Source organism: Plantactinospora sp. CNZ320, assembly GCF_002846275.1.
In genome coordinates this window covers 1-230,686 of record NZ_PJMP01000001.1, presented here as the reverse complement: position 1 = coordinate 230,686, position 230,686 = coordinate 1, and the positions used below count along the sequence as shown (strand labels likewise).

Genomic DNA, 230,686 nt, shown 5'->3' with positions numbered 1-230,686 from the left:
CGCTTACCGGAGTCGCCCCGACGAGTTGCCCCAGGGCGAGCCGCAGCCCGGCCAGGTTCACCGCCGACGCCCCTACCGCGAGCAGCACCCCGACCCCGGCCACCAGCAACGACTCGGCGGCGAAGACCCGGAGCACCTGTCGCGGGGTGGCGCCGGCCAGCCGCAGGATCGCCAGGTCCCGGAGCCGGTCCGAGGTCGCCATCACCAGCGTGTTGACGATGGCGATGAAGCAGAAGACGATCGCGATGCCGAGTACCAGCAGCATGCCCAGGGTGCTGGCCTGGCTGTTCTCGCTGCTCTCCTCGCCGAGCCACTCCTGCGCCGGCAGGGCCCGGGCGCCCAGCCCGGCGGTGGCGCTGTCCAGGGCCGTGCGGACCGCCGCCGGGTCGGTGCCGTCGCGCACCGAGACGTAGACCCGGCGGGCCAGGCCGGTGGAGGCGTACTCGGCGGTGCCGGCGTACTTCGTGCTCAGGTAGGCGACGTCGTTGCTGCCCGAGGTGGTGTCGAGGACCGCCACCACCCGCAGCGGCACGGTGCTGCCGTCGGCCATGAAGACCTCGACGGTCTCGCCGACCCCGACTCCCCAGTCGTCGTTGACGACGATGGTGTCGTCGTGCAGTTCGGCCGGGTTGCCCTCGTCCACCGGCAGGGTCAGGGTGCTCGACAGTCCCGCCGGGTCGACGGCCAGCGCCTCGTAGTCGGCGAGCCGGGCGTCGTCCCGGGTGTAGACAGTGGTCGGCAGCGCGGCGACGACATCGACGCCGGGAATCGCCCGGAGCCGCTCGGTGACCGCCTCGTTCACCCCGGGCGTGCCGTCCGGGGTGACCACGAAGTCGGCGACGACCTGGTTGCGCCGGCCACTGTCCTTGGCCCGGTCGATGGTGGCGGCGGCGCCGAGCAGCGAGATGGAGAGCCCGACGGTGAGCAGCACCGGCGCGGCGGTGGCCGCGGTACGCCGCACCGCAGTCAACGCGCTCTCCCGGACCAGCATCCCGGCGGCACCGCCGAGCCGGCCGAGCGGCCAGGTGATCAGCCGGGCGATCGGCTTGACCACCACCGGGGCGAGCAGGGCGAAGGCGAGGATCGGCAACATCAGCACCCCGATGTACCGGGTCGGCACCATCACCATGCCCGGGTTCACCACCGCCACCCAGCCGATGGTGACCAGGCCGAAGGCGAGCGCCAGCAGCCCGTAGAGCCACCGGCCGGAGGTCATGGTGCGGGAGTCGACGGCGGCGTCCCGCAGCGCCTCGATCGGGCGTACGTCGCCGGCCCGGCGAGACGCCGCCCAGACCCCGGCCAGCGCCACCCCCAGCCCCATGCAGAACGCGATCAGCAGCGGCACCCAGACCGCCGGCCCGGTGGAGAACCCGACGGTGAACCAGGGCGGGGCGAGCCCCAGGTCGACCATCCAGCCGGCCAGCAGTGGTGCGATGCCGAGCCCGAGGGCACAGCCGGCGATCGCGGAGGCGAGCCCGACCACGAACGCCTCGGCCAGCACCATCCGGCGTACCTGCCGGGGCGTGGCGCCTACCGTGCGGAGCAGGGCGATCTCCCGGCGCCGTTGGGCGACCGCGAAGGCGAAGGTCGAGGCGACCAGGAAGATCGAGACGAACCCGGCGACCACCGCGGTGATCGGCAACAGCGTCTGGGTGTTGTCGATCGCCTCCCGGTCGGCGTTGTAGCTCGGGTCCAGTACGTTGCGCCGCTGACCGGTGAGCACCTCGGCGTCCCGGCCGACGGCCTGGCGTACCGCCTCCGGCGCCCCGTAGGAGACCAGCGCCTCGACCCGGGGTGAGAGCCCGGCCGCCTCGGCGTCGGTGAAGAAGACCGCGGACTCGAAGTCGGCCGGCGCCGTCACCCCGGCGACCGTGTAGTCGCGCGGCCCGCCGGTGGTGAAGACGGTGACCCGCTCGCCCGGCCCGGCACCGCCGCTCGGCACCACGACCTCGGTGTCGGCCTGCGGCGGCCGGCCGGCGGCCAGCGCGTACGGCGCGAACTCGGCGCTGGACCAACCGTGCCCGACCTGGTCGTCGGGGCCGCCGGCGAGCTGGGCGTAGAAGTTGCGGACCGGTACGGTGCGACCGAGCGCGCCGACCTCGGCGGCCAGCGCGTCGGAGATGCCCCGGGCCTGGATCAGCGAGCGGCTGCCCGGGTCGTGCCGGGCCGGATCCCACTCCGGGTCGAGCGCGGCCACCACCACCGGGGCGGCGGCGAACCGCTGCGGCGCCCGCTCGGGCAGCCCCAGGGTGGCGCCGATCTCCAGCCCCATCGCGGCGATCATGCCGGCGCCCAGGGTCAGCGCGACGAACGTCCCGACGAACGCGGCCCAGCGCACCCGCAGCGTCTGCAGGGCGATGCTCAGCACGCGCCGACCTCCATCCGGGTCATCCGGGCCGCGATCGTCTCCGCCGTCGGGTTGACCAGCTCACCGGCGAGCACCCCGTCGGCGAGGAAGACCACCCGGTCGGCGTTGGCGGCGGTCACCGGGTCGTGCGTGACCATCACGATGGTCTGCTGGTGCCGGTCGACCAGGCCGCGCAGCAGCGCCAGCACCTCCCGGCTGGTGCTGGTGTCAAGCGCACCGGTCGGCTCGTCGGCGAAGAGCACCGCCGGCTTCGTGACCAGGGCACGGGCGATCGCGACCCGCTGCTGCTGGCCACCGGAGAGCTCCGCCGGCCGGTGCCCGCCCCGGTTGCCGAGCCCCACCTCGGCGAGTACCTCCGCCACCTCCGAGCGGCTCGGCTTGCGGCCGGCCAGCCGCAGCGGCAGCGCCACGTTCTGCTCGGCGGTCAGCGACGGCAGCAGGTTGAACGCCTGGAAGACGAAGCCGATCTTGTCTCGCCGCAGCAGGGTCAGCGCGGTCTCGCTCAGCCCGGTCAGGTCGGTACCGCCGATCACCACCCGGCCGCTGGTCGGCCGGTCCAGCCCGGCCGCGCACTGCAACAGCGTCGACTTGCCCGAGCCGGACGGCCCCATGATCGCCGTGAAGCTGCCGGCCCGCAGATCGAGCGACACGTCTCTGAGGGCGGTCACCGCGTTCTGACCCGAACCGTACGTCTTGCTCAGCGACTCCAGCCGCACAGCCTGCTCCATAGCGAGCATCCAATCACTGATCGTTAGATCGACACATGAGATACCACCCTGAGAACCCCCGGACCGGCGACCCTGAGGTGTCCCGGGTTTCGGGCGGTTTCCTCCCGGGTTTCGGGAGTTCCCAGGGTCACTGCCCGGGGGAGACTCCGCCGGTGCCCAACGCGAGCAGTTGTTCCAGTTGTGCGCTGTCGACAAGGGAAACCCGGTCGATCCGGCGCGTCGGGTCGGCGGTGGCCGCCTCCAGCAGCCGGCGGTAGTGCCCGGTGAGCCGCTCAATGGTCGCACCGTCGAACAGATCCGTGTTGTACCTGAAGGCACCGGTGAACGAGTCCTCCGCCTGGCGCAGCTCCACGTTGAGGTCGAACTGCCCCTCCAACTGCGGTACGTCGAACGCGGCCAGTCGCAGTCCCCGGTAGGAGATCTCCGGTCCGACCACGGCGCCCTCCGGCACCAGCGGCAGCGGCGGGTCGAGCCGGTCCGCCGCGACCATCGTGAAGGCGATTCGGAACAGCGGTGACCGGGTGCCACCCCGTGCCCCACCGAGCATCCGGTCCAGCAGCGGGAACGGGTAGCCGACGTGGGCCAGTCCGGAGAGGAGTTCCCGGTGCGCCGCCGCCACCGCGTCGGCGAAGGTGGCCCCGGTCGCGAAGGACGACCGCAGCACCAGCGTGTTGACCAGGTAGCCGACCACCTCCCGCAGTCCCCGGCCGTGCCGGGTCGCCACCGGGCAGCCAACCGCGAAGTCGTCCTGGCCGCCGTAGCGGTACAGGGTGGCCTGGAAGACCCCGAGCAGGAAGGCGAACGGGGTGACTCCGGCCGCCGAGGCCGCCGCCCGGACCCGGGCCGCCAGCTCGTCGGGCAACCGCAGGTGGTGGGTCGCCCCGTCGAAGGTCTGCCGCTCCGGGCGGGGCCGGTCGACCGGGATCGCCCCGGCGGACACTCCGGTGCAGCGGTTGCGCCAGTACCGTTCCAGCCGCTCCCGCCGGGGCGAGTCGAGCAGTACCCGCTCCGCCTCGACGTGGTCGAGGAAGCTCGCGGTCAGCGGCGCCCAGTCCGGGGCGCCGCCGTCCGCGATCCCCCGGTATCCGGCCAGCAGGTCGCGCAGCAGCAGCCACTGCGAGGTGGCGTCGCTGATGATGTGGTGGGTGACCAGGACCAGCGCGGCGTCCTCGGCGGAGCGGCGCAGCAGCACCACCCGGAAGACCTCGCCGGCACCGAGCCGGAACGGCACCTCGCCCACCGACCGGGCCAGCCCGAGCAGCGCCTCGTCGGTGCGGCCGGGAACCTCCCGGACCTCCAGCCACCGGGCGCCGTCGACCGGCTCGGCGTCGGCCGGCGGCACGAACTGCCGGGGTACCCCGTCCAGCTCGGCGAAGGCCGCGCCGAGCACCGGATGCCGGGCCACCAGCGCGCCGACCGCCCGACGCAGCGCCGCGACGTCCAGCGCGGACCGGACCCGGACCGCGAGCGTGATGTTGTACGCCGGGCTCTCCGGCGCGAGCTGGTAGAGGAACCAGAGCGCCTCCTGCCCGACCGAGAGCGGGTGGCCGGAGCCGGGCAGCGGATCGGCCGCCCCGGCAGGCGACTGGCCAGAACCGGCAGGTGACTGGCCCGGCCCGCCCGGCGGCTGGGCCGAACCGCCCGGGCGGATGCCCTGGACTGTCATCCCCGGGAGCCCAGCACGCCGTGCAGGTGGCTGGCGAGGGCGTTGACGCTCGGGTGGTCCCAGGCCATCGTGGGCTCCACCTCGATGTCGAACCGCTCCTCGACGTCCCCGCTCAGGGTCATCGCGTACACCGAGTCGAGGCCGATCTCGACAAGTGGCGCGTCGGCGTCGATCTCCTCGGCCGAGCGTTGCAGATAGAAGGCGATCCGGCCGACCAGCCAGCTACGGATGGCGTCGACGGAGGTGTCTTGGATGGTTCCGGACATGGTGCACTCCTTTGGCGTACGGACGGGAACGCATCAGCCGGCGAGACGCCGGTTGACGAGATCGAAGCCGCGGTTGTCCCGGTGACGCTCCAGCAGCTCGATGAAGAGGTGCCGCTCCAGCCCGTCCGGTGCCGCCCCCGGGTCGAGTCCCAGCCGTCCGCCCAGCCGGGTCAACGCGGCGAGCAACCACGGCACGTCCCGCAGGAACGGGTCGTCCTGGTTGTGCCGCCACACCCCGAGGCAGGCCGCGGCGGCCAGTACGGTCGCGTACCGGTCGGTCAACTCGAAGCTGCGCCGGCCGGCGATCACGGTACGGTCCCGGGGCGGCAGGTCGGCGCAGACCTCGGCGAGCCGGTCGAGTTCGGCGGTGAAGAGCCCGCAGAGCCGGGCCAGGGTCGGATCCGCACCCGGTTCGGCACCGTGCTGCCGGAGGGTGGCGGCGAGGCTGTCCACTCCCCGGGCCGAGAGCCCGAGGCCGGCGAAGTCCAGCGGGGGCAGCGGGGCGGCGAGCCGGAACAGCTCCGGCGGCGGGGGCGGCGACGATCGCCAGCCCTGCTGGGCCAGCCGGGGCAGTTGCGGGATGATCGTCGCCTGGCAGACCGCCGAGCTGGCGTGGGTGAGCGTCGCGGCGAGCAGGTCCCGCAGGTTCTTCTGGAAGATCGCGTACGGGCCGTCGCGCAGGTACGACCGGGCGCCGAGTACCACCGAGAGCCGGTACGCCGCCTCCTGCAACACCTTCGGCACGAGGTATTTCACGGCAGCGCTGTAGACACTTGTCTGCCCCGGCAGCAGGTGCAGGGCACGGGCGGCCACAGTGGACAGACAGTCGGCGATCAACAGATCCACGAAGGCGTCGACCAGGGTGCTCCGGGCGTGCGGCAGCTCGGCCACCGGCAGCCCGTACAGCCGGCGGTCGAGGGCGAAGCGCAGCACCGTACGCAGTTGGGTGTCGACGATCCCGACCGCCATTCCGGGCAGTACGCTCCGGGTCACCTGGAAGGCCCGCAGCACCGTCTCCATCGCACCGCCGGGTTCGCCGACCACCGCGTCGGTCGGTACCGGGCAGTCGGTGAACTCCAGCCCGCCGAGCAGGACCCCACGGACTCCGGCGGTGCGGTAGCGGCGCAGCCGTCGCAGATGCTCCGCCGGCAGCGCGGCCATGTCCAGCAGCAGGTGCGAGTGGCTGCGGCTGCCCGGCCGGTCGTCGGTGCGGGCGAAGAGCGTCACCGCGTCCGCCCGGCTCAGGTTGCCGACCATCTCCTTGCGGCCGGTCACCAGGAAGCGGTCGCCGTCGGGGCGGGCCCGCAACTGCGCCCGACCGAAGTCGGTGCCGTGCGCCAGCTCGTTGTAGCCGGCCGACGCCTTGCCGTGCCGCAGCAGCAGGTCGGCCATCCAGCGCCGCTGCCGCGCGGTGCCGTCGGTCCAGACCGGGGTGGCGGCGATGAACGTGGTGACCCCGTAGCCGACCCCGAGGGTGGTGTCCCGGCGGAACACCGCCCGCAGCACCTGGGCCAACCGGTCGGCCCGGTCGAACCGGCCACCGAGGGCCCGGGGCACGAACTCGGCGTTCAGCCCGTACCCGTCGAGCGCCCGCTCGCCGTCGGCGAGCAGTTCACCGCGCTCGTCGGCGGCGAGCACCGCCGGATAGCCGACCGGGTTCGTCGGATCGTGCGGATTTCCCAGGTACGTCTCCAGGTCCGGTTCCGCCCCGGAAGCCGGTGCCGGGTCGGGGACCCGGGCGGTGTCGACAGTCATCTGGCCACCTCGGAGAACTCTGCGGCCGGCTCGGTGGGGCGCACCTCGGGCTCGGTCGACTGTGCACCCGCCTCGGCGAGCCGGGCCGGAAGCAGGGAGAAGAGCCGGCCCTCCCGGTGCTGGGCCAGCAGGTCCGGCAGCAGCCGGTCGTAGTCCTCACCGTCGCCGGGATCGGTGCCGGCTCCTTCGGCGGCCGGGCGGAGTTGCCCGATCAGCCGGTGCAGGCAGGCGCGCAGCCAGCGGGCGTCCGCCCAGAGCGGGGCGGTCGGGCCGTCGGCGAGCCAGTGCCGGTTACGCAGCCACAGGTGCAGGCAGGCAGCGGCGGCGAAGGCGAGCGCGTACTCGCCGGCCATGGTGAACGCCTCGGCCGGTACCTGCCGGGGCTGTGGCCGGTACGCGGCCATCCGCTCGTGCAGCCGGTCGACCAGCCCGGCCAGCGCCTCGGCCTGGCCGGCCAGCGCCTGCGGGGCGATCCCGGCGTCGACCAGTTCGAGTACCTCGGCGACGGCGGCCGGCAGTTGCTGCACCACGCTGCACCCGGTACGGGAGAGCAGCGCCAGCCGGCTCCGGTCGAAGTCGGGCAGCGGCCGGGCCAGTTCGACGGTGTCGGCGAGCCCCGGGTCGACCACGCCCCGCCGGTAGCCGCGTACCAGGCCGGGGAACTGGTTGACCAGGGTGTTCAGGTTGACCAGGGTGTTGCCGTCGAAGATGCCGACGATCCGGTGGTCGCGTTCGATCTTCTGGAACAGCCCGTCGGCGTGGTCGGCGGTGAGCAGGGCGCGGGCCCCGAGCACCTGGCCCAGCCGGGGGATGGTCCGGTCCATCATCGTCGGCACCAGGTATTTGGCGACCGCGGAGGTGACGCTCAGCTCGCCGGGGGTGGCGTGGATGCCGCGCGCGGTGAGCATGCTGGTGGCCTCGCCGATCAGCAGGTCGACGTACGCCTCGGTGAGGGTGCGGTTCGCGTGCGGCAGGTCGACGAGCGGCCGGTCGTAGAGCCGGTGCCCGGTGGCGAAGTCGAGGACCAGCCGCAGCGCCTGGTCGGCCAGGCCGAGCGACATCGCGGCGCACATGGTACGGGTGAGCTGGACGCTCTTCAGCACGATCTCCGGGCCGGCGCCGGGGATACCCAGCAGCGCGTCGGCCGGCACCTCGGCACCGGTGAAGGCGATGCCGCTGATGTCCGCCCCGCGTACCCCGTGGGTGCGCTCCTTCGGCAGGCAGCGGAAGGTGCCGGGGGCGAGCCGCCGCTTGTCCACCATCAGCAGGCTGAAGCCCCGGGTGCCGCCGGCCGGTTCGGTCCGGGCGAGTACGCAGACCAGGTCCCCCCGGCTGGCGTTGTTGATCAGCCACTTCTCGCCGTCGACCCGGTAGCCGTCGCCGGCCGGCACCGCCGACACCTCGCCGGCGAGCAGGTCGCTGCCGTGCTCCCGCTCGGTGAGCGCCAGCGAGATGACACTGCCGGCGAGCACCTCGGCACCGACCCGGCGGGCCTGTTCCGGGGTGCCGCCCACCCAGGCGGAGACGGCACCGAGGTAGGTCTTGCCGTGTCCGATCGCGACGGTCAGGTCCCGGCGGGCCAGGATCCGTACCGCGTGCAGCAGTTCCTCGTAGTCGCGCAACTCGCCGCCGAACTCGGCCGGCACGTACCAGCGGGGCAGGCCGAGCCGGTCCAACTCGGCGCAGGCCTGCGCCGGAAACTCCTCCCGGGAGTCCAGCGCGACGCAGCGGGCGAACGAGGCCGCCCGGTCCGGGTCGTGCGGGTCACCGAGGCCGTGGTCGATCCGCTCGGCGAGGGCGAAGGCCGGATAGCGCATCCCGGTCACCCCCGCCCGACCGGCACCGGCTGCGCGGCCCGGCCGGCCCGGTAGCGCTCCCGGACCTCCGGATCGAGATCCTCGTACGTCGCGTCCAGCACACCCGAGACGAAGAGTTCCCGCATCATGGTGCGCTGGATCTTTCCGCTGGTGGTACGCCGGACCTGGCCGACCCGGACGAAGACGACGTTCGCCACCCGGAGCCCGAGGATCCGGCTCAGCGTCGATCTGACCGCACCGGCCAGCCCGGCGATCTCGGCGGCGTCCCGGGCCCGGGTGCGCAGCTCCTGGACCACCACGATCTCCTCCCGGGGCGCCGGCACCGAGAAGACCGCGCAGGGCAGCCCGGCGAACGCCTCGGCGACCTCCCGGACCTCCCGCTCCACGTCGTGCGGGTAGAGGTTGCGGCCGTGCACGATCATCATTTCCTTGATCCGGCCGGTGACGTACAGCTCGCCGTCGTCGAGGGTGCCCAGGTCACCGGTACGCAGGAAGCCGCCGTCGCCGTCCGCGGTTACCGCGCCGAAGACCCGTCGGGTCGCCTCCGGGTCCCCCCAGTAGCCCCGGGTCACGCTGCCGCCCCGGATCCACACCTCGCCGACCCGGCCGTCCGGCAGCACCGTGGAGGTCGCCGGGTCGATGATCCGTACGTCCAGCGCGTTGACCCGGCCGCTGCCGACCAGGGCCAGCCCGTCCGGCGTACCGGCGGGCAGCGGGGCGAAGACGTCCCTGGCCAGCTCGGCAGGGTCGACGTACGCCGTCACCGGTGCTCCGGACGGGCGGGCGCCGGTGACACAGAGCGTCGCCTCGGCCAGCCCGTACGTCGGCAGGAACGACTCGTAACGGAAACCGGCCGGGGCGAACCGGGCGGCGAACCGTTCCAGGGTCGCCGGGTCGATCGGCTCGGCACCGTTGCAGGCGTACCGCCAGCGGGACAGGTCCAGCGCGGCGACCTGCTCGTCGGTGAGCACCCGGGCACAGAGGTCGTACGCGAAGTTCGGCGCGCAGGCCACCTCGGCGCCGTACCTGTCGATCGCCTCCAGCCAGAGCTGCGGGCGCTTGAGGAAGTCGTTGGGCCGGATCAGCACGGCGGTGCTGCCGAGATAGAGCGGCGCGATCAGCATCGCGATCAGGCCCATGTCGTGATAGAGCGGCAGCCAGCTGCAGAACCGGGTCTGGTCGGTCCAGCCGAGGGTGCGGTGCACCGTGCCGATGTTGTGCAGCACGTTGCCGTGGGTGACCATCACGCCCTTCGGGTCGCTCGTCGAGCCCGAGGTGTACTGGAGGAACGCGATGTCGTCGGGACGGGCCGGATAGGGCAGCCAGCTGTCGTCCGCCACCGGCGCGGCAACGTCGGTCGGCGCGGCAACGTCGGTCGGCCCTGTGACGTCGGTCGGCCCTGTGACGTCGGTCGGGTCGGCCGCGCCGGTGACGCCGGCCGGGGCGTCCAGGTCGGTCGCCGCGAAGGCGAGGTGGTCCAGTCCCTCCTGGAGCATCCAGTCGTCGACCGCCCGCAGGTTCGCCGGATCGGTGAGCACCACCGCCACGTCCGCGTTCCGGGCGATCGCGCTGGTCCGGTCGGCGTGGTGCCGGTAGTTCGCCGGCAGCGGCACCGGCACCGGGATCACCCCCGCGTAGAGGCAGCCGAGGAAGCCGGCCACGAACTCCAACCCGGTCGGATACAGCAGCAGCGCCCGGTCACCCGGTCGGCAGTGCCGGCCCAGCCAGGTCGCCGTCGACCGGGCCGCCCGGTCGAGTTCGGCGTACGTCAGGGAGGTCTCGACGTTCCGCTCCCCCGCACCACGGCAGAACACCACCGCCTGCCGCTGCGGCGACCCGGCCACGTGGTGCCGGACCGCCTCGACGATGCTTCCCTTGGACACGTTTGCTTCCCCGGCTTCTCCGGTACGGCACCACCACCGCACCATCGGCGTTTTCCGTGGCAGACCGTACGATCGACGCCCATATTCGGGCTATATCAATGCCATTCGGTTCAGCCGCAGCCGCCGGCATGCCCCTCGTCGGTCCGGCCCGGCGCACCCACCAGCACCGGCTCCGGCGCCGACCCGTCGCCGTTCCCCGGCACCCGCGTCGGCTCGCCGGCACCCCGCTCGCCGGCACGGCGCTCGGCGGCGCCGCGCTTGGCAGCCACCGAGGCGGCGAACGCGGCCAGCCGGTCCACCCCCCAGAAGCGGTCGAGGCCGTGCACGAAGAACGGCACCCCGAACACACCGTCGCGGTAGATGTCGAGCAGTGCGTCGACGCCCTGGCGGCGTACCCCGGGATCGTCCGCCGCCCCGGAGAGTTCGGCCGGGTCGAGCCCCAGCTCGGCGGCGATCTCGGCGATCGTGCCGCGGTCGCAGATGTCGCGCCCCTGCTCCCACCTGGCCCGGTAGGCCAGCTTGAGATAGGCGGGCCCGGCGCCGTGCCGCGCCGCCACCAGGTAGCCGAGGTGCGGGATCTCCCAGACCGGTTCCCGGTCGATCGGCCAGCGCAACGTCAGCCCCCGCTCGGCGGTGAGCCGCCGGACGTCGGCGAGCACGTAGAGGTGCTTGGCCCGGGACATCGCGGTGTAGACGAACTCCCCGCCGGCCTCGGCGAGCAGCCGCGAACTGCGCTCGTCCGGCTCCCAGAACGGCACCCAGGCCAGTTCGGACACCAGATCCGGATGCCGCTGGTGCAGATCCAGGTAGGCGAGCCAGGAGTACGGGCTGCGCAGGCTGAAGTAGAACCGTGGGGTGCGGCGCACCGCCATGGGAAACTCCTCGGGTGCTTCGGGGCGGTAGCCGCTACAGCGCGATCCCGCCGTCGACTTGGAAGACCTGGCCGGTGACGTAGGAGGCCCGGTCCGAGACGAGGAAGCCGACCAGGTCGGCGGTCTCCTCGGCCCGGCCGAACCGGCCCAGCGGGATCCGGCCCAGCATCTCCTTGGTGACCGCCGGCGGCAGTCCCGCGGTCATGTCGGTCTCGATGAAGCCGGGGGCAACGACGTTGGCCCGGATGCCGTACCGGCCCATCTCCTTGGCCAGTGCCTTGGTGAAGCCGATGATCCCGGCCTTGGACGCCGAGTAGTTGGTCTGTCCGGCGTTACCGGCCACCCCGGCGACCGAGGAGAGCGTCACCACACAGCCGCGCCGCCGCTTCATCATGGCGAAGACAGCGGACCGGCACACCGTGTAGGTGCCGTCCAGGTTGGTGCGCAGAACGCCGTGCCACTCGTCCTCGCCCATCAGCACCAACGGCCGGTCCCGGGTCACCCCGGCGACGGTCACCACCGCGTCGATCGGGCCCAGCTCGTCCTCGGTCGCGGAGACGAAGTCGCGTACCTGGGCCAGGTCCACCACGTCGACCTGCCGGGTCAGTACCCGGGCGCCGGCCTCGCGGGCCGCCTTGGCGGTCAGTTCCGCCGCCTCAGCGTTGGCCTGGTAGCAGAAGGCCACGTCGAAGCCGTCGGCGGCGAGTCGGTGCACCACAGCCCGGCCGATGCCCCTGGATCCGCCGCTGACCAGCGCGACCCGTCGCTCCTTGTCGGTCATCACTCCGCCTTTCACACCGAGACCGGGGTCGGGTCCGCCGGGCGCAACGCGTCGAGCGGGCGCAGGGTCTGCACGAACTGTCCGAGCCGCATCACCGTCTCGCCGCCGACCACGGTCTCGCCCTCGAGAATCACCGTCTCGCCGATGACCTTGACCAGCCGGACCCGATGTTCGAGGACGTCCCCGGGGTACACCGGGTTGCCGAAGGTGACGTTGCTGATCGAGCCGGCCAGCACCACCTTTCCGGCCAGCACGTCCGGGTTGGGGGTCTGCCAGCTCGCCAGCAGCACCGCCGCCTGCGCCCAGGACTCGACGATCAACGTCCCCGGGTACGCGTAGTCGCGGTCCACGGACGTCTCGTCGAGCAGTTCGTAGCAGGCCTCGCTACAGGTGACCGCCTTGAGCGCGGCCAGCCGCTCGCCCGGTACCAGCTCGACCACCCGGTCGAGCAGCAGGATCGGATACCGCTGGGGTATCACCTTCCTGATCCCGGCAACGCCGATCATCGGTTCTCCTCGAATCGGTAGCGCAGGCGCAGTTCGGCGGCCGGGCCGCGACCCGTGTTGATCTTTGCTGTGCAGCGCAGTTCCGGCCCGGACCGGTGCAGCGTCGCCTCGATCCGCAGCTCGTCGCCGGGGGCGACCGGGCTGAGGAAACGGCACCGGTCCATCGCGGCCAGCTCGGGGCGGTGGCCCTGGCCCAGCGCCGCCCGTACGGTCTGGCCCACCAGTTCGACCAGGTAGACCCCGGGCAGCACCGGAAAGCCCGGGAAGTGCCCGGTGAAGACCGGGTCGCCGGGATCCACCTTCGCGGTCGAGACCGCCGAGGTGTCGCCGGCCTCGACCAGCTCCACCAGGTCGGCCAGGGGTGCGCAGCGCGGCGTCACGAGCCGCCCCGCAGCTTGCCGTCGAGGAGCTGGTAGGTGCTGTCCAGCGTGCTGACCGCGATCAGCTCGCTCTCCTCCATCTTCACGCCGTACCGCTTCTCCAGCCGGACGGTGATCTCCAGGGCCATCAGGGAGTCCACCTCCAGGTCGTTGACGAAGTGCGCGTCGTCGGTGACGTCGGCCAGGTCGACGTCGATGGTGTCGGCGATGAGCTGCCGGAGGTCTTCCTTGTCGAGCCTCGTGGTGAGCTGGTCAGACATGACTTTCCGTCCTTTCGGTAGGTATCTCGTGGTCCTCCCCGTGGGCGTCCTCGCCCGGGGATGCCTCGGCGAGCACGGACTCGACGATGCCGAGTTGGTAGTCGCCGGAGCGGAAGCCGGGATGGCGGAGCAGCCGGCGGTGGAAGTCGACGTTGGTGGTCACCCCCGCCGACCGGTACTCGGCCAGCGCCCGGTCCAGCCGGCGCAGCGCTTCCTCCCGGGTGGCGCCGTACGTGACGACCTTGGCCAGCAGCGAGTCGTAGAACGGCGGTACGACGTAGCCGTCGTAGAGATGGCTGTCCACCCGTACGCCGGGGCCGGCCGGCATCCGCAGCCCGTGCAGCCGGCCCGTCGAACCGGCCCAGTCCCGGTCCACGTCCTCGGCGTTGATCCGCGCCTCGATCGAGTGCCCCTCGAAGCGGACGTCGGACTGGGCCAGGTCCAGCCGTTCCCCGGCGGCGATCCGGAGCATCCAGCCGACGATGTCGATCCCGGTGCGTACCTCGGTGATCGGGTGCTCCACCTGGAGCCGGGTGTTCATCTCCATGAAGTACGCCGCACCGTCCGGGGCGACCAGGAACTCGAAGGTGCCGGCGCTGACGTACCCGATGTCCCGGGCTCCGGCCACCGCCGCCGCGCAGAGCCGCTCCCGCAGTCGCGGGTCCAGCGCCGGGGACGGGGACTCCTCGACCAGCTTCTGGTGCCGGCGCTGGACCGAGCAGTCCCGCTCCCCCAGGTGCAGCACGGTGCCATACCCGTCGGCGAGCACCTGCACCTCGATGTGCCGGGCGGCCGGCAGGTAGCGCTCCAGGTAGACCCGGTCGTCGCCGAAGAGGGTACGGGCGGTGGACCGGGTCGTCTCGTACGCCAGCGGCAGGTCCTCGGCCTGGTGCACCACCGCGATGCCCCGGCCACCACCGCCGGCGACAGCCTTGACGATCAGCGGGAAGCCGATCTCGGCACCGACCGTCACCGCGTCGCCGAGCGAGTCGACGGTGCCGTCCGAGCCGGGCAGCACCGGTACTCCGGCGGCCCGCATCGCCGCCCGGGCCGCCACCTTGTCCCCCATCAGCGCGATGTGCTCGGCTGCCGGGCCGACGAAGGTGAGCCCCACGCTGCGGCAGGAGGCGGCGAAGACCGGGTCCTCGGAGACGAAGCCACAACCCGGGTGCACCGCGTCGGCGCCGGACTTGGCTGCGGCGTAGAGGATCGCCGGGATGTTGGTGTAGCTGCGGGCGACCGGACCGGGTCCGATGTGTACGGCGTGGTCGGCGAGTTGCACCGCCAGGCTGTCCCGGTCGGCCGTGGAGTAGACCTGCACGCTCTCCAGGCCCAGGTCGCGGCAGGCGCGGATGATCCGGACGGCGATCTCGCCCCGGTTGCAGATGAGTACCCGGTTGACCATGTCGCCCGCCTCAGCCCGGCTCGACGCTGAGCAGCGGCTGCTCGTACTCGACGACCTCGCCGTCGGTGACGTGCACGGCCCGGACGATTCCGCCCCGGTCGGTGACGACCGGGTTCATCATCTTCATCGCCTCCACGATCGCGACCTGGTCGCCGGCCTCGACCCGCTGACCGATCTCGACGAAGGGCGGCTGGTCCGGGCCGGGAGACCGGTAGAAGACCCCCATCAGCGGTGCCGTCACCGCCACGGTGCCGGCCGGCGGGCCGACCGCCGGGGCGACGGCGGCAACCGCCGCACCCGGTACCGCCGCCACGACCGCGCCGGCCCCGGCGGAGACCGCCGCGCCGGTCGCCGCCGGGTCGCCGGTGACGCCGACCACCGCATCCCGGCCCGGCTCGGCGCCCTCGACCTCGATCTGGACGTCGGCCACCCGCACCCGTACCCGCCGGATCGCCGGGTCGCGGACCAGCTCCGCCACCTCGGCGGCGGCCCGTACCGCCCCGCGCAGCGCGGCATCGGTCGGCCCGGCAGCGGGCTGCGTGGCGTCGGCCTGCGTGGCATCGGTCGGCCCGGCAGCGGGTGGCGTGGCGTCGGTCGGTCCGGCAGCGGGCTGCGGGACCGGTTTGGTGGCGGACGCTCCGGTGCCGTTCGCTGTCACCGCGGCGGTGCCGTTGGCCGACCCGAGGCCGGCCGCTTCGCGGAGCTGCTCAGACATGCGCGCCTTCCTTCCAGGGTTCCGCCACCGGGCTGCCGGTGGCGGTGCCGTCCGTGGCCAGCACGCCGTAGCCGCGCAGCCGGCGGTAGCGGGCGGCAAGCAGTTCCTCGACCGGGATCCCGGCGAGCTGGCGCAGCAGCCGGCCCACCGCCTCGGCGACGAGTCCGGCGGCCCGCTCCGGGTCACCGGGCGGCTCCGGCAGGATCTCGTCGACCACACCGAGCCGGCCGAGATCCTCGGCACGCAGCCGCAGCGCGCGGGCGGCCACCGGGGCCTGCCCGGCGTCGCCGAAGAGGATCGCGGCGCAGCCCTCGGGACTGATCACCGAGAAGACGCCGTTCTCCTGGATCAGCAACCGGTCCGCCACCGCGAGCGCCAGGGCCCCGCCGCTGCCGCCCTCCCCGGTGATGACGGCGACCACCGGGGTACGCAGCCCTGCGGCCAGGGCGAGTGTCTCGGCGATCGCGGCGCTCTGGTTGCCCTCCTCGGCCGCCAGTCCCGGGTACGCCCCCGGGGTGTCCACAAGGGTCACCACAGGTACGCCCCAGCGCTGCGCCAACTCGAAGAGCCGCATCACCTTGCGGTAGCCCGCCGGGTGCGGCATGCCGAAGTTGTTCGCCACGTTCTCTCTGGTGTCCCGCCCCTTGGCGTGCCCGACCACCACCACCGGGCTGCCGTCCAGCCGGGCCAGCCCGCCGACGATCGCTGAGTCGTCCCGCTCCCAACGGTCGCCGTGCAGCTCGACGAAGTCACCGAAGATCCGCTCGATGTGCTGGCGCACCGTCGGCCGGTCGGCGGCCCGGGCCCGGCTCACCGCCGTCCAGGCGTCCACCGAGCGCTCGGGCCGGTCGTCGTGGCCGGGAGTACGCGACGGCCGGTGGGCGGCGACCGGCACCGGGCTGCCGACCGGGGTACCGGCCGCCGCGCAGAAGCCGATCAGCCGGGCCAGTACGCCGCGCAGCTCCTGACGGCGTACCACCAGGTCGACGTGACCGTGCTCGTGCAGGAAGCGCGCGGTCTGGAAGCCCGCCGGCAGCGGCTGCCGGATCGTCTGCTCGATCACCCGGGGTCCGGCGAAACCGGCCCGGGTCCCCTCCTCGGCGACGATCACGTCACCGAGGCTGGCGAAGGAGGCGGCCACCCCGCCGTACACCGGGTCGGTCAGCACGCTGACGTAGGGCACCCCGGCGTCCCGGAGCAGCCGGATCGCGGCGGCGGTCTTGGCCATCTGCAGCAGGGAGAGCACACCCTCCTGCATCCGCGCCCCGCCGGAGGCGCTCACCGCGACCAGCGGTGCCCCGTGGTCCAGCGCGGTCTCGGCGGCCCGGGCCACCTTCTCGCCGACGACCGAACCCATGCTGCCGCCGAGGAAGGCGAAGTCGAGCACCACGAGTGCGACCCGGTGGCCGCCGATGGTCGCCATCCCGAGTACCGCGCCGTCGGCCCGGCCGGTCCTGGTCCGCGCCCGGGCCAGCCGCTGCGGGTACGGGATCCGGTCGGTGAACTCCAGCGGGTCGGCGCCGGCGAGGTCGGCGTCGTGCTCGACGAAGCTGTCCGGGTCGACGAGCAGCGCGATCCGGTCGTCGGCGCCCAACGGCAGGTGGTGGCCGCACTCCGGGCAGGTGTGCAGGGCCCGGGCGAGCCGGTCCCGGTGCAGCAGCGCCGCGCAGCGCGGGCACGGTCGCCACACGCCGTCCGGCAGCCCGTTTATCAGCTCCAGTGTGGAGGCGCCCACGACTCAGCCCACCGCGCCGAGCAGGGTGGCACCGACCTGGCCGTCCCGGTCCACCCCGGTCACCAGGGCGATCCCGTCGGGACGGTCGGTCAGCTCGGCGAGCGCACCGGCGAGCTGGAACGCCGACGAGGCTGCCGAGGTGTCGCCGAGCAGCGCCCGGCAGTGCACCCGGGTCGGCCGGACCGCACCGAGCACGTCCGCCAGCGCGGCCTCCTCCTGCGCGCCGAACTCGTCGCCGCTGTCCGAGGCGGCCAGCACCGTCACGTCCGCCGGGCTCAGGCCGGCTCCGGCCAGCGCCTCCGCGACGGCCCGGGCCAGCACGGTACGCACCGCCGACGGGTCGGCGAAGGCGAGGAACCGGGAGCCCCGGACCGCCGCCAGCGGCCGGCGCTGCTGCCGGACCGCACTGGAGTACGACTCCAGCAGGAAGATCGCGCAGCCCTCGCCGAGCGGCGTACCGTCGGCCGGGGCGGAGCCGTTGCGGGACCGGGCGTGCCACTCCAGCCAGCCACGCGACACCGAGTACTCCTCGACCGCGCCGCAGAGCACCGGCTCGGAGTGCCCGCACCGGTGCAGCCGTACGGCGTAGTTCAGCGCCAGCAGGCCGGTCAGCGAGCCGCCCGCGATCGTGGTGTTCGGACCCTTCAGCCCGTACCAGATCGCGCTCTGCCCGGCGGCGCGGTTCATCACCGTGTTCGGGAAGCGCGCCGGGTCGACATGGAACGGCTTCGCCCCGGTCAGCGACTCCCGGGTGAAGTCCATGATGCTCTGCACACTGCCGGAGTTGGTACCCAGCACCAGCCCGAGCCGCTCGGGCTCGCCGAGCCGCTCCCGGCCGTACCTGTCGAGCAGCATCCCGACGGTGGCCACGGCGATCCCGGTGGCCCGGTCCATCGACCGGGTGCCCTTCTTGCCGAGCACCTCGGCGACGTCGAAGCCGGGGATCAACCCGGCCCGGTCGTACGGTCCGGGCCAGACCTCGCGGTCCAGCGCGGTCACCGCGGCGGTCCCGGCCCGCAGCCCGGTGGTGAACCGCTCGGCGCCGAGCCCGAACGCCGACGCGGCCGACCAGCCGGAGAGGACCAGTTCGTCCGAGGCGATTGTGGTGACGGTCATCTCTCTCCCTCTCAGACCGCGACCGGCGTCGCCACCGGCGCCCCGCTCGGCTCGGGCGTGACGTCCGGCTCGACCGCCTCGGCGTGCCGGGGGTTCCAGGCCGGGATTCCGGCGATGCTCTCGGCCCCGTCGACCCCGATCGTGTTGCCGGTGATCCAGGACGAGTCGGTACGGGACAGCAGCAGGATCGCCTCGGCCACGTCCTCCGGCCGGGTCAGCCGGCCGTGCGGGTTGGTGGCGCCGGCCTGGGCGACGAACTGGGTGTGCTCCGGGATCCGTTCCAGGGCCGGGGTGACGGTGACCCCGGCGCAGAGCGCGTTCACCGCGACGCCGTACCGGGCGAGTTCGCAGGCGAGCTGCCGGACGTGCGACTCCAGCGCGCACTTGGCGGCCGACACCGCGCCGTAGCTCGGCATCACCGAGGTGGCGCCGGAGCTGGTCATCGCGTAGACCTTGGCGCCCCGGTGCAGCAGTTTCGCCGCCATCAGGTCCTGCACCCAGTAGACGAGGCTGTGCGCCATCACGTCGACGGTCATCTCCAGCTGCCGCTGGCCCAGCGTCCGGTCCCAGCCGGCCCGCGGCAGGTACGGCAGCAGCGAGCCGAACGCCAGCGAGTGCAGTACGACGTGCAGCCCGCGTTCCCCGGTCAACTCGGTGATGGTGGGCAGCAGTTGCTCCCGGGCCGAGCGGCTGGACGCGTTGACGTTGAACAGGTGCGCCTGCACCCCGTACCCGCGCAGTTCCGCCTCGAGGTCCCTGGCCGCCTGGGCCCGCTCCCCCATGTCCAGGTGCACCCCGATGACGTTGCCGCCCTCCCGGGCCAGCGCCAGCGCGGTCGCCCGCCCCATGCCGCTGGACGCGCCCAGCAGCAGACTCCACGTGCCTTCCAGGGGAATCAGCATCCCGCGCTCCTTTGTGTCGATCCGGCCGTACGCCAGATCCGGACCATCGCCACGTTTCCGGTGCCGGCCGCGGTGACCAGCAGGCTGTCCCCGTCGGCGGCCCGCAGCCGGTCGGCCAGCCGGAGCATCGGGGTGAGGCTGCCGGCGGCGGGCGGGCCGGCGTCGCGCACCGGGCCGACGGCGGCCGGCACCGCCCCGGCCACCAGCTCGCTCACCGGCGAGTCGTCCAGCAGCGCGTACACCGGGACCTGGTCGGCGCCGAGGTCGAGGGCCGCCTGCCGGAGCACGGCCACGGCCCGCTCCCGGGCCGCCCCGGCGCCGAGCCGGTGCGGCGGCAGCAGCAGGGTCCGGACCGCGCACCTGCCGTAGCCGGTGACGCCGCGCGCCGCCGCCCGCTCCGGCGGCTCCAGCACCAGCACCACCGCGCCCTCCTCCGGTGCCGCCGCCTCGGGCGCCGGCACCGCCTGCTCCATCGCCCCGGCGAGCAGCAGGTCGGCGCGACCGGCGGCGAAGGCCCGCGCCCCGACCTGCACCGACTCCAGGCCGGCGACGAGCGGCGAGATCAGGGTCAGGCTGATCCCGGTGAACCCGTGCTCCATCGACAGCCGGCTGGTCAGCACGTTTACCGCGCCGTACGGTGCGGTGACCGGGCTCAGCTCGCTGGCGTGCTCGGCGATCACGGTGCGGTCCTGCTCGTCGTGCAGCGCAGCCGCGCCGTTGTTGGTGCCGACCACCACGCCCCGGTCCTGCTCGGCGGCGCCGACCAGGCAGTCACCGGCGTCGGCGAGGGCCTGCCGCCCGGCGACCAGCAGGTACTGGCAGGCGGCCGGCAGGTACTTGTAGCCGCGCCGCCCGAGCTGGGTGCGTACGTCGAACCAGGCCCCGTCGGCCGCCGGCCGCTGCACCGGTGGCGCGCAGACGCCGATCCCGGTCACCACGACCTGCCCGGCGACCGGAGGTGGCCCAGCGGCAGGAAGGTCCCGTGCGACCGGGGAATCCCCAGCGGCCGGAAGAGGTCCGGCGGAGAGGCTGTCGAGCTGCCCCGCCGGTGCGTCCAGCCCTGGCGGCCGGCCGACGACCCCGATCAGGTCCCGGCTCATCCGCCGGCCCCCGCGAGCACCAGCGACACGTTGTTGCCGCCGAAGGCGTACCCGTTGACCATGACCCGGTCGGACCCGAGCGGGGTGACCTCGCCCTGCGGCAGCCAGACCTGGCACTGCGGGTCCTGCTCGGCGATCGGCACGTTCGGCGGCACGGTCCGGTGCCGCAGGATCAGCGCCGCCGCCACCGCCGCGACCGCGGCCGCCGCGCCGCCGGTGTGCCCGATCAGCGCCTTGAGGCTGTAGAGCGGCACGTCGGCACCGAGCACCTCGTTCAGGGCCCGGCTCTCCACCACGTCGTTGAGCTGGGTACCGGTGCCGTGCGGCAGGACGCAACCGATCCGGTCCCGGTCGGCACCGGTGGAGTCCAGCGCCGCCCGCATCGCCCGGACGATCTGGGTACCCTCCGGCTCCGGCGCGGTCAGGTGGTAGGCGTCGCAGGTCCAGCCGGAGCCCTCCACCACGGCCCGCACGGCGGCGCCCCGGGCCCGGGCGTGCTCGACCGACTCGACCACCAGTGCGCCGGCGGCCTCGCCGAACGAGGTACCCCGGCGGTGCCTGTCGAACGGGCGGCACCGGACCGGGTCCACCGCGCCCATCCGGTTGAAGCAGGCCAGCATCACCCGGCTGTACGCGTCCGCGCCGACCGCCAGCACCACGTCCGCCTCGCCGGAGCGGACCAGGTCGGCGGCGGCACCGAGGGCGAACCCGCCGGCCGCGCAGGCGTTGCTGATCGTGGTCACGACACTCAGCGGCCCGAGCCGGTCGGCGACCGCCGAGGCGACACCGACCTCGGTGGTGAACCGGGCGGCCGGCTTGCCGCCGTCGGCCCGCCACTGCTCGTGCAGGCTCGCGTCACCCATGCAGGTGCCCAGGGCCAGCCCGATCCGGGAACCGGCCGTCGCCGGCCCGCCCAGCGGCAGGCCGGCGTCGGCGACGGCCTCATCGATCGCGGTCAGCGCCAGCCGGGACGTCCGGGCGAGCGCCTGCGACTGCGCCGGCAGGTCGGCGTCGGGTACGCCCTGCACCGCCGGCACGTCCATGTTCGCGTACGGGTCCGGCACGGGACCCGGGTCGGTAACCAGTGCCGCCATCATCGCGTCCCAGAGGGCGCGCGTACCACTGCCGTGGCACGTGACGACACCGAGGCCGGTGATGGCGACGCCGGTCATCGACGCGTACTCGGAGCAGCCGGCGTGCCTTCCAGCGCGCTGGCGAGACGGTCGTCGAAGTCCACCAGGCTCCAGTCGCGGCGATTCTCGATCACCGCGTACCCGTGGGTGATCTTCCCCGTCGCGGTCGGCACCAGGATGCCGTCCCGGAGCACGTAGCAGTCCATCCGGGAGGTGTAGGTGAGCCGCTTGAAGACGTTCTCGACGGTGAAGACCGTGTAGAGGTCCTCCTCCATCCGCGCCTCGTCCAGGATGGTGATCCGGGAGTGCGGCACCACCGGAATCCAGTCCTGCTCGTCGAGCAGCCGCTTGATCGAGACGTTCCGGTCGGCCAGGAAGAGGTCGACGACCTCCTCCATCTGCCGCAGGTAGCCGGACATCTGCATCCGCTCGGTGAAGTGGCAGTAGAAGTACGGGATCCGCCACTTCCAGGCGTACGCGTTGCGCCCGGCGGTCAGCCCGGCCAGCAGGTCGCCCTCGGGCGCCGGGCCGGCGGCGGCCGGCCGGGTCACCTTGACCGGCGACTGCCCCAGCCGCGACACCGTGTACGGGGCCAGCTCGGCCGGGACCGGCTGGGCCGGGTGCCCGTGCGGGTCGAGGCGCAGCTCCACCCGGACCTTGGCGCTGACCGCCTTGATCGGCGGTGCGCCGTTTACCGAGATCTCCACCGCGAAGGCGAGCGCGTCGCCGGGCAGCGGCCGGACCTCGGCCGTGGCCACGTCGTCGATGTGGAAGGCGTGGGTGATCCGGCTGTCGATGTCGACGACGTCGACGCAGAGGCCGTGCCGCTCGTAGAGCCCGCCGGGCGCGAAGCCGCGCTGCCGCAGGTGGTCGAGGACGGCCTCCTCGACCAGGTAGTTGACGTGCTTGAAGCCGATCCAGGTGCAGATGTTGGACCCCTCGTACCGGGGCCGCAGCTCCACACGGGTCACGCCGTCCGCGGCTGGTTCGGAGACGGGACGGGGTGCCAGGGTCGTCGAGTTCACGTGCGCTCCAGATGTGTGTCGAGGATCGGGTCCGGGCTTGTGTCGGCGGGCGACAGCGGGTGGGCGAAGTCCGCCACCAGGGCGGCGAACCGGTCGGGGTGTTCGGCCATCGCGAAGTGGCCGCAGTCGGCGAGCAGGGCGTACCGGCCGTCGGGTGCGGCGTCGGCCAGCGCCCGCCCGTCACCGGGCCGGGCGGCGAAGTCGCCGTCGCCGGAGACCACCAGCAGCGGCAGCGCCAGCTCGGCGACGGGCAGGAACGGGGTACGCAGGTAGGCGTCGAAGAAGCGCATCCAGCCGTACGGGCCGATCCGTTCCCGGACCCGCTCGCCCATCGCGGCACGTACCTCGGCGGGCAGCCCGGCCGGGGCACTGACCCGGATCCCCTCTTCGAGGATCCGGTGGAACTGGTTGAGATAGAAGTCGATGGCCGCCCAGTCGAAGTCGTCGGCGGCCGGCCGGTAGAAGGGCGAGACCAGCACCACCGCCCGGGGCAGCGGCACCCCGGCCAGGGCCGGCGGCACGGTCACCGGCGGCGCCATCGCCGGCCGGATGGGCTCCGGCGCCGCGTCGACCACGCCGACCCGGCCGAGCAGTTCCAGCAGGGTGTTCGCGGCGAACGAGTGCGCGACCACCAGGTCGGCGCCGCCGGGTACCCCGGCCAGGGCCTGTGCCGCCGAGCCGGTGGCGTCGGGCCGGTGGCTCCAGCCGGTGTCACCGGCGCTCGCCCAGGGCAGCTCGGCGTCCCACAGTTCCAGCCACCGCGGTGCCCGCGACTCGAACGGGTCCCAGATGGCCCTGCTGCTGCCCAGGCCGTGCAGCAGCAGGGTGCGCACCGGCCGTGCCCCGGCACCGGGCCGCCGGCACCGGACCGGCACTCCGGTCGACGCCAGCCGGTCCGCCCTCGGCGGCGCGACGGTGCTCATCGCCGGTCTCCGGCGGCGGTGAGCAGCAGCGCCGCCGCCACGTCCGAGCCGTCGCCGTCGGTGCTGGCGAGTACAGCACCCCGGTCGTGCCCGTTCAACCAGGCGGTACCGGCGACGCACTGGAGCACACCGAGCGCCCCGGAGCAGTGCCCGTGGTACGCGGTCAGGTCGTGGCTGGTCTGCTCGGTAATCCCGGCCGGTCCACCCGCCCCGGCACCGAACCACATGTCCACCGGACGCGGGTCGGTACGCCGGATCGCGGCCACCGCCGCCGGCTGGTCCGCCTTGCGGGCGTACGGGCCGAGGTCGGCGAGCGCCTCGACGCCGCGGTCCCGTACCGCCGTCGCCGACTCCAGGACCAGCGCCGCGGCACCGTCGAAGAGCCGCAGATCGTCATCGTCCTTGCTCCGACCGCCGCTTACCAGGTGCCGGACCGGCGCGTTCGCCGGCTCGACCCCGACCACCAGCACCCGGTCGACCCGGCCGGCCAGCACCAGCAGCCGGCCCCAGTTGACCGCGTCGAGCCCGGAGGTCGCCCCGTTGCACACCGTCAGGTTGGCGCCGCGCAGCCGGAACCAGATCGCCAGCCAGGACGCGATCACGTTGCTCGCGGTGGCCGGCAGGTTCATCGGGCTCAGCCCGACGTAGGTCTCCTCGGCGATCGTCGAAACCGTGTCGCAGACCGTGTCGACGTTGCCGTAGTTGGAGCTGACCACCACGCCGACGCTCTCGCCGGGGACGGTCAGGCCCGGGTCGCCGAGCAGTCCGGCGTCGGCCAGCGCGTCCCGGCCGGCGCAGAGTGCGAGCCGGGTGGCCCGGTCCTTGTAGCGCAGTCCCTTGCGGTCCAGGCGCCGGGTCGGATCGTCGGAGTCGGTGCCGGCCGGGGTACGCCGGAGCAGGTCGTCGGGGCCGGCGATCCCGGAGACCGCCACCCCCACCCCGCTGACCACCACGTCCGCCGCAGCGACCTCCGCCGCAGCCGTCTGCACCGGAGCCATGTCCACGGGAGCCATCAGGACACCTTCTCCACGACCGCGACGGCGTTCAGCCCGCCGAAGCCGAACGAGTCCACCTGGGCGACCCGCAGGGTGGTCAGCTCGGCGTGCTCGCGTACCAGTCGGAAGCCGTCGACCTCGTCGATCGGGTTGTCCAGACCGAGGATCGGCGGTACCACCCCGGAGCGCAGCGCCTCGACCGCCACCACCAGGCTGTGCAGCCCGGAGGCGCCGGCGGTGTGCCCGGTCATCGACTTGATCGCGGTCATCCACGGCGAGGGCGCCACCCCGGAGAAGACCTCCCGGACGGCCTGCGCCTCGGCCTCGTCGTTGAGCGCCGTCCCGGTGCCGTGCAACATCAGCAGGTCGATGTCGGCCGGCTCCACCCCGGCCCGCCGGTGCGCCTCCCGGGTGACCAGCGCGATGCTCTTGGCGTCCGGTGCGGACGGGTGGTAGGCGTCGCAGTTCACCGCCACGCCCCGGACCCGGGCGTGCCGGTGTCCGGGGCCGGGGCCGTCCGTCTCCCGGCGCAGCACCACGGCCACCGCGCCCTCGCCCTGGAGCATGCCCCGGCGGTCCCGGTCGAACGGCCGCACCTGCTCGGGCGCCTCCGGATAGCAGCGGTCCAGCAGCCCGTAGGTGCTCTCGGTGATGGTGTCGACCCCGGCCACCACGACGGTGTCGGCGACTCCGAGGTCGAGCAGGTCCATGCCGAGCCCGAGGGTGTAGATCGAGGCCGAGCAGGCGTTCGCCACGGTGTGCGTGTCGGTGGCGCCGAACCGCTTGCGCAGCGCGGCACCGAAGTGCAGGTCGCGGGCGTCGAACGGCACGCCGTCGCGCCAACTCAGCTCGACCGAGCGCAGTTCGCGCAGTGTGGTGCCGACCAGCACCGGAGTGTCGCCGAGGTCGTCGTCGAGGCCGGCGTCGGCCAGCGCGGCACCGACCGCCTGCTCCAGCCACCGGCTGGCCCGCAGGGTCTCGTCGCAGCCGGGTCCCGGCCGGTCGTCGATCTCGTACGCGTGCTGCGCCCGGTACCGGCTGCGGTCGAAGCCACGCAGTTCGGCGAGCCCGCTGTAGCCGGCACAGAGCGAGTCGAAAAACTCGACGGTACTGCCGCCGATGCTGGCCACCGCGCCCATCCCGACCACAAGCGCGGTCATGGCGACACCTCGTCGTACCTGCCGAGGATCAGCACCGCGTTGTTGCCGCCGAAGGCGAGGGCGTTGTTCTGCACCACCCGCAGCTCGGCCTCCCGGGCCACGTTCGGTACGCAGTCCAGCCCGCACTCGGGGTCGGTCTCGACGTGGTTGATGGTCGGCGGGATGAACCGGTGGGTGATGGCCAGGGCACAGGCGGCCGAGGCCAGCGCGCTCGCCGCCCCCATGGTGTGCCCGATCATCCCCTTGATCGAGACCGTGCGCGGAGCAGCCTGCCCGAAGACCTGCCGGATGGCGCCGGCCTCGGTGACGTCGTTCGCCTTGGTCCCGGTGCCGTGCGCGGAGATGAAGTCGATGTCCTCCGGCTTCACCCCGGCGTTGCGGTGGGCCAGCTCGATGCAGCGGGCGATGCTGTTCTGGTCCGGCGCGACCGGGTGGTACGCGTCGCAGTTGAGCCCGTAGCCGAGCACCTCGGCGTAGATCCGGGCACCCCGGGCCCGGGCCGAGTCGAGGCTCTCCATCAGCAGGATGCCGGCGCCCTCACCGGTGAGGATGCCCTTGCGGTTGCGGTCGAACGGCTGGCACGCCTCCGGGGCGATGGTGCCGAGCCGGTAGAAGCCGGTGAAGGTCTTCCGGCACAGCGCGTCGGCACCGCCGCAGAGGGCGACGTCCACGTCACCGCTGCGGATCGCGTCCAGGCCGTACCCGACCGCGTAGTTCCCGGCCGCGCAGGCGGTCGGGATCGTCACCGTCTCGACGTCGGTCAGCCCGAGTTCGGCGACGATGCTCGACGAGAGGCGGCCGGCGGGCACCCGACGCGCCACGACCGGGTCGAAGTGCTCCGCCCCCCGGTCGACCTGGACCCCGACCAGTTGGTCGAGGTCGTGCGATTCGCCGTCAGTGGTCCCCACCGAGACCAATGCACGGCGGGACCGCAGCTCACCGAGGGACATGCCCGCGTCCGAGACCGCCATGCCGGCGGCGGCGGCCGAGAGCTGGCTCGCCCGGCCGAGCTGTGCCGGGTCGACGTTGTGCAGCCAGCGGGCCGGGTCGAAGTCGGTGATCTCGCACCCGTTGGCGTACGCGAACCCGGTCGTGTCGAACGCGGTGATCGGCTTGACCCCGCTCCGACCGGCCCGCAGCCCGGCGAGAAACTCCTCGACCCCGATTCCGATGCTGGTCACCACGCCGAGCCCGGTGACGACCACCCGGCGGGGCGATCGAGCATCGCCTGGCAGAACGCTCATCATCGCGCCTCACTCACCTGTAGTCTCCGACCCGACTCCGCCGTCCACGCGACGCGTTCAGGCGTTCGACGCCTCGCCGACGACGGCGTAAACGCCCTGCAGATTCACCATTCGGCTCAGTTCCGCCTGGTCGATCGTCACGTGCAGATTCCGCTCCAGGGCGGCGAGAATTTCGATCGCGAGCAGCGAGTCCGCACCGTGGTCCTCTTTGAACAGACTGGTCTCGGTGACCTCGTCGGCGTCGATTTCCAGAATCTCGCAGACGATCTCCTTGACCTGCTCGCGGTCGATGTCGGTGCTGGTGGTCGGGGTCGTGCTGCTCATGTCGCCTCCAGAAACGGAACGGTAGAGTGAATATCTCGATGGCTGACCTCGGCTGGCGGCGCCGTGCGCCTCATTGCCCGATACCGTTTGCCGCTCGGCCGTCTGGCGGCACCATCGGATCGCGGTACTGTCCCGAGTCTGTGAGCGGCGACTATATTTCTCCTATATGGCGACGGGCGGTTCGCCATATCCCGCCGCCGGGCTCGGCGATCTCGTCGGATCACCGCACACGGCTCCGGTGACGAGGGAAGCGACCGCCGCTCGCGGATGGCAGGGTGGGAAGATGGCAGTCGACATCGTCTACGAGACGCACTCGATCACCATCGACAACGAGGCCGGGTTGGCCACCGGCTGGCAGCCCGGCGAGCTCTCCGAGGCCGGCCGGCAGGAGGCCCGGAAACTGGGTGCGCGGCGCCGCGACGACGGGCTGCACGTCGTCTTCTGCTCCGACCTGGCCCGGGCGGTGCAGACCGTCGAGATCGCGTTCCCGCGCCGGCAGCTGCCGGTGCACCGGGACAGCCGGTTGCGCGAGTGCGACTACGGCGAGCTGACCGGGCGGCCGGTGGCCGAGCTTGCGCCGTTGCGCGTCGGCTACCTGGAGGAACCCTTTCCGGGAGGGCAGAGCTACCAGCAGGTGGTGGAGCAGACCCGCGACTTCCTTCGGGACCTGGTCGCCGCCTGGGACGGATGCCGGGTGTTGGTCGTGGCGCACTCGGCGAACCGGTGGGCGCTGGACCACCTGCTGCACGGGGTACCGCTCGCCCATCTGGTGACCGCGCCGTTCGACTGGCGCCCGGGCTGGACGTACCGGCTGCCGTCGGGCTGGGGCACGGACTCGGGCCGGCGCACGGACGGTCCGGCGCCGGAAGGTCGGTAACTCGCGGGCGGTCACTGCCCGGGCCTGCCTATTCTTGGCGACGACATGCAGACGCCACCGCCCGCCCCTGCCGTACCCGCCGCCGACCTTCCCGCACTCCGTGCCCGGCTGCCGGAGTTGATGTTCCGTGACCAGCGCCGGATCCAGCGCCGGATGGACGGGCTCGCCAAGATCCGTGATCTCGGACGGCGGCAGGCGGCCACCGCCGAGATCGCCGCCGAGATCGGTACCGCGGAGGAGCGGCTCGCCCGCCGCCGGGCCGCCGTACCGGTGATCACCTATCCGGCCGGGTTGCCGGTCAGCGAGCGCAAGGACGACCTGCTCGCCGCGATCCGGGACCACCAGGTGGTGATCGTGGCCGGCGAGACCGGCTCCGGCAAGACGACCCAGTTGCCGAAGATCTGTCTGGAGCTGGGTCGGGGTGTCCGGGGGTTGATCGGGCACACCCAGCCGCGCCGGCTGGCCGCCCGTACCGTGGCGGACCGGATCGCCGACGAACTCGGCACCGAACTGGGTGGGGTGGTGGGCTACAAGGTCCGCTTCACCGACCAGGTCGGCGACGGCACCCTGGTCAAGCTGATGACCGACGGCATCCTGCTCGCCGAGCTGCAACAGGACCGGATGCTGCGGCAGTACGACACGTTGATCATCGACGAGGCGCACGAGCGCAGCCTCAACATCGACTTCATCCTCGGGTACCTGCGGCAGCTGCTGCCCCGCCGGCCCGACCTCAAGGTGATCATCACCTCGGCAACCATCGACCCGGAACGCTTCGCCCGGCACTTCGCGGCGGGCGACGAGCCGGCGCCGGTGCTGGAGGTCTCCGGCCGGACCTACCCGGTGGAAACCCGCTATCGGCCGCTGGTAGAGCTGGCCGACGGCGAGGATGACGACGACGGGGAGAACGTCCGCGACCAGATCCAGGCGATCGGCGACGCGGTGCTGGAGTTGGCCGCCGAGGGGCCGGGGGACGTCCTGGTCTTCCTCAGCGGAGAACGGGAGATCCGGGACACCGCCGACGCGCTGGGCAAACTCGTGCAGAATCGCCCGGCGCTGCGGGACACCGAGATCCTGCCGCTGTACGCCCGGCTCTCCACCGCCGAGCAGCACCGGGTCTTCCAACCGCACCGGGGCCGCCGGGTCGTACTCGCCACGAACGTCGCCGAGACCTCGCTCACGGTGCCCGGCATCAAGTACGTGGTGGATCCCGGTACGGCCAGGATCTCCCGCTACAGCCATCGGCTCAAGGTGCAGCGGCTGCCGATCGAGCCGGTCTCGCAGGCGTCGGCGAACCAGCGCAAGGGGCGCTGCGGGCGTACCTCGGACGGGATCTGCATCCGGCTCTACGACGAGTCGGACTTCCTGTCCCGGCCCGAGTTCACCGACCCGGAGATCCTGCGTACCAACCTCGCCTCGGTCATCCTCCAGATGACCGCGATCGGGCTGGGCGACATCGCCGCGTTCCCGTTCATCGACCCGCCGGACAAGCGGAACATCGCCGACGGGGTCAACCTGCTGCGCGAGCTGGGCGCGCTGGAGGAGACCGGCGAGGGGGCCGGGCACCGGCTGACCCCGCTGGGCCGCCGGCTGGCACAGCTCCCGGTCGACCCCCGGCTGGCCCGGATGGTGCTGGAGGGCGAACGCAACGGCTGCGCCGCCGAGGTGTCGGTGATCGCCGCCGCCCTCTCGATCCAGGATCCCCGGGAGCGGCCCGCCGACCGGCAGGCCCAGGCCGACCAGGCGCACGCCCGGTTCACCGACAAGGAGTCGGACTTCTCCGCCCTGCTCAACCTCTGGCGTTACCTGCGCGAGCAGCAGCGGGCACTCTCGTCCAGCGGGTTCCGCCGGATGTGCAAGGCCGAATACCTGAATTACCTGCGGGTCCGGGAGTGGCAGGACATCCACTCCCAGCTCCGCCAGGTGCTGCGGGCCAGCGCCGGCGCGGCACCCGGCGAACGGCCGGGCCGGGGTCGGCGCGGCGGCGACTCCGCGCCCGACGGTGTCACGGGTACGACGACACCGGCCGGCGACGCAACACCGGAGAACGGCGCAACACCGGGGAACGGCGCGACACCGGAGAACGGCGCGACAGCGGAGAACATCGACACCGACCGGATCCACCAGTCGCTGCTCGCCGGGCTGCTCTCACACGTGGGGCTGAAGGAGACGCAGAAGAACGAGTACCTGGGCGCCCGGGGTGCCAGGTTCGCCCTCTTCCCCGGCTCGGCGCTGTTCCGCAAGCCACCGCGCTGGGTGATGGCCGCCGAGCTGGTCGAGACGTCCCGGCTCTGGGGCCGGGTCGCTGCCAGGATCGAGCCGGAGTGGGTCGAGGCGCTCGCCCAGCACCTGGTGAAACGCAGCTACAGCGAGCCGCACTGGGAGAAGAAGCAGGCCGCGGTGATGGCCTTCGAGAAGGTCACCCTCTACGGCATCCCGCTGGTCACCGGCCGGAAGGTCAACTTCGGCCGGATCGACCCGGTGCTGAGCCGGGAGCTGTTCATCAGGCACGCCCTGGTGGAGGGCGACTGGCAGACCCACCACAGGTTCTTCCACGACAACCGGGCCCTGCTCGACGAGGTCGAGGAGTTGGAGCACCGGGCCCGGCGCCGGGACATCCTGGTCGACGACGAGACGCTGTACGCCTTCTACGACCAGCGGATCCCCGCCGAGGTGGTCTCCGGCCGGCACTTCGACGCCTGGTGGAAGAAGACCCGCCGGGACCGGCCGGACCTGCTCGCCTTCGACCGGCAGATGCTGGTCAACCAGGGCAGGGGCGGGGTCGACGCGGCCGACTACCCCGACGAGTGGCACTCCGAGGGGGTGGCGCTGCCGCTGACGTACCGGTTCGAGCCGGGGACGGAGACCGACGGGGTGACGGTGGACATCCCGCTGCCGATGCTCAACCAGGTCGACGCGGAGAGCTTCGACTGGCAGGTACCGGGGCTGCGCGAGGAACTGGTGGTGGCGCTGATCCGGTCGCTGCCGAAGGCCGTACGCCGGAATTTCGTCCCGGTGCCCGACTTCGCCCGCGCGGCGCTGGCCTCGATCACACCCGGCCGGGAGCCGCTGCTCGACGCGCTGACCAGGGAACTGCGCCGGATGACCGGGGTGACAGTGCCCCGGGACGCCTGGGACCTGGCGAAGCTGCCGGCACACCTGCGCCCCACCTTCCGGGTGGTCGGCGAGGATCGGCAGACCGTCGCGGAGGGCAAGGACCTGCCGGCACTGCAACGGCAGCTCACCACCCAGGTACGCCGGATGGTGGCCGCCGCCGCCCCGGACGTCGAACGCTCCGGGCTGCGGGAGTGGAGCATCGGCACCCTGCCGCGCTCGATCGAGCAGGATCGGGCCGGCTACCTGGTGACCGCCTATCCGGCTCTGGTCGACGAGGGTGACAGTGTCGGGGTACGGGTCTTCGAGACCGAGGCCGAGCAGGGGCGACAGATGTGGGCCGGCACCCGGCGACTGCTCCGGCTGACCCTCGGCTCGCCGCAGAAGTTCGTCTCCGGTCGGCTCCCCAACGAGGCGAAGCTGGCGCTGAGCCGCAACCCGCACCGCAACGTGCAGGACCTGCTCGACGACGCCGCCGACGCGGCGGTGGACAAGCTGATGGCCGATGCCGGCGGGCCGGCCTGGGACGCCGAGGGCTTCGCCGCGCTGCGCGACCGGGTCCGGGCGGATCTGGTGGACACGACGTTCGAGGTCGTCGACCGGGTGCGCCGGGTGCTCGCCACCGCCTACGCGGTCGAGCAGCGGCTGGCCCGGACCAACAACCTGACCATGGTGGCGGCGCTGGCCGACATCCGCACCCAACTCTCCGGGCTGGTGCACCGGGGCTTCGTCACCGAGACCGGTTACGCCCGCCTCGCCGACCTGCCGCGCTATCTGACCGCGATCGAGCGCCGCCTCGACCGGCTGCCGCAGAACCCGCAGCGGGACCGCGACCAGCAGGCCCGGATCGCCCAGGTGCAGCAGGAGTACCGGGAGATGGTCGACGCGCTGCCGCCCGCGCGCCGGGACGCCGACGCGGTACGGCAGATCCGCTGGATGATCGAGGAACTCCGGGTGAACGTCTTCGCCCAGGCACTCGGTACGCCGTACCCGATCTCGGAACAGCGGATCTACCGGGCGATGGACCTCGCCGAGGCGGGCTGATCCGCCGTACGGGATCCGGGCGGATTCCGGCCGGTACCCGGTGCCGGGCCGGCTGTCCTATGATCCCCGGCGTTCGGTCCAACAACACGGGGATGGATCGCCATGACGCCGATTCGGTCGAGGCCGCACGCGCACGTCCGTCCGAAAGGCGCGCTGGCGCTGCTGCTCGTTGCCGTACTCGCAGCCACCGCCGCCGAACCTCGGGTCACCGAGGTGGTGCAGCCCAGATCGAGTGAGAGCGTCTCGTTCAGCGACGACTTCACCCGGGCGAACGGAGCGGTCGGCAACGGCTGGGCGGCGCTGCGCGGCGCCTGGTCCATCGTGGATGGTGCTGCGGTGGCCAGCGGCAGCAGCGAGCAGGTGTTGGCCCGCCCCGCGCTCTTCCTCGCCGACAGTTTCGACGTGACGACGTCGCTCGCCCTGCCGTCTCCGGCGCCGACCGCCCGGCGCTGGGCCGGGATCGCCGCGCAGGTGAAAGACCACGGCGACGGTACGCAGTCGTTCTACGCGCTGCGGATCGGGCAGAGCGGCACCGACGGCAGCCGGGCCCGCTGGCAACTGGTCCGGATCGGCCGCTCCGCCCCGGCGACGGAACCGTCGCTGCTCGCCGAGGGCGACCTGGCCGCCCTGCCGGGAACGGTGCTCGACCTGCGACTGACGGCGGTGTCCGGCGGGTCGGCCGTGCGGGTCCGGGTGGCCGGCGCCGCCGAGGTGGAGCGGATTGTCCGGCTGCGCGTGGCGGACCGGCTCTCCGGCGGCAACGTGGGGCTCTACTCGCAGAGCGGCGGCATCGGCCTGCGGCACTTCACGGTGACGGCGACGACCGGCCCCGGCTACCGCGCGTTCCACGACGGCTTCGAGCGGGCCGACGGTTCGGTCGGCAACGGCTGGCACGGCGCCCGGGGCGCCTGGAACCTCCGGGGCGGCGTCGCCGTACCGTCGGGCACCGAGGAACGCCTGATCTACCACCCCGGGACCACCCTGGGCGCCGGCTTCGTCCTCCGGGGCTCGCTCACCCTTCCGAAGCCCGCCCTCGGCTACCGGTCCTGGACCGGCCTCGCGTTCAACGTAACCGACCACGGCGACGGCACCCAGACCTACTACGTGCTGCGGATCGGCCAGTCGCTCGGCGACGGGAGCCAGGCGCTCTGGCAGGTGGTCCGGATGACCAGGTCGTCGTCGGCGGCCTCCGACGCGCTGCTGGCCGCCGAGCCGATACCAGCGGCACCGGGAACCGCCCTCGCCGTCGAGGTGGAGTCCAGGAATCGGGGTACCGGCGTGCACGTCACCGTGCATGTCGAGGGCGCGCCGAGCGGCCGGGCCGCCGTCGAGCGGTACGTCGGACTGCGGTTCCGGGACCTGCTCTCGGGCGGCCGGGCGGGACTGTACTCGCAGGCGGGTGCGGTCGGACTCCGGAGCTTCGGGGTGGAGACCAGCCTGCTGCCGGCCAGCCCGCCAGCCGATCCGGGCCCGTTGAACTGCGCGCCGACCACGCCCGGCGACTACGTGCTGCCCGGCGGGAACCGGACCGTGGCCCAGGTGGTCGACGTCGGGCAGACCTGGGGCGGGCACCCGGTGGAGCAGTCGACGCTGACCACGGGCAGCCACCAGTACGTGGCCTACTACGACGGTGACCGCCGGATGACGGTCGCCCGCCGGGCGTTGGATTCCACCACCTGGACCTACCGGCGGCTGGACTCGGTCCTCGGCTGGGACAGCCACAACTCGGTGACGATGGCGCTGGACAGCACCGGGCACCTGCATGTGTCCGGCAACATGCACGACGTTCCGCTGGTGTATTTCCGGACCACCGTCGCCGGGGATGTCTCGACCCTGGTCCGGGTGCCGACCATGGTGTCCGCCGAGCGCGAGAACTCGGTCACCTATCCCCGATTCCTCCAGAACACCAACGGAGACCTGCTCTTCAGCTACCGCAACGGCGGCAGCGGCGCCGGCGTCAACTACTACAACAGGTACGACCCGGCCACTCGGAGTTGGTCGAGCCTGCTGTCGACCCCGTTCATCGACGGGGAGGAGCGCAACGCGTACCCCGAGGGGCCGGTCCGGGGCGGGGACGGCTTCTGGCACATGGCCGTCATGTGGCGTGACACGCCGGACGCGGGTAGTTCGAGCATGCCTTCGTACCTGCGCAGTCGTGACCTGGTGCGCTGGGAGGACAGCACCGGCCGGCCGATTCCGCTGCCGGCGACGTACCACAGCGTCGAGGGGGTCGACGCGGTGCCGACGTACAGCGGTGCGGTCAACGGCAACCTGAAGCTGGGACTGGACCGCGACAACCGGATCGTGCTGACCTACCTGAAGTACGACTCCGCGCTCGGGCACCAACTCTTCGCGGCCCGCCCGAACGGCCCCGGCGACTGGCAGGTCACCCAACTGACCAACTGGACCGGTCGGTGGGAGATCGGCGGCGGCGGTTCGCTGCCACAGTTCACCGCCCAGTTGCACGGCAACCCGACAACCCTGCCGGACGGGAAGCTCCGGATTCCCTACTCCTGCCACGGCGCCCGGCGGTCACTGGTCGTCGAGCCGAGTTCGATGGCGGTGGTCGCCGACGTACCGGAACCCCCGCTGCCGGCGGAGGTGACCCGGGTGCGTTCGCCGTTCCCGGGCATGCAGGTTCGCCTGGCGGCCTCCCAGTCCGGCGACCGGACGTACGCGCTGCGCTGGGAGAGCCTGCCGGCCAATCAGGATCAGCCCCGCCCGCCGGAGCAGACCCCACCGCCCCAGCCCTTGCGGGTGTACGTGCTGACGGCCACCCCGTAACCGCTGACGGGTGGCGAGCGCCACAGCGATCGAGGCCCTGACCAGTTGGAATGTCGGTGCTCCGGTTGAGTATGCTGATCGGCGGCCATCCAGAGCGACCGAGAGACCTGGCTCGTCGACGTCGCAGCAACCCCCCACCGTGGGTGCGGGTGCTACCGCCAGGACCGATGGAGGTTCCGAAGTGCGCAGCATCCGAGCCGGGCGGACGAGCCGGCTGCATGTCACCTGGCACCGGTGGCGTCGACACGTCGACCTCTGCCGGACCAGCACCATGCTCTGTCGGGCCTCGGCCTGACCGCGACCGCCGGTCGGCGGCATTCCGACCATCTCGTCAGCACCCCCTGAGCGACGCCGTTCCCCGCTGCCCTTGACCTGACCGGTCGGGGTGGTCCTTCGGCACGCCGTCGCCGGATATTTCATGGAGTTTCAGCACAATGCGTATTAAAACTCTTGCCACCCGCCTCCTCGCCGGGGTCGCCGCCGTCACCCTGCTCGGCGCGGTCGCCGCCTGCGGCGGCTCGTCGTCGGGCGACACCGCCGACAACCCGTACGACCTGCTGCAACCCGGGACCCTGCGGGTGGGCACCCTGACCGACGCCCCGCCGAACGTCTTCCTCAAGGACGGAAAGTTCACCGGCTTCGACAACGACCTGATGACCGCCGTCGCCGGCAAGCTCGGGCTCCGGGTGGAGTTCGTCGGCACCGAGTTCTCCGCGCTGCTCGCCCAGGTGAACAACCACAAGTTCGACGCCGGCTCGTCGTCGATCACCATCACCGAGGCGCGGCGGAAGACCGTCGACTTCACCAACGGGTACGACTTCGGCTACTTCGGACTCGACGTACCGGCCGGCTCGCCGATCAGGAGTTTCGCCGAGTTGAAGGGCAAGCGGGTGGTCGTGGTGCAGGGCACCGTGCAGGACGACTACGCCACCAAGGAGGGCCTCGACCCGGTCCGGGTACCCGACTACAACGGCGCGATCAACCAGCTCAAGGCGAAGACCGCCGACGCCTGGATCGCGCCCGCCGAGATCGGTGAGAAGTCCGCACAGGAGAGTGGCGGCAAGATCGTACTGGCCGAGAAGCAGCTCAGCTCGGCGCCGACCGCGTTCGCTGTGGCCAAGGGCGCCGACCCGCTGCGCGAGGCGCTGAACTCCGCACTCGACCAGGTGATCGAGGACGGCACCTGGACCCGCCTCCAGGAGCAGTACTACCCCGGGCGGCCGATACCAGAGACGTTCAAGCCGGGCAGCGGCACTGTGACGTACCCGCCGGTCAAGGCCGGTCCGACGAGCCCGGCCGCCACCCCGGCGAGCTGACCCGGCGAGCACCTCAGACAGCCGTCGGCCGGCCGCCCCGCGCGGCCGGCCGACGGCTGGCGGAACCGAGACAGGTGAGGCGATGGAGACCCTGGCGACACTGTGGGAGACGTTCTTCGACTGGGAGTCGATGCGCGAGGCGCTGCCCGAGATGCTCACGGTCGGGCTGCCGAACACGCTGCTGCTGGCGCTGCTCTCGGCGATCCTGGGAACGCTGCTCGGCATGCTGCTGGCGATGGCCGGGCTGGCCCGGACCCGGTGGCTGCGCTGGCCGGCCCGGATCTACACCGACGTGTTCCGGGGACTGCCGGCCGCCGTCACCATCCTGCTGATCGGGGTCGGGCTGGCGCCGCTCGGGCTCGCCTGGTGGGGACCCAACCCCTATCCGCTGGGCATCCTGGCGCTGTCGCTGATCGCGGCGGCGTACATCGGGGAGATCTTCCGGTCCGGCATCCAGAGCGTGGAGGCCAGCCAACTGGAGGCGACCCGGGCGCTGGGCCTGTCGCACGGTGCCGCCATGCGCCTGGTGATCATCCCGCAGGGCGTACGCCGGGTCCTGCCGGCCTGGGTCAACCAGCTCATCGCACTGATCAAGGACTCCAGCCTGGTCTACTTCCTCGGCCTGGTGGCCAGCCAGCGGGAACTGTTCCGGATCGGCCAGGACTACGCGGCGAACACCGGCAACGAGTCCGCACTGCTGCTCGCCGGAATCTTCTATCTGGTCATCACCGTGCCGCTGACCCACCTGGTCAACTGGGTCGACCGGCGGCTGCGCGACGGCCGGGCCGGTGGCCCGGAACCCGACGAGGAGGATCCGGTGGCGCTGGCCGGCGGGACCGCGCTACCGGCGGGTGGAAGGGGAACCCAGCATGCCTGACTCTGTCACTCCGACGGTGTCGACCCGGCCCGCCGAGGCGGGTCTCGGATACGAGTCGGTGAGCGTCGCGACCCGGGACGTGCACCTGTCGTTCGGCCGGCACCAGGTGTTGCGCGGCATCGACATCGAGGTGGGCCGGGGCGAGACCGCCTGCGTGATCGGCCCGTCCGGCTCCGGGAAGTCCACCCTGCTGCGGGTGGTCAACCGGCTGCTCGAGCCGGACCGGGGCGACGTACTGCTCGACGGCGTGAGCGTGCTCGACCAGGACCCGGACGCGCTGCGCCAGCGGATCGGCATGGTCTTCCAGCAGTTCAACCTCTTTCCGCACATGACGGTGCTGCGCAACGTCACGCTCGCTCTCCGGCAGCTCAGGAAGCTCTCCAGGGACGAGGCGAACGAAGTGGCGCTGCGCCAACTCGACCTGGTCGGGCTGCGGCACAAGGCGGACGTACGCCCCGGTCGGCTCTCCGGCGGTCAGCAGCAGCGGGTGGCCATCGCCCGGGCGCTGGCGATGTCGCCCCGGGTGATGCTCTTCGACGAGGCGACCTCGGCGCTCGACCCCGAACTGGTCAAGGGCGTGCTCTCGCTGATGGCGGATCTGGCCGGTCAGGGCATGACGATGCTTGTCGTCACCCACGAGATGGGCTTCGCCCGACAGGTCGCCGACCAGGTCGTCTTCCTGGACCGGGGTCGGGTGGTCGAGGCCGGCCCACCGGCCCAGATCTTCGAGGCCCCGCGCAGCGCCCGGCTCGGCCAGTTCCTCTCCCAGGTCCTCTGATCGGACTGCCTGCCGGGGCACTGGTCCTGTGATCGGTGTGTGCCTGCGGGTGCGCTCCCGGTCAGCCGTGCGGCCTGACCGGGAGTGCCGACAGGCCACGCAGCAGCAGGCTGGACCGCCAGCCGATCTCCTCGGGCGGCACCGCCAGGCGCATCCCAGGAAACCGGCGGGCCAGGGCGCCGAAGGCGACCTGCCCCTCCAGCCGGGCCAGCGGCGCGCCGAGGCAGTAGTGGATGCCGTGCCCGAAGGCGAGGTTGGGGGTGGCCGGGCGGTCCAGGTCCAGCCGGTCCGGCTCGGGGAACCGGTCCGGATCCCGGTTGGCCGAGAGCAGGGACACCAGCACCGACGCGCCCTGCGGAATCGTCTGGCCGCCCAACTCGACCGGCTCCATCGCGGTCCGGAACGAGGCGTTCTGCACCGGGCCCTCGTAGCGGAGTACCTCGTCGATCGTCCCGGGCAGCAGCGCCGGCTCGGCCACCACCCGGGCCCAGCGCTCCGGCTCGGCCAACAGCAGCAGCATGCCGTTGCCGATCAGGTTGACGGTGGTCTCGTGTCCGGCGATCAGGAACAGGTAGACCATCGAAACGAGCTCGTCGTCGGTGAGCCGGTCGCCCTGCTCGTGCACCGCGATCAGCGCGGAGAGCAGGTCGTCGGCCGGCTGCTCGCGCTTGGCCGCCAGCAGCGTACGGATGTAGCCGACGATCGCGGTCAACGCGGGTGGCAGTCCGGCCGGGTTCATCGGGCCGGTCACGATCGCATCGGTCCAGCTCCGGAAGTCGGCCTGGTCCTCGGCCGGTACCCCGAGCAGTTCGCAGATCACCTGGATCGGCAGCGGGAAGGCGAAGCGGTCGATCAGGTCCACCTGTTCGGCGCCGGCGATGCCGTCCAGCAACTGCTCGGTCAGCTCCTCGATCCGGGGCCGCAGTGCGGCGACCCGGCGTGCGGTGAACGCGCCGGAGACCAGCCGCCGCAGCCGGGTGTGGTCGGGCGGGTTCAGCGCCAGCATGTGCCGGCCCACCGCCCGGGCCACGTCGTCCGGGATCATCCCCCGATAGTTGAACCCGCCGGCCGAGGTCGCCTTCGCCAGCCGTGGGTCGCCGAGTGCCCGCTGGGCGTCCTCGTAGCGGGTGACGACCCAGGCGGTGACTCCGGTCGGCAGCGTGACCTCCACGACCGGGCTGTCCCGACGCAACTCGGCGAGAACTCCGTGCAGATCGGCGGCGGACCCGAACGGATTGGTTGTCGACATTCGTCTCCCCCGCACGACAGGTGGGCGGCCCGGCGGCCGGAGCGGATCCGCGCTCCCTCCATGCTGCCACCGTCGCCTTGCTGCCACCATCGCCTTGCTGCCACCGTCGCGCACTGCGCAGAGTGAACGGTTGTGAAAGGTGGCGGGCTATGATCTTGCGCATGGCGCTGCTGCACCGGGCCACTCTGCATCCCGGCAAGCTCGAACTACTGGCGGACTGGCTGCCCGGCCGGCGCTGGTACCAGGGACCGGCCGCCGCCGACGTCGTCCGCGTAGCGAGCTTCCGGTTCGACGACCCGGACGGAGCGGTAGGGATCGAGACGATGCTCGTCAGGTCCGGTGACGGGCCGGTGCACCAGGTTCCGCTCACCTACCGGGCCGCACCACTACCCGGCGGCGACGACTGGCTGATCGGCACCACCGAGCACTCGGTGCTCGGCCGCCGCTGGGTGTACGACGCCTGCGGCGACCCGGTCTACGCCAGCGCACTGGCCGCCGCGATCGCCACCGGCGGCGGCCAGTCCGAGGAGTTCTTCGAGGTCGACGGGGTACGCGAGGTCCGCCCGCCGAACATGACCGTGACCGGCGGCGGCACCCCGGGCAGCACCGTACCGCCGGTGCACGTTGTCCACCGGGTGGTCGAGGACGAGTCGACGACGATCGTCACGGACGCGGCGGAACTCACCGTCCTCCGCCGCCCCGAGAACGGAGCCGGCGGGCTGAACGGCGGCACGCCGAGCAGCGCCGCCCTGACCGGCAGCTGGCCCGGCCAGCCGACCCCGGTGGCGCTGGCATACGCCGTCCTGCGCTGAGGCAGGACACGCCGCCCTGTGCTCAGGCCGGACCGCCCGGGCGGCGCCACGGCCGGGGACCTGTCGCCCCCGGCCCGGCACCACCCCTGCGGTCAGCGGCGGCCGAGGAGTTCGGCGACCCGGAGGAAACCGTCCGAGCCGTGGCCGAGCCCGATCACCCGGCGGGTCAGCCCCTCGACCGCCCGCATCACGCTCGCGTCGATCCCGTGCCCCTCGGCGGCGTGCACGATGTGCGCCATGGTCGAGGCGGCCGAGGTGATCGGATTGTCCGCGCCGGAGTAGCTGCCGTCCTCGACCTCCGCCGCCGTCTCGGCGAAGATCGGCGGCAGGATCGCGCCGATCCCCTGGGCGAAGGGGGCGAGTTCCAGCGCGGTGATCCCCTCCGCCCGGGCCACCGCCACCGCGTGCGCCCACCCCGCCATCGAGGTCCAGAAGATGTCGAGCAGTGCGATGTCGTAGGCCGCCGCTCGGCCGATCTCCTCGCCGACGTGGGTGTGCGTACCGCCCAGCCGCTCCAGCACGGGCCGGTGCCGCTGGAAGAGGTCACTCGGACCACTGTGGATGAACGCGCCGTCCGGGGTACCGATGGTCGTGGTCGGCGTCATGATCGCGCCGTCCAGGTAGTCGATGCCGTGCTCCGCCGCCCAGACGGCGATCTCCCGAGCCCGCTGCGGGGTGTCGGCGCTGAGGTTCGCCACCGTACGCCCCTTGAGCGCGTCGGCGACGCCGTCGGCCCGCAGGATGGCCTCCGCCGCGTCGTTGTTGACCACGCAGACCACGGTCAGGTCGCTCGCGGCAACCGCCTCCGCCGCCGAGCCGGCGCCGGCCGCGCCCCGCTCGACCAGGGCGGTCTCCCGGCCGGGGGTCCGGTTCCAGACCGTGGTGGACAGGCCGGCGTCGAGGAAGGCGCCGGCCAGGGCCCGGCCCATCGGACCGAGGCCGAGTACCGTGACAGTGGACTGTTCGGGGTGTGCGGACATGCTTGAGTACTCCTGAACTTGTGCGAACTTGAGCAAAAGGGATGACATGACGCGCAGCCGTGCCCGGGATCTGAACGTCTGCGGGGTGACCGCCGCGATCAACGTGATCGACGGCAAGTGGAAGACTTCGCTGCTCTGGCTCCTGGAATCCGGTCCGCACCGTCCCGCCGAGCTGCGCCGTCAGTTGCCGGGCCTCACCGAGAAGGTGCTGACCCAGGCGCTACGCGAGATGGAGAGCGACGAGTTGGTGCACCGGGAGGTGCACGACGTGCTGCCGCTGAAGACGGTCTATTCGCTTACCCCGTTCGGCCGCGACCTGGCCGGGGCGTTGGCACCACTCTCCGACTGGGGACACCGCCGTCTGGACAAGCTCGCCGCCGCCCAGTCGTCGGCCTCCTGACGCACCGCCGACCTCCCGTCGATCCGGATCCGGGCGGCCGTCCGACCGCCCACAAACAGGTTCGCCCGGCGCGCGACGGCCGACAAGTACGCACAAAAAAGTGGCTATCCCGCGCGGCTCGCGCGTCCGCGACGCGGCTGGGGCGGTCAAGGCGTGAGGATGATCTTTCCTTTGGTACGCCCGGTCTGGCCGATCTCGTGCGCCCGGGCGACCTCGTCGAGCGGGAACACCCGGTCCACCTCGACCCGGAGCTGGCCCGCGCCCACCAGAGCGGCGAGGGAGAGCAGCCCGGCACGGTCCGCCTCGACGATCATGAACCGGGCACGCCTGCCCTGCCGGGCCGCCTCCTGGGCCAGGTACGCCTCGGCCGGCGAGGCGAGCGCCACCAGGATGCCGCCCGGACGCAGGGTACGCAGCGATCGTGGCCCGTACTCACCGCCGATGGGGTCCAGCACCACGTCGATGTCCCGAAGGTGGCTGGCGAAGTCGGTGGTGGTGTAGTCGAGAACCTCGTCGGCGCCCAGCCCGGCGACGAACGCGTGCTTCGCGGCGCTGGCGGTGCCGATGACGTACCCGCCACGCGCCTTGGCGATCTGCACGGCGAGGTGGCCGACGCCGCCCGCCGCCGCGTGCACCAGTACCCGCTGCCCCGGGCGGACCTCGGCGACCTCGACGAGGGCCTGCCATGCGGTGAGCCCGGCCAGCCCCAGCCCGGCCGCCTCGACGTGGGAGAGTTCGGCGGGTTTCCTGGCGAGGTGGCGCGACGGTGCCGTCACGTACTCGGCATAGGTGCCGGCGGGTTGTGGCTGCCGGGGCATCCCGAAGACCTCGTCGCCGGGCTGGAACAGCGCGGCGCCGACCCCGACGGCCTCGACCACGCCGGAAAGGTCCCAGCCCAGCCGCACCGGCCGGCCGGCCAGACCGCCGGTGGCACGGTGCCAGAAGTCGGTCGGGTTCACCCCGATCGCGTGCACCCGGACGAGCACCTCCGCCGGGCCGGGTTCGGGGCGGTCGACCTCCACCAGCTCGAGTACCTCGGGTCCACCGAATCGGTCCTGCTCGATCGCGCGCATCGCATGCCTCTCGTTCGTCGTCGTCCTGCGCGCTTACCCTGCCGCTTACGCCGTCGCGGATCGAGTGGCCAGATCGCCACAATGTGCAAGGATCTGGCCATGCATCGCGTGGTCGTACTGGCGCTCGACGGTGTCTATCCGTTCGAGCTGAGCATCCCGGTCCGCATCTTCGGGACCGCCGAAAGTCCCGACGGCGAGCCGCTTTACGAGGTCGTGACGTGCAGTGTGGACGGTCGGCCGGTCACCACCAGCGCCGACTTCGCGGTCGCCGTCCAGCACGGTGCCGAGGTGATCGACAGCGCGGACACCCTGGTGTTGCCGCCCTTCGTCTGCACGCCCACCGAGGAACAGGACTGGCTGCCCGAGCCGGTCGCCGGGGCGCTGCGCCGGTTGCGGCCGGGTGCGCGCATCGTCTCCATCTGCACCGCCTCGTACGTGCTGGCCGCCGCTGGGCTGCTCGACGGTCGGCCCGCGACCACGCACTGGAACAACGCCGACCACTTCCAGCGGACGTTTCCGAAGGTGCGGCTCGACGCGGACGTGCTCTTCGTCGACGACGGGCAGGTGCTCACCGCCGCAGGAGTCGCGTCCGGGGTCGACCTCTGCCTGCACCTCGTACGCCGCGACCACGGCAGCGCCGTCGCCAACCGGGTGGCCCGGCTCTGCGTCGTACCGCCGTGGCGCGAGGGCGGCCAGGCCCAGTTCATCGACCGGCCGGTACCCGAGCCGGCAGCCGCGTCCACCGCCGGGACCCGGCAGTGGGCACTCGATCGGCTGCACCGGCCGATCGCGCTTGCCGAGTTGGCCCGGCACGCGGGAATGAGCGTGCGGACCTTCTCCCGCCGTTTCCGGGCCGAGGTCGGCATGACACCCGTGCAGTGGCTCACCCGCCAGCGGGTCGAACACGCCCGACGCCTGCTGGAGACGACCGACCTGCCGGTGGACCGGGTCGCCACCGAGGCCGGATTCGGCACCGCCGCCTCGATGCGCCAGCACCTGACCGGCACGATCGGGATCTCGCCGACTGCCTACCGGCAGACGTTCCGCGCCGCCGGGCGGCCCCTCCGGCACGATCCGGGAGGGGCTGCCCAGCGGTCCACCGGCTTGGCTACGCCGAACGCGTCCCGTGCTTCAGCGACGCTGTGAAGGTCACCCAGGCAGCCGGACGGAACGCCAGCATCGGACCGGACCGGTCCTTGCTGTCCCGTACCGCGACGACGGTCCCCAGGTTGTCGGCAACCTCGACACAGTTGCCGTTGGCACCCGAACGACTGCTCGTACGCCAGTTGGCGTCGGCCATGTTGACGTCAGACATCTTCCTCACCTCCCTCCGTCAGCCCTGCTCGGCGGCGCGGGCGATCAGGCGGACCGAGGCTGCCGGATTGAGCGCCGCCGCGCGGAGGTGCTCGAAAAGCTCGGTGTAACTGGCGATGTCGGTGTCACGCTCAAGGAACAGGGCGTTCACCCTGTTCTCGATATAGACCAGGTCCGAGTCAGCCGGATCCGGAAAACTCATGATCGCGAAGGCGCCGTACATGCCCGGGTGGGCGCCCACCTCGTAAGGCAGCACCTGGACGGTGATGTTGGGCAGCTTGGTGAGCTTGGCCAGGTGTTGCAACTGGTCGCGCATCACGTCCGCCCCGCCGACCTTCCGATGCAGCACGCTCTCGTCGAGAATCGCCCAGACCTTGAGCGGCTCCACCTTGCTGATCGACTCCTGGCGCCGCAGTCGCGCCTCAACCCGCCGTTCGACCTCCTCCGCCGTGCCAGCTGGCAGCAGTCCGCCGGTGACGGCTCGGGCGTACGCCTCGGTCTGGAGTAGGCCCGGGACGAAGAGCGACTCGTAGTTGCGGACCGACTGGGCCTCGGACTCGAACGAGATGTAGGTGCTGTACTCGTCGGGCAACTGGTCCTCGTACGCCTGTAGCCAGCCCAGTTGCCCGGCGTCCTTGGCCAGGTCGACGAGTTCGAGCCGGCGTTCGAGATCTGCGACACCGTAGACGTCGAGCAGGCCGAGCAGGGTGCGCCGCTGGGGTCGTGCCCGTGCCGTTTCGAGCCGCCAGAGGGTGGCGGGATTCATGTGGGTCCGGTCGGCGACGTCCTCGCGGGTGAGGCCGGCGCGGTGTCGCAGTGCGCGGAGTTCCGCCGCCAGCCGGCGCAATCTGACGGTCGGCGGTTGCTTTCGTGCCGCCACTTTCATGCTCCTTCGCTCCTCTCCAGTCTCCAGTGGCTTGCGTTTGCAAGGCAATGGAAAAGCCGCGCGATGTGAACAGTGCGGACAGCTCGCAAGCCTTGCGTTCGTGCAGAAGGCTCCAGCAACATGACTCACGGTACGGCCCCGGTCACGCCCTGGCTGTCCCGTACCGGCCGCGACGCGCCGCGCACCTTCCCCCGCCGGGGCGCGTCGCGGCCGCCTCGTCCGTCGGACGGACGTCCCGTAACCGGGATGCCGGGCAGAGCACTGGCGGCAACCAGGCTGCCCGGCATCCCACCACCTGAGGAGGTCGCCAATGCTGCTGCGCCTGTTCTGCACGGTCGTCGGCTGCACCCTGCTCGGCTTCCTCGCCGGGCTCTTCGCCTTCAGGGTCAAGTCCCGCTGGTGCCCACGCTGCGGAACCACCACCGCCGAACTCGCCGGCCAGCACCGCGCCCAACCCTGACCGACGAGACACGGGCGCCTGCGACATCTGGCGCGCCTGACCGAGCCGGCCGGGTTCCTGTCCGTGTCGCCCGAACCGTAGTGTTGGTCAGGTGAATGGTGACCTGGTCCCGCAGAAGCGGGAGGTGCGCCTCTCCAACGCCGAGCGGGAGGCCGTCGTCTCCCGGTTGAGCGCTGCGGTCGCGGAGGGCCGGTTGACCCTGCCCGAGTTCGAGGAGCGCGTCGACGGCGTGTTGCGGGCCCGGACCTACAGCGAGGTGGAGCCCTACGTCGCCGACCTGCCGGCCGTCGCACCGACCATCACACCCGACGAGGTCGTCGAGCTGAGCAGCTTCGCCGGAGAGATCAAGCGCTCCGGACGGTGGGCCGTACCCCGACGGTTGGTGGTGAACAGCAAGGCCGGCAGCGTCAAGCTCGACCTGCGGCACGCCGTGATCAACCACCGGGTGGTCGAGATCGACCTCGCCACCCAGGCCGGCTCCACGACCATCGTGCTGCCGGCGGGCGCGACCGCCAACATCGACGGGGTCAACACGAGCGCCGGCACGGCCAAGGCAAAGGTGCCGTCCACCCCCGAACCCGGCTCGACCGCACCGCACCTCGTCGTCACCGGCAGCACCGCTGCCGGCACCCTGGTTGTCCGCTACGAGCGCCGCTTCTGGCGCTGGCGCTGGTAAACCGGCCGCGGCCGGTCGCGTTGCTGATCCGGTCGCCGCCTTCGAGCGCCTACCCGAAGGGACCACCAGCCACCATGGCCGACACCAACCGAGAGACGCTGCGCACCACGTTCGGCCAGGACGCCGAACTCTACGACAAGTGCCGTCCCGGCTATCCACCCGCACTGTTCACCGACCTCAGCACGCTCGCCGGTCTCGGCCCGCACGCTCGGGTACTGGAGATCGGATGCGGTACCGGCCAGGCGACCCTGCCGCTGGCACAACTCGGCTGCACCGTCGTCGCGATGGACCTCAGCCCCGACATGGCCGCCGTCGCCCGACGCAATCTCGCCCGGTTCCCGAACGTCACAGTCGTCGCCGCGGCGTTCGAGGACTGGCAGCCGTCGGCCGGAAATTTCGACGCGCTTCTCTCCGCGACCGCGTTCCACTGGCTCGACCCCGGGGTGCGCATGATCAAGGCAGCTGACCTGTTGCGTCCCGGCGGAGCCCTCGGCATCATCTCGACCCACCACATAGCCGGTGGAACGAACGACTTCTTCGCCGACGTACAACGATGCTACGAACGCTTCGACCCCACGACACCGCCCGGCATGCGGCTGACCAACGCTGACGAGACCGCCGACGAGGCAGCCGAGTTCGAGCGGTCGGCACGCTTCGGGCCGGTCGAGTTTCGCCGCTACCCGTGGCAGCAGACCTACACGGCTCGCGAGTACCTGGACCTTCTCATGACCTACTCCGGCCACCGAGCCATGGCACCCCAGGCCCGCAGCGACATGTTCGCCTGCATCAGCAACCTGATCGAGAACGTCTACAACGGAGAAATCACCAAGCAGTACCGGACCCGGCTCGCGATCGCGCACCGGACACCCTGACCCGGTCCCGGTCCCGGCCACCGTGCCCGACAGGGCTCTTCCCGCCGCCTCAGTACGGTGTGACGCCCGCCGGCAGGGTCGAGTTCTCGGCCGCCGTACCCAGGTATTCGAGCAGGATCCGCCGGAACGCCCGCGCCGCGTGCGTGGGTTCCGGTTCCCGGCGCCGGGCCAGCGCGATGGTCCGGTGCACCCCGGGCGGGGCGAGCGGGGTGACCCAGAGCCTCGGGCGCCGGGCGACCACGATGCCCGGCACCAGGGCCACGCCGAGTCCCGCCTCAACGAAGCTCAGCACCGCGTCCATCTCGCCGCCGTCGACCGAGAGTCTCGGCTCGAAGCCCGCCTCCCGGCAGGCCCGCAGGGTGACGTCGCGCAGGTCGTAGCCCTGCCGGAACATCACCAGCGGCTGGTGGCGCAGGTCGGTGAGGTGCATGGTGCCGGCCGAGTCGGTCATCGGCAGCGGGTTGAGCGAGGCGACCACCAGGTTGTCCCGGAGGATCGGTTCGGCGATCAGCGCCGGATCGGCCCCGGTCGCCGGGAGGATGATCAGCGCCAGGTCCAGTTCGCCCCGGAGCAGGTCGCGGACGAGGTCCTGTGAGCCGCTCTCCTCCACCCGCAGGTCGACGCCGGGGTGCACGTCCCGGAACCGGCGCAGCACGGTCGGGGCGAGCGAGGTGGCCAGGCTGGGGGTGGCGCCGAGGCGTACCCGGCCGCGCCGGACCCCGACGAGTTCCTGCACCTCCCGGCGGGCGGTGTCGACGTCGGCGAGGATGCGCTCGGCGAACGGCAGCAGCACCTCACCGGCCGCCGTCAGCCCGATGTTGCCGCGTACCCGTTCGAAGAGCGGCGCGCCGAGTTCCGTCTCCAGGGCGTGAATCTGCTTACTCAACGACGGCTGGGTAATGCCCACGTTGTCGGCGGCATGAGTGAAATGCCGGGTTTCTGCCACCGCCACGAAATACCTCAACTGGTGGAGCTGCACCTCGATAGCCTACAGCTATCGTTGCTGAGGCTTCGATGCATTGGACGACTGGTCAGAGCACTCCTAGCGTTTGTCAGGTGACAGCTGTATCGACGCGGTCGCCGATCCGGTCCAGCATCGGCCTCAAGGCCGTGATGGCGGTGACGGGCATCCTGCTGGTGCTCTTCCTCATCGCGCACATGCTCGGCAATCTCAAGATCTTCTTCGGCCCCGAGTCGTTCGACCACTACGCGCACTGGCTGCGTACGATCGGCGCCCCGGTGCTGCCGGACACCTGGTACCTGTGGATCCAGCGCGCCGTACTCGGAATCGCGCTTGTCGCGCACATCTGGTCGGCCACCGTACTGGCCAGGCGGGCCCGGGCTGCCCGCCCCGTCCGGTACGCGCACCGCCCCAAGGTGCACGGCAGCTACGCGGCCCGGACGATGCGCTGGGGCGGGGTGATCATCGCCCTCTTCGTCGTCTACCACCTGCTGGACCTGACCACCGGCGACCTGAACCCGGTCGGCGACCCGCGCCGGCCGTACGCGAACGTGGCCGCCGACTTCGCGCCGGAACGCTGGTACGTGACCCTGCTCTACACCATCGCGATCGTCACGCTCGGCTTCCACCTGCGGCACGGCATGTTCAGCGCGTTCCGCAGCCTCGGTCAGCAGACTCCCCGGGGCGAGGCCCGGGCCCGGGCGCTCTCGCTCGGATTCGCCGTCGCGCTCTGCGCCGGCTACCTGGTCGTCCCCTTCGCGGTGATCGCGGGATTGGTGCGCTGATGAACTCCACCAACGGGCTGGTGAACTCCACCAATGGGCTGGACCTCTTCACGATCGGGGAGCCGATCGCCGACACCAGGGCCCCGGACGGGCCGATCGAGACCCGGTGGCAGCGCCGCCGCTTCGCCGCCAAACTGGTCAACCCGGCCAACCGGCGCAAGCTGACGGTGATCGTCGTCGGCACCGGGCTGGCCGGCGGCTCGGCCGCGGCGACGCTTGGCGAGCAGGGCTACCAGGTCAGGTCGTACTGCTACCAGGACAGCCCGCGCCGGGCGCACTCGATCGCCGCGCAGGGCGGCATCAACGCGGCCAAGAACTACCGCAACGACGGCGACTCGATCCAGCGGCTCTTCTACGACACCGTCAAGGGCGGCGACTTCCGCTCCCGGGAGTCGAACGTACGCCGGCTCGCCGAGGTCTCGGTGGAGATCATCGACCAGGCGGTGGCCCAGGGCGTGCCGTTCGCCCGGGAGTACGGCGGACTGCTCGACACCCGCTCGTTCGGCGGCGCCCAGGTGCAGCGCACCTTCTACGCCCGGGGCCAGACGGGCCAGCAGTTGCTGCTCGGGGCGTACCAGGCGCTGGAGCGGCAGATCGGGCTGGGCCGGGTCGAGATGCACAGCCGGCACGAGATGCTGGAACTGATCGTGGTCGACGGGCGGGCCCGGGGCATCGTGGTCCGCGACCTGGTCACCGGCGAGATCTCCTGCGACTTCGCCGACGCCGTGGTGCTGGCCTCCGGCGGGTACGGCAACGTCTTCTACCTCTCCACCAACGCCAAGGGTTGCAACGTCACCGCCACCTGGCGGGCGCACCGCAAGGGCGCGCTCTTCGCCAACCCCTGCTACACGCAGATCCACCCCACCTGCATCCCGGTCTCCGGCGACCACCAGTCGAAGCTGACCCTGATGAGCGAGTCGCTGCGCAACGACGGCCGGGTCTGGGTGCCGAAGGCGGCCGGCGACGACCGGCCACCGCGGCAGATCCCGGAGGACGAGCGGGACTACTTCCTGGAGCGGATGTACCCGTCCTTCGGCAACCTGGTCCCCCGGGACATCGCGTCCCGGGCGGCCAAGAACGTCTGCGACTCCGGCCGGGGCGTCGGGCAGACCGGGCTCGGCGTCTATCTCGACTTCGCCGACGCGATCGACCGGCTCGGCCGCTCCGCCATCGCCGACCGGTACGGCAACCTCTTCGAGATGTACCAGCGGATCACCGGCGAGGACCCGTACGAGGTGCCGATGCGGATCTATCCGGCCGTGCACTACACGATGGGCGGGCTCTGGGTCGACTACGACCTCCAGTCGACGATCCCCGGCCTCTTCGTGATCGGTGAGGCGAACTTCTCCGACCACGGCGCGAACCGGCTCGGTGCCTCGGCGTTGATGCAGGGCCTGGCCGACGGCTACTTCGTGCTGCCCAGCACCATCGCCGACTATCTCGCCGCCGGGCCGTTCGAGCCGCTGACCGAGGACCACCCGGAGGTGGTGGCGGCCCGGGACGACGTCACCGACCGGCTCGGCCGGCTGCTCGCCTGCCAGGGCGACCGGACCGTCGACTCGTTCCACCGCGAGCTGGGCCAGATCATGTGGGACCACTGTGGAATGGAGCGCAGCGACGCCGGGCTGCGCAAGGCGCTCGCCGAGATCCGCGGCCTGCGGGAGCAGTTCTGGCAGCGGGTGCGGGTGCCCGGCGACGGCGAGGGGCTCAACCAGGCGCTGGAGAAGGCCGGCCGGGTCGCCGACTTCTTCGAGCTGGCCGAGCTGATGTGCATCGACGCGCTGCACCGTACCGAGTCGGCGGGCGGGCACTTCCGGGCCGAGAGCCAGACCCCCGACGGCGAGGCGCAGCGCGACGACGACAACTTCAGCTATGTGGCGGCCTGGGAGTTCACCGGCGCCGACCGACCGCCGGTGCTGCACCGGGAAGACCTGACATTCGAGTACGTCCACCCGACCCAGCGGAGTTACAAGTGAACCTGACCCTGCGGATCTGGCGCCAGAGCGGACCGGACGATCCCGGCCGGATGGTCAGCTACCAGGTCCCGGACGTCTCCCCCGACATGTCGTTCCTGGAGATGCTTGACGTACTCAACGACCGGCTGACCCTCGACGGCGAGGAACCGGTCGCCTTCGACCACGACTGCCGGGAGGGCATCTGCGGCGCCTGCGGCATGGTGATCAACGGCGTGGCGCACGGGCCGGAACGGGCCACCACCGCCTGTCAGCTCCACATGCGCCACTTCCGGGACGGCCAGACCATCGACATCGAGCCGTGGCGGGCCAGGGCGTTCCCGGTGATCAAGGACCTGGTGGTGGACCGGGCCCCGCTCGACCGGATCATCGCGGCCGGCGGATACGTCACCGCGCCGACCGGTGCCGCCCCGGAGGCACACGCCCAACTGGTCCGCAAGGCCGACGCCGACGCCGCCTTCGAGTCGGCCGCCTGCATCGGCTGCGGCGCCTGCGTCGCGGCCTGCCCGAACGGCTCGGCGATGCTTTTCACCGCCGCCAAGGTGAGCCACCTGAGCCTGCTGCCGCAGGGCCAGCCGGAACGCTTCACCCGGGTCGTCGGGATGGTCGACGCGCACGACGAGGCCGGCTTCGGCGGCTGCACCAACATCGGCGAGTGCACGGCCGTCTGTCCGAAGGGGATTCCGCTGACCAGCATCGGCCGGCTCAACCGCGACTACCTCAAGGCCACCCGGGAACGGGACGGCACGCCCGGCACCTGACCCGCCGCCACCCTCCACAGTCGGGTGGCAGCCGCCAGCGCGATGCCGCTGGTCGAGAGTGCTGTCGAGCACGTTCGGTAGCGGCAGATCCCAGGTTCGTGACAACATCTGAATTGTCTAGATGACCTGGAGGAGCTGTGGCGAAGATGCCGCTGTACGTGCGGATAGAGCGGGAACTACGGGCGCGCCTCGCGCGGGCGCGGCCCGGAGATGTGGTGCCGGCAGAGTCGGTACTCGCCCAAGAGTTCGGCGTCGCGCGGATGACCGTGCGGGCGGCACTGAACGCCCTCGAGACGGACGGCTTGATCGAGCGGATTCAGGGACGGGGAACGTTCGTGCGGCAGCGGCCGGCCCCGCGAGCGGCTGGGACCCTGATGAGTTTTCAGGATCAGGTCCGTGGCTGGGGCCGGACCCCGTCGTCGCGCCTGATCGACGCCGAGTTCCGGCCAGCTTCTGCCGAGGAGGCCACGGCGTTGCAGCTTGTCGCGGCGGCGCCACGGGTGATATCGATCGCTCGCGTACGGCTGGCCGACGGGGTGCCGCTGGCCATGGAGTACGCCTGCTTCCCGCCGCATCTGGACGCCCTGCTCGATCGTGACCTGGAAGCCGGGTCACTGCACCGGGCCGTGCACGAGCTGGGGCTGCGCCCGACGCTGGGTTCCTCGACACTCACCGCCCAACCGGCCGGGCCCGACGGCGAGCACCTGCACGTGCCGGAGACCGAGCCGCTGCTGGTCGAGACCCGCCTCATCGTCGACCAGCACGCCACCCCCCTCGAATACACCGTCAGCCGCTACGTCGGGGCCCGCTACGTCCTGCACGTGACCTTCGACGTGCAGCCACCCCAGACAGGAGAACTCCGATGAATGTCGCCAAGATGATCGACCACTCGCTGCTGCGCCCCGAGCTGACCATCGACGACATCCGCCGTGGCTGTGACATCGCCGCCCGCCGTGACACCGCGTCGGTCTGCGTGCGCCCGTCCGACGTCAAGCTCGCCAAGGCGGCGCTCGCGGGCACTGGCGTGCTCATCGGGACCGTCGCCGGTTTCCCGCACGGCGACGGCCTTACCACAGTCAAGGTCGCCGAGACCCGCGCGTTGGTCGAGGCCGGCGCCGACGAGATCGACATGGTGCTGCACGTCGGACGGCTGCGCGACGGAGAGACCGGATACGTGCACGACGACATCGCCGCGGTGGTCGCCGCCGCACAGGGGCGCGTCGTCAAGGTCATCCTGGAGAACGCCTACCTGACCGACGAGCAGAAGGTCACCGGCTGCCGCCTTGCCGAACAGGCCGGCGCGCACTTCGTGAAAACCAGCACCGGCTTCGCCCCCGGCGGCGCCACCCTGGCCGACATCCAGCTCATGCGCGCAACGGTGTCCCCGCGCATCGAGGTCAAGGCCGCCGGCGGCGTCCGCACCCTTGACACCCTGCTGACCTTGCATGGGTCCGGTGCAACCCGGTTCGGCGCCACCGCCACCGAAGCGATCCTCGACGAGTTCGCCGCCCGCGAACGGAGCATTCACGGATCCTGATGTTCGGGCGCCAGCCGGTGGCTTTAGGGGCAGGGGGCGAGGTCGCCTATCGTTAGGGTCAGCAGACCGCAGATCCGGCAGCCGCCGCGGCCGGGCGCGTCGCACCGGGCAGCCGGCGACCGGCGACCTCGACCCTCCGACGGGAGCACACTGTGAGCAGGGTGAATCGCAGGACCGCACTGGGCATCGGCACCGCCGCCACCGCCGGCGTCGTGCTCGGTACCGCCACTCCGGCGATGGCCGCCCCGAACAGTGGCGGGCGGGGACTCGACACCCCCGACCGGGCCCGTGCCGACCAGGTCGCCGCGATCTACCGGCGGGAGAAGACGAAGGCCGGCGGCAACTGGTACGCGTACCTGAGCGTCGCCAGCGGTACCGGCCCGACACCACTGCCGGCGGTACGGGAGAACCCGGACACAGTCGTCGAGGCGTACAGCGTCAACAAGATCGCGGTGGCGACGGCGGTACTGGACAAGGTCGACCGAGGGCTACTCACCCTGGACCAACGTGTCGAGGTCACCTCGGCGATCGTGGTGCCCGGCGGTGACGGGATCTTCAGCCTGGACGGCGCCTACCCCAGCTCGGTGACCCTGGGGCACGTGCTGGCGGCGCTGCTCACCGTCTCCGACGACACCGCCGTCCGGCTCTGCGGCCTGGTCTGCCCGGCCGCCGAACTCAACCAGATCCTGGTCGGCAAGGGTTTCCCGAAGACCCAGGTCGAGCCGGTCGCCAACCCGAACCGGTTCTTCCTCGGCACCAGCACCGCACGGGAGACACACGACCTGCTCCAGGCGCTGGTCCGGGGCACGCTGCTCTCCGTCACCTCGACCACCTTCCTGCTCAACCAGCTCCGCTCGCCTATCGCGTTCACCGACGGCATCCGCCGGAACATGTCCTCGGCCGACCGGGCCCGGATCGCCACCAAGGCGGGCTGGTTCGGCAACGCCCGGCACGAGGCCGGACTGATCTTCGACCCGGCCGGTACGCCGGTGCTGACGTACGTGCTCTTCGCCGACGGCCAGGCCGACCCGGGCAACTTCGGCTCGACCCATCCGGCGGTGCAGGCCCGGGCCGCGATGGGACCGGCCTTCCTGACCGCGGTCGACGGGCTGAGCAACCTGTCGGTGCCGGCCCGCCGCCCCAGGATGTACCAGCCGACCAACGGCGGCTGACCCCGACCAGGCGGATCGACGCCGGATTCCGGTCGTGCCTGGCGGCCCCGACCCGGTCGGGTCGGGGCGGCCGGCGGCGCTGACCGGGGTCGACGGGTCGGGGCGGCCGGCGGGGCTAGCCGGCGTCGACGGGGCGACGGGCCAGCAGGTATCCCTGGTGGGTCAGCTCCCGCTCGGAGTCCGGTGCCCGGACGGCCTTCAACCGGACCTCGAAGCCGGCCTCGGCCAACAGCCCGGCGACCTCCTCCGGCTGCTGACGGTAGAAGTCGAGCGAGATCGTCAGGTCGTCCACCCGCTCGTAGCGCTTGCGGTCGTCGCCGACCTGGAAGGCGAGCATCAGCTGCCCGCCCGGGGCCAGCACCCGACGGAACTCCGCGAAGACCTCGGGGCGGCGCTCCCAGGGAACATGGATGATCGAGTAGTTGGCCAGCAGGCCGCCCAGGGACGCGTCCGGGATGTCCAGCGCCAGCATCGACCCCACCTCGAACCGCAGCTCGGGACAGGCCCGCCTGGCCAGGGCGATCATCCTCGGCGACAGGTCGACGCCGAACGCCGCCAGACCGAGTTCGTGCAGGGCCTTCGTCAGCCGACCGGGGCCACAGCCGACATCGGCCACCGTCGTGTTGCCGGTCGCCGTGACCCACTCGGCGAAGAGGGCCAGCATTGCCCGGTCCACCGGCATCCGGGAAAGCTCGGTGGCGACGATGTCGAGGTGGTCGACGGAGAGCGCGTCGTAGGACTCACGGGTGGCGTGCAGGAACGGTGCCTCGGTCATGGACGGCAACCCTAACGACCGGTCAGCCGAGCCCGACGCCGCCACCGGTCCGCCGAGCCGGACGTCGGCACGGGCGGCCGAGCGGGCGACGTACCCGGGTCCGAGGCTGTCCGCACCGGGCACCCGCCGGCCGGCGTACCCTCGCTCGTGGGGACGAGGGGGTCCGGAGCAGATGCGCGTAACAGCAGGACGGGGCGACGTCGCGGCCCGGCGCCGTCGTCGGCGGCGCCTGCGCTGGCCGATCGCGCTGGCCGCGCTCGGCGCGGCGGCCTGGGCGTTCCGGGACGTGCCGGCCGCGCTCGGCCGGCTCCCCGACGGCGACCGGGCCGATCGGGTACGCCGCTCGCCGCAGTTCCGGGCCGGCGCGTTCCGCAACCCGGCGAGTACCCGGATCGCGCTCCCCGGCACCGGAGCGGGCATCCTCCGGGAACTGCTCTTCGGCGACCAGCCCCGGCAGCCGTCCGGCAGTGTGCCGGTACTCGTGCCGGAGACCGTCGAGCCGGTCAGCGCCCCGCCCGATGAGCTGAACGTTCTGTGGTACGGCCACGCGTCGGCGCTGATCGAGATCGAGGGACGGCGGGTGCTGCTCGACCCGGTCTGGAGCGACCGCTGCTCGCCGTCGGCCCGGGTCGGCCCGCGCCGGCTGCATCCCATGCCGGTGCCGCTGGACCGGCTCCCCCGGCTGGACGCGGTGCTCATCTCGCACGACCACTACGACCACCTGGACATGCCGACCGTACGCGCCCTGCGGGACGCCCAGTCCGTGCCCTTCCTGGTGCCGCTCGGGGTCGGCGCCCACCTGGAGCGCTGGGGCGTACCGGCGGAGCGGATCGTGGAGTTGGACTGGGGCGAACACGTCTCGGTCGCTGGGCTCGACGTCACCGCCACCCCGGCCCGGCACTTCTCCGGGCGCGGGTTCGCCCGGGACCGTACCCTCTGGAGTTCCTGGGTGGTGGCCGGCCGGACCCGTCGGGTCTTCTGCTCCGGCGACTCGGGCTACTTCGAGGGCTACGCCGAGATCGGCGCCGGGTACGGCCCGTTCGACGTCACGCTCATCCAGATCGGCGCGTACGCCACCGCCTGGCCGAACATCCACATGTTCCCGGAGGAGGCGGTCACCGCACACCTGGACCTGCGCGGCGGGCTCTTCATCCCGGTGCACTGGGGCACCTTCAACCTCGCCCCGCACGGCTGGGCCGAACCGGTGGACCGGCTCTGCCGGGAGGCCGAAGCCCGGGGCGTACGCCTGGCGGTGCCGCGTCCCGGTGAGCGGGTGGCAGTGGACCACCCGCCCCCGGTGGACGGTTGGTGGCGTCCGCTCGGCTGATCCGCCGACCGGACGGAATCCTTCCCGCCCCGCGCAGTCCCGGCCCCGGCCCCGGCCCCGGCCCCGGAGTGAACGGCGGCCGGACCGACCGGCGGCCGGACCGACCGGCGGCCGGAGCAACCGACGACCGGAGCAACCGGCGGCCGGACCGACCGGCGGCCGGGGCGGCGGTCAGCGGGTCAGGGCGAGATCCGTCTCCTCGGCCGGCGACGGGTCGGCCACGCCCCGGCCGACGGCCGCGTAGACGGCCGGTCGGGTGGTGCGCAGCAGCAGCCCCCAGCCGAGCCCGACCAGCGCGGCGACCAGGATGACCCCGGGCAGCACCCAGGCCAGGTAGCTCGGGTTTCCGGGGGCGAGCAGCGCGTCGAAGTTCACCAGCAGCACCATCAGGACGGCGAACAGCAGCACCGTGGCCGACGCCGGGGCGACCAGTCGTTGCCAGGCGCCGACCCCGACCTGTGGGCGGCGGCGGAAGAAGCCCACCACCGAGGCGGAGGTGAGGGTCATCAGCAGCACCACCCCGACCGCCGAGACACCGCTGAGCCAGGTGAACAGGTCGAGCACCGGATCGCGGTCGGCCAGCACGAAGGCGAGTACCACGCCCAGGGCCAGCAGGGTCTGGCTCAGCGAGCCGGCGACCGGCGCCCCGGTGCGGATCCCGGTCTGGCTGAGGAAGGAGGGCAGGACCCGCTCCCGGCCCAGCGCGAAGAGATACCGGGCCACGCCGTTGTGGAACGACAGCAGGGCGGCCAGCACCGAGGTGATGAAGAGCAGGTTGGCCACGTCCGCCACGGTGCTGCCGGCATACTCGGCCAGGGTGCCGAAGACGACTCCCGGACCGGCCTCGACCGAGGCGGCCTGGGCGTTCTCCGGGCCGGTGACCACGGTCAGCGCCCAGGCCGACAGCGCGTAGAAGGCGCCGGTGAAGGCGACCGCGACATAGGTGGCCCGGGCCACGGTGCGCCGGGGATCCCGGACCTCCTCGCTGTAGATCGCCCCGGACTCGAACCCGGTGAAGCAGGCGATCCCGAGCGCGAACACGGCGCCGAGCCCCGCCGCGAAGAGGTTGCCGGGGTCGAGTCCGGCGAGACTGATGCTGCCGCCGGCCGGGTTGCCGAACGAGACCACGTCGAAAATGACGACGGCGAGGCATTCGAGCAGGAGCAGCACCGCGAGGACCGTCGCGTTCAGGTCGACCTGGAGTACGCCGAGGACCGCGACCACCACCAGCCCGACCAGCGCCCAGATCCACCACTGCCGCTCGATGCCGAACTTGGTCGCCATGAAGTCGCCGAGGATGGCGCCGAAGAGGCCGTACAGTCCTATCTGGATCGCGTTGTACGAGGCCAGCGCGATGAAGGAGCCGGCCACCCCGCCCGCCCGGCCCAGCCCGTTGGCGATGTAGGAGTAGAACGCACCGGCGTTGCTCACGAACCTGCTCATCGCGGCGTAGCCGACTGCGAAGACACCGAGGACGGCGGCGAGCAGCACATAGGACAGCGCCGCCCCGACGTTGCCACTGACGGCGTACATCGTCGTGACGCCACCGCCGAGCACGGTCAGCGGCGCCGACGCCGCGACTGTGAAGAAGACGAGATGCACGGTGCCCAGACGTCCCCGGCGCAGACCGGTCTCCGGTGTGGAACTCGATGACATATGTCGGTCTCTCTCGATGTGGGAGTGACGAGAAAGGAATTCTCGAATAACACCGGAGAGATTATGGGTGATCACGCCCCGCTACAAGAGATCGACACATCACAGTATCCAAACACGCAGGGCCAGGGCGGGTTGAACGGACAGTGTGCATGCCGTACCGTCCTGCATCGACGTTGCGGAGTGACCGCCCCGGCACGCCAGGCGGCCGGCCGAGGATGACCATGACCAATTACCCGGACCCACCCACCGAGCGGCTGGCCGACGAGCTGTTCCTCATCGCGCACGACGACTACAGCGGCAAGCCGCACGCCGCGGCGAATCTGGTGGACACCGCCCTCTCCGGCGCGCTCCTCGCCGAACTGCTCTTCGACGCCCGGATCACCCTCGTCCGGTCGGCCGTCTACGTCGCCGACGACCGCGCCTGGCGGGAGCCGGTGACCGACCGCGTGCTGGCCGAGATGGTACGTCGTGGCGACGGCCATCCCGCGCGCTCGTGGCTGGAGTTCCTCGCTCCCCGGGTCAGGGACCACGTCGGCGACCGCCTGGTCAGCGCGGGCGCGGTACGCCGGATGACCACCCGGGGACTGAACCTGCGCACCACGGTGCGCTTTCCCGGGCTGGACCCGAACCGGGTGGCCCGACCCCGGGTGCGGCTCAACGCCGTCCTGGAGCGCTCCGACCAGCCACTGGACGCGCGTACCGCGACGCTGGCCGGGCTGGTCCGGGCCGGTGGACTGGTCCGGGCACTGATCCCGGCCAACCGGACCATCGTCGCCGAGCGGATCGCCGCCGCCCGTCGGCTGCTTCCGACGGAACTCGGCGACCTGCTCGACGCGGTCGACGCCGCCGTCGCCGCCACCGCACTCACGCTACGCCGCTGACCGCCCTCGCCCCGCGCTGCTGATGCTGGTCACGCCGCGTGCTGCTGATGCTGGTCACGCCGGCGCTGCTGAGCGCGCTCAGGCTGTGCTGCTGAGCGCGCTCAGACCGCGTCGCTGACCGGCCCGGCTGTGGTTGGGTCGACCGGGTTCGCCGGGCCGAGCCTCAGCCGCCGGAGCAGGTGGCGGTCGACTCGTCGCCGGCCGCGCGGCAGTGCGTCGCGGTGCTCGCCGGCACGTCCAGGGTGGGGTTGCGGTCGAAGAAGCCGTCCGGCCGCAGCGTGAAGCCGCACCGGTCCACCGGCATCACCGGCCACTCCTCCGGGCGGGGGAAGTGCGTGGTGCCGAAGGTGTGCCAGAGCACGATGTCCTCGCCGTCAATCGGCCGGTCGGCCGCGGCGTACTCCGGCAGCCCCGCCTGGCCCGGATGCTGGTTGACCAGGTCACCGGCGGGGTACCGCTGCTCCGGGTCGTAGCGGGTGACCCAGAGCGCGCGGGTGGCGAAGGCGGCCCGGCGAGCAACCGAGGAGTCGGCGGCGGCGAGCAGCACCGACTGGCCCTCGGGACGGAGCTGGTACCCGACCGGCCGGCCGAGTCGACCCAACCGCTCCGGGTTGGAGATCCGCCAACTCCGGCCGACCGAGGCGTCGGCGTCGCGGGCACCGTCGGACTCCGTCGACAGCCGGGTCGCCACCCGGGTGAAGGCGTTGCCGTACGGGTTCTCCGGGCCGACCGGCAGCGCCCGTACGTCGAGTTCGTCGACGCAGTTGCGGACCCCGTCGACCGTCACGTCGAGCCGGGCGCTGAACAGGTGCTGGTGGTACGGCGCGCCGAGTCCCGGCGCCACCTCTGTGGCGTACCGGCTGCCCTCGGTGTAGGCCGAGGTGAAGAGCACCCCGGTCGCCTTAACCTCCAGTTGGATGGTGCCGTCGAGGTAGAGGTACCAGTAGAAGCCGTAGTCGTAGTTGCCGACGGTGGCGAAGTAGGAGATGACCAGCCGGCGCTGCCGACGGGTCTCCGCGGATTCGGTGAAGAGGTCGGTGTGCTTCCACAGCACCCCGTGGTCCTCCTCGTGCAGGCAGATCGCGTTGGCCACCTCACGCGGCTCGCCCGCACCGTCGGCGAGCACCGCGTCGAAGTAGTAGATCTCGCCGAGACAGTCGCAGCCCAGCACCAGGGAGTTCACCTGCTGGCCGAGGAGGTATTCCCCGGCGTCGAAGTAGTTCTGCCAGAACCGTACCGGGCTCGGGTCGGCGTACGGGACCACCATCTCGGCGACCGAGGCGCGGTAGAGCACCGGACGCTCCCGGCCGGCGTCGGTGAAGCCGAGCTGGTGCAGTACCAGCCCCTCCCGGGGGTCGAAACCGACCCGGAAGCTCCAGTTCTCCCAGCGCACCACGTCACCGTCGACCGAGAAGCTCGGCCCCTCCGGCTGGGTGATCTCGATCGGCTTCAGGCTGGTCCGGGCCGGCCCGACGTACGCCGGGTCGTCGAAGTTGCCCTCCTCGGCCGGTACCGGCAGCAGCTCGTGGTCGATCAGCTCGGCGACCCGGCGCTCGGTCAGGTCGACGTACGCCACCACGCCGTCGATCGGGTGCGCCCAGCAGTGGTCCTCCGGCCGGTGGGCGAGGAAGGAGAGCACCCGCAGCAGTCGCCGGCCCCGCTCCCCCGGCAGGTCGAAGTCGCCGGCCGAGAGCGGGCAGGGCCGGACCAGTTCGAGGTCGGTGATGCCCCGGCGTTCCATCGCGGCCCGCCAGCCCGGGTCGGCCTTGACGATCTCGTCGACGGCGACGAACTCCTCCAGCATGATCGGCGGCTGGCCGTCCCGGGCCGCGTCGTGCTCGCGTACCGCCTCTACGGTGCCGGTGGTCACCGAGGCCAGTACGGTCCGGGCGACGCCGGTGGCGACGTCGAGCAGTACCGCCCGGACCCGGCGGTCCACCGGATCACCCGGCCGGTACGCCAGCACCACGTCCTTGGCCGGCTCCTCGAGGGCCAGCAGGGCGAAGCGTACGGTCAGACCGAGCAGCCCTGCCCGGTCCAGCACGGTCCGGGCGACCCGGATCTCGTCGGCGGTGAGCCGGGCCAGCGGATGCCCGTCGGTGACGCCCGCACCGGAGCCGGCGGGCCGGTCGTCGGCCAGAAGAGTCATGTCGGTCCTCGTCGATTCGTGGAACACTCCGAGCCGACCTAACCCGAATCACTCTCGGTTGTCCATAGCCGACGGCGCGTGAACCTGTGGCTCCTTCCCATCGCCCCGGCCGGTGCGGAGGCCGGTGTCCGGCGGGTGCGGCACAATGCTTCCCGGCGCCCAGAAGCCCTGTGCCGGTCCCGGCGGCGGGTGCGGGCGGAACCGAGTGGAGAAGGCGGAACACGACGTGACAACCTCTGCGCAGCCGCGCTCTGTGCACCAGCGGATCGCCGAGGAACTCGGCGTACACGAGCGGCAGGTACGGGCCGCGGTGGACTTGCTCGACGGCGGCTCGACCGTGCCGTTCATCGCGCGTTACCGCAAGGAGGCCACCGAGTCGCTCGACGACACCCAGCTGCGCACCCTGGAGGAGCGGCTGCGCTACCTGCGGGAGCTGGAGGAGCGCCGGGCGGCGGTGCTGGAGTCGATCCGCGGCCAGGGCAAGCTGGACGAGGCGCTGGAAGCGCAGATCATGGCGGCCGACTCGAAGGCCCGGCTGGAGGACATCTACCTGCCCTACAAGCCAAAGCGGCGGACGAAGGCGCAGATCGCCCGGGAGGCCGGGCTGGAGCCGCTGGCCGACACGCTGCTGGCCGACCCGAGCCAGGATCCGCGCACGGTGGCGACCGGCTTCGTCAACCCGGACGCCGGGGTGGCCGACCCGACCGGCGCGCTGGACGGCGCCCGGGCCATCCTGGTCGAGCGGTTCGCCGAGGACGCCGACCTGATCGGTTCGCTGCGCGAGCAGATGTGGTCGCGGGGCCGGCTGGTCTCCCGGGTACGCGACGGCCAGCAGGAGGCCGGCGCCAAGTTCGCCGACTACTTCGACTTCGCCGAGCCGTACACCAGGCTCCCCTCGCACCGGATCCTGGCGATGTTCCGGGGCGAGAAGGAGGGCGTGCTCGACCTGACCATGGACCCGGAGGAGGCGCCCGCGCCGGACGACGCCCCGGTCGGGCCCACCCGCTACGAGCAGGAGATCGCCGCCCGGTTCGGCGTCGCCGACCGGGGCCGTCCGGCGGATCGCTGGCTCGCCGACACGGTGCGCTGGGCGTGGCGGACCCGGATCCTGATCCACCTCGGTGCCGACCTGCGGATGCGGCTCTGGCAGGCGGCCGAGGACGAGGCGGTACGCGTCTTCGCCACCAACCTGCGCGATCTGCTGCTCGCCGCGCCGGCCGGTACCCGCCCGACGATGGGACTCGACCCGGGGCTGCGTACCGGGGTGAAGGTGGCGGTGGTCGACGCGACCGGCAAGGTGGTGGCGACCGACACGATCTATCCACACGAGCCCCGCCGGCAGTGGGACGCCTCGATCGAGACGCTGGCCAAGCTGGCCCGGGCGCACCGGGTCGAGCTGGTGGCGATCGGCAACGGCACCGCCTCCCGGGAGACGGACAAGCTGGCCGGTGACCTGATCAAGCGGTACGCCGACCTGAACCTGACCAAGGTGGTGGTCTCCGAGGCCGGCGCCTCGGTCTACTCCGCCTCCGAGTACGCCTCCCAGGAGCTGCCCGGCCTGGACGTCTCGTTGCGCGGCGCGGTCTCGATCGCCCGCCGGCTCCAGGACCCGCTCGCCGAGCTGGTCAAGATCGACCCGCGCTCGATCGGCGTCGGCCAGTACCAGCACGACCTCTCCGAGGTGAAACTCTCCCGCTCGCTGGACGCGGTGGTGGAAGACTGCGTCAACGGCGTCGGCGTCGACGTCAACACCGCCTCCGCGCCGCTGCTGACCCGGGTCTCCGGGATCGGCGCCGGGCTGGCCGAGAACATCGTGCTGCACCGGGACGCCAACGGCCCGTTCCGGACCCGGCAGGCGCTCAAGCAGGTGCCGAGGCTCGGCCCGAAGGCGTTCGAGCAGTGCGCCGGCTTCCTGCGCATCCCCGGCGGTGACGACCCGCTGGACGCCTCCAGCGTGCACCCGGAGGCGTACCCGGTGGTCCGGCGGATCCTCTCCAGCACCGGCAGCGACCTCTCCGGGTTGATCGGCAGGACCGCCGTGCTGCGCAAGCTCAGGCCGAGCGAGTACGTCGACGACACGTTCGGGCTGCCGACCGTCACCGACATCCTGAAGGAGCTGGAGAAGCCGGGTCGGGACCCCCGGCCGGCGTTCCGGACCGCGACCTTCGCCGAAGGGGTGGAGAAGATCGGCGACCTGTCGCCGGGGATGCTGCTGGAGGGGGTGGTCACCAACGTGGCCGCCTTCGGCGCGTTCGTGGACGTCGGGGTGCACCAGGACGGTCTGGTGCACGTCTCGGCGATGTCCCGCAACTTCGTCAAGGACCCGCGCGACGTGGTGAAGCCCGGCGACGTGGTCCGGGTGAAGGTGCTCGACGTGGACGTACCCCGGAAGCGGATCTCGCTGACCCTGCGCCTGGAGGACGAGGCCGAGCCCCGCCCCGCGCGGGACCGGGGTGGTGAGCCCGCCGGCCGGCAGCGCCAGGGCGGCCCCGGTGGTGGTGGTGGCCGCTCCGGTGCCGGTGGCCGCTCCGGCGGCGGCCGGTCCGGTGGTGGCAACCGGTCCGGCGGCGGCTCCGGCGGGTTCGGCGGCGGTGCGCTGGCCGACGCGCTACGCCGGGCCGGCCTGGACAAGGGCCTCGACGGGCACCGCCCCGGCCGGTAGCCGGCACGGCCCGCCGCGACCCGCCGGTCGCGGCGGGCTCACCTGCGGTCCGGCACCGAACGGGGTGAGTCGGCCGCGTCGGGTTCCCGGGGAGCGGGCGCGGGACGGCCCCAGCGGATCCAGGCCGGCCGGGCGGCGGCGACCCGCTCCCACCACAGGCGCTGCACGAGCAGCGTGAAGACACCGGCCACGACGATCGCGCAGAGGTTGATAAGCAACTGGATGAGCGAGCCGAGCGCCTCGTCGAAGACGCCGTAGCCGAGCGCGACCGCGACGTTCGCCGCCGCCGGAACGGTGGTGACCGAGATCAGCACTCCGACCAGCGAGCCGGACCGGTTCGAGGTGACCGAGAGCATCCCGGCCACCCCGGCCAGGAAGCCGACCACCCAGGAGAGCGCGTCCGGCCGCCAGATGAAGTCCGTCATCGGCCGCTCGGCGAGCAGCATCGACCTGTCGATCAGACCGGCGGCGGTAAGCGCCCAGGTGCTGAGCACGGTCACCGCCATCGCGGTGAGGAAGCCGACGCCGAGCGCCAGCAGCGAACGTCGGATGACCCGCCCCCGCCAGCGCAGCAGCGCCACGCAGAGCGCCGCCAGCGGCCCGAACTCCGGGCCGACCACCATCGCGCCGATGATCAGGATGGGCTGGTCGAGCAGTACCGCGATGCCGGCGATGACCGTGGCCAGGGTGATCAGCAGCAGGTACGTCACCGACAGCCGGGTCTCCTCCCCGGTCTTCTGGGCGATCTCGTCCCAGACCACGGCGTCGGTACCCAGCCCGGGTGCCGCCCGCTCGGCCCGGTCGGCCGCGGCCGAGAGGGTGATGTCCACCCCGTCGCCGACCACCCCGCCGGCCCGGTCCACGCCGAGCGCCCGCAACGCGTCGAGTACCTCGTCGGCACCCTCCCGTACGACGTCGCAGAGCAGCACGTCACCCGGGGGTGTACGGGCGGCGCCGGGCAGCACGATGAGGTGCGCCACGGCGGGATCGGCGGCGAGCAGTTCCTGTACGGCCGCGGACCGGTCGGTCGGCACGATGATCCTCAGCTGCAGCACGCCAGTCATCCTCCACCCGACCACGGCCGGCGCCTGGTTCGGTCGGCGACGACTCTAGTGCCCCGCCCGCTCCGACGACGCCCGGTCAGGGTTCGCCGCGCCCTCGGTCGAGGTCGCCCGGTCAGGTCGTCGTGTCGGGTCCGACCTCGCCGATCGGGCTGCCAGTTGTTCCTGCGGACGTGGACCGGAGCCCGGCGGCCGCATCGGCGCGGCGCAGGGCCAGGGTCTCCCGGATCCGGCGCCGGAGCGCCGCGCGCCGGGCCCGGTCGACCGGCCCGCCGGGTACGACAGCGATCCCGTTCGACATGTCCGCACGGTAGGAGCGCGGATGTGCGAAAGCTGTCAAGAACGTGTGGGCACCGGATTCGAGCCACCCCCTGACCGTTTCCGGATCGCGAATTCATCACTTCTTCACCTCGACGGCGCTCTAATCGATGCCGCCCGGAGCAGGCAGAATGGGGACACATGAGCGCGCGGATACTGGTCGCCGAGGACGACCCGAAGCAGGCCAACCTGGTCCGGGTCTATCTCGAGAGGGAGGGCCACAGCGTGCTCGTCGTCGGTGACGGGCGGGCCGCCCTGGAGCAGGTCCGGGCCCGCCGCCCCGACCTGGTGGTGCTGGACGTGATGATGCCGGTGGTGGACGGGCTGGACGTCTGCCGGATCCTGCGGGCCGAGTCCAACCTGCCGATCCTGCTGCTGACCGCCCGGACCACCGAGGACGACGTGCTGCTCGGGCTGGACATCGGCGCCGACGACTACCTGACCAAGCCGTACAGCCCACGGGAGCTGGCCGCCCGGGTCCGGGCCCTGCTGCGCCGCGCCGGGGTGCTCAGCGCGGGCAACCAGGCGGTGCTCCGGGTCGGTGACCTGGAGGTCGACCCGGGCCGGTTCGAGGTGCGGATCGGCGGGCGGCTGGTCACGCTCACCGCCAAGGAGTTCGGCATCCTGGAGGTGCTGGCCGGCGAGCCGGGCCGGGCGTTCACCCGGGCGCAGATCATCGACCGGGCCTTCGGCTTCGACCACTACGTGCTGGAGCGGACGGTTGACGCACACGTGATGAACCTGCGTCGCAAGATCGAGATCGATCCGGCCGAGCCGCGCTACGTGCAGACCGTCTTCGGCCGGGGCTACCGACTGGCCGAACAGTCCGGTGCGCAGCGGAGCCCGGAGGAGACCGCCGCCGGTCCGGACCCGTCGGCGTGAGCTTCCGGTTACGGGTACTCGGCCTGGTGATGCTGGTCGCGGTGAGCGCGACCGCCGCGACCCTCTGGCTGGTACTCCGGCAGGCGTCCCGGCAGATCGACGAGTCCGGTGCCGCCGCCGCCTCGGTGGACCGGGTCACCGCCGAGCTGCGCGACTACGGCCGGCTGCACGGCACCTGGGAGGGGGTCCGGGATCTCGTCGTACAGCTCGGTGCGCAGACCGGCCAGCGCATCCACCTGGTCACCGAGTCCGGCTGGGTACTCGTGGACACCGACCACGAAGCCAACCCGGAGCGGGCGGTACGCGAACTCGGCACCGTGAACGGATACGTCAATCCCCGCCCCACCCTCAACCTCTCCGGGGTGGCCGCCGATCCGGCGGGCGTCGCCGCCGAGCAGCTGCACCACTACCGCGTCGGCGTCCGGTTCGCCGCCTGCCTGACCCGCAACGGGATCGAGCCGATCCAGAAGCCGGGCCGGTTCGGAATACCCGAATACGACCTGACCGCGGCCGTCTCGACCCGTCCGGAGGTGGGCCGGCACTGTCTCGACCAGGCGACCCGTGCCGAACGGGCGATCCAGGTCGACCTGGTCGCGCTCTCCACCGCCTGCGCCACGACCGACCCGAGCGAGCCGAGGGACTACTGCCTGGTCGAGGCGTTCAACGTCGGGATCGCGGAGGTGGCGCCCGAACCGGCCCAGGTCATCCTCGGAGTCGGCGACGAGGACGACCGGACGCTCGTGGTCGGTCCGCTGCTGGCCGCCGCGGCCGGGGTGGCGGCGGTGGCGATCATCGCCACCGCCCTGCTCAGCCACCGGGTGCTGCGCCCGATCGCGATCCTGACCGCCGCCTCCCAGCGGCTCGGCCGGGGCGACCTGACCAGCCGGGTGCCGGTGCGCGGGAACGACGAGATCGCCGTGCTGGCCCGGTCGTTCAACCGGATGGCGGACTCGTTGCAGCGCGGCGAGGAACGCCAGCGCCGGCTGGTCGCCGACGTGGCGCACGAGTTGCGTACCCCGCTGGCCAACCTGCGCGGCTATCTGGAGGCGCTCTCCGACGGCGTGATCGACCCCGATCCGGAACTCTTCGCCTCGCTGCACGAGGAGGCGGTGTTGCAGCAGCGGATCGTCGACGACCTCCAGGATCTCGCGCTGGCCGAGGCCGGCAGCCTGGCGTACCACCGGACCACTGTGGACCTGGCCGAACTGCTGGAGACGTGCCGTACCGCGCACCGGGCCGGTGCGGACGCGGCCGGGGTGACCCTGCTGGTGGACGCCGAACCGGTTGCCGTGCACGCCGACCCGGACCGGCTGCGACAGGTGGTCGGCAATCTGATCACCAACGCGTTGCGGGCCACCCCCGAGGGTGGCGAGGTGCGGCTCACGCTGCGTCGGGCCGGTGACTCGGCCGTGATCCAGGTCGTCGACAGCGGTTCGGGAATCGCCCCGGAGGCGCTGCCGTACGTCTTCGACCGGTTCTGGCGGGCCGACTCGGCGCGCGGCCGGCAGACCGGCGGCAGCGGGCTTGGCCTCTCCATCGTCCGGCAGATCCTCACCGACCACGGCGGCGGAGTCCGGGTGACCAGCGAACTGGGCGCCGGCACCACGTTCACGATCACCCTGCCGGTCCGGCCGTCCTGACCCGGCACCACTACCGCCGGATGCCCGCCCAGTCGTGGTGCCGGCGGACGGTGGAGAGGATGAAGTCGACGACCCGGCGGGAGGTGTCGGTGACCCGGTAGTCCGCCGGGCAGGGCACCCCGGCCGCGGCGACCTGATCGACGGTGACCCGCACCGCCTCCAGCACGCCGGCCGGGTCGAGGCCGGTCATCACGATGCCGCCCGCGTCCAGCGCCTCGGGCCGTTCGATCGACTCGCGCAGGGTCACCGCCGGAAAGCCGAGGATCGCCGCCTCCTCGCTGATCGTGCCGCTATCCGACAGGGTGCAGCGGGCCTGCGACTGAAGGCGTACGTAGTCGAAGAACCCGAACGGCTCGTGAAAGGCGATCCCGTCCAGTGTGGATGCGTCGGCGGCGAGCGCCTCCAGCCGCTTACGGGTACGCGGGTGCGTGGAGACCAGCACCGGCAGCCGCCAGGCGTCCCGTACGGCGCGCAGGCAGTCGAGCAGCCGGCCCAGCCGGGCCGGGTCGTCGACGTTCTCCTCGCGGTGCGCGCTGACCACGAAGTAGCCACCCGGCTCCAGTTCGAGCTGGCGCAGGATCGTCGAGGCGGCCACCTCCGGCCGGTAGTGTTCCAGCACCTCGCGCATTGGCGAGCCGGTGTGCAGGATGCGGCGCGGGTGCAGCGCCTCGGCCAGCAGGTTGCGCCGGGCGTGCTCGGTGTAGACCAGGTTGAAGTCGGCGACGTGGTCGACCAGCCGCCGGTTGGTCTCCTCCGGCACGTTCAGGTCGAAGCACCGGTTGCCGGCCTCCATGTGATAGACCGGCACCCGCATCCGCCGGGCCATCAGCGCGGCGATGCAGCTGTTGGTGTCGCCGAGCACCAGCAGCGCGTCCGGGCGCAGTTCGGTGATCGCCTGCTCGACGCCGATCAGCACCCCGCCGAGCACCCGGCCCAGGGAGCTGGTGTCGACCCGGAGGAAGCGGTCCGGCTCGCGCAGCCGCAGTTCGGTGAAGAAGACCTCGGAGAGGTTCCGGTCCCAGTTCTGTCCGGTGTGCACCAGCAGGTGCTCGACGGTACGGTCCAGCCGGTCGAGCACCCGGGAGAGCCGGATGATCTCCGGTCGGGTCCCCACCACCGTCATCACCCGGGTCATCGCGCTCCCATCCACGTCCGGCGGCCGAGCCACCCGGAGCCTCTCGTCGGCGGTACGGCGCTCTTGGTGAGCAGGTCCTCGATCTGGTCGGCGCCGACCCGCAGCGACATCCGCTCCCGGTAGACCTCGCGGGCCCGACGACCGAACACGGTCCGGGCCGCCGGTGGCAGTGCCGCCGCCTCGACCAGCCGCTGGGCCAGCGCCGTCGGGTCCTCGGGCGGGCAGACCAGACCCACCCCGGTCGACTCCACCAGCCGGGCCGCGTCCCCGGCGGCGGAGACGACCACCGGGGCACCGCAGGCGAGCGCGGCCTGGAGCTTGGACGGCACGGTGCCACGCAGCCCGGGCAGGTCCCGCAGGCAGACGAGCTGGTAGTCGGCCGCCGCGTAGAGGTCGGCCATCTCCCCGGGAGGGCGACGGCCGAGGAAGCGTACGTTGTCGGCACCGAGTTCGGTGGCGAGCCGGCGGGCGGCCTGCTCCTGCGTACCCGAGCCGACCAGGACCAGGTCGACCCGTTCCCGGGCCGCGTGGGCCGCTCGGATCGCGGTCTCGACCCGCTGGAACGGCCCCATGTTGCCGGCGAACATCACGGTGCAGCGGCCCCGGTGCCCGAGCGCGGCCCGGGCCGAGGCGCTCGCCGGCACCGGCCGGAACAGCCGCTCGTCCGTCCAGTTCAGCACCACCCGGACGCGGCCCGGGTCGGCGCCCCTGGCCACCACCAGTTCGGCCATCGACGGCGAGATGACCGCGATCGCCGTCGCCGACCGGTAGAGCCGGCGCATCGTCGCCGACAGCGCCCGCTCGACCATCCGGCCGGCGACGCCGCCGGGACTCATCGCCGACGCGGTGACCGACTCCGGCCACATGTCCTGGACGTGCAGCACCACCGGGACCCGCCGGGCCAGCCTGGCCACCGCCGCGGCGGTGAAGGCGGTCGCCGGCGGGTGGTAGACGTACAGCGCGTCGGCGCCGGTCAGGTAGCCCGGGGCGGCCAGCGCGCTGGTCAGCGCGAAACTGGCGAAGTTGGCGGTCCGGCCGAGCGGTGACGAGTCGTGGCTCGGATAGACCGGCACCCGGCGTACGGTGACGTTGTCGCCCCCGGGGTGCGAGGTCCGCCACCGCTGCCGGTAGCCGGGGTAGATCCGCCCCTCCGGATAGTTCGGGTGGCCGGTGAGCACCCGCACCCGGTGCCCCCGGGCGCCGAGTTCCCGGGCGAGTTCGCCGGGGACGAAGACCGGCTCCGGCGGATACCACTGGGTGACGAAGCCGATCCTCACCCGACCACCGCCGGTGCGGCCACGGCGGGTTCCGCCACCGGCTCCGGATAGGTGTCGGGGCGGGCGGGGTCGAAGAGTTCGTTGGCCCAGAAGAGGGTGAGCAGTTCACCGTCGCCGATGTTGGTGATCTGGTGCGCCCACATCGTCGGCATGTCGACCACCGCCGGCTCGTCCCCGTCGACCCGCAACCGCAGCACCTCGCGGTGCCCGACCCGGCGCAGCGCGATCTCGGCGGTGCCGCGCAGCACCGCGAAGCGCTCCACCTTGGCCAGGTGGAAGTGTTCGCCCCGGGTGACCCCCGGGCGACTGGTCGAGGCGAAGGTCTGACCGGCACCGCCGTGCGCCTTGACCACCTCGACCAGGGCGCCCCGCCGGTCGGTGTGCCGGACCAGCCGCCGGGGCTGGTCGGCCGGGAAGCAGTGCGACCGGTAGGTGTTGAACAGGCGTACGTCGTGCCTGTCGACAAGCGGCGGGATCTCCCCGGTGCGGTAGGTCCGGGCGAACCCGGCCAGCCGGTCGGCCAGGGCGCGTACCCCGATCCGCAGCGCCGGCATGCCCGCGTCCCACGGCACGGTCGGTGCGGCGGTACCGGCCGGTTGCCTGGGGTCGCCGGGCGGCAGGCCGAGCAGCCGGGCGGCGGCGTCGAGCGCGTGCACAAGGGTCAGTTCGCGATCGTCGCGTACCCCGGGCGGGTCGCCGTCGGCCAACTGGCGGCAGAAGGTGGCGACCACCGAGTTGTAGTGCGGGCGGCCGTGCTCACCGTAGAGGTTCGGCAGCGGTACGTCGTCGAAGCGGCATCGGCCGGCGACCGCACCGGCCAGGGTGGCGGCGGCGGCCTGCTTGGAGTCGCCGTACGGGGTGCCGTTGCCGGTCTGCGTCGAGTTGGCGAAGACGACAGTGGCGGGCGGCGTCGGGCAGAGCCCCAGTCCCCGGGCCAGCGCGGCGGCGACCTCGACGTTGCCGGCCGCCACGTCCGCCGGGTCGCCCCGGTTGACCCCGGCCAGGTGCAGCAGCCGGTCCGCCCCGCCGACGATGGCGGCGACCCTGACCGGATCGGCCAGGTCGCCCCGGGTCAGCGCGACCGGGTCGGGCCAGCCGAGGGCGCGGGCGAGTACCCGTACGTGCCAGCCGAGGAAGCCGCCGGCACCGGTGAGTACGAGCCTCACGGCGCCAGCGCCAGGTCTCGGGCGGCCAGCTCGGCCCTGATCTCCGGCAGGCCCCGCAACAGTTCCACGATCTCGGGTACGCCGAGCCGTGGCGCGTTCGCCGAGTTGAAGTCGTCGCCGCTGGCGCCGGCCGGGTCGCCCTCGGAGACGTAGAGCGCGTAGTTGAGGTCGCGGGCGTCCAGCGGGATCCGGAAGAACTCGCCGAAGTCCTCGGCCTCGGCGACCTCCTCCCGGCTGGCCAGCGTCTCGTCCAGCTTCTCGCCGTGCCGGACCCCGATCAGGTCGAGCTTGGCCGGCACGTCGAAGAGTTGGCAGAGCGCGGTCGCCAGGTCGCCGATGGTGCAGGCGCTGGCCTTGCGGACGAAGATGTCCCCGGCCCGGGCGTGCAGGAAGGCGTGCTCGACCAGTTCCACCGACTCGGCGAGCGACATCAGGAAGCGGGTCATCCCCGGGTTGGTCACCGTCGGCGCCCGGCCGGCTTTGATCTGCTCGACGAAGAGCGGGATGACCGAGCCCCGGGAGTACATCACGTTGCCGTAGCGCACGCAGGAGACGGTGGTCCGGCTGCCCGGGTTGTGCCGGGCGTGCGCCTGGACGACCTTCTCCATCAGGGCCTTGCTCATCCCCATCGCGTTGACCGGATAGACCGCCTTGTCGGTGCTGAGTACCACCACCGAGGCCACGCCGTTGCGCTCGGCCGCCTCGACGACGTTGGCGCTGCCCAGCACGTTGGTGCGGACCGCCTCCAGTGGGAAGAACTCGCAAGACGGCACCTGTTTGAGGGCGGCGGCGTGGAAGACGAAGTCGACGCCCCGGGTGGCCCGCAGCATGCTGTCGTAGTCCCGGACGTCACCGACGTGGTAGCGGACCCGGTCGTCGCCGAGCCGGTGCCGCATCAGGTCCTGTTTGGCCTCGTCCCGGCTGAGTACCCGCACCTCGCCGACGTCCTGGTCGAGCAGTCGGCGCACCATCGTCTGGCCGAAGGAACCCGTGCCGCCGGTGATGAGGACCCGGCGGCCAGCAGGCAGAGATGTCACAGGTACTCCGTTCGCGCATGCCGATCGGACGGCCCGGCACCTCGTCGAGATCTGCGGCTCGACCGTGCCCTTCCGCTGGTCCGGACCGTTGGTGTCTGGTGTGCCACCTGCGTCAACGAGGAGGCGACCGGCAAGTCACGCGTATCGAACAATGGTTCTCTGATTCATTTATTCCTGAATTTTTATTCATATATCAGTTGATGCCCACTTCTGTCCTATCAGTCTGATAGAACACTTCCGGTCAGCTTGCTGTTCCGGCTCTGGAGGGCCCCACCTGTGGATCTTTCTGAACGCGTGCCGTCGCCGGGACCGGCCAGCCGGCCTGACGCGTCCGGGTCACCCCAGCCCGTGCTGCTCTCACCGCCGGACGTCGGACCGCTGGAGGAGTCGTACCTGATCCGGGCGCTGCGCTCCGGCTGGGTGGCACCGCTCGGGCCGGAGGTCGACGCCTTCGAGCGCGAGGTCGCGGCCCGGGCCGGCACGGCGCACGCGGTGGCGCTGAGTTCGGGTACGGCGGCACTGCACCTCGGCCTGCTCGGCCTGGGTGCCGGCCCCGGCCGGACGGTGGTGGTGCCCACCCTGACCTTCGTGGCGACCGCGAACGCGGTGGTCTACACCGGTGCCGAGCCGGTCTTCGTCGACTGCGACCCGGCCACCGGAAACGTCGACGTCGCGCTGCTCGCGGCGCTCCTCGACGAACTCCGCGCCGCCGGCCGGGACGTGGCGGCGGTGGTCCCGGTGGACATGTTCGGCGCCTGCGTCGACTACACCCGGCTCTCGCCGGTCTGCGCCGCCGCCGGGGTGCCGGTGCTGGAGGACGCGGCCGAGGCGCTCGGCGCCACCCACGCGGGCCGGTCGGCCGGCTCGTTCGGCCGGGCCGGCGTCTTCTCGTTCAACGGCAACAAGATCATCACCACCTCCGGCGGCGGCATGCTGGTCACCGACGACGGTGCCCTCGCCGACCGCTGCCGCTACCTGGCCACCCAGGCCCGGCAGCCGGTGCCGCACTACGAGCACACCGAGGTCGGCTACAACTACCGGCTCAGCAACCTGCTGGCCGCCGTCGGCCGGGCCCAGCTGCGCCGGCTGGGCCGGATGCTCGCCCGCCGCCGCGAGCTGCGGGAACGCTACGCCAAACTCTTCGCCGCCGCGCCCGGGGTGCGGTTGCTCGCCGAGGGCGACCCCGGCATCAACTGCTGGCTGAGCACGATCGTCGTCGACCCGGCCACCGCCGGCTGGCACGCCGCCGACCTCGCCGCGCACCTGCACGCGGCGCGGATCGAGACCCGCCCGGTGTGGAAACCGATGCACCTGCAACAGGCGTTCGCCGGGGTGCCGGGCGCGATCACCGGCGCGGCCGAACGGCTCTTCGCCGACGGCCTGACCCTGCCCAGCGGCTCCGGGCTGACCGAGGCACAGGTCGGTCGGGTGCTGGACGCCGTCGCGAACTTCCTGGAGGCCCGCGCGTGACCCCCGACCAACGACGGTACGACCGGCACAAGCGCCTGCTCGACCTGCTGGTCGCGGCCGTGCTGCTGGTGCTGCTCTCCCCCGTCCTGCTCGGCTGCGCCGCCGCGGTGGCCGTGGCGCTGGGCCGCCCGGTGCTGTTCCGGCAGACCCGGCCGGGCCGGGACGGCCGCCTCTTCGAGCTGCGCAAGTTCCGCACCATGCGGCCGCCCGCCCCGGGCCGGACCAGCGACGCCGACCGGCTGACCCGGTTCGGGAGCTGGCTGCGGGCCACCAGCCTCGACGAGTTGCCGACGCTCTGGAACGTGCTGCGCGGCGAGATGAGCCTGGTCGGGCCGCGCCCGCTGCTGGTGAGCTATCTCGACCGGTACACCCCGGAGCAGGCCCGCCGGCACGAGGTGCGCCCCGGCATCACCGGGCTGGCCCAGGTACGCGGCCGCAACGAGCTGAGCTGGGAGGAGAAGTTCCGCTACGACGTCGAGTACGTCGAACGGCGGTGCCTCGGGCTCGACCTGCGGATCCTGCTGGAGACGGTGCTGCGGGTGCTGCGCCGGCAGGGGATCAGCGCACCGGGCAACCCGACGATGCCGGAGTTCGCCGGCAGTCGACTCGTCGGGGCGGAGTCGGGACCGGGCCGGAGCGTGGAGTCGTGACCGCCGATCTCGTGACGGTTGGCTCCGATCTGCTGGCGGGCTGCTCCGGCCTGGTGATAGTCGGCTGCGGCGGGCACGGCCGGGAGGTCTTCGACATCGTCCGGGCGATCACCGCCACCGGCCGTACGCCGGGCTGGCGGGTGCTCGGATTCGTCGACGACCGCCCCACCGAGCCGGGCCTCAAACTCATCCACCGGCTCGACGTGCCGTACCTCGGGCCGGTCGAGGAGCTGCGGCAGGCACCGCCGGGCACCTCGGTGGCGCTCGGCATCGGGGACCCCCGGATCCGGCGCGCCGTCGCCGCCCGGGTGGAGGCGTACGGGCTGCCGGCCCCGGCACTCGTGCATCCGGACGCGACGGTCGGCCCGGACACCGTGGCCGGGGACGGGCTGGTCGTCTTCGCCGGAGCACGGGTCACCACGAACGTCCGGCTCGGTCGGCACGTGCACCTCAACCAGAACTGCACGGTCGGCCACGACAGCGTGCTCGACGACTTCGTCTCGGTGAATCCGCTGGCCGCGATCTCCGGCGACTGTGCACTGGAGACCGGGGTGCTGGTCGGGACGACCGCGGCCGTACTCCAGGGGTTGCGGGTGGGCCGGGACGCCACGGTGGGAGCCGGTGCCTGCGTGGTCCGGGACGTGCCGGCCGGCACGGTGGTCAAGGGGGTGCCGGCGCGGTGACCGCGACGACGGGCAGTGCCGTACCGGCCGGACGGGACGACGCCGACAACCTCGCCGGGCCGGCGGACCTCGGCGAGGTGGTGCTGGACGCGGCCGGCGGGGACCGGGGCGGGGCCGCCCGCTGGCGGGGCGAACTGGACGCCTACCTGGCCGGGCTGCCACAACGGCCCCGGGTGATCGGCCGTGGCGAGCGGATCGGCCCCGGCTGGCTGCTGCGCCGGGAGCGGCTGGCCCGGGGCGCCCGGCTGGTGGTCGCGCCGAACAACGTCTCCTTCGGGTACGCCGGCCGCGAGCGCCGGGTGCTGCTGCGCAACGCCCTGCACTTCCTCCACCCCGACGAGGAGCACCTGCTCGGCCGGCTGCCCCGCTCGTTCCGGGCGCAGATTCCGGTGATCCGGCTGCTGGCCCGCCGGGCCGACCTCGTGGTCGTACCGTGCGCCGCGATGGCCGACCGGGTGGTCCGGCACGTCCCGGCGGTACGCGACCGGATCGCGGTACGCCCGCACCCGGTGACCCCGGTCGACACCTGGGCCCCGGACGACCGGACCTGGCTGCTGGTCCCGGTCGTCGCCGCCGGCTACAAGAACCTGGTCCCGCAACTGCGGATGCTGCTCGACACGGTCGGCCGGGGCCGGTCGGCCGGTCCGGGCGGGCCGGCGGCGGAGCACGGCATCGAGATACGGGTGACCGCCCGCCCCGGTGACCTGCCGGCGGACCTGACCGCACATCCGGCGCTGCGGGCGATCGGCGTGGTCCCGCACGACCAGCTCCTCTCGTTCTGGCGCCGGGCCACCGCCGTCTACTACCCGTGCACCCTGGAGTCGTTCGGCTACCCGCTCGCCGAGGCCCGGGCCAGCGGCATCCCGATCATCGCGCCAGACACCGGGCAGGCCCGGGAGATCGCCGGCCCGGCGCTGCTTGGGTACCAGCCGGACGATCCGGAGAGCCTCGCGGCGGCGGTGACCCGGATCCGGGAGCCCGTCACCCCCGATCCGGCTCCGTTCGACCGGGCCGACTACTTCGACTGGCTGCTCGGGCCGGAGCCGGGACGCACCACCGGTCGGGGCGGCCGATGAGCGGCGACGCCCTGGTCGTGCTCGGCACCGCCGGGCACGCCCGCGAGATCCTCGCCATCGCCGAGGCGGCCGGCGGATACAAGCTGCTGGGCTGTCTCGGCCCGCGCCGCGCGGCCGAGCTGGCCCGGTTGCCGGTCGACTGGCTCGGCCCGGACGACTGGCTGACCGACGCCGACGAGCGGATCCGGTACCTGCTCGGCGTCGGCTCCGGCACCATCCGGGCCCGGCTCGCCGGGCAGCTCGACGGGCGGGAACCGGCCCGGCTGGTGCACCCGGCGGCCTCGGTCGGCCCCGCCGTGGAACTCGGCCCGGGCACCGTGCTCTGGCCCGGGGCCGTACTCACCGCCGACATCGTGACCGGCCGGCACGTGCACGTGGGCACGAACGTCAGCGTCGGGCACGACGCCGTACTCGCCGATTTCGCCACCCTGCTGCCCGGCTGCACCGTCGCCGGCTCCACCCGGATCGGCCCGGGCGCGACGGTCGGAGCCGGCGCGACGGTGATCGACGGGATCACCGTCGGCGCCGGAGCGATGGTCGGCGCCGGAGCGGCTGTGGTCCGGGACGTGCCGGACGGCGCCGTCGTGGTCGGGGTACCGGCCCGGCCGATGGAACGGCGCGACAACTGAGTTTCGCCAGGTCACCGAGAGATCCGGGCACCGGTCGGATGCCGGACGGCCCGGACCGCAACCTCCGAGAGGGCAGAACATGCCGAAAGTCGCGCTGATCACCGGGATCACCGGGCAGGACGGGAGCTATCTCGCCGAACTCCTGCTCGGCAAGGGCTACGTCGTGCACGGGTTGAAACGCCGCTCGTCGAGCTTCAACACCGAGCGGATCGACCGGATCGACCTGCACCCCCGGGACCCGGACGCGCACCTCTTCCTGCACTACGGCGACCTGGCCGACCCGGCGGCGCTGACCGGGCTGCTCCGGGACATCCGCCCCGACGAGGTCTACAACCTCGGCGCGCAGAGCCACGTCCGGGTCTCCTTCGAGATCCCGAACTACACCGCCGACATCACCGGGCTGGGCGCAATCCGGATGCTCGACGCGATCCGGACCGCCAAACTCGACTGCCGGTACTACCAGGCGTCCTCGTCGGAGATGTTCGGCGCCACCCCGCCGCCGCAGCGGGAGAACACCCCGTTCCACCCGCGCAGCCCGTACGCCTGCGCCAAGGTCTTCGGCTACTGGGCGGCGGTCAACTACCGCGAAGCCTGGGGGATGTACGCGGTAAACGGCATCCTGTTCAACCACGAGAGTCCCCGGCGCGGCGAGAACTTCGTCACCCGCAAGATCACTCGGGCGATCGCCCGGATCGAGGCGGGCATGCAGGAGAAGCTCTACCTCGGCAACCTCGACGCGGTACGGGACTGGGGCTACGCCCCCGAGTACGTCGAGGCGATGTGGCTCGCGCTCCAGCAGGACGAGCCGGACGACTACGTGGTGGCCACCGGCACCGGGCACACCGTACGGGAGTTCCTGACCGCCGCGTTCGACCACGCCGGCCTGGACTGGGAGAAGTACGTGGCGATCGACCCCGCGTACTACCGGCCGTCCGAGGTGGACGCGCTGATCGGCGACGCCGCGAAGGCGCGCCGGAAACTCGGCTGGGCGCCGAAGACCCTCTTCCCCGACCTGGTTCGGATCATGGTCGACGCCGACCGGCAACTGCTGGAGGACGAGCGGACCGGCCGGCTCGTCCGGATCGACAGGTAGCCGGCCCGGGAGGGGACGACGAGGTGGAGATCAGAATCGACGGCACCGCCATCCTGCCCGGACACTCGGCCGGGGTGGAGGCGTTCACCTACGGCCTACTGCGGGGGCTCGCGGCGCAGCGGGCGCACCGGATCGAGGTGACGATCGTCCGGGGCACCCGGCGGAGCTGGCGACGCGAGGTGCCCGACGACGCGGGGGTGCACTGGACCGAGGTCCGGCAGCCGCTGCGGGCCGACGCCCCGCTCGGCGGCGGGCTGCGCCGGGTGCTGCCCCGGCAACTCCGGTCGGCGCCGCTGGCCCACCGCCTGGTCACCCTGCTGCGTAGCCGGGCCAACCCGGTGGCCGCCGACGACGACCGGGTCACCCTCTATCCGTTCGGTGGCGTGCCGGTCCGGGCCCGCCGCTCGGTGGTGGTGGTGCACGACATGCGCCGGTTCCACCTGCGCTACGACTCCGCGCCGATCACCGAGATCTTCGCCCGGAACATCGCCGAGGCCGACGCGCTGGTCGCCTCCTGGCCGCACCCGTACCAGCAGCTTCTGCGGACCTTTCCGGAGGCGGCGGCGAAGACGGCGCTGATCCCGCTGCCGGTCTTCCACGCCCGTCCGGCCGAGGTGCCGACGGAACCCGATCCCGGGCTGCTGCTCTACCCCTCCTCGACCGCGGCGCACAAGAACCACCTGAACCTGCTGGAGGCGCTCGCCCGGCTGCCGGAACTCCGGCTCGTCTGCCCCGGGCCGCTGGTGGAGCCGCAGGCCGGGCAGCTCACCGCCAGGGCGAGCGCGGCCGACCTGCGTACCCGGGTCGTCTTTCCGGGATTCGTGCCGGTGCCGGAGCTGGAGCGTCTCTACGCCCGGGCCGGTGCCGTGGTCGTGCCCTCGCTCTGGGAGGCGGCCAGCGGGGCGATCTTCGAGGCGTTCAGCTGGGGCCTGCCGGTGGCCTGTGCCGACGTGGAGCCGCTGCGTGCCCAGGTCGAGTTCGCCGGGGCCGAGGTCTGCTGGTTCGACCCGCACGACCCGGACTCCATCGCGGCGGCGATCCGCCGGCTGCTCGCCGACCGCGCCCGGTACGCGGCCGCCTCCCGGCGCGCTGCCGACCGGCTGGCGGCGCGTAGCTGGACGGAGACCGCCCGGGACTACGTAGCGGTACTCGACTGGGTGGCCGGCGGTCGTCGCGGTCCGGTCCCACAGTCACCATTCCTGACCCCGGACGCCGTCGGAGGCAACCCGTCATGAACCCCGCACTGCGCTATCCGGTCGCCCGCCCGTCCCTGACCGAACTGGAGGAGGCGTACCTGCTGGACGCCCTGCGCAGCGGTTGGATCTCCTCGCAGGGGCCGTACCTGCGCCGCTTCGAGGCGGAGTTCGCCGCCCACTGCGGCACCCCGACGGCGGTGGCGACCGGCAACGGCACGGTGGCCCTGCACCTGGTGCTCGCCGCCGCCGGGATCGGCCCGGGCGACGAGGTGGTGGTGCCCGCCCTGACCTACGTGGCGACCGCCAACGCGGTCAGCTACTGCGGTGCCCGGCCGGTCTTCGTCGACGTCGACCCGGCCACCTGGTGCCTCGACGTCGACCGGGTCGGCGCCGCGATCACCACCCGGACCAAGGCGGTCCTCGCGGTCGACCTGTACGGGCATCCGGCCGACTACCCGAGGCTCCGGGAGGTCTGCGCCGCACACGGCATCCTGCTGGTCGGCGACGCGGCCGAGTCCTTCGGCGCCCGGCTCGGCGGTACCGGCGCCGGCGCGCTGGCCGACGTCACCACCTTCTCGTTCTTCGGCAACAAGATCCTGACCAGTGGCGAGGGCGGCTGCGTCACCACCTTCGACCCGGCACTGGCCGAGCGGATGCGGCTGCTGCGCAACCAGGGGATGGATCCGCAGCGGCGCTACTACTTCCCGGTGGTCGGCTTCAACTACCGGCTCACCAACCTGGCCGCCGCACTGCTCTGCGCCCAACTGGAGCGGGGTACGGCGATGGTGCAGCGCCGCCAGCAGATCGTGGCGACGTACGAGAAGGCCTTCGCGGACCTCGACGCGCTGACGCCGCAGCCGGTGGCGGTCGGGGTCGAACGTGCCCCGTGGATGGCGTCCTTCCTGGTCGGTCCGGCCGGTGACGGCCAGCTCCGGGACCGGCTGGCGGCCGAACTGGACCGGCTCGGCGTCGAGACCCGGCCGTTCTTCGTGCCGATTCCGGACCTGCCGCCCTACCGGTCGGCCTCCGGCGGCGATTTCCCGGTCACCGCCGACCTGAGCCGGCGGGGCATCAACCTGCCGACCTATGCCGACCTGACCGATCCGGAGGCGCTGGACATCGCCGACCGGGTACGCACCGCGCTGGCCCGGCTCTCCACCGCCGGCCCGGCCTGACCACCGCCGGGCCGATCTGCGACCACCTTCGGTCCGGGCTGGCCCGCGTTCTCCAGCGCCGGGCTGGCCTGACCACCGCCGGCTCGCTCCCCGGTCCCCCGGTCACCCCACCGCCGTCGGTCAGACCGGTTCGAGCACCGGTTCCGCCCGGTGCCGGACCCGCAACAGCGAGCGGTAGCTCCACCACCAGCCGACGGCAGCGAGACAGGCGACTCCGGCCATCGCCCAGGCCGCCCCGGCCGCGCCGAACAGGTGCCCGGCCCCGACGACCGCGCCGACCCTGACCGGGGCGAGAGCCGCCCCCAGCAGCAGGGTCCGGGCGCCGGCCCGTTCGATCCGGTGCCCGGCGGCGGCGACCATGGTGGCCACCATGAGGACGCTCTCCAGGGCGAGCGCGGGCAGCAACGGGCGGGCGAACTCCCAGTTCCCGCCGAGCAGCGCCCGCCCGACGAGATCCGGCAGCGCGGGCAGGGCCAGCGCGAGCGGCCCGATCAGCACGAGCATGCCGCCGGTGACCCGGGCCGCCGCGCGGAGCCGGATCCGTGGCTCGGCGGCCACGGTCCGGGCGAGATACGGAATCAGCAGCGCGGAACTGGCGCCGATCAGCAGGGTGATCGGGCCGAGCGCCGTCCTCGCCCCGCCCAGCGCGCCGACCACCGCCGTTCCGGCCACCGCGGCCAGGGTGGCGGTGGCGAGTTGCGCCGTCCCCGAGCCGACCAGGAAGTGCAGGCCGAATGCGAAGGCGGTCCGGGTCTCGGCGCGCCCGACCGGCCAGCCTGGCAGCAGCGCGCAGCGCCGCCGGACCGCACCGAGGAAGCCGACGAACGCCCCCGAACCGGCCCACACCACGACGGCGGTCAGGGCGCTGACCCGGCTGGCCAGGGCGAGCCCGGCGCCGGCCGCGCTGGCCGCCGTCCAGAGCAGCTCGTACCGGAGGATCGGTCGGGGATCGGCGACGCCGAGACCGTACGCCCTGACGTGGTCGTAGAGCACCAGGCCGGGCAACGCCAGTCCGACGACGAGCAGGTAGCGGTTTCCGGCCAGTACCCCGACCGTGCCGACGAGGACTCCGGCAGTCCCGCCGAGCAGGCAGATCCGCCGGGTGGAACGGCGGAACGGCGCCGGGTCCCGCCGGTCCGCCTCGGCCAGCACCGACTCGGTGACCATGGCCCGGGCCAGGCCGGAGACGAGAACGTAGAGCGAGAAGGCCAGCGCGTACCGGCCGAGTTCGCCCAGGGAGCCGCCGTGCGCCACGGTGACGGCGAGCAGCATGTTGCCGAGGCTGGACGTCGCGGTGACGACGACGGCGATCGGAGCCCGTCCACCGGTGGGGATCCGGCGGCGCAGTCGCCGGAGGCTCGCCCGCCGGGCCGACCCGGCCGTCACCGGGCTGGTCGGCCGGTTCGGGGCACCGGCACCCGGCCGGGTGGAGGTGCCGGAACCGGCCGGTCCACCGGGGTACGCCGGGTCAGCAGCAGCACCAGGAAGACCGGCGCGGCTGCCACGGTGTTCTGGGTCGCGGCGATCATCGACTCCGGATGACCGTTCGACCAGAGCAGTGGTCCGGCCACCACGAAACAGAAGACGCTCAGCCGCAGCGGCCCGGGTGCCCCGCGCACCCGCAGCAGCAGCCCGGCGAGCAGTGCCCAGCCGCCGTAGTAGGCGACCACTCCGGCCCGGCCGTCGACGAAGTAGACGGTGCCCAGCGTGAGGAAGTTGAACGAGGACCTGTCGCTGCCGCCGAGGAACCTGTTGATCGCCCTACCGGTGGCCAGCGGTGGCCGGCCCGGGTCGAGGATCCGGGGCACCAGGCCGTACCGGAGGTAGCCGGCGGGGCCGGGCTGACCGACGTCCACAGGTACGTCGTAGGCGCTGGCCCGGCCGATCTGCTGGTCGAACCGGAGCCGGTCGGCGGCGGTCACCTCGTCGGAGACCTCGACGCCGTTCTCCTCGCGGATCGTGTTGCGCATCGTGAACACGGTCGGCCAGACCAGGAAGAGCAGCACGGCCGCGACCAGCACGTAGCGCGCCCGGATCACCCCGCAGATCGCGCCGGCCGCCGCCACGAAGGTGAGGTAGCTGACGAGCGGGGCGGAGATGGCGGTCAGGAAGACCAGCAGCACCTGCACGCCGACAAGCGCGGTGGTCCAGCGGTGGAGGCTGCCCAGCCGGGCGTGGCCACCGTGGAAACTGGCGACCAGGAGCGCGAAGGCGAGGTACTTCCAGCCGGAGAAGAGGGCCACCACGTTCAGCAGCGGCGACGCCGCCTGCGCCCCGGCGACCTGCGCGAAGACGCTGCCCCGCCCGGCGTACCCGCCGACGAGTTCCGCGACGATGCTCAGCACGGCCACCGCACGGGCGACGAGGAAGAGCCGAGGGTAGCCGGAGTTGGCCTCGGCGAAGCTCCGTCGACCCGGGTCGCGGGCGGCCCGGCCCCGCCCCGGCCGGTACAGCGGCGCCAGCACCGTCTCGACAAGTACCGTGGCGGCCAGGGCCAGGGCGAGCAGTCCGAGGATGAACCCGAGGTCGGGATTGCGGCTCAGCACCGCCATCGGCAACACCAGGATCAGGTACGGCGCCAGCAGCAGCACGCTCACCGGATAGCGCTGGAGGAACCGGACCAGCCGGGTACGGGCCGGCGCCGGTCGTACCGGCCGGGTCTGGTCGCTGCCGGGGGTCGTAGGTGTGGACGTGCCGGGGCGGCGTTGCCGGCCGGGCCACCCGGACGGGGCGTACGGGTCACCCCTGCGCGGGGAGGCGACGAGTTCCATCTACCGGTGACTCCGCCCGTCGGGCGGCACGTCCCGGCGCCGCCGGCCATCCGTCAACCCGGGTCCCCTCCCTGTCCCACCGTCAGCAGCAGGGTGGGCCACCAGGGTCAACGAGGCCGCCGGGCAACCGTCACGCCTGATTGCCGACCGTCTGCTCTGATTGCCGACCGTCACCTCGATGCGCCCGCGCCGTTCACCCCAATAGGGGCCATTTTGGACAAGCGTATTACCGTCATCGGGACGGCGGTCCGGTCCACCGCCTCCCGACACCCGCTCCGGCCCGCTCCGGGCTGCCCGGCGGACGACCCACGGCATGGCGCCCGGGCAGCACAGACTCGAAGGTGACTTCCAACGATGCGCGAGGCAGGACTGCCCACCGCCACCTCGGCCGGTCCGTTCCGGACAGCGCCCGGAGCCGCCCCTGCGGCGGGCACCCCGAGCCTGGCACCGGTCCGGGGCATCCCCGGGTTGCCGAACACCGCCGCGACCCGCCGGCACCGGAGCGTCCGACCCATCTTCTGGTACGGCGCGGCGGCAGTGGTCACCGCCGCGGTCTTCGGGCCGTACACCGCCCAGGCCGGGGTACGGACCGAGCAGATCGCGGTCTACGGACTGCTGCTGGTCGGCCTGGTCGCCGGCCGTCGGATCCGCGTCACCAGGCTGGGCGCGCTGGTACTGCTGCTGCTGATCACGGAGTTCCTGATCGCGGCCGCCGGCGGCTCGGTGCCGACCGGAGCCCCGGTCACGGTCGAGTCGGGCAGCCTGCTCGCCGGGATCGACAGCCTGCTGATGCCGATCGCCGTGTTGACGCTGACGCTGTTGATGGCGAGTTCGGGCGCGGATCCGCGCCGCCTGCTCCGGATCGTCTGCACCGTACTGGTCGTCGCGATGTGCGCCAACACCGTGCTGTCCTGCCTCTCGGTGCGTTTCGACCTCGCCCCGCTACTCGGAATCTTCTGGGAGAACCACGCCGGCCAGGAGAGCGTCGCGGTCCGAGCGGCCCAGTTGGGGCGCCTCAGCGGGATCTTCAACCAGCCGGCCGAGGCCGGGGCGCTCTACTCGGTCGCCCTGCTCGCCGCCGTCTACCGGTACCGCGACCGGACGGTGCCCTTCGTCCTCGCCACCGCACTGCTGACCATCGGTGGCGCACTCACCGTCTCGAAGATCTTCCTGCTGATCGGGCTGCCGCTCGGGCTCTGGCAGGTGGTCCGCTCGTTCGGGATCGCCCGGCCACGGGTCTGGGCACTCACCGCCTCGGTGCTGCTTGTGGTGCTGGCCGGTCAGTACGGCCTGCTGCCGTCCTGGACCGGCGTCGACTACCTCACCCGGCTGCTCCGGCCACCCGGCGACGGAGCCGATCTGGTCGGCTTCTACACCGCCGGCCGTCTCGGCGACACCCCCACCCTCCAGTACGTCTCCGAGGCGGTACTCGGCTCGTCGCCCTGGTGGGGGCTCGGTGCCGGGGGCGTCGCCTCCGCGTACGACAACGGCTGGATCGAGGCCCTCGCCGTCGCCGGCATGGTGGGCGTACTCCTGCACACCGGAATCCTCGGCTGCCTGGTCGTCGCCGCCTGCACCCGGCGGCCCGGCACCGACCGGGCGGCGGCCCGGTTCGCCGGCTGCCTGGTCATCGTGCTGGTCGGCGGCTCCCTGGGCCTGCCGATGCTCACCGCCAACCGGGTCGCCACGGTCGTCTGGCTGCTGGTCGGACTGCTGCTGTTCACTCCCGGCGCTCGGGCACCGGCAGCCGGTCCGGAGGCCGGCCGTGACCCTCACCACGCTCACCGGCCCGGTGCACTCGGGACATCGACCCGCAAGGCGTCCAGGAGGACCAAAAACGTGAAAGTGGCCCCTTAGCCCTCAGCCAGGGACTAAGTGTGGTTTACCCGTCGGGCGTTCCCCGTTGAGCTGCCCGAATACTGCTCACACCAGCACACCAGGAGGCTCCATGCCGCCCAGCGCCGCCGCCACGACCGGAAGCCCGTCGACCGCCCGGCGCCGGCGACCCGGATTGGACCGGGCGGCGCTCCTGGCCATCGACGCCGCGGCCTGGACGATCGGCTTCGGCGCGGGCGCCTGGACGAGATACGAGTTCGACCTGACCCCGAGCCAACTCGTCCGGGCACTCGCCGTCGGCATGCTCGCCGCCGCGCTGCACGCCACGATCGCCTCGGTCGGCCGCCGCTACCTGGGCCGGCACCCGCTCGGCAGCCTGCCCGACCTGCGCGCCCTCTCGGTCGCGGTCGCCGGCACCGCGATCCTGGTGTTCCTGGCCGACATCGCCCAACCGGACCGGCCGGTCCCGGCCAGTACCCCGCTGGTCGGTTCGGCGGTGGCCCTGCTGCTGATGGTCTGTGCCCGGGCGGCGTACCGGCACCGCCGGGACCGCTGGCTGCGCCCGGACACCCGGTCGGCGACCCCGGTGCTGCTGTTCGGCCTCGGCTCGGCCGGCCAGGGCCTGCTGCGCGCCCTGGTCACCGATCCACAGGGCAGATACCTGCCGGTCGGGCTGCTCGACGACGACCTCGACAAGCGGAACCTGCGTATCGACGGCGTCCGGATGCTCGGCGGTCGCGGGCAGATCCGGGAGGCGGTCGCGCAGACCGGTGCCACCACGGTGATCTTCTCGGTGGCGAACGCGGACGCCGACCTGATCCGGGAGATCCGGGACGCCACGCTACAGGCCGGGGCCGACTTCAAGGTGCTGCCGCCGGTCTCCGAGCTGGTCGACCACCGCATCGGCGTCGCCGACGTGCGCGACGTGGAGATCGACGACCTGCTGGGGCGCCGGCAGGTGGCCTCCGCCCTGGTCACCGCCGACTCGACGCTGACCGGGCAACGGGTACTGGTGACCGGCGCCGGTGGCTCGATCGGCGCCGAACTGTGCCGGCAGATCCTCCGGGCCGATCCCGCCGAGTTGATGATGCTCGACCGGGACGAGTCGGCACTGCACAGTCTCCAGTTGTCGGTCACCGGTCGGGCACTGCTGGACGGGCCGGAACTCATCCTGGCCGACCTGCGGGACAACGAGGGAATCGCGCGAATCATTCGCCAGCGGCGCCCGGACGTCATTTTCCACGCCGCCGCACTCAAACACCTGACGCTGTTGCAGCGGCATCCCGGAGAGGCCATCAAGACGAATATCTGGGGCACCCTGTCGGTCCTGAACGCCGCTCGGGACGTCGCCAGATTCGTGAACATATCAACCGACAAGGCGGCGAACCCGATCAGCGTACTCGGCTATTCGAAGCGGATCACCGAACGGCTGACCGCGTACGCCGCCGCGAACAGTCCCGGCACATTCCTCAGCGTACGGTTCGGAAATGTGCTGAGCAGTCGGGGATCGGTGGTGACCGCGTTCCGGGCGCAGATCGACGCCGGCCTGCCGATCACGGTGACGCACCCCGACGTCACCCGCTATCTGATGAGCGTGCACGAGGCGGTGCAGCTGGTACTCCAGGCGGCGGCGATCGGGCGGGACGGCGAGGCGCTGGTGCTCGACATGGGCGCCCCGGTACGCATCGACGACCTGGCCAGGCAACTCGCCGCGCAGGTACCGGGCCAGCCGAGGATCGTCTACACCGGCCTGCGGCCCGGCGAGAAGCTGCACGAGGACCTGCTCGGTGACGGCGAGGTCGACGTACGGCCGCTGCACCCGCTCGTCTCGCACGTCTCGGTACCGCCGATGAACCCGAGCGAGGTGACCGGACTCGACCCCTTCGACGAGCCGGAGAAGGTGGTCGAACGCCTCGCCTGGCTCTGTGCCCAACCGGAGGGTCCCATCCCACCCGTGGCGCTGGTGCCGAATACCCGAAACGCTCGCCCATCCTCGTCCCGGTTGACGTGAGGCCGGTCGGGAATTGGACACGCCGCTGGCGGGTCGTCGCACGCCGTAGCAGGATTTCGGGAGATCGCCGCCGGAGCGGGCGGCTACTGTCACCCGCCTGTCGACACCTTTCTTCAGCTGTCGAAATGCGAGTGGCCCGCCGAACAAAATTCGCGTTACCTAATTACCAGCGCGATGTTCGGCGAGGGTTTCCACAGTCACCGATCTCCTGGAGACAGCACCGTGACCGAGAAATTCGGCCTGATCGGCTTCGGCTACTGGGGTACCAACCTCGCCCGCAACCTGCACACGCTCGCCGGGGACCGGTGGCGCTACCTGGTGGACGCCAGCCCGGACCGGCGCAGGGCGGCCACCCAGCACTACCCGAGGGTGCGGGCCACCGGCGACGTGGACGCGGTGCTCGGTGACGAGGAGGTCCGGGCGGTCCTGATCGCCACCCCGGCGCCGAGCCACGCCCCGCTGGCCCGCCGGGCGCTGGCCGCCGGCAAGCACGTCTTCGTCGAGAAGCCGCTGGCGATGTCGGTCGCCGACGCGGTCGCGCTCGCCGAGACCGCCGACCGGTACGGCCTGGTGCTGATGGTCGGGCACACCTTCGAGTACGTCCCGGCGGTCGAACGGATGCGCGACTACATCCGGTGCGGTGAGATCGGCGACGTCCTCTACCTGCACTCCCAGCGGCTCAACCTCGGCCGGATCCAGAACGACCTGCACACCTTCTGGTCGATCGGCCCGCACGATGTCTCGATCGCCAACTACCTGCTCGACGCCGAGCCGCGCTGGGTCGCCGCCCAGGGCGGGCGCTATCTGCACGACGGCGTCGAGGACGTCACGTTCGTCACCGTCGGCTATCCCGGCGAGGTGGTGGCGCACATGCACGTGAGCTGGCTGGACCCGGCGAAGACCCGGCGCACCACTGTGGTCGGTACCCGACGGATGCTCGTCTACGACGACCTGAACACCAATGCCCGGCTCACCGTGCACGACAAGGGGGCGGAACCACTGGAACCCGACGGGAACGGCGTACGGCGCTACCGGCTGCGCGACGACGCTGTGCACGTACCCGTGCTCTCCTCGGCCGAACCGCTGAGCCTGGAGTTGCGGCACTTCCTGGACTGTGTGCGGACCGGGGCACGGCCCCGGACCGACGGCTGGAACGGCGCCCGGGTGGTGGCGGTGCTGGAGGCCGCCGACGCCTCGCTGCGGGCCGGCGGCGCGACAGTGCCGGTGCCGCCGGTCCCCGGCCCGGTGGAGGCCGCGCCGGGGCGCGGGCGCCCGCATCCGGACGGCCCGCAGCCCGACCTGACCACGGCGGCACACTGACCAGACTGGAGCGTGACATGTCCCGAATTCCACTTGTCGACCTGGCCGCCGCCTACGACCGGCACCGGGAGGCGATCGACGCGGCGATCCGCGCGGTCGTCGAGGACACCCGGTTCATCCTCGGCCGCGAGGTCGGTGAGTTCGAGTCGGCGTTCGCCGCCTTCTGCGGCACCTCGCACGCGGTCGGGGTCGCCTCCGGCACGGCCGCCATCCACCTGAGCCTGGCCGCGCTCGGGATCGGACCCGGCGACGAGGTGGCGGTGCCGGCGCACACCTTCGTCGCCACCGCCGAACCGGTGAGCTGGCTGGGTGCCCGGCCGCGCTTCGTCGAGGTGGACGCCGAGACCGGCGGGATGGACCCGGACGCGCTGAAGTCGGTCCTCGACCGGGTCCGGGCGGTACTCCCGGTGCACCTCTACGGCCTGCCGGTCGACCTGACCGCGATCGGCGCACTCGCCACCGCCGCCGGGGTGCCGCTGATCGAGGACGCCGCGCAGGCGCACGGCGCCGAGTACCTGCACGACGACGGTACGGTCGTCCGGGCCGGGGCGTACGGCCGGATCGGCTGCTTCTCGTTCTATCCCGGCAAGAACCTCGGCGCGTTCGGCGACGCGGGGGCGGTCACCACCTCCGACCCGGTTCTCGCCGAGCGGATCCGCCGACTGGCCGACCACGGCCGGACCAGCAAGTACGAGCACCTCACCGTCGGCTACGCGGCCCGGCTGGACACGATCCAGGCGGCGGTACTCACGGTCAAGCTGGGCACCCTGGCCGAGGGGAACCGGCGGCGGCGGGAACTGGCCGCGGCGTACCGGTCCAGACTGGACGGCGTCGGCGACCTGGTACTGCCGACCGAGCCGCCGAACCGGCGCGGCGTCCACCACCTCTTCGTACTCCGGACCCGTTACCGGGACGGGCTGCTGGCGCACCTGCGCGACGCCGGGATCGGTGCCGGGGTGCACTATCCGGTCCCGTTGCACCTGCAACCGGCGTACGCCTCGCTCGGGTACGGGCCCGGCGACCTGCCGGTGACCGAGGCGTGGGCCCGGGAGTGTCTCTCCCTGCCGATCTATCCGGAACTCACCGAAGAGCAACTGGAGACGGTCGTCGCCGAGATACGCGGCTACTTCGAGCGGGTGTGACGGAAAGGTCCGTTCGACAGCCTGGGCGGACCGGCCGGTTGCCGTACACCGCAGCGCACACTGTCCACTCCGGTATCCGACGGCGTCCGATTTGACAACAACGCCCTGTTGTGTTTTCGCTACAATGAGCCGCGACCACGTCACCCAACACGGGGAGGGGTTGCGATGAGTCCGGTCGTTCCAGCGGTCGGCGGCGCAGCCGCCGCGATCAGTGCGGCAGCCGCAGCGGTGATCGGCCAGATCAATGTCGAGATCGACGGTCTGGCGAGCGCGGCGGCGGCGATGCGCGAGGAACTCAAGGAGGGCTACCGCACCCAGGTCCCGCCGGTGCACGACGCCATGCAGCAGGGCGCCACCATCGGCGACCGGCTGGAGGGTGACGACTGGCTGCACCTGCAGGACCGCTACGACGAGTGCATCCGGAAGAGCCTGGAGGCACTGGTCAACCTGGACAAGGGGACCCAGGCGGTGGCGCAGGCGGCGGAACGGATCGCCGCCAACTACCGCGGCTCCGACGCGTTCGCACAGGCGACGGTGAGCGACGTGCACGAGGTTCTGCCGCCGACCGAACAGACCAGGCCGGGATCCGGCGCGAAGCCGACCGCATCCACCCCCACCGGAGGCAACGGCAATGGCTGAGGAGTACATCCCGCACCTGTGGCGCCTGGTCGAGGCGGCGCAGCAGCGCCTTCAGCCGAGCCGGGAGCAGGTGTCGGCCTGGGAGCGGGCGTCCAGCATGCTCAGCGGCCACGCGGCCCGGTTGCAGAGCTGCCGTAACCAGCTGGCCGCGCTGTGGCCGCCGGAGCAGAACGCGGCCTCGGCCGCGTACATGGTCGAGCTGGACCGGCTGATCGAGGCGAGCCGGCAGACGTCGACGGCCGCCCAGAACAACGCCACGCAGATCGGGCACGTGGCGGACGCCATCGACCAGGCCCGGACCAAGCTGGAGCCGATCTACAAGGAATACCTGGAGAACCAGCGGAAGCTGGCCGACTACCAGCGGCAGGTGGAGCTGGCCGGCGACATCGGCGGGACGGCGGGCGGAGCCGCCGCGTCACGGTTCGGCCTGACCGCCCTGGGGCAGAAAGCCGGGGACTTCCTCGGCGAGGGCGCGATGAAGGTGCTCACCGACCCGCCGGTCAGCGACGCCCAGCAGGCGGCGCTGGTCGCCCGGGCCCGCGCGGTGCAGACGGAGATGGACGGCGCGGCGCGGGACGGCAGCGGCCGGATCCAACCGCCGCCGGAGTACGTCCCCCCGACGACCATCAACGACGAGGCGCGAGAGATCGACGACGACTCGAACAGCACGGTCCGGCCGCCGATCGTGAACCCGCCGCCACGTCGCCGGGGCGGTGCGGAGGATGACCGGCCCGGCTTCGTCGACGGAGAACCGCCGTCGACAATCCACACCGAACTGACCCCGGACGAGGTCGTCACCCCACCCAGCTATCCGCCGGGTGACGGTCCGCTCCTGACCGGTGGCCCTCCCCCGACCACCCTGCCACCCCCGCCGGTGACTCCGGTTCCGCCCGCCCCGCCGGGCGGTGTTCCGGCGCCGGTGCCGCCGATCGTCGCGCCGACGCCCATCGGCGTTCCGCCCAGCATCGGCGGACCGCCGGGCGTCGGCCCGGGACTCGGCGGCGGCCCGCGCGGCGGTCCCAACGTGCCGGGCAAGGTCGGCCCGTTCGGCTCGGTCCCGACCGGAGCGCCGCCGAACGGCGTCATCGGTGCCCGCCCCGCAGGAGGCGTCGGGATGCCCCCCGGTGGTGCCGGCGGTGCTCGTCCGGGCGGCGTACCCCGGGCGGTGAATCCGGTCGGCGGCGTCATCGGGCCGCAGGGTGGTGCCGGTGGGGCCGGTGCCGGGCCGGCCGGCGCGCGGGCGGGTACCCGGCGTCCCGGCACGCCTGGCGGGACGGGCGGTGCCGGCATGCTCGGCACGGCCGGTGCTGGTGGTGCTGCTCGCGGACGCCGCGACTCCGACGAACCGGAGCAGCAGTGGGATCCCGACAACCCGTGGGAGGTCGCGCAGGGCGTCGCGCCCGAGATCGAGCCGAACCGGGACGTCGGTCGGCACGAGCCCGGCAGCGGGATCCTCGGGAAGGACAGGTGAGGAGAGGCACCGGGTTGCACGCACGGCTGCCGCGCTGGTGCGCGGCAGCCGTCTGCGGTCTGCTCGCGGTAACGCTCGGGGTGCAACCCGCGTCAGCGGATGCGATCCGGGACCGGCAGTGGCACCTGCGGGCGCTCGGCGTCGCCGAGGCGCACCGGGTCACCCAGGGCGCCGGGGTCGTGGTGGCGGTGCTCGACACCGGGGTACGGGCGGACCACCGGGACCTGACCGGCAACGTCCTGCCCGGCGTCGACGTGACCGGCGCGGAGACCGACGGCCGGCAGGACACCGACGGACACGGCACCGCGATGGCGGGACTGATCGCGGGGCACGGGCACGGGTCCGGCAACGCCGACGGAGTCCTCGGAATCGCCCCGAAGGCCAAGATCCTGCCGGTCCGCGCCATGCGTGCCGAGTCCGGTGCCGGGGACGACCTGCCGCAGGCCATCCGGGAGGCGGTCCGCCGCAAAGCGGGAGTGTTGTCGCTGTCGCTCAGCGGTGGTGCCGGGGACGAACTGGAGCGGGCGGTCGAGGAGGCGCTGGCCGCCGACGTCGTACTGGTGGCCGCCGTCGGAAACCGGCCGGACGACGGGTTCGTCGGTTATCCAGCCGCCTACCCGGGAGTGCTCGCGGTGGGTGCCACCGGGCAGGACGGGAAGCTGGCCCCGGTCAGTGTCACCGGCAATGCCGTCGGGCTCGTCGCCCCGGGGGTGGACATCGCTTCCACCAGCCGGACCGGGGCGTACCGGTCCGGCACCGGTACCAGCGACTCCACGGCGATCGTGGCCGGGGCGGCCGCCCTGGTCCGGGCGAAGTATCCCGACCTCTCCGCCGCCGAGGTGGTGCACCGGCTCACCGCCACCGCCACCGACCGGGGCGCCCCGGGCCGGGATCCCGAGTACGGCCACGGGGTACTCAACCTCGTCGCGGCGCTGACCGCCGCCGTCGAGCCGGCCGGGGCGCAGCCGGGTCCGGGGACCGGTGCGACTCCCACGGCCGACGTGACCTCACCGGACGTGGCCGCTCCCCCGCCCCGCCACGGGTCGACCGAACTCCAGCTCAGCCCGGCCGCGTACGCGATCGGCGGATTCTGCCTGCTGGTGGTGCTGGCCGGCGCCGGGGTACTCGGCTGGGTGCTGGTCCGGGGCCGGCGCCGCCGACGGGGCAACTCGGGGCCGCCAGCCGTACCCGGACAGCCGGTGCCGGTCCATCCCGCCCCGGTGGCGAGGTATCCGGGACCACCGACTGCCCGGCCCTACCCGTCCGCTCCACCGACGGCGCCGGAACATCCGGGTGGCCATCCGCCCGGCCACGGCCTGTCGGCACCGCCGCCCGGCTACGGCCCGCAGGGACCGCCCTACCCACCGGGGCCACCCGGGGCACCGCGCGGATAGCCCGTCCGGCTCGGGCTCGGCCGGCACCGGCCGGAGATGGGGCGTACCGTGCTCCAGATGCGGCAGGGCGGGTCCGGGGACTGGGCAGAGCAACGACGGCAGGCGATCACCGCCCGGGCGATGGCCGACCAGCGCCGCCGGGAGGCGGAGGACGAGGAGGCGCGGCTGCTCGTCGAGTCGTTCGCGGCGGCAGCCCGGGAGCGCGGACTGCGCCAGACCAGGCTGAGGGCGCTCGGCTACGACGGCCGGACCCGCTACCGCACCAACCTCACCGGCTGGTACCTGGACCTCGCCCGGATCCACGCGGTGGACGCGGCCGGGAACTTCTACCTGCTGACCGTGCCGACCAGCCTGCGTGCCCGGTTGACCGGGGTGACGCCGCAACCGCAGCCGCCGAAGCTGGTGGTCGGGGAGGGCGGGCCGGACGGCCAGTCGATGCCGCTGGCGGCGCTGCTGCGCAAGCGACTGGACGCCGGTGACAGGTGGCCCGAGACGCCGTCGCCACGGGACTGACCGGGCGCGGCAACCCTGTGCCCGGCCCGGTCAGGCCTTCCGTAGTACGTCGGTGACGAGCGCCCGGGCCTCCTCCTGGAGCCGACCGAGGTGCTCCGGTCCCTGGAACGACTCCGCGTAGATCTTGTAGACGTCCTCGGTGCCGGAGGGGCGGGCTGCGAACCAGCCGGATTCGGTGGCGACCTTCAGCCCGCCGATCGCCGCACCGTTGCCAGGTGCCTCGGTCAGGATGGCGGTGATCGGCTCGCCGGCCAGCTCGGTGGCGGTGACCTGGTCCGGGGAGAGCCGCCCGAGCACCGCCTTCTGTTCCCGGTCGGCAGGCGCGTCGATCCGGGCGTACGCCGGCTCGCCGAACCGGCGCACCAGGTCGGCGTAGTGCTCGCTCGGGGTACGCCCGGTCACCGCGATGATCTCGGCGGCCAGCAGGCAGAGCAGGATGCCGTCCTTGTCGGTGGTCCAGGTCCGGCCGTCGCGGGCCAGGAACGAGGCTCCCGCGCTCTCCTCGCCGCCGAACCCGACCGAGCCGTCCAGCAGCCCCGGCACGAACCACTTGAAGCCGACCGGTACCTCCAGCAGCTTCCGGCCCAGGTCGGCGGCGACCCGATCGATCATGGAGGAGGAGACCAGGGTCTTGCCGACCGCCGCCTCGGCGGACCAGTCGGGGCGGTTGGCGAACAGGTAGGAGATGGCCACCGTCAGGTAGTGGTTCGGGTTCATCAGCCCGCCGTCGGGGGTGACGATGCCGTGCCGGTCCGCGTCGGCGTCGTTGCCGGTGCTGACCTGGTAGTCGTCGCGCCGGGCGATGAGCGAGGCCATCGCGTGCGGGGACGAGCAGTCCATCCGGATCTTGCCGTCCCAGTCCAGGGTCATGAACCGCCAGGTCGGGTCCACCAGCGGGTTCACCACGGTCAGGTCCAGGCCGTGCCGGTCGGCGATCTCGCCCCAGTACGCCACGCTCGCCCCGCCCATCGGGTCCGCGCCGATCCGCACCCCGGCGGCCCGTACCGCGGCGAGGTCGAGGGCCGAGGGCAGGTCGTCGACGTACTCGGCGAGGAAGTCGTACCGGCCGGTGGTGTCGGTGGCGCGCGCCCGGGCGTACGGGATCCGCCGCACCTCGCGCAGGCCGTCGGCCAGCAGCGCGTTCGCCCGCTCCTGGATCCACCTGGTCGCGTCGGTGTCGGCCGGCCCACCGTTCGGAGGGTTGTACTTGAACCCACCGTCCGGCGGCGGGTTGTGCGACGGGGTGATCACGATCCCGTCGGCGAGCCCGCCGCTCCGCCCGGCGTTGTGCCGGAGCACGGCGTGCGACAGCGCCGGGGTCGGGGTGTAGCCGTCCCGGCTGTCGACAAGCACCGTCACCTCGTTGGCGGCCAGCACCTCGAGCGCGCTCACCATGGCCGGCTCGGAGAGCGCGTGCGTGTCCCGGGCCAGGAAGAGCGGCCCGTCGACGCCCTGGTCCCGCCGGTATTCGCAGGTCGCCTGGGTGATCGCCAGGATGTGCTGCTCGTTGAACGCGGCCCGCAGGCTCGATCCACGATGCCCCGAGGTGCCGAACGAGACCTGCTGCGCCGGGTCGGCCGGGTCCGGCTGCTCGGCGTAGTACGCGGTGACGAGCCGGGGCACGTCCACCAGGTCCTCGGGCTCGGCGGGCTGGCCGGCGCGGGCGTGGACCGACATGTGACCTCCTTCTGGCACGGGCGTGGGCACGGGCGTGGACGGACGGAACCCGTCGGCTCCGCCGGTGGTGGCCGACGGGTCAGGGTTCGACGCGCTGTCCCTTGCCGACGACCACGATGCCACGGTCGGAAACCGTGTACCGCTCCCGGTCGCGGTCCAGGTCGACGCCGATCTCCGCGCCCTCCGGCACCACCACGTTCTTGTCCAGGATGGCGTTGCGGACGACGGCGTGCCGGCCGATCTCCACCCCCTCCATCACCACCGAGCCTTCCACGTGGGCCCAGGAGTGCACCCGGACATTCGGCGAGACCACCGAGTTCTCCACAAGCGCACCGGAGATCACGACGCCCGGGGAGATCATCGAGTCCACCGCCCGGCCGACCCGCTCCTCCAGGTCGTGCACGAACTTGGCGGGCGGCCACGGCGGGTGGTCGGTGTAGATCGGCCACTCGTAGTTGTAGAGGTTGAAGACCGGGTGTACGGCGATCAGGTCCATGTGCGCCTCGTAGAACGAGTCGAGCGTCCCCACGTCCCGCCAGTACGCCCGATCCCGGTCGGTGCTGCCCGGCACCTCGTTGTCGCGGAAGTCGTAGACGTTCGCCTCGCCCCGCTCGACGAGCATCGGGATGATGCTGCCGCCCATGTCGTGCTTGCTGCTCCGGTCGGCCGCGTCGGTCTCCACCGCCTCGCAGAGCACCTTCGTGGTGAAGACGTAGTTGCCCATCGAGGCGTAGATCTCGTCGGGCGCGTCCGGCAGCCCCCTCGCGTCCGTCGGCTTCTCGCGGAACGCCTGGATCCGCCGGCCGTCCGAGCCGACCTCGATCACCCCGAACTGGTCGGCGGAGGCGAGCGGCTGGCGGATGCCGGCGACGGTCACCCCGGCACCGGAGGAGATGTGCTGGTCCAGCATCTGCCGGGGGTCCATCCGGTAGATGTGGTCGGCGCCGAAGACGATCACGTAGTCCGGCTGCTCGTCGTTGATCAGGTTGAAGCTCTGGTAGATCGCGTCGGCGGAGCCGGCGAACCACCACGGCCCGCGGCGCTGCTGTGCGGGTACCGGCGTCACGTAGTTGCCGAGCAGGTTCGACATCCGCCAGGTCTTGGTGACGTGCCGGTCCAGCGAGTGCGACTTGTACTGGGTCAGCACCACGATCTTCAGGAACCCGCCATTGGCCAGGTTGGACAGCACGAAATCGATCATGCGGTACATGCCGCCGAACGGAACGGCGGGTTTGGCCCGGTCGGCGGTGAGGGGCATCAGTCGCTTGCCCTCTCCCCCGGCAAGCACGATCGCGAGGACCTTGGCGGACATGTCACGACGGTAACGGAGGCGGCAGCCCGCCGCACGGGGCTCGTCGGCTCCGGGGGTGCGACGGTCACTGGTCGAGGGCCTCGGCGGCGGCCTCGGCGACGCGGTCGGCCAGTACGCCGAGGAGCCGGGAGTCGAGCCGCCACTGCTGCCAGTAGAGCGGGACCTCGACCACCGCCACCGGGTCGATCGGCACCAGGCTGCCGGCCGGGTAGCGGTCGCTCTGCTGGGGCGGCACCATCCCCCAGCCGAGCCCGAGCCGGATCGCCTCCGGGAAGTCACCGGAGGACGGGACGTAGTGGCGCGGCGGGTTCCAGGCTCGGCGGGACCGCTGCCGCAGGTAGCGCTCCTGGAGGTCGTCGCGCCTGTCGAAGACCACTATCGGGGCGTGGGCCAGGGCATCCAGGGTCGGACCCTCCGGCAGCCAGGCCCGGACGAACTCGGGACTGGCCATCGGGCGGTAGCGCATCCGGCCGAGCGGGCGTACCGCACAGCCCTGCACCGGGCGGGACTCGGAGGTGATCGCCGCCATCGCCGTACCCTGGCGGAGCAGTTCGACGGAGTGGTCCTGGTCCTCGCGGTAGAGGTCGACACAGATCCGCTCGCGGGCGGCGGCCGCCAGCGCCGGGAGTACCCAGGTGTTCAACGAGTCGCCGTTGACGACGATCGGGATCCGGCTGAACTCGGCCGGCTCGGCCGGATCCTGTCCGAGTTCGCCGAGCGCGTCGGTGACCAGCAGCGCGACCTGACGGGCGAGCCGGAGCACGACCTGTCCGGACGGGGTGGGCCGGGCCGGCTTGCCGCGCTCGACAAGCACCCGGCCGACGCTGCTCTCCAGCGCCTTCATCCGCTGGCTGACCGCCGAGGGGGTGACGTGCAGCCGCCGGGCCGCCGCCTCGAACGAGCCGTTGTCGACGACTGTGACGAAGGTGCGGAGCTGCTCGAACTGGAGGTCCATGTTAAGCAACCCTAATGAATCGTAAGAATGATTAGCTGGAGTGACCTGGCCGGCTTACCTATGGTCGAGCCCGTGATCCTCTCCTCGACCATCGCCGCGCCCGGCCCGCTGCCGCTGCTCGCCACCGGGTTCGGCGTCGGCCTCTCCCTGATCGTGGCGATCGGCGCCCAGAACGCGTACGTGCTCCGCCAGGGCGTACGTGCCGAACACGTCCTGCCGATCGTGGCGATCTGCGCCGTCTCGGACGCGGTACTGATCCTGGCCGGGATCACCGGGGTCGGGGCGGTGGTCGAACGCGCCCCCGCCGTGCTCACCGTGATCCGCTGGGCGGGTGCCGCCTTCCTGGTCGGCTACGGGCTGCTCGCCGCCCGCCGGGTCTTCCGCACCCAGAGCCTCCAGGCCGACAGCGGCGGCGGTGCCGTGACCCGGCGCACGGCCGTACTCACCGTGCTGGCGATGACCTGGCTCAACCCACACGTGTACCTGGACACCGTGCTGCTGCTCAGCTCGATCGCCAACACCCACGGCCCGTCCGGCCGGTGGTCTTTCGGGGCCGGAGCCGCGCTCTCCAGCCTCACCTGGTTCGCCGCACTCGGCTACGGCGCCCGGCTGCTCGGCCGCGTCTTCGCCCGCCCGGTCGCCTGGCGCGTCCTCGACGCCCTGATCGCGCTCACCATGATCACCATCGGCGTCAGCCTGGTGCTTGCCGACTGATCCGAGGCAGCGGCCCGGGACACCAGAATTCGGGGAAGCCGTGCGGGACCGGTTGCCCATACCCTCCGATCCGCCCTCGCCGGACGTGTAGGTAGGTGGAGGTGGTTCATGGACGAGGAGCGGTCGTTCGAGGCGTACGTGCGGGCGCGGGGGGCCGCACTGTTCCGGATCGCGTTCCTGCTCACCGGCGACCACCACCTCGCCGAGGACCTGGTGCAGCAGTCGCTGATCTCCACGGCCTCGCACTGGCGACGCATCACCGCCTCCGGCGACCCGGACGGGTACGTCCGGCGGGTCCTCTACCACCAGCACGTCTCCTGGTGGCGCCGCCGTCGCCGCCGGCTGACCGAGGTCCCGGGGGACATACCGGTGGACCCCGCCCCGGATCGCAGCGACGAGGTGGTGGCCGCCGTCGCGGTACGCCGGGCCTTGGCGCTGCTCGCCCCACGACAGCGCGCCGTGCTGGTGCTGCGGTACTTCGAGGACCTGAGCGAGGCGCAGACTGCCGAGATCCTCGGCATCCGGGTCGGCACGGTGAAGAGTCAGACCCGGGACGGACTCGCCCGGCTGCGGGTACTCGCGCCGGAGCTTGCCGAGGGGATCGACGCGGAGGTGACGGCGTGAACGAACGCAGGCTTACCGAAACGCTCCGGGCCATCGGCGACGAGGTGACCGTACCCCCGCTCCCCACCGACCTGTGGCGCAGTGGCCGTCGCCGCCGTCGCCGCCGGCTGGCCGCGGCGACCTGCCTCGTCGGCCTGCTCGCGGCCGCCGTTGCCGTGCCGGTGCTGCACGGACCGCCGGGCCTGGACGCGGTGCCGCCCGCCGAACCGGCTCCCGCCGTCCCCTCCGAGGTGTACGCGCCGCTGCCGCTCCAGCGGACCGTGCGGCAGGCACCGGCCGGCCCGGCCGCGCTCATCGTCAGCGGAGGTGCGGGCACCCTGCGTGGCAGTGACGTCCTCGGTGGTTACGAGGGCCGCACCCTGGTGGTGGGCCTGGACGGCCGTTACCGGCTGGTGAACGGTGCCCACGAGGGTGAGGTCGGGGAGGACTTCCACCTCTCCCCCGACGGGCGGACTCTCGCCGCCACCGGGCCGGTGGACGGCAGCGAGCAGGCGGAGTTCGACAGCACCACGCTGGTCGACCTGAGCACGGGCCGGAACCGGACGTACCCGGACGGCAGCCCGCTCGGCTGGGCGCCGGACGGACGACACCTGCTGGTCCGCCGAGCCAGCGGCGGCCTGGAACTGCTGGACACCCGGTCGGGCCAGCCGGCCAGGCCACTCGGCCTCAGCACCGCCGACCGGACCCGGGTGGCGTTCTCACCGGACGGCTCCCGGCTGGCGGTCGAGGTCGACGCGGTGCTGCACATCCTCGACCTGGTCTCCGGCACACGTGCGACGACGAGCCTGGATCCGGGTGATCGGCTGGCCGGGTCGGGGGCGTGGACGGCCGACGGCCGGATCGCCGTCTGGGAGCTGCTCGCCGGCTGCGAGCGCGGCTGCGATTCGCCGATGCCGGACGTCGGAACCTTCCGGCTGACGCTGCTCGACCCGGGACCCGGTGGCGGACGGCAGAACCTTGGCGCCGCCGAGGTTCGCGGCCGGACGCCGTGGCTGCTCGGTTGGCGCCGGGACGGCAGCGCTGTGGTGCAGACCTACCGCCCCGCACCGGGCGTACCTCAGCCAGTGCCGTCGGAACAGGCCGAGACGCGGGTCGTCGCGCTGTCCCCGGGCGGCGGTCAGACGGTACTCATCGAGCTGCCACGCTCAGCGCACCGCGTCGACATCGCCCGGCACCTGATCACGGCGGACCGGTTCGGCGAGCCACCGCCGTCGTCGTGGACCCGGCTCGCCGACTGGCTGGCCGGGGTGGCGCAGCGATCCCTTCCGATCGTGGCCCTGCTGGCCGGACTGCTCATCTTCCGCTGGCTCCGGCGACACGGGGTGCGGCGGCGCGGGGTGCGGTGGAGGTGGCGGCCCCTGCCGGCAGGGTGGCGGGAGGTCACGCCGTGGCGGGGTGACGAGCGGCGGGGCCGCACCGCAGCCGACGAGCGGCGGGGCCGCACCACGGGTGACGCACCGGAGACGTCGGACCCAGCGGACCGGGACCGGCTGCACTAGGGTGCCGGCTGTGACCGAAACCGCACCCGACGACCGGCGACTCCGGGTCGACCTGCTGACCCGGGAGTACCCCCCGGAGGTGTACGGCGGGGCGGGGGTGCACGTCGAATACCTCGCCCGCGAGCTGCGGTCCCGAGCCGACACCCGGGTGCACTGCTTCGGCGCCCCACGCCAGCCGCCGTACGCCGAGCCGGGCGTCACCGCGTACCCGGAGCCGGCGGAACTGGCGCACGCGAACGCCGCGCTGCGCACAATGGGTGTGGACCTGGCGATGGCGGCCGGTACCGCCGGCACCGACGTGGTGCACAGCCACACCTGGTACGCCAACCTCGCCGGGCACGTCGCCAAACTGCTGCACGGGGTGCCGCACGTGGTGACCGTGCACAGCCTGGAACCACTGCGGCCGTGGAAGGCCGAGCAGCTCGGCGGCGGATACGCGCTCTCGTCGTGGTGCGAGCGGACCGCGCTGGAGGCCGCCGACGCGGTGATCGCGGTCTCCGCCGGGATGATGCGCGACCTGCTGGCCGCCTATCCGGGGGTCTCGCCGGAGCGGGTACGGGTGGTGCACAACGGCATCGACACCCACCAGTACGCCCCCGACCCCGGCACCGACGTGCTGGACCGGCTCGGCATCGACCCGACCCGCCCCAGCGTGACGTACGTCGGCCGGATCACCAGGCAGAAGGGCCTGCCGTACCTGCTCCGGGCGGCGCGCCGACTGCCGGCGGAGGCCCAGCTCGTGCTGCTGGCCGGCGCGCCGGACACGGCGGAAATCGCCGCCGAGGTGGAGGAGCTGGTCACCGAGCTGCGGGGCAGCCGGGAGGGCGTGGTCTGGGTGGCCGAGATGCTGCCCAAACCCGAGGTGATCCAGATCCTCAGCCACAGCACCGTCTTCGTCTGCCCGTCCGTCTACGAACCGATGGGGATCGTCAACCTGGAGGCGATGGCCTGCGAGACCGCGGTGGTGGCGACCGCGACCGGCGGCATTCCCGAGGTCGTCGCGGACGGCTCCACCGGCCTGCTGGTGCCGATCACCCAGGCCAGCGACGGCACCGGTACGCCGCTGGACCCGGAGCGCTTCGTCGCCGATCTGGCCGACGCGATCACCGAACTGCTCGAAGACCCGAAACGCGCCGTCGAGCTGGGTCGGGCCGGCCGCCGCCGGGCGGTCGAGCACTTCTCCTGGGACGCCATCGCCGACCGCACCGTCGCGGTCTACCGCGAGGCTCTCGGCGGCCACCCGAACGCCTGACCCCCACCGGGCGGGGCAGCGTTCCGGCGGTACCTCGTCCAGCGCGCGGCCGTGGATCAATCACAGTAGGTTGGGCAGGGTGAGTGGACGGATCCCGATCGAGGACGTGACGCCGTCCGTGGCGGGTGGCCGCTACCCGGCAAAGGCGGTGGTGGGCGAACTGGTCCCGGTGACCGCCAGGTCGTACCGGGAGGGGCACGCCGCGATGGGCTGCCAGGTGGCCTGGCGCGGCCCGGACGGCGTCGAGCGGCCGGTGGTCCGGATGCGCCCCGGCCCGCACTTCGACGACCGGTGGCATGCCACGATCCGCCCCGATGCGGTGGGCGGGTGGAGCTTCACCGTGCAGGCGTTCGAGGATCCCTACCTGACCTGGCGGAACGCCGTAGTCAAGAAGGTCGACGCCGGGCAGGAGGCGGCCGACCTCGCCAACGACCTGGCCGAGGGCGCCGAACTGCTGGACCGGGCCGCTGACGGCGTACCCGGGGAGGAGCGCGACCGGGTCCGGAAGGCCGCTGCCGCGCTGCGCGACGGTGACCGGCGGCTGGCGGAGCGGGTCTCGCCCGCCCTGGACCTGGCCGACCTGCTCTGGGCGTACCCGGTCCGGACGCTGCTGACCGAGGCGCCGGCCCAGCCCGTCTGGGTGGACCGGCCGAGGGCGCTCTTCTCCGCCTGGTACGAGTTCTTCCCGCGCTCCGAGGGTGCGGTGCTGGCCGCCGACGGCCGGCCCGCCCGGTCCGGGACGTTCCGCACCGCTGCCGAACGGCTGTCCGGGGTCGCCGCGATGGGCTTCGACGTGCTCTACCTGCCGCCGATCCACCCGATCGGCCGGACCAACCGCAAGGGTCGGAACAACACCCTGGTCGCCGGGGCGGACGACGTCGGCTCGCCGTGGGCGATCGGCGCGGCCGAGGGCGGGCACGACGCCATCCATCCGGATCTCGGCACGCTCGACGACTTCCGGGCCTTCGTCGCCGCCGCCGGGCAGGTCGGGCTGGAGGTGGCGATGGACCTCGCGCTCCAGGCCGCACCGGACCACCCGTGGGTGACCGACCATCCGGAGTGGTTCACCACCCGGGCGGACGGGTCGATCGCGTACGCCGAGAACCCGCCGAAGAAGTACGAGGACATCTATCCGGTCAACTTCGACAACGATCCGGAGGGGATCCGGGCCGAGGTGCTGCGGGTGGTGCTGCACTGGGTGGCGCAGGGCGTCCGGATCTTCCGGGTGGACAACCCGCACACCAAGCCCTTCGACTTCTGGCACTGGCTGATCTGGGAGGTGAAGCGGCACGACCCGGACGTGCTCTTCCTGGCCGAGGCCTTCACCCGACCGGCGGTGATGCACGGGCTCGGCAAGATCGGCTTCACCCAGTCCTACACCTACTTCGCCTGGCGGACCAGCCCGGCGGAGCTGCGGGAGTACTGCGCCGAACTGGTGGCGGCAGCCGACCACATGCGGCCGAACTTCTGGCCGAACACCCCGGACATCCTGCCGGAGCACCTCCAGCACGGCGGGCCGCCGATGTTCAAGATCCGGGCGGTACTGGCCAGCCTGCTCTCGCCCTCCTGGGGGATCTACGCCGGCTACGAACTCTTCGAGCACGTGGCCCGGCCGGGTGTAGAGGAATACATCGACAACGAGAAGTTCGAGCTGCGCCCCCGGGACTGGTCGGCCGCCGAGGCGCAGGGACGGTCGCTGGCCCCGTTCCTGGCCCGGCTCAACGCCGTCCGGCGGGCGAACCCGGCCCTGCACTGGCTGCGCAACCTGGTCTTCCACGAGATCGACAACCCGGCGCTGCTCTGCTGGTCGAAACGGGACGAGCAGACCGGCAACACCGTGCTCGTGGTCTGCTCGGTCGATCCCGGGCAGGTGCAGTGGGGCAACACCGTCCTGGACATGCCGGCGCTCGGCTTCGACTGGCACGAGCGGTTCACCGTGCACGACGAGTTGACCGGCGCCCGCTACGACTGGGGGCAGCACAACGCCGTCCGGCTCGACCCGCTCCTCTTCCCCGCGCACGTCTTCACGGTGCACCGGCACGGCGGCCCGCCAGACGACGCGGCCGGGGTCGACAGCGCGGCCGATGGGGGACGTCCGGCCGGAGTGGAAGGGCTGGGATGGACGAGCTGATCACCGGTACGACGCACGACCCGCACGCCCTGCTCGGTGCCCATCCCGACGGCGAGCGGACGGTGATCCGTACCCTGCGCCGGGGCTCCGGCACGGTCGAGTTGCTGGTCGGCGGGGAACGGCTGCCGATGCGCCGGGTGCACGACGAGGGGGTCTTCGAGGCGGGCGTCCCCGGCACGGTGCTCGACTACCGGGTGGTGGTCGACGGTGCCGAACCGCGCGACGACCCGTACCGCTTCCCGCCGTCCGTCGGTGAACTGGACCTGCACCTGATCGCCGAGGGCCGGCACGAACGGCTCTGGACCGCTCTCGGCGCCCGACCGGCCGACGACGGCGGGGTGTCGTTCGCGGTCTGGGCGCCGAACGCCCGAGGTGTCCGGGTGGTCGGTGACTTCACCGGCTGGGGCGCGCACCAGGGCTGGCCGATGCGGTCACTCGGCGCCAGCGGGGTCTGGGAGATCTTCGTCCCGGAGGCGACGGTCGGGCAGCGGTACAAGTACCGGATCCTCTCCCGGGACGGGGTGTGGCGGGACAAGGCGGATCCGCTGGCCCGGCGTACCGAGGTGCCGCCCGCCACCGCCTCGGTGGTGGACCGGTCCGGCTACGAGTGGTCCGACGCGGACTGGCTCGCCCGTCGGGCACGGCGGCAGCCGCACCAGGAGCCGATAAGCGTCTACGAGGTGCACCTCGGTTCGTGGCGGCCAGGTCTGTCCTATCAGGAGCTTGCCGAGCAGCTCACCGCGTACGTCCTCGACCTCGGCTTCACGCACGTGGAGTTCCTGCCGGTGATGGAGCACCCGTACGGCGGCTCCTGGGGCTACCAGGTGACCGGCTACTACGCCCCGACGGCCCGGTTCGGTGACCCGGACGACTTCCGTCATCTGGTCGACCGGCTGCACGCCGCCGGCATCGGGGTGCTGCTGGACTGGGTGCCGGCGCACTTCCCCCGGGACGACTGGGCGCTGGCCCGGTTCGACGGCACCCCGCTCTACGAGCACCCCGACCCGCGCCGCGGCGAGCACCCCGACTGGGGCACGTACGTCTTCGACTACGGCCGGCCCGAGGTCCGCAACTTCCTGGTGGCGAACGCCCTCTACTGGTGCGAAGAGTTCCATGTGGACGGTCTGCGGGTCGATGCGGTCGCCTCGATGCTCTATCTGGACTACTCCCGCGCCGACGGCGAGTGGCTGCCCAACGAGCACGGCGGTCGGGAGAACCTGGAGGCGATCGCGCTGCTCCAGGAGGTCAACGCGACCGTCTACCGGCACCATCCGGGCGTGCTGATGGTGGCCGAGGAGTCCACGGCCTGGCCGGGGGTGACCCGGTCGACCGACTCCGGCGGGCTGGGCTTCGGCTTCAAGTGGAACATGGGCTGGATGCACGACACCCTGAGCTATCTCGGCAGGGACCCGATCCACCGCCAGCACCACCACAACGAGCTGACCTTCTCACTGGTCTACGCCTGGAGCGAGAACTACCTGCTGCCGATCAGCCACGACGAGGTGGTGCACGGCAAGGGATCGCTGCTCGGCAAGATGCCCGGCGACCAGTGGCGCAAACTCGCCGGGGTACGCGCACTGCTCGCGTACATGTGGGCGCACCCGGGCAAGCAACTGCTCTTCATGGGCTGCGAACTCGGCGACGACCGGGAGTGGAGCGAGACCAGAGGGCTGGACTGGCGACTCACCGACGATCCGGGCCGGGCCGGCGTGCAGCGGCTGCTCCGGGACCTCAACCGCGGCTACCGGGACAACCCGGCGCTCTGGTCCCAGGACACCGTACCCGCCGGCTTCCGGTGGATCGTCTCGGACGACGCCGCCAACAACACGGTCGCCTTCGTCCGGATCGCCACCGACGGCTCGCCGCTGGTCTGCGTGGCGAACTTCGCCGCGCTGCCGCACGAGGGTTACCGGATCGGGCTGCCGCTGGCCGGGCGCTGGTCGGAGATCCTGAACACCGACGCGGACTGTTACGGCGGTTCCGGGGTGGGCAACCTGGGCGCGGTCACCGCCGAGGACCGGCCGTGGCACGGCCTGCCCGCTTCGGTGGCGCTGCGGGTGCCACCGCTCGGCGTACTGTGGCTCCGCCCGGGCTGAGCAACGTCCGCGTTCAGTCGGGGAGCGCAAACCGCCTCCAGGAGAGACCGTCCTCGGTGATCAGGACATAATCCGGGCCGATGGCCGACATGTCGTCCCGGCCGTAGAGCCAGGCGCGACCGGGAGCGACCCCGACCGGTCCTGCCTGGCCGGCGGGCCCGCGCTCCTCGGTGAAGTGCTGCCCTCCGTCCCGGCTCACCAGCAGGGCCGGGGTGAGTGCCGGTGTCACGTCGCCGGACTGGGCGACCAGTAGTGAGCCGTCCGAGCCGATGGTGAACGGCCGGTCCACCGGCGATGCCACCGCGTGCCGCTGCCCCTGCGGCAGTTGCCGCAGCGCGGCCAGCAGGGCGAGGTGCTCCGGCGAACGATCGGCGACGGCTGGCGGCGGGCCGATCCGACGCAGCAGGCTGCCGAGCAACCGGTGCCGGCGGTACCGGGTACGGGGGACATTCACCGCCACTCGGCGCAGCCACGCCTCCGGGTTGTCCAGTCGGGCAAACCGCCGGGGCGCGGCCAGCGCCCTGGTGAAGGACTCCTGGACCGCCTCCTGTGCCTCGTGCAGATCACCGGTCACGGCGTAGAGCTGGACCACCAGCCGCCGGAAAGAGCCTGCGTACAACTCGGAAATCAGATCACTGTCGGTCACCGTCACCTCCCTTCTCCATTACTCCACCGACGAGCCGAGGGAAAGGTTCCACGGGACCGGCCAGAATGTGCGATCGACGCGTTCCACCCGGCAGCGCAACGGCACCTCCGGCCGCCCCTTCGAACAGATCCGAACAGACCCGAACGGTGGTGATCGACCGATCCACTGCGAAAGCTGTGAAGCTTTCCGGGTCGTCGTCTCTGTTCGTCGTCATCTGCCGTCGTGTCTGCTGTGAAATGCGGGTGGATCGTTGCGAAGTCACGAACGATGGTTGGCCGTCGCCGGGCTGCTGCGGTACGCCGGTCCGGCCGCCGTACTCGCCGCGCTGCTCAACCTGGCGATCGGCCTGCTGCCGTTGGGCTTTCTCGTCGGGATGAGCGCCATGCTGGACCGGCTCGCCTCGGCCGGGGACGAGTACCCGTTGCTGGCGGCAGCCTTCGGTTGTTTCCTCGTCCAACAGGTGCTGGCGCCGTTCCAACCGGCGCTTGGTGAGGTGATCGCCCGCCGCGTCGACGGGCGCTGCATCGAGCGGCTGCTCGCCGGGTCGTTCCGGTCGGCACCGATCCACGCCCTGGAAGAGCCGTCGATGCTCGACAGGCTGGCGGACATCCGTGCGGCATTCGACGGCGCCCTGCCCACGCCGGGCCGGGCGGTGGCCGGCGCGCTGGCGTTGCTGGCCCGCTACAGCCAGCTCGTCGGTGCGGTCGCGCTCGTCGCCGTCGTCCTCGGCGGCCCGGCGGCGACGGCGGTCGCGGTGAGCGCCCTGGTCGTCCGCTTCGGGCAACGCGGCTCGCTGGGCCGGTTCGCAGCACTGTGGGACAGCCTGGCCGGCGCCCGGCGCCGGGTGCTCTACCTGCGCCGCCTCGCGGCCGGGCCGGAGGCGGCGAAGGAGATCCGGGTGCTGGGCCTGCGCGGGTGGCTCGGTGAGCGGCACCGGGAGGCCAGCGAGGACTACCTGCGTCCACTGTGGGCGGGACGTCGGCGGCTGCTGGCCACACCGTTCCTCGGCTACGCGGCCGTCGGCCTGGCGGGGGCGACCTACGCCCTCGTCGAGCTGGCGCAGGCCGGTGCCGGGGGCGCGCTCACCGTGCTCCAACTCGCCATCGCGGCGCAGGCGGTGCTCATCCCGATCAGGTTCGGTGTCTTCTTCCCGGAGTCGGACGTGCAGACCCAGTTCGGGGTCCAGGCGTACCGTGCACTCACCGATCTCGAGGCACGGGTGCGGCAGGCGACAGAGCCGGCGGCCGAAGCCGACACTGCCGCCGGGACCGGTGAGCCGGCCCGATCCCGCCCGGTCGCCCGCGCCGTGGCAACCGCTCCCCGACGCGAGATCCGGTTTCAGGGCGTCCATTTCGGCTATCCCGGCGGTCGTCCGGTCTTCTCCGGACTCGACCTCACCCTGCCGGCCGGTCGCTCCACCGCCGTGGTCGGGCTCAACGGCGCCGGCAAGACGACGCTGGTCAAGCTCCTGGCCGGCTTCTACCGCCCGGACCGGGGCACGGTCAGCATCGACGGTCGGGATCTGCGGGAGCTGGACGGCGACAGCTGGCACAGCCAGCTCGCGGTCATCTTCCAGAACTTCATCCGGTACGAGTTCAGCGCGGTGGAGAACATCGGACTCGGCGCACCCGGGTGCCTCGACGACCTCGCGGCGGTACGCGACGCGGCACGCCAGGTGGGTGTACTGGACGCCCTCGACAGACTGCCGGGGGGCCTGGCGACTCCGCTCGATCCGCGCCAGGACGGCGGTCAGGACCTCTCCGGCGGCCAGTGGCAGCGGGTCGCCCTGGCACGGGCGCTGTTCGCCGTCCGGGCCGGCGCCTCGATGCTGGTACTCGACGAGCCGACCGCGCACCTCGACGTGCGGGCCGAAGCCGACTTCTTCGACCGCTTCCTGGAGACCACCGCCGGGCTCACCAGCCTGGTGATCTCACACCGCTTCTCGACGGTACGCCGGGCCGACCACATCGCCGTCCTGGCCGAGGGACGGGTCGTGGAGTACGGCGACCACGACAGCCTCGTCGCGGCCGGCGGCCGGTACGCGGAGATGTTCGCCATGCAGGCGCGGCGATTCGTCGACCTCGCTCCCGGCGGTGGCGGCCGCTCCGCAGGCGCGCGCCGATCCACGGCTGCCGCCGGCCGGGGCAGGGCGGAGGGGGACTCGTGATCGGGCCGCTGCACGCGATCCGCTATCTGCTCGCCCTCGCCGTCCGCACCGATCCGGCCCGGCTGACCGTGGCGGGCATCCTGATGCTGCTGGGTTATCTGGCCACACCCTTCATCGGCGTGCTGCTCAAGGAGCTGACGGACGCGGCGATCGCCGGAGCCACCCGTCCGGCGCTCTGGCTCGCCGTCGGACTCGCCGCGCTGCTGGTCTGTGAGCTGATGATGGGCCACTTCGCCCACCTCTACCACCACGAGCTGGGCGAGCGGCAGGATGCGGCGCTCGACCGGGAACTGCTCGACATCACCCATGGTGGCCCCGGGCTGCGGCACTTCGACGATCCCCGGTTCGCCGACGCGCTCACCCTGGTACGCCAGGACGTCAACCAGACGAGGCCGGCGCTGGAAGCCGTACTCCAGTTGCTCGGCATCGCGGTGCAGTTGGTCGTGACGACGGCTGTTCTCGCGTTCGTGGATCCCTGGCTCGCCCTGCTGCCGGTGGCGGCGGTACCGCCGGTGCTGCTGTCCCGGTACGCCCAGGACCTGGTCGACCGGGCCCGCAGCGGCCAGGCCCGGCGGATCCGGACCACCGTCCACCTGATGGATCTGGCGGCCTCCCCGGACGCTGTGAAGGAGATCCGGCTCACCGGAGCGGCCGGGTTCCTGCTGGCCCGGCAGGACGCGGACTGGTCGGCGACGACCTCGGTGCTCGCCCGCGCACACCATGCGGCGGCCGGGCTGCGCGCCCTCGGCCAGGTGATCTTCGGATGCGCCTACGGTGGCACCCTGCTGCTGGTCGTGCAGCGGGCCGGGCGCGGAGATGCCAGCATCGGTGACGTCGTGCTGCTGGTCACCCTGGCGATACAGATCTCCACGCAGGTGGCCGGGGCACTGGGGCTACTGGGAACGTTGCAGGCCGCCGGCCACACGGTGCGACGCCTGGACCTGTTGCGCCGTCGCGCGGCAGCCTCGACCGGGTCCGTGGTATCCCATCCGGTCGTGGGTCGACCGGTCGCCCGCGACACGACCGCGCCGGGACCGGTGCCGCCCGGTGAGGTTCTGCCCGACCGTCTGGTTCAGGGGATCCGGCTGCTCGGTGTCACCGTGCGCTACACCGAGGACGCCCGGCCGGCCCTGCGCGACGTCACCCTCACCATCCCGGCCGGTGCGACCGTCGCCGTCGTCGGCGAGAACGGCGCGGGCAAGTCCACCCTGGTGAAGCTGCTCTGCGGGTTCTACCAGCCGAGTGCGGGCCGAGTGCTCGTCGACGACGTCGAGCTGACCGGCGCCGCCGCCGAGCAGTGGCGGTCGCGGATGTCGACCCTGTTTCAGGACTTCGCCCGACTCCAGTTGACCCTGCGGGAGAACGTCGGTGTCGGCCATCTTCCGTCGATCGGCGACGACACCGCCATCGGCGCCGCCATCGGCGCCGCTGACGGCGGGGCGATCGTCCGGCAGGTGCCCGGCGGTCTGGACGGACTGCTCGGCCGGGACTACGGCGACGGGACGGAGCTGTCCGGCGGACAGTGGCAGCGGCTCGGGCTCTCCCGGGCGTTCATGCGGCCACGCCCCTTGCTGGTGGCACTCGACGAACCGGCGGCAGCCCTGGACGCGCCAGCCGAGCACGCCCTGTTCCAGAAGTTCCGCAGCGCGGCGCACCAGGCCCGCAAGGAGGCTGGGGCGGTGACGCTGTTCGTGTCGCACCGGCTCTCGACGGTACGCGAGGCGGACCTGATCGTCGTGCTGGACCGCGGAGGGGTGGTCGAACTCGGCGACCACGGGCAGCTCATGGCGCTCGGCGGACTCTACGCCGAGCTGTTCCGCCTACAGGCCCGGGTCTACGGCTGAGCGGGGCGGCACCGACCATCACCACCGGCACCGGCTCGGCGCGAGCCCGCCCGGCTGGTCACCGGGCCAGTGACCCGCAGCGGCTGGTCACTGGCGGGTGCGTACCGCCCGTACGCCGGTCACCGGGCCGAGGTCGTCGGCGGGCAGCTGGGCGGTGGCCGCACGTACCAGCAGACGCTCCATTCCGGACAGTGCGTTCCGCATGTCTGGCAGCGGAACGAACGTGGTGTCGGCGAGCAACTGGATCGTGGTCGCCGAGCCCTGTGCGCCGGTCGTGACGAAGTATGTCGCGTCCACCCGTGGCCAGCCCCCGGCCTCGACGATCGTGGTCTGCCCGGTGAGCGCGGTGAGCTGCCTCCCGGTCAGCTCCGGAGCGGTCGTCGGGCGGTGTTCGGCCGGCCGGACGTCGTTGAAGTAGGCGCTGATGTCGATCTCCGCCCCCCGCTCCCGGGCCAGCTCCGCGCGTAGCCGGCGGATCGCCTGCGGCTCGTAGTATCCGGACTGGTACGCCCGGAGCATCGCGCCGAGTGTCGCGCTGACCGCCTCGTCGAAGCTCCGGCCGCTCAGATCGACCCGGAGCAGCCCGTCCTGGGCGAACGTCCCGACAAGGTCGCGCCGCTTGGCGTCGAACCGGTTGTGCACGATGAGCTGCATGGCGAGATCGGTGTGCCCGGTCACCTGGCCGAGCACGCAGGCCGCCGCCGCGCACAGCACCGTCGAGTTCGTGACCCGCCGACGCGCGGCGATCGCGTCTGCGGCCAGGGTCACGGCCTGCGACGTCATCGTCAGGGCCTGGAACCTCGGCTGCGCGGCGGGGTAACTGGGATAGTCGAACAGCGTGGTCGGGGCGTCGGAGAGCGCGGTTCGCCAGTATTGCAGCGCGCGGCCGTGACGTTGCAGCAGCGGCTCCGTCGCCTCCTCCGCCGCGATCTCCAGCGGACACACCGGCTCCTCGACGATGTCGTCCGCCGGGCCGCCGCCGAGCAGCCGCTCAAGTTCGGCGACCAGCAGCAGCGCTCCCGCACCGTCCACCGCGTGATGGCTGAGCACCAGCAGCAGCACCGAGGGGCCGCCGGGAGCCGTCACCAGATGTGCCCGCACCGGCCAGTCGCGCTCCGGCCGGAACGCGACCGACCGGCGCTGGTCGTGCAGGTCCTGCACCGTGGGGGCGACCTTGTCGGCGGACACCTCGTGCAGGTCGAAACAGATCGCACCCGCGCCGTCCACGACCTGGCGCAGCTCGCCGTCCATCTCGACGAATCGGGTACGCAGCGCGGCGTGGCGTACCAGCACCGTCCGCAGCGCCGCCACGACGGCCTCGACATCGGTCCCGGCCGGTACCGCCACCCGGTAGCCCATGTTGAAGTAGCCGATGTCGTCGCCCACCCACTCCACCGACCGCAGGATCGCCCGTTGCCCCCAGGTCAACGGGGCAGCGCCGGTGGCGGCCCCGGACACGGAGATCATTCGAGTGTGTGTCATCGCAGCACTGCCTTTCGGGCTGGGTGAGGGTGCCCCGCCGAACGGGCGGCGGGGCACCCGATCGGGGCCGGGCATCGGCTCGGCCCCATCCGGATCAGGTCCAGCTGACCCCGCGGTTTGCCTTGCGACTCATCGGAGACTCCCTTCCCTCGGCGACCCTGGTGGGCCTCGGAACCCTGCGACGCCCCGATCGGCTGGTGTCCGCAGTCCCGTGCGGTGCCCGGAGACCCGGTCCGTCCTTGGCTGCGGCTGGAGGACCGGGACCGACCGCAGGAGATGCCGTTCCCGGACCGACCGGATCTCCAAGGTGTATCGACTACCGACTCCGGTCGGAAGGGTCCGGCGCGTTCGCGAGTGTTCGGACTTGTTCACCGTCAACTCTCCGCAGCACATCGCTGGCTGACCGTGATCGGCGCCGCAGCACGCCGGCCGGCCGCGGCGGAACCGTCGTCGTCGGCCACCACAGCAGCACCGCGACGACCGCCGCGGTACCGAGCAGCCCGGTGGCGCCGATTACCGTGGTGGCCCGCCAGACCTCCGCGACCGCACCGGCGACGAGCATCCCGAGCCCCTGGAGTCCGGCGAGGCCGGTGATCGCGACCCCGAACGCACGGCCACGGTACGCGGCCGGAACCGCCCGGCCGAACATCGCGTTGAGCGGGACGGCGAACGCGGTACCGATCCCGGAGAGCACGAGCAGACCCATCAGCACCGGCGGTGGCGGGGCGGTGCCGACGGCGACCAGCACCACGACGGAGAAGACGGCGAGCGACGGAACCAGCCGTGCGCGTACGTCGGGCGGACAGAACCGGGTGACGGCGATCCCGCCGACCGCCATACCGAGCGGGCCGCAGGCCAGCAGCAGCCCCACCATGGCCGGCCCGCCGCCGTACTGGGCGGCGAGCGGAGAGGCGAGCCCTTCGGCCGCGCAGGCGAAGGCGCTGGCGACCCAGAGCAACAGCAGGTACGCCCGCAGTGCCCGGTCGGTCAGCACCACCCGGACAGCCGCGAACCGCTCGTCCGCCGCCCGGGAACGTGGTGCCGGTGCCGGCGACGGGGAGACGCCGCGCAGCACGAGTACGGCCGAGAGCACGAACGTGCCCGCGTCCACCAGCAGGGCGCCCGGTGGGGACAGCAGCGTGACGAGTACGCCGCCGACGGCGAACCCGCCGACCTGGGCGACCTGCGCGGCGATGTTGTCCAGACCGTTGGCGACCGGATAGCGGTCACCGTCGAGCAGTTCCGGCATCAGCGCCGCCCGGGCTGCGACGAACGGCGGGCGCAGCAGGTTCACGGCGAAGGCCAGCGCCACCACCACGGCGGGTGGCAGCACCGGCAGTGCCAGCAGCGGCACGACCGCCGCCCGGCCGAGATCGCACACCACCATGACGCGGCGGCGTGGAAACCTGTCGGCCAGCCCGGAGAGCACCGGCCCGCCGACCAGCCAGGCGAGGTAGGAGCTGGCGAAGGCGGCAGCCGCCAAGACCGCCGACCCGGTCGTCGAGTAGATGACGAACGCCACGGCGACAGCCGTCAGCTGATCCCCGACGAGTGACAGCACGTACGCGCCGAACAGGTAGCGGTACTCGCGCACGGCTAGCACCTGCCGGTACGTCGCGGCCTGACCCAAGGTGCGCTCCTCCCCCGAACCGGCCTGGACCAACGCGGGTACTCCACCACGACCGGTATCGAAACGCACGACCATGACCTGCACGGATGTGTTCAGGACAGTCCCGAACAAGGCCGAACGCCCACTCCTCTGGCGCCCCGGGGTCGAGCGGGTTTTCATGTCGAGGTCACCGACGCGCTGAAGGACCGCGTCTCCCGGCGGCATCCGACTCTTCCGGAGGTGTCCTTGACCACCGTCGTGTCCCGTGACCAGCTGGGTATGCCGTCGCCGTACGTGCCACCCGACGGCGAGCTGGAGCAGCGGCTGGCACAGCTGTGGGGTGCCAGGCTCAACGTCTGGCCGATCAGCCGCCACGATGACTTCTTCCAGCTCGGTGGGGACTCCCTGCTCGCCGCCGAACTGCAACTCGACATCGACCAAGCGCTCGGGGTCGAGGCGGACGTGGCCACCCTGTTCATCGCGCCCACCGTCGCCGAGCTGGCCGACGCCGTACGGGAACTCCTGCCGCCGGTCCCGGCGCAGCTGCCGGCACCGATCTCCGCCCTCGGTGGCTCACCGGTCGCGTCCACCGTCGGCGCGGCGCTGCCGGCCTCCCCGCTGGTCGACGAGTGAGCGTTTCCCCGGGCGATGGCTCCGCCCTGGCCCACTGCACGCGTCCCGACCCGGCGGAGCTGTCCCGGATCGACCTGGCCGACCCGGCGTTGCTGGCCAGCGACAAGCGTTACGAGGTGTGGGACCGACTCCGCCGGCACCGGCCGGTGCACTGGCAACCCGTGGCCGACGCCGGCACGGCGGACGGCTTCTGGTCGGTCACCAGGTACGCCGACGTGAACCGGGTACTCGCCGATCACACCCACTTCACCTCCGAACGCGGCACCCTGCTCAACCTGCTGGGTCGCCGCGATCCGGCCGCCGGGCAACAGATGGCGGCCACCGATCCGCCCAGGCACAGCCGGATGCGGCTGCCGGTGCAGCGGGCCATGAATCTCTCGTCCGCCCGCAGCTACGTGCCGCAGGTGCGGGCCGGGGTCCGTGCGCTCATCGCCGACCACGCCGGGGACGAGTCGTTCGACGCCGCGACGATGCTCGCCGGGCTGCCGCTCGCGGTGGTGGGGCCGCTGCTCGGGGTGCCCGCCGCGGACTGGCCCAGGCTGACCCGGCTGGCCGGCATGTGCACCGCCGAGGACGACCCGACCTACCAGCTTCCCGAGGGAGCCGAGGCGACGTTACGACGTGGCCACCGTGAACTCTTCGCCTACTTCTCCGACCTCGCCCGTCAGCGGGCTCGGCAGGGCGGTGACGACCTGGTGAGCCTGTTGCTCAGGATGGAGGTCGACGGTCGGCGGTTGGGACGTGGAGCCGTGGTGGCCAACTGTTACAGCCTGCTGCTGGGCGCCAGCGTCACCCTCCCGCACGTACCCACGGCGGCGCTGGCGCACCTTGCCGGCACCGGCCGGTACGCCGCCTGGGCAGGCCGTCCCGACCTGCTCACCAGCGGCGTTGAGGAGGCACTGCGCTGGGCGTCCCCGGCCAGTCACTTCATGCGGGTGGCCCGCCAGCCGGTCGAGCTGTCCGGGGTGACCGTCGGCACCGGTGAGGCCGTCGTCGCCTGGTTGGGATCGGCGAACCGCGATCCGGCGGTCTTCGCCCGGCCGGACCGGTTCGACGTGCGGCGCGCGCCCAACCGGCACCTCGCGTTCGGTACCGGTCCGCACTACTGTCTCGGCTCCCACCTGGCCCGGCTAGCGCTGCGGCTGTGCTTCAGCGAACTGTTCGACACCTTCGAGTCACTGACCCCCGACGGCGAGCCCGTACGCGTGCGGTCCACCTTCCTCAGCGGTTACCAACGACTTCCCCTGCTCGGACGGCCTCGTCGGAGGGACGAACGATGAGCGTTACCGAAGTGTCCGGGTCACCCCTGACCTATGCCCAGGAACTCCTCGACGAGTTGGAGCGCTGGAGCCCGGGGCGGATACGCGGGCCTCGATCGGTGCTGGTCGCGGCACACCGGGTCATCGGCCCGGTGGACATCGCGATACTGCGCACCGCGCTCGACGATGTCGTTGCCCGGCACGGCGCGCTGCGGACGGTCGTCGTCGACGACGGCGCCCGGCGGTACCAGCAGGTGCGGGCGCCGGAGCCGAGCACGCTGACGGTGACCGATCTCGACCCCGACGACCCACCGCAGCGATTCGTGGCGTCGGTCGCCCGGATGGAGCATCCGATCAACACGGTGCCACGACTCCGGGCCTACCTGGGACGGTATCCGGTGCACGGCGGGGTGCTGGTGCTCGTCGCCCACCGGATCGCGGTCGACGAGTGGTCGTTGCCGGTGCTCGCCCGCGATCTGGTCGCGGCCTACACCCACCGGATGCGCGGGCTCGACCCGTTGGACACCACGGTCATGCAGTACGTCGACATCGCCGACGACGATCACTCCGCACAGTGGCAGGCGCGGATCGCCCGGCTGGTCCCCTACTGGCGGGACCGTCTGCGTGGGGTCGCCGAGCTGGGCCTGCCGGTGTCACCGGTGAACCGGCGGCCGGCGGAAACCCCCGGCCAGTCGTCCACAAAGGAGACGGCCACGGTGTCGTTCGCCATCGACCACGACCTCTGGGGGCGCGTCGCGGACGCTGCCCGGCGTCGGCGAACCACGCCGTTCACCCTGCTGCTCACCGCGTTCGTCGCCGAGTTCTTTCCGGAGACCGACGGTGAGGCGATCGTGCCGGTGCTCACCGCCGGACGTACCCCGGCGGAGCGGGACACCGTGGGATGCCTGTTCAACATGCTCGCGATTCGTCTGGACCTCTCCGAGCGCCCGGATGGGCAGGAGTTGCTGCGCCGGGTCGACGCCACCTGCCGGGAGGCGTACGTCAACGACATCCCGCTGATGCCGGTGCTGCGGCAGACGCCGGAACTCGCCACCGCGCTTCGCGGCCGGGACCGGGTGCTGCCGTTCTTCCAGTACGTGCCGCCGCCACCGCTGCGTCCGCTGGTGGACGAGCCTGCCATCGGGCTGGCGCCGCTGGACGCCGTCCCGTTGGCGATGCCGCTGATCCCGACAGCGCTGCTGTGGCGCCTCGTCGGGGCGGGCCCGGTCACCGGCCACGTCGGCTACGATCCCCTGCTGTTCGACGGTGACTGGGTGGCGGAGCGGGTCGACGGCTACCTGCGCCAGGTCGACCGGCTGGCGGACAACCGGTGAGTGGTTGGGAGCCGCAACTGGTCGGTACGACGGTGACGCCCCCGCCACACATCCTCGATCTGCTCGAGCCGTGGTTCGACGCCGACCTCCCGGCGGTGAGCGACCAGGAGGCGACGTGGACGTACCGCGAGTTGGCCGAGCGCTCCGCCGCCCTCGCCAGGGCACTGCACGAGCATGGGATGCGGGCCGGGGACTGCGTGGTCATCCACGCGCTGATGTCCCGCTGGGCGGTGGTCGGCATGCTCGGCGCGCTACGGGCGGGTCTGCGCTACGTCGCCGTCGACGCGGCCTTCCCGGTGACCCGGCAGCGGCTGATCGCGGCGGCCGCCGGAGCCCGGTTGGCGGTGGTCGAGCCGGGGCTTCCGCTCGGGCTGGAAGGGCTACCCCGGCTGGAGGTGGAGCAGGTCACGCAACCGGCGGCGGCCTCGCTCCCCGGGTCCGGGACAACGGTACGGGCGCCCGGAGCCGCGCCGCCGGCGCTGCGCGCGGAGGCTGCCTACACCTGTTTCACGAGCGGCTCCACAGGGGTTCCCAAGGGGGTGAGCGTGTCGGCGGCGGCGTTGGCCTATTCCACGGCCGCTCGGTTGGTCTACTACCAGGAGCCCGTCCGGGCGTACCTGCTCTGTTCGTCGATCTCCTTCGACAGCTCGGTCGCGGGGATCTACTGGACACTCGCCGCTGGCGGGCATCTGGTCATCCCGGCCAGCCGTCCCGCCGACCTGGTCGCCGTCCGCCGCGCGGCCCGGCGCTGGCCCCCGTCCCACCTGCTCATGGTGCCCGGCCTGTACCGGGCGGCCCTGCGCGGAGGACTCGCCGCAGAGCTGGAATCGCTGTCGACGGCGATCGTCGCCGGCGAGTCCTGCCCGCCCGCGCTGGTGGGAGAGCATCTGGCGGCGCTGCCCCGGACCCGGCTCTACAACGAGTACGGACCGACCGAGTGCACGGTCTGGTGCACCGTGCACGCCTGCGGTCCGGCCGATGCCAACCGGCCCTCCGTGCCGATCGGTGTCCCGATACCGGGAGCCCGGCTGTACGTGCGGGACTCCGCCGGCGGCCCCACCCGCCCCGGGCAGGTCGGTGAGTTGTACGTCGGTGGGCCGGGGGTGGCCCGGCCCAGCGCACCGGAGCCGGATCCGGACGACTCCCCGTTCCGCCGGATCGGCGACGAGTGGCTCTACCGCACCGGGGACCTCGTCGCCGTCGACCCCGACGGGTTGCTCACCTTCCACGGTCGCGTCGACGACCAACTCAAGCTCGGCGGCGTACGGGTGGAGCGGGTGGAGATCGAGCAGGTGCTGGCTGAGGCGGCCAGGGTCCCGGTGGCGGTGGGCGTGGCGACGGCGGGCGTACACCCCCGGGTGGTGGGGTTTCTGGTGACGGACGCGATCCCGAACGCCTCCCGGATCCGGGCGTCGATGCTCACCCGACTGCCGGCCGCGGCGCTGCCGGCCCGGTTCGAGGCCGTCTCGACCCTGCCCATGCTGCCGAACGGCAAGGTGGACCATGGCGAGTTGGACCGGCGCGCCGCCTCGGTGCTCGCGATCTGAAAGCGATCATCGAAGGAGCGGGGGGTGGGCCGTCGAGCAGGATGCCCGGCATGGTGAGTGGATCGCCGGAGCACCACGACCGAGCTACACCGGCGTTTCCCGCTCCGGCCCCGCATCGAGGCGGCGCCCGGTGAGCAACAGCGTCAGCAGGGTCAGCGCGGCCAGGACGGCGGCGGCCAGGAAGACCCCGCTCGGCGAGGTGGCCGCCTCGACCGGTCCGAACAGCAGTGGCGTGCCGAACTGGCTGGCGAAGGTGGCCGTACCGAGCAGCGCCATCGCCTCACCACGTCGCCCGGCCGGGGCGTGTTCGGCGGTCAGCACGGTCAGGGCCGGCACCGCCAGTCCCATGCCGAAGCCGAAGACGGCGGATCCGGCCAGCAGTGGGAACTGTGCCGGGCTGACCGCGAGGATCACCAGCGCCACCGTCCAGGCGCCGAAGGCGAGCAGCAGCAGCCCCGACGAGCCGAGTCGGGCCCGGACCGGGGCGAACCGGAGTCCGGTCAGGCTCATCACCAGGGATAGCAGCGCGCCGAAGACCGCGACCCGGAAGCTGTCCCGCAGACCGATCTCGGCGAGGCGGGGCGGCAGGAACACAAGTACGACGTAGAGCAGCGCGGTGGTGACCGCCTGGAGCGCGTAGCTGCCGAGCAGTCGCGGGCGCCCCCGCAGCAGCGGCTCGGGGCGGGCTCCCGCCCCACCGGTCGGCGCCGGCCGGGTCACGCCGGCGTTCCCGGCGGACGGTTCCGGGGTGGGTCGCAGCGGCCGACGGGCGTCTGATGTGGACAGCAGTCGCAGGGACAGCAGGCCGAGCGGTACGCCGACCAGGTAGACGCCGAACGGCGCGTGCCAGGAGATCGTGCCCAGGGCACCGCCGAGCAGCGGCCAGAGCACCCCGCCGAGACTGATCGCACTGGTGCGCCAGCCCATCACCCGGTCCCGGGCCGCCGATCCCGCCGCCAGGTCGAGCAGGCCGAGGGTGGTGCCGGTGAAGACGGCGGCGGCGCCGATCCCGAAGACCAGGCGGCTGACGATCAGCCACACGTAGTCGTCGAGCAGCAGGCCCGCACCCCCGGCCACCCCGTAGACGACGAGTCCGGCGGCGAGCGGTCCGGGCACGCCCCACCGGTCGACCGCCCGGCCGACCAGGGGGCCGACCAGGGCCAGCGAGAGCCCGTGCGCGGTCAACACCAGTCCGGCCGCGCCCGCACTGATCCCGAGGTCCGAGCGGAGCAGTTCGACCACCGGCGCCAGCACCGCACCGGCCAGCACGGTGAGGGTGGAGGCGAGCAGGAGTACCCAGAGTGGACCCTTCGGCGGGCTCGACGTCGTACCGTCGACGGGCGCTGGGGCAGCGCGACCCGGACGGCCGGCGGCCGTCGTGGCGCGGTCGCCGATGGCGCGGTCGCTGGGGGCTCGGTCCGGGGTGGCGCGGTCCGGGGTGGCGGTCATCTGCACAGCATCGGATCTCGAGTTTGGTTGAGGTCAACCCGGCCGAATGACTACCGGACGACCATCCCGGCGCGACTCTCCGCAACGCTAGATAGACATGTGACAATGTCTGACGCCGCCACCGCACCGTCATTCAGGAGGTACGCCATGCCGCGACCGATCCGCCGATCGGCGGTCGTACTCGCCACCGCCCTGCTCACCCTCACCGCCCTGGCCGGTCCCGCCCGGGCCGGTACCGGCACCGACCTCGCCCCGCAACCGTTCGCCGCCGACAGTGGCGACAGTTGCCGGTACGGCCTCGCCGAGGGAACCCTGGAGTTCTTTCCGTTCTCCGCACCTCCCGGGCTCGGCTCGGTGACCGTCGCCGGCACCATCGCCGACCGCCCCTACGAGCGCGATCCCGGCCCGGTCTGCCGGGACGACGGCCTCTTCAGCTTCGTCACCTTCTACGCCTACGGCAACGGCCGCCCCGTCGCCGAGAGCACGACGAGGGTGGACAACGACATCAGGAAGTACGACTTCCGGCTCGGTCCCCGGGAACCCGGCACCGGCGTCGACACCCTCGTCGTCCAGGTCTGCCGGGCCGCGACGACGAACGGCCCGACACCTGTGCCGACACCGGCGAGCTACTGCGGAACGCCCCAGGTCTACTCGTTGCACTGGAGCTGACCCGGCCGGGCCCGCCCGGGGCGCCGTACCGCCAGCCGGACGGCGCCCCAGAAGCGCCCCGCCGCCCTCGTCCCGGTCACCGGACGGGGCGCAACTCCTGACCGATCGCGCGGGTCGGTTTCGGCGGAAACTCCGGTAGGTTCTCGCCATGACCGTGCTGCAAGATCTTGTTGCCGCCCTCGCCACCGGCCGGGTCGAGGTCGTGGACCTCACCGCCCCGCTCTCGGCGCAGACGCCGATCCTCAACCTCCCCGAGCCGTTCGGCCAGACCGTCCCGTTCGCGCTGAGCGAGATCAGCCGCTACGACGAGCGCGGCCCGGCCTGGTACTGGAACAACTTCACCACCGGGGAGCACACCGGCACGCACTTCGACGCGCCGGTGCACTGGGTCAGCGGCCAGCACGGCGACGACGTCTCCCAGGTACCGCCGGCCCGGCTGATCGCCCCGGCGGTGGTGCTCGACCACACCGCCGAGGCCGCCGCCGACCCCGACTTCCTGCTGGAGGTGGAGCACGTCCGGGCCTGGGAGGCGGAGCACGGCCCGCTGCCGGCCGGCGGCTGGCTGCTCTACCGGACCGGTTGGGACGCGTACGGCGACGACGCGGCGCGGTACGCCAACGCCGGCCGTACCCCGGGCATCTCCCCCGCCTGCGCGAAATGGCTCGCCGAGGAGTCCCCGGTGCAGGGTGTCGGGGTCGAGACGGTCGGCACCGACGCCGGAGCCGCACACTCGTTCGACCCGCCGTTCCCCTGCCACTCGTTCCTGCTCGGCGCGGACAAGTACGGTCTCACCCAGCTGCGCAACCTGGAGCGGCTCCCGCCGACCGGCGCGGTGGTGCTCGCCGGCCCGCTGCCGATCGTGGGCGGCTCGGGCAGCCCGTGCCGGGTACTCGCCCTGGTCGAGCGGTAGCGGACGGCAGCGGGAGCGGATGCTGGCGACGGGACGGGTGGACGGCATGCGGGTCGCCGAGGTGGTCGGGCGGGTGCTCGCCGCGCACGGGGTGCGGCACGTCTTCGGGGTGATCGGCAGCGGCAACTTCCACGTCACCAACGCGCTGGTGGCCGGCGGGGCCCGGTTCGTGGCCGCGGCGCACGAGGGTGGCGCGGCGAGCATGGCGGACGGCTACGCGCGTACCTCGGGCGAGGTCGGAGTGCTCTCGGTGCACCAGGGGCCGGGGGTCACCAACGCGCTGACCGGGATCGTCGAGGCGGCCAAGAGCCGGACCCCGATGCTGGTACTCGCTCCCGAGGCGACCGAGCCGAGGTCCAACTTCTTCATCGACCTGCCGCACACCGCCAGCGCGCTCGACATCCGCTACCAACGGGTACGCCCGGAGCACGTCGAGGTGGACGTCAGCCACGCCTACCGGTTGGCGGCCTCGGGCACGACGGTGCTGCTGGGGTTGCCGCTGGACGTGCAGGCCCGGGAGGTGGCGCCGTGGACCGGCCCGGTCGAGCGGGGGAACGCCCCCGCCCACTGGGTACCCGACGTCGAGCCGCTGGTCGACGCGTTGACCGCCGCCCGGCGGCCGGTCTTCGTGGCCGGCCGGGGTGCCCGGGGCGCCCGGGAACCGCTGGTCCGGCTGGCCGACGAGTGCGCCGCGCTGCTGGCGGTCTCGGCCGCCGCCAAGGGACTCTTCGCCGGCGACCCCTGGTATCTGGACGTCTCCGGCGGCTTCGCCACCCCGCTCGCCGCCGAACTCATCGCCGAGGCCGACCTGGTGGTCGCCTGGGGCAGCACGCTGAACATGTGGACGACCCGGCACGGCCGGCTGATCTCCCCGTCGGCCACCGTGGTCCAGGTCGACGAGTTGCCGATCGGCGCCGACCTGCACCCCCGGATCGACCGGCACGTCAGCGGAGACGTGGCCCGGGTCGCCCGCTACACACTGCGCTGGCTGGAGAACGAGCCTGGTGTCGGCCGGCCGGTCGGCACCCAGCGCACAGCGCAGTTGCGTCGGCGGATCGCCGCCGAGGGGCGCTGGCGGGACGTGCCCTATTCGGACGAGAGCGTCGACGGTCGGATCGACCCCCGCACCTTGACGATCGCCCTGGACGACCTGCTGCCGGCCGAGCGGACCGTGGTGGTCGACTCCGGCAACTTCATGGGCTACCCGTCGATGTTCCTCTCCGTACCGGACGTGGTCGGGTTCTGCTTCACCCAGGCGTTCCAGTCCGTCGGGTTGGGGCTGTCCAGTGCGCTCGGTGCCGCCGTCGCCCGACCGGACCGGCTCACCGTGGCGGCGCTCGGCGACGGCGGGTTCACGATGTCGGCGGTCGAACTCCTCACCGCGACCCGGCTCGGCCTGCCCCTGCTGGTGGTGGTCTACGACGACGCGGCGTACGGCGCCGAGGTGCACCACTTCGGCCCGGACGGTCACCCGCTGGACCTGGTCCGGTTCCCCGACACCGACCTCGCCTCGATCGCCCGGGGGTACGGCTGCGCCGCGGCGACGGTACGCGGGATCGACGACCTCGCCCCGGTACGGGACTGGCTGGCCGGCCCGCGCGACCGGCCGCTGGTGCTCGACGCGAAGATCACCAGCGAGCGCGGCGCGTGGTGGCTGGAGGAGGCCTTCCGGGGCCACTGATCCGGGTGAACGGCTGGGCACCCGCCCTCCCCAGGTCCCGCCGGCAGGTCAGTCGCCCCGGTCCCGTCGGTAGGTCAGTCGCCCGGGTCCGGGATGGTGGCGGTGCCGTCGAGATAGCGGCGGTAGGTGCCGCGCAGGCGTACCCGGTCGCCGTCGACCACGCAGTGCACGGTGCCGCCCCGGGCGGAGAGCTGCCGGGCGGTCAACGTCGACCGGCCGAGCCGTTGTGCCCAGTACGGCGCGATCTGGCTGTGCGCGGAACCGGTCACCGGGTCCTCGAAGGCACCCGCCCCGGCCCCGAACCACCGGCTGACGAAGTCGACGCCCTCGGTGTCGCCGGGGGCGGTGACGACCGCGCCGCGTACCGGCAGCCGGGCCAGGGTGGTGAAGTCCGCGGTGACCGCCCGGACCTCGGCGGCACTGCGGACCACGTAGACCAGGTCGGTGTCCCGGAACCGGTGCTCGGGCTCGATGCCGAGCGCGGCCGCGGCGGTGGCGCACTCTTCATCGTCGTCCGAGACGGCGCGCAGCCGTCCGGCCGGGAAGTCCAGCTCCAGTTCGTCCTCCCGGTCGGCCCGCCGCGCCGGGAGCCAGCCGCTGCGGGTCCAGAAGAGCAGGCGTGACGCGTCCGGATGCACGTCGTCGAAGAGTTGCCCGGCGGTGGCCAGGGTGGCGTGCCCGCAGAGGTCCACCTCGACCGCCGGGGTGAACCAGCGCAGGTGGTAGCTCGGGTCGTCACCGGGCGGCGGGTCGGCGTCTGCGGGCAGTTGGGCGGTGTAGAAGGCGGTCTCGGAGAGGTTGTTCTCCTCGGCGAGAGCTTGCAGGACGGAGTCCGGCAGCCAGCCGGGCAGGGGCATCACGGCCGCCGGGTTCCCCTGGAAGACCCGGTCGGCGAAGGCGTCGAGCTGGATCAGGCGGAGCCGCATCGCCAATGTCTACCAGTACCGGATTGATCCGTCGGCTCCGGCTGTCGGCCGGACTCCCGCCGCCGGCCGGTAAGGTCGTCCGGACCGGTTCCGGGGATCCGTTAGACTTGAGTTATATAAGCGGACGCTGAAAGGGTGGCGGCGTGCACGCGTTCGACGTACTCGGCGATCCCGTCCGACGGCGGATCCTGGAACTGCTCGCCGACGGCGAGCGCTCGGCGGGCGAGGTGAGCGCGGTGGTCCAGGAGGAGTTCGGGATCTCCCAGCCGGGCGTCTCGCAACACCTGCGGGTACTCCGGGAGAACGGATTCACCACCGTACGCGCCGCCGGCACCCGGCGACTCTACGCGGTGGACCCCAGCCCGCTCCAGGAGATCGACAGGTGGCTGGAACGCTACCGGGGCTTCTGGACCCAGCGGCTGGACTCCCTCGACACCGAGATCACCCGGGGCAGGCGGGAACGCCGCCGGACGGAGGAGCCACCCGAGGAGGGCTGACGCGGCCCCGCCGATGTCGGTCTCAGCCGAGGCCCATCCCAGACCAGGCTCGTCTCAGCCGAGGTCGCTCTCAGACCAGGTCGGTCTCAGACCAGGTTCGCCTCGCGCAGCAGTCGCCACAGTCCGGCACCGTCCGGCGCGCAGAACCACCGCTCCCCGAGCAGGCCCGCCGCCGGGGTACCGCCGTCGGCGCCACCGGCCGGGGCCGGAAACCCACCGGCCAGCACCGCCTGGGTCGGGGAGAGCCTGCGGATCAGCACCCCCGCCACGTTGTCCGGGTGCTCGGCGGCGAACTCGGCGTAGATTTCCTGGTCGTGCTGGCCGTCGTCGCCGATCAGCAACCACCGGATCTCCGGGAACTCCCGGACCAGCCGGGCCAGGGCGGCCCGCTTGTGCTCCCGGCCGCTGCGGAACCAGCGGTCAGCCGTCGGGCCCCAGTTGGTCAGCAGCAACGGACCGGCCGGATAGAGGTGCCGGGAGAGGAACCGGGTCAGCGTCGGCGCCACGTTCCAGGCACCTGTGGAGAGGTAGAGCACCGGGGCGCCCGGATGCGCGTTGACGAGGCGCTCGTAGAGCACCGCCATCCCGGGTACGGCCATCCGGGCGTGCTCGTCGAGCACGAAGGTGTTCCAGGCGGCCAGCAGCGGCCGGGGCAGCGCGGTCACCATCACCGTGTCGTCGATGTCGGAGAGGACCCCGATCCGCAGCTCCGGGTCGACGATCCGGACCGGCGCGTCGACCGGCTCGGCACCGGCACTGGTCAGGCGTACGCTCTGCCAGCCGGGCGCCAGGTCGGCCTCGACGACAAGGTCGATGAAGCCGCTCCGGTCGGAACAGGCCTCGTGTCGGCGGCCACCGGCCTCGATCACCACCGGCGCGTTCTGCACCGGCAGGGTGGCGAAGCTACGCCACCCGCGCACCTTCTCCGGCCGGCGCTGAGGGCGACCGCGTAACCGGGTCAGCAGCACCCGGCCGAGCACCCGGATCCAGCCCGGGGCGCCGTAGCCGGCGTACGGGATGATCGTGACATCCCATCCGCCCTGTCCCAGGCGACGCTCGATGAACTGGTGCACCGCGTCCTCGATCCGGGCCGCACGGTGCAGCCGGGACACGGGCGCCGGACCGGCGGGTATCAGCGACACCTAGCCACCCTGCCACAGCACACCCGGTCCGGCTACGAGACAGATCAACTATGCCACCGGGAAGCTTCCGGTCCGGCTCCCCGGGCCGTACCCCCGGACCGGGTGGAAGTGCCCTGACCTGCGCGGATCCCGAACGCCGGCCCGGGGCGCCGTGCGAAACTTCGAGGCGGGACGGAGACGGGGGCGCGGGGGTGTCGGTGGCGGTGCCGCGCGCGGCGCGGCCGGGGCGAGCACTCGACCGGCCGGGCGCGGTGGCGCTCGGTCTCGGCCTGCTCGGCCTGGGCTACCGGCTGGCGCTGGTCCTGCTCACCGTGCCCGGCTCCAACAGCGACGAGGCCACCTTCGGGCTCGCCGCGCTGCACATCGCCGACGGCCGCGAACTGCCGGTCTTCCTCTACGGCCAGCACTACATGGGTACCGTGCAGAGCTATCTCGCCGCCCCGCTCTTCCTGCTCTTCGGTGCCGGCTGGATTCCGCTGCGGATACCCCTGCTGTTCCTGTACGCCGCCTTCGTCTACCTGTCGTACCGGCTCACCCGGCGGCTCTACTCCCCCTGGCTGGCCACCTTCACCGTCGGGGTACTCGCGCTCGGCGGTGAGCGGGTGATCCGGGACCAGATCACCGCCGTCGGCGGGCGGCCGGAGGTCAAGCCCGCCGTGCTGGGGCTGCTGCTGATCGCACTCGCCCTGGCCCGGCAACCGGACCGGGGGCGGTTGCCGACCCTCGGCCTCTTCGGGCTCTTCGGCCTGGTCACCGGGCTCTGCGTCTGGGACGACTGGCTGGTCCTGCCCTACCTGGTGGTCGCGTTCGGCGTCCTGCTGGTCGGCTCCTGGCGGAAGCTGCTCGGGCCGGCCGGTGCCGTACTGGTCGCCGGGTTCCTGCTCGGGGTCGCGCCACTGGTGGTGGACAACCTCACCGCACCGGCCGGGCAGGACTCGATCTCCGTACTGCGACAGGTCAGCGAGGGCGAGGCGGAGGCGACCCCGGGTACCGCCCGGCTGCACGGCGCGCTGCTGGTCGGCATCCCGCTCGCCACCGGGATCTGCCGGCCGGAGGGCTGTGACGCCGTCGAGATGTCCTGGGGTGTGCTCTACCTGGCGCTGCTGCTCGCCGCCGGGGCGCTTGCGGTGGTCGGACTCGTCCGGGCCGGCGGCGGGCTCCGGGAAGCCCGCACCGGGTACGCCGCCCAGCTCGCCCTGGTGCTCGGCGCCGCGCTCACCGTGGCGGCGTACGCCCGCAGCTCGCTCGCCGGCAGTGCACCGCTGGCCAGCGCCCGGTACCTGTCGATCCTGCAGATATCCCTGCCCGCCGTACTCTGGCCGCTCTGGCTCGTCGCCCGTCAGGCGGGGCGGCACACCGCCGGGCGGCTGACCCGGCTGGCCGGGATCGTCGGGACCGCAGTGCTCGCCCTGCTGGTGGTGCTGCTGCTCGGCACCACCGGACACCTGCTCGGGGAGATCGGCACCATCCGGGCCGAGGAGCGGCAGCAGCGACAACTCGCCAGCACCCTTGAGCGGGCCGGGGTGAGCGCGGTGTACGCCGAGTACTGGACCTGCAACCGGCTGGTGTTCGTCACCCGGGAACGGGTCGCCTGTGCGGTGCTCGGCGAGAACCTGCGGCCGGGGCAGGACCGCTATCCGGCGTACCCGAGGCGGGTCCGCGCCGCCGACCGGCCGGGCTTCGTCTTCGAGGCCGGCGCGCCCGCGGACGCCGCGTTCCAGGCTCACCTGCGCGACTCCGGCGTCCCGGCCCGGGTCACCCGGGTCGGGCGGCACACCGTCTACCTGCCGGAGTCGACGCTGCGTCCCCCGGGCTGACCGACGGGAGGAATCCCGTATCCTGCGAAGCCGTGACTCAAGCGATGAACGAGCCTCCCGCCCTCCCCGACACGGTCTTCGTGCACCCATCGGCCGAGGTCGACGAGGGCGCGCGGATCGGCGACGGGACCAAGGTCTGGCATCTCGCCCACGTCCGCTCCACCGCCCAGGTGGGTGCGAACTGCGTGATCGGCCGGAACGTCTACGTGGACGCGAACGTCGTGGTCGGCGACCTGGTGAAGATCCAGAACAACGTCTCCGTCTACCAGGGCGTGACGATCGAGGACGAGGTCTTCGTCGGCCCCTGCGCGGTGTTCACCAACGACCTCCGGCCGCGGGCGCAGAACCCGGACTGGCAGATCACCCCGACCCTGGTCCGCAGGGGCGCCTCGATCGGCGCGAACGCCACGATCATCTGCGGAGTCGAGATCGGCGAGAACGCGATGATCGCCGCCGGCTCGGTGGTGACCAGGGACGTCAAGCCGCACCAGTTGGTCGCCGGCAACCCGGCCCGCCCGCTCGGCTGGGTCGACGCCAAGGGCCAGGTCGTCTCCCGGGACCGGGAGAACCCGCCGCCGGATCTGTAGTCGGTCCGCCGGACGGGACACGGTCCGCCGGACGGGACACGGTCCGCCGGACGTGAACAGCCCTCCGGGCGTGACCAGTCCTTTGGGAGTGAACAGTCCTCCGGGCGTGATGCCACCGGGTCACCCTGGTGACCTGGTGGCATCACGCCCGCTGGGTATGGCGGTCCCCCGCCGGGCACGCGGTCCGGTGGCGGCCGCGCCGACTAGCTCTCGTCGTCCGCCCAGGCCAGCGAGGTGGTGACCGGGAGCTTCGGATGCCGGCGGGCCAGCTTCCAGCCGATGGTCACGCCGTCGACGCCGGAGACCACCACCCGCCGGGTACGCCCCAGGTCGAGCTTGGGCACCGCCTGGCGCCGGGCGATCCGCCACAGCACCAGCGGGCGGAACACCTGGTAGCCCCGGTTGAACACCTTCTGGTGGAAAGCGCCCGCCGCCCGGTTGTGTGCCCACTGCGCGACCGCCACGGTCAGCTCCGGCCGGAGCGCCGACATCCGGCGGGTCCGGCTCCGGGCCACCGAAAGGATCTTGCCCGGTGCCTGCCGGAGCAGCAGCTTCTCCGCCCGGAGCAGCGGGCGGCGCTCCTCGTGCGCGGCCAGCGGATGGATCCGGACGCTCTGTCCCAGCCCCACCCGGTTCGCCGCGCCCGGATCGGCGGTGATCAGGTCGACCTGCATGCCCCGGGCCACCACCGAGTGGGCGAAGGCCTTGCTCCGGCGTACGTTTCCGGCGCTGATCGCCACCATGACGACCCGGTCGGCGTCCCCGGCGACCGGCACCGGGAGCTGTCCCGATCGGCTCCCGCCCACCGCCGCCGCCCCGGCACCGACGGGCTCCGCGACGGCTGCCGGCGAGTCCGGAACCGGCTGCGGATCCAGGCCCTCCGGATCCAGCCCGTAGTGTCCCCGAAGCGCCGCCGCGACCGCCTGGCGGCCGTACCGGGCCAGCACGGCGGTACGCGCCGCCGCCGGGTTGAGCGTGCCGAGCCGTTCCCGCAGTTCCCGGAAGCCCTCGACGACCACCTTCGGGTCGTTGGTCAGGTCGACCAGGAGCCCGGCGGCCGGCTCGACACCGCTGAGGACGTCCTCGGCACCCGGGCTGCGGGTGGCGAAGACCGGCAGCCCGGTGACGACCGCCGCCGCGACGACGGTGCTGAAGGTCTCGTGCCGGCCCAGGTGCACCAGCAGGTCGTGGGCGTGCAGCAGCGCCGGGTACTCCTCGGCCGGCACGCCGGGCCGGAGCGTCACCCTGCCGGCGATGTCCAGGTCGCGGGCGCGCGCCCGGACCGCCCCGGCCATCGCCCCCGCGCCGACCACGGTGAGGGTCCCCTCCGGTTCCGCGCCCACGCTGCGGGCGAAGCCGGCCAGCAGGGCCCGGACGGCCCGCTCGTCCGCCAACTCCCCGACGTGCAGCCAGCGGAGCAGGTTGCCCGGCGGGGTCGGCCGGAGCGGGAACCGGTCACCGTCCACCGGGTAGGGCAGGACGTGCAGCTTCTCCGCGTACTGCGGGAACTGGGCGGCGACCAGGGCGCGCAGTTGCGGGTTGACGCAGAGCAGTGCCGCCGCCCGGCCCAGCATCTCGGCGTAGAGCTTCTTCGCCGCCGGCTGGGCGAGCAGGTCGGAGAGGCGTTCGGACTGTTCGGAGACGACGACCCGGGCATCGGGCCGGGCCAGCCGGACGGCCGGCAGCCCACCGGCGAGCCCGCCGTACGCGTGCACCAGCGGCGCCTCGACCCGCCCGGTGGGCAGCGCGGCCCGCAGCGCCCGCAGGTTCGCCTCGGCCTGTTCGGCGAAGGCCCGCGACGAAACCGGGTTCGGCACCGCGACCCGGGTCAGCTCGCCCCGGGGCGTGTCCGTCACCACCGGGAGGCTCCACTTCGGACCGAAGCGGTCGACCACCACGTCGATGTGCGGCGCGATCGCCGACTGCGGCGGGTACGGCCACTCCTCGGTGTGCAGCACCGAGACCCGCTCGACCGACGGGTCGACCGCGCCCAGCGCCGACGGGACGAACTCGGAGTCGGGGTCCTCGGGCGAGGGGTACCAGGGGGTGATCACCGCAAGATCGGTGAGCCCGGTACGCCGCTCCGGCTCGTCGGCCGGCTCCAGCCGGACGGCCAGGTCGGGGCGGCGGCGCAGCGCGGCCCAGGCCAGCGGCAACGCCTGCGGGTCGCCGACCACCAGCAGGTCGGCGTCGCGCAGCGGACCGCCCCGGCCGAGCAGCAGCCGGCGGGCCGCCCGCAGCGCCGCACGCGGCTCCGTCGCGCCGAGCCGGCGCACGGTCACCCCGGCCGGCGGCTCCAGCTTCTTCCACTGTGGATGGTTCGGCACCACGAGCGTGACCCGGGCGCCGCCCTCGGCCAGCCGGTCGACGTGCCAACGCGCGGCCCGGACCCGCTCCTTGCCCAGTGCGACATAGAGGACGTTCGAGTAGGTCATCGTCACCGACCCCCTTCCGCGAGCCGGCGCAGCCGGGCCTCCCACGGCCCGAGCGTCGCCGCCCGGGTGTACGTCTCCGCGTGCCGGACCGCCGCCTCGTGTGTGGTGGCGTCGAGATCCCGGGCGGCCTTGGCGGCGGCGACGAGCGACTGGGCCACACTCTCGGCGTCCAGCCGCTTGCCGGCGAACCACAGTGGATAGCCGGAGAGCACCTCGGTGGCGGCGATCTCGGGAATGTGCACCGAGACCACCGGCTTGCCGGTCGCCATGTACTCGAAGACCTTGCCGGAGGTCACGTACCTCGCACCCGGTACGCAGAAGACCAGCACGTCGGTCCGGTCGTACACCCCGGCGGCCTCGGTCTTGCCGAACGGGCCGCTGTAGCGCACGCCCAACTCCGCCTCCTCCTCGATCCGCGCCTTCAGCGGCGCGATGTTGTGCGGGAAGAAGCCGAGGTGACCGTGCACCTCCAGGGTGGCGGTGGCGAGCAGCGGATGCGCCTTGGCCAGCCGCCAGCCGGCGAAGAGCACGTCCAGCGGCATGTGGTTGGTGACCGTACCGAGGTAGCCGAAACGCAGTGGCTGGTCCGGATCCGGCGCCCGGAAGGTCGCCCGGCCGAGGATCTCCGGCTCCCAGCCGTTCGGCACCACCCGCATCCGGTCGGCGGCGAACGGATAGCGCTCGGCGTGCCACTGCCGCATTCCGTCGTTGACGAAGACGCTCTCCGCCGCGTTCCGCAGCACCCGCGCCTCCCAGCGCATCATCGTGCTGCCCTCGGGGAAGATCAGTTCCTCGGTGAACTGGTTGAAGGTCCAGGCGTCCCGGTAGTCGACGACGTACGGGATCCGGAGCATCCGGCCCAGCGCCCAGGCTGCCACGAACGAGACGAACGGGTTGCCGGTGGCCAGCACCAGGTCGTAGCGGCGCCGCAGGTGCCGCCTGAGCGCGGTGCGGAGCAGACCGGGCAGCCACCCGAGGTAGTGCTCGGGAAAGATCTTCTGCTGCCCGGCCTGGTAGATCCGCTCGCTGACGTTCGGGAACATGCCCCGGAAGAAACCGAACCTACGGACGTCGGTCTCCCAGTGGTGCACTCCGAGCTTGATCCGTTCCACCCGCACCCGGGGGTCGACGGTGGCCTCCAGCGTCTCGTCGCTGGCTCCGCCGAGGTGGTCGGCGAAGAACTCCCGGGGCGCGGTGAAGACGGTCACGTCCCAACCGTCCTCCGCCAGCCGGTTGGCGGTGGCCCGGGCCCGGAAGACCCCGCTGGCCCGGCTCGGCGGGAAATAGAACGACAGATAGAGGACCCGGGGAGGCCGAGAACGTCCCCGGGCGGACGGCGTGGCGATGGCGAGTCACTCCTGTCGGACAGCGGCGGGGACGCCGGGGACGGATACCGGTCTCAGCCGCCGATGACGATCCGGCGTACGTTCGGCCAGCGGGCCGGGTCGGTCACCCGGCGGCCGTCGACGACCACCCGTACGCCGGGCAGGTCGGTCTCGGCCAGGGTGCGGTACTCCGCGTGGTCGGCCTGCACCACCACTGCCTCGACCCGCTCGCCCTGGTAGGCCGGCAGCCCGAGCGCGGTCAGCTCCTCGGCGGAGTACATCGGGTCGGAGACGTACGGCTTCGCACCCCGGGCGCGCAGCGCCTCCACGGTCGGGAAGACCCCGGAGAAGGCCGTCTCCTTGACCCCGCCCCGGTACGCCGCACCGAGCACCAGCACCTCGACGTCGGTCAGGTCGCCCCAGGCGGCGGCGAGCAGCTCGACTGCGTAGTCCGGCATCCCGGCGTTGGCCTCGCGGGCCGCGCGGACGACGGTCGCGGACGGGTCGTTCCAGAGGTACATCCGGGGGTAGACCGGAATGCAGTGCCCACCGACCGCGATGCCCGGCGAGTGGATGTGGCTGTACGGCTGGGTGTTGCACGCCTCGATGACCTTGATGACGTCGACGCCCACGCTGTCGGCGAACCGGGCGAACTGGTTGGCCAGCCCGATGTTGACGTCCCGGTAGGTCGTCTCGGCGAGCTTGGCCAGCTCGGACGCCTCGGCCGAGCCGAGATCCCAGACGCCGTTCGGGCGGGACAGGTCGGGGCGCTCGTCGAAGTCGAGTACCGCCTCGTAGAACTCGACGCCGCGCTTCGCCGACGCCTCGTCCACCCCACCGACCAGCTTCGGGTAGCGGCGCAGGTCGGCGAAGACCCGGCCGGTCAGCACCCGCTCGGGGCTGAAGACCAGGGTGAAGTCGGTGCCGACCTTGAGCCCGGAGCCCTGCTCCAGCATCGGCGCCCAGCGGTTGCGGGTGGTGCCGACCGGCAGGGTGGTCTCGTAGCTGACCAGGGTGCCCGGCTTCAGCCCGGCCGCGATCGCCCGGGTGGCGTCGTCCATCCAGCCGAAGTCCGGGGTCCCCTCGGCGTCGACGAAGAGCGGCACCACCACGACCACGGCCTCGGACTCGGCGACCGCCGACGCGGTGTCGGTGGTGGCGGAGAGTCGACCGGCCGCCACCGCCTCCTTGAGCTTGACGTCCAGGTCGGCCTCGCCGGGGAACGGCACCGCGCCGTCGTTGACGAGCTTCACGACCCGCTCGGAGACGTCGGCGCCGATCACCGTGTGCCCCTTGTCGGCGAACTGCACGGCCAGCGGCAGGCCGATCTTCCCCAGAGCGACAACGCAGATTTTCATGCCTTCTACTTTCCTCCCTTGGGCAACCTGCGCCGAAGCTGGGCCATGACCCGGCGGGGCGTGACAGGTGCTATTGCGATCACAAGTTGCCCACGGTGACTCGTGGTGGGCGTGATGACGAAGAACCGGACCCCGCGACGGAAGACCATCCGGGGTGCGGTGGGGCGGGTCGGCATCCGCAACGGGCAGGAACCGGTGGTGCCGAACGCGGTCAACTGGGTCCGTACCGTGCACAGCGTGCCGCCGACCCCGACCCCGGCGAGCAACTGGTCCACCCGGAACCGGGCCTTCACGGTGGTGCCGTCGACGTCCCGGGTGGTCTCCAGGGTGCTGCCGACCACGTCACCGGCGGTCAGCCCGATCGGGCCGGAGGTGAGGCTTGCCAGGTTGCGCCGAGGCGTGTGCGCGGTGACCGTCAGCCCCCGGCTGCCGTCCGGGCCGGTCTCCCAGGCCAGGCCGACCGCGTCCATCCGGGCGAGCCAGTCGGCCGCGGTGTCCGAGACGTCGAACCAGCCGTCCGGCATCTCCAGCCGGGCGTCCCGGAAGCCCGGATAACCGGCGTACCAGCGGTCGCCGTCGACGATCGTCGGCGGTACGCCCTCCTCCGCGTCCTGCCTGATCACCGCTAGCAGGTCGTCGACATCGCCCCGCTGGGCGGTGGAGATCCGCAGTCGTGCCTCGATCTCCAGCCGGTCCCGGATGTCGTCGGTCAGATAGCGGTCGGCGAGGCTACGGATGCCGGCCACCACCCGCTCCTGCACCGCCCGGTCGAGCCCGAGGAAGTCGTCCTCCAGCAGCCGGGCGATCTCCCAGGCGAAGTGCCGGATCAGCACCGCGTCCCGCTGCTTGCCCGGCTCGATCAACCCGGCGACGAACTCCACCAACTGCTCGGCACAGCGCAGCCGCTCCTCGTGCCGGGAGCGATAGGTGATGTTGTGCGCGTTGAGCCGGCGTACGGCGTGGTAGAAGCGGTAGTCGGCGAGTACCGAGATCCGGTTCGCCCGGTAGCACGCCTCCAGGGTGAACGGCTGGTCGCTGCCGACCGGCATGTTCTCCGGATAGCGCAGCCCGTGCCGCTCGATCAGCTCCCGCCGGAACAGCTTCGTGTTCGACAGCGCCCAGGGCAGCGCCGAGTCGAACAGGTCGAGGTCGGTCTCGTTGCGGGCGAAGACCGCCTGGTGGATGTTGCGGCTGTTGACCCCGACCGTCTTGCCGAGCACCACGTCCGAGCCGTACTCGTCGGCGGCGGCCACCAGCCGTTCCAGCGCCTCGTCGCCGAGGTAGTCGTCGGCGCCGATGAAGAAGACGTAGCGACCGGTGGCCAGTTCCAGGCCCCGGTTGCTCGGCGCGGCCGGGCCACCCGAATTCGCCTGGTGGACCACCTTCACCGTCTCCGGATGGAGCTTGGCGAAACGGTCGAGTTCCCGGCCGCTGCCGTCGGTGGAGCCGTCGTCGACCGCGACGATCTCCATCCGGTCCCGGCCGATGCTCTGCCGGAGCAGCGAGTTCAGGCACTTGGTGAGGTAGGGCATGGTGTTGTAGACCGCCACCACCACGCTGACGTCGGGGGTACCCATCAGGCCGTCCTCACGCCGGCAACCCGACGGCCGGCCGGGAGTCGCCGGCCAGCGACCGCGGCGTCGGCGCACCGACCCCGGGCCGGGCCGAGCCGGGCAGCAGCCGGGTGTAGACCTCGTCGAGGATCCCGGCCTGCGCCTCCCAGGTCCAGCTCTCCAGCAGGCCGGGCCGGTCGTACGCGGCCCGGTAGCGCGCCGGGTCGGCGAGTACGGCCTGCACGGCGCGAACGTAGTCGGCCACGTCCTCGGCCCGGAACACCTCACCCTGCCCCGTCGACCGGACCGTCTCGGCCATCGTCTTGACGTCGCTGACCACGATCGGCAGCCGGGCGTGCGAGTACTCGAAGAACTTGGTGATCAGCGCGATCTCGTGGTTGGGCCAGTGGTGGATCGGGATCACCCCGACGTCCGCTCCGGCCAGGAAGGGCACCACCTGCCAGTGCGCCACGTACGGCAGCACGTGCACCCGGTCGGTCACCCCGAGCCGGTCGGCCCGGCGCAGCACCTCCCGCATCTGCGGGCCGGCCGGCTTGTTGACCACGAGCGCGACGTGCACCCCGGGCAGCTTCGGCAGCGCCGCCACTGTGATGTCGATGCCGCGCTGGCTGCTCGCCGCGCCGCTGTAGACCAGCAGCGGCACCTGCGCCCCGATCCCGCAGAGCCGGCGGATGTCCGGCTGCGGCTCGTCGACCCCGGTCGGCCGGTCACCGACGGCCGGCGCGTTGAACACCACGGCCGGGCGCTCGGTCAGCCCGTGCTGCCCGCGCAGCAGGTCGCCGAGCGCCTCGGAGACGGTCACCACGGCGTCGGCGTACCGGGCGTACTCCCGCTCGTGTCCGACGTTCGCCGGCAGCCATCGGGCGTTGTCCCGCCACGGCTTGAGCCCGGGCAGGAACTCGTGGGCGTCCCAGACCAGTTTGATCGTCCGGCCGGCGGCCGCTGCCCTGATCTTGGCTCGGGCAGCCACTCCGAGCATCCGGAAGTCGTTGGCGTGGATCAGGTCCGGGACCAGCTCGTCCACGACCGGCCCGTACGCCAGTTCCCAGTCCCAGAGTCCGGGTTCGAGCCGGCGCCACGCCCCGTCGCCGCGCATCCGCTGCCAGAACCAGGTGTAGGCGCGGTCCCACGGGTTGCGGAACCTGCGACCGTTCTGCGCCCGGGTGAGCTGCCAGTAGCGGAAGGAGACCCAGCGGCGGCGGGCCTGGGCCGCCAGCAGCCGCAGCCGGAGCAGCCGCTGCCCGAGCGGGTCGGGACGGCCGGACCGGGCGGCCAGGGTGAGCTGCGCCGCACGGAACCGCAGGTCGGCCTGGCGGGCCTTGGCCGCCTGGGCCCGCCACGGGGCGATGCCGTTCGGTGGATAGGCGAGCGGCCAGCGCAGCCAGGCGCGGCGGTAGTCGTGGCGACGTCGGGCCAGCGGGTCCGGCATCGGCAGCAGCCGGACCTCGGCGTCGCCGAGCCGCCAGCTCTGCGGCTGCCCGTGCGGGGAGCGGCCGAGCAGGATCACCTCCCAGCCGGCGGCAGCGGCCGAACGGGCCGCCTTCTGCACCCGGGAGTCACCGTTCACCCCGTTGTCGACAAGCATCACCACGCGCCCACGCGCGCTCCGCGCCTCGGCGGCGCCGTCGAACTCCATGACTGTGTCTTCGCTGCCCTTCCGGTCGGGGCTTTCCAGAGGACTCCGGCGAGTGTACGGCAATCCCGACCGCGGTTGCCGATCGTGACCGTCGACCCGTATCGATCATCGTCGGCACCGGAACGGCTACCGGCCGGAGAGGTGATCCCGCAGGTGGTGCCGGTACGGGCCGCTCGGGTCAGCCGGTGGTTTCGAGCGTGCGTTGCGTACCGGTAGTGACGAGGTGACCCGGAACATCCGGTTGCGCGGTGGACGGACGACCGGGCAGCAGCCGCCGGTAGACCTCCTCCAGCACCCGGGCCTGCGCCTCCCAGGTCCAGCTCTCCAGCAGCCCCGGTCGGTCGTAGGCGGCCCGGTAGCGCGCCGGGTCCGCCAGCACCGCCCGGACCGCGCGGATGTAGTCCTGCACGTCCTGGGCCCGGAACACCTCGCCCTGCCCGGTGGAGCGGACGGTCGCGGCCATCGTCCGCACGTCGCTGACCACCATCGGCAGCCGGGCCTGGGAGTACTCGAAGAACTTGTTGCTGAGCGCGATCTCGTGGTTGGTCAGGTGCACCAGCGGGCTGACCGCGGCGTTGGCGGTGGAGAGGAACTCGGAGACCTGCCAGTGCGGGACGTACGGCAGCAGGTGCACCCGGTCGGCCACGCCGAGCTTGCCGGCCCGGTCCAGCAACTTGTCGATCGAGGCGGTCGAGCGCTTCCCCGGCGGCACCGAGACGAGCGCGACGTGCACGTCGGTAAGCGTCGGCAGGGCATCGATCATGACGTCCACGCCGCGCACCGGGGCGATCCCGCCGGAGTACGCCAGCAGCGGGGTCTCCGGGCCCAGCCCGCACCGGGTGCGGATGTCCGTCACCGGCTCGTCCGCCCCGGACTCGGTCGACCGGTCCCGCACCGTCACGTCCGGCGCGTTCATCACCACGGTGGGCAGTTCGGCCAGCCCGTGCGACTCCTTCAGCAGCTCGGCCAGCCCCTCGGAGACGGTCAGCACCTCGTCGGCGAAGGGCGCGTACTCGCGCTCGTGCGCGACGTGGGCCTTCAGCCAGCGGCCCCGCTTGGTCGCCGAGCTGAGGCCCGGCAGGAACTCGTGGGCGTCCCAGACCAGTTTCACGTCCCGGCCGGCGGCTCGGGCCCGGACCGTCGCCCGGGCACCCACCCCGACCATCCGGTAGTCGTGCGCGTGGATCAGGTCGGGAGCCAGCTCGTCGATCACCGAACCGAAGGCCAGCTCGTAGTCCCAGAGTCCGGGCTCCAGCCGCCGCCAGCTCCGGTCGCCCTGCACGGCGGGCCAGAACCAGGTGTAGAAGCGGTCGATCGGGCCCTCCAGCCTGCGCCGGGCGCGCTGGGCGCTGGTCAGCTGCCAGTAGCGGAACGAGACCCACTTCTTCAGCAGCGCCGCCGCCTGCCCCTCCAGGCGCAGCCGCCGGGCGCCGCCGGGCGGCGCCGGCCAGCCGGTGTGCTTGGCGACGGCGAGCTGCGCGGCCCGGACCCGCAGGTCGGCCTGCCAGGCCCGGACCCACTGCGCGCGGTGCTCGGCGATCCCGCTCGGCGGGTACGCCAGCGGCCCGCGCCGGAAGACCCGGCGGAACTCGTGCCGCTTCTTCGCCAGCGGCTGCGGGAACGGCACCAGCCGGACCTCGGCCTGGCCGAGCTGCCAGGTCTGCGGCTGGCCGGTCGGTGAGCAGCCGAGCAGGATGACGTCCCAGCCGGCCTCGGCGGCCGAACGGGCGACCTTCTGCACCCGGGAGTCACCGGTGACCCCGTTGTCGACCAACATGACAATCCGCCGACGGGAGTCGGAGATCCCGGCCGCGCCGTCAACCACCATCTTTGGCCTTCCCGCCTTCCAAGGGGCCCGAGGACGCGACGAGCATACGGCAACCGCCCGGAACCCATCGGCGCGGCCGAATCGCCGGCACCGCCACTACCGCCTAGTATTCGCTCGATGAGGATGCCGGCCCAACCGGAAGTGCCCTCCCAGGCCACCTCCGTTGCGGAGACCAGCGGATCCACCCCGACGATCACCGGCGAGACCCCGGTCACCACCCGCGCGGCAGCCGGTGGCGACCGGCCCGTACGGCAGTACGGGCTGGACGGGCTCCGGGTGCTCGCCATCTGCGGGGTGGTCGCGATCCATGTGATCGGGCTGGTACTCGGACACGACGACCTGCGGCACACGGTGACCTGGTGGACCGCCGCCGCGATCGACCTCGGGGCGACCTGGGCCGTCCCCGTCTTCGTTATGATCAGCGGTGCGCTCACCCTGGCACCCCGGGCGCACGCCGCCGGACCTGTCGCGTTCTATCGCAAGCGGTTCGCCCGGATCATCCCCGCCCTGGTGGTCTGGCACCTCGTCTACCTGGTCGGGGTACGGATGCTCTGGCGCGGTGAGGAGCTGACCCTGACCCTGCTGGCCCGCAACCTGATGGACGCCAGGGTCTTCACCGCGCTCTACTTCCTCTGGCTGATCGCCGGGCTCTACCTGGTCGCCCCGGTGCTGGCGGCGTTCCTCAAGGACGGCGGGCGACGCCGGGCGATGATCCTCGCCGGGGTGGCCATGGCCTTCACCCTGGTCACCTTCACGGCCTCCGCGATGGCCACCATGATCGGCGCTCCCCGCCCGATCCACCTCGGCGCGCTGACCATGTGGTGGCCGTACGTCGGATACTTCCTGGCCGGTTGGGCGCTGCACCGGGTGGTGCTGGGCCGGCGCGGCCTGCTGGCGGCAGGGGTGCTCGCGGTGCTGCTGATGACCGAGGCGGTCTGGCAGTGGGGAGTCTCGCCGGAGCACCGCTGGCTCCAGACGCTCCTGCCGGTCGGCTACCTCGGCGGCACGGTGGCGGCCGCGGCGATCTGCCTCTTCCTGCTCGCCGTCGGGATCGGCGCCCGGGTCACCCCGTCGGAGCGGTCCGGCCGGCTCCTCGTCCGACTCTCCGACGCCACCTTCGGGGTGTTCCTGGTCCATCTGCTGGTGCTGGAACTGCTCCGGCAGACCGTGCCCGGGGTGGCCGAGGGGCGCTCGCTGCCGCTCATGCTCGGCGCGTACCTGGTGATCCTGGTCGTCTCGTTCGCGGCCTCGCTCGGTGCCGCCCGGGTGCCGTACCTGCGCGCCATCGTTTGAGCGGTTTCGCCCCACCCCTACCGGGTCGTTCGGTTCTGTCCGGTCGACACCGTGTTAGCGTCGGCCACCGACAGGTACGCCGGGCGCGAGGCGAGGTGAGCGAGGGTGGAGCTGCTCTCCGCCGAGGAGAACGACGCCTACTGGAACGACAGGCACCGGCGGGAGGGCGACCTGCGCTCCGGCGGCGACATGTCCTTCGACGAGCCGACGAACCGGATGTTCTACATCCTGCGCCTGAGCCTGCTGCTGGACATCATCGGCCACCAGTCCGACCCGGTCGCACCGCTGTTCCTGCTCGACGCCGGCTGCGGCAAGGGCTGGTTCAGCCGGGAACTGGCCCGGTTCGGTCACCAGGTCGACGGGATCGACGCCAGCGAGAGCGCGCTGGCGTACTGCCGTGAGCAGGGTGGCGGTGCCCGGTACTTCCGGTCCACGCTCTCGGGCTGGCGCAGCCGGTGGCCGTACGACGTGGTGTTCTCGGTCGACGTGCTCTTCCACGTACTCGACGATGCCGAGTGGGAGCGGTCGGTGCGCAACCTCGCCTCGCTGGTCCGGCTCCGGGGCCGGCTGGTCCTCGCCGACTGGGGCGGGGACGGCGACCGCAGGTACGGCAACTACCAGGTCGTCCGGGGCCGGGACCGGTACGTCGGCCTGGCCCGGGAGTGCGGCCTGGAGTTCGAGGGCTGGCGGCCGTACGCGTTCCGGGGCAATCCCAACGGGTTCCACGTCTTCACCCGGACCGGCTGAGGAGGGAAGCGATGCGGATCTCCGAGATCCTCCCCCGCTATCTCGACGGGGTACGCGAGGTGGTCGACGTCAGCCACCCGGACGTCAAGCTGGAACGGCAACTGCGGCTGCCGCCGGAGGTGGGCTACCGCCGCCAGCCGCTCGACGAGACGGCCGAGTTCGGCCCCGAGTCCCTGCCACTCTGCCTGCTCGGCGCCGACTCGCCCGCGCACACCGACCCGGACGCGCTGACCCCGATGCTGCGGCGGGCCCGCCCCGGCACCCGCGCGGCGCTGCTGATCGCCTGGTCGGTCGAGGAGTTGCCGTACCACCGGCTGGTCGGGCCGCTGGTGGCCGGGCGGTGCCAGATCCGGGAGGTCTCGCCGCTGGACCGGGTCGCCATCCGAGGGGTCTGCGCCGCGCTCGTCGTCGAGCGGGTGGAGCGGCTCGCCCCGCTGCGCGGCTATCTGATCGACGCCCGTACCCCGGTCGAGCCGGCCGGCACCGGCCCGGGACGGGAGCCGGAACCGGACGGCGATGACGCGGCCGAGCTGGCCACCCTGCTCCGGGTGGTGAACGAGTACCAGCTCGCCGACCTGGTGAGCCGGCCGGTGCGGCGGCGACTGGCCGAGCTGACCGATCGGGTCGAGGCGCAGGACCGGCTGCTCGCGCAGCGGGACACCGAACTGCGCGAGGCGCGGCGCCGGCTCGCCGAGGTCGAGTCGTCGGCCGGGTACCGGCTCGGCAGCGCCTTCGCCCGGGGAGCCCGGGAACCGGCGCGGGCGCTTGTCGGCGTACCCCGGGAACTGGCCCGGGCCTGGCGCGGGCGCCGCCGGCGGTCGGCTGGGAGATCACCCACGGGGTGACGTATCGTGTGGAAGACCGGGGCTGCTGTACCATTCCCGCCTTGTCGCGCGAAGCGTGCGCGGCCGGAAGCGTACGAGTCAGCACGATGCCCCGCATTCCACCGTCGATCGACGCCGGGAGTAATCCGCAGTGAAGGTTGTCAGCGTTGTCGGAGCCCGCCCGCAGTTGGTGAAACTCGCCCCGATCGCGGCGGCCTTCGCCCGAACGGATCACGAGCACGTCATCGTGCACACCGGTCAGCACTACGACGCCGACCTCTCCGACGTCTTCTTCTCCGGCCTGGGCATCCCCGACCCGGACGTGCACCTCGGGGTCGGCTCCGGCAGCCACGGGGTGCAGACCGGCGCGGTGCTGGCCGGCATCGACCCGGTGCTGGCCGAGCAGAACCCGGACTGGGTGCTGGTCTACGGCGACACCAACTCGACGCTGGCCGGCGCGGTCTCGGCGGTCAAGCAGCACCTGAAGGTCGCCCACCTGGAGGCCGGGCTGCGCTCGTTCAACCGGCGGATGCCCGAGGAGCACAACCGGGTACTCACCGACCACGCCGCCGACCTGCTGCTCGCCCCGACCGAGGAGGCCATGCGGCACCTCGCCGACGAGGGGCTGGCCGCCCGTTCCGTGCTGGCCGGAGACGTGATGGTCGACGTCTGCCTGCGGATCCGGGACGCCGTGCTGGCCGGCGAGCACCCCCGGCCCGCCCTGCCGGAGGGGATCGACCCGACCGCGCCGTACCTGCTCGCCACGCTGCACCGGGCGGAGAACACCGACGACCCGCAGCGGCTCGCCGGGCTGGTCGGGGCGCTTGCCGCGCTCCCGGTACCGGTCGCCCTGTTGGCGCACCCCCGGCTGCTGGCCCGCGCGGAGCAGTACGGCCTGAAGCTCGCCCAGGGCGCCATCCACGTCGGCCGCCCGGTCGGGTACGCCGCCATGGTCGCCGCGGTGCTCGGCTCGGCCGGCGTGGTCACCGACTCGGGCGGGTTGCAGAAGGAGGCGTTCCTGCTCGGCCGGGTCTGCACCACGCTGCGCCCGGAGACCGAGTGGGTCGAGACCCTCGACGGCGACTGGAACCGGCTCGTCCCGGACCCGGCCGGTACGCCCGACTGGATCGGCACGGCGACCCGGCCCACGCCGACCACCGAGCGTGCCGCCCCGTACGGCGACGGCACCGCCGCACAGCGGGTCGTCGAGATCCTCGAACGGCATGCCTGACCCAGACCGCCCGGCGAACCGAGGACCGAATCAGGTGCAGACGAACCCCGCCAGCGACGTCGCCGTCGTCACCCCCTGGTATCCCACCGGCCAGCGCCCGTTCCGGGGCGCCTTCGTGCAGGCGATGGTGGAGGCGACCGCACCGGAATACCAGCAGGTCACGGTCTACCACACCGACGAGTGGGGGCACCGGCTGCCGGCGGAGACCGGCACCGCGATCGACGAGGCGTTCCGGGTTCTGCTGCCGCAGGGCGTACACCGCCGGCCGACCGTCGGCGGTGCCGACCTGGTGCACCTGCCGGTGGTGATGCCGGTGACCCCGGACTACGCGACGATCTCCCGCAACCACTCCGAGGCGCTCCGGGCGGCGCTCGGCAACGCCCCGATCGACGCCCCGGTGGTGCACGCCCACGTCGGGCTCCCCGGCGGCTGGGCGGCGCTGGAGAACGCCCGCCCGGACGCGCGGGTCTTCGTGACCGAGCACGCCACCTTCCTCAACCTGGTGCTGGAACAGCCCGAGGCCCGGGCGATGTACGACGACCTGCTGCACCGCTGCGCCGGCTTCTTCGCCGTCGGCGACGCCGTACGCAATCCGCTGGTCGAGGCGTTTCCGCACCACGCCGGGCGGATCGGTTTCATCCCCAACCCGATCTCGTTCGACCAGCCCCGGGCCACCCCGGTCAGCGCGTTGCACCGCTGGCTCTTCGTCGGTGGCCTGCTCCCCCGCAAGGGCGTCGCCTGGCTGCTGGAGGCGTTCGCCAAGTGCCGGGCCGAGGAGCCTGCGCTGTCGCTCACCTTCGTCGGCGAGGGACAGCTGCGCAAGGACCTGACCCGGCGGGCCGCCGAACTCGGCGTCGCCGAGGCGGTCACCTTCGCGGGTGCGCTGCCGCCGGACGAGGCCCTGCGGATGATGCGCGAGCACGACCTGCTGGTGCACCCGAGCCGGTTCGAGACCTTCGGCATGACCGTCGTCGAGGCGATCGCCGCCGGTACGCCGGTGCTGGTCACCCGCTGCGGCGGGCCGGAGGAGACGCTGGCCGGGCTGGAGGAGGCGGCCGGCGAACTGATCCCGGTCGAGGAGAACGCCGAATCCATCGTGGACGGTTACCGCCGGCTGCGGGACCGTTTCCCGCACGGCCTCGACCTGGCCCGCGCCCGGCGGGAACTCGCCGACAGGTACAGCTATCCCGCCGTCGCCCGCAGCCACCGGGAGGCGTGGTTCGGCGGGTCGAGCGCGCCGGTGTCGACCACGAGCGGATGGGATGCCCGCACCGATGGCTGAACCGCAGGTGTTGATCCTGGCCCTGGAGGGCTCCCGCCGGCTCGCCGTGCTGGCCGACGTCGACCGGGTGATCGCCGCCGGTGGCAGCGCCACCCTGGTGGTCAGCGACATGGCCAAGTGGCGCAAGGAGAAGCTGCCCAAGCAGCTCCGGGTCGTCGACCTGACCAAGCTCGAACTCCGGCTGGCACCGCTCGCCGTCGAGCAACTGGTGCTGGTCCGGGGACCGGGGTTCCTGTTCAAGGCGGTCGGCCGGGGGCCACTGGCCGGCAGGTCGAAGAAGGCCAACCGGGCGTACCAGCGGGCGTTCGCGGACCGGGTGCACCGCCGGGTCGGCCTGCCGGTCTACCGGCGACTCTTCCAGCCGCTCTACGCGAAGAAGGGCGACCCCCGGCTGCGGCTGCTCGACAGGTACGTGCTCCAGCCGGGTCGCTTCGACGTCCTGGTGGTGAGCGATCCGGGCTCGATGCCGGCCGCCGCCACCATCCTGACCGACCTGACGGCCCGCGGCGCCACCCCGAAGCTCTGCTTCGACGCCAGCGCCCTGCTGTAAGGAAGGGCCCCTTCTTATACAAAAAGCGATAAGAAGGGGCCCTTCCTTACACGTCAGCTGGCGAGGAAGCTGGCGAACGCCGCCGCGGTACGCCGGCCGTCGTGGTACTCCCGGACGTACGCCACCGACTCGGCGCCCCGGCGCGCGGTGCCGGCCCGGTCGTCGAGCAGTGACTCCAGCACCTGGCGCAGGTTGGCCGGGGTGGCGTTCACGATCGGCGGGGTGGTGCCGACGGTCGCCGCCACGCTGTCGCTCAGGTACGCCACCACCGGCTTACCGGCGGCCATCGCCTCGACCGCGAAGGTGCCGTAGCTGCCGGTGGTGAACTGGTCGATCACGATGTCACTGGTCTTGACCAGCTCCGTCATGTCCTTCCAGGCGACGTTCTCGGCCAGCTTCAGCTCGATCGCGCCCCGCGCGTGCAGCTCGTCGAGCACCGGCAGGATCCGGTCGGTCCCCTTGGTCCAGCGCTTCGACGGGCCGTGCAGCACCACCGGCCGGGTCCGCTCCATCACCGGCTGGTCGGTGGCCCAGGCGTCCAGGTCCACCACAAGCGGCGCCCAGGTGGCCCAGGGCAGGTCGTCGAGCAGGTCCGGGGTGGTGACGAAGAGCGGCAACCCGGTCTCCTCGGCCACCTTCCGGTTCAGCTCGGCCCGCGCCGTGTAGCGCTCGACGTAGCCGTCCGGGGCGTCCCGGAACAGCGAGTACTCGTGCCGGGCCAGGTGCCGCCTGGGGTGGCGTACCTCGCTGCCGTGGCCGAGCAACGCAACCTTGATCTTGGCGCGTTGCAACGCCGGCAGGTCGCCGGAGATGTTGTTGCCGTTCAGGTGCCCGAAGAACGGCAGGAAGGCGTCCGCCACCAGGTGGGTGTAGCGGCCGATCGCCCGCTGCACCTGTTCGAGCTGGCAGTCCAGGTCGGGCAACCGGGCCTGGTCGACGTAGACGTCCGCCGGATAGAGCAGCGTCGGCGAGGTCTTCACCATCACGACCTCGGCCGAGACCTCCGGGTTGCTCCGGCAGATCGCCTGGGCGAAGGTGGCGAGCTGGCCGGCGTAGTTGGCCGGGCCGAGCCCCAGCCGGACCTTCGTGTTGTCCAGCGGACGCCACCGGGGCAGCGGCCCCGGCTCGGTGGCCGGGCCGGCGACCGGCACCGGCTGCTCGGTCAGCGACCAGCGCACCTCCGGGCGCGGGTTCGGCGGGGTGATCCCGGAGATCTCCGAGTAGAGCCGCATCAGGCCGGCGCTCTGCGTCTCCCAGGAGAGGTCGTGCAGGATCTCCTCGGAGATCGCGTCGGCCAACTGCTTCCGGTTCGCCATCGCGTGCGTCACCGTCGCCACGAAACTCGCCGCGTCGTCGGACCGGAACACCTCGCCGACCTTGTGCTTGCGGACGTACGCGCTGAGCGTCTTCACGTCGCTGACCACCACCGGCAGCCCGCCGTGCAGGTACTCCGCCAGCTTGGTCGGCAGCGAGATCTCGTAGTTCAGCGTCCGCTTCGAGCAGATCAGGCCGAGGTCCGCCGAGGAGAGATAGTCCGGTACGGCGTGCTGCGGCACGTACGGCACCACGTGTACCCGGTCCCGCACGCCCAGCTTGTCGGCCTTCTCCAGCAGCATCGTCAGCTCGGGGCTGGTCCGTCCGGAGACGACCGCGAGATGGAACTCCGGCAGCTCCGGCAGGGCGTCGACGGCCACCCCGAGCCCCCGCTCGGCGGCGAGCCAGCCGGAGTAGACCAGCAGCGGCACGTCAGGTTCCAGGCCACAGGCCCGGCGTACCGAATAGGTGTCCCGGCCGGTGTTGACCGTCTCCCGGATCGGCACGTTCCGGACCACCAGCGGGGTCTTCTTCAGCTTGTAGTCCTTGCGCAGCAGCTCGGCGATCTCCGGGGAGACCGTCACCACCGCGTCGGCGAAGCCGATGAACTCCTTCTCCAGCGCGTTGAAGGCGCTGGCCTGCAACGGCTCGGGCCAGTCCACCCCGCGCACGTACTCGTGCGCGTCGTAGAGCCACCTGACCTTCTGGCCCCGGGCCCGCATCCGGGCCACGCTCTGCGCCGCCGTACCGATCATCGTGATGTCGTTGGCGTGGATGACGTCCGGCTTGAACTCCTCGATCGCCGGCCCGAACGCCAGGTCGAGGTCGAGCAGGTACGGCCAGTCCTTGGCCCACTGGCCGGTCGGCGCGGCCTGGTAGCGCTGCTCCCACTGGAAGGCCCGGACCCGCAGCTTGTGGGTGAGCCGGCGGGCCCGGACCAGTGCGCCGAGCGCCCGGCTGGCCGGTACGACGATCGCGTTCGCCGCCGCGGAGCGGCCCTCGGTGGACCGCATCCGGCCGATCCGGGCGGTGGTCTGCCGCACCCAGGTCTGGTTGGCCGCCCGGGTACGCGCCAGCGCCTCCTTGTCGGCGATCCCGAACTGGGTGACGATGCGGCGGAGCTTGTGCCCCTTCTGCTTGGCCCGCATGTGCGCGGCGACGCCGACCCGGACGACCTGGACGGCGCCCATTGTGGACTTCACGGCGCGTCCCCGTCCGGCGCCGATCAGCAGCACCTCCCAGCCGGCCCGCGCCGCCGAGATGGCGGTTTTCTGTACCCGGGAGTCCCCGGTGATGCCGTTTCCGACGATCACTGCCAGTCGCGGTCGGCGAGCGGGCGGTGTCATGCGCGATCCTCCAGATAAGACGAGCTGACTCTTGCCCGACCGTGACGGGCCTGTGCGAACACCACCGGTTGTTCTCGGGCGTCTTTCGCGGAAACCGCGCGCGGCACCGGGCCGCGCGCGGAATCAGCCGGTCGTGGAGAGGTCGTCGACGGTCCGGTCGCCCGGCGCCACCGACACCGTGCTGCCGTCGGCGGCGGACTGCAGCACCGCCGCCGCCACCTGGACCGTACGCAGGCCCTGGCGCAGCGTCACGATGTCGCTGTCCTTGCCCTCCACCGCGTCACGGAACCGCTCGTGCTCGACGAGCAGCGGCTCGCGCTTCGGGATGGCGTAGCGCACCATGTCGCCCTCGGCCACTCCACGGAACGCGCGCAGCGCCTCCCACTCGGTGTCGATCGCGGCGTTGGCGTAGAAGGTGAGGTCCGCGGTGAGGGTGTCGGCGACGAAGCACCCCCGGTCGCCGGTGATCACCGTCGACCGCTCCTTGAGCGGGCTCAGCCAGTTCACCAGGTGGTTGACCATCGTGCCGTCGGCGAGCTGGCCGACCGCAGCAACCATGTCCTCGTGCAGCCGGCCGCTGCGGGAGACCGTGCGGGCCGAGACCGAGGTGTATTCCTGGCCGGTCACCCAACTGGTCAGGTCGATGTCGTGGGTCGCCAGGTCCATCACCACGCCGACGTCGGCGATCCGGTGCGGGAACGGCCCCTGCCGGCGGGTGACGACCTGGAAGACCTCGCCCAGCTCGCCCGCTTCCAGCCGGCTGCGCAGGTTCTGCAAGGCCGGGTTGTACCGCTCGATGTGCCCGACCCCGGCGACCAGCCCGGCCGCCTCGAAGGCCGCCACCAGCCGCTGCGCGGTCTCGACGGACTGGGCGAGCGGCTTCTCGATGAGCGCGCTGATGCCGTTGGCCGCGAGTTCCAGACCGACCTGCTCGTGCAGCGCGGTCGGGCAGGCCACCACCGCGTAGTCGAGCTTCATCGCGATCAGCTCGGCCAGGGTCGCCACCACCGGCGCCCGGACCGTGCCGGTCGAGTCGCCGGCCGGATCGGCGACACCGACCAGCTCCACACCGTCCAGGTTGGACAGCACCCGGGCGTGGTTGCGCCCCATCGCGCCCAGCCCGATCAGGCCGGCGCGCAGGGTACGCCCCGGGCCGCTGACGACACTCACTGTGAGCCCTCCAGGCTGTTCACCGCGTCGGCGATCCGCTCCAGGTCGGTCGCGCTCAGCGAGGGGTGGATCGGCAGCGAGACCACCTCGCGGGCGGCGCGCTCGGTCTCCGGCAGGGTCCACGGACCCGGCTGGCCGTCCTTGCCGAGATACGGCTTCAACCGGTGGATCGGAGTGGGATAGTACACGGCGTTACCGATGCCACGGTCCAGCAGTTGCTGCTGGGCGGCGTCCCGGTCCCCGGTGATTCGGATCGTGTACTGGTGGTAGACGTGCCGCGCCGCGTCGGCCACCGGCGGGGTGATCGCGGCGGTGATCCGGGAGTCGAGGAACTTGGCGTTCGACCGCCGCTGCTCGGTCCACTCCGGGAGCTGCTTGAGCTGTACCCGGCCGATCGCCGCGGCCACGTCGGTGAGCCGCATGTTGGCCCCGACGATCTCGTTGGCGTACCGCTGTTCCATGCCCTGGTTGCGCAGCAGCCGCAGGGTCCGGGCCAGCTCGGCGTCGGCGGTGGTGATCATGCCGCCCTCGAGGGCGTGCATGTTCTTTGTGGGATAGAAGCTGAAGCACCCGGCGGTGCCGAAGCTGCCGACCGGCTGCCCGTTCAGGGCCGCGGCGTGCGCCTGGGCGGCGTCCTCCACGACGGCCAGGTTGTGCCGCTGCGCGATCGGCATCAGCCGGTCCATCGCGGCGGGGTGGCCGTAGAGGTGCACCGGCATGATCGCCACGGTGCGCGGGGTGATCGCGGCCTCGACGGCGGCCGGGTCCAGGCAGAAGCTGCCGGCCTCGATGTCGGCGAAGACCGGCTCGGCGCCGACCAGGCGGACGGCGTTCGCGCTCGCCGCGAAGGAGAACGACGGCACCACGACCTCGTCGCCGGGGCCGATCCCCAGCGCCATCAGGGTCAGTTGCAGGGCGGAGGTGCCGGAGTTGACCGCGACACAGTGCCGCCCGGCGACCAGCTCGGAGAACTCCTCCTCGAACGCGGCCACCTCGGGCCCCTGGACCACCCGGCCGCTGCGGAGCACCCGTACGGCGGCCTCGATCTCAGCTTCTCCGATGACCGGTTTCGCGGGTGGAATCAGGTCTTGCTGCCCAGTCATGGGCATCCTCCTGTCGACGAGGGGATCGCGTCCGGCAGCGATGCTAGCTCTTGACGCGGTCGATGAAATGGGTGGTGGGGTTCTGGTAACGGGGTGGACTCGGGGTCCCGGGGGGTGCCGGGGAGGTACGGCTGCACGGTGCCGGATCGGGTGCCGGCCGCCGGTCAACCGGGGAGTACGACGTCGAGGCCCCCTCCCACCGGCATCGGGCCGCGCGCGCCGAGCCCGGCCGCGATCGCGGCGGCCATTCGAGGCAGGTAGTCCTCCGGGAACGGGGTGCGGGCGACGGCGAGCCGCCAGTAGAGGGGACCGATGATCAGGTCGACCGCGACGTCCGGATCCGCCTCGGCGGGAAGCTCACCGCGATCGACCGCCCGGTTCAGCAAGAGTATGCCGACATCGCGCTGGTTCGTCCGCAGGGCCTGCTGGAGGGTCTCGGCGATCTCCGGGTTGCGGGCCGCCTCGGCCAGCAGGTCCGGGACGATCTGCGAGGCCAGCGGGTGTCGCAACGCCCTGGCCACGATCCGCAGCAGCACCTCAAGGTCACCCCTTAGGCTGCCGGTGTCCGGTAAGGGTAGGCTCTGCCCGGCAACCCGGGAAACGATCTCCAGCACCATCTCCAGCTTCGAGCTCCATCGGCGATAGATCGCCGTCTTGCCGACGCCGGCCCGGCGCGCGACCGCCTCGATCGAGAGTCGCCCGTATCCGACCGCGGCGAGTTCCTGCATCACGGCTCGGCGGAGTGCGTCGGTTATCTCCCCACGGAGTACCGCCGCTCCCGCCGGAGCACGCCGGTTGTCGGTCGCCACGTGGGCCAATATAGCGCGACGACGGTACGGTTGCGTCCCGACGTAGTTTGGACTACCTTGCCACGCAGCGACGCCCCGGACGGCATTTGCCCGCAACGGTTCCGGCCCGGAGGTCGCGCACTCTTTCGAGCCCGGACAGATCGGAGCGCCCAGCTATGGCCAGCACGGCGGTAGCACATCCCGATTCAGAGCTGACCCAGGCACAACTGGCCGCCCGCTACGGACTCTCCGTCGCCGGGGCGCGACCCAGCCTCGGGGCGTACGTCAAACAGCTCTGGTCGTATCGGCACTTCATCACCGCCTACGCCAACGCCAAGCTGGCGGCCTCGTTCAGCACCGCCCGGCTGGGGCGGCTCTGGCAGGTGCTGACCCCGCTGACCAACGCGGCGGTCTACTACCTGATCTTCGGCGTGATCCTCGGCACCAGCCGGGATGTCGAGAACTTCATCGCCTACCTCTGCACCGGGCTCTTCGTCTTCACCTTCACCCAGTCGGTGGTCAGCGGCGGGGTGACGGCGATCAGCGGCAACCTCGGACTGATCCGGGCGCTGCACTTCCCCCGGGCGAGCCTGCCGATCGCGATCACGCTTACCCAGTTCCAGCACCTGCTCGCCTCGATCGTCGTACTCGCCGCCATCGTGCTGATCGACGGGGAACCACTGACCGTCGAGTGGCTGCTGCTGGTACCCGTGATGCTGCTCCAGTCGGTCTTCAACGCCGGGCTGGCGATGGCGATGGCCCGGTTCGGATCGAAGATCACCGACCTGAAGCAGCTCGTCCCGTTCGTGATGCGCACCTGGATGTACGCCTCCGGCGTGCTCTACAGCGTGGAGAACTTCGAGCGGCACCTGCCCGACTGGGCGGCCTCGCTGGTGCAGCTCAACCCGCTGCTGGTCTACATCGAGCTGATGCGGCACGCGCTGATGGAGACGGCGCCGGTGACCGCCTCGCAGACCCAGTCCTGGCTGCTCGGCATCGGCTGGGCGGTGCTGGCCGGTGTCCTCGGGTTCATCTACTTCTGGCGTGGTGAGAAGGAGTACGGCCGTGGCTGAACCGATCGACCCCAAGACCGATCTCTCGGCGACCACCACCACGGTCGGCGGGCCCCGGATCCCCACCGTGGTCGTCGACGACGTACACGTGATCTACCGGGTCTACGGTGCCGGCGCCGGCGGCAACGGCAGCCCGGTCGCCGCCCTGAAGCGGATGCTCACCGGCACCAAGCCCGCGGCGGTCCGCGAGGTGCACGCGGTCAAGGGCGTCAGCTTCACCGCCTACCGGGGTGAGGCGGTCGGCCTGATCGGCAGCAACGGCTCCGGCAAGTCGACCCTGCTGCGGGCGATCGCCGGACTGCTGCCGGCGAGCCGGGGCGCCGTCTACACCCAGGGGCAGCCCTCGCTGCTCGGGGTCAACGCGGCACTGCTCAACGACCTCTCCGGCGAGCGCAACGTGGCGCTCGGCTGCCTGGCGATGGGGATGACCCCGGCCCAGGTGAAGCAGGTCACGCCGGAGATCGTCAAGTTCTCCGGGATCAACGACCGGGGCGACTTCAGCTCGCTGCCGATGCGGACGTACTCCTCCGGCATGGCGGCCCGGCTGCGGTTCTCGATCGCGGCGGCGAAGAAGCACGACGTACTCCTGATCGACGAGGCGCTGGCCACCGGTGACGCCCGGTTCCGGCGCCGCAGCGAGCAGCGGGTCCGCGAGCTGCGCGCCGAGGCCGGCACGGTCTTCCTGGTCAGCCACAGCATCGACACGATCCGGACCACCTGCGAGCGGTCGATCTGGCTGGAGTCCGGGGTGATCCGGGCGGACGGCCCCACCGACGAGGTGGTACCGGAGTACGAGAAGTACATGAACCGGACGTAGTCCGGACAAGGCGGACCAGCGGGCGGCGGCAGCGTCAGGGCGACCTGCCCCGCCCCCGCCGCGCTAGGGTCCTAGGGTCGCCCGCGACCCGCTCCGGACCCGTGCGACACCTCGCCCGCCGGTGGCGACGGGGCGACGACGCAGGGCCCACCCATCGACCACAGTCAGTGAGGATCGGCAATGGTGCAGAACCCGGCGACGCGGCCGGCCGGCCAGCCGGAGACCGCCGCATGGCGGCCCACCCGGACCGTCGCCGTGATCCTGGCCGGCGGCACCGGGACCCGGGTCGGGCTCGGCATCCCCAAGCAGCTCCTCAAGATCGCCGGCAAGCCGATCCTCGAACACACAGTCGCGGTCTTCGAGAACGCGCCCGAGATCGACGACATCATCGTGCTGATGGCGCCCGGCTTCCTGGCCGAGGCGCGGCAGATCGTCGACCGGGCCGGCTTCCGCAAGGTCAGCCAGGTGATCGAGGGCGGTGACACCCGCAACGCCACCACCCGGCTGGCGCTGGCGGCGATCGGGCCGGACGACTGCAACGTGCTCTTCCACGACGCCGTCCGGCCACTGCTGAGCCCCCGGATCGTCCGGGAGTGCGTCAACGCGCTCTGGACGCACTCCGCCGTCGACGTGGCGATCCCGTCCGCCGACACGATCATCCAGGTGGACGACGACGACTGCATCACCGACATCCCGGTCCGGTCCCGGCTGCGCCGGGGGCAGACCCCGCAGGCGTTCCGGTCCCGCACCATCCGGGCCGCCTACGCACTGGCCGGGCAGGATCCGGAGTTCAGCGCCACCGACGACTGCGGAGTGGTGCTGCGGTACCTGCCCGAGGTGCCGATCAAGGTCATCGAGGGGTCGGACGAGAACATCAAGGTCACCCACCCGGTCGACGTACACCTGGCGGACAAGCTGTTCCAGCTCGCCGCCGCCCAGGCGCCCCGGCTGGTCGACGAGCGGGCGTACGTCGAGGAGCTGAGCGGCCGGACGGTGGTGGTCTTCGGCGGCAGCGAGGGCATCGGCCAGCGGCTGGCCGAGGTCGCCCGGGGCTACGGGGCGGACGTCTTCCCGGTCAGCAGGTCGAGCACCGGCACCCACGTGGAGCGGGGCGAGGACGTCGCCGCCGCACTGCGCGCCGCGTTCGAGGCGACCGGCCGGATCGACCACGTGGTGGTGACCGCCGGGCTGCTCCGGATGGGCGCGCTCGCCGAGATGGACGAGGCGACAATCGCGCACATGCTCCAGGTCAACCTGGTCGCCCCGGTGGACATCGCCCGGCAGGCACTGCCCTACCTGCGGCAGACCAGGGGTCAACTGCTGCTCTACACCTCCAGCTCCTACACCCGGGGCCGGGCCCGGTACGCCCTCTACTCCGCCACCAAGGCCGCCGTGGTCAACCTCACCCAGGCGCTCGCCGACGAGTGGTCGGAATTCGGCGTACGGGTGAACTGCGTCAACCCCGAGCGGACCGCGACCCCGATGCGGACCCGGGCGTTCGGGGAGGAGCCGGAGCACACCCTGCTGGCGGCCGACACGGTGGCCCGGGTCTCCCTCGACGTACTGCTCTCCGGGCTGACCGGCCAGGTGGTCGACGTACGCCGCTCCCCCGGTGATCCGGTTGCCGAGCCGGCCGCCCAGCCCGGAGCGGTCGACGCCGCCGAGCCGACCGTCGCCGAGCCGAACGGCCGGTCCGCCGAACAGGGCGGCTCCGAGCCGGAGGCCGGGCTCGGCCGGATCGGCCGGCAACGCTCCAACCACCTGGTGCCGCCGCCCCGGGTCGGCACCCCCTAGCCAGGTCCCGCACCGTCGGGGCCGCCGTCGCACGATCCGAGGAAGGAAGCGCATGCGTGGCGATCTGGTCAGGAAACTGACCATCCGGTGTCTGAGTGCCGGCCTGGCCGTGTTGTCCTTCCTGGTCCTCGCCCTCACCTCGGCCGAACTGCTCGGCCTCGCCCTGGCGGCGGCCGGTGCGCTCTCGGTCTGGCTGGAGCGTCGGGTCAACCCCCGCGCCGACCTGGTCGCCGAACCGGTGCTGCTGACCGCCGGAATCCTGGTCGGCTACGCACACCGGGTGCCCGGATCCGGGTGGCACCAGGTGGCGCTGGCGCTCACCGGGGCGGCCCTGCTCGGGCTGACCCTGGCCGAGCGGCCGCTGCGCGACGCCGCCGAGTTGGAGGTGCGCTCGGCCAACCTCGGCGTACGGTCGTCGCCGCTGCTCGTCGTCGACCGGCTCGGACCGGCGGTGCTGGTCCTGCTGGTGCTGCTCGCCGGCAGCGCCGCGTTCACCCTGCCGGTCTGGCCCGCCCTGGTGCTCACCGTGCTGGTCGGCGCGGGCGCCGCGGTCGGCGCGGTCGGGCCGATCGCGCTGCGCCGGCTGCGACCCTCCGGCGGGCAGAGCGCGGTCACCCAGGCACTGCGCCGGCACCAGCCGGAGTTCCTGCTCTACTTCTCCGCGCCGCCCGGCTCGGAATACCAGGTCATGATGTGGCTGCCGTACCTGGAGCGGATCGGCCGCCCGTTCCTGGTGCTGCTGCGGGAGCCGAACTTCCTGCCGGCGATCTCGGCCGCCACCAGCGCACCGGTGGTGGTCTGCCCGACGCCGCGCTCGATCGACGAGGCGATCGTGCCGAGCCTGCGGGTGGCGTTCTATGTCAACCACGGCGCGAAGAACAGCCACTGCATCCGGTTCGCGCATCTGACGCACATCCAGTTGCACCACGGCGACAGCGACAAGGCACCGAGCGCCAACCCGGTCTCCGCGATCTTCGACCGGATCTTCGTGGCCGGGCAGGCGGCGATCGACAGGTACGCCCGCAACGGCGTGACGATCCCCCGGGAGAAGTTCGCCATCGTCGGCCGCCCGCAGGTGGAGTCGATCGAGGTACGCCGGGAGCCGATCCGGAACCGGGCCGACAAGGTGGTGCTCTACACGCCGACCTGGACCGGGCACAACGCCGACGTCGACCACTGCTCGCTGCCGGTGGGCGAGACCCTGGTCCGCCGGCTGCTGGACCGGGGCGTGACGGTGATCCTCCGGGCCCACCCCTACACCTCGCAGAACCCGGCCTCGGCCCGGCAACTGGCCCGGATCGAGCAGCTTCTCGCCGAGCATCGGGCGAGCACGGGACGGCGGCACGTCTTCGGTGCCGACGCGGCGAAGAAGATGAGCCTGGTCGACTGCGTCAACGCCTCCGACGCGCTGGTCTCGGACGTCTCGGCGGTGATCTCCGACTACCTCTACTCGGGCAAGCCGTACGCGGTCACGGACCGGGTCGGCGAGGGCGAGCGGTTCGTCGAGGGCTTCCCGCTGGCCGGTTCGGGCTACGTACTGGACTCGCAGATGTCCAATCTGGACGACGTACTCGACCGGTTGCTGGAGAGCGATCCGTTGGCCGAGGTGCGGTGGCGGACCCGTACCCGCTATCTCGGTGACTTCCCGGAGCAGCAGTACGCCGACGGCTTCCTCGACGAGGCCCGGCGGCAGTTGGACGGCACCGGGAGCGCAGCGCAGTCCGTACCGTCGCCCCGCCCCGCGCCGGTGCCCTGATCGGCCGCTGCCGATCGCGGGTGCTGTGCCATGATGCGTCGGTGACGATGATCAGGACCAGCCACGACCGGAACGAACTGGCCGGCCTGCTGCGCCGCGACCCGCACCTGCACGCGTACGAACTCGGCGACCTCGACGACTTCTACTGGCCGTACACCACCTGGTATCGGCGCGACGACGCGGTGGCCCTGCTATATCACGGTCTGTCCACTCCGGTGCTGCTGGCGCTGCACCGCTCACCGGCGGTGCTGACCGGACTGCTCACCGATCTGCTCCCGCTGCTGCCCCGGCACTTCGAGGCGCACCTCTGCGCCGGCGGCGAGGCGGTGCTGGCCCGGGAGTACCCGCTGCGGTCACGCGGTGCGCACCTGAAGATGGCGCTCACCGACCCGGACCGGCTGGCCCGGGTGGCGCCCGGTGGCGAGGTGCTCACCGAGGCCGACGTACCGGAACTGATCGCCTTCTACCGTGCCGCCTATCCGGGCAACTGGTTCGATCCCCGGCTGGTCGAGACCGGACACTACCTCGGGCTGCGCCGGGACGGGGAACTGGCCGCCGTCGCCGGGGTGCACGTCTGGTCGCCGCGATACCGGGTGGCCGCGCTGGGCAACGTGACGACGGCTCCGGCGTACCGGGGGCAGGGGCTGGCCAGCACCGTGGTGGCGACGCTCTGCCGACGGCTGCTGGAGACCGTCGACGCGGTGGCGCTCAACGTCGAGGCGGAGAACACGGCAGCCTACAAGCTCTACGACCGGCTCGGCTTCACCCCGGTCGCCGAGTACACCGAGTACGTCGTCGGCGAGCCAGCGCCCGCCCCGGACGTCAGTCCTCTTTGAACCGCGACCGAGCCGGGGCCGGTACGACCGGTGCCGGCGAGGGCCTTGTCATCGGTGCCCGCCCCGGGCACCATGTCAACGTTCTGGAAAGCCCACCCACCGATCTGTCGCCGAGGAGGCGCCGGTGCTCGAGGAGTTCATGGGCATTCCCGCCCACCCGTTCCTGGTCCATGCGGCGGTGGTCTTCGTGCCACTGCTCGCGCTGAGCGCGGTCGGGTACGCCTTCCTTCCGTTCGTCCGCCCGCACCTGCGCTGGGTGCTGGGACTGCTCGCGGTCGCCACCCCGCTCGCCGCGCTGATGGCGAAGCTCTCCGGCGACCGTTTCCTGGCCCGGCTGGAGTCCCGCAACCGGGTCAGCCCGGAGTACGTGCCGAGGCTGGCGGAGCACCAGGGTCTCGGCACCAACACCCTGTACGCGACGATCGCGCTCGGGGTGCTCGCCCTGGCGCTTGTCCTCCTGGTCAAGCCCCGGGGCACCGCCGCGCCGGCGACGGGTGGCGTCGAGGGTGGCCAGGGAAGTGGCGAGGACGGTGCGGACCGTGCCCCCGCCGCGACCGGCAAGGGATCGCCGGTGCTGACCCTGGTGCTCGGGATCCTCTCCCTGGCTGCGGCCGGGATCAGCCTGTACTACGTCTTCCGCACCGGTGACACGGGCGCGCAGGCGGTCTGGCAGGGCCAGTGACCCGTACCTGACCGAGGCCGGGCGCCCAACCGTTGGTGACGACGACGCCGGCCCGCCCCACATCCCCGTCGGCAAGGACGGGTGGGTGGGTCGGGCCGGCGTCGTCGGTGTTGCTACCGGCGGAGAGGGCGGATCAGGACGAGTAGCCCCGGGTCGCCGTCCAGTGCGCCAGGTCGATGGTGGTCATCCAGTAGTTGCTGTCCGCGCCCGGGATGGCCGGGTCGGCGATCTTCACCGTACGGCCGTCGTCGCGGTAGCCGACAACCGTCACGTAGTGGCCGCCGGGGTAGCTGTGCCAGCCACCGGCGAGGTCGGTGGCCGAGCCGGCGATGTTGACGACCACTGCGTACCCGCTGGTGACGGCGTGCACGACGTCGGCCTGGAGCTGGTCCATCTGGGCCGGGGTGGCCGAGCCGCCGGGGATGGCGGTGGTGCGGTAGAAGTCGGTACCGATGATCTTGTTCAGTACCCGGGTGGTGTCCTGGGCCGAGTTCGTGCCGCTCATCGTGGTGCCGAGGTCGGCGGCGACGGCGTCCTGGCTGGGCTGCTTGTCCCGGACGGTAAGGGCGATCCGGGTGGCGGCCGGGCCGCAGTACCAGCCGTTGATCTGGGCCTGGAACTGGTAGTCCAGCAGCTTCGACTCCGGGGGCGCCGGGGGCTTGCTCGGGGTCGCGGCCGGGGTCGTCTTAGCCGCCTTGCTGGCCGCCGCCGTGGCCGGCGCGGTGCTGGCCGGCTGGGTCGGGGTCGCCGGTGCGATCGTACCCGGTGCGGTCGTCTGCGGTGCGGTGGTGACAGCCGCTCCGGCCTGACCCGCCGCCGGTGCGCCGACTTCGGCGACGGCGACGGTCGAGGTGTCCGGTGCCTCCGCCGAGTCGGTCGAGGCCAGTACGACCCCGCTGGACGCGGCGGCGGCGAGCACCGCCGCGGAGGCGAGCGCGAGCCGGTTACGCCGGCCCGAAATGACGGTCCTGAACCGCCGGTTGATTGCGTGCTTCAACGTTGTCCTCCAGAGGAAATGCGCGTCATCGCCACCGGGGGGGCAGGGAGTGACGCGACCTTTCTTTCGCTGCGGGGAATGCGACGCGTTATCGCACGCAATCGCACGAGACCGATCCGCCGACTGGCATTCGCCGGGACGGATCCAGGGTGCACCGAGCGGTCTCACCGAAAAGTGCCGGCCAGTGCGACCGCGGGGTGCTCGCGCGTCGACGACTTCCGCGTCAGAGACCGCTATCGGGCCAGGTTGGGGCGGCGGCCGGGGACGGGGTGGTCCGGGACGGTCGCGACGGCCGGAAGCGGCGGCGCGATGCAGCGAGTGAACTGGGGGGATGGGCGGAGGCCCGGGTGGTGCCGCACGAACAGCTACTCCTTCCGACACCGCCTACCGGGTTAGCTGACGGATTCGGGCGGGAAGGGCCGCCCTACCACGGGCCGATGTGGCTCGCGGATTCACCCCAGATAACTGTGGGTCCCCGGCTCGTTACGTAACGACTCGGCGGGTCCGCTCCGGTGTCACCCGTACGGCGACCAAGGGGCCGGACCAGACGCGCCGACATTACTGGCCGACTTCTGCCGTTGCCAACCCCACTGAACAGCGAAAACAGTGACTCACAGCGCGATCGGGACAGCGCCGGCCGAGTCTCCGGGCCGGCAGCCGACCGGTGGATAAACCAGCATGATCATGTACGCGTACGGTATGACGGAAATGACCGGCTTACCCCGGTGGCTCGAACGTGGGACAAGGACTCCAGGAGGCTCCTTCCGATGACAACGGTGCACGAAGCTACCTACCACCTGCTCCGTTCCCTCGGCCTGACCACCCTGTTCGGCAACCCCGGCTCCACCGAGGAGCCATTCCTGAAGAACTTTCCGGCCGACTTCACCTACGTCCTGGCCCTCCAGGAGGCCTCCGCGGTCGCGATGGCGGACGGCTACGCACAGGCCAGCGGCCGGCCGGTGCACGTCAACCTGCACACCGCCCCCGGCACCGGAAACGGGATGGGCAGCCTCGTCACCGCCTGGCACAACAAGACGCCAATGATCGTGACCGCCGGCCAGCAGACCCGGACGATGAACCTGTCCGAGCCGATGCTGACAAATGTGCGCCCCACCCAACTCCCCGAGCCGTACGTCAAATGGAGTCACGAGCCGCTGCGCGCGCAGGACATTCCCGAGGCGTTCATGCGGGCGCTCGCCACCGCCGTACAGCCGCCGGCCGGGCCGGTCTACCTCTCCCTGCCGCTCGACGACTGGGACGAACCCGCCAACGGCACCGCGCCGATCCGCCGGGTCAGCACCCGGGTCGCTCCCGACCCGGTGGAACTGGACCGGTTCGCCGAGATCCTGGCGGCCAGCCAGCAACCCATGCTGGTGATCGGCTCGGGCGTCGACCGCAGTGGCGGCTGGGCCGAGGCGATCGCCCTCGCCGAGCGGAGCCGGGCACCCGTCTGGCAGCCGCCGTTCGCGGACCGGGTCGGCTTCCCGCAGGACCACCCGCAGTTCCAGGGCCTGCTGCCACCGGCGATCGGACCGCTGGCCGAGAAACTGGTCGGCCACGACACCGTCCTGGTAATCGGTGCCCCGGTGTTCCGTTACTACCCGTACGTCCCGGGACGGCGAGGTTACCTGCCGGAGGGCACCCGGCTGCTGCACGTCACCGACGATCCGGCCGAGGCGGCCCGGGCACCTGTCGGCGACAGCCTCGTCGGTGACATGACGCTGGCCTGCGCCGGGCTGGCCGAACGGCTGCCGGCCACCGACCGGCCGCTGCCGCCACCCCGTCCCGCCGCGCCGGACGCGGCGGCCGGCACCCCGCTGACCCCGGAGGCGCTCTTCGGTGCGCTCGCCGCCGAATGGCCGGCCGACGGGATCGTGGTCCCCGAATCCCCTTCCAACCTCAGCGTGCTGCACCGGCAACTGACAATCACCCGGCCGGGTTCGTACTTCAAGATGGCCAGCGGTGGCCTGGGCTTCGCGCTGCCGGCGGCGGTCGGCATCGCACTCGCCCAGCGGGACACCCGACAGCATCGGCCGGTGGTGGCGGTGATCGGGGACGGCTCGTTCCAGTACTCGCCCCAGGCGCTCTGGACCGCCGCCCAGCACCGGCTGCCGGTCGTCTTCGTGGTGCCGGTCAACGAGGCGTACGGAGTGTTGAAGGCCTTCGCCCAACTTGAGGACGCACAGGGAGTACCCGGACTGGACCTGCCCGGCCTGGACATTCCGAGCATCGCGCGCGGCTATGGCTGCACCGCCCACCAGGTCGAGTCGGTCGACGAGTTCCGGACTGCGTTCCGGGCCGCGCTCGGTGCGGAGGGCCCGACCGTGCTCGCCGTACCGATCACCCGGGACGTCGCCCCGCTGCTCTGATCACCCGTCGCCCGAATCCGGACGGCGGGCTCTGGACGGCACATATCCCGTTTGGGTGTGGTGCCACCATGTCACCTTGGTGGCTTGGTGGCACCACGCTCATGGGGGGACATGCTCCCCCCGCCGGGCTCGGGCTGGGAATGCCGGCCGCCGGCCGGTCGTTACATCTCGCGTACGGCTGAGTAGCACCGCCTGTGAGCTGGGCTGGTGGCCGGGCCGCCGGGAATGATCCGGGGCCTGCGGTCGTTACATATGGTGTTCGCCTGAGTACCAGCACCCCCCGTGCGTGTGAGCCGGGCGAACGATCTTTTCTCCAATGGCACCCCGTGTCCCCCTGTGGGGTGTTCATCCCCGATTGGAAGGTGGACCATCGTGAACACGACTCTGTTCAGCCGATGGCTTCCGGCCGTCGCGCAGACTTCTCTGGTTCGTAGGACCGCTCTGGGTGTTGCTGGTCTGGCGTTCGTCGGTGGCGCTGTCGCCGGCCCCGCCGTGGCCGCGCAGGCTGCTCCGGAGCATGCCGGTTCGCCGGTGTCGCAGTCGGTGATGCAGGCCGACAAGCCCGACAAGGGCAAGAACGACAAGGGTGACAAGGGCAAGGGTGACAAGGGCAAGGATCGTAAGGGTGGTAAGCCGTCGCGGGACAGGCTTGTGCCGCGTGGTGTGCAGGGTGAGCAGTCGCGGATTCCGTTGTCGGATGAGCAGTCGGACAATGTGCGGGCGATTGTGAAGGCGACGAAGAAGGCGGGTATGGATGAGCGTGCCGCGGTGATCGCGGTGGGTACCAGCCTGCAGGAGTCGAAGTTGGAGAACCTGGGTCATCTGGGTGCGCGTAACGACCATGACTCGCAGGGCCTGTTCCAGCAGCGACCCAGCTCGGGTTGGGGTTCGGTGGAGCAGATCACCGATCCGGAGTACTCGACCACGGCGTTCCTGAAGGGTCTGAGGCAGGTTGATGGTTGGCAGGACCTGCCGCTGACGGTGGCGGCGCAGAAGGTGCAGGTGTCGGCGTACCCGGACGCGTACGCGCAGTGGGAGGACCAGGCCGCTGACCTGGTAGCCAACGCCTGGAACAACAGCTAAGCACAACAGCTGAACAAGGACAGACCGAAGGCCGGACCCCACCCCGGGGTCCGGCCTTCGGCGTCTCCGGACCCGGGATGCTGGCTCAGCCCGCCATCACCCGCTGGTGCAGTGCGGTGACCACCGAACGGGCCGAGACGAACGCGCCGTGTTGCCAGGCAACCGCACGGCTCAACCAGTCCCCGGCGAAGTAGACCCGGCCCGCCGGCCGGAGCAGGAGGTTGTAGCCGGCGGTGCCGTACGGCGGCAGGGTCCAGGCGCCCTCCAGATGGCGGGTCCGGTCCCAGGCCTGCGAGTACGCCGTCACCAGCTCGGAACGGTACTTCTCGCCGTGGATCCGCACGCCCTGGGTGACCGCCCGCTCCTGCCGCTCCGCCGGGGGCAGCACGCTGTACGCCCGCGCGTCCGCCCCCGCGTTGTAGTAGCCGACGATCAGGCCCCGCTCACCGTGGAAGCCGTACGACGGGTACCAGATGTGTGCCAGGTCGAGGTCGGTCTCGGTGATGCCGCCGTAGATCCGATTGTCGAGTTCCCACCAGCGGCTCCGGTACTCCAGACCGATCTTGCCGGAGGCGACGGCCGGAAAGTCGCCGAGCGCCGCCGTCACGTCGGCGCCGAGGTTGTGCGGCACCCGGGCCATCAACCGTGGCGGCAGCGTCGCCACGCAGAAGTCGCCCTGGGTCAGGCGGTCCCGGCCACCCTGCCGGTAGGTCACCTCCACCCGGCCACCCCGCTCGGTCACCCCGGTCACCTCGGCGCCGAGGCGGATCCGGTGGGAGCCGACCGCCTTCGCCAGGGCCCGGGTGATCTGGTCCATCCCGCCGACCGGCTGGAACATCAGCATCGCCTGGTCGTACTCCGTCTCGAAGGCGACGTACCGGCCGACGTTGCTGGCGAAGACGTCGGCCAACGGCGGCGGGGCGGCCAGCGGTACTCCCCCGTCGTTGCCCGCCCCGGGATAGCTGGCGTAGCCCCGCCGGCTGGTCCCGGTGTAGGCCCATCCGTCGGTGCGCCCGCCAATCGCACCGTAGCTCTCCAGGAACGCGAGTAGCCGCTGCTTGTCGTCGGCGGTCAACCGGTCGTCCAGCGCCCCCTGGTCGGTCGCCTTGGCCAGCAGTTCGGAGACGTACCCGTAGACGTCCGCCCTGGCGGTGCGGTGGCGGACCGGCGTGGTCATCCCGGCCGAGGCGTTGTAGAGCAGAGCGTCCGCGTTGGCGTTCGCGAACACCTCGACCGGTACGCCCAGCTCGCGGCAGTAGTCCATGGTGACCATCCACTGCGCGATCCGGCCCGGCCCGGCGTTGAAGTAGATCCCGTCGGAGAAGCTCGCCCGCTGGGTGTGCCCGTCGAGATCTGTCTCCACTGTGCCGCCCCGGACAGTCAGGTTCCGGCCACCGGCCCGGGAACGCGCCTCCAGCACCGTGCACCGGTACCCGGCCTTGCCCAGCTCGTACGCGACGGTGAGGCCGGCGACACCGCCGCCGAGCACCACCACCCGGGCGCCGGCCCGGCCGGTCAGGCTGAAGTCGGAGCGGGCCGGTGCCCGGAACGGCGGTGCCGGCGAGTCGGTGGTCACGGCGAGCCCGAGCGCGCCCATCGTGGCGAGCATCGCGCCCGCCCCGCCGCTGACCCCGACCGCACGAAGGAAACCGCGCCGGCTGACAGTGGACCGGTCCTGCTCGTTCATCCCGTCTCCCCGCCGCGCGTCGCCACGCACACCGAACCGAGCTGCCCGATTCTCCCACCGCGGCCGGTCAGTTCCCGTCGGCGAGCCGGACCAGCATCTTGCCGACGTTGCCGCCCCGGAGCATCTCCAGGAAGGCGCCCGGAGCCGCCTCGATCCCCTCCCGGACCGTGGTCGCGGTGCGCAGCGACCCGTCGGCCAGCCAGCCGGCCGCCAGCGGCAGGTACTCGGCGAACCGGTCCAGGTGGTCGGTGACAAGCATGCCGCGCAGGCTGAGCCGCTTGGTCAGCGCCAGCACCAGGTTGGTCGGGCCGGGCACCGGCGCCGTCGCGTTGTAGACGCTTATCGCGCCCACCAGCGCCACCCGGCCACCGATGTGCAGCGCACTCAGCGCGGCCTCCAGATGGTCGGTGCCGACGTTGTCCAGGTAAACGTCGATCCCGTCGGGCGCCGCCGCCGCCAACTGGGCACCGATCGCGCCGGCCCGGTAGTCGATCGCCGCGTCGTAGCCGAACTCTTCGACCAGCCGCCTCGCCTTCTCCGGGCCGCCGGCCGAGCCGATCACCCGGGCGGCGCCGAGCCTGCGGGCGAACTGGCCGGCGACCGAGCCGACCGCTCCGGCGGCGGCGGAGACGAAGACCACGTCCCCGGGGCGGACCGGGGCGGTGTCGGTGAGCGCGACGTACGCGGTCAGCCCGGGCATGCCGAGCACCCCGAGGTACGCCTCGGCAGGCGCGACCGAGGTGTCGACCACCCTCGCGGCGGCGGCGTCGAGTACGGCGTACTCGCGCCAGCCGAGTACGTGCGACACGGTCGCCCCGACAGGTACCGCCGGAGCCTCGGAGGCGACGACCTCGCCGATCGCCCCGCCGTCCAGGACGGCGCCGACCCGGTACGGCGGCATGTACGACTTCCGGTTGTCCATCCGCCCCCGCATGTACGGGTCGACCGACATCCAGGTGTTACGGACCAGGATCTGGCCCGGTCCGGGCGCCGGCACGGTGGTGCTGGCGAGCTCGAAGTTCTCCGGACCGGGTTCACCGTGCGGCCGGGCGGCCAGTCGGATCTCCCGACTGGTCAACTCCGGGACGGCGTTCCCGGCCCCGTCGTGGTTCCCCGGTTCTCCGGCGCTGGCGTCGAGCGACATTCGGGTTGTTCCCTCCGGTGCTGTGGTGCTGGTGGGTGCGGGATTCGCAGCTGCGGCGATTGTTCCGCTTCCCGGCTGGGATGTCCCACCCCGCGCCGGTACCCGGGTGACCGGACCGGCCGCGAGGCGCCCCGGCCGGCGGGTACGGTGGCGCCATGTCCGCGATCACCGCTCTCAGTTCGGCCGGTGTCCCGCACCGGGTGATCCGGCACGGTCCGGTCCGCAGCGTCGCCGAGGCCGCCGAGGCGATCGGCGTCGAGGTCCCGGACGTGGTGAAGACCATCGTGGTACGCCGGGGCGCGCAGGACTTCGTCTTCGTCCTGGTACCCGGTGACCGGGTGATCTCCTGGCCGAAGCTGCGTACCGTGCTCGGGGTCAACCGGCTCTCCCTGCCGGACGCCGACGAGGCCAGGTCGGCGACCGGCTACGAACGCGGCACCATAACCCCGTTCGGCTCCCTCACGGCGTGGCCGGTGGTGGCGGACGAGCGGATCAGCGGTCGCACCATAACGCTCGGCACCGGCGAGCGCGGTACGGCCGTGGCGCTGAACGCAGACAGGGCGGTGGCCGCCCTGGACGGCCGGCTCGCTGACGTCACCGACCCGGAACCGCAACGCTGACCCGAAGCCGCCGCACCGCTGCCCGCAACCGGCGGCCCGCTGACCCAAAACCGCTGCGTCGAGCCGTCCAGTGCCGCGCTCAGTCGAGCTGGGCGAGCACTGCCGCCACCACCTCCCGGGTGGTGGCGGTGCCGGCGAGGTCCCGGGTCCGGGTGGCCGGATCCGCCAGGCACGCCTCGATCGCGGCGACCACCTCGGTCGCTGCCTTCGGATGCCCCAGATGGTCGAGCATCAGCGCGGCCGACCAGACCGCACCGAGCGGGTTGGCGATCCCCTGACCGGCGATGTCCGGCGCCGAGCCGTGCACCGGCTCGAACATCGACGGGAAGGTACCGGTCGGATCCAGGTTCGCCGACGGCGCGATCCCGATGCTGCCGGCGACCGCGGCGGCGAGGTCACTGAGGATGTCCCCGAAGAGGTTGGAGCCGACGATGACGTCAAACCGGTCCGGTTGCAACACCAACTTGGCGGCGAGCGCGTCGATGTGCTCGGCGTCCCACCGCACGTCCGGATGCTCGGCGGCCCGCTCGGCAACGACCTCGTCCCAGAACGGCATGGTGTGCACGATCCCGTTCGACTTGGTGGCCGAGGTGACGTACGACCGGCGGGTCCGGGCCAGCCCGAACGCGTAGTCGACGATCCGGGTCACCCCGGCCCGGGTGAAGACCGACTCCTGCACCGCCATCTCCTCCGGGAATCCCCGGTTGAACCGGCCGCCGATCTCGCTGTACTCGCCCTCCACGTTCTCCCGGACCACCACCAGGTCGACCGCACCCGGTCGGGCGTTCCGGACCGGGCTGGTCACCCCGGGGAAGACCCGGACCGGGCGCAGGTTGACGTACTGCCGGAACGCCCGGCGGATCGGGATCAGCAGCCCCCACAGCGAGACGTGGTCGGGTACGCCCGGCCAGCCGACCGCGCCGAGCAGGATCGCGTCGACCGAACGCAGCCGGTCGAGACCGTCGGCCGGCATCATCGCGCCCTCGTCGAGGTAGCGCCGGCAGGACCAGTCGTACTCGTCGTACGCCAGCGCGATCCGGTGCCGCCGGGCGACCGCGTCGAGCACCTGTCGGGCCGCCTCGGTCACCTCGACGCCGATGCCGTCACCGGGAATCACCGCGATCCGGTGCGCAGACGCGCCGGACTCCGGGGCCGTCATCACGCGCCCAGCCCGACGAACGCGACCATCAGCGGAAGCAGCAGCAGGATGAGAATCGCCCCCAGGATGTCGAAGGAGAAGCCAGAACGGATCATACTGGTGATCGGTACGACGCCCGAGCCGTAGACGATCGCGTTCTGCGGGGTGGAGACGGGCAGCATGAAGCCGAACGAGGCCGCGAAGGTCGCCGCCAGCGCGGGTACGAACGGGTTGATCCCGGCGGCCACCGCCACCGGGATGATGATCGGCACCACCACCGCGGCCGAGGCGGTGTTGCTTGTCGTCTCCGAGATGACGATCGCCAGCAGGACGGCGAACGCGGTGATCGCGAAGGTGCTGCTCAGCCCGAAGAGGTCGGCGCTGCCGTCGCCTATCGTCTTGGCCAGTCCGGTCCCCTCCAACAGCGCCCCGAAGATGATGCCGGTGCCGAAGAGCAGGATGGTGCCCCAGTCGATCCTGGCCGCGTCGGACCAGGTGAGGGTGAACTGCCGGGCCTTCCACTCGGTGGGGAGCAGGAAGAGCAGCGCGGCGCCGAAGACCGCCACGATTCCCTCGTCGAGCCGCCCGCCGATCCACTCGTACTGGCTGGAGTCGCTGCCCCAGATCAGCGCCGCGATGCCCGGGGTGATCCAGAGCACCACCGTGACGGTGAAGGCGACCAGGGTGTTGCGTTCGGCCCTGGAGAGCCGGCCGAGTTGGGCGCGCTCGGCGGCGACGTACTCGGCGACGCCGTCGATCCGGCGGATCTCGGGCTTGTTCAACAGCAGCAGTACCGTGGCGAGCGCGACGAACATCAGTGCGCAGATCGGGAAGGCGACCGCCATCCACTCGGCGAACGAGATCCGCTCCCCGGTGGCCTCCGCGATCAGGTCCCGGCCGATCAGGTTCGGCGGCGTGCCGACCGGGGTGAGCAGGCCGCCGACGCTGGCGCCGTAGGCGAGCATGAGCATCAGCGCGACGCCCACCCGCAGCCGGGTCGGGTCGAAGTCGGCCTTGGCGATGCCGCGTTCCTGCAACAGCTTGGCGATCACCGCGAGGATGCCCAGCGCGGTGGGCAGCAGCATCGCCACGGTTGCCGTGTTGGAGACGAAGGCGGAGAGCAGGGCGGTGATCAGGCCGAAGGTGACGACCACCCGGCCGGTGGTCCGGCCGACCCCGGGCAGCGACAGCATCCGGAACGCGAACCGTCGGGCCAGCCCGTGCTTGAGCATCGCCTGGGCGAGGATGAACGCACCGATGAAGGTGAAGACCGTCGAGGAACCGAACGGTCCGAGCACGTCGTCGGCCGGCGCCACTCCGAGTACGACGACGGCGGCGACGCCGAGCAGCCCGCCGACCGGGATCGGGATCGGCTCGGTGACCCAGAGCACGATGACGCCGAGCAGGATCCCGGCCAGGGTCTGCTGGTTGCCGGGCATGTCGAGCGGCAGGGCCAGGAAGACCACCGAGACGAGCGGGGCGAGCCAGAGGCCGGTGGTCCGGCGGCCCCGCTCGAACCGTTCCTCGGCCGGGGAGAGCCGCTGCTCTCCGAGACTGCGATAGGTGCCGCCGCCCAGCAGCGCCTTGTCCACATCGGTCTTTACCGGGCCGGTCTCGGCTGGGGCGGTGTCGGTCTTGACGGTGTCGGTCCTGGCTGGGGCGGTGTCGCTGCTGTCGCTGTTGGTGGCCACGACGACCTCCATCGGTCTGCTCGGGTGCCGGAAGTGGGGTACTCCCCTCATTCCCGCCAGACCGATGGTCCACAACCGAAGTCGACGAAAAAGGACAGTGAAACCTTGCCGAAGGCTGGCCTCAGCCGCGTTCGATCAGGTGCCCCACCCTGTCCGGGCCGAACATCGCCACCCCGGAACCGTCCCGGCGCTGGTCCGGCTCGGGCAGCGCCATCGGCTCGCCGCGCTTGCTGGTGCCGACCGGTCGCGGCCCGATCCAGGCGGTGACCAGTCTGGACTCGCCCTTGAGGAAGCGCTGTGCGCGTACCCCGCCGGTGGCTCGACCCTTCGCCGGATAGAGCGCGAACGGGGTCACCTTCACGCCGCTGCCGGTCGAGGTGACCACCATCGGCTCGCCCTGCTCCGCCTCGTCGGTGCGGACCGCCCCGAAGAAGACCACCTCGGCATCGGCGCCGAGGTTGATCCCGGCCATCCCACCGCCCTTGGCACCCTGCGGCCGGACCAGCTTCGCCGGGAAGCGCAGCAGCGAGGCGTCCGAGGCGACGAAGGCGAGCGTCTCGGCACCGTCGGTGAGCCAGGTCGCCCCGACCACCTCGTCCCCGTCGCGCAGCCCGATCACCTCGAACTCGTCGGACCGGACCGGCCAGTCGGGGGCGCAGACCTTGACCACACCCTGCCTGGTCCCGAGGGCCAGACCGGGCGAGCCGGCACCGCGCTCGCCGAGCGGCGCCAACCCGACGACCGTCTCCCCCTGCTCCAGCGGCACCAGCTCGGCGGTGGACATCCCACCGGAGAGCGAGACCGTACCGGCCTGCTCCGGCAGGACCGGCAGCGGCAGTACGTCGGTCTTGAACGCCCGCCCCGCGCTGGTCACCAGCAGCACCTGACCCCGGGCGGTGGTGTGCACGACGGCGCGTACGGCATCGTGCTTGGTCCGGCCGTTGCGGCGCCGCCCCTCGGCGGTCTCCTCCGACTCGGCGGCGGTCCGGGCGACCAGCCCGGTGGCGGAGAGGATCACCTGGCACGGGTCGTCGGCGACCTCCAGCGGCCCGGCTGGTGCCGACGCCGCCAGCACCTCCTTGAGGTCCCCGTCGATGAGCGTGGTACGCCGCCTCGCGCCGAACTCCTGCGCCACCACGGCCAGCTCGTCGGAGACGACCTTACGCAGCACCCGGTCGTCGTCGAGGATCTCTGTCAGCGCGGCGATCTCCTCGCGCAGCCGCTCCCGCTCCACCTCCAGCTCGATCCGGTCGAACTTGGTGAGCCGGCGCAGCGGGGTGTCGAGGATGTAGGTCGCCTGGATCTCGGAGAGCCCGAACTGGGTCATCAGCCCGTCCTTGGCGGCCTGGGCGTTCTCGCTGGCCCGGATCAGCCGGACCACCTCGTCGATGTCGAGCAGCGCCATCAGCAGGCCGTCGACCAGGTGCAGCCGGTCGGCCCGCTTCTGCCGGCGGAACGTCGTACGCCGGGTCACCACCTCGTAGCGGTGGGCCAGGAAGACCTCCAGCAGGCGCTTGAGCCCGAGGGTCTGCGGCTGGCCGTCCACCAGGACGAGGTTGTTGACCCCGAACGACTGCTCCAGCGGGGTGAGCCGGTAGAGGTCGGCGAGCAGTGCCTGCGGGTTCACCCCGACCTTGCACTCGATCACCAGCCGGGTGCCGTTCTCCCGGTCGGTCAGGTCCTTGACGTCGGCGATGCCCTGGAGCCGGGCGGCCTGCCGCTGACCCTTGCGCGGGCCGGAGGTGATCAGCTTGCCGCGTACCTCGTCGGTGATCGCCTCGATGATCTTCTCGGCGCCGACCCCGTACGGCAACTCGACCACGGTGATCGCCTGGCGGCCCCGGCTCCCCTCCAGCGGACCGGTCTCCACCTGGGCCCGCATCCGCACCACGCCGCGACCCGTCTCGTACGCCTTGCGCACCTCGTCCAGGCCGAGCAGCAGCCCACCGGTCGGCAGGTCCGGGCCGGGGACGAACTCCATCAGCCTGTCCAGGTCGGCGTCGGGGTGGTCGATCAGCCAGCGGGCCGCCGCCACCACCTCGCCGAGGTTGTGCGGGATCATGTTGGTGGCCATCCCGACCGCGATCCCGGAGGTGCCGTTGACCAGCAGGCTCGGGAAGGCGGCCGGCAGCACCGTCGGCTCGGTGAGCGAGCCGTCGTAGTTGGGCTTGAAGTCGACGGTTCCCTCGCCCAGCTCGCCGACCAGCAGCATCGCCTCCCGGGACATCCGCGCTTCGGTGTTGTGGTTGACAAAGGCGCCACCCAGGAAGGAATGGTCCTCCGACTCGACCCGTACCGAGTACACCTCGGCCGGATCGCAGGATTCCACCCCGGTGACCGTCTCGAATCGGTATCCGGAATCCATGATCGGGAGGATCGTGGCGAGTACCTCGGGATCCTTTATCCGATCGATGATCCGCAGGCGCTCCGTCTCCCAGCGTTCGGTCCGGTCGAAGTTGTGGACCGTCAGCCATTTCCGTCCACTACCGCGGCGGTTGAGGTCGAGAGCGCTGCGCACGTAGTCAGCGACGAACGGAGCGTGGTCCTGGGTGAGGCGGTGCGGACGCACGGGCGAATGCCTCAGCAGGCGCTGCAACGCCGTCTGCTTGGTGCGCAGGAACCCGATCCGCTGCGCGTAGGCCCGGATGTTGTTCAGCCCGGAGATGAGCAGTCGGTGTTCGACGGAGCCACTCGGCCTGGTGTATTGCCGACGGCATGCGATCACTCCGAACTCGGCCAGCAGTTCCTGTAGCTCCCGAGCGAGGCGCTCGCTGTAGCTCGAGTACTGGATGGTGAAGCTTTCCTTGGCTAGCCGCACCCCACCGTCGCCCTCGAAGGCTGCCATGAGGAAGGCGCGCTTGACGCCCCAGCCACCGGACCAGACGAACTCGGGAACGAACTTGTCCCGCGACTGATAGCCAGCCAGTTCTCCGAGCGGGCTACGGAGGAACGCCTCCATCCCTCCGCCGTACGGCTGAACGTCCAGTTCGAAAATGCGCTTACGGTCCTGGCGAGTATGGCGTTCGCGGACGTAGCGGGCCCCACCGACGATCTGGTCGTACGCGTGCAGCACCTCTCCGAAGAAGTGCTCGTCGGTGTTGTTGAACCCGGCACGCTTCTCGCTTGCCCAGCCCTCCGAAACCCACGCGCCGGCAAGCACACCGAGCATGTACTCCCGAGCCGTCGGCGTCACTTGTGACCAGGCATTCCGGGCAACACACACGATCGCGCCCGGCTCGATCTCATCGAGACGCCGCCATTGAAACAGCGGCACCCCCATAGGCGCTTCCAGGCAGAGCACAAGGTGGTTCTCGCTGCCCCGCAGCGAGAAGCCGGCGGCCGTGGTGACCCGGACCGTCGGATGGATGCCGGAGTTGAAGACACGGTTGACCCGAACAGCCTTGCCGTCCTTGTCGAGTACCTCGAAATCCACGTCCCGCTCGGAGTCGGCGGGCAGCGCGACCAGATCACCGATTCGGGGACTCGAGCCGTCGGCAAGGCGGATCCGAGTATCGCCGGTGACGCAGTAACGCGCGGCAGCCGGTCCATCGTCCGGGGATCCAAAATTTCCATGCCCGTCGATGAGTGGAGCGTTCAGCGAGAAGTCCTGGGCCAGCCGGACCAACGCGTCGTAGATGGCGGTGTCACCGTGCGGATGGAACCGTCCCATCACGTCGCCGACGACCCGGGCCGACTTCACGTGCGCCCGGTCGGGCCGGTGCCCCTGCTCGCTCATCGAGTAGAGGATCCGCCGGTGCACCGGCTTGAGGCCGTCCCGCGCGTCCGGGAGCGCACGGGAGTGGATCACCGAGAAGGCGTACTCCAGGTAGGAGTCCTCGACCTCGGTGGCCAGTGGGTTGTCCAGAACCCTCGCCCCCGCCTGGTCGAAGGCGGAGAGGTCGACCTTGGGTCCCTTACCCGTACGGCGTGCCATGGTGTGCAGCGCTGCCTTTCCTCGCCGGCCGGGGAGCCCGGCCGCTGTCGGTTCCGCTTGTCTGTCCGTGCGGACGGATCAGGCGTCGATCGCCTCCTGGTCGACCCGGTTCGCCGAGTCGATCAGCCAGTTCTTCCGGGGCTCGACCTTCTCGCCCATCAGCAGTTCGAGAACCTGCTCGGCCGCCTCGGCGTCGTCCATGGTGATCCGCCGGACCATCCGGCTGGCCGGGTTCATCGTGGTGTCCCAGAGTTCGTCGGCGTCCATCTCACCGAGACCCTTGAACCGGGGAATCGGGGTCACCACCTGCTTCTTCGCCTTCTCCAGCCGGCCGACGGTGGCCTCCATCTCGGCCTGGGTGTAGGTGTAGAAGGTCTCCGGGTTCTTGCCCCTCGTGGTGATCTTGTGCAGCGGCGGCACGGCGGCGTAGAGCCGGCCCGCCTCGATCACCGGGCGCATGTACTTGGCGAAGAGCGTGATCAGCAGGGTACGGATGTGCGAGCCGTCCACGTCCGCGTCCGCCATGATCAGGATGCGGCCGTACCGGAGCGTGGCCAGGTCGAAGGTACGCCCGGAACCCGCCCCGAGCACCTGGATGATCGCCGAGCACTCGGCGTTGTCCAGCACCTGCTGGAGGCTCGCCTTCTGCACGTTGAGGATCTTGCCCCGGATCGGCAGCAGCGCCTGGTATTCCGAGGAGCGGGCCAGCCGGGCGGTGCCGAGCGCGCTGTCTCCCTCGACGATGAACAACTCGCTGCGCTCGACCCCGGTGGAGCGGCAGTCGACCAGCTTGGGTGGCATCGCCGCGCCCTCCAGCGCGGTCTTGCGCCGGGCGGCGTCCTTCTGCTGCTTCTGGGTCAGCCGGACCCGGGCCGCGTCGACGATCTTCTGCAGCACCGTACGCGCCTCGGCCCGGGTCTTGCGATCGTCCAGCCAGGCCTTGATGTGCTGCTCGACGACGGTCTGCACCACCTTGGTCACCGGGGCGGTGGAGAGCTCGTCCTTTGTCTGCGAGGTGAACTGCGGCTCCGGGATCCGGACGTGCACGACGGCGGTGAGGCCCTCGAGGATGTCGTCCAGGACCGGCGCGTCCTCCTTCGGCTTGAGCAGGCCGCGGGCGTTGCGGATCGCGTCGACGAGCGCCCGGGTGGCACCCCGCTCGAAACCCCGGCGGTGGGTGCCGCCGTGCACGTTGCGGATGGTGTTGGTGAAGCACTCGAGGGTGCGCTCGTAGCCGGTGCCCCAGCGGAACGCCACCTCGACCTCGGCCCGACGCTCGACGTTGCTGCGCATCACGCCGTTGGCGTCGGCGGCGTTCTCCCGGTAGGTCCCCTCGCCGGTGACCAGCAGGGTGCCGGAGACCGGCTTCTCGGCGGCCGGCGCCAGGTAGTCGACCATGTCGGCCAGACCGTTCGGGAAGTGGAACGTCTCGGCGCTGATCGCCCCGCCGGTGGCGTCCCGCAGCACGTAGGTCACGCCCGGCACCAGGAACGCGGTGTGTCGCAGCTTGGTGCGGACCGCCTCGACGTCGAGGGCGGCACCGGTCTCGAAGTAGCGCGCGTCGTGCCAGTAGCGGATCGAGGTGCCGGTCCGCTCGCCCCGCTTCATCTTGCCGAGCAGGCGCAGCCCGGGGTGCGCGGCGAAGGCCGCCCCGGCGCCGGCACCGTCGAATATTCCCGGTACGCCGTGCTGGAACGACATCTGGTGGACCTTGCCGTCCCGGCGCACCGTCACGTCGAACCGCCGGGAGAGGGCGTTCACCGCCGAGGCGCCCACCCCGTGCAACCCGCCGGAGGTCTTGTAGCCGGAGTTGCCGAACTTGCCGCCCGCGTGCAGCCGGGTCAGTACCAGCTCGACGCCGGAGAGCCCCGACTTGGCGTGCACGTCGGTCGGAATCCCCCGGCCGTCGTCGTCGACCTGCACCGAGCCGTCGGCGTGCAGGGTGACCTCGACCCGGGTCGCGTGCCCGGCGACGCCCTCGTCGGTGGAGTTGTCCACGATCTCGTTGAACAGGTGACCGACGCCACGGCTGTCGGTCGACCCGATGTACATGCCGGGGCGCTTCCGGACCGCGTCCAGACCCTCGAGGTGGGTGAGGTCGTCGGCCCCGTAGAGGATTTCAGGCTGTGCAGTCAACGGAGGTGAACTCCCAGGGTTGCCGGTCGTGCGCCGCTGGTCGGCGGGCTGGGCGCCGGGGCGGGCCCCACGCCGGTAGCGAGCGTACCCACTGGGCCGGCCGGGGGGCGGCACCGTCCGGTCGGGCGGGGCCGCGTGGCGAGGAACATCACCCGATTGTCGCCGCAGGGTGTGACAGGAGTGGGCCGAGGGCCCGCCGCGCCGCGCCGGACACGGTTGGGACCGGCGGTGCCGGCGTGAACTGCGGTGCGGCAGGGACCTCGGGTACGGCAGGATGTCCGTCATGTCCAGCCGATCGACGGTTCCCCGGTTACCGGAGGGGACCCAGGTGGTGCTGCGGGAGACCGCCGCCGACCTGGCCGGTGCCCGGGTGCAGCGCGGCGCCACCGGCCGGGTACTCGGCTACGACCCGACCGGCGACGACTACCTGGTCCAGCTCACCGACGGGCGGCGGCTGCGCAGCCCGCGCGGACAGCTCGCGCTGCGCAGGGCGTACCAGCAGAACCTGGCGGTCGAGGCGGGCACGGTGGCGGCCGACGGCCTCGACCTGGTCGCTCGGCACACCATCTACGCCGCGGTGGTCGGCTCCCGCGCCTTCGGGCTGGCCATCGAGGAGTCCGACACCGACATCCGGGGCGTCTACGCCGCGCCCACGCCCGCCTTCTGGTCGCTGGCCAAGCCGCCGAGCCACCTCGACGGTCCCGAGCCGGATCGGTTCTCCTGGGAGGTGGAGCGCTTCTGCGAGCTGGCCCTGAAGGCGAACCCCAACCTGCTGGAGGTGCTGCACTCCCCCGCCGTGCTCACCGTCACCCCGGTCGGCGCGGAACTGCTCGAACTGCGGCAGGCGTTCCTCTCCCAGCTCACCTACCAGACCTACTCCGGCTATGTGCTCAGCCAGTTCAAGAAGCTGGAGGCGGATCTGCGCCAGCGCGGCGAACCCCGGTGGAAGCACGTCATGCACCTGCTACGGCTGCTGATCGCCGCCGGTGACCTGCTCCGGCACGGCCGGCTGGAGCTGGACGTCGGGCCGCACCGCGAACGGCTGCTGGCGGTACGCCGGGGCGAGCTTCCGTGGGCCGAGGTGGAACGGTGGCGGCTGGCCCTGCACGCCGACCTGGACGACGCCGTGCCGCGCAGCCCGCTGCCGGCGCTGCCCGACACGGCCCGGGTCGACGCCTGGCTCTACTCGGTACGGGCCCGCAGCGCCCGGGAGGCACTCGGATGACCCACTCGACCGATTCCCGGACCACCAGCGGCCCGGAAGGCATCGGGAACGACGACCCGGCAGACACGGAGACGACGGGCGACACCGGCCGCACCCGACCGGCACCCGATTTGACCCGGCTGGAGCCGGCCGCCCTGCGCGACGTCGTGGCCGACCAGCCCTATCCGCTGCTCTTCGCCACCGTCTCCGGGGCACATCTCTACGGCTTCCCGTCCCGGGACTCCGACGTCGACCTGCGCGGCGCCCACCTGCTGCCGGCCGCCGAGGTGGTCGGGCTGCGGCACGGGCCGGCCACAGTGGACCGGAGCTGGATCCGGTACGGCGTCGAAATCGACCTGGTCACCCACGACGCGGCGAAGTTCGGCCAACTGCTGCTGCGGCGCAACGGGTACGTTCTGGAACAGCTCCTCTCACCGCTGGTCGTGGTGACCGGGGAGGCGCACGCCGAACTGGTCGCGCTGGCGCCGGCCTGCCTCACTCGGCACCACGCGCACCACTACCGGGGGTTCGCGCAGACCCAGCGCCGGCTCTTCGACCGCAGCGGGGAGGTGAAACCGCTGCTCTACACGTTCCGGACCCTGCTGACCGGCATCCACCTAATGCGGACCGGCCGACTTGTGGCCCACCTGCCGACCCTGGCGGCGGAGCTGGCCGAGGCGCCCGCCTATCTCGGCACGCTGATCGCAGCCAAAGCGGCCGGCGAACACGACCTGCTCGCCGGGGTTACCGGTGCGCCCGGCGGGGACAGGCTGGACGCCGACCTGGCGGCCCTGCACGCAGCACTGGACGAGGCGCAGTCGGCGTCCCGGCTGTCCGAACGGCCGACAGCGGAGCCGGCCCTGCACGATCTGCTGGTCCGGCTCCGGCTGGCCACCGTACCCAGCCGTTAGTCCTCGTCCACCGGTTGGTCCCGCACCCGGCAGCTCCCGTTGTCCCCGGGCGGTTCTGCTTCACAGGTCACTCGGTCGCCGCCGCCCGGCTGGACCCGGCCGGCCTCGGCGGTCCGCGGTCGCCGGCCGGCGGTTTACTCCTCTGAGCCGGCGCCGACCAGGTCGCGGATCCGGTACGCCTCGACCAGGCGGTCGTGCAGGGCGTCCAGCCGGGCGTCGACGCGCTGCCGGGTCGGGTCGGCGTCGTACCAGTCGACGATCTCCCGGGCGCCCTGCCTGAACGGCACGGTGGCGACGAAGTCCGGTACCAGCCGGCGCAGCTTGCTGTTGTCGAAGACCATCGAGTGTGTCTTGTCGCCGAGCAGCGCGGCACCCCACTCGGGATCCGACGCCGCGATCACGGCCGACGGCACGTGCACGATCCGGGCCGGTACCCCGGCAGCCGCCGCCAGCGTCTCGGCGATCTGGTTCCAGGTGAGCACCTCGTCGGAGGTGATGTGGAAGACGTCCCCGATCGCGGCGGGATGCCCGAGCAGCGGCACGAACCCCCGGGCGAAGTCCGTGTGGTGGGTGAGTGTCCACAGTGATGTGCCGTCGCCGTGTACGACGATCTCCCGGCCCCGGCGCATCCGGCCGAGTACCGTCCAGCCGCCGTCGAACGGCACCAGCGTCCGGTCGTAGGTGTGCGACGGGCGCACGATGGTGGCCGGGAAAGCGTCGTCGCGGTACGCCCGGACGAGCAGGTCCTCACACGCGATCTTGTCCCGCGAGTAACGCCAGTACGGGTTGCGCAGCGGCGTCGACTCGACGATCGGCAGCCGGGCCGGTGGGGTCTGGTAGGCCGACGCCGAGCTGATGAAGACGTACTGGCCGGTCCGGTCCCGGAACAGCTCCATGCTGGTCCGCAGGTGTGCCGGGGTGAAGGCGATCCAGTCGACGACCGCGTCGAACTCCCGCCGGCCGAGCGCGGCCCGGACCGAGTCGGGATCGCGGATGTCGGCCCGGAGCGTGGTGACCCCGGCCGGCAGCGGCCGCCGGGTGGTGGTGCCCCGGTTGAGCACCGTCAACTCGATGCCGTGCTCGACGGCGAGCCGGGAACAGGCGGAGCTGATGATCCCGCTGCCGCCGACGAAGAGAACCCTGCGGGCGCTGATGCCGCCACCTCCTGTGCTCGCCGCCGACCCCCGGAACGCGGTCGCGCCGGCCGATCCGGAAAGTGTGTCGGTCTCGCGACCGGCGGAAGGCTGTCAGTATGGCCGCTGACGGGTCCGGGCCACAACGCGCAGGGTCGGGCCTTGACGGAGTCCGGTCAGGCGCAGTCGAACCGGCAGTCGAACGGGCGACCCGGGCGATCCTGGCAGGCGAGGAGATAGATGCCGCCGACGTCGCCTCTCGAAATCCGGCGACCGGGCGCTGCTGGCGCCCTGTCTTTGAAGGTTGATCGTGCAACCCGGTGCTTCCAGGTGTCTCCGAGTCGGCGATCTCCTGACGTCGGGTGGGGAGCGGGGTGGGGATACTCGCCGAGGAGACTGTCGAGCTGCCCCGCTTGTGTGCCCACCCTCCCCGGCTGCCCGAACCCCGGTCCCGTCCGCCGGTCGACCCGAACCGCGGCACGCCACCGCGGCACGCCGTCGACAACCCCGGTTCCGTGCCCCGCTTGTGCACCCAGCTCGACAGTCTCCGCGCCAACTACCCCCGGCTCCGCCGCCGGGTCGCTCCGCGCCGACGATGACCAGCTCGCCTCATCACCCAACACCCACCTCGGGTCGCCAGTCCGCCGGGCCGGTCGATTCCATCCCTCCCCGATCGAAGTCCACTGTGATCAGTTCGATCGCACCTGACACCAGGGTCAGAGCAGCCGCCCCAAAGAGTGGCAGCGCTCTCGCCCACCGGACGGTCCGGGCCCGGATGGCGGTGCCACCCGGGCGCGAACCGTCCGTCGTCGGTGTCAGCAGGTGGCGGTCAGGTTGGCCCAGTCGGCGCGGTCGTTGTAGCCGCCGTCACCCGCGTCGCCGACCACCAGGTCGAGGACCCGTACCCCGGTCAGGTCCACGTCGACCTGGCGCGGGTCGTCCCGGGTCAGCACGCCGCTGTCGTACCGAAGCTGGCCGTCGCCGACCACCTGGAAGGTCACCGTCGCCCCCTCGGGGCCGACGTTGCGGACCGCGTCGTCCAGTCCGACGAGTGCGGAGAGTCGGGTGCACCGGCCACCGAGGTAGTAGCGGACCGTCGACGGCGAGGCGACCCCGATCCCGGTCGGATAGACCTGGCCGACGACGCTGATCGGGGAACCGCCGCCGACACTGGCGTCGACGGTCGGGCTCATCCAACCGCTCGTGGCGCTGATCCAGTCATGGTGCGAGAGCACCACCTCACCACGCGGCGGCGCCGGGGCGACCGTCAGGGTGCCGACCGTCGACTGCCGCAGCCGGCCGTGTCCGGGCACCTGGTACGAGGTGGTGGCGGTCAGCTTCGCGGCACCGGGAGCGGCACCGGCCGGCAGCGTCACGGTGAAGCCGAAGGTCGAACGCTGCCCGCCGGCAAGTACCGGCACCGCCGCCCGAGCCACCGGCCGGACCGTCCAGCCTGCGGGCGCCGCCAGGGTGACCTGCGGTGCGAGTACCGGCAGCAGGCCGTCGTTGCGGACGGCGACCTCGATCCGCGCCTGGTCCCCGCCGGCGGCCACCGGCGCCGACCCGTCCGGGGTGGCGACGCCGCCGACCTGGGTCACCTGCGGCAGTCCGGCGGTCACGTGCGGTACCCCCGGCTGTCCACGGTGCGTCCCGACCCGGAACAGTGCCGCGCCGTGCGCCGGAACCGCCGCGCTGATGGTGCCGGCGCTCTCGGTGACCTGGTCGGTCCAGGCGTTCTCGACGGTGAACCGGTTGCCGGTCAGGCCGACCGCCTTCGCCGTGGTGGTGAGGGTCTTCGGGCTGTCGCCCCGGTTGAGCAGCACCACCGCCCGGTCGCCGTCGGCGAGCCGCTTCACCCAGGTCTCGCTGCTGCCGGCCGGGCCGACCCGGACCGCCTGCACCCCGGCCGGGTCCTGGTTGATCGCCAGCACCTCGGGGTCGGTGAGGATCTGCACCGAGGTCGGGCTGAGCTTGCGTACGTCGCTGGCGATCACCAGCGGCGCGGCGGCCACGGTCCAGAGGGTCATCTGGGTCCGGAACTCCTCGTCGGTCATCCCGAGTTCCGGCCCGAGGTAGTCCGGGTCGTTGAAGTGCCCCGGACCGGCGACCTCCGGGTGCCGCGCGTTCGCGTCGAAGTTGCGCAGCACGTCCTTGTACTTGACCTCGCCGACGAACCCGACGTCGGTGTACGTCCGCCAGGACTGTGCGATCGCCGGGGCGTAGCTCCAGGAGTACGTCGACTGCTGCTCCTCCGGGTAGTCGCCCCAGTCGGGCGAGGTGACCGGGTTGCAGAGGTTGAAGATGATCGGCCGCTGGCTGGCGTTGTTGCGCAGCGCGGCGGCGAACTCGGTGTAGACGGTCTTCGGGTCAAGGCCGGCGGCGATCCCGCAGAGGTAGTCCACCTTGACCGCGTCGAACTCCCAGGCGGCGAACTGGTCGGCGTCGCGCTGGTAGTAGCCGTGGCTGCCGAGCCCGCATTTACCCGGGATGTACGGTCCGGCGTCGGTGTAGATGCCGGCCCGCAGCCCCTTGCCGTGGATGTAGTCGACAAGCGGCTTGAGCCCGTTGGGGAACCGGGTCCGGTCGGCCTGGAGGTCACCGGCGGCGGTACGCGGCTCCGGGTCCTGCCAGCCGCCGTCGAGCCAGACGATGTCGTAGCCGGCCTTGGCGAAGCCGCGCTCGACAAGCGCGTCGGCGACCTGCTTCACCGACTCCTCGGAGAACTCCCCGCCGAGCCCGTAGTAGGTGTTCCAGCCCTGGTAGGGGGTGGGGCTGAGCACCTGGTCGGCGGCCACCGACGCGGCGGCGTCGAGTGGTTGGGCCGGAGCCTGCGCCTGGGCGGGGACGGGTGCGACCAGCAGGCCGGCGGCGAGGGCGAGCCCGCCGACGTACGCATGTCGTCTCACATCGTTTCCTTCGCTGTTGGGGGAACGGGGGTGGGAAGGTGGATCAGGCGCGCCGGAGGACGGCGAGTTCCGCGTCGTGGTCGGGCGTCCACCGGACCGGCAGCCCCACCGTGCTCAGGTGGCTGCCGGAGTAGCGCCGTTCGTCGTGTCGGTAGGTGGCGGCCGGGTCGAGGCCGGCCAGCGGGAGCCGGACCGGGCGGGACGGCAGCAGGCCGGCGCCGTCGAGCCGGCCGGTGTGCCAGGCGAGGACCACCACCGTCCGCTGGTCGGGCGCGGTGTACTGCACGGCGCAGCGCGGCTGGTCCGGGCCGCCGATCAGGTGCACGCTGCCGTGCATCACGATCTCCCGGATCTCCTTGTACCAGGCGATCCAGCCGGCCGCCTCGCGGCGCTGCTCCGGCGTCCAGTGCCGGATGTCGGCCCCGATGCCGAGCACGCCGGCCATCGCCAGCACGAACCGGAAGGCCAGCGACCTGCCACGCGGGTCGAAGAGTCCGGGCGAGTCGGTCACCCAGGAGCTGAGCAGGTGCGGGGCGTTGGCGTGCAGGAAGCCGTACTGGATGGCGAGCCGGTCCAGCGGGCCGGTGTTGTCACTGGGCCAGAAGACGTCGGCCCGGGCCGCCATCCCGAGGTCGGTCCGCGCCCCGCCGCCGGCACAGGCTTCGAGCAGCACGTGCGGGTGGTCGCGGCGCAGCCGCTCGTAGATCCGGTGCAGGTTTGCCACGTGCGCGCCGTCGAGGTCGACCCGACCGGCCGCTCCGGCCGCCGCCGCGAGGCTCCGGCCGGCTTCGGTACGCGGCCGGTTGAAGTCCCACTTCAGGTAACCGATGTCGTACCGGCGGAGCAGTCCGTCCACAGTAGAGTGAACGAACTCGGCGACCTCCGGACGGCCCAGGTCCAGCAGGTACTGGCTGCGGATCGGGGTCAGCGGCCGACCCTCCACCTGATAGACCCAGTCCGGGTGCTCGGCGTAGAGCGTCGAGCGCGGGTTCACGCACTCCGGCTCGACCCAGAGCCCGAAGTTCAGCCCGAGGCTGCGGATCTCGGTGACGAAGGCGTCGAAGCCGTTCGGGAACTTCGCCGGGTCCGGGGTCCAGTCCCCCAGTCCGGCGGTGTCGTCGTCGCGGCCGACGAACCAGCCGTCGTCGACCACGAAGGTCTCGACGCCGAGGTCGGCGGCGATCCGGGCCAGCGCGAGCTGGTTCTGCGCGTCGACAGCGAAGTAGGTCGCCTCCCACGAGTTGTAGAGGACCGGGCGGGGCCGCAGCCGCTCCCCGGCGAGCCGGCGCTGGTGGTCGTGCCAGACCCGGGCCAGCCCGTCGAGCCCATCCGGGCTGTAGGCACCGGTGACCGCCGGCAGCACCAGTCGCGCCCCGGCGGGCAGGTCGAGCGGGCCGTCGACCAGGCGCCGGCCGGCGCGTACCCGGGTCAGTCCGCCGGTGTCCCGGGTCGCCCTGATCTCCCACGACCCGGTCCACTCCACCGCCACCGCCCAGGCGGAACCGGTCGGTTCGGCCCGGTCCCGTACGACGAGCCACGGGACGTACGCGTGCCCGGGTACCCCCTGCGCGCTGCCGACGGTGAACTCGCCGTGCCCGAGGTCGACGTGGTCGAGTTGGAACTCCTGTGCCCACTGCCCCCACTGGTAGCTGAGCCGGGCACCGTGCGGCGTGGGTACGCAGAATCCGGCCGAGTCGGCCCGGTGCAGCCGCAGCGGCTCCGGGCCGGTGTTGGTCAGCTCGACCCACCGGCGCAGCACGTCGGTGCCGTCCGGGATCTCGTAGTGCAGCCGGGCCCGCAGCCCGGTGACCGGGTCGGCGAAGGTCACCACCAGCCGCTCCGGACCGGTACCGGTGTCGGCGCCGACGTACCCGAACCCGACCCGGCGGTCCCCGGCGGCGGTCTCCACCACCAGATCGGCCCCGGTGAACGGCCGGGCGGCGTCGGTGGCGTACTCGATCGGCGCGGCGTCCCCGGCGGTGAGGAACGGCACCGGGCCGGCGTACTCCACCGGCGAGAGGCCCTCGCTCACCCCGTGCGGCCCCCAGGCCACCAGTTCGAGCCAGCGCCCGTGCTCGGGTACGGCCACGGTGTACTCGGTGCGCGCCCCGCGCAGCGTCCAACGCCGGGGGTCGGAGGTGCTCACTTGACGGCTCCGATCGCCAGGCCGCCGACGAAGTGCCGCTGGAAGCGGAGGAAGACCAGCACGGTCGGCACCGCCGCGATCACCGTGCCGGCGGCGATGACGTTCCAGGACGAGACGAACTGCCCCTGCAAACCCAGCAGGGCCGGGGTGACCGGCATCCGGTCGTCGGTGCGCAGCACCGTGATGGCCCAGAGCAGGTCGTTGAAGATCCAGGTGAAGGAGAGCGCGCCGAGGGCGGCCAGCGCCGGCCGGGTGAGCGGCAGGATCACCCGGGCGAAGATCTGACCCGGCCCGGCACCGTCGATCATGGCCGCCTCCTGGATCTCGCCCGGCAGGTCGCGCATGAAGCCGTGCAGCACGAACGTGTAGAAGCCGAGTCCGAAGCCGACCTGGACGGCGATCAGCGCCCAGAGGGTGTCGTAGAGGCCGGTCAGCTCGCTGAACTTGTTCACCGGGATGAGCAGGATCTGCGGCGGCAGCAGGTTGCCGGCGAGCATAAGCAGCAGGATGGTGCGCCGGCCCGGGATCCGGAACCGGGCCAGCGCGAAGGCCGCGACCGCGGCCAGCGCCAGGCTGAGCAGCACCGACGGTACGGTCACCAGCAGGCTGTTGACCAGCGCCCGGAACTGGCCGCCGTCGGTCCACGCCTCCCGGTAGGTCTCCAGGGTGAACGAGCGTGGCAGGCTGCCCACCCCGTTCGCGGCGATGTCGTCGAAGGAGCGGACCGACATGGTGACGACCCAGAGGATCGGGCCGAGCCAGAGCAGCGCCACCAGGCTCATCCCGAGGTGGAAGCCACCGGTCCGGAGCTTGCGGAACATCAGTCCTCCCGGAAGGCGCGGACGAGGTAGCCGAGGATGACCGCCAGCGCCAGTACGAAGATCACGACGGCGATCGCCGAGCCGTAGCCGAGCCGCAGGCTCTGGAACGCGGTCGAGTACATGTAGGTGCTGAGCAGCTCGGAGGAGTGGTACGGCCCGCCCCGGGTCAGCGCCCAGACGATGTCGAAGGAGCGGAGCGAGTCGATCACGATGACCGAGAGCACCACCGCGTTGACCCCGCGCAGCTGCGGGACGGTGACCTTCCAGAGCCGCTGCCAACCGTTGGCGCCGTCCACCCGGGCCGCCTCGTGCAGCGCCGGGTCGATGGCCTTGAGACCGGCGAGGTAGAGCACCATGACGTACCCGATCTGCCGCCACAGTGCGGGCAGGATGACCGCGTAGAGCGCGGTCTGCGGGTCGGCCAGCCAGGGGCGGATCAGTTGCTCCAGGCCGACCGCCTGGAGCACCTGGTCGGCGAGCCCGTCGGGCTGGTAGAAGACCCGCCAGACCAACCCGGTCACCACCAGCGAGAAGACCACCGGGGTGAAGAGCGCGGCCCGGTAGAAGCCGATGCCGCGCCGCTCCTTCTGCAACAGCAGCGCCATGCCGAACCCGCCGACGACCGAGAGCCCGCCGAAGAGCAGCAGCCAGATCACGGTGTTGAGCAGGGCGCCCCGGAAGACCGAGTCGCCGGCCAACTCGGCGTAGTTGTCGAGGCCGATGAACTGCGGCGGTTCGAGGCCGTCCCAGCGGGTGAGCGAGAAGTAGAAGCCCTGTAGGGCCGGCCAGAAGACCCAGATGCTCTCCACCGCGAAGGGTACGAGCACGAAGGCCACCAGCAGCGGCGACAGGCGCCGGGCAGGTCGCCGCCGAGACGGCTTCCGGTCCGGCGCCGGCCGCTGCCGGGGGCTGTCGGTCGGGGCGATTACCGTCATCAGCCCTTGAAAACCTTTTCCGCTCCCGCCTGCCACTCGCGCAGGATCGCGTCGATCTGGTCGGGCTTGTCCATGAACTTGGTGAGCGCGGTGTCGGCGGTCGGCTGGAGCGCGTCACTGGAGTCCCGGTTGAAGAACTGGGTCAGCTCCTGTGCGCTCTCCAGCATCGCCTTGCCCTTGGCCACCAGCGGGGAGTCGGCGGCCTTGGCCTTGGGGTTGGCCGGCAGCACGATGCCGGAGCTGTGCCTGATGTACTCCTCCTGGGCCTCGACCGAGGCCAGGTAGCCCAGCAGTGCCTTGGTGCCGGCCTGGTTGCCGCTCTTGGCGCTGGCGAAGAAGCCGTCGGTCGGCCCCTCCTCGGCGACCGGCACCGCCGGGTCGATGATCGGGAACCGGAAGAAGTCGAGGTCGCCGAGGGCGTCGGACGGCGCGGCGTCGGCGAAGAAGGTGCCGATCAGGAACATGCCGGTCTTGCCGGCCAGCAGCGCGGCGGTGGCCTCCTGGAACGGGTACGCCTTGCCCTTCGGGTCGAAGTACGGCAGCACCTCGCGCCAGCGGGTGAAGACCGCCTTCACCTTCGGGTCGTCGAAGCGCTGCTTGCCGGCGAGCAGTTCGCGGTGGAACGGTGCGCCGTTGATCCGGATGTTCAGGTAGTCGAACCAGGCCGAGGCCACCCACGGGGTGTCACCGAGGCCGATGCCGATCGGCGGGATTCCCTTGCCCTGCAAGGTCTGGCACAGCGCGAGGAAGTCGTTCCAGGTCTTCGGCTCCTGCACGCCCCACTTGGCAAAGTTGGACTTGCGATAGAAGAAGCCCCACCAGTAGTTGGTCATCGGCACGAAGACCTGCTTGCCGGAGGCGTCGGTGGAGATGGTGCGCAGCGCCTCGGGGTAGTCGGACAGCCCCTGCCAGACGTCGGAGACGTCCAGCAGCAGACCCTTGCTGGCGTAGTCGTCGGCGACCGAGCCTGCGTACCAGGTGTAGAGGTCCGGCGGGTTCGCCGAGGTCAGGTACGTCGGAAGCTGGGTGCGGTAGGTCTCGGCGGCGACCGTGTTCAGCGTCGCGCTGCCCTTGCCCTGCTTGTTGAAGCTTTCAATGATCTTCTCCATCGCGGTCTTCGCCTGCGGGGAGGAGAGGTTGGACTGCACGGTGACCGGCCCGTTGCTTCCGCCGCCGCCGGAGGAGGTGCTGGCGGAACTGGCACAACCGACCAGGCCGCCCATGCCGAGCGCGCCGAGGCCGGCGAGTCCGAGGTGGCCGAGGAACCGGCGACGACCGGGGTCGAAGTCGCTCACTGGGGGTATCCCTTCCTCATCGACCCGAGCTCGGGTCGCGGGTGTGTCGCTCAGGTAAACGGTGCGATCCAGAAGGTTGCCTCCAGGCGCAGCGCCTGTCAAGATTTCTTCCTAATTAATGTTTTCATCTGCGGGACGGTGACGGATGCAGAGCCATCTGAAGCGGCGGCTTGACGGCAAGGTTGCCCTGGTCACAGGGGCTTATGGCGGCATCGGGGCGGCCACCGCCCGGCGGCTCGCCGCCGAGGGCGCGGCGGTCGGCCTGGTCGACCTCCGCCCGGCGGAGCAGGTCGCCGAGGAGATCGCCGCAGCCGGCGGCCGGGCCTGCCCGATCGTCGCCGACGTCTCCGACGAGACCGCCTGGGCCGAGGCGGTGAACACTCTGCGTGATCGGTTCGGGCCGGTGGACATCCTGGTGAGCAACGCCTACCACAGCGAGGTCGCCCCGGCACACGAGACCAGCCGGCAGTCCTGGGACCGGCAGTTGGCGGTGAGCCTCACCGGCACCTTCCTCGGCCTGAAGGCGTGCCTGGCCGACCTGCGCGCCGGCCGGGGCGCGGCCGTCCTCGTCTCCTCCGTGCACGCGCTCGTCGGGCTGCCCGGCCACCCCGCCTACGCCGCCGCCAAGGGCGGGCTGGTGGCACTCGGCCGCCAGCTCGCCGTCGAGTACGGCCCGCAGGTGCGGGTCAACACCGTCCTGCCCGGCCCGATCCTCACCGCCGCCTGGGACAGGGTGTCCGAAGTAGACCGTCAACGCAGCGTCGCGGAGACTGTCGCCGGCCGGTTCGGCACCCCGGACGAGGTCGCGGCGGCAATCGCCTTCCTCGCCTCACCGGACGCCGGCTACGTCACCGGCACCACCCTGGTGGTGGACGGCGGTTGGACCGCGGTGAAAGCCTCGGCCTGACCCAGAACACCATCGCCACCGACGAGAAGGCAGGCACGGAGAGCATTGGCACAGTACGCACGCCGCGGCGTCCACGGGCAGACCGTCGAGGTCATCGCCCGACGCATCCTCGCCGGGGAGATCGCCGAGGGCGCCACCCTGAACCTGGCCGCACTCCAGCAGGAGCTCGACGTCAGCCTCACCGCACTGCGCGAGGCACTCAAGGTGCTCACCGCCAAGGGCATCGTCGACGCCCGGCAGAAGCGGGGCACCTTCGTACGCCCCCGGGCGGACTGGCACCTGCTCGACGGTGACGTGATCCGCTGGCAGTTCGCCGAGGGCGCCGGTCAGCACCTCCTCGACCAACTGCACGAGGTGCGTACCATCGTCGAGCCGGCCGCCGCCCGACTGGCCGCCACCCGCGCCACCCCGGCGGACCTGGCCGCTCTCGACGAGGCGCTGGCCGAGATGTCCGCCGCCACCGACCCGGTCACCGCCGTCCGCGCCGACCTGGCCTTCCACCGTGCCCTGCTGGCCGGCACCCACAACGAGCTGCTGCAGCGCATGGAGGTGGTGATGGAGACCGGACTGGCCGAGCGGGACCGCCTGGTGCACGGCGGTGCACCCGACGACGACCCGGTGCCGAGCCACCGTGCCGTGGTGGAGGCGATCCGGCGCACCGACCCGACCAGCGCCGAACAGGCCATGCGCGACCTGCTGGACAAGGCGATCCGGGACGTCCAGAAGCTGCGCCGGCATCCAGGCAACAGCGAGTGAGGATCGGTGCCTTCGTGCACCCGGTTGGCCGTTACAGAGAGGCGTCAAGTGAAGATCGTCCGCATCGAGACCTTCCTCGTCCCACCCCGGTGGCTCTTCTGCCGGGTGGAGACCGACGAAGGGCTTGTCGGCTGGGGTGAACCGGTGGTGGAGGGCCGGGCCGAGGTGGTCCGGGCCGCCGTCGAGGTGCTCTCCGAGTATCTGCTCGGCGAGGACCCGCTGCGGATCGAGCAGCACTGGCAGATCCTCACCAAGGGCGGCTTCTACCGGGGCGGTCCGGTGCTCTCCAGCGCCGTCGCCGGCCTCGACCAGGCACTCTGGGACATCGCCGGCCAGGCGTACGGCGCCCCGGTGCACGCGCTGCTCGGCGGACCGGTCCGGGAGCGGGTCCGGATCTACTCCTGGATCGGCGGTGACGAACCGGCCGAACTCGCCGACGCCGCAGCCGCACAGGTCGAGGCGGGGATGACGGCGATCAAGATGAACGCCTCCGGCCCGCTCGCCACCATCCCCAGCGCCAGCGAGGTGGCCGCGGTGGTGCGCCGGGTCGCCGCCGCCCGGGATGTGCTCGGCGACGACCGGGACATCGCGGTGGACTTCCACGGCCGGGCGAGCCCGGCGGCGGCTCGCCGCATCCTGCCGGAACTCGCCCCGCTGCGACCGCTCTTCGTGGAGGAACCGGTACTCCCCGAGCACAACCACCAGCTCGGCGACCTCGTCGGCGCCTCGGCGGTGCCGATCGCCACGGGTGAGCGGCTCTTCGGCCGGCACGAGTTCCTCGGGCCACTGCGCGCGGGCGTGGCCGTGGTGCAGCCCGACCTGTCGCACGCCGGCGGCATCTCCGAGGTACGCCGGATCGCGGCGCTGGCCGAGACGTACGGCGCGGTGCTCGCCCCGCACTGTCCACTCGGGCCGATCTCGCTCGCCGCCAGCCTCCAGGTCGCCTTCGCCACGCCGAACTTCCTGATCCAGGAGCAGAGCATCGGGATCCACTACCACGCCGGCTCGGAACTGCTCGACTACGTGCTGGACCGGGAGCCGTTCCGGTTCGTCGACGGGCACCTGCGCCGGCCGGAGGCACCCGGCCTCGGCATCACAGTCGACGAACCGGCCGTACGCGCCGCGGCCCGGCACGGGCACGCCTGGCGCAATCCGGTCTGGCGGCACGACGACGGCTCCTTCGCGGAATGGTGAGCCACCCGGACGGCCCAGCCGAGTCGAACAACCGCACGCAGCTGGATGGTCGCGTGTGGATCGCCGTGCCGTTGCGGGTCGTCGTCGACCACCGGCACGGCGGACGGTGGACCAGCCTGGCCGGCGGCGGGCGCGAGTGGCTCTGGCGGGGCGACTCGACCGGCCGGGACCGGGTCGTCCCGGGGGACGCCTTCGTCGACGCGGGCGGCCTGGAGGAGTGCCTGCCGACCGTACGCGGCACCCCGGACCACGGTTCCGTCTGGTCCCGTCCGTGGCGGACGACCGGCCCGGACAGCGCGATCGTCGACTGTGCCGACTTCACCCTCACCCGCCGGATCACCGAAGAGTCGGGGGCGGTGGTGGCCCGCTACCGCCTCGCCGCCGAGCCGGGCTACCGGTTCGTCTGGGCGGCGCACGCCCTGCTCGACCTGTCACCGGCGGCCCGACTGGTCGCGCCGCCCGGCACCCCCACCCGGCTCTACCCGGAGGTCGCCGACCTGTTGCCGCCCGGGACGTGGCGCACCGGCAAGCCGTGGCACACCGCCGCCTGGCCGGACCCGGCCGGGTTGCCGCTGCACCGGTTCGGCCCGGACGACGGTACCGCGCTCGGTGCCGTACTGGTCGGCGCCGACGACGTACTGGTGGTGGACGGGATCGACGCGCTCCGGCTGCGCCTGCACTGCCCGGACCAGCCCCGGTCCACCGCGCTGTGGCGCAACCTGCGCGGTTGGCCGGAGGCGGCACCCTACCGGAGTACCGGGGTCGAACCGATGCTCGGCGCGGTCTTCGACCTGGCGGAGGCGGACCTGGACCCCCCGCCGGGTGGGAACGCGGCAGTGGTACCGGCCGGTGGCGAGGTCGGGTGGGAGCTGGTCGTCACCGCCCACCGCCCCGCGCTGCCGCCGCACCGGCCCGACGGCCGGTCACCAGGGCCGGGAGCAGACCGCCGAAGTATCCGGCGTGACTGAGCCCGCCGACATCGCAGCCGGCCGCGTACAGGCCGGGGATCGGCACCGGGTCGACGTCGGTCGGATCGGTCACCAGCGTGGCGATCGGGCTGGTGGACGCCGCGCGGTCGAGTACCCGCTGCTCGTCGTCGACCGCGATGCCGCCCGTGGTGAACGTCAGGCTGGCCTTGACCGCCACGGCGAAGAAGGGCGGCTCGGTGAGGCCGTGTCGGTGCCGGGCACGTGCCGGGTGGAGCGAGCCCCATTCGCCGGTCACGGCGGCGCGGTTCACCGCACCCAGGGTGTCGAGCAGCGTGGCGGCCGGCACGCCGTACCCGGCCAGTTCCGCCGCCAGGCCCTCGAGTGTCGGGGCGGTGACGACCGAACCCTTCGCGGCGGCACGGTCGACGATCGTGCGGGTCGCCAGCCGGCCGGGCAGGGCGTCCATCGCCATCACGCGGGCGTCGCCGAGGTAGAAACCCAGGCCGCCCGGGCATCGGGCCAGGGCCTCGTTGAGCGACTCCTCACCGGAGCCCCCGCTCTCGTCGGTGAACCGGCGGCCGTCGAGGCCGACCGCGATACTGAGCGGGCCGAAGTACTGGCTGGCCTCCCGGAACTCGTGCGGGACGATGACGGCGGGCGGAGCGAGCATCGCGTGACCGTAGAAGCCGGCCAGGCCACTCGACGTGGCAGCGCCGAGCGCCTGCGCGGCGAGCAGTCCGTCGCCGGTGCTCCACGGGCTCGCCCGCAGATAGACGTGATCCGCGGCGATCCCGTACCGGGTCAGCAGCTCGGGGTTGCCCTGAAAGCCGCCGGTGGCGAGTACGACCGCGGGCGCGGACCACTCGTCGTTGACCAGGAAGCCGGGGGCCAGGGTACGCAGCGGAGTACGCAGCCTGATCCGGCCGCCCAGCGCGAGCAGGCGGGCGCGGAGCCGGTCGACCAGGCCCACCGGGTCGACCGAACGGCCGGTGCCGTGCACCATGTCCACAGTCGCGCCGAGCGGCACCCCCAGCTCGGTGAGCCAGTCGAGGGTGGCGGCCGCCTCGGCGACGACCGCCGCCTGGAGCAGATGATCGGCGTGCGGCATGAGTTCGGCGGCGCGTTCGGGATCGGCGAACGTCCACAGTGTGCCGTTGGAGAGCAGGCCGGAGCCACCGCACCGGGGAGATTTCTCCAGCACCAGCGTTTCCGCGCCGGCCGTGGCGGCGGAGACGGCCGCCGCCAGGCCGGCGATGCCGCCACCACAGACGATCACGTCTGTCATCGGTCCTCCATTTCCAGAATCAGGCGTCCGAGGTGCGCCAGCGCGCGGCCACGGCCGCGCCCGCGGTCACCAGGACACCGCCGAGCAGCAGGAACACCGCTCCCGCACCGGCCGTGGCGGCGAGCGCGCCAGCGCCGAGCGGGATGGCGACGATGCCGACGCGGTTGACCGTGAGCCGCAGGGCCAGCGCGGTGCCGCGCGCGGTGGTCGGGACGATCTGCACGAGCCAGGTCATCGACAGCGGGGTACCCAGGCCGAGCGTCATGCCGGCCACCGCCATGATCACGGCCAGCAGGACGTACTCGGTGGTGAACGGGACGATCGCGAGGGTGACCCCCGGAACCAGCAGGCTGCCGACCACGAGCGGGATGCGGCGGGCGAACCGCAGCGCCCGGGAGGTGGCCAGCCGGGCGGCGAGTGAGGTGCCGGCGCGCAGCGCGAGCAGCGCGCCCACGACCGACGGTGGCATGCCGCGCTCCTCGCCGAGCACCGGCAGGTAGATGATGAGGATGTCGATGCAGACGGTCAGGGCCATGCCGGCGAAGAGCGCGACAGCTGCCCCGGGCGCGCCGACGACCTGGTGCATGGGTATCCGCTCGGCCCGGCTCCCGACGGCCTGCCGGGACCGGACGCGACGTCGCACCCACCACGCCAGAGGCACTCCGAACGCGGCGATGGCGGCACCGATGAGCAGGCCGTTGGCGGTGCTGTCGAGCCGGCCGTCGAGCCCGCCCGCGTTGACCAGCAGCCCGGCGCCGAGCGGGCCGATGAGTTGGTTCAGCGAGGCGGTCGCCGTGAGCCAGCCGAACCACCAGTCCTGGTGACTGATCGTGGTGCCACGGGCGACGATCGACTCGGAGCCGATGAGGAGGCCGAGCTGGCCGAGGCCGAGCAGCGCCGAGCCGGCCGCGAGGGTCGGCACGTCCACGGAGAGCGCCAGCACCAGGCAGCCGATTGCGGTGCAGACGCTGCCGGCGACCAGGACGGGCCCGCTTCGGCCGCGATCTGCCTGGCGGCCCGTCCAGATCGCGGCGAGCAGCGGGACGGCGGCGAAGGCGGCGGCGATGAGACCGATGCCGACGGTGTCCGCGCCCATGGCGAGGGCCCGGTAGGAGACGATGGTCCGGGCGGAGTGCACGGCGGTACCCGCGACCAGCATGATCGCCACCAGGGCGAGTTCGACGACGGGCACCCGCCGGCCTCCGGCCGACGGTCGCGGGCCACGCGTGGTCACCGCCGCGCCGCCGACTCTCCCGCGCGCCGACCGGAGACGAGTGCCCAGGCGATGTGCAGGCCGTGCCCGGACAGCCGCATGCCGCCCTGACCCGTACCGCCGGCCGCGTACAGGCCCGGGATGGCGGTACCGTCGGGCGCCAGGACCCGGCAGTCGGTGTCGACGGCGGCACCGCCCTCGGTCACGGTGAGCATGGCGTGCACCGGCCCGAGCGCCACCAGCGGCCCGTCCAGGCCCAGTGCCACCAGGTTGGCCGGGACGGCACCGATCACGGCGGCGAGGGTCTCCGCGTCAGATGCCTCGTGGACCAGCTCGGGACGGCCACGCCGGTAGTCACCCAGATAGGCGTAGCCGACGCTGGCGGCGGTGGAGATGTGGTGTGGCGGGGCCGAGAAGCGGTCCGCGACGGCGCGGGTCAGCACGACGTAGCCCCGGGCACCCGGCTGCGCCGCCAGCGCGGCGGCCGAGTTCCCGACCCGCTCGCCCGCCTCGTTCACCAGGATCGCGCCGGCCGCGAACAGTCCCGGACCGGGTCCCATGTGGGCGACCAGCACCCCGGTCACGAACGGGCGCAGGGCGAGGGGCGGCGCGTGCGTCACGTAGGCACGCATGAGCCGGGTCAGCCACGGCCAGGTGGGCAACCTGTCGACCAACCCGGGACGGCCGGGCGGGAAGCGGAGCTGCGGGCCGTACGCGAGGTCCATGTTGACCAGGGCAGCGCCGGCTTCGGCGGCGAGCCTCGGGCCCGCGCCGGACGACGCCGCGTTGACCGGCAGCGCGTCGTGGGCGGAGGCCGGTAGGTAGGCGCGGCGCATCTCCCGGTTGCCGGCGAAGTCACCAGCGGCGAGCACGACACCCTTCCGCGCGGTCACCGTCACCGACCCGCAACGGACGCCCGTCACCCGACCGTCGCCGTCCTGCACCAGGGCGGTCACCGGGGTACTGGTCCGGATCGTCGCGCCACGGCGCCGGGCGGCCCGGGTCAGCCGGTCGAGATAGGCGCGGGCGCCGGGCAGGGCGTTGTGCATCCGGGGTACCCGGTTGGGCGGCTCGTCGAACGGCCCGGCGAAGGTGACGCCCAGCCGCTGCAACCAGGCGACGGTCGGACCACTCTCGACGGCCAGCATCAGGCGCAGCTCGTCGTTGTCCGGGCCGCCGGCGAAGGCGTACATGTCCGCCACGAAGGCGGCCGGATCGTCCGTGATCCCGGCGCGGCGCTGGGCCGCGGTGCCGGTGGCGGTGAAGGATCCGACGGCGTAGCGGGTGGTGCCGCCGAGGCGCGGCTCCTTCTCCAACAGCAGCACCCGGGCGCCGGCCGTCGCCGCTGACACGGTCGCGGCCAGCCCGGCCGCCCCGCCGCCGACCACGATCACGTCGACGGCGGGTGGCAGAGCGGTCATCGTCAGACCCGCGTGGTCTCGCGGAGCAGCCCGGTCTTCTCCAGGGTCGCGGCGATCGCGGCCCGGGCGTCGTCGTCGACGTCGCAGGCCGGCGGCCGGACCCGGGAGGAGGCGAACTGTCCCAACTGCACCAGCGCCTCCTTCGTCGAGGCGGCCTCGCTGCGCAGCTCGGTCGGCTCCTGGTTCTCGAAGACCGTGTCCATCAGCGGCACGCACCGGTCGAGGAAGACGCGTCGGGCCCGTTCGGCGTCGCCACCGGTCGCGGCGGCGATCAGTTCGGCCCAGGTGGGCGGGTGGATGACACCGATACCGATCAGGGCGCCGTGCGCGCCGTGCAACAGCATGCCGAGCAGCGCGGGCGCGTCGGTGGCGGCGAGGACCGCCACGTCCTTGTGGAACGAGTCCCAGATCTCGGCGTACCGGGTGGGGGTGAACGACGCGGCCTTGATCGCGACGACGCTGTCGAGCGCGACAACCTCGCGCAACACCTCGATCGAGTACGAGCAGCCGGTGAAGTCCGGGTACTGGTGTACCACCATCGGCAGGCCGACCTGCCGGTCGAGTGCCCCGAAGAAGTGCATGACGGAGGCGGGGTGCTTCGACAGCCGCCGATACGGTCGCACGTCCACCGGTGGCAGCACGAGCAGCCCGTCGGCACCGGCCTCGGCGGCACTGGCGGCCTCGCGGACGAGGTCCTCGGCCGTGTTCGCCTCGATGCCGACGATGATCGGTTGACCGGGGCGGCGTACGGCGATGGCCCGCCGCACGATATCCGCCCGCTCGGTGGTGGAGAGCTGCAGAATCTCACCGACGTGGCCGTTGACGACGAGACCCTGCACGCCGTCGGCCTCGGCCGTGGCTGCCAGGTGGGCGTCGAGCCCGGCGAAGTCGATCTTCAGGTCCTCGTCGAACGGGGTCACCGTCGCGGGGTACAGGCCCCGCATCTCGATGGCGGTCATGTCAGCTCTCTCCTGCTCTGGGTACGGGCTGCCAGCGCAGGACGGTGATCTCCCCGTCCTGTCCGGCCGGCTGGAAGACAGCGCGCATCGGGATTCCGATGCGCAGCAGATCGGGGTCGCCGTCGACGCTGCCGATCACGCGTACGCCGGGGGCGTCCGACAGTTCGACGATGGCCACGGCGTAGGGCAGGTCGGTGTAGCCGGGCACGGTGGCGTGCCCGACGACCGTGAAGCTGTACAGCTCCCCGGTGGCCTCGTGGGTCTGCCAGGTGCGCTCCGCCGAGCCGCACGCCGGGCAGAGGCCGCGCGGTGGCCAGACGACCGCGGCGCAGCCGGTGCAGGACGGCAGCAGCAGTTCGCCTCTGGCGGTGCCGTCCCAGTACGGGGCGAACAGCGGGTCGGTGATGTCCGGTACCGGAATCTTCGTCAGGTCAGCCACGGGAACCTCCAAGTACCGCGAGCGATCCGTCACCGAAGTTGCCCCAGCCGGTGACGGCGATGTGCCGGGCGCCTTCGACCTGCCGGGCGCCGGCCTCGCCGCGCAGTTGGCGGACGGCTTCGAGGATGTGGTTGAGCCCGACGAGATGCCCCTCGGAGAGCAGCCCGCCGTGCGTGTTCACCGGCAGGCGTCCGCCGAGCCGGATGTCCCCTCGGGCGATCATGTCGCCCACGCCGTCGGCGGTGGCGAAGCCGGCCGACTCGAGCTGGTGCACGACCTCGAACGTGAAGCAGTCGTAGACCATCGCGGCGTCCATGTCGGAGGGCCCGAGGCCGGCCTGCGCCCAGGCCCGCGGGGCGGCCTTGCTGAGGCCGATCTGTAGGAAGTCGGGCCGGCTGACCAGATCGTCAGGCACGTCGGGAGCACCCTCGGCTGCGGCGAGGATCCGCACCGCACGGTGGGTGTCGTTCGGGCGCGGTTCGGCGGCGACGATGACCGCGCAGGCGCCGTCGGTCTCCAGGCAGCAGTCGAACAGGCGGTACGGGTCGGCGATGACCCGGCCGCTCAGGTACTTCTCCTTGGTCAGTTCCCGGCCGTACATCTGGGCGCCAGGGTTGAGGTTGGCGTGCGCGCGAGCCGCCAGGGCCACTTCGGCGAGGTGGTCGCGGGTCAGGTCGTACTCGTGCATGAACCGCCGGGCCAGCATGCTGTAGCGCTGCGCGGCGGTGTTCCAACCGGCGGGGTACTCCAGGTGCTGCCGGATCGAGGCGCCCGGCACGAACGAGGGCCGCTTGTGCTTGCGCGGGCCGGAGCTGCCCTTCAGGGCGCGGTACATCAGCACGTACTTCGCCGCTCCGCCGGTGACCGCGACGGCGGCGGTACCCAGTGCGCTGACCGCGCTGGCGCCGCCGACCGAGCTGACCGCGCGGAACCGCACGTCGGGCAGGCCGAGCGTGGTGATCAGGGTCTCTGCCGAGACGTGACCGGCGTAGGCGATTATGCCGTCGATCTCGCGTACGTCGATGCCGGCGTCCTTGGCCGCAGCGATGGCGGCCTCGGCGGCCAGGGTTTCGACGGGGCGGTCGATGCGCTTGGCGTACTCGGTGTTGCCGATGCCGATGAGCCGGGCGGTCATGCGATCACCGCCCGGGCGTCGACCACGAACGCGCCGTCGGGGGTCACCACGACCGGATTCAGATCGGCCTCCAGCACGACGCCACGGTGACCGGTGGCCCACCGGGCGAGCGCCTCGATGACGTCGAGCAGTGCCTCCCGGTCGGCGGGCGGGTCACCGCGATAGCCGGCGAGCAGTTGCGCGAGGACGCCGTGCTCGGCGAGGCGCCGGGAGAGTTCCGCGCGGGTGGAGGGCAGCAGCACCCCTACCGCGTCGGTGTGCAGTTCGGCGCGGGTGCCGCCGACCCCGACGACGAGCAGCAGCCCGAAGGCGGGATCCCGCTTCAGGCCGACGAGTACCTCGACGCCCTTGACCATGCGTTGGACGAGGATGCGGGCGTCGTTCAGGCCCTCCCTGCCGGCGATGTCGCGCAGCCGGGCGGTGGCCTCGCGTACGGCCGCCGCGTCGTGCAGGTTGAGGAGAACGCCGCCGGACTCCGTCTTGTGGTTCAGGTCGGGGGCGTCGAGCTTGAGCGCGACCGGGTAGCCGAGCTGCCCGGCGGCTGCGTCGGTACCGTCGAGCAGGTCGGTGAGGGCCATCGGCGCGCAGCTGACCCCGGCGCCGGCCAGCTCGGTGAGCGCGGCACCGGCGGTGCGGATCTCGGCCGGTCCCTCCTCCCGCCGGGGTGCGGTGTCGAGTAGGGCCGTCAGATCCGCGTCGATGCGGGTGTTGCGGAACCGGGCGCCCGCCTCGGCCGCCACGACAGCGCGGGCCGGGTCGTCGTAGGCGGCGATGCCTCCACGGTCGAGGTGGACGCGGGACGCCACGTCGAGGCCGACCCAGCCGACGTACATCTCCTGCGGGATCCGTGCGCGGACCTCGGCCAGCTTGACAGTCATGGCTTCGGAGCGGGGCCCGCCGGCACCGGTGGCGATGAAGATCGCGTCCAGCTCCGGATCCTTCGCCAGGGCAAGCGCCATCCGGGCCAGCCGGTCCTGCTGGGCGAAGGCGCCGGTCACGTCGACCGGGTTGGCCATGTCCTCCTGCCCGCAGATCTCCTCCAGCTCGGCGCGGACATCGGCGCGCAGTGGCGGGAGGGTCCAGCCCTGGGCGCTGAGCCAGTCGGCGGTCACGGTGCCGTTGCCGCCGGAGGTGGTGAGGACGGCGGCGCGGCGTCCGTGCGGGCTCGCCGCCCGTGGTGCCGACTGCGACGACAGCGCCAGCGCGGCGTCGAACATCTCCTGGTACGACGAGACGACGCGGATGCCGGACTCGGCGGCTACCGCGTCCAGTACGGCGGTGGCCCCGGCGATACGCCCGGTGTGCGACGCGACGGCGTGCCGCCCGACCTCGGATCGGCCGACGGTGAGCATGACGACGGCCTTGCCTGCCGCACGGGCGCGCAGGGCGGTACGCCGGAACCTCACCCCGTCCCCGACGCCCTCGACGAAGAGCAGGATCACGTTGGTGTCAGGGTCGTCGACGACCAGGTCGAACAGCCCTTCCATCGATTGCGCGACCTCGTTCCCGCTGCTGATCAGCCAGCTGTAGCCCAGCGTGCGGTCACGGAAGGCCTGTAGCAGGTAGGAGACGATGGCGCCGCTCTGGCCGAGCACGGCGACGTCGCCGGGGCGCAGGGCACCGCCGTCGGCGCCGGTGGCGAAGCTCGCGTTGATCGCCGCGTTGCCGTTGAGCACGCCTACCGAGTTCGGGCCGATGAGCAGCATGCCGAACTCGGTGGCGATGGCGGCGAGGCGCTGGTCGAAGGCGCGTCGGTCGGCCTCCGCGCCGAGGTGCGCGGTGATCACCACAGCGGTGCGGACCCCGAGCCGGCCCGCCTCCTCCAGCACCGCCGGTACGCCACCGGCACCGATCGCCACGACCACCATGTCGGGTACGTCGGGCAGGTCGCTCAGGCTCGAGTACGTCCGGTGCCCGAGGATCTCCTGGCCGGCGAGGCGTGGATTGACCGGGTAGATGTCGGCGGCCGGGTTGGCCGCGACCAGATTGCCGATGAGCCGGCTGCCGTAGTAGCTGCCGCGATCGGGCGGGGACGCTCCGACGACCGCGACGCTGCGCGGGACCGTCAGGCGCGTGGCGTGGTCCTGCGCCTGTCTTTCGTCTGTTCGCATCAGGGTGGGCCTTCCGGTAGGACAGCGCCGGGACGCTGTGGGACAACGTTGCTCACAGCCCGGGAACCATCCGGGAAGTGTCTTTACCAAGGGGTCAGATAACGTTGTCTCAGCGACCGTAGCACCGGTTTGAAACGAGGGTCAAGAACGCTTGAACCGCGTACTGCAAAGGGTTTTCGGGTGTGCCGAACCACCGCGGGGGCCGTCGGCCCGCGCGGTGCGGCGGTACTGGGGTCAGGCCGGCGGCGGGGCGGTGGACCGCCCTTCGACGACAGTCGGTTGTGTGGTCGGCGGTGCCGGGGCGGGTTTGCCCGCGACGTGCGCGGCGATGTGCCGCAGCGCGGCGAGGGCGTACTCCCCCAGCGCGACGTCGACGCTGGTCAGGGTGGGACTCGACCAGGCGGCGGAGCGGGTGTTGCCGATGCTGACGACGGAGACGTCGGCGGGGACCGACCGCCCGGCGCGGGTCAGGCCGTCGAGCACGCCGATCGCCATGGTGTCGGCGCCGACGATGAATCCGGTCAACTCCGGCACCTGGGCCAGCATCTCCCGTACGGTGACCGAGCCGTCCTCCGGCGCATAGCGCGCGTGCCGGACGACGAACCCGGCGCCGGCATCCGTCAGTGTCTTGGTGGCGCCGCGCAGACGCTGCTGGGTGACCTCACTGTCCGGCGGGCCGAGCAGGATGCCGACCCGCCGGTGCCCCAACTCGGCCAACTTCGCCGCGGCAGCCGCGCCGACCCGCTCGTTGTCGACTCCGAAGGTGGGGATGTCGACGCCACGCGGCGCCAGTGAGGTGACCGCGACGCCGGAGCGGCCGACCAGGTTCATCAGCGCGGCGAACCGGTCCAGATAGGTCCACTGGTCGAAGCCGCCACCGGCCAGGATGAGGCCGGCGACCCGGTGCCCGCACAGGTGCTCGATGTGCTTGAGCTCCAGCAGGGCGTCGCGCTGCATGTTGGAGACGATGGCGACCATGCCGTGCTCGCGCTCGGCCGCCTCGGTGACCAGCTCCGCGATCTCCCCGTAGTACGGGTCGACCATGTCGCCGACGACCAGGCCGACCATGGCGTCCCCGGCACCGCGCAGCGCGCGCGCCGCGACGTTCGGCATGTAGCCGAGTTCCGCCGCGGCCATCTGCACGCGCTCGGCGAGCCGCGGGTCCACCTTGCTGTCCGTCTGGCGCAGGACGCGCCCGGCCGTGCTCACGGACACGCCAGCGAGCTTGGCGATGTCGACGAGCGTTGGAGCCCTTGCCGGCACGTTCACGTCCATGGCACCCCGTCCTTCCTGTTGTACAGACTGCCTCAGCTCGCGCCGAGGCGCTGCAACGACTCCGTCGTCCGCTTCTCCACCTCGGTGACCAGGGTGGCGACGTCGGCGGCACTGCGCGTCTTCGGGGTGAGCCCGAGCGCCCCGATCTTCTGCTGGTACTCGCTGCTCTCGCCGACCTTCATCATCGCGGCTTCCAGGCTGGCCCGGACCGCGTCCGGGGTACCGGACGGGACGACCACTGTGTAGTAGGTTTCGGAGGTCACGTCGTAGCCCAGCGAGGCGGCCGTCGGCACCTGCGGGTACTGGTTGATCGGCTCCTTGCTCAGCGTCGCGAGGAGGCGGAACTTGCCCGCGTCCACCTGCGGCTTGGCGGTGGCGGCGGCGAGCGTGGCGACGTCGATGTGCCCGCCGAGCAGCGCGGCGACCTTCTCGGCGGCACCTGTGGCGTAGATGGCGGTCTTCAGGTCGATGCCGGCCGCCTTCTCCAGGTTCGTCACGGCCAGGTTGTCGGTGCTCTGCGCGCCCTCGATGGCAGCGGTGAGCTGGCCCGGCTTCGCCTTCGCGGCGGCGACCAGATCCGCCATGCTCTGGTACGGCGAGTCGGCCTTCACCGCGACCACGTCGGTGATGTCCGACAGGCTGCTGAACCAGGTGAACGCGTCCTTCTTGTAGGGCGCGCTCTGGCCCGGCCAGATCCAGGCCAGGGCGTTCGGCATGCTGATCATGCCGAAGGTGTAGCCGTCCGGCTCGGCGTTCGCCAGCTCGCTCAGGCCGACGACGGTGTTGCCGCCGGGCTTGTTGAGCACAAGGACCCGCGACCCGAGTTCCTTCTCCAGCAACGTCGCGGCCACCCGGGCCTGGCTGTCGGCGGGACCGCCGGCCGAATAGGGGACGATGAACGTGATCGACTTGCTCTTGTCCGGGAAGGCGGCGGCCGCCTTCTCGCCGGCCGCCTCGGTGGCCGCCTCCTGGGCACATCCGGCGGTCAGCAGGACGGCTGTCGCCGCGACCACGAGGGCTTTGCTGAATCTCATCGGGAACTCCCTACGGTGTGGGTGGAAGGATCATCGAGGGCGGGCTTCTTCTGCCCGCCACGGGCGATGGCACGGGAGCGGCGATAGCCGAGGTAGGCCCGCAACGCGAACACCGCGACGGTGAGCACGAGGCACACGTTTGTCAGCGGGCTGCGGAACAGGCCGAGCGAGTCGCCACTGGTAAGCGACATCGCGGTACGGAAGTTGGCCTCGATCATGGGGCCGAGGATGATCGTCAACGCCGCGGGCGCGAGCGGTACCTCGAGGCGACGCATGACGAAACCGACCAGCCCCGCGACCCACATGATCGCGATGTCCACGATGGAGTTGTTCACCGTGTAGGCGCCGATCATCATGAACGCGAGGGTGATCGGATAGAGGATCTGGTAAGGGATGCGCAGCACGCTCACCCAGAGCCGGACCAGCGGCAGGCTCAGGATCAGCAGCATGACGTTGGCGACGAACAGCCCGGCGATGATCGTCCAGGCCACTTCCGGGCGATCACGGAACAGCAGGGGCCCGGGTTGCAGGCCCTGGATGAGGAACGCCCCGAGGATGATCGCCATGGTCGGCGACGCCGGGATGCCGAACGACAGCAGCGGAATCATCGACGAGATGCCCAGCGCGTTGTTCGCGGTCTCCGGCCCGGCGACGCCCTGGATGGCTCCCTTGCCGAACCGCTCGGGGTGCTTCGCGAACCTCCGCTCGGTGACGTACGAGGCGAAGGTGGCCGCCGCCGCCGGCGAACCGGGTATCAGGCCGAAGAAGAACCCGATGACCGAGCCACGGCCGATGGCCCCGGCGGATTCCCTCAGGTCCCTGCGGTTCAGGTGCAGCGAGCCGACGCGGCTCGGCAGGCTCAGCGTGTTGCGCCGCAGGGTGCTCTCCAGGATCTCGGCGACGCCGAAGAGACCCATGACGACGGCGATGAAACTGATCCCGCCCGTCAGCGCGATGGTACCCATGGTGAAGCGGGCGTCCCCGAAGACGGGGTCGAGGCCGACCATGCCGATGAAGAGGCCGAGCAACGCCGATATGAGTGCCTTGACCATCGAGCGGCCGGCCAGCCCGACCACGATCGTCAGTGCGAGGATCGTCAGTCCGAACAGCTCCACCGGCCCGAGCGTGATCGCGGCCTCCGCCAGGGAGGTGGCACCGAGCATCCCGACCAGGGCGATCACGCCGCCGGCGAACGACCCGACGGCCGCGATCGCGAGTGCCTTGCCGGCTCGACCCTGCTTGGTCATCTGGTAGCCGTCGATGCAGGTCACCACGGAGGCGACCTCGCCGGGCACATTCAGCAGGACCGAGGTGATGGTGCCGCCGTACATCGAGCCGTAGTAGATGCCGAGCAGCATGATGATGCCGCCGACCGGGTCGAGCGCGAACGTGATCGGCAGGAGCAGCGAGCAGGCCGCCGCCGGCCCGAAGCCGGGGATGACGCCGGTGAGCATGCCGATGATGCAGCCGACGAGCGCGTACGCCAGGGTGGTCGGCGTGAGGATCTCGCCGAACCCGGCCACGAGTGCGTTCAGCAGGTCCATCTAGAGCACCGCCCAGGGCAGGAAGGGGATCTCGACCGGCAGGCTGGGCAGCACGATGCCGAGGTAGTCGAAGAGCGCCCGGGTCAGCATCGCGCCGAGGACGGCTCCGGCGATGCTCCACAGCGGCTTCTGCCGGGCCACGACCACAAGTAGCGCCGCGGTGTAGAACGCGACCGCGACGGTGTAGCCGACGCTGACGAAGAGGCCTATCGCCACGGCGGTGACCAGCAGCGTCGCGCCGAACCGGAAGGCGCCCCCGTGGCCCCAGTCGATCTCCTCGTCGACGTGCGCCTCGGCCGCCTCCTGTTCGGACTCCTCGAGTACGACGCCCACGGGATCGTTCGGCTCCTCGGCCTCCGGGCGGCCGGGCTTGAACAACCAGGCCAGGGAGAGGACGACGAGCAGCGCGCCGATGACGAACGGGAACAGGCCCGGGCCGGGCTGGGTGCCTCTGCTCAGGCCGTACCTGTGCGAGGTGACGGTGACCAGGACGGCGAACGCCAGGACCGTGGCCGCCGCCACGCGCTGGCGGGTCGCCCAGCCGCTGCTGCGGGCGGGACCGTCAGGACCGTACCGACGGGTGAGCGCGTCGTCGGCGCCGGGCGTACCCGACCCTGCGCTCGGGGCGGTGTTCGCGTCGGTACGGGGTGCTGCCGAAATGTGGCTCTCTACCATCTTCGCGCTCCCTGTCAGGGCGGCGTGAACTCGACGTCGTCCATGTGCTTGCGGACCTTAACGCCATGGTGACGGGCGCCACAAGACCTTCAGGCAACGTTATCTGCAACGAGAGCCGAGTGACCGATCAGCCGTTTCTGTAGGGGTTGACCTGGCCAACAGTGCCGCTCTGGACATTACGGACCCGTTACGAACGTTACCTCTCGTACTCCTCGCGAGGCGGTGGTACGGTCCCCCAGACAACGAAATCTCACCCTCCGCCCACCGCGAGGTGATGCCGTGTCCTCCCCCAGTTCCCCCGTTACCGGCCCCGGCGCACGTCCCACCGGCGCCACGCCCTCCAGCACTGTTCTGCCGGCGGCACCCACCGGAACGAATCCCGCGATGCACCCCGGCCCGGGCGATCCGCCGCCCACCCCGGAGCAGTTCCAGCGGTCCAGCGACCCGACACCCGGCGGCCCGACACCGGGCGGCGACCTCCCAGACGGCTCTGGCGATGCCGGCGCGACGGCAGGCGCGCTGACCGGCGTGCGGGTGCTGCGGCTCGGTCGATCACGGGCCGGTGACCTGCTGGAGCGCCTACTGACCGAGCAGGGTGCCCAGGTGACGGCGGTACCCGGAAGCGTCGCCGCTGCCGCGCGGGCCGCGATCGGGCTGCTCGCCGAGCACGACGTGCTGGTCGACGACGCCGGACGAGGCGTCCTCGCCGCCCACGGCCTCTCGCCCGCCGAGGCGGCCCGGCACAACGGTCAGCTCGTCCACTGCTCGATCGTCGCCCTACCTGCCGGCGCGGACCCCGCCGACGCGCTGCCCCCGGACGGGAACCGGGCCGGGGGCCCGGAGGGCGCGGGGCTACGGAAGCCTGCCAGCTCCGCGCTCCCCGACCTCAACGGCCGGAGCGGTACCGACGGCGACACCGACGATGCCTTGGTTGACGAGCACGCGCCCGGCGGCTACGAACTCGACGACACGGCGATCGCCGCGCTACTGGGCCTGCACCGGATGTCCGGGCTGCCGCTGCGTGCCGAGCCGCTGCCCGTGGCCAGCCTCTACGGCGCCGTCCTCGCCGCCGTGCACATCGTCGCCGCGTTGCTCGCCCGCGTGGACCGACCGGCATCCGTGCACTTCGAGGTCCCACTTCTCGCCGCCGCGGCCACCGCGCTCAGCCGAGAGCGCATCGTCGTCGAGGACGAGCGCCTGGTCGACATCGCCACGGTGCCGCACCTGCCGCACGTCGAGCTCTACGAATGCGCTGACGGTCGGTACCTCCAGCCGCACGGGCTCTACGCCGAGTTCGTACGGGTCATCTGCCGCGTCGCCGGTCGTCCGGAATGGGCCGACGAGGCGGCCGCCGCCCTGGACAGGCTCCCCGATCAGGCCGCGGTGCACTCCTGGCGGGAACGGCTACGCGCGGTGTTCCTCGAACGTCCCGCCATCGAGTGGGAACGCGAGATCAACGCGGCGGCCGGAGCGGCCACGATGACCCGTACCCCGGAGGAGTGGTCAGCCGAGCCACACGCGACGGCCGCACGGATCCTGGCGACCGATCAGGTCCGCACCGCCACCGACGCGGCGGACGCGACGAGAATTCCGCCGCCCGGTCCGGCCGTTCGGGTCTCCCTCGCCGCGGCGCCACCGGGCACCGCGGCGCCCTCCGCCGCCCGCCGATGGGCGCCGCCGGATCCGGCGCGCGACCCGGGTCCGCTCAGCGGTGTGCGGGTGGTGGACTTCTGCATCGTGCTCGCCGGGCCGACGTGCGCCCGGATCCTCGCCGACCTTGGCGCCGAAGTGGTCAAGGTGGACGATCCGCGCCGGCCGATCAGCCCCTTCCCGTGGCTGGACGTCAACCGCGGCAAGCGCAGCACTGTCATCGACCTCAACACCGACGCCGGAGTACGGCTTGTCCGCCGGCTCGTCGACGGTGCGGACGTCGTGGTGCAGAACTTCCGCGCCGGCAAGATCGACAGGCTCGGCTTCGGTGTCGACAGCCTCCGCCACGAGCGGCCCGACCTCGTGTACGCGTCGCTGAACGCCTTCGACTTCGACGGCCCGTGGCAGGAGCGGGCCGGCTGGGAACACAACGCGCAGGCCGCCAGCGGCATGCAGTCGCTGCGCGCCCGCGATGGAGTGCCACGGCAGGTGCCGTTTCCGGTGAACGACTACGCCACCGGACTGCTCGGCGCCTACGGCGTCTGCCTCGCCCTGCTGCACCGTCGACGTACCGGCGCGGGCGGTCATGTCCAGGCCAGCCTCGCCCGCAGCGCCACCTGTCTGCTGCGGGCAGTCCCCGAGCGCCCGGACCCGTACCTGCCGATCGAGTGCACCGACGGCTGGGTCTGGGCCGCCACATCGCTGCGCGAGGGTACGACGCCGGCCACGTCGTTGCCCGACGGTACGGCGCCGGCCTTGCCCGCGAGCGGGGCGACCAGGGCGGAGACCCTGCGGAGGCTGCGGGCCGCGGACACACCCGCCGTGCCCGAACTCGACCTGTACGATCCGCACACCCGCACCTGGCTACGGTCGTACGGCGTACTGACCCGCTGGCGTCACCGGCGGCTCGGCTGGATCGACCAGCTCACCCCGGCCGTGCACGGCAACCTCTTCACCGTGCCGGGCCACCCGGCGCCCGAGCCAGGCGACGACACGGACACGGTGCTGGCCGAGGCCGGTGTCGACAGGGAAGAGCTCACCCACCTGCGCGAAACGGGGGTGATCGCGGGTCCGCTCTACTTCTTCCCCGATGTGCCGCTGACGCCCGAACCAGATGTGCCGCTCCCGCCCGCACCACCAGCGACGGCGACGGCGACGGCGACGCCAGAGTCGCTCGCTGCCCGACGGCCGGTGGATGCCACGTCGTCGTCTCCGGGGGCCCCGGCCGCCGGCACACGCGGGGCGGCCGACTGATGCGACTCGCCGCTGTCCGTGTCCCAACCGGCGTCGTACCCGCCCGGGTCGACGGCGACGTGCTGCGGCCCCTCGCCGCCGCGTCGGTGGTCGACGCCCTCGCCCGGCTGGCCGTCGGGGAGCCGGTGGCGGACGCCGCCACTGACCCGCTGGCCGGTACGGCCGCACTCGACTGTCCCGTCGGCCGGCCGGGAAAGATCATCTGCGTCGGCCACAACTACCTCGGACACATCCGAGAAATGGGGCGTACGCCTCCGGAGTTTCCCACCCTCTTCGCAAAGTTCGCCGACGCACTACTCGGCCCCACCGACCCGCTCGTGCTGCCACCCGAATCGGCAGCCGTCGACTGGGAGGCCGAACTGGGCATCGTCGTCGGCCGGGTGATCCGACGCGGCGACGTCACCCAGGCACGGGACGCGATCGGCGGGTACACCGTGGCCAACGACGTCTCGATGCGCGACTGGCAGCGGCGGACGACGCAGTTCCTCCAGGGCAAGACGTTCGAGGCGACGACTCCGGTCGGGCCGGTGATCGTGACGCCGGACGAGGTCGATCACGCGCGTGACCTGCGGATCACGTGCACGGTCGACGACGTGACCATGCAGGACGGTCGGACGAGTGACATGTTGTTCGACCCGGCGACGATCGTGGCGTACCTGAGCGGGATCGTCACCCTGCGGCCGGGCGATCTCATCCTGACCGGCACCCCGGCCGGCGTCGGCGATGGTCGCGACCCGAAGCTGTTCCTGCGGCCGGGGCAGGTACTACGCACGCAGATCGAGGGAATCGGTGCCTGCGTCAACACCTGCGTGAGCGGATGAACCGCGACCGAGGGCACGCGGGCTCACCAAACTGATGGATGACGAGCTCGCAATCAGAGCTGACGCGCCGGCATGCCGCCGCCATTACGGCCGCGCTGATCCTCGACACTTCCGACCTGATCCGCCGAGCGGGCCTTCTTCCCTTGCTACAGGCCGCATCGACCAAAGCCGCTGATGAGCGTCAACGTGATCGCGCCATCGACATTCTTGACGCCTGTGCTAAGAAGACCGAAACCGCGATACCGCCTGCAAGTGAGCTTTGACGCAGAGATGCGGATCGTTCCGCGATGCGACGCATGGCCGCGTTGCGCCCTGGCCCGCTTGGCCCGGCCATCTGGACGCCGCACGAACTCCGACACAGCTTCGTCTCTCGGCTGTCGGACAGCGGCGTTCGGTCGGAGACCTTCGCTGATCTGTGCAGCCACGCTGGTACGACGTCAGGGAGAAGGTCTACCGGCGTCAGCCCCGGCCGGTACTTCCGGTACTTCTCGCCGGGGCACACGTCATGGATGCGACCCTCGGGTCGGTGGACCCGTAGTCACTCGGTTGGTCACTCAGGAATACAGAGAGGCCCAGATCATCGATGTGATCTGGGCCTCTACCTCGGTGGGCGATACTGGGATCGAACCAGTGACCTCTTCGGTGTGAACGAAGCGCTCTCCCGCTGAGCTAATCGCCCTCAGCGCGGACGACTGTACCTGATCGCCCGGAGTACGCGCGACTTCGGGGTCAGTGCGTCGCGATGTAGTGCATGAACCGGGCGATCAGGTCGATGCCGAGGCTGGCTCGCACCGACAGCCAGACCACGAGCGAGACGAACACCAGCCCGACCGACCCGAGGACGAGCCGGACGAGCAGCGACTGTGCGCGTACCCAGCGTGCCCAACTCTGTACGTGCCGACGGGTGAAGCCGAGTAGCCGTTTGGCCCAGTGGAACTCCACCGCCCAGATGCCCAACCCGCCGATGACGATCAGCCATCCGGGTCCCGGCAGCGGAATCAGGGCGAGGCCGAGTGTGACGACTATCGCACCGCCGACCGCCACGAACACCTTCAGCGCGATCCGTCCGGTCGGGTTCGCCCGGATCATCTCAAGCGTCCGCCGCGCCCGTTGCCGCCTGGTCTGCGTCACGAACGGTTCGAGCGGCACCGCCGCACCGACGCCCGTGGGTGCCTCCGTCGCAGGCCCGGACCGGTCCCCCCGTGGGACGCGCTCGTCCTCCGGCACGTCGTACCTCCGCTCCTCGACCGCCCCCGCGACGCCGGAGCTGGCCCCCGCGCCGGCCCCGTTCATCCTCGATGCGCCTACCAGAGCCACTTTCTCCATTGAGGATGGATTCGTAGCCATTTCCTCCCCCAGTGTGGCTCGGCCCGTCACTCAACAGGACGACTGGACGTTACCGGAGTGAGTCGACGGCTGAACCATCCGGCGCCGGATGGGATCGAGTACCTGGGCAGAACTGGACATCCTACATAAAGATTCGATTTCGATCGGAGACTAGGAAGCCTCTTCCCACTACTGGGTGATATCAGCGTATGGCGGAGCGTAACCATGAGTAGCACCTGAGGATGGGAAAGGCGGGACACATACGTCCCGCAGCGGTGCCGGGGGGAGAACGTCCATGAGTGTCATCCGACCGACCACGGTCGAGGTCGAGACGTCGTTAAGGCTCGTTGCACCTGACGCCACGGCTCTGCCCGTGCGTGCCAGCCTGCGTTACGACCCAGCCGACCCGTATGCGGTCCATGTCCTGTTTCATGCTGAATCCGCCGGGGGCGAAGCGGTGAGCTGGTCCTTCGCGCGGGAACTGCTCGTCACCGGCCTCGATGAGCCAGCCGGGATCGGCGACGTCCGGGTCTGGCCCTGGGCCACACCCCGGGGCGACTTCGTCGCGCTCGCGCTCTCATCACCGGACGGTAACGCACTGTTCGAGGTGCCACGTAGCGTCCTGGTCAGGTTCCTGCGCAGGACGTACGTGGTGGTCCCCCGGGGCCGGGAGGGCGACCACCTCGACGTCGACACGGCGGTCAACCGGCTGCTGGCCGGTCGCTGACCGTTCCTCGCGACGGCCTCGCGGTCAGCTCACGGCCGCAGGCACCTCACGCCGCTGGAACGCCACGCCGCTGGAGACGACACGCCGTCGGAACGCTACGCCACGCCGCGCGGACCCTGCCGAGGTCCGCGCGGCGCGTCTGAGCGCAACGGCGGGCCGCCCCCGACTCGTCGTGGGCGCCGGGTCATGGGCGCCGACTCGCGGCTGCCGACTCGCGGCCCGTCTCGGGTACGCCGATTCGTCACCGTCTGTAACGGTCCCGGTCAGCCGTGGGTCGTGATGCCGCCGTCGACCGGGATGACCGCTCCGGTGAGGTAGGAACCGGCCCGAGAGGCGAGATAGATGGCCGCGCCGGCCATGTCGTCGGGCCGCCCGATCCGGCCGAGCGGCACCTGATGCTCGATCGTCGCCCGGGTCGCCGGGTCGTCGAGCGCGAACGCCATCATCTTGCTCTCGAACGGACCGGGTGCGATCGCGTTCACCGTGATGTGCTCGGGAGCGAGCTGGTGCGCCAGGCTCCGGGTCAGCATGTGCACCGCCGCCTTGGTCGCCGAGTAGGCGTACACCTCCATCCACGGCACCCGGATGCCGTCGATCGACCCGATGTTGATCACCCGGGCCGGGTCGTCGGCGCTGGCCGAGGCGCGCAGCGCGGGCAGCAGGGCGGTGGTCAACTGGAAGACCGCCTTGACGTTGACCGCCCAGAGCTTGTCGAAGGCGCTCTCCGGGTACGCCTCCAGCGGGGCACCCCAGGTCGCACCGGCATTGTTGACGAGTACGTCCAGCGCCGGCACCCGCGCCAGGACCTGCTCGGCGAGCCGGGCCGCCCCCGCCGCGCTGGAGATGTCCGCCGGGATCGCCTCGCACCGGCCGAACGCGGAGAGCTGCTCGGCGACCTCGGCGCAGACCTCCGCCTTGCGCGACGAGATGATCACCTGGGCGCCTGCCTCGACGAATCCCCTGGCGATCATCAGGCCGATCCCCCGGGTGCCCCCGGTGACCAGCACCGCCTTGCCCTCGACCGAGAACAGACCTGGCATGTGCACCTCTGGAGGTTGTGGGCCGGCCGGCACCGGGATGCCGACCGGCCGTTCGCGTACTGTTCGGTAACTTAATCCTGACCGCTCCGACCCGACAACTCCGGCCGCCCCGGTCCCGCCACCGCCCGGATCCCGGCGATCACTGATCCTGTCCGGCGATCACCGCCCGGTCCCGGCGATCATGACTCACGCCGGACTCGCGGCCCCGCCCGGGGTCACCCGAGACAGCCCGGGCCACCCGAAGGCAGGCCGGGATCATCCGAAGGCAGCCCGGGCGCGGCGAGTCACGGCTCACCACCGGCGATGCGTACCCCGTCCAGATAGACGGTGATCCGACCGTTGGCCTCGTAGCCCGGCCTCGCCGGACGCCAACTGTGGTCGTCGGTCTCGACGAACCGGTGGCGGTCCGTTCTGGTCAATCGCAGCTCGATCGGACCGGTCTTCCCGGCCGCCGGCAGCGTCCCCGCACCCCGGCCGAACCCGACCTCCAGATAGCCGTCCGCGCCGCGCCGGGGTACCGGCAGCCGCACCAGGCCCTGGGTGACGTTGGCGCACCCGATCGTGGCCTGCACGCAGGTTGCCTGCACCGGGCCGCGACCGCCGTCCCTGGTGAACCAGTACCGCACGGTCACCCGGGACAGGTCGACCGGCACCCGGCCGGGATTGTCCAGTTCGATCGCCGGACGGATCTGCGCGTCCGTGGGCGACCGGTCCAGGTTTCGGTGCAGCACCGCCAGCGGCGGCGGGCTCTCCGGCGCCCCGATCACGAGGAGCGTCACCGAGTCGGCCGGGAAGGTGTGCGACAGGATGCCGTTCGGCGCCCCGGCCACCGGCGGCGGCACCAGGATCCGCTGGTCCGCCTCCCGGACGATCGCGCCGGGATCGGCTGCGCCGTACCGGTGCACCTGGGCGGTCGCGGCGGTCCGGCCGCGCAGCGACAGCGAACTCGTCCGCGCCACCCCGCTCTTGTTCACCACCATCACCGTCAACGCGCCGTCCGAGCCGCGCTCGGCCGCGTACACCGAGAGCTGCTCCTGGTCGGCGGAGGTCGCCCGAACGCCGACCTCGCCGAACCGGCCGCCGGCGCCGTCGTAGTTGCGGTACATCCGGAAGGCGTACGCGCCCGGCTGGGTCGCGGCCGGCGGTGCCCAGAGGGTGGCCAGATCCAACCCCTCCCGACCGAAGATCCCGAGTACGTCGGCCTGGGCCAGCGCCCCGTTGACGTGGTCCAGCGCCCCCCAGTTGTACTCGGTGATCGCCGTCCTCGTCCCCGGATAGTTCGCCGCCACCAGTTCCCTCATCCGGGGCACCAGCCGGACCTGGGTGTTGATCCAGCTCTCGTCGGTGTAGGTCGGGTCCCAGAGCGCCCGGGTGGAGCGCAGCCGCAGGGCATTTGTCGCCGGGTCGGTGCCGTTGCCGAACGCCACCCCGGACGCCTGCGGATAGAAGTGCATGTCGAAGTAGTCGAGCACCCGCTGCCCGTGCTCCTCCTCGTAGTCACGCATCTGCTGGAGGTACCAGGTGGCGAAGGGCAGCCCGTCCCGGGCCGGCCGGTCCGGCGGGTTCGCCCAGCATCCGGTACGCCCGCAGACCTCCTGGTCGAGTCCCGAGTAGTCCCAGGAGGTCCAGCCCCAGCCGACCGGGCCGAGCGTCGCCGCCGACGGGTCGACATCCTTCACCGCCGCACCGATCGCGTACGCCTGGTCGCGCAGCTCCGCCGAACTCGCCCCGGTCGGGTGCACGTCCCGATGCGTGGAGTGCCAGATGTCCGGCTCGTTGTCCAGGTTGTAGAACTTCACCCCGCCCTCGGCAGCGGTGCCGTACTTCCCGGTGAGGTGGCGCAGCCACTCCCGGACGTACTCGGGGCCGACCTCCACACTGGTGTCGTGCGGGTCGTTGCCGGTGACCGGGGTGCCGTCCGGCCGTACCCCGTTGCCGCAGTCCGGGCGCCACTCGTCGGTACGCTGCTGCGGCCCGTACCTGGCGACCGAGAAGCCGCACGAGCCGTCCCGGGCCTTCGGCGCCCAGCCGATCAGCGGCAGCGTCAACACGCTGTCGGTCCCGGTACGCCGGTCCTGCTCGACGAAGCGGTCCGTGGAGGACCCGTCCGGCAGCGCCCCGGGATCGGCGTTCTCCTCGGCGATGTTCTCGAAGAACCAGTCCGAGGCGCGGTTGGTGGTGTCGTAGCGGTAGTGGTAGCGGGTGGTCGCGTTGCCGCCCCAGCGACGTACCGGCAGGGCCAGTTCCTCGGCCAGGGCCTCGTCGGCGAAGTTCATCCCGTAGATGTGCGGGCTGATCGGGTGTCGGTCGGCGGTGACGTCGACCTCCAGCGCCGGGCCCGGCTCGGCGGAGGCCGAAGGCGGTGCCGGGAAGGCAGCGGGCGGGGCGGCGAGCACAGTTGCCCCGCTGGCAGCGAGCACGGTGCTGACCGCCACGGACAGGAACGATCGACGACGCATGGTGGTGGTACGGCGCATGCGGGATCTCCGAACTCTCGGATGTCCGTCCCGAGGGGCGGACGTGGCACGTTCGTCTCGCGTGCACCCGTCGCTGTCCCGCGCGCGGTGGTCGTGGCCCGGACCGGGGGTCAGGCTACCGATTCACGAACCCGACCGTCAACGACACACGTCGATGTCTGGCCGTCCGACCCCGGCACACGCCCCGGGTCGACACGGCTACCGCCGGCTACCAGACGGTTCCCGCCATGCGGTCGGCTCCGGACACGGGCCACCCGAGGGGTGCGCAGCCGGCCGTCGGCGGCTAACGTCGCAGGTGATGGTCCGATTCGGTCAACTCCCCGAGGTGCCGGGCGAGGTGTCGGCCCCGCCCCGGTGGACCGGCATCCGCACCCTCACCCTGCGCGACTACCTGCTCGACCCGGCCCGTCGGGGGCCGCTGCTGGTCGATCGACACCTGCTCATTCTGGTCACCGTCGGACACGGCACGCAGGAGATTGACTTTCGGACGTACCCGTGCCGGCCCGGGTCGCTGCTCTGGATCCGGCCCGGCCAGGTCGTCCAGCACGGCGGGCCGAGCGGACTCGACGCCGTACTGGTCTGCTGGGACCCGGAGACCATGCGCGACCTGGGTGTCTCACCGACCGGCCCGCCGTTCACCGCCGGCTACTGGCAGCTCGCCGGTGAGGACGAGGACGCCGTCATCAACGAGGTCAGCCAGCTGGTGGTGGACTGCCAACGGCACGGCGGCGGAAGCCTCGCCACCGAACTGCTGCGGCATCAGCTCGCCGTGCTGCTGCTCCGACTGGCACTGCTGCCCCGCGAACCGGCCCACCCCGGCGCGATGCCGGCCGGGCCGGTGCCAGCCACCCGGCGCGCGCTGGACGGTGCCGGTGCCGACCCGCACGGTCACGATGCCGGTGCCGACCCGCACGGTACGGACCCGACCGGCACCTTCTGGCGGCTGCGTCACGAGGTCGAGCGCTCGTACGGGCAGACCCGCCGGGTCGAGGACTACGCCGACCGGCTGGACTGCTCCGTCCGTACCCTGACCAGAGCCTGCCTCGCCGCCACCGGCCGCAGCGCCAAACAGGTGATCGACGAGCGGGTCGCGCTGGAGGCCCGGCGGCTGCTCGCCGCGACCGACCTGCCGGTGGCCGAGGTCGGTCGGCGGCTCGGCTTTCCGGAGCCGACCAACTTCGGCAGGTTCTTCCACCGGGAGGTCGGGCACAGCCCCGGCGCCTTCCGGGCCGGACTGACCGGCCGGACCGCCACGGCACCCGGCTGACCCCATGGGTGGATGATGGAGGCGTGCAGATCTCGGCGCGCGGCGACTACGCGGTACGGGCCGGCCTCAGTCTCGCGGCGGCGTACCCGGCGTTGATGTCCGCCCAGGCGCTCGCCGCCGAGCAGGACCTGCCCCGGAAGTTCCTGGAGGCGGTCCTCGGCGATCTGCGCCGGGCCGGGATCGTCAGGGCGCAGCGGGGAGCGGAGGGCGGCTACACCCTGGCCCGGCCGCCCCGGGAGGTGACCGTCGGCATGATCCTGCGTGCCGTGGATGGTCCGCTCGCCGGGATCCGCGGACTGCGCCCCGAGCAGACCAGGTACGACGGGGCGGCCGAGAACCTGCCCCGGCTCTGGGTCGCCGTCCGGGCGGCGGTACGGGACGTGGTCGACGAGGTGAACCTCGCCGAGCTGATCAGTGGCCGGATGCCGGCGCACGTACGCAAGCTGACCACCAGGCCGGACGCCTGGCAGCCCCGCTGAGCCGAGCGGCACCACCGACCAGCACCGACCATCCCGGACCGTCCTCAGCGGACTGATTTGGCCTCGCCGATGCGCGTGCACGTTTGCCGAACACCCGTACGGGGCATTTTCCCGGTCACCAAAGCAGTTGAGTCACCCAAGCAGTTTTGGTCACCCAAGCAGGGTCACCCACAAGCAGTTGACTTGTCGGTCACCGGAAGAGTCGTCCCGAAGGGAGCAGGACCGTGGGTCTGATGTTCCGTAAGCGTAAGAAGTTCGGTCCGCTGATCCTCAACTTCACCGAGAACGGCTTCTCGTCGTGGAGTATCAAGATCGGACGGTGGTCGTGGAACTCCCGGGCCCGCGCGCACCGGGTCGACCTGCCCGGCCCGCTGTCCTGGAAGCAGGACAAGTCGCGGTCCTGAGGACGGAAGCGGTGACGGACAGGGATGCCGGCGAGTCGTCGGCGTCCCTGTTTGGCACCTGAGCGGCACGCACAGCCGTCCGGGACTGAGATACGCACTCGGCCGGACGGCACGGCGGGGCACGCTCAGCCGGACGGCACGGCGATGATCGTCACGTCGCCGGCCAGACGACCCGCCTCGGGTTCCCGGCGCACCGACCCGGCTGCCAGCAACGCGGTCAGCACCCGGTTGGTGTCCGCCGGACGATAGACGGTCCGTTCGGCGGTGAACTGCCGCAGCTCGGTGACGGAAGCCGCGCCGACCGACGCCAGTCGGGCCAGGAGCTCCCGCCGCAGCGGCCCCGGATGCGGCGCCAGCGAGATGTCCAGCAGGTGTCCCTCGGGGTCGCCGGGATCCCGGTAGCGCACCCCGGCGTACTCGTCCACCGCCCAGAGGGCGTTCTTGAAGGCGTCCAGCCGCTTGCCGGCGGCAGTGCCGAAGACCAGCACCTCGGTGCGGGTGTCGGCGACCAGTTCCACCTCGGTCACCAGCGGCAACCCGGCCTCGGCCAGCCGGCGCCGGTGGTCCGTAGCGGACCAGACCGGCGGATCGAGCACCAGCAACACCTCGGCGGGCCGGCCACCGGCGATCGCCGCCAGCACCTGGGCGCCCGGCTCCGCACCGTCGGTGCCGTCCAGATAGGCGAAGAGCGGAGCGCCGCTCGCGACCGCCGCCTTGAGCGCCACCGGCACCCGGTCGACCCCACCCGGCATCAGGTGCGCGGTCACCCCGGTGGGCAGCTCCGCCTGCACCGCCGCATGGCGTACCGCGAGATCGTGGTCGTCGGCACGACCGAGCGTGAGCGCCGTCATCCGTCCACCGCGCAGCAGGTCCGCGAACTCGACCAGGACCCGCAGCGCGGCGTCGGCGGCCCCGTCGTCCACCCCGGCGTACGCCTGCGCGAACGTCGCCCGCCGGGACCTGTGCAGCGCTGCCGGCGCCCAGGAGTCGAGCTGGCGAACCAGCAGTTCCCGCTTGACGACGCCGATCGGGTCCCTGGACATGCTGCGGTTCTACCCTGCCCGGCCCGCCCCTGTCACCTTGACCGTCGTCCCGGGTACCCGGTCAGGACGGGACGGAGATGCCGACCCCGCCCCGGGTCTGCCCGCCGTACCGCTGCTTCTCCCGGTCGAGGTCGAGCCGCGAGATGCGGCGGCGCGCGGCGAGCGTCTCCTCGTCGAGCCGGTCGGCCGGGACCAGCCAGACCACCTCGAACTCCAGCCCGTCCGGATCCCTGCCGTAGAGGCTCTTGGTGCTGCCGTGGTCGGAGCTGCCGGCCAACGCGCCCGCCTCGGAGAGCCGTCGTTCGAGCACCGACAACTCGTCGAGGGTGTCCACCTCCCAGGCCAGGTGGTAGAGGCCGACCGTGCTCCGCCCGGCACCGGACGGGCCGGCGGTCGCACCCACCTCGAAGAGGCCGAGGTCGTGGTCGTTGGTGGATCCGGGTGCCTGGAGGAAAACCGCCCCGTCGAACCCCTCCGGCGTCATCGGGACCTGGCGGAAGCCGAGGACGTCCCGGTAGAAGGCGACGCTGCGGGACAGCTCGCGGACGAAGAGTACGGCGTGGTTGAGCCGGTGGATCGCCATGGTTCCACCGTAGCCGTCCGGACCGGCCGCCCGGTCCGACAACCAAACTGCCCCACCTGCCCTCTTGTACTGAACGTCGCCGGGCAAGCACGATGGGGCGTGGCTTCCGGCTTCGGTGAACTCACCCAGCAGGCGAACGCGCTCGTGGCAGCCGGCGACCTGGCCGGGGCCCGGAACCTGCTCGGCCCGCCGCTGGACGCCGCCGACCCGAGTCCCGGCCACGCCTCCGCCGAGTTGGCCGAGGCGGCCGGCCTCCAGGCCCGGGTGCTGGTGGCGCTCGGCGACCCGCACGCCGCCCGGGGCTGGGCCGCGTTCGCCCACGCCGCCGCGACCCGGCTCTACGGGGCGACCGACCAACGGACCGTCGCCACCGCGGCGACCCTCGCCGCCGTACTGCACCGGGTCGGCAACCACACCCGGGCCGCCCGGCTGTACCGGGACGTGATCATCGAACTCACCGCGAACGACGGGCCGGAGTCGCTGCGGGTACTCGCCGCGCACGCCGATCTGGCCACCGTCGAGTACGCCCAGGGCCACTGCACGCTGGCCCGAAACCGCCTGGAGGACGCCTGGGAGCTGCACCGGGAGGTCTACGGCGACGGGCACCCCGGCGGGATCCGGATGCTCGCCCGGCTCGGCGCGATGCAGCGCGACTGTGGACTCTTCACCCAGGCACACGAGCACCTGGCGCTCGCCGTGGAGTTGTGCCGGGAGCACCTGCCGGCCGACCATCCGCTGGCGGCACAGGTCGCGGCCCTGGCCCGGGCGGCGGCGGATCCGGACCATGTCTGCGCGGATCCGGAATCCGAGTCCGGGCACGGCCCGTCCGCGTCGACCGGCTGGACGCACGCCCCGGAACACGCCGAGCCGTGGCGCCCCGAACCCCGGCACGCCGAGCCGGAACCGTATCCAGATCCTGATCCGTACGCCGAGCCGGACCAGTACGCCGAGCCCGACCGATACGCCGAGCCGGAGTACGGCGGCGGAGATCCACCGCACCCGCACCACCGGCAGTACGGCACACCCGCGCAGTACGGCCCGTCGCCGCAGGCAGCCGGGGCGTCGCCGCAGGTCGCTGCTGGCTCGACGCAGGCAGCCGGGGAGCATCCGCCGGACGCGGAACTGCCACCGCGTGACGAGTTGCCGCCGTTACGCTTTCCGCCCCCGTCACCGCCCCGCTCCATCCGTACCGGCGCCGACGTCCCGCAGGTGCCGCCGCCCCGGCTGCCTCCCGCGCCGCTCGTCGAGCCACCGCCCCGGTGGGCCGGCCCGCCGCCGTCCGGGCCACCGGTGCCGGCACCCCGGGACGCGACGAACCGGGCCGGGCCGGGATCCTCCCGTGGGGTTGGACCGCTCGGCGACGAGGACGACGATCCGGATCACGGCTGGTGGCCACCGGACGTGGCCCGTCGCACAGCGGACGGCGACGACGACCCGGAGACCGGTCGTCGGGTCGTACCGGCCTCCGCCGAGCCGTGGCGGCCGGATGGCGCCTCCGGTTCCACCTCTGTTGTCGAGCGGCCGCAGCGGGACCTTCCGGAGGGCTACGGCGGTGACCTCGGCGCCGCTGGCGACGTACCCGAGGTCCGGCACCTGCCGGAACGGCGGTCGTCCCGGTTGCCGGTGCGGATCCACCGGCCGCGACCCGCGACGCGGCGGCTGCCGACAGTGGTCGTCGCCGGCCTGGGGGTGCTGGTCCTGCTCGGCACCGTGGCCGTGGTGCTCGGCTTCGGGTTGACCGGCGACGAGGAGCCGGCGCCACCGGCGCCCGGTGCGACGACCGGCACACCGACCACGCTGCCGAGCACCCCGCCGCCGCCCGCCGAGCCCGGCACCCCGCCCGGCTCGGTGACCCTGGCCGACAACCAGAGCAGCGTGACGCTGGGCTGGAGCTACCCGAACGGCGCGAACGGACCGGTGGTGCTGGCCGGCGGGCGGACCGGGCAGGAACTGCGACCGTTCCAGGAGTTGCCGGCCGGCTCCACCGGATATGTGGTCTACGGCCTGGACACCCGGGACAACTACTGCTTCTCGGTCGCGGTCGTCTACTCCGAGAGCGTGGTCGGCGAGGCGGCACCGGTCTGCACCGAGCGACCCGGCAGGTCCCCCTCGGCCCGCTGAGCCCCGGCCACCGGCTGGCCCGGCACCGGACCCTGGCTCGATACCGGATCTCGGCTCGATACCGGCTCCTGGCCCGGCATCGGATCGTCGTGGCCGTCCTGGGCCGGGCGCTCGGCCGGCAGGCGTACCTCGACCCGCAGTCCCGGTCCGGCGTCGCTGAGGGCCACCGTGCCACCCTGGCGGCGTACCAGTTCCCGGACGATGGCCAGACCGAGGCCGGCGCCGCCAGCGTCCCGGGCCCGCCCGTCGTCCAACCGGGTGAACCGGTCGAAGACCCGGTCCCGGTCCGCGACCGGGATGCCGGGTCCGTCGTCGGTCACCGTCACCAGGTGGTACCCCCGAGCCGTCGGACCGGCGGGTCCGGCCGCCAGCACCACCTGGCTGGTGGTGTGCCGGACCGCGTTGTCGAGCAGGTTGCCCAGGACCCGGGTCAGCGCGTCCGGCTCGGCCAACACCCAGAGCGGGACCTTCGGCGCCACCACCCGCAGCGGCGGCGCCGGATACCGTTCGGCGACCTCGGCCAGCAACTCCCCCAGCTCGACCGGTTCGGCGGCCCGGGGCGGCCGGCCACCCGCGTCGTCGAAGCGGGCGAGCAGCAGCAGGTCGTCGACGAGCCGACTGAGTCGCTGGATGTCGGCGAGCAGGTCGTCGGCGACCGCCGGCCACTCCGTCGCCGGGCCGAGCCGCTGCGCGACCTCGAGCTGGGTACGCATGTTGGTAAGCGGGCTGCGCAGTTCGTGGGCGGCGTCGGCGACGAAGGCCCGCTGCCGGGTCCGGGCCGACTCCAGCCGGCCCAGCATGCCGTTCAGGGTCACCGCCAACCGGTGGATCTCGTCATGCGAGGCCGGTAGCGGTAACCTGCCGGGCCGGGCCCCGCCGGTGATCTCCTCGGCGCCGGCCCGCAGCGTCTCGACCGGGCGGAGGGTCGCACCGATCACCCGCCAGGCGACGGCGGCCAGCGCGACCAGGAGCAGCGGAAAGCTGATCAGCAGGATGGTACGGACCACCGTCACGCTGTGTCGTACGTCCGCCGTCGACTTCGCCACCAGTACCGTCTGCGGATCGACGGCCGTTCCGGCGGGTACCGCCACGACCCGGATCGGCCCGTCCAGCCCGAGCCGCCGGCCGGGCAGGTAGAACCGGTCCCGTTCCCCGTCCCGGAAGCGCCGCAGCTCGTCCGGATAGAGCATCGGGACCAGCCGGTCGGCGTCGATGGAGGCGGCCCGGATCCGGCCCTGGCCGTCGATCACCTGGACCCGCACCTGACTGCCGGCGACCGGAAGCGGGTCCGGCAGGGCGTTCTGGCCGGCGAGCCGGGCCACCGCCTCGGCGGTCTTCAGCGCCTCGGTGTCGACGGTGCGCTGGAGCGCGTAGCCGAGCGCGCCGAGCAGCACCAGCCCGCCGACGGCGAGGCCGACGGCCAGGCCCGCCGCGCTGATGATGGTGAGTCGGGCCCGCAGGCTCAGCGTCAGCCACGGTCGTCCCCAGCGGCGCAGCCGCCGACCTCGCCCGACCCGGCTGGCGGCACCGCTCTCCGGCCGGCTGGCGGCACCACCCTCCGCCCGGCTGGCGGCACCGCTCTCCGCCCGGGTCACGTCACCAGCCGGTAGCCGGCTCCCCGGATCGTCTCCAGCCGGTCCCGGCCGATCTTGCGGCGCAGGTAGCCGACGTAGACCTCGACGGCGTTCGGCGCGGTGTGCACGCTCGCGTCCCAGACGTGGTCCAGCAACTCCGTCTTGGAGACCACCTCGCCGGCCCGGCGGAGCAGGTACTCCAGCAGGGCGTACTCCCGAGCGGTGAGTTCCACCTCGGTCCCGGCCCGGGTCACCCGGCGGCGGGCCGGGTCCAGCCGCAGGTCACCGGCGACCAGCGTCACCGGGCGGCGCGGCGCACCCCGGCGCAGCAGGGCGCGCAGCCGGGCCAGCAGCACCACGTACGAGAAGGGTTTGGTCAGGTAGTCGTCGGCCCCGCAGTCCAGCCCGTCGGCCTGGTCGTACTCGCCGTCCTTGGCGGAGAGCATCAGCACCGGAAGCCAGTGCCGCTCGGCCCGCAACTGCCGGACCACGCGATAGCCGGAGAGCCCCGGCAGCATCACGTCCAGGATCATCGCGTCGTACCCGCCGTGCCGGGCCAGATCGAGCCCCTCGGGCCCGCTCGCGGCCACGTCGACGACGAAGCCCTCCGCCCGGAGTCCGCGTTGCAACGCCGAGGCGAGTCGGGCCTCGTCCTCCACCACCAGCAACCGCACCGGACAAGCGTGCCATCCCCGCCCGCCCACAACCACACCCGGCTGAGTGAGAACACAGCGGTTCTCAGTGGCTTCACAGGGCGATGGGCGCAGGATGGAGACCAGGAGGTACGAACATGTCGGTTATGCAATCCCGGCCCGCGCTGCGGTGGCTGCTCCCCGCCGGGGCGGCCCTGGCGATCATCGGCGGAGGTGCTGCCGTCGGCACCTTCGCCTCGGCCGCCGAGCCGAACCTACCCGAGCGCAGCGCCGCACAACTCCTCGTCGACCTGCAGACCGCCCGCCTGGACGGCCTCTCCGGGACGGTGATCAAGCGCGCCGATCTCGGCCTGCCGAGCCTGCCCGGTCTCGGTGGGCGGGGCAGCGCCGAACTCACCGCGCTGGTCTCCGGTACGCACACCCTGCGGGTCTGGCACGCCGGCCCGGACCAAACCCGGGTCGCGCTGCTCGGCACGCTCGGCGAGACCGACGTCATCCGCAACGGTAAGGACGTCTGGATCTGGGACAGCCAGGCCAACCGGGCCGAGCACACCACCCTGGACGGCTCCGGCAAGCCGTCCGGCGTCCCCGGCCACCTGCCGAGCACTCCGCAGGAGGCCGCCGAGCAGGCACTGGCGGCGGTGGATCCGACCACCCGGGTCAGCGTCGGGCGGTCAGCCTCGATCGCCGGCCGGGACGCGTACGAACTGGTACTCGAACCTCGGGACACCACCTCGCTGGTGGGCCAGATCACGATCGCGATCGACGCCGTCGAGCACGTACCGCTGCGCTTCCAGGTCGTACCTGAGGGCACCAGCAAGCCGGCCTTCGAGATGGCCTTCACCCAGGTCGACTTCGAGCGCCCCGACCCGGCCCAGTTCACCTTCAACCCGCCGCCCGGTGCGGTGGTGACCGAGGGGGTCCGGCCGGCGGGTCGTCCGGCGCCACCGGCCGGGATGCAGCGGCCGACGGTGTTCGGCAACGGGTGGACCAGCGTGATTGTCGCGAAGGTCCCGCAGCTCGCCGAGATCACGGCGGGGCAGACCGACGGTGCGCAGCCGGAGGACAGTATGGGCGCCGGGCTGCTCCGAAGTGTGCTGGGCGGCCTGCCTGAGGTGAGCGGCGAATGGGGCAGCGGTCGGCTCGTCACCGGCAAGCTCTTCACCGCCCTGCTCACCGACGACGGCCGGGTACTGGTCGGCGCGGTGAAGCCGGAGAAGCTGTACGAGGTCGCCCAGACCAGCAGGTAGCCGATTCAACAGGTAGCAGACCCAGCAGCAGGTAGCCGACCGAGCAGGTAGGCGACTTCCGGACGAGCGCTCTGCCACATCGCCGCGGTGAACCCCGCGACGGTGGCAGGGTGCTCGTTCGCGTCTCGGGACATCCGTGTGTGAGGACGATCGCCACCGCGACGCCGGGCCGAATCGCGCGGCCGATGGATGCCGCTGAGAAAACGCGCTATCGTTTCTCAGTTCGGAAACAAAAAAGAACGGCAGAATGCCGTTCCGCGCAAAGTCTAACAATGGGGAGACGGCTTGTCAAAGCAATCCGGTGTTTCGTCCGACCAGCGTCTCGACGAGCCGGCCGACGAACCGATCGGAGCACCCTCCGGTGCCGACGGGTCGGAGGTCGGCGGGCAGTCCAGCTCCGCCACCCCGACCGGAGACGACATCCCCGGCGAGCAGCGGTACGTCTCCATGCTCTACGGGCGCCTCGACGAACTGCGTACCCAGGCCACCCGGCGAATGCGCACCGCGCTGCGCAACGCCGGCGGCACCCAGCAGGAGCGCTCACAACGCGACAGCACCGTCCGGATGTACGCCGATCAACTCGACCGGCTCGGCGCGGTCGAACAGGGCCTCTGTTTCGGTCGACTGGATCTCGACGACGGCACCCGCCGGTACGTCGGCCGGATAGGCATTTTCGACGGCGACGGCGACGGCGACTACGAACCGGTGCTGCTGGACTGGCGCGCCCCGGCGGCCCGGCCGTTCTATCTCGCCACCGCCGCCGCCCCGGACGGGGTACGCCGACGCCGGCACATCCGCACCCGGGACCGCGAGGTGGTCGGCCTCGACGACGAGGTGCTGGACCTGGACGCGGCCGGGCAGGCCGGTGACCGGGGCGGGTTGACCGGCGAGGCGGCGCTGCTGGCGGCGGTCAACGCCAGCCGGACCGGCCGGATGACCGACATCGTCCGGACCATCCAGGCCGAACAGGACCGGGTGATCCGGGCCGACCTGGACGGGGTGCTGGTGGTGCAGGGCGGGCCCGGCACCGGCAAGACGGCGGTGGCGCTGCACCGGGCGGCGTACCTGCTCTACACGCACCGGCAGATCCTCTCCACCCGAGGGGTGCTGCTGGTCGGGCCGAACGCGACGTTCCTGCGCTACATCTCGCAGGTGCTCCCGACGCTGGCCGAGACGGGCGTGCTGCTGCGTACCGTCGGCGAACTATTCCCCGGGATCACCGCGACCCGGCCGGAACCGGCGGAACTCGCCGAACTCAAGGGCCGGCTCGACATGGTCGAGGTGCTGGCCGCCGCGATCCGGGACCGGCAGCGGGTGCCGGACGAGCCGATCGAGATCAACATCGAGCGGGACAGCCTGGTGCTGGATCCGGCCACCGTCGCCACCGCCCGGGACCGGGTCCGCCGCACCGACCGGCCGCACAACCTGGCCCGGCCGCTCTTCGAGGTCGAGATCGTGCACGCCCTCGCCGACCAGCTGGCCGAGCGGATCGGCGCCGACCCGCTCGGCGGGGAGAACCTGCTCGACGAGGCCGACCTCGCCGAGTTCCGCCGGGACCTGCGGGCCGAGCCCGAGGTGCAGGCGGTGCTGGACTGGCTCTGGCCGGTCCTCACCCCGCAACAGGTGGTGGCCGGGCTCTTCGCCTCGGAGCAGCGGCTCGCGGTGGCCGCGCCAAACCTCGACGAGGCCGAGCGGGCGGCGCTGCGGCGAGAGCCGTGGGGCGGCTGGAGCCCGGCCGACGTACCGCTGCTGGACGAGGCGGCGGAGCTGCTGGGCGAGGACGACCGCGCGGTCCGGGCCAGGGCCGCCCGGCAGCGCCAGGCCGAGATCGAGTACGCCGAGGGCGTGCTGGAGATCGCCGCCGGCTCCAAGTCGATCGACTTCGAGGACGAGCCCGAAGCCGAGGACGGGATGCTCGACGTCACCGATCTGCTGGTCGCCGACCGGCTGGCCGAGCGGCAGGTCGACGGGGAGCAGTTGAGTACCGCCGAACGGGCGGCGGCGGACCGGGGCTGGGCCTTCGGGCACGTGATCGTGGACGAGGCCCAGGAACTCTCCCCGATGGCCTGGCGGGTGCTGATGCGCCGCTGCCCGAGCCGCTCGATGACGCTCGTCGGCGACGTGGCCCAGACCGGGGCGCTGGCCGGCGCCTCGTCGTGGTGGCCGGTGCTGGAGCCGTACGTCGGTGACCGGTGGCGGCTGGAGGAGTTGACGGTCAGCTACCGTACCCCGTCGGAGATCCTGGCGGTCGCCGCCAAGGTGCTCGCGGAGATCGACCCGGCGCTCACCCCGCCCCGCGCGGTACGGGACACCGGCGAAGAGCCCTGGGACGTCCAGGTCGGTGCCGGTGAGCTGGTCGGACGGCTGGTCGAGGCGATCCGGGCCGAGGCGGCCGGTGTAGGCGCCGGCCGGGTCGGAGTGATCGTGCCGGCCGGACTCGTCGACGAACTGGGCCCGGCGGTCACCGGGGCGGAGCCCGAGGTGGCGCTCGGCGACGACCCGGAGTTGACCAGCCGGGTGGTGCTGCTGACCGTCGCCCAGGCCAAGGGACTGGAGTTCGATTCGGTGCTGGTGGTCGATCCGGACCGGATCGTCGCCGATTCCACCCGTGGGCGCAGCGACCTCTACGTCGCGCTCACCCGGGCCACCCAGCGGCTGGGGATCCTCCGGGTCGGCTGAGCCCGGTACGGGGCCAGCTGCGTCACTTGTCCGCAGCGGCATGTGCCCACGTTCTTCCGTGGTGCGTCCCGGGCTCGGCGGCTGCAACGCCGGCCCGGGACGATCGGCCGCGCCGGTTCGACACCCTGGTCGAACCGGCCGACCCCGCCCACCACAACGACCAGCCCGTAGGGCTCCGGTCATCCGATGTGCGGCGCTGCGTCGGCCAGCCAGTGGCCGATCCGGAGGCGCACCGACTCGTGCATCCGAAGGCGCGGGACGTCGGCCGGGTCGAACCAGGCGACCTCAGTGGACTCGTCACTGACCGCCAGCGTTCCGCCGACCGGGCGGGCGGTGAACGCCACGACAAACTCCTGTCGCACCTCGCCGTCGGCGTATGCGATCACGTGCCGAGGGTCGGTGTAGATCCCGAGGACGCCGGTCAACTCGACGTCGAGCCCGGTCTCCTCCCGCACCTCCCGGACCACCGCGCCGCCGAGGGTCTCACCGAGATCCATCGCGCCGCCCGGAAGCGACCAGTTCCCGGAGTCGGCCCGCCGCTGCAACAGAATCCGACCCTGGTCGTCGACGACCAGGGCGGCCCCGCCGGGCACCAGCGAGTTCGGCGCCGGGGCGGACGGGTCGTCGAAGTAGTCCACGCGCCGGCTCACCGGCTGACCTCCCTGGTCGTCACCGTGTCCCAGACCTGTAGGAACTGCTCGGCGAAGGTCTCGAAGATACCGAAGGCGGACAGCCGGCGCAGGTGCAACGCGGGGTGTTGGTAGCCGCGGTACCGGAACAGGTGCGGGGTGGCGATGGCCTGGTTGTCGAACCGAAACCAGGAGTTGTAGAGGTGAACGGTGTGCGTGCCGACCTGCACGCCGTCGATGTCGGCGATCCGGCCGAGCATGGTGAACGCGTTCCGGATCCGGCCGGGCAGGGTGCCGCCGAGCTGCTCCAGTTCGTCGCGCTCCCGGACGTGGTCACAGTCCGGGTCAGCAAGCGCGATCCGGACCCGGGCGCCGGCAGCGCACTTCTCGGCGATCAGGTCGTGCACCCGGGGCGTCAGCTCGAATACGAACGGCGCGGCGTACCCGAGGATGTCGATCTGTTCCCGAGCACCGGACAGCAGCCCCACCCATAGGTCGGTCGGCACCTTAGCCCGGTGTGCGTACGCCGACACCACCTCTCCGGTCGACGCGAACCCGGGCCCCTGGTCGGGGCGAGCGCTCGGCCAGAGTGCGGCCTCTTTCTCCCCGAGCGCGTCGGCGACCGCCAGGCGGTTACGGCGGTGCGGTACTCGGCCGCCAATCCACCGGTCGATGGTCTTCGCGTCTACGCCGATGCGCTGGCCGAGCGCGGCGGAGTCCATCTCGGCCCGCAGCATTGCCGCCCGCAGCCTGTCGTTCACCCTGATGACGAAACAACCTGCAACGGGACGATTCCGGAACGTCAAAACGTCCGTCGAGGAGTCCTGCGCGTCGTTCAGCCGTCCCACTACCTTCCGTAGCGTCCGGTTACGGACGCCTGGCCTGTGTGGTCGTCGCCACTGGTCGCAGCCGAGCGTCCCGGCCGCGGCTCCTGGTGCCCGACCGCCGAATGGTCACTGTGGGTCGTCATCACCGACCGGCTGGTCGGCACCGACCCGAACCGACGACGGCTCGTCACCACGGTGGCCCGGCAGGTGATGACGGCGCACTGGCCGCGCACGGTCGACGGCTGCCGGCCGTGCGGCCTACCGTCGTGTGCCCGCGCCGAACTGGCCGGCACGTGGCTGAACGTGGTCGGTGAGGACGCGGTACCGGACTCGGTGAAGATCCTGCGCCCCTCGGCGACGCCGACAGCGGCTGACCTGCGGCGGATCACCGGCATCGTCGGGCCCACCACACCCGAGGCTTGATCGGGGACCCGTCCATAGGGCACCTGGTCATCCGCAGCTCAGCATTCTGGCCCGGCGTCGCGGCAACGGCCCGAGGCGGGCCTGCCGGCGTCGGCGGGCGAAGAAGGGGTGCTCAATGGAGATGCAGGTCAGGCGTCCTGCGAGGTCTCCACCCGCTATTTGTCGGTGAAGTTGCCGACCTGTGGCGCCGGTCCGGAGGCATCGCTTGTGGAGCCGGCCGCCGGTGGGTTGATCCCGCCGGTGGTCGCGTCCCCGGTAGTGGTCGGTGCCACCTTTCCGCCCGGCCGGCGGGGTTGGCGGCGAGCGTTCGCCGACCCGGCCCGTCGCTCGGTACCGGTGGTGGTGATCACCCCCCGGTTCCGGGCCGGCCCCCCGTCACGCAGTACGTCCGGATCGCGCGGCCGGTCCGCCGGGTCCTCGATGTCCCGTTCATGCGCCTCCCGGGCCTCGTCGACCGGAAGGGTGACCTCCTCCATCGCGCGAGCACCGTACTTCCCGCGCCCGATCCGGTCTTCGGTCCGCCGTGCCGACTCCCGCCGTTCGTCCTCGCCGCGCACGTCCACCACCTCGCCGAGTTGTCGTTGTCCGGGGTGTCCCCGATGCCCGGGTCGGCAAACACCATCCGGCGCTCCCGCCTGCGCGGATCGGTAGTCCGCTGGTCAGCGGCTGTTTGTGGCAGGCCCGGTCGGGTAGCCAGCGGGTGCCACCGGCGCGGAAGTGCCGTGACCGTTGGCGGTCGGAAGAGATCTCATCGAATCCGAGGAGGAAAAGATGAGTACGCAGACCCCGTCCAGGCAGCCGATGGGCCAGCAGGTGACGGACATGCAGTCGGCACCGACCCGGGAGATGGGTGCCCAGAACAACATCTCCCATCAGCAGATACAGCAGACTCTGGCGGAGATGCAGCGCCGGATGGACGAGCCGGCACGGCGGCCTGGTAACGAGACCAAGCCCGCCTGGTTGACCACCGAGTTCTACATCTATCTGGCGGCGGTCGGCTTCACGTTGCTGGCTTCGGACCTGGTGGGTCGGGACGCCGCTGGCGTCGACCCGTTCCGGGCGGACAAGGCCTGGTTCTTCATCACCCTGATGACCATCGCCTACCTGGGTAGCCGTGGTCTGGCAAAGGTGGGTAGCTCCTGGCGACACCGCAGCAAGAAGCGGTAACGATGCTCCGGCACGCCGAGGCTAGGGCATCAGCCCGGCGAACGGCGTAGCCGAAGTGTCCTGACAGCGTGGCGACTTGCCACGGGGGTCGCGGTCCCCGCCGGAGACGGCGGGGACCGCGGCCTCTCGCTGTCACTCGCCGAAGTCGCCCTCGTCGCCCTCGAAGGCGTCCTCCAGCATCTCGCCGGCGATCATGCCCCCGGCGACTCCGAGCGCGGCCCCGGCGACCACGCCGCCCATGCCGTGCCCGCCGTGGCGCCCCTGCTTGCCAGGATGTCCGTAGTGGTGTCCCGCCCCGCCGTACTGGCCGTAGCTCTGCACCGTCTGCGACAGCCAGCCCTCGACCCGCTGCCGCCAGTCGACCTGGTCGACCCCGGCGTGCTCGGCGGTGTACCGGCCGACGCTGTCGCGCCCGCTGCTGAACATCCCGCCGCGCTTGTCGCACTCGATGATGACGTCCACGCCCTGCTGGTTGGTGACGAAGGTGAGCTCGACCTCGCGGATCGCGTGCGCGTACTGCGGAGCGGCGAAGAACTCGATCTCCTGATAGAACGGCAGCGTCTGCTGCACGCCGTAGATCTGCCCGTGCTCGAGGTCAGCGCTCTTGAACTGGAAGCCGAGCTGGGCGAACGCCTCCAGGATCTTCTCGTGCACCGGCAGCGGGTGCACCGCGATGGCGTCCAGATCTCCCTTGTCCACCGCCCGGGCGATGGCGAGCTCGGTGCGCAGCCCCATCGTCATGCCCCGGAGCCGCTGGCCGTAGACGTCGGTGATCGGGGTCTCCCAGGGCATCGGAAGCTGGAACGGGATCGAGAGTTCCTGCTTGGCTTCCAGGCGCATCGCACCGCTCACCGGGAGCCGGTAGAACTCCATGGTGCCGGCGTACTCGCTGTCTCCGGCCTCCATCTCGACCCGGGTGACCAGCGCGACGGTGACCTGCTCGATGTCGGCCGCCGAATCCCCACCGCGCAGGTTGACCTGCCCGTCGAGCACCAGGCCGGGCCGGGTGTTCGGGTTCGTCAGCACGGTGTCGACGCTCGGGCCGCCGACGCCGAAGGCGCTCAGCATCTTCTTGAAGACCATAGAGATACTCCTGTTTACGGCGGATGTGTGCCGCGGGTGTCCGCGCGCATTCTCCACCATGGATCGACGCGCGCTCAGGTGACCCTATTCACCGTAGCTGTGAGGTCGCTGTGAGCGTTCGTCGGTCACCGATTCGGGTGACGCCGACCTGTCCCGCCTGCCCACCGACGCACCGGACACGCTGGCCGGAGGGCTGGCTACGGTGGGCAGGACGTAGACTCTCCAGATCATGCGCGTGGGTATCGTGATCCTTCCCGACCGGCGGTGGTCCGTGGCGCAACGCCGCTGGCGTCAGGCCGAGGAGTGGGGATTCGACCACGCCTGGACCTATGACCATCTCGGCTGGCGCGACCTCGTCGACGGTCCGTGGTTCGACGCCATGGGGACGCTGACCGCAGCCGCGATGGTCACCTCCCGGATCAGGTTGGGCACCCTGGTCGCCTCGCCCAACTTCCGGCACCCGGTGCACTTCGCCCGGCAGATCACCGGGCTGGACGACGTCTCGGACGGCCGGGTGCTGCTCGGCATCGGCGCCGGGGGGATCGGGTTCGACTCGGCCGTACTCGGCGGCGAGACGCTCTCCCCCCGACACCGGGTCGACCGGTTCACCGAGTTCACCGAGCTGCTCGACCTGCTGCTCCGCCAGGACGGCGTCACCTGGCGGGGCGACTACTACGCGGCCGTCGACGCCCGGAGCAACCCAGGCTGCGTCCAGCAACCCCGGGTGCCGTTCGTGGTCGCCGCCAACGGGGCACGCTCGCTTCGACTCGCCGCCCGGTACGGCCAGGGCTGGGTGACCACCGGCGTCGGGGGCAGCGACGATCTGGAATCGTGGTGGCGCTCGGTCGCCGACCTCGCCGGCCGGATGGACGAGATCCTCGCCGACGCCGGGCGCGATCCCGGCACCCTGGACCGCTATCTCTCCCTCGACTCCGCCCCGGTCTTCTCGCTGTCCAGCGTCGACCACTTCACCGAGGTCGTCGGCCGGGCCGCCGAACTGGGCTTCACCGACGTCGTCACGCACTGGCCGCGCGAGTCGAGCTGGTACGCCGGCGACGAGGCGGTCCTCGCCGAGGTGGCCACCGAGGTGCTGCCCCGGCTACCGGGCCGAAGCTGACCGTCCCGCCTGGAGTTGCCAGACGCCGGGAGTGGGCGTGCTGCCGCCAGGTCCTCACGACGACCCGGCGGCAGCACACTCGAACCAGACATGTGCCCCGCTCAGGTCAGCTGGCGGTGCAGCTCAGCGTCGGCGTGCTGTTGGTGCCGTTCCAGGTGCCGATGAACCCGAAAGTGGTACTCGCCCCGGCACCGAGACTGCCGTTGTGCGAGACGTTCCGGGCGGTCACGCTCGACCCGCTGCTGGTGATCGTCGCGTTCCACGCCTGGTTGACCTGCTGCCCGTTGGCGAAGGTCCAGGTGACGGTCCAGCCGCTGATCGCCGCACTGCCGGCGGTCACCCGTACGTCACCCTGGAAGCCGCCCTGCCACTGACCGACGACGGCGTACGTGGCGGTGCAGCCCCGGGTGCCACCCGGTGACGTGGTCGGCGGGGTCGTCGGCGGTCGGGTGGTCGGGGTACTGGTCGGCGGTCGGGTCGTCGGCGAGATCGTCGGGGTGCTGCTGTCGTAGACCGTCGCCTGAGGTCTGCCGGATGCCGTTCGCCCCGTTGAAGATCCGCTGGCCCCAGGAGGTCAACTGGTTCACGTTGAAGTTGGTGACCATGTCGAGATACTCGACGCCGCCGCCGTTACCGCTCCACGACCAGCCGATGTAGCCGATCCCGTTCTGCTGGGCGTACGACATGATGGTGTCCTCGTCCGGGTTGCCGTCCGAGTGGTTGTGCCCGAACTCCCCCACCACGATCGGCAGGTTGGCGCTGCGGAACCGGCCGAGATAGTCGGTGATCTCGGCAGCGGTGTCGAAGACGCCGTACATGTGGATCGAGAAGACGGTGTTCCGGTCCGGGTCGGAGTTGAAGACACTCTGCGCGTTGTCCCGCATGATGAAGCGCCAGTCCTGACCCCACATCGGCGCGTCGACCATGATCGTGTGGTCGAAGCCGGCGTTACGCAGCCGGGTGATCGCGTTTCGGGTCGCGGTCGGCCAGGTCGCGCTGACGCTCTCGTTGTTGCCGAACGGCTCGTTGCCGATGTTGAGGATGACGTAGTTCTCCTGGCCGGTGAGCGCGCTCTGGATGCTGATCCAGTAGCTCACCGCCTGGTCGAGGGTGATCGCCGCGCCCTCCTCGCCGTACCCGGTGGTGTCGTGCACTTCAAGGACGCAGATCAGCCGGTTCGCCTTGCAGAGCGAGATGACGTTGGCGACGTCGCTGGCGCTGTTCTGGGTCCACCGGGCACCGCTGCTCAGCACCACTCGTACGGTGTTCGCGCCGAGCGATTTGATGTCGCGGAATGAACCGGTTTGGCTGGCGTACCAGGTGTGCGCGTGGCTGACCCCGCGCATGATGAACTCGTTGCCGCGCGCGTCGATGAGCCGGCCGCCGCTGACCGTGAAGCCGGCCGCCGCCTGTGCCGGCGGGGTGACCACGAACAGCGAGAAGGCGGTGGCGGCGACCAGTGCGAGCAGGGCCGATCCGACGGCGTAGATTCGTCTTTTCATGACCTACCTCAGGGAGGGTCCCGGAACGGGGACAGAAGTGAGGGGATCGGTAACTGCAGCCCGACAGTTACCACCCAACTCCCTGCGACGGCACGGATCAGGGTAGGCCGATTAACCGATTAACGCAACCGGTTAAGTAACCCCTCCGCCCGATTGCCGGGCGGAGGGGGTGGCGCCGGATCGTCACCAGGCGGTGGGCTTGCCCGGGGTGTAGAGCCAGGTCTGGAAGAAGGCGTCGAGCTGCCGCCCGCTCACCCGCTCGGCGAGCCGGACGAAGTCGGCGGTGGTCACCGTGTCGTCGCGGTTCGCCGCGTACCAGGCCGGGAGCAGGGCGAAGAAGGCCCGGTCACCGATCTTCGTACGCAGCGCGTGCAGCGTCATCGCGCCCTTGGTGTAGACCGAGCTGGCGAAGAGGTTCGTGGCACCCGGGTCACCGGGCGGCGGGTTCCAGAAGCTCGCCGTCTCCGGCCGGGCGTAGTTGGTGTCGAAGCGGGCCTGCGCGGTACGCCCGCCGACGTGCTCCTCCCAGAGCCACTCGGCGTAACTGGCGAACCCCTCGTTCAGCCAGATCTCCTGCCAGCGGGCCGGGCTGACGCTGTTGCCGTACCACTGGTGGGCCAGCTCGTGCGCCACCGTGCCCTCGCTCGGCGGTCCGGAGTAGATCGGCCGGGTCTGCGTCTCCAGCGCGTACCCGGCGTCGGTGTCGTCGTCGACGATCGCCCCGTAGGAGGTGAACGGGTACCGACCGAACAGGCCGGAGAAGTACTCGATCATCTCCTTGGTCCTGGCCAGCCCGGCGGCGGCGTCCGGTCCGAGGTCCCGGTCGATCGCGTCGATGATCGGCAGGCCGCGCGGGCCGGTGCTGCGGCGCAGGTCGTAGTCGCCGACCGAGGCGGTCGAGAGGTAGCTCGCCATCGGGTCGCGGGCCCGCCAGACGAAGGTCGTCCAGCCGTTCCTCGTCCGCTGCTCGACGAGTTCGCCGTTGGCGACCGCGGTCTTGCCGGCCGGCACGGTGATCCGGAAGTCGTAGCTGGCCTTGTCGGTCGGGTGGTCGTTCACCGGATACCAGGTGGCGGCGCCGTCGGGCTCGTTCGCCACGAAGGAGCCGTCCGGCGTGGAGACCCAGCCGTAGAGGGCGCCCTCGATGTCGGTCGGGCGGCCGGTGGTGCCGTCGTACCTGACGACCACCGTGAAGCGCTCACCCCGGGACAGGCCGTTGCGCGGCGAGATGCGCAGCTCCTGGCCCTCCCGGTCGTACCGGGCGGCGCGCCCGTCGACGGTCACCGAGCGCACCTCGAAGCCGCGCAGGTCCAGGTTGAACCGGGAGAGCCGGTCGGTGGCCCGGGCGCTGATCGTGGCGACTCCGGCGAAGGCCCGGCTGGTCGGTTCGTAGCGGATCTCGAGTCCGTAGTGGAGCACGTCGTATCCGCCGTTGCCGGCGGCCGGGAAGTAGTCGTCGCCGACACCCGGTGCACCCGGTTTGCCGGGGCCGCCGTGACCGTGGCCGTGGCCCCGGCCGGTGGCCGAGGCGGGGGTGGCGCCGAGTGCGA

185 protein-coding genes, 1 tRNA gene, 7 pseudogenes and 2 riboswitches (1 of these 195 cut by a window edge) are annotated in these 230,686 nt (G+C 72.0%); of the genes and pseudogenes, 92 read left to right on the top strand and 101 right to left on the bottom strand.

The features are described from left to right. The 25 genes from CLT71_RS00955 to CLT71_RS00835 all read right to left on the bottom strand — a co-directional run. On the bottom strand, positions 1-2,368 hold the 5' portion of the coding sequence (locus tag CLT71_RS00955; protein WP_199187461.1) for an FtsX-like permease family protein. It extends 125 nt beyond the left edge of the window; the window shows 2,368 of its 2,493 coding nt (coding positions 1-2,368); it begins with the start codon at positions 2,366-2,368; its stop codon lies beyond the left edge, outside the window. Beyond that, on the bottom strand, positions 2,362-3,105 hold the full coding sequence (locus CLT71_RS00950) for an ABC transporter ATP-binding protein (RefSeq protein WP_101365412.1): 744 nt from the start codon (positions 3,103-3,105) through the stop codon (positions 2,362-2,364). The genes CLT71_RS00955 and CLT71_RS00950 overlap by 7 nt, the downstream gene beginning before the upstream one ends. Before the next feature lie 118 nt (positions 3,106-3,223). Further along, complete coding sequence (locus CLT71_RS00945) at positions 3,224-4,762, bottom strand: condensation domain-containing protein (protein WP_101365411.1); 1,539 nt, start codon at positions 4,760-4,762, stop codon at positions 3,224-3,226. Continuing rightward, positions 4,759-5,028, bottom strand: a complete 270-nt coding sequence (locus tag CLT71_RS00940) for an acyl carrier protein (RefSeq protein WP_101365410.1) — start codon at positions 5,026-5,028, stop codon at positions 4,759-4,761. Before CLT71_RS00940 ends, CLT71_RS00945 begins: the two co-directional genes overlap by 4 nt. Positions 5,029-5,061: 33 nt before the next feature. Beyond that, complete coding sequence (locus CLT71_RS00935; protein WP_101365409.1) at positions 5,062-6,783, bottom strand: acyl-CoA dehydrogenase family protein; 1,722 nt, start codon at positions 6,781-6,783, stop codon at positions 5,062-5,064. Next, on the bottom strand, positions 6,780-8,600 hold the full coding sequence (locus CLT71_RS00930) for an acyl-CoA dehydrogenase family protein (RefSeq protein WP_101371024.1): 1,821 nt from the start codon (positions 8,598-8,600) through the stop codon (positions 6,780-6,782). Before CLT71_RS00930 ends, CLT71_RS00935 begins: the two co-directional genes overlap by 4 nt. Positions 8,601-8,605: 5 nt before the next feature. Beyond that, complete coding sequence (locus CLT71_RS00925) at positions 8,606-10,483, bottom strand: fatty acyl-AMP ligase (RefSeq protein ID WP_158242139.1); 1,878 nt, start codon at positions 10,481-10,483, stop codon at positions 8,606-8,608. Positions 10,484-10,593: 110 nt separating this feature from the next. Beyond that, positions 10,594-11,355: a DsbA family protein gene (locus tag CLT71_RS00920; RefSeq protein WP_101365407.1), complete on the bottom strand. Its 762-nt coding sequence runs from the start codon at positions 11,353-11,355 to the stop codon at positions 10,594-10,596. Between the two features lie 34 nt (positions 11,356-11,389). After that, entirely contained in the window at positions 11,390-12,136 is a 747-nt protein-coding gene (gene fabG / locus CLT71_RS00915; protein WP_101365406.1) for a 3-oxoacyl-[acyl-carrier-protein] reductase, read from the bottom strand. 11 nt (positions 12,137-12,147) lie between these two features. Continuing rightward, a complete protein-coding gene (locus CLT71_RS00910; RefSeq protein ID WP_101365405.1) occupies positions 12,148-12,642 on the bottom strand; it encodes a hotdog family protein in 495 nt (164 codons plus the stop codon). After that, on the bottom strand, positions 12,639-13,022 hold the full coding sequence (locus CLT71_RS00905; RefSeq protein ID WP_101365404.1) for a 3-hydroxyacyl-ACP dehydratase FabZ family protein: 384 nt from the start codon (positions 13,020-13,022) through the stop codon (positions 12,639-12,641). Before CLT71_RS00905 ends, CLT71_RS00910 begins: the two co-directional genes overlap by 4 nt. Continuing rightward, complete coding sequence (locus tag CLT71_RS00900) at positions 13,019-13,282, bottom strand: acyl carrier protein (protein WP_101365403.1); 264 nt, start codon at positions 13,280-13,282, stop codon at positions 13,019-13,021. Before CLT71_RS00900 ends, CLT71_RS00905 begins: the two co-directional genes overlap by 4 nt. Beyond that, positions 13,275-14,687 (bottom strand): acetyl-CoA carboxylase biotin carboxylase subunit, encoded by a 1,413-nt coding sequence (locus CLT71_RS00895; RefSeq protein WP_101365402.1) that lies wholly within the window; start codon positions 14,685-14,687, stop codon positions 13,275-13,277. Before CLT71_RS00895 ends, CLT71_RS00900 begins: the two co-directional genes overlap by 8 nt. A gap of 10 nt (positions 14,688-14,697) precedes the next feature. Further along, on the bottom strand, positions 14,698-15,402 hold the full coding sequence (locus CLT71_RS00890; protein ID WP_101365401.1) for a biotin/lipoyl-containing protein: 705 nt from the start codon (positions 15,400-15,402) through the stop codon (positions 14,698-14,700). Next, positions 15,395-17,137, bottom strand: a complete 1,743-nt coding sequence (gene accD, locus CLT71_RS00885; protein ID WP_486482963.1) for a Clp protease/crotonase-like domain-containing protein — start codon at positions 17,135-17,137, stop codon at positions 15,395-15,397. The genes CLT71_RS00890 and accD overlap by 8 nt, the downstream gene beginning before the upstream one ends. 3 nt (positions 17,138-17,140) lie before the next feature. Next, positions 17,141-18,253: a beta-ketoacyl synthase N-terminal-like domain-containing protein gene (locus CLT71_RS00880; RefSeq protein WP_101365400.1), complete on the bottom strand. Its 1,113-nt coding sequence runs from the start codon at positions 18,251-18,253 to the stop codon at positions 17,141-17,143. Between the two features lie 11 nt (positions 18,254-18,264). Then, on the bottom strand, positions 18,265-19,155 hold the full coding sequence (locus tag CLT71_RS00875) for an SDR family oxidoreductase (protein WP_101365399.1): 891 nt from the start codon (positions 19,153-19,155) through the stop codon (positions 18,265-18,267). Then, positions 19,149-20,255, bottom strand: a complete 1,107-nt coding sequence (locus CLT71_RS00870; RefSeq protein ID WP_101365398.1) for a beta-ketoacyl synthase N-terminal-like domain-containing protein — start codon at positions 20,253-20,255, stop codon at positions 19,149-19,151. Before CLT71_RS00870 ends, CLT71_RS00875 begins: the two co-directional genes overlap by 7 nt. Beyond that, on the bottom strand, positions 20,252-21,427 hold the full coding sequence (locus tag CLT71_RS00865; protein WP_101365397.1) for a beta-ketoacyl synthase N-terminal-like domain-containing protein: 1,176 nt from the start codon (positions 21,425-21,427) through the stop codon (positions 20,252-20,254). Before CLT71_RS00865 ends, CLT71_RS00870 begins: the two co-directional genes overlap by 4 nt. Continuing rightward, positions 21,424-22,413: a thioesterase gene (locus tag CLT71_RS00860; RefSeq protein WP_199187460.1), complete on the bottom strand. Its 990-nt coding sequence runs from the start codon at positions 22,411-22,413 to the stop codon at positions 21,424-21,426. The genes CLT71_RS00865 and CLT71_RS00860 overlap by 4 nt, the downstream gene beginning before the upstream one ends. Continuing rightward, complete coding sequence (locus tag CLT71_RS00855) at positions 22,410-23,336, bottom strand: alpha/beta fold hydrolase (RefSeq protein ID WP_101365396.1); 927 nt, start codon at positions 23,334-23,336, stop codon at positions 22,410-22,412. The genes CLT71_RS00860 and CLT71_RS00855 overlap by 4 nt, the downstream gene beginning before the upstream one ends. Continuing rightward, positions 23,333-24,349 carry a beta-ketoacyl synthase N-terminal-like domain-containing protein gene (locus CLT71_RS00850; RefSeq protein WP_199187459.1) on the bottom strand — a complete coding sequence of 339 codons (1,017 nt, stop codon included), beginning with the start codon at positions 24,347-24,349 and terminating at the stop codon, positions 23,333-23,335. Before CLT71_RS00850 ends, CLT71_RS00855 begins: the two co-directional genes overlap by 4 nt. Beyond that, a complete protein-coding gene (locus CLT71_RS00845; protein WP_199187458.1) occupies positions 24,349-25,491 on the bottom strand; it encodes a beta-ketoacyl synthase N-terminal-like domain-containing protein in 1,143 nt (380 codons plus the stop codon). The genes CLT71_RS00850 and CLT71_RS00845 overlap by 1 nt, the downstream gene beginning before the upstream one ends. Beyond that, entirely contained in the window at positions 25,488-26,735 is a 1,248-nt protein-coding gene (locus tag CLT71_RS00840; protein ID WP_101371019.1) for a beta-ketoacyl-[acyl-carrier-protein] synthase family protein, read from the bottom strand. The genes CLT71_RS00845 and CLT71_RS00840 overlap by 4 nt, the downstream gene beginning before the upstream one ends. Before the next feature lie 57 nt (positions 26,736-26,792). Further along, complete coding sequence (locus CLT71_RS00835; protein ID WP_101365395.1) at positions 26,793-27,059, bottom strand: acyl carrier protein; 267 nt, start codon at positions 27,057-27,059, stop codon at positions 26,793-26,795. Between the two features lie 283 nt (positions 27,060-27,342). Here CLT71_RS00835 and CLT71_RS00830 point away from each other — a divergent pair, with 283 nt between their 5' ends. From CLT71_RS00830 to CLT71_RS00805, 6 genes are all read left to right on the top strand, one after another. After that, the gene (locus CLT71_RS00830) at positions 27,343-27,936 is read left to right on the top strand and encodes a histidine phosphatase family protein (RefSeq protein ID WP_101365394.1); all 594 of its coding nucleotides are present in this window, start codon (positions 27,343-27,345) and stop codon (positions 27,934-27,936) included. A gap of 45 nt (positions 27,937-27,981) precedes the next feature. Further along, on the top strand, positions 27,982-32,091 hold the full coding sequence (gene hrpA / locus CLT71_RS00825; protein ID WP_101365393.1) for an ATP-dependent RNA helicase HrpA: 4,110 nt from the start codon (positions 27,982-27,984) through the stop codon (positions 32,089-32,091). Positions 32,092-32,193: 102 nt separating this feature from the next. Then, positions 32,194-34,875, top strand: a complete 2,682-nt coding sequence (locus CLT71_RS00820) for a BNR repeat-containing protein (protein ID WP_101365392.1) — start codon at positions 32,194-32,196, stop codon at positions 34,873-34,875. 82 nt (positions 34,876-34,957) lie between these two features. Continuing rightward, a riboswitch (SAM riboswitch) is annotated at positions 34,958-35,049 on the top strand. 260 nt (positions 35,050-35,309) lie between these two features. Then, complete coding sequence (locus CLT71_RS00815; protein ID WP_101365391.1) at positions 35,310-36,191, top strand: ABC transporter substrate-binding protein; 882 nt, start codon at positions 35,310-35,312, stop codon at positions 36,189-36,191. An 82-nt stretch (positions 36,192-36,273) separates the two neighbouring features. Continuing rightward, positions 36,274-37,068: an amino acid ABC transporter permease gene (locus tag CLT71_RS00810; protein WP_101365390.1), complete on the top strand. Its 795-nt coding sequence runs from the start codon at positions 36,274-36,276 to the stop codon at positions 37,066-37,068. Beyond that, the gene (locus CLT71_RS00805) at positions 37,061-37,846 is read left to right on the top strand and encodes an amino acid ABC transporter ATP-binding protein (protein ID WP_101365389.1); all 786 of its coding nucleotides are present in this window, start codon (positions 37,061-37,063) and stop codon (positions 37,844-37,846) included. The genes CLT71_RS00810 and CLT71_RS00805 overlap by 8 nt, the downstream gene beginning before the upstream one ends. Positions 37,847-37,907: 61 nt before the next feature. Here CLT71_RS00805 and CLT71_RS00800 read toward each other — a convergent pair whose 3' ends face one another. Then, entirely contained in the window at positions 37,908-39,095 is a 1,188-nt protein-coding gene (locus CLT71_RS00800) for a cytochrome P450 (protein WP_101365388.1), read from the bottom strand. A gap of 149 nt (positions 39,096-39,244) precedes the next feature. On the opposite strand from CLT71_RS00800, the gene CLT71_RS00795 reads away from it, so the two are divergent. Next, on the top strand, positions 39,245-39,907 hold the full coding sequence (locus CLT71_RS00795; protein ID WP_486482962.1) for a CG0192-related protein: 663 nt from the start codon (positions 39,245-39,247) through the stop codon (positions 39,905-39,907). A 92-nt stretch (positions 39,908-39,999) separates the two neighbouring features. On the opposite strand, the gene CLT71_RS00790 is transcribed toward CLT71_RS00795, so the two are convergent. Then, positions 40,000-40,887, bottom strand: coding sequence for an imine reductase family protein (locus tag CLT71_RS00790; RefSeq protein WP_101365387.1), 888 nt, complete (start codon positions 40,885-40,887; stop codon positions 40,000-40,002). 46 nt (positions 40,888-40,933) lie between these two features. Here CLT71_RS00790 and CLT71_RS00785 point away from each other — a divergent pair, with 46 nt between their 5' ends. Beyond that, the gene (locus CLT71_RS00785) at positions 40,934-41,287 is read left to right on the top strand and encodes a winged helix-turn-helix transcriptional regulator (RefSeq protein ID WP_101365386.1); all 354 of its coding nucleotides are present in this window, start codon (positions 40,934-40,936) and stop codon (positions 41,285-41,287) included. Positions 41,288-41,433: 146 nt separating this feature from the next. On the opposite strand, the gene CLT71_RS00780 is transcribed toward CLT71_RS00785, so the two are convergent. After that, a complete protein-coding gene (locus tag CLT71_RS00780) occupies positions 41,434-42,360 on the bottom strand; it encodes an NADP-dependent oxidoreductase (RefSeq protein ID WP_101365385.1) in 927 nt (308 codons plus the stop codon). 99 nt (positions 42,361-42,459) lie between these two features. On the opposite strand from CLT71_RS00780, the gene CLT71_RS00775 reads away from it, so the two are divergent. After that, entirely contained in the window at positions 42,460-43,506 is a 1,047-nt protein-coding gene (locus tag CLT71_RS00775) for a helix-turn-helix domain-containing protein (protein ID WP_101371017.1), read from the top strand. On the opposite strand, the gene CLT71_RS00770 is transcribed toward CLT71_RS00775, so the two are convergent. Together CLT71_RS00770 and CLT71_RS00765 are read right to left on the bottom strand one after the other, a co-directional pair. Beyond that, on the bottom strand, positions 43,469-43,675 hold the full coding sequence (locus CLT71_RS00770; protein WP_199187456.1) for a DUF397 domain-containing protein: 207 nt from the start codon (positions 43,673-43,675) through the stop codon (positions 43,469-43,471). The two genes, CLT71_RS00775 and CLT71_RS00770, sit on opposite strands and share 38 nt — an antisense overlap. 18 nt (positions 43,676-43,693) lie before the next feature. Beyond that, positions 43,694-44,560: a Scr1 family TA system antitoxin-like transcriptional regulator gene (locus CLT71_RS00765; protein WP_101365383.1), complete on the bottom strand. Its 867-nt coding sequence runs from the start codon at positions 44,558-44,560 to the stop codon at positions 43,694-43,696. Positions 44,561-44,870: 310 nt separating this feature from the next. On the opposite strand from CLT71_RS00765, the gene CLT71_RS36860 reads away from it, so the two are divergent. The 3 genes from CLT71_RS36860 to CLT71_RS00755 all read left to right on the top strand — a co-directional run bounded on the left by CLT71_RS36860 (position 44,871) and on the right by CLT71_RS00755 (position 46,568). Beyond that, on the top strand, positions 44,871-45,020 hold the full coding sequence (locus tag CLT71_RS36860; protein WP_158242138.1) for a hypothetical protein: 150 nt from the start codon (positions 44,871-44,873) through the stop codon (positions 45,018-45,020). Positions 45,021-45,111: 91 nt separating this feature from the next. Beyond that, a complete protein-coding gene (locus CLT71_RS00760) occupies positions 45,112-45,696 on the top strand; it encodes a DUF1707 SHOCT-like domain-containing protein (RefSeq protein ID WP_199187455.1) in 585 nt (194 codons plus the stop codon). A gap of 74 nt (positions 45,697-45,770) precedes the next feature. Further along, positions 45,771-46,568 (top strand): class I SAM-dependent methyltransferase, encoded by a 798-nt coding sequence (locus CLT71_RS00755; protein WP_101365382.1) that lies wholly within the window; start codon positions 45,771-45,773, stop codon positions 46,566-46,568. Positions 46,569-46,617: 49 nt separating this feature from the next. On the opposite strand, the gene CLT71_RS00750 is transcribed toward CLT71_RS00755, so the two are convergent. Beyond that, entirely contained in the window at positions 46,618-47,553 is a 936-nt protein-coding gene (locus tag CLT71_RS00750; RefSeq protein ID WP_101365381.1) for a LysR family transcriptional regulator, read from the bottom strand. Between the two features lie 29 nt (positions 47,554-47,582). Here CLT71_RS00750 and CLT71_RS00745 point away from each other — a divergent pair, with 29 nt between their 5' ends. The 7 genes and pseudogenes from CLT71_RS00745 to CLT71_RS00720 all read left to right on the top strand — a co-directional run bounded on the left by CLT71_RS00745 (position 47,583) and on the right by CLT71_RS00720 (position 53,757). Next, positions 47,583-48,314: a succinate dehydrogenase cytochrome b subunit gene (locus tag CLT71_RS00745; RefSeq protein ID WP_101365380.1), complete on the top strand. Its 732-nt coding sequence runs from the start codon at positions 47,583-47,585 to the stop codon at positions 48,312-48,314. Positions 48,315-48,352: 38 nt separating this feature from the next. Then, the gene (locus CLT71_RS00740) at positions 48,353-50,290 is read left to right on the top strand and encodes a fumarate reductase/succinate dehydrogenase flavoprotein subunit (RefSeq protein WP_101371015.1); all 1,938 of its coding nucleotides are present in this window, start codon (positions 48,353-48,355) and stop codon (positions 50,288-50,290) included. Next, entirely contained in the window at positions 50,287-51,048 is a 762-nt protein-coding gene (locus tag CLT71_RS00735; RefSeq protein ID WP_101365379.1) for a succinate dehydrogenase/fumarate reductase iron-sulfur subunit, read from the top strand. The genes CLT71_RS00740 and CLT71_RS00735 overlap by 4 nt, the downstream gene beginning before the upstream one ends. Before the next feature lie 146 nt (positions 51,049-51,194). Beyond that, positions 51,195-51,374, top strand: a pseudogene (locus CLT71_RS37715) (GntR family transcriptional regulator); the annotation flags it as partial. A 48-nt stretch (positions 51,375-51,422) separates the two neighbouring features. After that, positions 51,423-51,914, top strand: coding sequence for a GntR family transcriptional regulator (locus CLT71_RS00730; protein WP_486483637.1), 492 nt, complete (start codon positions 51,423-51,425; stop codon positions 51,912-51,914). Further along, positions 51,911-52,585: a deoxyribose-phosphate aldolase gene (gene deoC / locus CLT71_RS00725; RefSeq protein ID WP_101365378.1), complete on the top strand. Its 675-nt coding sequence runs from the start codon at positions 51,911-51,913 to the stop codon at positions 52,583-52,585. The genes CLT71_RS00730 and deoC overlap by 4 nt, the downstream gene beginning before the upstream one ends. A 161-nt stretch (positions 52,586-52,746) precedes the next feature. Further along, complete coding sequence (locus CLT71_RS00720) at positions 52,747-53,757, top strand: serine hydrolase (protein ID WP_486482961.1); 1,011 nt, start codon at positions 52,747-52,749, stop codon at positions 53,755-53,757. Positions 53,758-53,872: 115 nt separating this feature from the next. On the opposite strand, the gene CLT71_RS00715 is transcribed toward CLT71_RS00720, so the two are convergent. Then, positions 53,873-54,532 (bottom strand): class I SAM-dependent methyltransferase, encoded by a 660-nt coding sequence (locus tag CLT71_RS00715; RefSeq protein ID WP_101365377.1) that lies wholly within the window; start codon positions 54,530-54,532, stop codon positions 53,873-53,875. Positions 54,533-54,779: 247 nt separating this feature from the next. On the opposite strand from CLT71_RS00715, the gene CLT71_RS00710 reads away from it, so the two are divergent. Further along, positions 54,780-55,859 carry an MBL fold metallo-hydrolase gene (locus tag CLT71_RS00710; RefSeq protein WP_486483636.1) on the top strand — a complete coding sequence of 360 codons (1,080 nt, stop codon included), beginning with the start codon at positions 54,780-54,782 and terminating at the stop codon, positions 55,857-55,859. Positions 55,860-56,030: 171 nt separating this feature from the next. Here CLT71_RS00710 and CLT71_RS00705 read toward each other — a convergent pair whose 3' ends face one another. Next, positions 56,031-57,515, bottom strand: a complete 1,485-nt coding sequence (locus CLT71_RS00705) for an APC family permease (RefSeq protein WP_101365376.1) — start codon at positions 57,513-57,515, stop codon at positions 56,031-56,033. Between the two features lie 221 nt (positions 57,516-57,736). Here CLT71_RS00705 and CLT71_RS00700 point away from each other — a divergent pair, with 221 nt between their 5' ends. Next, complete coding sequence (locus tag CLT71_RS00700; RefSeq protein WP_158242137.1) at positions 57,737-58,396, top strand: GOLPH3/VPS74 family protein; 660 nt, start codon at positions 57,737-57,739, stop codon at positions 58,394-58,396. A gap of 163 nt (positions 58,397-58,559) precedes the next feature. Here CLT71_RS00700 and CLT71_RS00695 read toward each other — a convergent pair whose 3' ends face one another. Then, on the bottom strand, positions 58,560-60,545 hold the full coding sequence (locus tag CLT71_RS00695; protein ID WP_101365374.1) for a primary-amine oxidase: 1,986 nt from the start codon (positions 60,543-60,545) through the stop codon (positions 58,560-58,562). Positions 60,546-60,690: 145 nt separating this feature from the next. Between CLT71_RS00695 and CLT71_RS00690 the strand changes: the two genes are divergently transcribed. Continuing rightward, positions 60,691-63,207, top strand: a complete 2,517-nt coding sequence (locus CLT71_RS00690; RefSeq protein ID WP_101365373.1) for a Tex family protein — start codon at positions 60,691-60,693, stop codon at positions 63,205-63,207. A 38-nt stretch (positions 63,208-63,245) separates the two neighbouring features. Here the strand turns inward: CLT71_RS00690 and CLT71_RS00685 are convergent, their stop codons facing one another. Both CLT71_RS00685 and CLT71_RS00680 read right to left on the bottom strand, forming a co-directional pair. Next, positions 63,246-64,262 (bottom strand): DUF389 domain-containing protein, encoded by a 1,017-nt coding sequence (locus CLT71_RS00685; RefSeq protein WP_101365372.1) that lies wholly within the window; start codon positions 64,260-64,262, stop codon positions 63,246-63,248. Positions 64,263-64,383: 121 nt separating this feature from the next. Beyond that, on the bottom strand, positions 64,384-64,569 hold the full coding sequence (locus CLT71_RS00680; protein WP_101365371.1) for a hypothetical protein: 186 nt from the start codon (positions 64,567-64,569) through the stop codon (positions 64,384-64,386). 158 nt (positions 64,570-64,727) lie between these two features. Between CLT71_RS00680 and CLT71_RS00675 the strand changes: the two genes are divergently transcribed. Both CLT71_RS00675 and CLT71_RS00670 read left to right on the top strand, forming a co-directional pair. After that, entirely contained in the window at positions 64,728-65,468 is a 741-nt protein-coding gene (locus CLT71_RS00675) for a response regulator transcription factor (protein ID WP_101365370.1), read from the top strand. After that, positions 65,465-67,108, top strand: coding sequence for an ATP-binding protein (locus CLT71_RS00670; protein ID WP_101365369.1), 1,644 nt, complete (start codon positions 65,465-65,467; stop codon positions 67,106-67,108). Before CLT71_RS00675 ends, CLT71_RS00670 begins: the two co-directional genes overlap by 4 nt. A gap of 10 nt (positions 67,109-67,118) precedes the next feature. Here CLT71_RS00670 and wecB (CLT71_RS00665) read toward each other — a convergent pair whose 3' ends face one another. From wecB (CLT71_RS00665) to CLT71_RS00650, 4 genes are read right to left on the bottom strand one after another with little or no spacing between them, the layout of a single operon-like run. Next, entirely contained in the window at positions 67,119-68,243 is a 1,125-nt protein-coding gene (gene wecB / locus CLT71_RS00665; RefSeq protein ID WP_101365368.1) for a non-hydrolyzing UDP-N-acetylglucosamine 2-epimerase, read from the bottom strand. Then, the gene (locus CLT71_RS00660) at positions 68,240-69,520 is read right to left on the bottom strand and encodes a glycosyltransferase family 4 protein (RefSeq protein WP_101365367.1); all 1,281 of its coding nucleotides are present in this window, start codon (positions 69,518-69,520) and stop codon (positions 68,240-68,242) included. The genes wecB (CLT71_RS00665) and CLT71_RS00660 overlap by 4 nt, the downstream gene beginning before the upstream one ends. Then, on the bottom strand, positions 69,517-70,686 hold the full coding sequence (locus tag CLT71_RS00655; protein WP_101365366.1) for a polysaccharide biosynthesis C-terminal domain-containing protein: 1,170 nt from the start codon (positions 70,684-70,686) through the stop codon (positions 69,517-69,519). Before CLT71_RS00655 ends, CLT71_RS00660 begins: the two co-directional genes overlap by 4 nt. Next, entirely contained in the window at positions 70,683-71,723 is a 1,041-nt protein-coding gene (locus tag CLT71_RS00650) for a polysaccharide biosynthesis protein (protein ID WP_101365365.1), read from the bottom strand. The genes CLT71_RS00655 and CLT71_RS00650 overlap by 4 nt, the downstream gene beginning before the upstream one ends. A gap of 348 nt (positions 71,724-72,071) precedes the next feature. Between CLT71_RS00650 and CLT71_RS00645 the strand changes: the two genes are divergently transcribed. From CLT71_RS00645 to CLT71_RS00610, 8 genes are all read left to right on the top strand, one after another. Next, positions 72,072-73,193: an aminotransferase class I/II-fold pyridoxal phosphate-dependent enzyme gene (locus CLT71_RS00645; protein WP_101365364.1), complete on the top strand. Its 1,122-nt coding sequence runs from the start codon at positions 72,072-72,074 to the stop codon at positions 73,191-73,193. Next, positions 73,190-73,843 carry a sugar transferase gene (locus tag CLT71_RS00640; RefSeq protein WP_101365363.1) on the top strand — a complete coding sequence of 218 codons (654 nt, stop codon included), beginning with the start codon at positions 73,190-73,192 and terminating at the stop codon, positions 73,841-73,843. The genes CLT71_RS00645 and CLT71_RS00640 overlap by 4 nt, the downstream gene beginning before the upstream one ends. Next, positions 73,840-74,526: an acetyltransferase gene (locus CLT71_RS00635; RefSeq protein ID WP_486482960.1), complete on the top strand. Its 687-nt coding sequence runs from the start codon at positions 73,840-73,842 to the stop codon at positions 74,524-74,526. The genes CLT71_RS00640 and CLT71_RS00635 overlap by 4 nt, the downstream gene beginning before the upstream one ends. Further along, a complete protein-coding gene (locus CLT71_RS00630; protein WP_101365362.1) occupies positions 74,523-75,602 on the top strand; it encodes a glycosyltransferase in 1,080 nt (359 codons plus the stop codon). Before CLT71_RS00635 ends, CLT71_RS00630 begins: the two co-directional genes overlap by 4 nt. Further along, on the top strand, positions 75,599-76,231 hold the full coding sequence (locus CLT71_RS00625) for a NeuD/PglB/VioB family sugar acetyltransferase (RefSeq protein ID WP_101365361.1): 633 nt from the start codon (positions 75,599-75,601) through the stop codon (positions 76,229-76,231). The genes CLT71_RS00630 and CLT71_RS00625 overlap by 4 nt, the downstream gene beginning before the upstream one ends. A 79-nt stretch (positions 76,232-76,310) precedes the next feature. Beyond that, the gene (gene gmd, locus CLT71_RS00620; RefSeq protein ID WP_101365360.1) at positions 76,311-77,324 is read left to right on the top strand and encodes a GDP-mannose 4,6-dehydratase; all 1,014 of its coding nucleotides are present in this window, start codon (positions 76,311-76,313) and stop codon (positions 77,322-77,324) included. A gap of 23 nt (positions 77,325-77,347) precedes the next feature. Beyond that, the gene (locus CLT71_RS00615; protein ID WP_101365359.1) at positions 77,348-78,559 is read left to right on the top strand and encodes a glycosyltransferase; all 1,212 of its coding nucleotides are present in this window, start codon (positions 77,348-77,350) and stop codon (positions 78,557-78,559) included. After that, the gene (locus CLT71_RS00610) at positions 78,556-79,695 is read left to right on the top strand and encodes a DegT/DnrJ/EryC1/StrS aminotransferase family protein (RefSeq protein WP_101365358.1); all 1,140 of its coding nucleotides are present in this window, start codon (positions 78,556-78,558) and stop codon (positions 79,693-79,695) included. Before CLT71_RS00615 ends, CLT71_RS00610 begins: the two co-directional genes overlap by 4 nt. 120 nt (positions 79,696-79,815) lie before the next feature. Here the strand turns inward: CLT71_RS00610 and CLT71_RS00605 are convergent, their stop codons facing one another. Further along, entirely contained in the window at positions 79,816-81,081 is a 1,266-nt protein-coding gene (locus tag CLT71_RS00605) for an MATE family efflux transporter (protein ID WP_101365357.1), read from the bottom strand. Next, positions 81,078-82,466: a hypothetical protein gene (locus tag CLT71_RS00600; RefSeq protein ID WP_101365356.1), complete on the bottom strand. Its 1,389-nt coding sequence runs from the start codon at positions 82,464-82,466 to the stop codon at positions 81,078-81,080. The genes CLT71_RS00605 and CLT71_RS00600 overlap by 4 nt, the downstream gene beginning before the upstream one ends. A 354-nt stretch (positions 82,467-82,820) precedes the next feature. Here CLT71_RS00600 and CLT71_RS00595 point away from each other — a divergent pair, with 354 nt between their 5' ends. From CLT71_RS00595 to CLT71_RS00560, 8 genes are all read left to right on the top strand, one after another. Next, entirely contained in the window at positions 82,821-84,323 is a 1,503-nt protein-coding gene (locus CLT71_RS00595; RefSeq protein WP_101365355.1) for a hypothetical protein, read from the top strand. Positions 84,324-84,414: 91 nt separating this feature from the next. Continuing rightward, positions 84,415-86,313 carry a nucleoside-diphosphate sugar epimerase/dehydratase gene (locus CLT71_RS00590; RefSeq protein WP_199187454.1) on the top strand — a complete coding sequence of 633 codons (1,899 nt, stop codon included), beginning with the start codon at positions 84,415-84,417 and terminating at the stop codon, positions 86,311-86,313. Between the two features lie 222 nt (positions 86,314-86,535). Then, positions 86,536-87,633 carry a Gfo/Idh/MocA family protein gene (locus CLT71_RS00585; protein WP_158242136.1) on the top strand — a complete coding sequence of 366 codons (1,098 nt, stop codon included), beginning with the start codon at positions 86,536-86,538 and terminating at the stop codon, positions 87,631-87,633. Between the two features lie 17 nt (positions 87,634-87,650). After that, positions 87,651-88,775: a DegT/DnrJ/EryC1/StrS aminotransferase family protein gene (locus CLT71_RS00580; RefSeq protein ID WP_101365353.1), complete on the top strand. Its 1,125-nt coding sequence runs from the start codon at positions 87,651-87,653 to the stop codon at positions 88,773-88,775. A gap of 165 nt (positions 88,776-88,940) precedes the next feature. Beyond that, positions 88,941-89,414 (top strand): hypothetical protein, encoded by a 474-nt coding sequence (locus tag CLT71_RS00575; protein WP_101365352.1) that lies wholly within the window; start codon positions 88,941-88,943, stop codon positions 89,412-89,414. Next, positions 89,407-90,885 (top strand): hypothetical protein, encoded by a 1,479-nt coding sequence (locus tag CLT71_RS00570; RefSeq protein WP_101365351.1) that lies wholly within the window; start codon positions 89,407-89,409, stop codon positions 90,883-90,885. The genes CLT71_RS00575 and CLT71_RS00570 overlap by 8 nt, the downstream gene beginning before the upstream one ends. A 14-nt stretch (positions 90,886-90,899) precedes the next feature. Then, positions 90,900-92,279, top strand: a complete 1,380-nt coding sequence (locus CLT71_RS00565) for a S8 family serine peptidase (RefSeq protein ID WP_486482959.1) — start codon at positions 90,900-90,902, stop codon at positions 92,277-92,279. A gap of 57 nt (positions 92,280-92,336) precedes the next feature. Continuing rightward, positions 92,337-92,792: a hypothetical protein gene (locus CLT71_RS00560; protein WP_486482958.1), complete on the top strand. Its 456-nt coding sequence runs from the start codon at positions 92,337-92,339 to the stop codon at positions 92,790-92,792. A gap of 30 nt (positions 92,793-92,822) precedes the next feature. On the opposite strand, the gene pgm is transcribed toward CLT71_RS00560, so the two are convergent. The 3 genes and pseudogenes from pgm to CLT71_RS00545 form a co-directional block, all read right to left on the bottom strand. Next, entirely contained in the window at positions 92,823-94,469 is a 1,647-nt protein-coding gene (gene pgm / locus CLT71_RS00555; RefSeq protein ID WP_101365349.1) for a phosphoglucomutase (alpha-D-glucose-1,6-bisphosphate-dependent), read from the bottom strand. Positions 94,470-94,548: 79 nt separating this feature from the next. Further along, positions 94,549-95,784: pseudogene (glgC, locus tag CLT71_RS00550) on the bottom strand (glucose-1-phosphate adenylyltransferase); the annotation flags it as partial. Between the two features lie 61 nt (positions 95,785-95,845). Further along, the gene (locus tag CLT71_RS00545; protein ID WP_101365347.1) at positions 95,846-96,736 is read right to left on the bottom strand and encodes a LysR family transcriptional regulator ArgP; all 891 of its coding nucleotides are present in this window, start codon (positions 96,734-96,736) and stop codon (positions 95,846-95,848) included. Between the two features lie 72 nt (positions 96,737-96,808). Here CLT71_RS00545 and CLT71_RS00540 point away from each other — a divergent pair, with 72 nt between their 5' ends. The 6 genes from CLT71_RS00540 to glgB all read left to right on the top strand — a co-directional run bounded on the left by CLT71_RS00540 (position 96,809) and on the right by glgB (position 105,052). Further along, entirely contained in the window at positions 96,809-97,450 is a 642-nt protein-coding gene (locus tag CLT71_RS00540; protein ID WP_486482957.1) for a LysE/ArgO family amino acid transporter, read from the top strand. 108 nt (positions 97,451-97,558) lie between these two features. Next, positions 97,559-98,074: a SigE family RNA polymerase sigma factor gene (locus CLT71_RS00535; protein WP_101365345.1), complete on the top strand. Its 516-nt coding sequence runs from the start codon at positions 97,559-97,561 to the stop codon at positions 98,072-98,074. Further along, positions 98,071-99,573, top strand: coding sequence for a WD40 repeat domain-containing protein (locus CLT71_RS00530; protein ID WP_101365344.1), 1,503 nt, complete (start codon positions 98,071-98,073; stop codon positions 99,571-99,573). Before CLT71_RS00535 ends, CLT71_RS00530 begins: the two co-directional genes overlap by 4 nt. A gap of 10 nt (positions 99,574-99,583) precedes the next feature. Beyond that, positions 99,584-100,825, top strand: a complete 1,242-nt coding sequence (gene glgA, locus CLT71_RS00525) for a glycogen synthase (protein WP_101371009.1) — start codon at positions 99,584-99,586, stop codon at positions 100,823-100,825. 79 nt (positions 100,826-100,904) lie between these two features. Beyond that, entirely contained in the window at positions 100,905-102,956 is a 2,052-nt protein-coding gene (locus tag CLT71_RS00520) for an alpha-1,4-glucan--maltose-1-phosphate maltosyltransferase (protein ID WP_101365343.1), read from the top strand. Further along, positions 102,944-105,052 carry a 1,4-alpha-glucan branching protein GlgB gene (glgB, locus tag CLT71_RS00515; protein ID WP_101365342.1) on the top strand — a complete coding sequence of 703 codons (2,109 nt, stop codon included), beginning with the start codon at positions 102,944-102,946 and terminating at the stop codon, positions 105,050-105,052. The genes CLT71_RS00520 and glgB overlap by 13 nt, the downstream gene beginning before the upstream one ends. A gap of 13 nt (positions 105,053-105,065) precedes the next feature. On the opposite strand, the gene CLT71_RS00510 is transcribed toward glgB, so the two are convergent. Next, a complete protein-coding gene (locus CLT71_RS00510; protein ID WP_101371008.1) occupies positions 105,066-105,698 on the bottom strand; it encodes a sigma factor in 633 nt (210 codons plus the stop codon). A 250-nt stretch (positions 105,699-105,948) separates the two neighbouring features. On the opposite strand from CLT71_RS00510, the gene CLT71_RS00505 reads away from it, so the two are divergent. Beyond that, positions 105,949-107,865 (top strand): ABC transporter ATP-binding protein, encoded by a 1,917-nt coding sequence (locus tag CLT71_RS00505; RefSeq protein WP_101365341.1) that lies wholly within the window; start codon positions 105,949-105,951, stop codon positions 107,863-107,865. After that, a complete protein-coding gene (locus CLT71_RS00500) occupies positions 107,862-109,709 on the top strand; it encodes an ABC transporter ATP-binding protein (protein WP_101365340.1) in 1,848 nt (615 codons plus the stop codon). The genes CLT71_RS00505 and CLT71_RS00500 overlap by 4 nt, the downstream gene beginning before the upstream one ends. 87 nt (positions 109,710-109,796) lie before the next feature. On the opposite strand, the gene CLT71_RS00495 is transcribed toward CLT71_RS00500, so the two are convergent. Together CLT71_RS00495 and CLT71_RS00490 are read right to left on the bottom strand one after the other, a co-directional pair. Next, positions 109,797-111,176: a condensation domain-containing protein gene (locus CLT71_RS00495; RefSeq protein WP_158242135.1), complete on the bottom strand. Its 1,380-nt coding sequence runs from the start codon at positions 111,174-111,176 to the stop codon at positions 109,797-109,799. A gap of 331 nt (positions 111,177-111,507) precedes the next feature. Beyond that, positions 111,508-112,821, bottom strand: coding sequence for an MFS transporter (locus CLT71_RS00490; protein ID WP_158242134.1), 1,314 nt, complete (start codon positions 112,819-112,821; stop codon positions 111,508-111,510). A 219-nt stretch (positions 112,822-113,040) separates the two neighbouring features. Here CLT71_RS00490 and CLT71_RS00485 point away from each other — a divergent pair, with 219 nt between their 5' ends. The 4 genes from CLT71_RS00485 to CLT71_RS00470 are packed head-to-tail and all read left to right on the top strand — an operon-like array spanning position 113,041 to position 117,573. Next, on the top strand, positions 113,041-113,433 hold the full coding sequence (locus CLT71_RS00485) for a phosphopantetheine-binding protein (RefSeq protein WP_101365337.1): 393 nt from the start codon (positions 113,041-113,043) through the stop codon (positions 113,431-113,433). Beyond that, positions 113,430-114,713 (top strand): cytochrome P450, encoded by a 1,284-nt coding sequence (locus tag CLT71_RS00480; RefSeq protein ID WP_199187453.1) that lies wholly within the window; start codon positions 113,430-113,432, stop codon positions 114,711-114,713. Before CLT71_RS00485 ends, CLT71_RS00480 begins: the two co-directional genes overlap by 4 nt. After that, entirely contained in the window at positions 114,710-116,026 is a 1,317-nt protein-coding gene (locus CLT71_RS00475; RefSeq protein ID WP_101365336.1) for a condensation domain-containing protein, read from the top strand. Before CLT71_RS00480 ends, CLT71_RS00475 begins: the two co-directional genes overlap by 4 nt. Continuing rightward, positions 116,023-117,573: an AMP-binding protein gene (locus CLT71_RS00470; protein ID WP_158242133.1), complete on the top strand. Its 1,551-nt coding sequence runs from the start codon at positions 116,023-116,025 to the stop codon at positions 117,571-117,573. The genes CLT71_RS00475 and CLT71_RS00470 overlap by 4 nt, the downstream gene beginning before the upstream one ends. A gap of 84 nt (positions 117,574-117,657) precedes the next feature. Here the strand turns inward: CLT71_RS00470 and CLT71_RS00465 are convergent, their stop codons facing one another. Beyond that, positions 117,658-119,022, bottom strand: a complete 1,365-nt coding sequence (locus CLT71_RS00465) for an MFS transporter (RefSeq protein WP_101365334.1) — start codon at positions 119,020-119,022, stop codon at positions 117,658-117,660. A 147-nt stretch (positions 119,023-119,169) separates the two neighbouring features. On the opposite strand from CLT71_RS00465, the gene CLT71_RS00460 reads away from it, so the two are divergent. From CLT71_RS00460 to CLT71_RS00450, 3 genes are all read left to right on the top strand, one after another. Further along, positions 119,170-119,691 carry a hypothetical protein gene (locus CLT71_RS00460; RefSeq protein ID WP_101365333.1) on the top strand — a complete coding sequence of 174 codons (522 nt, stop codon included), beginning with the start codon at positions 119,170-119,172 and terminating at the stop codon, positions 119,689-119,691. Between the two features lie 148 nt (positions 119,692-119,839). After that, on the top strand, positions 119,840-120,601 hold the full coding sequence (locus tag CLT71_RS00455) for a cyclase family protein (RefSeq protein ID WP_101365332.1): 762 nt from the start codon (positions 119,840-119,842) through the stop codon (positions 120,599-120,601). Positions 120,602-120,620: 19 nt separating this feature from the next. Further along, entirely contained in the window at positions 120,621-122,282 is a 1,662-nt protein-coding gene (locus tag CLT71_RS00450; RefSeq protein ID WP_486482956.1) for a thiamine pyrophosphate-binding protein, read from the top strand. A gap of 74 nt (positions 122,283-122,356) precedes the next feature. Here the strand turns inward: CLT71_RS00450 and CLT71_RS00445 are convergent, their stop codons facing one another. After that, positions 122,357-123,208 (bottom strand): PhzF family phenazine biosynthesis protein, encoded by an 852-nt coding sequence (locus CLT71_RS00445; protein WP_101365331.1) that lies wholly within the window; start codon positions 123,206-123,208, stop codon positions 122,357-122,359. Between the two features lie 143 nt (positions 123,209-123,351). On the opposite strand from CLT71_RS00445, the gene CLT71_RS00440 reads away from it, so the two are divergent. After that, the gene (locus tag CLT71_RS00440; RefSeq protein ID WP_101365330.1) at positions 123,352-123,705 is read left to right on the top strand and encodes a metalloregulator ArsR/SmtB family transcription factor; all 354 of its coding nucleotides are present in this window, start codon (positions 123,352-123,354) and stop codon (positions 123,703-123,705) included. 86 nt (positions 123,706-123,791) lie between these two features. Here the strand turns inward: CLT71_RS00440 and CLT71_RS00435 are convergent, their stop codons facing one another. Further along, positions 123,792-124,847 carry a phosphatase domain-containing protein gene (locus CLT71_RS00435; RefSeq protein ID WP_101365329.1) on the bottom strand — a complete coding sequence of 352 codons (1,056 nt, stop codon included), beginning with the start codon at positions 124,845-124,847 and terminating at the stop codon, positions 123,792-123,794. Between the two features lie 191 nt (positions 124,848-125,038). Between CLT71_RS00435 and CLT71_RS00425 the strand changes: the two genes are divergently transcribed. Beyond that, positions 125,039-126,664: a hypothetical protein gene (locus CLT71_RS00425; protein WP_101365328.1), complete on the top strand. Its 1,626-nt coding sequence runs from the start codon at positions 125,039-125,041 to the stop codon at positions 126,662-126,664. 44 nt (positions 126,665-126,708) lie between these two features. Then, positions 126,709-127,251, top strand: a complete 543-nt coding sequence (locus tag CLT71_RS00420) for an acyltransferase (RefSeq protein WP_101365327.1) — start codon at positions 126,709-126,711, stop codon at positions 127,249-127,251. Between the two features lie 203 nt (positions 127,252-127,454). Here the strand turns inward: CLT71_RS00420 and CLT71_RS00415 are convergent, their stop codons facing one another. From CLT71_RS00415 to CLT71_RS00390, 6 genes are all read right to left on the bottom strand, one after another. Next, positions 127,455-129,686 (bottom strand): glycosyltransferase, encoded by a 2,232-nt coding sequence (locus tag CLT71_RS00415; protein WP_101365326.1) that lies wholly within the window; start codon positions 129,684-129,686, stop codon positions 127,455-127,457. Between the two features lie 2 nt (positions 129,687-129,688). Continuing rightward, positions 129,689-130,981, bottom strand: a complete 1,293-nt coding sequence (locus CLT71_RS00410) for a glycosyltransferase (RefSeq protein WP_486483635.1) — start codon at positions 130,979-130,981, stop codon at positions 129,689-129,691. A 104-nt stretch (positions 130,982-131,085) separates the two neighbouring features. Beyond that, positions 131,086-132,369, bottom strand: a complete 1,284-nt coding sequence (locus CLT71_RS00405; protein WP_101365324.1) for a nucleotide sugar dehydrogenase — start codon at positions 132,367-132,369, stop codon at positions 131,086-131,088. Between the two features lie 5 nt (positions 132,370-132,374). After that, entirely contained in the window at positions 132,375-133,946 is a 1,572-nt protein-coding gene (locus CLT71_RS00400; RefSeq protein WP_101371005.1) for a glycosyltransferase family 2 protein, read from the bottom strand. Positions 133,947-133,956: 10 nt separating this feature from the next. Further along, complete coding sequence (locus CLT71_RS00395; protein ID WP_486482955.1) at positions 133,957-135,579, bottom strand: glycosyltransferase family 4 protein; 1,623 nt, start codon at positions 135,577-135,579, stop codon at positions 133,957-133,959. Positions 135,580-135,757: 178 nt separating this feature from the next. Further along, on the bottom strand, positions 135,758-137,356 hold the full coding sequence (locus CLT71_RS00390) for a glycosyltransferase family 4 protein (protein ID WP_101371003.1): 1,599 nt from the start codon (positions 137,354-137,356) through the stop codon (positions 135,758-135,760). Between the two features lie 168 nt (positions 137,357-137,524). Between CLT71_RS00390 and CLT71_RS36855 the strand changes: the two genes are divergently transcribed. From CLT71_RS36855 to CLT71_RS00360, 6 genes are all read left to right on the top strand, one after another. After that, on the top strand, positions 137,525-138,700 hold the full coding sequence (locus CLT71_RS36855; protein WP_101365323.1) for an acyltransferase family protein: 1,176 nt from the start codon (positions 137,525-137,527) through the stop codon (positions 138,698-138,700). A 105-nt stretch (positions 138,701-138,805) separates the two neighbouring features. Further along, positions 138,806-139,447 carry a methyltransferase domain-containing protein gene (locus CLT71_RS00380; RefSeq protein WP_101365322.1) on the top strand — a complete coding sequence of 214 codons (642 nt, stop codon included), beginning with the start codon at positions 138,806-138,808 and terminating at the stop codon, positions 139,445-139,447. 11 nt (positions 139,448-139,458) lie between these two features. Further along, complete coding sequence (locus CLT71_RS00375; protein ID WP_101365321.1) at positions 139,459-140,292, top strand: hypothetical protein; 834 nt, start codon at positions 139,459-139,461, stop codon at positions 140,290-140,292. 130 nt (positions 140,293-140,422) lie between these two features. After that, on the top strand, positions 140,423-141,502 hold the full coding sequence (gene wecB / locus CLT71_RS00370) for a non-hydrolyzing UDP-N-acetylglucosamine 2-epimerase (protein WP_101365320.1): 1,080 nt from the start codon (positions 140,423-140,425) through the stop codon (positions 141,500-141,502). A 34-nt stretch (positions 141,503-141,536) separates the two neighbouring features. Then, a complete protein-coding gene (locus CLT71_RS00365; RefSeq protein ID WP_486482954.1) occupies positions 141,537-142,784 on the top strand; it encodes a glycosyltransferase family 4 protein in 1,248 nt (415 codons plus the stop codon). Further along, positions 142,777-143,334 carry a hypothetical protein gene (locus CLT71_RS00360; protein WP_143743314.1) on the top strand — a complete coding sequence of 186 codons (558 nt, stop codon included), beginning with the start codon at positions 142,777-142,779 and terminating at the stop codon, positions 143,332-143,334. Before CLT71_RS00365 ends, CLT71_RS00360 begins: the two co-directional genes overlap by 8 nt. A gap of 53 nt (positions 143,335-143,387) precedes the next feature. Here the strand turns inward: CLT71_RS00360 and CLT71_RS00355 are convergent, their stop codons facing one another. The 4 genes from CLT71_RS00355 to CLT71_RS00340 all read right to left on the bottom strand — a co-directional run bounded on the left by CLT71_RS00355 (position 143,388) and on the right by CLT71_RS00340 (position 149,076). Further along, a complete protein-coding gene (locus CLT71_RS00355; RefSeq protein ID WP_101365318.1) occupies positions 143,388-145,994 on the bottom strand; it encodes a glycosyltransferase family 4 protein in 2,607 nt (868 codons plus the stop codon). A 123-nt stretch (positions 145,995-146,117) separates the two neighbouring features. Continuing rightward, positions 146,118-147,164 carry a Gfo/Idh/MocA family protein gene (locus CLT71_RS00350; protein ID WP_101365317.1) on the bottom strand — a complete coding sequence of 349 codons (1,047 nt, stop codon included), beginning with the start codon at positions 147,162-147,164 and terminating at the stop codon, positions 146,118-146,120. Further along, positions 147,161-148,267, bottom strand: coding sequence for a DegT/DnrJ/EryC1/StrS aminotransferase family protein (locus CLT71_RS00345; protein ID WP_101365316.1), 1,107 nt, complete (start codon positions 148,265-148,267; stop codon positions 147,161-147,163). The genes CLT71_RS00350 and CLT71_RS00345 overlap by 4 nt, the downstream gene beginning before the upstream one ends. A gap of 164 nt (positions 148,268-148,431) precedes the next feature. Continuing rightward, the gene (locus CLT71_RS00340) at positions 148,432-149,076 is read right to left on the bottom strand and encodes a TetR/AcrR family transcriptional regulator (RefSeq protein WP_101365315.1); all 645 of its coding nucleotides are present in this window, start codon (positions 149,074-149,076) and stop codon (positions 148,432-148,434) included. 155 nt (positions 149,077-149,231) lie between these two features. Between CLT71_RS00340 and CLT71_RS00335 the strand changes: the two genes are divergently transcribed. The 6 genes from CLT71_RS00335 to CLT71_RS00310 all read left to right on the top strand — a co-directional run bounded on the left by CLT71_RS00335 (position 149,232) and on the right by CLT71_RS00310 (position 156,013). Continuing rightward, entirely contained in the window at positions 149,232-150,128 is an 897-nt protein-coding gene (locus tag CLT71_RS00335; RefSeq protein ID WP_101365314.1) for an ABC transporter permease, read from the top strand. 4 nt (positions 150,129-150,132) lie between these two features. After that, positions 150,133-150,945 (top strand): ABC transporter ATP-binding protein, encoded by an 813-nt coding sequence (locus tag CLT71_RS00330; protein WP_199187828.1) that lies wholly within the window; start codon positions 150,133-150,135, stop codon positions 150,943-150,945. A 180-nt stretch (positions 150,946-151,125) separates the two neighbouring features. Beyond that, a complete protein-coding gene (locus CLT71_RS00325) occupies positions 151,126-152,739 on the top strand; it encodes a bifunctional cytidylyltransferase/SDR family oxidoreductase (RefSeq protein WP_101365312.1) in 1,614 nt (537 codons plus the stop codon). A 52-nt stretch (positions 152,740-152,791) separates the two neighbouring features. Then, a complete protein-coding gene (locus CLT71_RS00320) occupies positions 152,792-154,495 on the top strand; it encodes a CDP-glycerol glycerophosphotransferase family protein (RefSeq protein WP_101365311.1) in 1,704 nt (567 codons plus the stop codon). 47 nt (positions 154,496-154,542) lie between these two features. Beyond that, complete coding sequence (locus tag CLT71_RS00315) at positions 154,543-155,331, top strand: GNAT family N-acetyltransferase (RefSeq protein WP_101371001.1); 789 nt, start codon at positions 154,543-154,545, stop codon at positions 155,329-155,331. A 124-nt stretch (positions 155,332-155,455) separates the two neighbouring features. After that, positions 155,456-156,013 carry a hypothetical protein gene (locus tag CLT71_RS00310; protein ID WP_101365310.1) on the top strand — a complete coding sequence of 186 codons (558 nt, stop codon included), beginning with the start codon at positions 155,456-155,458 and terminating at the stop codon, positions 156,011-156,013. Positions 156,014-156,146: 133 nt separating this feature from the next. On the opposite strand, the gene CLT71_RS00305 is transcribed toward CLT71_RS00310, so the two are convergent. Beyond that, a complete protein-coding gene (locus CLT71_RS00305) occupies positions 156,147-157,010 on the bottom strand; it encodes a C39 family peptidase (RefSeq protein WP_101365309.1) in 864 nt (287 codons plus the stop codon). Positions 157,011-157,376: 366 nt separating this feature from the next. Then, a riboswitch (cyclic di-AMP (ydaO/yuaA leader) is annotated at positions 157,377-157,521 on the bottom strand. Between the two features lie 256 nt (positions 157,522-157,777). Between CLT71_RS00305 and mdlC the strand changes: the two genes are divergently transcribed. Then, positions 157,778-159,379 (top strand): benzoylformate decarboxylase, encoded by a 1,602-nt coding sequence (gene mdlC, locus CLT71_RS00300; protein ID WP_101365308.1) that lies wholly within the window; start codon positions 157,778-157,780, stop codon positions 159,377-159,379. 372 nt (positions 159,380-159,751) lie between these two features. Continuing rightward, the gene (locus CLT71_RS00295) at positions 159,752-160,462 is read left to right on the top strand and encodes a hypothetical protein (protein ID WP_486482953.1); all 711 of its coding nucleotides are present in this window, start codon (positions 159,752-159,754) and stop codon (positions 160,460-160,462) included. An 85-nt stretch (positions 160,463-160,547) separates the two neighbouring features. Here the strand turns inward: CLT71_RS00295 and CLT71_RS00290 are convergent, their stop codons facing one another. Both CLT71_RS00290 and CLT71_RS00285 read right to left on the bottom strand, forming a co-directional pair. Beyond that, entirely contained in the window at positions 160,548-162,149 is a 1,602-nt protein-coding gene (locus CLT71_RS00290) for an FAD-dependent oxidoreductase (protein WP_101365307.1), read from the bottom strand. 67 nt (positions 162,150-162,216) lie between these two features. Then, a complete protein-coding gene (locus CLT71_RS00285; RefSeq protein WP_101365306.1) occupies positions 162,217-163,293 on the bottom strand; it encodes an MDR family NADP-dependent oxidoreductase in 1,077 nt (358 codons plus the stop codon). Between the two features lie 155 nt (positions 163,294-163,448). Between CLT71_RS00285 and CLT71_RS00280 the strand changes: the two genes are divergently transcribed. Beyond that, positions 163,449-163,913, top strand: coding sequence for a YbaK/EbsC family protein (locus tag CLT71_RS00280; RefSeq protein WP_101365305.1), 465 nt, complete (start codon positions 163,449-163,451; stop codon positions 163,911-163,913). Positions 163,914-163,992: 79 nt separating this feature from the next. On the opposite strand, the gene CLT71_RS00275 is transcribed toward CLT71_RS00280, so the two are convergent. From CLT71_RS00275 to CLT71_RS00260, 6 genes and pseudogenes are all read right to left on the bottom strand, one after another. Then, the gene (locus CLT71_RS00275; RefSeq protein ID WP_101365304.1) at positions 163,993-165,072 is read right to left on the bottom strand and encodes a tartrate dehydrogenase; all 1,080 of its coding nucleotides are present in this window, start codon (positions 165,070-165,072) and stop codon (positions 163,993-163,995) included. Next, positions 165,072-166,742, bottom strand: coding sequence for an SLC13 family permease (locus CLT71_RS00270; protein ID WP_486482952.1), 1,671 nt, complete (start codon positions 166,740-166,742; stop codon positions 165,072-165,074). Before CLT71_RS00270 ends, CLT71_RS00275 begins: the two co-directional genes overlap by 1 nt. Positions 166,743-166,863: 121 nt before the next feature. Continuing rightward, positions 166,864-168,981: pseudogene (locus tag CLT71_RS37710) on the bottom strand (DNA gyrase subunit A); the annotation flags it as partial. Between the two features lie 393 nt (positions 168,982-169,374). Beyond that, positions 169,375-170,256, bottom strand: a pseudogene (locus CLT71_RS37705) (LAGLIDADG family homing endonuclease); the annotation flags it as partial. A gap of 12 nt (positions 170,257-170,268) precedes the next feature. Continuing rightward, a pseudogene (locus tag CLT71_RS37700) lies at positions 170,269-170,676 on the bottom strand (DNA gyrase subunit A); the annotation flags it as partial. Positions 170,677-170,754: 78 nt separating this feature from the next. After that, positions 170,755-172,812, bottom strand: coding sequence for a DNA topoisomerase IV subunit B (locus tag CLT71_RS00260; protein ID WP_101365301.1), 2,058 nt, complete (start codon positions 172,810-172,812; stop codon positions 170,755-170,757). 283 nt (positions 172,813-173,095) lie between these two features. Between CLT71_RS00260 and CLT71_RS00255 the strand changes: the two genes are divergently transcribed. Further along, positions 173,096-174,037 (top strand): DNA polymerase beta superfamily protein, encoded by a 942-nt coding sequence (locus CLT71_RS00255; protein WP_101365300.1) that lies wholly within the window; start codon positions 173,096-173,098, stop codon positions 174,035-174,037. A gap of 110 nt (positions 174,038-174,147) precedes the next feature. Next, on the top strand, positions 174,148-174,927 hold the full coding sequence (locus CLT71_RS00250) for a nucleotidyltransferase domain-containing protein (protein WP_486483634.1): 780 nt from the start codon (positions 174,148-174,150) through the stop codon (positions 174,925-174,927). A gap of 134 nt (positions 174,928-175,061) precedes the next feature. Here the strand turns inward: CLT71_RS00250 and CLT71_RS00245 are convergent, their stop codons facing one another. From CLT71_RS00245 to CLT71_RS00220, 6 genes are all read right to left on the bottom strand, one after another. Next, positions 175,062-176,081: an SDR family oxidoreductase gene (locus tag CLT71_RS00245; protein WP_101365298.1), complete on the bottom strand. Its 1,020-nt coding sequence runs from the start codon at positions 176,079-176,081 to the stop codon at positions 175,062-175,064. Between the two features lie 794 nt (positions 176,082-176,875). Next, positions 176,876-178,966: an NPCBM/NEW2 domain-containing protein gene (locus tag CLT71_RS00240; RefSeq protein WP_101365297.1), complete on the bottom strand. Its 2,091-nt coding sequence runs from the start codon at positions 178,964-178,966 to the stop codon at positions 176,876-176,878. Between the two features lie 43 nt (positions 178,967-179,009). Then, entirely contained in the window at positions 179,010-181,112 is a 2,103-nt protein-coding gene (locus CLT71_RS00235; RefSeq protein WP_101365296.1) for an alpha-galactosidase, read from the bottom strand. Further along, positions 181,109-181,933 (bottom strand): carbohydrate ABC transporter permease, encoded by an 825-nt coding sequence (locus CLT71_RS00230; protein WP_101365295.1) that lies wholly within the window; start codon positions 181,931-181,933, stop codon positions 181,109-181,111. Before CLT71_RS00230 ends, CLT71_RS00235 begins: the two co-directional genes overlap by 4 nt. After that, positions 181,933-182,868, bottom strand: coding sequence for a carbohydrate ABC transporter permease (locus CLT71_RS00225; protein ID WP_199187452.1), 936 nt, complete (start codon positions 182,866-182,868; stop codon positions 181,933-181,935). Before CLT71_RS00225 ends, CLT71_RS00230 begins: the two co-directional genes overlap by 1 nt. Then, complete coding sequence (locus CLT71_RS00220; protein ID WP_101365294.1) at positions 182,868-184,163, bottom strand: extracellular solute-binding protein; 1,296 nt, start codon at positions 184,161-184,163, stop codon at positions 182,868-182,870. Before CLT71_RS00220 ends, CLT71_RS00225 begins: the two co-directional genes overlap by 1 nt. Before the next feature lie 145 nt (positions 184,164-184,308). Here CLT71_RS00220 and CLT71_RS00215 point away from each other — a divergent pair, with 145 nt between their 5' ends. The 4 genes from CLT71_RS00215 to CLT71_RS00200 are packed head-to-tail and all read left to right on the top strand — an operon-like array spanning position 184,309 to position 187,988. Further along, a complete protein-coding gene (locus CLT71_RS00215) occupies positions 184,309-185,070 on the top strand; it encodes an SDR family oxidoreductase (RefSeq protein ID WP_101365293.1) in 762 nt (253 codons plus the stop codon). 45 nt (positions 185,071-185,115) lie between these two features. After that, on the top strand, positions 185,116-185,826 hold the full coding sequence (locus tag CLT71_RS00210; protein WP_101365292.1) for an FCD domain-containing protein: 711 nt from the start codon (positions 185,116-185,118) through the stop codon (positions 185,824-185,826). 48 nt (positions 185,827-185,874) lie between these two features. After that, the gene (gene dgoD / locus CLT71_RS00205) at positions 185,875-187,020 is read left to right on the top strand and encodes a galactonate dehydratase (protein WP_101365291.1); all 1,146 of its coding nucleotides are present in this window, start codon (positions 185,875-185,877) and stop codon (positions 187,018-187,020) included. Between the two features lie 53 nt (positions 187,021-187,073). Next, positions 187,074-187,988, top strand: coding sequence for a hypothetical protein (locus CLT71_RS00200; protein WP_199187451.1), 915 nt, complete (start codon positions 187,074-187,076; stop codon positions 187,986-187,988). Here the strand turns inward: CLT71_RS00200 and CLT71_RS00195 are convergent. The 11 genes from CLT71_RS00195 to CLT71_RS00145 all read right to left on the bottom strand — a co-directional run bounded on the left by CLT71_RS00195 (position 187,897) and on the right by CLT71_RS00145 (position 201,040). Further along, positions 187,897-189,234 carry an FAD-dependent oxidoreductase gene (locus CLT71_RS00195; RefSeq protein ID WP_101365290.1) on the bottom strand — a complete coding sequence of 446 codons (1,338 nt, stop codon included), beginning with the start codon at positions 189,232-189,234 and terminating at the stop codon, positions 187,897-187,899. The two genes, CLT71_RS00200 and CLT71_RS00195, sit on opposite strands and share 92 nt — an antisense overlap. A 19-nt stretch (positions 189,235-189,253) precedes the next feature. Then, a complete protein-coding gene (locus tag CLT71_RS00190; RefSeq protein WP_143743313.1) occupies positions 189,254-190,426 on the bottom strand; it encodes an MFS transporter in 1,173 nt (390 codons plus the stop codon). 38 nt (positions 190,427-190,464) lie between these two features. After that, positions 190,465-191,868 carry an FAD-dependent oxidoreductase gene (locus CLT71_RS00185; RefSeq protein WP_101365288.1) on the bottom strand — a complete coding sequence of 468 codons (1,404 nt, stop codon included), beginning with the start codon at positions 191,866-191,868 and terminating at the stop codon, positions 190,465-190,467. A 2-nt stretch (positions 191,869-191,870) separates the two neighbouring features. Next, positions 191,871-192,827: a dihydrodipicolinate synthase family protein gene (locus CLT71_RS00180; protein WP_101365287.1), complete on the bottom strand. Its 957-nt coding sequence runs from the start codon at positions 192,825-192,827 to the stop codon at positions 191,871-191,873. A 1-nt stretch (position 192,828) separates the two neighbouring features. Next, a complete protein-coding gene (locus CLT71_RS00175; protein WP_158242132.1) occupies positions 192,829-193,266 on the bottom strand; it encodes an OB-fold domain-containing protein in 438 nt (145 codons plus the stop codon). Then, positions 193,259-194,401 carry a thiolase C-terminal domain-containing protein gene (locus tag CLT71_RS00170; RefSeq protein WP_101365285.1) on the bottom strand — a complete coding sequence of 381 codons (1,143 nt, stop codon included), beginning with the start codon at positions 194,399-194,401 and terminating at the stop codon, positions 193,259-193,261. Before CLT71_RS00170 ends, CLT71_RS00175 begins: the two co-directional genes overlap by 8 nt. After that, entirely contained in the window at positions 194,398-196,512 is a 2,115-nt protein-coding gene (locus CLT71_RS00165; protein ID WP_101365284.1) for an acetate--CoA ligase family protein, read from the bottom strand. The genes CLT71_RS00170 and CLT71_RS00165 overlap by 4 nt, the downstream gene beginning before the upstream one ends. A 234-nt stretch (positions 196,513-196,746) precedes the next feature. After that, positions 196,747-197,787, bottom strand: coding sequence for a LacI family DNA-binding transcriptional regulator (locus CLT71_RS00160; RefSeq protein WP_101365283.1), 1,041 nt, complete (start codon positions 197,785-197,787; stop codon positions 196,747-196,749). Between the two features lie 32 nt (positions 197,788-197,819). Beyond that, positions 197,820-198,821, bottom strand: a complete 1,002-nt coding sequence (locus tag CLT71_RS00155) for a tripartite tricarboxylate transporter substrate binding protein (protein ID WP_101365282.1) — start codon at positions 198,819-198,821, stop codon at positions 197,820-197,822. Continuing rightward, positions 198,818-200,365 (bottom strand): tripartite tricarboxylate transporter permease, encoded by a 1,548-nt coding sequence (locus tag CLT71_RS00150; RefSeq protein WP_101365281.1) that lies wholly within the window; start codon positions 200,363-200,365, stop codon positions 198,818-198,820. Before CLT71_RS00150 ends, CLT71_RS00155 begins: the two co-directional genes overlap by 4 nt. Further along, the gene (locus CLT71_RS00145) at positions 200,366-201,040 is read right to left on the bottom strand and encodes a tripartite tricarboxylate transporter TctB family protein (protein ID WP_101365280.1); all 675 of its coding nucleotides are present in this window, start codon (positions 201,038-201,040) and stop codon (positions 200,366-200,368) included. A 384-nt stretch (positions 201,041-201,424) separates the two neighbouring features. On the opposite strand from CLT71_RS00145, the gene CLT71_RS00140 reads away from it, so the two are divergent. The 3 genes from CLT71_RS00140 to CLT71_RS36295 are packed head-to-tail and all read left to right on the top strand — an operon-like array spanning position 201,425 to position 205,028. Further along, positions 201,425-203,944, top strand: a complete 2,520-nt coding sequence (locus CLT71_RS00140) for a CoA transferase (RefSeq protein ID WP_101365279.1) — start codon at positions 201,425-201,427, stop codon at positions 203,942-203,944. Next, positions 203,944-204,765 (top strand): fumarylacetoacetate hydrolase family protein, encoded by an 822-nt coding sequence (locus CLT71_RS00135; RefSeq protein WP_101365278.1) that lies wholly within the window; start codon positions 203,944-203,946, stop codon positions 204,763-204,765. Before CLT71_RS00140 ends, CLT71_RS00135 begins: the two co-directional genes overlap by 1 nt. 38 nt (positions 204,766-204,803) lie before the next feature. Then, positions 204,804-205,028 (top strand): hypothetical protein, encoded by a 225-nt coding sequence (locus CLT71_RS36295; protein WP_143743312.1) that lies wholly within the window; start codon positions 204,804-204,806, stop codon positions 205,026-205,028. A gap of 344 nt (positions 205,029-205,372) precedes the next feature. On the opposite strand, the gene CLT71_RS00125 is transcribed toward CLT71_RS36295, so the two are convergent. Then, a tRNA-Val gene (locus CLT71_RS00125) sits at positions 205,373-205,444 on the bottom strand. A 50-nt stretch (positions 205,445-205,494) separates the two neighbouring features. After that, positions 205,495-206,058 (bottom strand): TIGR02611 family protein, encoded by a 564-nt coding sequence (locus CLT71_RS00120; protein ID WP_486482951.1) that lies wholly within the window; start codon positions 206,056-206,058, stop codon positions 205,495-205,497. Between the two features lie 328 nt (positions 206,059-206,386). Here CLT71_RS00120 and CLT71_RS00115 point away from each other — a divergent pair, with 328 nt between their 5' ends. Further along, entirely contained in the window at positions 206,387-206,818 is a 432-nt protein-coding gene (locus CLT71_RS00115; RefSeq protein ID WP_101365276.1) for an SsgA family sporulation/cell division regulator, read from the top strand. A 263-nt stretch (positions 206,819-207,081) separates the two neighbouring features. Here the strand turns inward: CLT71_RS00115 and CLT71_RS00110 are convergent, their stop codons facing one another. Both CLT71_RS00110 and CLT71_RS00105 read right to left on the bottom strand, forming a co-directional pair. Then, positions 207,082-207,858 carry a glucose 1-dehydrogenase gene (locus CLT71_RS00110; protein WP_101370998.1) on the bottom strand — a complete coding sequence of 259 codons (777 nt, stop codon included), beginning with the start codon at positions 207,856-207,858 and terminating at the stop codon, positions 207,082-207,084. 284 nt (positions 207,859-208,142) lie between these two features. Beyond that, the gene (locus CLT71_RS00105) at positions 208,143-210,335 is read right to left on the bottom strand and encodes a glycoside hydrolase family 44 protein (protein ID WP_158242130.1); all 2,193 of its coding nucleotides are present in this window, start codon (positions 210,333-210,335) and stop codon (positions 208,143-208,145) included. Positions 210,336-210,633: 298 nt separating this feature from the next. On the opposite strand from CLT71_RS00105, the gene CLT71_RS00100 reads away from it, so the two are divergent. From CLT71_RS00100 to CLT71_RS00090, 3 genes are all read left to right on the top strand, one after another. Then, complete coding sequence (locus CLT71_RS00100) at positions 210,634-211,602, top strand: helix-turn-helix domain-containing protein (protein WP_101365275.1); 969 nt, start codon at positions 210,634-210,636, stop codon at positions 211,600-211,602. Positions 211,603-211,625: 23 nt separating this feature from the next. Beyond that, a complete protein-coding gene (locus CLT71_RS00095; protein WP_101365274.1) occupies positions 211,626-212,081 on the top strand; it encodes an Rrf2 family transcriptional regulator in 456 nt (151 codons plus the stop codon). 224 nt (positions 212,082-212,305) lie between these two features. After that, the gene (locus tag CLT71_RS00090; RefSeq protein ID WP_101365273.1) at positions 212,306-212,485 is read left to right on the top strand and encodes a DUF4236 domain-containing protein; all 180 of its coding nucleotides are present in this window, start codon (positions 212,306-212,308) and stop codon (positions 212,483-212,485) included. A gap of 125 nt (positions 212,486-212,610) precedes the next feature. On the opposite strand, the gene CLT71_RS00085 is transcribed toward CLT71_RS00090, so the two are convergent. Both CLT71_RS00085 and CLT71_RS00080 read right to left on the bottom strand, forming a co-directional pair. Continuing rightward, positions 212,611-213,528 (bottom strand): hypothetical protein, encoded by a 918-nt coding sequence (locus tag CLT71_RS00085; protein ID WP_101365272.1) that lies wholly within the window; start codon positions 213,526-213,528, stop codon positions 212,611-212,613. A gap of 61 nt (positions 213,529-213,589) precedes the next feature. Next, entirely contained in the window at positions 213,590-214,111 is a 522-nt protein-coding gene (locus CLT71_RS00080; RefSeq protein WP_101370997.1) for a VOC family protein, read from the bottom strand. A 99-nt stretch (positions 214,112-214,210) separates the two neighbouring features. Between CLT71_RS00080 and CLT71_RS00075 the strand changes: the two genes are divergently transcribed. Beyond that, positions 214,211-216,232 (top strand): tetratricopeptide repeat protein, encoded by a 2,022-nt coding sequence (locus CLT71_RS00075; protein WP_101365271.1) that lies wholly within the window; start codon positions 214,211-214,213, stop codon positions 216,230-216,232. 113 nt (positions 216,233-216,345) lie between these two features. On the opposite strand, the pseudogene CLT71_RS00070 reads toward CLT71_RS00075, so the two are convergent. Both CLT71_RS00070 and CLT71_RS00065 read right to left on the bottom strand, forming a co-directional pair. Beyond that, positions 216,346-217,728 (bottom strand): annotated as a pseudogene (locus tag CLT71_RS00070) (sensor histidine kinase); the annotation flags it as partial. Between the two features lie 95 nt (positions 217,729-217,823). Continuing rightward, complete coding sequence (locus CLT71_RS00065) at positions 217,824-218,480, bottom strand: response regulator transcription factor (protein WP_101365270.1); 657 nt, start codon at positions 218,478-218,480, stop codon at positions 217,824-217,826. A gap of 116 nt (positions 218,481-218,596) precedes the next feature. Here CLT71_RS00065 and CLT71_RS00060 point away from each other — a divergent pair, with 116 nt between their 5' ends. Together CLT71_RS00060 and CLT71_RS00055 are read left to right on the top strand one after the other, a co-directional pair. Beyond that, entirely contained in the window at positions 218,597-219,709 is a 1,113-nt protein-coding gene (locus tag CLT71_RS00060; protein WP_101365269.1) for a sigma-E factor regulatory protein RseB domain-containing protein, read from the top strand. Positions 219,710-220,156: 447 nt separating this feature from the next. Continuing rightward, positions 220,157-222,388 carry an AAA family ATPase gene (locus tag CLT71_RS00055; protein ID WP_101370995.1) on the top strand — a complete coding sequence of 744 codons (2,232 nt, stop codon included), beginning with the start codon at positions 220,157-220,159 and terminating at the stop codon, positions 222,386-222,388. 179 nt (positions 222,389-222,567) lie between these two features. On the opposite strand, the gene CLT71_RS00050 is transcribed toward CLT71_RS00055, so the two are convergent. Together CLT71_RS00050 and CLT71_RS00045 are read right to left on the bottom strand one after the other, a co-directional pair. Beyond that, positions 222,568-223,038: an NUDIX hydrolase gene (locus CLT71_RS00050; protein WP_101365268.1), complete on the bottom strand. Its 471-nt coding sequence runs from the start codon at positions 223,036-223,038 to the stop codon at positions 222,568-222,570. Then, positions 223,035-223,754, bottom strand: coding sequence for a transcriptional regulator (locus CLT71_RS00045; protein ID WP_101365267.1), 720 nt, complete (start codon positions 223,752-223,754; stop codon positions 223,035-223,037). The genes CLT71_RS00050 and CLT71_RS00045 overlap by 4 nt, the downstream gene beginning before the upstream one ends. Before the next feature lie 147 nt (positions 223,755-223,901). On the opposite strand from CLT71_RS00045, the gene CLT71_RS00040 reads away from it, so the two are divergent. Beyond that, entirely contained in the window at positions 223,902-224,267 is a 366-nt protein-coding gene (locus CLT71_RS00040; protein ID WP_101365266.1) for a hypothetical protein, read from the top strand. Positions 224,268-224,422: 155 nt separating this feature from the next. Here CLT71_RS00040 and CLT71_RS00035 read toward each other — a convergent pair whose 3' ends face one another. After that, entirely contained in the window at positions 224,423-224,824 is a 402-nt protein-coding gene (locus tag CLT71_RS00035; RefSeq protein ID WP_101370994.1) for a hypothetical protein, read from the bottom strand. Between the two features lie 214 nt (positions 224,825-225,038). Between CLT71_RS00035 and CLT71_RS00030 the strand changes: the two genes are divergently transcribed. Beyond that, a complete protein-coding gene (locus tag CLT71_RS00030; protein ID WP_101365265.1) occupies positions 225,039-225,434 on the top strand; it encodes a hypothetical protein in 396 nt (131 codons plus the stop codon). A 132-nt stretch (positions 225,435-225,566) separates the two neighbouring features. On the opposite strand, the gene CLT71_RS00025 is transcribed toward CLT71_RS00030, so the two are convergent. Next, a complete protein-coding gene (locus CLT71_RS00025; RefSeq protein WP_101365264.1) occupies positions 225,567-226,517 on the bottom strand; it encodes a sporulation protein in 951 nt (316 codons plus the stop codon). A gap of 229 nt (positions 226,518-226,746) precedes the next feature. Between CLT71_RS00025 and CLT71_RS00020 the strand changes: the two genes are divergently transcribed. Next, positions 226,747-227,634, top strand: a complete 888-nt coding sequence (locus CLT71_RS00020) for an LLM class flavin-dependent oxidoreductase (protein ID WP_101365263.1) — start codon at positions 226,747-226,749, stop codon at positions 227,632-227,634. Positions 227,635-227,740: 106 nt separating this feature from the next. On the opposite strand, the pseudogene CLT71_RS37695 reads toward CLT71_RS00020, so the two are convergent. Next, positions 227,741-229,136, bottom strand: a pseudogene (locus CLT71_RS37695) (cellulase family glycosylhydrolase). A 183-nt stretch (positions 229,137-229,319) separates the two neighbouring features. Further along, on the bottom strand, positions 229,320-230,686 hold a 1,367-nt coding region (locus tag CLT71_RS00005), incomplete at its 5' end, for a M1 family metallopeptidase (protein ID WP_101365260.1).

What these genes read in the sequence shown, in the direction of transcription:
- CLT71_RS00950 (WP_101365412.1), bottom strand. Translation starts at nt 3,105, where the DNA reads ATGCTCGCTATGGAGCAGGCTGTGCGGCTGGAGTCGCTGAGCAAGACG.
- CLT71_RS00945 (WP_101365411.1), bottom strand. Translation starts at nt 4,762, where the DNA reads ATGACAGTCCAGGGCATCCGCCCGGGCGGTTCGGCCCAGCCGCCGGGC.
- CLT71_RS00940 (WP_101365410.1), bottom strand. Translation starts at nt 5,028, where the DNA reads ATGTCCGGAACCATCCAAGACACCTCCGTCGACGCCATCCGTAGCTGG.
- CLT71_RS00935 (WP_101365409.1), bottom strand. Translation starts at nt 6,783, where the DNA reads ATGACTGTCGACACCGCCCGGGTCCCCGACCCGGCACCGGCTTCCGGG.
- CLT71_RS00930 (WP_101371024.1), bottom strand. Translation starts at nt 8,600, where the DNA reads ATGCGCTATCCGGCCTTCGCCCTCGCCGAGCGGATCGACCACGGCCTC.
- CLT71_RS00920 (WP_101365407.1), bottom strand. Translation starts at nt 11,355, where the DNA reads ATGGCGGTGCGCCGCACCCCACGGTTCTACTTCAGCCTGCGCAGCCCG.
- fabG (WP_101365406.1), bottom strand. Translation starts at nt 12,136, where the DNA reads ATGACCGACAAGGAGCGACGGGTCGCGCTGGTCAGCGGCGGATCCAGG.
- CLT71_RS00910 (WP_101365405.1), bottom strand. Translation starts at nt 12,642, where the DNA reads ATGATCGGCGTTGCCGGGATCAGGAAGGTGATACCCCAGCGGTATCCG.
- CLT71_RS00900 (WP_101365403.1), bottom strand. Translation starts at nt 13,282, where the DNA reads ATGTCTGACCAGCTCACCACGAGGCTCGACAAGGAAGACCTCCGGCAG.
- CLT71_RS00895 (WP_101365402.1), bottom strand. Translation starts at nt 14,687, where the DNA reads ATGGTCAACCGGGTACTCATCTGCAACCGGGGCGAGATCGCCGTCCGG.
- CLT71_RS00890 (WP_101365401.1), bottom strand. Translation starts at nt 15,402, where the DNA reads ATGTCTGAGCAGCTCCGCGAAGCGGCCGGCCTCGGGTCGGCCAACGGC.
- CLT71_RS00880 (WP_101365400.1), bottom strand. Translation starts at nt 18,253, where the DNA reads ATGACCGTCACCACAATCGCCTCGGACGAACTGGTCCTCTCCGGCTGG.
- CLT71_RS00875 (WP_101365399.1), bottom strand. Translation starts at nt 19,155, where the DNA reads ATGCTGATTCCCCTGGAAGGCACGTGGAGTCTGCTGCTGGGCGCGTCC.
- CLT71_RS00870 (WP_101365398.1), bottom strand. Translation starts at nt 20,255, where the DNA reads ATGAGCCGGGACCTGATCGGGGTCGTCGGCCGGCCGCCAGGGCTGGAC.
- CLT71_RS00865 (WP_101365397.1), bottom strand. Translation starts at nt 21,427, where the DNA reads ATGACCGGCGTCGCCATCACCGGCCTCGGTGTCGTCACGTGCCACGGC.
- CLT71_RS00855 (WP_101365396.1), bottom strand. Translation starts at nt 23,336, where the DNA reads ATGAGCACCGTCGCGCCGCCGAGGGCGGACCGGCTGGCGTCGACCGGA.
- CLT71_RS00850 (WP_199187459.1), bottom strand. Translation starts at nt 24,349, where the DNA reads ATGGCTCCCGTGGACATGGCTCCGGTGCAGACGGCTGCGGCGGAGGTC.
- CLT71_RS00845 (WP_199187458.1), bottom strand. Translation starts at nt 25,491, where the DNA reads ATGACCGCGCTTGTGGTCGGGATGGGCGCGGTGGCCAGCATCGGCGGC.
- CLT71_RS00840 (WP_101371019.1), bottom strand. Translation starts at nt 26,735, where the DNA reads ATGAGCGTTCTGCCAGGCGATGCTCGATCGCCCCGCCGGGTGGTCGTC.
- CLT71_RS00835 (WP_101365395.1), bottom strand. Translation starts at nt 27,059, where the DNA reads ATGAGCAGCACGACCCCGACCACCAGCACCGACATCGACCGCGAGCAG.
- CLT71_RS00830 (WP_101365394.1), top strand. Translation starts at nt 27,343, where the DNA reads ATGGCAGTCGACATCGTCTACGAGACGCACTCGATCACCATCGACAAC.
- hrpA (WP_101365393.1), top strand. Translation starts at nt 27,982, where the DNA reads ATGCAGACGCCACCGCCCGCCCCTGCCGTACCCGCCGCCGACCTTCCC.
- CLT71_RS00820 (WP_101365392.1), top strand. Translation starts at nt 32,194, where the DNA reads ATGACGCCGATTCGGTCGAGGCCGCACGCGCACGTCCGTCCGAAAGGC.
- CLT71_RS00815 (WP_101365391.1), top strand. Translation starts at nt 35,310, where the DNA reads ATGCGTATTAAAACTCTTGCCACCCGCCTCCTCGCCGGGGTCGCCGCC.
- CLT71_RS00810 (WP_101365390.1), top strand. Translation starts at nt 36,274, where the DNA reads ATGGAGACCCTGGCGACACTGTGGGAGACGTTCTTCGACTGGGAGTCG.
- CLT71_RS00805 (WP_101365389.1), top strand. Translation starts at nt 37,061, where the DNA reads ATGCCTGACTCTGTCACTCCGACGGTGTCGACCCGGCCCGCCGAGGCG.
- CLT71_RS00800 (WP_101365388.1), bottom strand. Translation starts at nt 39,095, where the DNA reads ATGTCGACAACCAATCCGTTCGGGTCCGCCGCCGATCTGCACGGAGTT.
- CLT71_RS00795 (WP_486482962.1), top strand. Translation starts at nt 39,245, where the DNA reads ATGATCTTGCGCATGGCGCTGCTGCACCGGGCCACTCTGCATCCCGGC.
- CLT71_RS00790 (WP_101365387.1), bottom strand. Translation starts at nt 40,887, where the DNA reads ATGTCCGCACACCCCGAACAGTCCACTGTCACGGTACTCGGCCTCGGT.
- CLT71_RS00785 (WP_101365386.1), top strand. Translation starts at nt 40,934, where the DNA reads ATGACGCGCAGCCGTGCCCGGGATCTGAACGTCTGCGGGGTGACCGCC.
- CLT71_RS00780 (WP_101365385.1), bottom strand. Translation starts at nt 42,360, where the DNA reads ATGCGCGCGATCGAGCAGGACCGATTCGGTGGACCCGAGGTACTCGAG.
- CLT71_RS00775 (WP_101371017.1), top strand. Translation starts at nt 42,460, where the DNA reads ATGCATCGCGTGGTCGTACTGGCGCTCGACGGTGTCTATCCGTTCGAG.
- CLT71_RS00770 (WP_199187456.1), bottom strand. Translation starts at nt 43,675, where the DNA reads ATGTCTGACGTCAACATGGCCGACGCCAACTGGCGTACGAGCAGTCGT.
- CLT71_RS00765 (WP_101365383.1), bottom strand. Translation starts at nt 44,560, where the DNA reads ATGAAAGTGGCGGCACGAAAGCAACCGCCGACCGTCAGATTGCGCCGG.
- CLT71_RS36860 (WP_158242138.1), top strand. Translation starts at nt 44,871, where the DNA reads ATGCTGCTGCGCCTGTTCTGCACGGTCGTCGGCTGCACCCTGCTCGGC.
- CLT71_RS00755 (WP_101365382.1), top strand. Translation starts at nt 45,771, where the DNA reads ATGGCCGACACCAACCGAGAGACGCTGCGCACCACGTTCGGCCAGGAC.
- CLT71_RS00745 (WP_101365380.1), top strand. Translation starts at nt 47,583, where the DNA reads ATGCATTGGACGACTGGTCAGAGCACTCCTAGCGTTTGTCAGGTGACA.
- CLT71_RS00730 (WP_486483637.1), top strand. Translation starts at nt 51,423, where the DNA reads ATGAGTTTTCAGGATCAGGTCCGTGGCTGGGGCCGGACCCCGTCGTCG.
- deoC (WP_101365378.1), top strand. Translation starts at nt 51,911, where the DNA reads ATGAATGTCGCCAAGATGATCGACCACTCGCTGCTGCGCCCCGAGCTG.
- CLT71_RS00715 (WP_101365377.1), bottom strand. Translation starts at nt 54,532, where the DNA reads ATGACCGAGGCACCGTTCCTGCACGCCACCCGTGAGTCCTACGACGCG.
- CLT71_RS00705 (WP_101365376.1), bottom strand. Translation starts at nt 57,515, where the DNA reads ATGTCATCGAGTTCCACACCGGAGACCGGTCTGCGCCGGGGACGTCTG.
- CLT71_RS00700 (WP_158242137.1), top strand. Translation starts at nt 57,737, where the DNA reads ATGACCAATTACCCGGACCCACCCACCGAGCGGCTGGCCGACGAGCTG.
- CLT71_RS00695 (WP_101365374.1), bottom strand. Translation starts at nt 60,545, where the DNA reads ATGACTCTTCTGGCCGACGACCGGCCCGCCGGCTCCGGTGCGGGCGTC.
- CLT71_RS00690 (WP_101365373.1), top strand. Translation starts at nt 60,691, where the DNA reads ATGCTTCCCGGCGCCCAGAAGCCCTGTGCCGGTCCCGGCGGCGGGTGC.
- CLT71_RS00680 (WP_101365371.1), bottom strand. Translation starts at nt 64,569, where the DNA reads ATGTCGAACGGGATCGCTGTCGTACCCGGCGGGCCGGTCGACCGGGCC.
- CLT71_RS00675 (WP_101365370.1), top strand. Translation starts at nt 64,728, where the DNA reads ATGAGCGCGCGGATACTGGTCGCCGAGGACGACCCGAAGCAGGCCAAC.
- wecB (WP_101365368.1), bottom strand. Translation starts at nt 68,243, where the DNA reads ATGACCCGGGTGATGACGGTGGTGGGGACCCGACCGGAGATCATCCGG.
- CLT71_RS00625 (WP_101365361.1), top strand. Translation starts at nt 75,599, where the DNA reads ATGAGCGGCGACGCCCTGGTCGTGCTCGGCACCGCCGGGCACGCCCGC.
- gmd (WP_101365360.1), top strand. Translation starts at nt 76,311, where the DNA reads ATGCCGAAAGTCGCGCTGATCACCGGGATCACCGGGCAGGACGGGAGC.
- CLT71_RS00610 (WP_101365358.1), top strand. Translation starts at nt 78,556, where the DNA reads ATGAACCCCGCACTGCGCTATCCGGTCGCCCGCCCGTCCCTGACCGAA.
- CLT71_RS00600 (WP_101365356.1), bottom strand. Translation starts at nt 82,466, where the DNA reads ATGGAACTCGTCGCCTCCCCGCGCAGGGGTGACCCGTACGCCCCGTCC.
- CLT71_RS00595 (WP_101365355.1), top strand. Translation starts at nt 82,821, where the DNA reads ATGCGCGAGGCAGGACTGCCCACCGCCACCTCGGCCGGTCCGTTCCGG.
- CLT71_RS00590 (WP_199187454.1), top strand. Translation starts at nt 84,415, where the DNA reads ATGCCGCCCAGCGCCGCCGCCACGACCGGAAGCCCGTCGACCGCCCGG.
- CLT71_RS00580 (WP_101365353.1), top strand. Translation starts at nt 87,651, where the DNA reads ATGTCCCGAATTCCACTTGTCGACCTGGCCGCCGCCTACGACCGGCAC.
- CLT71_RS00575 (WP_101365352.1), top strand. Translation starts at nt 88,941, where the DNA reads ATGAGTCCGGTCGTTCCAGCGGTCGGCGGCGCAGCCGCCGCGATCAGT.
- CLT71_RS00570 (WP_101365351.1), top strand. Translation starts at nt 89,407, where the DNA reads ATGGCTGAGGAGTACATCCCGCACCTGTGGCGCCTGGTCGAGGCGGCG.
- CLT71_RS00560 (WP_486482958.1), top strand. Translation starts at nt 92,337, where the DNA reads ATGCGGCAGGGCGGGTCCGGGGACTGGGCAGAGCAACGACGGCAGGCG.
- pgm (WP_101365349.1), bottom strand. Translation starts at nt 94,469, where the DNA reads ATGTCGGTCCACGCCCGCGCCGGCCAGCCCGCCGAGCCCGAGGACCTG.
- CLT71_RS00545 (WP_101365347.1), bottom strand. Translation starts at nt 96,736, where the DNA reads ATGGACCTCCAGTTCGAGCAGCTCCGCACCTTCGTCACAGTCGTCGAC.
- CLT71_RS00535 (WP_101365345.1), top strand. Translation starts at nt 97,559, where the DNA reads ATGGACGAGGAGCGGTCGTTCGAGGCGTACGTGCGGGCGCGGGGGGCC.
- glgB (WP_101365342.1), top strand. Translation starts at nt 102,944, where the DNA reads ATGGACGAGCTGATCACCGGTACGACGCACGACCCGCACGCCCTGCTC.
- CLT71_RS00495 (WP_158242135.1), bottom strand. Translation starts at nt 111,176, where the DNA reads ATGATCTCCGTGTCCGGGGCCGCCACCGGCGCTGCCCCGTTGACCTGG.
- CLT71_RS00475 (WP_101365336.1), top strand. Translation starts at nt 114,710, where the DNA reads ATGAGCGTTACCGAAGTGTCCGGGTCACCCCTGACCTATGCCCAGGAA.
- CLT71_RS00465 (WP_101365334.1), bottom strand. Translation starts at nt 119,022, where the DNA reads ATGACCGCCACCCCGGACCGCGCCACCCCGGACCGAGCCCCCAGCGAC.
- CLT71_RS00460 (WP_101365333.1), top strand. Translation starts at nt 119,170, where the DNA reads ATGCCGCGACCGATCCGCCGATCGGCGGTCGTACTCGCCACCGCCCTG.
- CLT71_RS00455 (WP_101365332.1), top strand. Translation starts at nt 119,840, where the DNA reads ATGACCGTGCTGCAAGATCTTGTTGCCGCCCTCGCCACCGGCCGGGTC.
- CLT71_RS00450 (WP_486482956.1), top strand. Translation starts at nt 120,621, where the DNA reads ATGCTGGCGACGGGACGGGTGGACGGCATGCGGGTCGCCGAGGTGGTC.
- CLT71_RS00445 (WP_101365331.1), bottom strand. Translation starts at nt 123,208, where the DNA reads ATGCGGCTCCGCCTGATCCAGCTCGACGCCTTCGCCGACCGGGTCTTC.
- CLT71_RS00420 (WP_101365327.1), top strand. Translation starts at nt 126,709, where the DNA reads ATGAACGAGCCTCCCGCCCTCCCCGACACGGTCTTCGTGCACCCATCG.
- CLT71_RS00415 (WP_101365326.1), bottom strand. Translation starts at nt 129,686, where the DNA reads ATGACCTACTCGAACGTCCTCTATGTCGCACTGGGCAAGGAGCGGGTC.
- CLT71_RS00405 (WP_101365324.1), bottom strand. Translation starts at nt 132,369, where the DNA reads ATGAAAATCTGCGTTGTCGCTCTGGGGAAGATCGGCCTGCCGCTGGCC.
- CLT71_RS00400 (WP_101371005.1), bottom strand. Translation starts at nt 133,946, where the DNA reads ATGGGTACCCCCGACGTCAGCGTGGTGGTGGCGGTCTACAACACCATG.
- CLT71_RS00395 (WP_486482955.1), bottom strand. Translation starts at nt 135,579, where the DNA reads ATGGAGTTCGACGGCGCCGCCGAGGCGCGGAGCGCGCGTGGGCGCGTG.
- CLT71_RS00390 (WP_101371003.1), bottom strand. Translation starts at nt 137,356, where the DNA reads ATGTTGGTCGACAACGGGGTCACCGGTGACTCCCGGGTGCAGAAGGTC.
- CLT71_RS36855 (WP_101365323.1), top strand. Translation starts at nt 137,525, where the DNA reads ATGAGGATGCCGGCCCAACCGGAAGTGCCCTCCCAGGCCACCTCCGTT.
- CLT71_RS00375 (WP_101365321.1), top strand. Translation starts at nt 139,459, where the DNA reads ATGCGGATCTCCGAGATCCTCCCCCGCTATCTCGACGGGGTACGCGAG.
- CLT71_RS00360 (WP_143743314.1), top strand. Translation starts at nt 142,777, where the DNA reads ATGGCTGAACCGCAGGTGTTGATCCTGGCCCTGGAGGGCTCCCGCCGG.
- CLT71_RS00355 (WP_101365318.1), bottom strand. Translation starts at nt 145,994, where the DNA reads ATGACACCGCCCGCTCGCCGACCGCGACTGGCAGTGATCGTCGGAAAC.
- CLT71_RS00345 (WP_101365316.1), bottom strand. Translation starts at nt 148,267, where the DNA reads ATGACTGGGCAGCAAGACCTGATTCCACCCGCGAAACCGGTCATCGGA.
- CLT71_RS00335 (WP_101365314.1), top strand. Translation starts at nt 149,232, where the DNA reads ATGGCCAGCACGGCGGTAGCACATCCCGATTCAGAGCTGACCCAGGCA.
- CLT71_RS00325 (WP_101365312.1), top strand. Translation starts at nt 151,126, where the DNA reads ATGGTGCAGAACCCGGCGACGCGGCCGGCCGGCCAGCCGGAGACCGCC.
- CLT71_RS00320 (WP_101365311.1), top strand. Translation starts at nt 152,792, where the DNA reads ATGCGTGGCGATCTGGTCAGGAAACTGACCATCCGGTGTCTGAGTGCC.
- CLT71_RS00315 (WP_101371001.1), top strand. Translation starts at nt 154,543, where the DNA reads ATGATCAGGACCAGCCACGACCGGAACGAACTGGCCGGCCTGCTGCGC.
- mdlC (WP_101365308.1), top strand. Translation starts at nt 157,778, where the DNA reads ATGACAACGGTGCACGAAGCTACCTACCACCTGCTCCGTTCCCTCGGC.
- CLT71_RS00290 (WP_101365307.1), bottom strand. Translation starts at nt 162,149, where the DNA reads ATGAACGAGCAGGACCGGTCCACTGTCAGCCGGCGCGGTTTCCTTCGT.
- CLT71_RS00285 (WP_101365306.1), bottom strand. Translation starts at nt 163,293, where the DNA reads ATGTCGCTCGACGCCAGCGCCGGAGAACCGGGGAACCACGACGGGGCC.
- CLT71_RS00280 (WP_101365305.1), top strand. Translation starts at nt 163,449, where the DNA reads ATGTCCGCGATCACCGCTCTCAGTTCGGCCGGTGTCCCGCACCGGGTG.
- CLT71_RS00275 (WP_101365304.1), bottom strand. Translation starts at nt 165,072, where the DNA reads ATGACGGCCCCGGAGTCCGGCGCGTCTGCGCACCGGATCGCGGTGATT.
- CLT71_RS00255 (WP_101365300.1), top strand. Translation starts at nt 173,096, where the DNA reads ATGTCCAGCCGATCGACGGTTCCCCGGTTACCGGAGGGGACCCAGGTG.
- CLT71_RS00230 (WP_101365295.1), bottom strand. Translation starts at nt 181,933, where the DNA reads ATGTTCCGCAAGCTCCGGACCGGTGGCTTCCACCTCGGGATGAGCCTG.
- CLT71_RS00225 (WP_199187452.1), bottom strand. Translation starts at nt 182,868, where the DNA reads ATGACGGTAATCGCCCCGACCGACAGCCCCCGGCAGCGGCCGGCGCCG.
- CLT71_RS00215 (WP_101365293.1), top strand. Translation starts at nt 184,309, where the DNA reads ATGCAGAGCCATCTGAAGCGGCGGCTTGACGGCAAGGTTGCCCTGGTC.
- CLT71_RS00195 (WP_101365290.1), bottom strand. Translation starts at nt 189,234, where the DNA reads ATGACAGACGTGATCGTCTGTGGTGGCGGCATCGCCGGCCTGGCGGCG.
- CLT71_RS00185 (WP_101365288.1), bottom strand. Translation starts at nt 191,868, where the DNA reads ATGACCGCTCTGCCACCCGCCGTCGACGTGATCGTGGTCGGCGGCGGG.
- CLT71_RS00180 (WP_101365287.1), bottom strand. Translation starts at nt 192,827, where the DNA reads ATGACCGCCATCGAGATGCGGGGCCTGTACCCCGCGACGGTGACCCCG.
- CLT71_RS00170 (WP_101365285.1), bottom strand. Translation starts at nt 194,401, where the DNA reads ATGACCGCCCGGCTCATCGGCATCGGCAACACCGAGTACGCCAAGCGC.
- CLT71_RS00165 (WP_101365284.1), bottom strand. Translation starts at nt 196,512, where the DNA reads ATGCGAACAGACGAAAGACAGGCGCAGGACCACGCCACGCGCCTGACG.
- CLT71_RS00160 (WP_101365283.1), bottom strand. Translation starts at nt 197,787, where the DNA reads ATGGACGTGAACGTGCCGGCAAGGGCTCCAACGCTCGTCGACATCGCC.
- CLT71_RS00155 (WP_101365282.1), bottom strand. Translation starts at nt 198,821, where the DNA reads ATGAGATTCAGCAAAGCCCTCGTGGTCGCGGCGACAGCCGTCCTGCTG.
- CLT71_RS00150 (WP_101365281.1), bottom strand. Translation starts at nt 200,365, where the DNA reads ATGGACCTGCTGAACGCACTCGTGGCCGGGTTCGGCGAGATCCTCACG.
- CLT71_RS00145 (WP_101365280.1), bottom strand. Translation starts at nt 201,040, where the DNA reads ATGGTAGAGAGCCACATTTCGGCAGCACCCCGTACCGACGCGAACACC.
- CLT71_RS00140 (WP_101365279.1), top strand. Translation starts at nt 201,425, where the DNA reads ATGCACCCCGGCCCGGGCGATCCGCCGCCCACCCCGGAGCAGTTCCAG.
- CLT71_RS00135 (WP_101365278.1), top strand. Translation starts at nt 203,944, where the DNA reads ATGCGACTCGCCGCTGTCCGTGTCCCAACCGGCGTCGTACCCGCCCGG.
- CLT71_RS36295 (WP_143743312.1), top strand. Translation starts at nt 204,804, where the DNA reads ATGACGAGCTCGCAATCAGAGCTGACGCGCCGGCATGCCGCCGCCATT.
- CLT71_RS00120 (WP_486482951.1), bottom strand. Translation starts at nt 206,058, where the DNA reads ATGAACGGGGCCGGCGCGGGGGCCAGCTCCGGCGTCGCGGGGGCGGTC.
- CLT71_RS00115 (WP_101365276.1), top strand. Translation starts at nt 206,387, where the DNA reads ATGAGTGTCATCCGACCGACCACGGTCGAGGTCGAGACGTCGTTAAGG.
- CLT71_RS00110 (WP_101370998.1), bottom strand. Translation starts at nt 207,858, where the DNA reads ATGCCAGGTCTGTTCTCGGTCGAGGGCAAGGCGGTGCTGGTCACCGGG.
- CLT71_RS00105 (WP_158242130.1), bottom strand. Translation starts at nt 210,335, where the DNA reads ATGCGCCGTACCACCACCATGCGTCGTCGATCGTTCCTGTCCGTGGCG.
- CLT71_RS00100 (WP_101365275.1), top strand. Translation starts at nt 210,634, where the DNA reads ATGGTCCGATTCGGTCAACTCCCCGAGGTGCCGGGCGAGGTGTCGGCC.
- CLT71_RS00085 (WP_101365272.1), bottom strand. Translation starts at nt 213,528, where the DNA reads ATGTCCAGGGACCCGATCGGCGTCGTCAAGCGGGAACTGCTGGTTCGC.
- CLT71_RS00080 (WP_101370997.1), bottom strand. Translation starts at nt 214,111, where the DNA reads ATGGCGATCCACCGGCTCAACCACGCCGTACTCTTCGTCCGCGAGCTG.
- CLT71_RS00060 (WP_101365269.1), top strand. Translation starts at nt 218,597, where the DNA reads ATGTCGGTTATGCAATCCCGGCCCGCGCTGCGGTGGCTGCTCCCCGCC.
- CLT71_RS00055 (WP_101370995.1), top strand. Translation starts at nt 220,157, where the DNA reads ATGCTCTACGGGCGCCTCGACGAACTGCGTACCCAGGCCACCCGGCGA.
- CLT71_RS00045 (WP_101365267.1), bottom strand. Translation starts at nt 223,754, where the DNA reads ATGCTGCGGGCCGAGATGGACTCCGCCGCGCTCGGCCAGCGCATCGGC.
- CLT71_RS00030 (WP_101365265.1), top strand. Translation starts at nt 225,039, where the DNA reads ATGAGTACGCAGACCCCGTCCAGGCAGCCGATGGGCCAGCAGGTGACG.
- CLT71_RS00025 (WP_101365264.1), bottom strand. Translation starts at nt 226,517, where the DNA reads ATGGTCTTCAAGAAGATGCTGAGCGCCTTCGGCGTCGGCGGCCCGAGC.
- CLT71_RS00020 (WP_101365263.1), top strand. Translation starts at nt 226,747, where the DNA reads ATGCGCGTGGGTATCGTGATCCTTCCCGACCGGCGGTGGTCCGTGGCG.